The sequence below is a fragment of the Streptomyces sp. NPDC002602 genome, from assembly GCF_042889445.1.
In the GTDB taxonomy this organism is placed as follows: Bacteria; Actinomycetota; Actinomycetes; order Streptomycetales; family Streptomycetaceae; genus Streptomyces.
The window spans coordinates 18,754-216,675 of record NZ_JBIAQX010000014.1; the positions used below are offsets into that span (position 1 = coordinate 18,754).

Annotated in this window: 166 protein-coding genes, 3 tRNA genes and 2 CRISPR repeat arrays; of the genes, 107 read left to right on the top strand and 62 right to left on the bottom strand. The window is 71.9% G+C overall.

Features of this window, described 5'->3' with window-relative positions; all coding sequences use genetic code 11:
- The first annotated feature begins 197 nt into the window (after positions 1-197).
- Positions 198-470 carry a DUF1876 domain-containing protein gene (locus ACFYW3_RS28885; protein ID WP_053682948.1) on the top strand — a complete coding sequence of 91 codons (273 nt, stop codon included), beginning with the start codon at positions 198-200 and terminating at the stop codon, positions 468-470.
- Positions 471-591: 121 nt separating this feature from the next.
- Here ACFYW3_RS28885 and ACFYW3_RS28890 read toward each other — a convergent pair whose 3' ends face one another.
- From ACFYW3_RS28890 to ACFYW3_RS28900, 3 genes are all read right to left on the bottom strand, one after another.
- Positions 592-1,218 carry a hypothetical protein gene (locus ACFYW3_RS28890; protein WP_389387822.1) on the bottom strand — a complete coding sequence of 209 codons (627 nt, stop codon included), beginning with the start codon at positions 1,216-1,218 and terminating at the stop codon, positions 592-594.
- 111 nt (positions 1,219-1,329) lie between these two features.
- Positions 1,330-1,578 carry a DUF397 domain-containing protein gene (locus tag ACFYW3_RS28895; RefSeq protein ID WP_389387823.1) on the bottom strand — a complete coding sequence of 83 codons (249 nt, stop codon included), beginning with the start codon at positions 1,576-1,578 and terminating at the stop codon, positions 1,330-1,332.
- Positions 1,575-2,360: a Scr1 family TA system antitoxin-like transcriptional regulator gene (locus tag ACFYW3_RS28900; RefSeq protein WP_386939301.1), complete on the bottom strand. Its 786-nt coding sequence runs from the start codon at positions 2,358-2,360 to the stop codon at positions 1,575-1,577. The genes ACFYW3_RS28895 and ACFYW3_RS28900 overlap by 4 nt, the downstream gene beginning before the upstream one ends.
- 151 nt (positions 2,361-2,511) lie before the next feature.
- Between ACFYW3_RS28900 and ACFYW3_RS28905 the strand changes: the two genes are divergently transcribed.
- Positions 2,512-2,910, top strand: coding sequence for an ATP-binding protein (locus ACFYW3_RS28905; protein WP_389387824.1), 399 nt, complete (start codon positions 2,512-2,514; stop codon positions 2,908-2,910).
- A 79-nt stretch (positions 2,911-2,989) separates the two neighbouring features.
- On the opposite strand, the gene ACFYW3_RS28910 is transcribed toward ACFYW3_RS28905, so the two are convergent.
- Both ACFYW3_RS28910 and argS read right to left on the bottom strand, forming a co-directional pair.
- Entirely contained in the window at positions 2,990-4,546 is a 1,557-nt protein-coding gene (locus ACFYW3_RS28910) for a hypothetical protein (RefSeq protein ID WP_389387825.1), read from the bottom strand.
- A 213-nt stretch (positions 4,547-4,759) separates the two neighbouring features.
- On the bottom strand, positions 4,760-6,532 hold the full coding sequence (gene argS / locus ACFYW3_RS28915) for an arginine--tRNA ligase (protein WP_351750050.1): 1,773 nt from the start codon (positions 6,530-6,532) through the stop codon (positions 4,760-4,762).
- A 177-nt stretch (positions 6,533-6,709) separates the two neighbouring features.
- Between argS and lysS the strand changes: the two genes are divergently transcribed.
- Entirely contained in the window at positions 6,710-8,437 is a 1,728-nt protein-coding gene (gene lysS / locus ACFYW3_RS28920; protein ID WP_389387826.1) for a lysine--tRNA ligase, read from the top strand.
- Positions 8,438-8,615: 178 nt separating this feature from the next.
- Here lysS and ACFYW3_RS28925 read toward each other — a convergent pair whose 3' ends face one another.
- The 3 genes from ACFYW3_RS28925 to ACFYW3_RS28935 form a co-directional block, all read right to left on the bottom strand.
- On the bottom strand, positions 8,616-10,088 hold the full coding sequence (locus ACFYW3_RS28925; protein WP_389387827.1) for a DUF2637 domain-containing protein: 1,473 nt from the start codon (positions 10,086-10,088) through the stop codon (positions 8,616-8,618).
- 116 nt (positions 10,089-10,204) lie between these two features.
- On the bottom strand, positions 10,205-11,044 hold the full coding sequence (locus ACFYW3_RS28930; RefSeq protein WP_351750047.1) for a DUF3558 family protein: 840 nt from the start codon (positions 11,042-11,044) through the stop codon (positions 10,205-10,207).
- A gap of 135 nt (positions 11,045-11,179) precedes the next feature.
- Positions 11,180-12,109: a DUF3558 domain-containing protein gene (locus ACFYW3_RS28935; protein WP_389387828.1), complete on the bottom strand. Its 930-nt coding sequence runs from the start codon at positions 12,107-12,109 to the stop codon at positions 11,180-11,182.
- Positions 12,110-12,302: 193 nt separating this feature from the next.
- On the opposite strand from ACFYW3_RS28935, the gene ACFYW3_RS28940 reads away from it, so the two are divergent.
- Entirely contained in the window at positions 12,303-13,496 is a 1,194-nt protein-coding gene (locus tag ACFYW3_RS28940; protein WP_389387829.1) for an RtcB family protein, read from the top strand.
- 47 nt (positions 13,497-13,543) lie between these two features.
- The gene (locus ACFYW3_RS28945) at positions 13,544-14,170 is read left to right on the top strand and encodes a GNAT family N-acetyltransferase (protein ID WP_389387830.1); all 627 of its coding nucleotides are present in this window, start codon (positions 13,544-13,546) and stop codon (positions 14,168-14,170) included.
- Positions 14,171-14,209: 39 nt separating this feature from the next.
- Here ACFYW3_RS28945 and ACFYW3_RS28950 read toward each other — a convergent pair whose 3' ends face one another.
- Complete coding sequence (locus ACFYW3_RS28950) at positions 14,210-14,971, bottom strand: SDR family NAD(P)-dependent oxidoreductase (RefSeq protein ID WP_389387831.1); 762 nt, start codon at positions 14,969-14,971, stop codon at positions 14,210-14,212.
- A gap of 327 nt (positions 14,972-15,298) precedes the next feature.
- Here ACFYW3_RS28950 and ACFYW3_RS28955 point away from each other — a divergent pair, with 327 nt between their 5' ends.
- Positions 15,299-15,745: a hypothetical protein gene (locus ACFYW3_RS28955; protein ID WP_389387832.1), complete on the top strand. Its 447-nt coding sequence runs from the start codon at positions 15,299-15,301 to the stop codon at positions 15,743-15,745.
- 205 nt (positions 15,746-15,950) lie between these two features.
- Here the strand turns inward: ACFYW3_RS28955 and ACFYW3_RS28960 are convergent, their stop codons facing one another.
- From ACFYW3_RS28960 to ACFYW3_RS28970, 3 genes are all read right to left on the bottom strand, one after another.
- Positions 15,951-17,585 (bottom strand): FAD-dependent monooxygenase, encoded by a 1,635-nt coding sequence (locus ACFYW3_RS28960; RefSeq protein WP_389387833.1) that lies wholly within the window; start codon positions 17,583-17,585, stop codon positions 15,951-15,953.
- Positions 17,586-17,899: 314 nt separating this feature from the next.
- A complete protein-coding gene (locus ACFYW3_RS28965; protein WP_351750040.1) occupies positions 17,900-18,649 on the bottom strand; it encodes a Mut7-C RNAse domain-containing protein in 750 nt (249 codons plus the stop codon).
- Between the two features lie 563 nt (positions 18,650-19,212).
- On the bottom strand, positions 19,213-19,650 hold the full coding sequence (locus ACFYW3_RS28970) for a hypothetical protein (RefSeq protein ID WP_351750039.1): 438 nt from the start codon (positions 19,648-19,650) through the stop codon (positions 19,213-19,215).
- Between the two features lie 295 nt (positions 19,651-19,945).
- Between ACFYW3_RS28970 and hemL the strand changes: the two genes are divergently transcribed.
- The 7 genes from hemL (at position 19,946) to ccsB (ending at position 27,893) form a co-directional block, all read left to right on the top strand.
- Entirely contained in the window at positions 19,946-21,268 is a 1,323-nt protein-coding gene (hemL, locus tag ACFYW3_RS28975; protein WP_351750038.1) for a glutamate-1-semialdehyde 2,1-aminomutase, read from the top strand.
- An 83-nt stretch (positions 21,269-21,351) separates the two neighbouring features.
- Positions 21,352-21,999 (top strand): histidine phosphatase family protein, encoded by a 648-nt coding sequence (locus ACFYW3_RS28980; protein WP_107089081.1) that lies wholly within the window; start codon positions 21,352-21,354, stop codon positions 21,997-21,999.
- A 352-nt stretch (positions 22,000-22,351) separates the two neighbouring features.
- A complete protein-coding gene (locus ACFYW3_RS28985) occupies positions 22,352-23,596 on the top strand; it encodes a hypothetical protein (protein ID WP_389387834.1) in 1,245 nt (414 codons plus the stop codon).
- Positions 23,597-23,662: 66 nt separating this feature from the next.
- Positions 23,663-24,298, top strand: coding sequence for a TlpA family protein disulfide reductase (locus ACFYW3_RS28990; protein ID WP_389387835.1), 636 nt, complete (start codon positions 23,663-23,665; stop codon positions 24,296-24,298).
- Between the two features lie 4 nt (positions 24,299-24,302).
- A complete protein-coding gene (locus ACFYW3_RS28995; RefSeq protein WP_351750035.1) occupies positions 24,303-25,088 on the top strand; it encodes a cytochrome c biogenesis protein CcdA in 786 nt (261 codons plus the stop codon).
- Positions 25,089-25,101: 13 nt separating this feature from the next.
- Positions 25,102-26,814 carry a cytochrome c biogenesis protein ResB gene (locus tag ACFYW3_RS29000; protein WP_351750034.1) on the top strand — a complete coding sequence of 571 codons (1,713 nt, stop codon included), beginning with the start codon at positions 25,102-25,104 and terminating at the stop codon, positions 26,812-26,814.
- On the top strand, positions 26,814-27,893 hold the full coding sequence (ccsB, locus tag ACFYW3_RS29005) for a c-type cytochrome biogenesis protein CcsB (RefSeq protein ID WP_351750075.1): 1,080 nt from the start codon (positions 26,814-26,816) through the stop codon (positions 27,891-27,893). The genes ACFYW3_RS29000 and ccsB overlap by 1 nt, the downstream gene beginning before the upstream one ends.
- A gap of 251 nt (positions 27,894-28,144) precedes the next feature.
- Here ccsB and ACFYW3_RS29010 read toward each other — a convergent pair whose 3' ends face one another.
- Positions 28,145-28,561 (bottom strand): MarR family transcriptional regulator, encoded by a 417-nt coding sequence (locus ACFYW3_RS29010; RefSeq protein ID WP_351750074.1) that lies wholly within the window; start codon positions 28,559-28,561, stop codon positions 28,145-28,147.
- A 176-nt stretch (positions 28,562-28,737) separates the two neighbouring features.
- Between ACFYW3_RS29010 and ACFYW3_RS29015 the strand changes: the two genes are divergently transcribed.
- Positions 28,738-29,109 (top strand): cupin domain-containing protein, encoded by a 372-nt coding sequence (locus tag ACFYW3_RS29015; RefSeq protein WP_389387836.1) that lies wholly within the window; start codon positions 28,738-28,740, stop codon positions 29,107-29,109.
- Between the two features lie 37 nt (positions 29,110-29,146).
- Here ACFYW3_RS29015 and ACFYW3_RS29020 read toward each other — a convergent pair whose 3' ends face one another.
- A complete protein-coding gene (locus tag ACFYW3_RS29020; protein ID WP_389387891.1) occupies positions 29,147-30,622 on the bottom strand; it encodes an MFS transporter in 1,476 nt (491 codons plus the stop codon).
- A 136-nt stretch (positions 30,623-30,758) separates the two neighbouring features.
- On the opposite strand from ACFYW3_RS29020, the gene ACFYW3_RS29025 reads away from it, so the two are divergent.
- Positions 30,759-31,697 (top strand): LysR family transcriptional regulator, encoded by a 939-nt coding sequence (locus ACFYW3_RS29025; protein WP_351750032.1) that lies wholly within the window; start codon positions 30,759-30,761, stop codon positions 31,695-31,697.
- Here the strand turns inward: ACFYW3_RS29025 and ACFYW3_RS29030 are convergent.
- The gene (locus tag ACFYW3_RS29030; RefSeq protein WP_389387837.1) at positions 31,694-32,029 is read right to left on the bottom strand and encodes a PLD nuclease N-terminal domain-containing protein; all 336 of its coding nucleotides are present in this window, start codon (positions 32,027-32,029) and stop codon (positions 31,694-31,696) included. The genes ACFYW3_RS29025 and ACFYW3_RS29030 overlap by 4 nt on opposite strands.
- A gap of 90 nt (positions 32,030-32,119) precedes the next feature.
- On the opposite strand from ACFYW3_RS29030, the gene ACFYW3_RS29035 reads away from it, so the two are divergent.
- From ACFYW3_RS29035 to mqnP, 3 genes are all read left to right on the top strand, one after another.
- A complete protein-coding gene (locus ACFYW3_RS29035) occupies positions 32,120-33,574 on the top strand; it encodes a menaquinone biosynthesis decarboxylase (RefSeq protein WP_389387838.1) in 1,455 nt (484 codons plus the stop codon).
- Between the two features lie 79 nt (positions 33,575-33,653).
- Complete coding sequence (locus ACFYW3_RS29040; protein ID WP_389387839.1) at positions 33,654-34,145, top strand: hypothetical protein; 492 nt, start codon at positions 33,654-33,656, stop codon at positions 34,143-34,145.
- Positions 34,142-35,065: a menaquinone biosynthesis prenyltransferase MqnP gene (gene mqnP / locus ACFYW3_RS29045; protein WP_389387840.1), complete on the top strand. Its 924-nt coding sequence runs from the start codon at positions 34,142-34,144 to the stop codon at positions 35,063-35,065. The genes ACFYW3_RS29040 and mqnP overlap by 4 nt, the downstream gene beginning before the upstream one ends.
- Here mqnP and ACFYW3_RS29050 read toward each other — a convergent pair.
- Complete coding sequence (locus tag ACFYW3_RS29050) at positions 35,062-35,673, bottom strand: rhomboid family intramembrane serine protease (protein ID WP_389387841.1); 612 nt, start codon at positions 35,671-35,673, stop codon at positions 35,062-35,064. The genes mqnP and ACFYW3_RS29050 overlap by 4 nt on opposite strands.
- A 90-nt stretch (positions 35,674-35,763) precedes the next feature.
- On the opposite strand from ACFYW3_RS29050, the gene ACFYW3_RS29055 reads away from it, so the two are divergent.
- Positions 35,764-36,453 carry a UbiX family flavin prenyltransferase gene (locus ACFYW3_RS29055; protein WP_329444513.1) on the top strand — a complete coding sequence of 230 codons (690 nt, stop codon included), beginning with the start codon at positions 35,764-35,766 and terminating at the stop codon, positions 36,451-36,453.
- Here the strand turns inward: ACFYW3_RS29055 and ACFYW3_RS29060 are convergent.
- Complete coding sequence (locus ACFYW3_RS29060) at positions 36,450-36,596, bottom strand: hypothetical protein (RefSeq protein WP_351750026.1); 147 nt, start codon at positions 36,594-36,596, stop codon at positions 36,450-36,452. The genes ACFYW3_RS29055 and ACFYW3_RS29060 overlap by 4 nt on opposite strands.
- A 113-nt stretch (positions 36,597-36,709) precedes the next feature.
- On the opposite strand from ACFYW3_RS29060, the gene ACFYW3_RS29065 reads away from it, so the two are divergent.
- The 9 genes from ACFYW3_RS29065 to ACFYW3_RS29105 all read left to right on the top strand — a co-directional run bounded on the left by ACFYW3_RS29065 (position 36,710) and on the right by ACFYW3_RS29105 (position 46,986).
- The gene (locus tag ACFYW3_RS29065) at positions 36,710-37,165 is read left to right on the top strand and encodes an Lrp/AsnC family transcriptional regulator (protein ID WP_053682489.1); all 456 of its coding nucleotides are present in this window, start codon (positions 36,710-36,712) and stop codon (positions 37,163-37,165) included.
- Positions 37,166-37,243: 78 nt separating this feature from the next.
- Positions 37,244-38,407 carry an aminofutalosine synthase MqnE gene (mqnE, locus tag ACFYW3_RS29070; protein WP_053682490.1) on the top strand — a complete coding sequence of 388 codons (1,164 nt, stop codon included), beginning with the start codon at positions 37,244-37,246 and terminating at the stop codon, positions 38,405-38,407.
- A 217-nt stretch (positions 38,408-38,624) separates the two neighbouring features.
- Complete coding sequence (locus ACFYW3_RS29075) at positions 38,625-39,149, top strand: GNAT family N-acetyltransferase (protein ID WP_389387842.1); 525 nt, start codon at positions 38,625-38,627, stop codon at positions 39,147-39,149.
- A gap of 147 nt (positions 39,150-39,296) precedes the next feature.
- Positions 39,297-39,566: a DUF4229 domain-containing protein gene (locus ACFYW3_RS29080; protein ID WP_351750072.1), complete on the top strand. Its 270-nt coding sequence runs from the start codon at positions 39,297-39,299 to the stop codon at positions 39,564-39,566.
- A 404-nt stretch (positions 39,567-39,970) separates the two neighbouring features.
- Complete coding sequence (locus tag ACFYW3_RS29085) at positions 39,971-41,314, top strand: dicarboxylate/amino acid:cation symporter (protein WP_389387843.1); 1,344 nt, start codon at positions 39,971-39,973, stop codon at positions 41,312-41,314.
- Positions 41,315-41,628: 314 nt separating this feature from the next.
- Positions 41,629-42,261, top strand: a complete 633-nt coding sequence (locus tag ACFYW3_RS29090) for a DinB family protein (RefSeq protein ID WP_389387844.1) — start codon at positions 41,629-41,631, stop codon at positions 42,259-42,261.
- 186 nt (positions 42,262-42,447) lie between these two features.
- On the top strand, positions 42,448-44,319 hold the full coding sequence (locus tag ACFYW3_RS29095) for an AMP-dependent synthetase/ligase (RefSeq protein ID WP_389387845.1): 1,872 nt from the start codon (positions 42,448-42,450) through the stop codon (positions 44,317-44,319).
- 100 nt (positions 44,320-44,419) lie between these two features.
- Positions 44,420-45,973: an alpha/beta hydrolase gene (locus ACFYW3_RS29100; RefSeq protein WP_389387846.1), complete on the top strand. Its 1,554-nt coding sequence runs from the start codon at positions 44,420-44,422 to the stop codon at positions 45,971-45,973.
- 155 nt (positions 45,974-46,128) lie between these two features.
- Positions 46,129-46,986 carry a hypothetical protein gene (locus tag ACFYW3_RS29105; protein ID WP_389387847.1) on the top strand — a complete coding sequence of 286 codons (858 nt, stop codon included), beginning with the start codon at positions 46,129-46,131 and terminating at the stop codon, positions 46,984-46,986.
- Between the two features lie 217 nt (positions 46,987-47,203).
- Here ACFYW3_RS29105 and ACFYW3_RS29110 read toward each other — a convergent pair whose 3' ends face one another.
- The 3 genes from ACFYW3_RS29110 to ACFYW3_RS29120 form a co-directional block, all read right to left on the bottom strand.
- Positions 47,204-47,416: a DUF397 domain-containing protein gene (locus tag ACFYW3_RS29110; RefSeq protein WP_351377143.1), complete on the bottom strand. Its 213-nt coding sequence runs from the start codon at positions 47,414-47,416 to the stop codon at positions 47,204-47,206.
- Positions 47,417-47,623: 207 nt separating this feature from the next.
- Positions 47,624-48,502 (bottom strand): helix-turn-helix transcriptional regulator, encoded by an 879-nt coding sequence (locus ACFYW3_RS29115; protein WP_351750019.1) that lies wholly within the window; start codon positions 48,500-48,502, stop codon positions 47,624-47,626.
- Positions 48,503-48,992: 490 nt separating this feature from the next.
- Entirely contained in the window at positions 48,993-49,751 is a 759-nt protein-coding gene (locus tag ACFYW3_RS29120) for a GPP34 family phosphoprotein (protein WP_351750018.1), read from the bottom strand.
- Between the two features lie 186 nt (positions 49,752-49,937).
- Here ACFYW3_RS29120 and ACFYW3_RS29125 point away from each other — a divergent pair, with 186 nt between their 5' ends.
- The 3 genes from ACFYW3_RS29125 to ACFYW3_RS29135 all read left to right on the top strand — a co-directional run bounded on the left by ACFYW3_RS29125 (position 49,938) and on the right by ACFYW3_RS29135 (position 54,862).
- Positions 49,938-52,481: a hypothetical protein gene (locus ACFYW3_RS29125; RefSeq protein ID WP_389387848.1), complete on the top strand. Its 2,544-nt coding sequence runs from the start codon at positions 49,938-49,940 to the stop codon at positions 52,479-52,481.
- Positions 52,482-52,610: 129 nt separating this feature from the next.
- Positions 52,611-54,560 carry an MFS transporter gene (locus tag ACFYW3_RS29130; RefSeq protein ID WP_389387849.1) on the top strand — a complete coding sequence of 650 codons (1,950 nt, stop codon included), beginning with the start codon at positions 52,611-52,613 and terminating at the stop codon, positions 54,558-54,560.
- A 98-nt stretch (positions 54,561-54,658) separates the two neighbouring features.
- On the top strand, positions 54,659-54,862 hold the full coding sequence (locus tag ACFYW3_RS29135) for a hypothetical protein (RefSeq protein ID WP_351750015.1): 204 nt from the start codon (positions 54,659-54,661) through the stop codon (positions 54,860-54,862).
- A 274-nt stretch (positions 54,863-55,136) separates the two neighbouring features.
- On the opposite strand, the gene ACFYW3_RS29140 is transcribed toward ACFYW3_RS29135, so the two are convergent.
- Positions 55,137-55,209, bottom strand: a tRNA-Arg gene (locus ACFYW3_RS29140).
- Between the two features lie 273 nt (positions 55,210-55,482).
- On the opposite strand from ACFYW3_RS29140, the gene ACFYW3_RS29145 reads away from it, so the two are divergent.
- The 4 genes from ACFYW3_RS29145 to ACFYW3_RS29160 all read left to right on the top strand — a co-directional run bounded on the left by ACFYW3_RS29145 (position 55,483) and on the right by ACFYW3_RS29160 (position 60,741).
- Positions 55,483-55,707, top strand: coding sequence for a hypothetical protein (locus ACFYW3_RS29145; protein WP_351750014.1), 225 nt, complete (start codon positions 55,483-55,485; stop codon positions 55,705-55,707).
- Positions 55,708-55,800: 93 nt separating this feature from the next.
- Complete coding sequence (locus ACFYW3_RS29150) at positions 55,801-59,208, top strand: HelD family protein (protein WP_389387850.1); 3,408 nt, start codon at positions 55,801-55,803, stop codon at positions 59,206-59,208.
- A gap of 74 nt (positions 59,209-59,282) precedes the next feature.
- Entirely contained in the window at positions 59,283-60,038 is a 756-nt protein-coding gene (locus ACFYW3_RS29155; RefSeq protein ID WP_389387851.1) for a hypothetical protein, read from the top strand.
- A gap of 40 nt (positions 60,039-60,078) precedes the next feature.
- The gene (locus ACFYW3_RS29160) at positions 60,079-60,741 is read left to right on the top strand and encodes a contact-dependent growth inhibition system immunity protein (RefSeq protein ID WP_389387852.1); all 663 of its coding nucleotides are present in this window, start codon (positions 60,079-60,081) and stop codon (positions 60,739-60,741) included.
- A 289-nt stretch (positions 60,742-61,030) separates the two neighbouring features.
- Here ACFYW3_RS29160 and ACFYW3_RS29165 read toward each other — a convergent pair whose 3' ends face one another.
- On the bottom strand, positions 61,031-62,455 hold the full coding sequence (locus ACFYW3_RS29165) for a hypothetical protein (RefSeq protein WP_389387853.1): 1,425 nt from the start codon (positions 62,453-62,455) through the stop codon (positions 61,031-61,033).
- Between the two features lie 370 nt (positions 62,456-62,825).
- On the opposite strand from ACFYW3_RS29165, the gene ACFYW3_RS29170 reads away from it, so the two are divergent.
- Positions 62,826-63,734 carry a hypothetical protein gene (locus ACFYW3_RS29170; protein ID WP_389387854.1) on the top strand — a complete coding sequence of 303 codons (909 nt, stop codon included), beginning with the start codon at positions 62,826-62,828 and terminating at the stop codon, positions 63,732-63,734.
- 214 nt (positions 63,735-63,948) lie between these two features.
- Here ACFYW3_RS29170 and ACFYW3_RS29175 read toward each other — a convergent pair whose 3' ends face one another.
- A complete protein-coding gene (locus ACFYW3_RS29175; protein ID WP_351750008.1) occupies positions 63,949-64,947 on the bottom strand; it encodes a LuxR family transcriptional regulator in 999 nt (332 codons plus the stop codon).
- A gap of 197 nt (positions 64,948-65,144) precedes the next feature.
- Here ACFYW3_RS29175 and ACFYW3_RS29180 point away from each other — a divergent pair, with 197 nt between their 5' ends.
- From ACFYW3_RS29180 to ACFYW3_RS29200, 5 genes are all read left to right on the top strand, one after another.
- On the top strand, positions 65,145-66,452 hold the full coding sequence (locus tag ACFYW3_RS29180; protein ID WP_389387892.1) for an MFS transporter: 1,308 nt from the start codon (positions 65,145-65,147) through the stop codon (positions 66,450-66,452).
- On the top strand, positions 66,412-69,915 hold the full coding sequence (locus ACFYW3_RS29185; protein WP_389387855.1) for a type I polyketide synthase: 3,504 nt from the start codon (positions 66,412-66,414) through the stop codon (positions 69,913-69,915). Before ACFYW3_RS29180 ends, ACFYW3_RS29185 begins: the two co-directional genes overlap by 41 nt.
- Positions 69,912-76,001 carry a MupA/Atu3671 family FMN-dependent luciferase-like monooxygenase gene (locus ACFYW3_RS29190; RefSeq protein WP_389387856.1) on the top strand — a complete coding sequence of 2,030 codons (6,090 nt, stop codon included), beginning with the start codon at positions 69,912-69,914 and terminating at the stop codon, positions 75,999-76,001. The genes ACFYW3_RS29185 and ACFYW3_RS29190 overlap by 4 nt, the downstream gene beginning before the upstream one ends.
- Positions 75,998-77,305: a M18 family aminopeptidase gene (locus ACFYW3_RS29195; protein WP_389387857.1), complete on the top strand. Its 1,308-nt coding sequence runs from the start codon at positions 75,998-76,000 to the stop codon at positions 77,303-77,305. Before ACFYW3_RS29190 ends, ACFYW3_RS29195 begins: the two co-directional genes overlap by 4 nt.
- A gap of 77 nt (positions 77,306-77,382) precedes the next feature.
- Positions 77,383-78,150 (top strand): thioesterase domain-containing protein, encoded by a 768-nt coding sequence (locus ACFYW3_RS29200; protein ID WP_351750003.1) that lies wholly within the window; start codon positions 77,383-77,385, stop codon positions 78,148-78,150.
- Positions 78,151-78,182: 32 nt separating this feature from the next.
- On the opposite strand, the gene ACFYW3_RS29205 is transcribed toward ACFYW3_RS29200, so the two are convergent.
- Positions 78,183-79,460 (bottom strand): M6 family metalloprotease domain-containing protein, encoded by a 1,278-nt coding sequence (locus ACFYW3_RS29205; protein WP_351750002.1) that lies wholly within the window; start codon positions 79,458-79,460, stop codon positions 78,183-78,185.
- A gap of 248 nt (positions 79,461-79,708) precedes the next feature.
- Here ACFYW3_RS29205 and ACFYW3_RS29210 point away from each other — a divergent pair, with 248 nt between their 5' ends.
- The 3 genes from ACFYW3_RS29210 to ACFYW3_RS29220 all read left to right on the top strand — a co-directional run bounded on the left by ACFYW3_RS29210 (position 79,709) and on the right by ACFYW3_RS29220 (position 82,886).
- Positions 79,709-80,383, top strand: coding sequence for a TetR/AcrR family transcriptional regulator (locus ACFYW3_RS29210; RefSeq protein ID WP_389387858.1), 675 nt, complete (start codon positions 79,709-79,711; stop codon positions 80,381-80,383).
- 84 nt (positions 80,384-80,467) lie between these two features.
- The gene (locus tag ACFYW3_RS29215) at positions 80,468-82,000 is read left to right on the top strand and encodes an MFS transporter (protein ID WP_351750000.1); all 1,533 of its coding nucleotides are present in this window, start codon (positions 80,468-80,470) and stop codon (positions 81,998-82,000) included.
- 118 nt (positions 82,001-82,118) lie between these two features.
- Positions 82,119-82,886 carry a class III extradiol ring-cleavage dioxygenase gene (locus ACFYW3_RS29220; protein ID WP_351750070.1) on the top strand — a complete coding sequence of 256 codons (768 nt, stop codon included), beginning with the start codon at positions 82,119-82,121 and terminating at the stop codon, positions 82,884-82,886.
- Here the strand turns inward: ACFYW3_RS29220 and ACFYW3_RS29225 are convergent.
- A complete protein-coding gene (locus ACFYW3_RS29225; protein ID WP_389387893.1) occupies positions 82,883-83,458 on the bottom strand; it encodes a GNAT family N-acetyltransferase in 576 nt (191 codons plus the stop codon). The genes ACFYW3_RS29220 and ACFYW3_RS29225 overlap by 4 nt on opposite strands.
- Before the next feature lie 242 nt (positions 83,459-83,700).
- On the opposite strand from ACFYW3_RS29225, the gene ACFYW3_RS29230 reads away from it, so the two are divergent.
- Complete coding sequence (locus ACFYW3_RS29230; RefSeq protein WP_351749998.1) at positions 83,701-84,678, top strand: sigma-70 family RNA polymerase sigma factor; 978 nt, start codon at positions 83,701-83,703, stop codon at positions 84,676-84,678.
- A gap of 127 nt (positions 84,679-84,805) precedes the next feature.
- On the opposite strand, the gene ACFYW3_RS29235 is transcribed toward ACFYW3_RS29230, so the two are convergent.
- Positions 84,806-85,750, bottom strand: coding sequence for a YafY family protein (locus tag ACFYW3_RS29235; RefSeq protein WP_351749997.1), 945 nt, complete (start codon positions 85,748-85,750; stop codon positions 84,806-84,808).
- A gap of 62 nt (positions 85,751-85,812) precedes the next feature.
- Here ACFYW3_RS29235 and ACFYW3_RS29240 point away from each other — a divergent pair, with 62 nt between their 5' ends.
- From ACFYW3_RS29240 to pfkB, 3 genes are all read left to right on the top strand, one after another.
- Positions 85,813-87,378 (top strand): MFS transporter, encoded by a 1,566-nt coding sequence (locus tag ACFYW3_RS29240; protein ID WP_389387859.1) that lies wholly within the window; start codon positions 85,813-85,815, stop codon positions 87,376-87,378.
- Positions 87,379-87,622: 244 nt separating this feature from the next.
- Positions 87,623-88,384 (top strand): DeoR/GlpR family DNA-binding transcription regulator, encoded by a 762-nt coding sequence (locus ACFYW3_RS29245; RefSeq protein WP_351749995.1) that lies wholly within the window; start codon positions 87,623-87,625, stop codon positions 88,382-88,384.
- Complete coding sequence (gene pfkB / locus ACFYW3_RS29250) at positions 88,381-89,331, top strand: 1-phosphofructokinase (protein ID WP_389387860.1); 951 nt, start codon at positions 88,381-88,383, stop codon at positions 89,329-89,331. The genes ACFYW3_RS29245 and pfkB overlap by 4 nt, the downstream gene beginning before the upstream one ends.
- A 105-nt stretch (positions 89,332-89,436) precedes the next feature.
- Here the strand turns inward: pfkB and ACFYW3_RS29255 are convergent, their stop codons facing one another.
- A complete protein-coding gene (locus ACFYW3_RS29255; protein ID WP_351749993.1) occupies positions 89,437-90,207 on the bottom strand; it encodes a DUF6227 family protein in 771 nt (256 codons plus the stop codon).
- A gap of 192 nt (positions 90,208-90,399) precedes the next feature.
- On the opposite strand from ACFYW3_RS29255, the gene ACFYW3_RS29260 reads away from it, so the two are divergent.
- The gene (locus tag ACFYW3_RS29260) at positions 90,400-91,041 is read left to right on the top strand and encodes a vitamin K epoxide reductase family protein (RefSeq protein ID WP_351749992.1); all 642 of its coding nucleotides are present in this window, start codon (positions 90,400-90,402) and stop codon (positions 91,039-91,041) included.
- 101 nt (positions 91,042-91,142) lie between these two features.
- Here ACFYW3_RS29260 and ACFYW3_RS29265 read toward each other — a convergent pair whose 3' ends face one another.
- Positions 91,143-91,553, bottom strand: coding sequence for a rodlin (locus ACFYW3_RS29265; protein ID WP_351750069.1), 411 nt, complete (start codon positions 91,551-91,553; stop codon positions 91,143-91,145).
- Positions 91,554-91,835: 282 nt separating this feature from the next.
- On the opposite strand from ACFYW3_RS29265, the gene ACFYW3_RS29270 reads away from it, so the two are divergent.
- Both ACFYW3_RS29270 and ACFYW3_RS29275 read left to right on the top strand, forming a co-directional pair.
- Entirely contained in the window at positions 91,836-92,387 is a 552-nt protein-coding gene (locus ACFYW3_RS29270; RefSeq protein WP_389387861.1) for a hypothetical protein, read from the top strand.
- Positions 92,388-92,554: 167 nt separating this feature from the next.
- Positions 92,555-92,797: a chaplin gene (locus ACFYW3_RS29275; protein WP_351749990.1), complete on the top strand. Its 243-nt coding sequence runs from the start codon at positions 92,555-92,557 to the stop codon at positions 92,795-92,797.
- Between the two features lie 75 nt (positions 92,798-92,872).
- Here ACFYW3_RS29275 and ACFYW3_RS29280 read toward each other — a convergent pair whose 3' ends face one another.
- From ACFYW3_RS29280 to ACFYW3_RS29295, 4 genes are all read right to left on the bottom strand, one after another.
- Positions 92,873-93,208 (bottom strand): hypothetical protein, encoded by a 336-nt coding sequence (locus tag ACFYW3_RS29280; protein ID WP_053679633.1) that lies wholly within the window; start codon positions 93,206-93,208, stop codon positions 92,873-92,875.
- 156 nt (positions 93,209-93,364) lie between these two features.
- Positions 93,365-94,483 (bottom strand): chaplin family protein, encoded by a 1,119-nt coding sequence (locus tag ACFYW3_RS29285; protein WP_389387862.1) that lies wholly within the window; start codon positions 94,481-94,483, stop codon positions 93,365-93,367.
- Positions 94,484-94,604: 121 nt separating this feature from the next.
- Positions 94,605-94,838 carry a chaplin gene (locus ACFYW3_RS29290; protein WP_324289527.1) on the bottom strand — a complete coding sequence of 78 codons (234 nt, stop codon included), beginning with the start codon at positions 94,836-94,838 and terminating at the stop codon, positions 94,605-94,607.
- Positions 94,839-95,113: 275 nt separating this feature from the next.
- Positions 95,114-95,524 (bottom strand): rodlin, encoded by a 411-nt coding sequence (locus ACFYW3_RS29295; RefSeq protein ID WP_053679627.1) that lies wholly within the window; start codon positions 95,522-95,524, stop codon positions 95,114-95,116.
- Positions 95,525-95,914: 390 nt separating this feature from the next.
- Between ACFYW3_RS29295 and ACFYW3_RS29300 the strand changes: the two genes are divergently transcribed.
- From ACFYW3_RS29300 to ACFYW3_RS29340, 9 genes are all read left to right on the top strand, one after another.
- Positions 95,915-97,039: a DUF3344 domain-containing protein gene (locus ACFYW3_RS29300; RefSeq protein WP_389387863.1), complete on the top strand. Its 1,125-nt coding sequence runs from the start codon at positions 95,915-95,917 to the stop codon at positions 97,037-97,039.
- A gap of 19 nt (positions 97,040-97,058) precedes the next feature.
- The gene (locus ACFYW3_RS29305) at positions 97,059-98,261 is read left to right on the top strand and encodes a glycosyltransferase (RefSeq protein ID WP_351749987.1); all 1,203 of its coding nucleotides are present in this window, start codon (positions 97,059-97,061) and stop codon (positions 98,259-98,261) included.
- Positions 98,262-98,263: 2 nt separating this feature from the next.
- Complete coding sequence (locus ACFYW3_RS29310) at positions 98,264-99,781, top strand: exopolysaccharide biosynthesis polyprenyl glycosylphosphotransferase (RefSeq protein WP_389387894.1); 1,518 nt, start codon at positions 98,264-98,266, stop codon at positions 99,779-99,781.
- Positions 99,782-99,783: 2 nt separating this feature from the next.
- Positions 99,784-101,166 (top strand): O-antigen ligase family protein, encoded by a 1,383-nt coding sequence (locus tag ACFYW3_RS29315; protein WP_351749986.1) that lies wholly within the window; start codon positions 99,784-99,786, stop codon positions 101,164-101,166.
- 125 nt (positions 101,167-101,291) lie between these two features.
- A complete protein-coding gene (gene murJ / locus ACFYW3_RS29320) occupies positions 101,292-103,013 on the top strand; it encodes a lipid II flippase MurJ (protein ID WP_351749985.1) in 1,722 nt (573 codons plus the stop codon).
- Positions 103,003-103,782 (top strand): polysaccharide deacetylase family protein, encoded by a 780-nt coding sequence (locus tag ACFYW3_RS29325; RefSeq protein WP_351749984.1) that lies wholly within the window; start codon positions 103,003-103,005, stop codon positions 103,780-103,782. Before murJ ends, ACFYW3_RS29325 begins: the two co-directional genes overlap by 11 nt.
- A complete protein-coding gene (locus tag ACFYW3_RS29330) occupies positions 103,779-105,107 on the top strand; it encodes a glycosyltransferase (protein WP_389387864.1) in 1,329 nt (442 codons plus the stop codon). The genes ACFYW3_RS29325 and ACFYW3_RS29330 overlap by 4 nt, the downstream gene beginning before the upstream one ends.
- A gap of 70 nt (positions 105,108-105,177) precedes the next feature.
- Positions 105,178-105,939 carry a lipopolysaccharide biosynthesis protein gene (locus ACFYW3_RS29335; RefSeq protein ID WP_351749982.1) on the top strand — a complete coding sequence of 254 codons (762 nt, stop codon included), beginning with the start codon at positions 105,178-105,180 and terminating at the stop codon, positions 105,937-105,939.
- Positions 105,936-107,078, top strand: coding sequence for a GNAT family N-acetyltransferase (locus tag ACFYW3_RS29340; protein ID WP_351749981.1), 1,143 nt, complete (start codon positions 105,936-105,938; stop codon positions 107,076-107,078). The genes ACFYW3_RS29335 and ACFYW3_RS29340 overlap by 4 nt, the downstream gene beginning before the upstream one ends.
- Before the next feature lie 38 nt (positions 107,079-107,116).
- On the opposite strand, the gene ACFYW3_RS29345 is transcribed toward ACFYW3_RS29340, so the two are convergent.
- Complete coding sequence (locus ACFYW3_RS29345) at positions 107,117-108,652, bottom strand: glycosyl hydrolase (protein ID WP_389387865.1); 1,536 nt, start codon at positions 108,650-108,652, stop codon at positions 107,117-107,119.
- Between the two features lie 131 nt (positions 108,653-108,783).
- On the opposite strand from ACFYW3_RS29345, the gene ACFYW3_RS29350 reads away from it, so the two are divergent.
- The 5 genes from ACFYW3_RS29350 to ACFYW3_RS29370 all read left to right on the top strand — a co-directional run bounded on the left by ACFYW3_RS29350 (position 108,784) and on the right by ACFYW3_RS29370 (position 114,367).
- Positions 108,784-110,394, top strand: coding sequence for an ATP-grasp domain-containing protein (locus tag ACFYW3_RS29350; RefSeq protein WP_389387866.1), 1,611 nt, complete (start codon positions 108,784-108,786; stop codon positions 110,392-110,394).
- Between the two features lie 86 nt (positions 110,395-110,480).
- On the top strand, positions 110,481-111,746 hold the full coding sequence (locus ACFYW3_RS29355) for an NAD(P)-binding domain-containing protein (RefSeq protein ID WP_389387895.1): 1,266 nt from the start codon (positions 110,481-110,483) through the stop codon (positions 111,744-111,746).
- Between the two features lie 43 nt (positions 111,747-111,789).
- A complete protein-coding gene (locus tag ACFYW3_RS29360; RefSeq protein WP_351749979.1) occupies positions 111,790-112,017 on the top strand; it encodes a hypothetical protein in 228 nt (75 codons plus the stop codon).
- Between the two features lie 66 nt (positions 112,018-112,083).
- The gene (locus ACFYW3_RS29365) at positions 112,084-114,129 is read left to right on the top strand and encodes a SpoIIE family protein phosphatase (protein ID WP_351749978.1); all 2,046 of its coding nucleotides are present in this window, start codon (positions 112,084-112,086) and stop codon (positions 114,127-114,129) included.
- A gap of 70 nt (positions 114,130-114,199) precedes the next feature.
- Positions 114,200-114,367 (top strand): hypothetical protein, encoded by a 168-nt coding sequence (locus tag ACFYW3_RS29370; RefSeq protein WP_351749977.1) that lies wholly within the window; start codon positions 114,200-114,202, stop codon positions 114,365-114,367.
- A gap of 158 nt (positions 114,368-114,525) precedes the next feature.
- On the opposite strand, the gene ACFYW3_RS29375 is transcribed toward ACFYW3_RS29370, so the two are convergent.
- Entirely contained in the window at positions 114,526-114,963 is a 438-nt protein-coding gene (locus ACFYW3_RS29375) for a DUF6299 family protein (RefSeq protein ID WP_351749976.1), read from the bottom strand.
- A 174-nt stretch (positions 114,964-115,137) separates the two neighbouring features.
- On the opposite strand from ACFYW3_RS29375, the gene ACFYW3_RS29380 reads away from it, so the two are divergent.
- Together ACFYW3_RS29380 and ACFYW3_RS29385 are read left to right on the top strand one after the other, a co-directional pair.
- Positions 115,138-115,749 (top strand): DUF4352 domain-containing protein, encoded by a 612-nt coding sequence (locus tag ACFYW3_RS29380; protein ID WP_389387867.1) that lies wholly within the window; start codon positions 115,138-115,140, stop codon positions 115,747-115,749.
- Positions 115,750-115,805: 56 nt separating this feature from the next.
- The gene (locus ACFYW3_RS29385) at positions 115,806-116,300 is read left to right on the top strand and encodes a DUF5949 family protein (RefSeq protein WP_351749974.1); all 495 of its coding nucleotides are present in this window, start codon (positions 115,806-115,808) and stop codon (positions 116,298-116,300) included.
- Positions 116,301-116,429: 129 nt separating this feature from the next.
- On the opposite strand, the gene ACFYW3_RS29390 is transcribed toward ACFYW3_RS29385, so the two are convergent.
- Positions 116,430-117,683, bottom strand: coding sequence for a cytochrome P450 (locus ACFYW3_RS29390; protein WP_389387868.1), 1,254 nt, complete (start codon positions 117,681-117,683; stop codon positions 116,430-116,432).
- A 54-nt stretch (positions 117,684-117,737) separates the two neighbouring features.
- The gene (locus tag ACFYW3_RS29395; protein ID WP_389387869.1) at positions 117,738-118,892 is read right to left on the bottom strand and encodes a low temperature requirement protein A; all 1,155 of its coding nucleotides are present in this window, start codon (positions 118,890-118,892) and stop codon (positions 117,738-117,740) included.
- Between the two features lie 259 nt (positions 118,893-119,151).
- On the opposite strand from ACFYW3_RS29395, the gene ACFYW3_RS29400 reads away from it, so the two are divergent.
- Positions 119,152-119,397 (top strand): hypothetical protein, encoded by a 246-nt coding sequence (locus ACFYW3_RS29400; protein WP_351749971.1) that lies wholly within the window; start codon positions 119,152-119,154, stop codon positions 119,395-119,397.
- A gap of 10 nt (positions 119,398-119,407) precedes the next feature.
- Here ACFYW3_RS29400 and mscL read toward each other — a convergent pair whose 3' ends face one another.
- The 7 genes from mscL to ACFYW3_RS29435 all read right to left on the bottom strand — a co-directional run bounded on the left by mscL (position 119,408) and on the right by ACFYW3_RS29435 (position 126,387).
- The gene (gene mscL, locus ACFYW3_RS29405; RefSeq protein ID WP_389387870.1) at positions 119,408-120,019 is read right to left on the bottom strand and encodes a large conductance mechanosensitive channel protein MscL; all 612 of its coding nucleotides are present in this window, start codon (positions 120,017-120,019) and stop codon (positions 119,408-119,410) included.
- Positions 120,020-120,143: 124 nt separating this feature from the next.
- Complete coding sequence (locus ACFYW3_RS29410; RefSeq protein ID WP_389387871.1) at positions 120,144-120,653, bottom strand: hypothetical protein; 510 nt, start codon at positions 120,651-120,653, stop codon at positions 120,144-120,146.
- Positions 120,654-120,808: 155 nt separating this feature from the next.
- Positions 120,809-121,366: a carboxymuconolactone decarboxylase family protein gene (locus ACFYW3_RS29415; protein WP_389387872.1), complete on the bottom strand. Its 558-nt coding sequence runs from the start codon at positions 121,364-121,366 to the stop codon at positions 120,809-120,811.
- A 341-nt stretch (positions 121,367-121,707) separates the two neighbouring features.
- A complete protein-coding gene (locus ACFYW3_RS29420; protein ID WP_351376763.1) occupies positions 121,708-122,541 on the bottom strand; it encodes an S-methyl-5'-thioadenosine phosphorylase in 834 nt (277 codons plus the stop codon).
- A 77-nt stretch (positions 122,542-122,618) separates the two neighbouring features.
- On the bottom strand, positions 122,619-122,921 hold the full coding sequence (locus ACFYW3_RS29425) for an FmdB family zinc ribbon protein (protein WP_267800003.1): 303 nt from the start codon (positions 122,919-122,921) through the stop codon (positions 122,619-122,621).
- Positions 122,922-123,028: 107 nt separating this feature from the next.
- A complete protein-coding gene (locus ACFYW3_RS29430) occupies positions 123,029-124,444 on the bottom strand; it encodes an MFS transporter (RefSeq protein ID WP_351749967.1) in 1,416 nt (471 codons plus the stop codon).
- 440 nt (positions 124,445-124,884) lie between these two features.
- Positions 124,885-126,387: a potassium/proton antiporter gene (locus ACFYW3_RS29435; protein ID WP_351377127.1), complete on the bottom strand. Its 1,503-nt coding sequence runs from the start codon at positions 126,385-126,387 to the stop codon at positions 124,885-124,887.
- Between the two features lie 241 nt (positions 126,388-126,628).
- Between ACFYW3_RS29435 and ACFYW3_RS29440 the strand changes: the two genes are divergently transcribed.
- Positions 126,629-129,556 (top strand): penicillin acylase family protein, encoded by a 2,928-nt coding sequence (locus ACFYW3_RS29440; protein ID WP_389387873.1) that lies wholly within the window; start codon positions 126,629-126,631, stop codon positions 129,554-129,556.
- Here the strand turns inward: ACFYW3_RS29440 and ACFYW3_RS29445 are convergent.
- Positions 129,540-130,199, bottom strand: a complete 660-nt coding sequence (locus tag ACFYW3_RS29445; protein ID WP_389387874.1) for a 5-formyltetrahydrofolate cyclo-ligase — start codon at positions 130,197-130,199, stop codon at positions 129,540-129,542. The genes ACFYW3_RS29440 and ACFYW3_RS29445 overlap by 17 nt on opposite strands.
- Positions 130,200-130,294: 95 nt before the next feature.
- Here ACFYW3_RS29445 and galU point away from each other — a divergent pair, with 95 nt between their 5' ends.
- From galU to ACFYW3_RS29480, 7 genes are all read left to right on the top strand, one after another.
- Positions 130,295-131,197: a UTP--glucose-1-phosphate uridylyltransferase GalU gene (galU, locus tag ACFYW3_RS29450; RefSeq protein ID WP_053679757.1), complete on the top strand. Its 903-nt coding sequence runs from the start codon at positions 130,295-130,297 to the stop codon at positions 131,195-131,197.
- Positions 131,198-131,201: 4 nt separating this feature from the next.
- Positions 131,202-132,542 (top strand): gephyrin-like molybdotransferase Glp, encoded by a 1,341-nt coding sequence (glp, locus tag ACFYW3_RS29455; protein ID WP_351376756.1) that lies wholly within the window; start codon positions 131,202-131,204, stop codon positions 132,540-132,542.
- 73 nt (positions 132,543-132,615) lie between these two features.
- Positions 132,616-133,095 (top strand): cyclic pyranopterin monophosphate synthase MoaC, encoded by a 480-nt coding sequence (gene moaC / locus ACFYW3_RS29460; protein ID WP_267800008.1) that lies wholly within the window; start codon positions 132,616-132,618, stop codon positions 133,093-133,095.
- 50 nt (positions 133,096-133,145) lie between these two features.
- Complete coding sequence (locus ACFYW3_RS29465; protein ID WP_384616770.1) at positions 133,146-133,691, top strand: molybdenum cofactor biosynthesis protein B; 546 nt, start codon at positions 133,146-133,148, stop codon at positions 133,689-133,691.
- Complete coding sequence (locus ACFYW3_RS29470) at positions 133,688-134,320, top strand: GNAT family protein (protein WP_351750065.1); 633 nt, start codon at positions 133,688-133,690, stop codon at positions 134,318-134,320. The genes ACFYW3_RS29465 and ACFYW3_RS29470 overlap by 4 nt, the downstream gene beginning before the upstream one ends.
- A gap of 148 nt (positions 134,321-134,468) precedes the next feature.
- The gene (locus ACFYW3_RS29475; protein ID WP_389387875.1) at positions 134,469-135,512 is read left to right on the top strand and encodes a hypothetical protein; all 1,044 of its coding nucleotides are present in this window, start codon (positions 134,469-134,471) and stop codon (positions 135,510-135,512) included.
- Between the two features lie 78 nt (positions 135,513-135,590).
- Positions 135,591-135,664, top strand: a tRNA-Ala gene (locus tag ACFYW3_RS29480).
- A 120-nt stretch (positions 135,665-135,784) separates the two neighbouring features.
- Here ACFYW3_RS29480 and ACFYW3_RS29485 read toward each other — a convergent pair.
- Entirely contained in the window at positions 135,785-136,279 is a 495-nt protein-coding gene (locus ACFYW3_RS29485) for a GNAT family N-acetyltransferase (protein ID WP_351749963.1), read from the bottom strand.
- A 38-nt stretch (positions 136,280-136,317) separates the two neighbouring features.
- On the opposite strand from ACFYW3_RS29485, the gene ACFYW3_RS29490 reads away from it, so the two are divergent.
- On the top strand, positions 136,318-137,121 hold the full coding sequence (locus ACFYW3_RS29490) for an exodeoxyribonuclease III (protein WP_351749962.1): 804 nt from the start codon (positions 136,318-136,320) through the stop codon (positions 137,119-137,121).
- Here the strand turns inward: ACFYW3_RS29490 and ACFYW3_RS29495 are convergent.
- Positions 137,103-137,816: a MerR family transcriptional regulator gene (locus tag ACFYW3_RS29495; protein ID WP_351749961.1), complete on the bottom strand. Its 714-nt coding sequence runs from the start codon at positions 137,814-137,816 to the stop codon at positions 137,103-137,105. The two genes, ACFYW3_RS29490 and ACFYW3_RS29495, sit on opposite strands and share 19 nt — an antisense overlap.
- 206 nt (positions 137,817-138,022) lie before the next feature.
- Between ACFYW3_RS29495 and ACFYW3_RS29500 the strand changes: the two genes are divergently transcribed.
- From ACFYW3_RS29500 to ACFYW3_RS29515, 4 genes are all read left to right on the top strand, one after another.
- Entirely contained in the window at positions 138,023-139,711 is a 1,689-nt protein-coding gene (locus tag ACFYW3_RS29500; RefSeq protein WP_389387876.1) for a flavin-containing monooxygenase, read from the top strand.
- A complete protein-coding gene (locus ACFYW3_RS29505; RefSeq protein ID WP_389387877.1) occupies positions 139,708-140,727 on the top strand; it encodes an alpha/beta fold hydrolase in 1,020 nt (339 codons plus the stop codon). The genes ACFYW3_RS29500 and ACFYW3_RS29505 overlap by 4 nt, the downstream gene beginning before the upstream one ends.
- Complete coding sequence (locus tag ACFYW3_RS29510) at positions 140,724-141,608, top strand: SDR family oxidoreductase (RefSeq protein WP_351749959.1); 885 nt, start codon at positions 140,724-140,726, stop codon at positions 141,606-141,608. The genes ACFYW3_RS29505 and ACFYW3_RS29510 overlap by 4 nt, the downstream gene beginning before the upstream one ends.
- 150 nt (positions 141,609-141,758) lie before the next feature.
- Positions 141,759-141,932 (top strand): hypothetical protein, encoded by a 174-nt coding sequence (locus ACFYW3_RS29515; protein WP_389387878.1) that lies wholly within the window; start codon positions 141,759-141,761, stop codon positions 141,930-141,932.
- A 96-nt stretch (positions 141,933-142,028) separates the two neighbouring features.
- Here ACFYW3_RS29515 and ACFYW3_RS29520 read toward each other — a convergent pair whose 3' ends face one another.
- The gene (locus ACFYW3_RS29520) at positions 142,029-145,316 is read right to left on the bottom strand and encodes a S41 family peptidase (protein ID WP_351749957.1); all 3,288 of its coding nucleotides are present in this window, start codon (positions 145,314-145,316) and stop codon (positions 142,029-142,031) included.
- Positions 145,317-145,468: 152 nt separating this feature from the next.
- On the opposite strand from ACFYW3_RS29520, the gene ACFYW3_RS29525 reads away from it, so the two are divergent.
- Positions 145,469-146,059, top strand: coding sequence for a TetR/AcrR family transcriptional regulator (locus ACFYW3_RS29525; RefSeq protein ID WP_351749956.1), 591 nt, complete (start codon positions 145,469-145,471; stop codon positions 146,057-146,059).
- Positions 146,060-146,165: 106 nt separating this feature from the next.
- On the top strand, positions 146,166-148,373 hold the full coding sequence (locus ACFYW3_RS29530; protein ID WP_351749955.1) for an MMPL family transporter: 2,208 nt from the start codon (positions 146,166-146,168) through the stop codon (positions 148,371-148,373).
- Positions 148,374-148,545: 172 nt separating this feature from the next.
- Here ACFYW3_RS29530 and ACFYW3_RS29535 read toward each other — a convergent pair whose 3' ends face one another.
- The gene (locus tag ACFYW3_RS29535; RefSeq protein ID WP_351749954.1) at positions 148,546-148,983 is read right to left on the bottom strand and encodes an SsgA family sporulation/cell division regulator; all 438 of its coding nucleotides are present in this window, start codon (positions 148,981-148,983) and stop codon (positions 148,546-148,548) included.
- A gap of 238 nt (positions 148,984-149,221) precedes the next feature.
- On the opposite strand from ACFYW3_RS29535, the gene ACFYW3_RS29540 reads away from it, so the two are divergent.
- The 4 genes from ACFYW3_RS29540 (at position 149,222) to ACFYW3_RS29555 (ending at position 153,253) form a co-directional block, all read left to right on the top strand.
- On the top strand, positions 149,222-150,277 hold the full coding sequence (locus ACFYW3_RS29540; protein WP_351749953.1) for an energy-coupling factor ABC transporter permease: 1,056 nt from the start codon (positions 149,222-149,224) through the stop codon (positions 150,275-150,277).
- A gap of 1 nt (position 150,278) precedes the next feature.
- Positions 150,279-151,040, top strand: coding sequence for a cobalt ECF transporter T component CbiQ (gene cbiQ / locus ACFYW3_RS29545; protein WP_389387879.1), 762 nt, complete (start codon positions 150,279-150,281; stop codon positions 151,038-151,040).
- Positions 151,041-151,131: 91 nt separating this feature from the next.
- Positions 151,132-151,992, top strand: a complete 861-nt coding sequence (locus ACFYW3_RS29550; RefSeq protein WP_389387880.1) for an energy-coupling factor ABC transporter ATP-binding protein — start codon at positions 151,132-151,134, stop codon at positions 151,990-151,992.
- Between the two features lie 28 nt (positions 151,993-152,020).
- Positions 152,021-153,253, top strand: coding sequence for a serine hydrolase domain-containing protein (locus tag ACFYW3_RS29555; RefSeq protein WP_389387881.1), 1,233 nt, complete (start codon positions 152,021-152,023; stop codon positions 153,251-153,253).
- A 315-nt stretch (positions 153,254-153,568) separates the two neighbouring features.
- Here the strand turns inward: ACFYW3_RS29555 and ACFYW3_RS29560 are convergent, their stop codons facing one another.
- From ACFYW3_RS29560 to ACFYW3_RS29570, 3 genes are all read right to left on the bottom strand, one after another.
- Positions 153,569-155,257 (bottom strand): penicillin-binding transpeptidase domain-containing protein, encoded by a 1,689-nt coding sequence (locus ACFYW3_RS29560; protein WP_389387882.1) that lies wholly within the window; start codon positions 155,255-155,257, stop codon positions 153,569-153,571.
- A 374-nt stretch (positions 155,258-155,631) separates the two neighbouring features.
- Positions 155,632-156,451: a CRISPR direct-repeat array (repeat unit 29 nt; unit sequence CTGCTCCCCGCACGCGCGGGGATGACCCC).
- A gap of 146 nt (positions 156,452-156,597) precedes the next feature.
- Positions 156,598-156,777, bottom strand: a complete 180-nt coding sequence (locus ACFYW3_RS29565; protein ID WP_351749948.1) for a hypothetical protein — start codon at positions 156,775-156,777, stop codon at positions 156,598-156,600.
- A 947-nt stretch (positions 156,778-157,724) separates the two neighbouring features.
- Positions 157,725-158,180: direct repeats of the CRISPR family, unit length 28 nt; unit sequence CTGCTCCCCGCACCCGCGGGGATGAACC.
- A gap of 615 nt (positions 158,181-158,795) precedes the next feature.
- Positions 158,796-160,562, bottom strand: coding sequence for a dolichyl-phosphate-mannose--protein mannosyltransferase (locus ACFYW3_RS29570; protein WP_389387883.1), 1,767 nt, complete (start codon positions 160,560-160,562; stop codon positions 158,796-158,798).
- Positions 160,563-160,650: 88 nt separating this feature from the next.
- Here ACFYW3_RS29570 and rsmI point away from each other — a divergent pair, with 88 nt between their 5' ends.
- The 13 genes from rsmI to ACFYW3_RS29635 all read left to right on the top strand — a co-directional run bounded on the left by rsmI (position 160,651) and on the right by ACFYW3_RS29635 (position 177,121).
- Positions 160,651-161,568: a 16S rRNA (cytidine(1402)-2'-O)-methyltransferase gene (gene rsmI / locus ACFYW3_RS29575; protein ID WP_351749947.1), complete on the top strand. Its 918-nt coding sequence runs from the start codon at positions 160,651-160,653 to the stop codon at positions 161,566-161,568.
- Positions 161,569-161,705: 137 nt separating this feature from the next.
- Positions 161,706-162,218 (top strand): hypothetical protein, encoded by a 513-nt coding sequence (locus ACFYW3_RS29580; protein WP_389387884.1) that lies wholly within the window; start codon positions 161,706-161,708, stop codon positions 162,216-162,218.
- 59 nt (positions 162,219-162,277) lie between these two features.
- Positions 162,278-163,210: a TatD family hydrolase gene (locus ACFYW3_RS29585; protein ID WP_351749946.1), complete on the top strand. Its 933-nt coding sequence runs from the start codon at positions 162,278-162,280 to the stop codon at positions 163,208-163,210.
- A gap of 796 nt (positions 163,211-164,006) precedes the next feature.
- Entirely contained in the window at positions 164,007-165,269 is a 1,263-nt protein-coding gene (locus ACFYW3_RS29590; protein WP_389387896.1) for a ubiquitin-like domain-containing protein, read from the top strand.
- Positions 165,266-166,168 carry a 16S rRNA (adenine(1518)-N(6)/adenine(1519)-N(6))-dimethyltransferase RsmA gene (gene rsmA, locus ACFYW3_RS29595; RefSeq protein WP_351749945.1) on the top strand — a complete coding sequence of 301 codons (903 nt, stop codon included), beginning with the start codon at positions 165,266-165,268 and terminating at the stop codon, positions 166,166-166,168. The genes ACFYW3_RS29590 and rsmA overlap by 4 nt, the downstream gene beginning before the upstream one ends.
- Complete coding sequence (locus tag ACFYW3_RS29600; RefSeq protein ID WP_389387885.1) at positions 166,165-167,109, top strand: 4-(cytidine 5'-diphospho)-2-C-methyl-D-erythritol kinase; 945 nt, start codon at positions 166,165-166,167, stop codon at positions 167,107-167,109. Before rsmA ends, ACFYW3_RS29600 begins: the two co-directional genes overlap by 4 nt.
- A 117-nt stretch (positions 167,110-167,226) precedes the next feature.
- On the top strand, positions 167,227-168,546 hold the full coding sequence (locus ACFYW3_RS29605; protein ID WP_389387886.1) for an acyltransferase: 1,320 nt from the start codon (positions 167,227-167,229) through the stop codon (positions 168,544-168,546).
- Between the two features lie 28 nt (positions 168,547-168,574).
- Positions 168,575-170,371: an ABC-F family ATP-binding cassette domain-containing protein gene (locus tag ACFYW3_RS29610; protein WP_351376701.1), complete on the top strand. Its 1,797-nt coding sequence runs from the start codon at positions 168,575-168,577 to the stop codon at positions 170,369-170,371.
- 162 nt (positions 170,372-170,533) lie between these two features.
- Positions 170,534-172,171 (top strand): PQQ-binding-like beta-propeller repeat protein, encoded by a 1,638-nt coding sequence (locus tag ACFYW3_RS29615; protein ID WP_351761315.1) that lies wholly within the window; start codon positions 170,534-170,536, stop codon positions 172,169-172,171.
- 53 nt (positions 172,172-172,224) lie between these two features.
- Positions 172,225-173,949 carry a PQQ-binding-like beta-propeller repeat protein gene (locus tag ACFYW3_RS29620; protein ID WP_389387887.1) on the top strand — a complete coding sequence of 575 codons (1,725 nt, stop codon included), beginning with the start codon at positions 172,225-172,227 and terminating at the stop codon, positions 173,947-173,949.
- A 130-nt stretch (positions 173,950-174,079) separates the two neighbouring features.
- A complete protein-coding gene (locus ACFYW3_RS29625; protein ID WP_351761320.1) occupies positions 174,080-174,781 on the top strand; it encodes a LuxR C-terminal-related transcriptional regulator in 702 nt (233 codons plus the stop codon).
- A gap of 96 nt (positions 174,782-174,877) precedes the next feature.
- The gene (gene galE / locus ACFYW3_RS29630; protein ID WP_351761323.1) at positions 174,878-175,837 is read left to right on the top strand and encodes a UDP-glucose 4-epimerase GalE; all 960 of its coding nucleotides are present in this window, start codon (positions 174,878-174,880) and stop codon (positions 175,835-175,837) included.
- Between the two features lie 510 nt (positions 175,838-176,347).
- On the top strand, positions 176,348-177,121 hold the full coding sequence (locus ACFYW3_RS29635; RefSeq protein ID WP_351761326.1) for a response regulator transcription factor: 774 nt from the start codon (positions 176,348-176,350) through the stop codon (positions 177,119-177,121).
- On the opposite strand, the gene ACFYW3_RS29640 is transcribed toward ACFYW3_RS29635, so the two are convergent.
- On the bottom strand, positions 177,080-177,577 hold the full coding sequence (locus ACFYW3_RS29640; RefSeq protein ID WP_053679498.1) for a MarR family winged helix-turn-helix transcriptional regulator: 498 nt from the start codon (positions 177,575-177,577) through the stop codon (positions 177,080-177,082). The two genes, ACFYW3_RS29635 and ACFYW3_RS29640, sit on opposite strands and share 42 nt — an antisense overlap.
- Positions 177,578-177,750: 173 nt before the next feature.
- Here ACFYW3_RS29640 and ACFYW3_RS29645 point away from each other — a divergent pair, with 173 nt between their 5' ends.
- Both ACFYW3_RS29645 and ACFYW3_RS29650 read left to right on the top strand, forming a co-directional pair.
- On the top strand, positions 177,751-178,608 hold the full coding sequence (locus tag ACFYW3_RS29645; RefSeq protein WP_351761329.1) for a trans-aconitate 2-methyltransferase: 858 nt from the start codon (positions 177,751-177,753) through the stop codon (positions 178,606-178,608).
- 2 nt (positions 178,609-178,610) lie between these two features.
- Complete coding sequence (locus ACFYW3_RS29650; protein ID WP_351761332.1) at positions 178,611-179,000, top strand: VOC family protein; 390 nt, start codon at positions 178,611-178,613, stop codon at positions 178,998-179,000.
- Positions 179,001-179,063: 63 nt separating this feature from the next.
- On the opposite strand, the gene ACFYW3_RS29655 is transcribed toward ACFYW3_RS29650, so the two are convergent.
- The 3 genes from ACFYW3_RS29655 to ACFYW3_RS29665 all read right to left on the bottom strand — a co-directional run bounded on the left by ACFYW3_RS29655 (position 179,064) and on the right by ACFYW3_RS29665 (position 182,714).
- A complete protein-coding gene (locus ACFYW3_RS29655) occupies positions 179,064-180,821 on the bottom strand; it encodes an FG-GAP repeat domain-containing protein (protein WP_389387897.1) in 1,758 nt (585 codons plus the stop codon).
- A 241-nt stretch (positions 180,822-181,062) separates the two neighbouring features.
- Complete coding sequence (locus tag ACFYW3_RS29660) at positions 181,063-181,737, bottom strand: TetR/AcrR family transcriptional regulator (RefSeq protein WP_351761334.1); 675 nt, start codon at positions 181,735-181,737, stop codon at positions 181,063-181,065.
- Positions 181,734-182,714 carry a fatty acid desaturase gene (locus tag ACFYW3_RS29665; RefSeq protein ID WP_351761337.1) on the bottom strand — a complete coding sequence of 327 codons (981 nt, stop codon included), beginning with the start codon at positions 182,712-182,714 and terminating at the stop codon, positions 181,734-181,736. The genes ACFYW3_RS29660 and ACFYW3_RS29665 overlap by 4 nt, the downstream gene beginning before the upstream one ends.
- Positions 182,715-183,181: 467 nt before the next feature.
- On the opposite strand from ACFYW3_RS29665, the gene ppc reads away from it, so the two are divergent.
- Complete coding sequence (gene ppc, locus ACFYW3_RS29670; RefSeq protein ID WP_351761369.1) at positions 183,182-185,875, top strand: phosphoenolpyruvate carboxylase; 2,694 nt, start codon at positions 183,182-183,184, stop codon at positions 185,873-185,875.
- Between the two features lie 65 nt (positions 185,876-185,940).
- Here the strand turns inward: ppc and pth are convergent, their stop codons facing one another.
- From pth to ACFYW3_RS29695, 5 genes are all read right to left on the bottom strand, one after another.
- Positions 185,941-186,531, bottom strand: a complete 591-nt coding sequence (gene pth / locus ACFYW3_RS29675) for an aminoacyl-tRNA hydrolase (protein ID WP_351761340.1) — start codon at positions 186,529-186,531, stop codon at positions 185,941-185,943.
- Between the two features lie 91 nt (positions 186,532-186,622).
- Positions 186,623-187,204, bottom strand: coding sequence for a 50S ribosomal protein L25/general stress protein Ctc (locus tag ACFYW3_RS29680; protein WP_053679486.1), 582 nt, complete (start codon positions 187,202-187,204; stop codon positions 186,623-186,625).
- A 192-nt stretch (positions 187,205-187,396) separates the two neighbouring features.
- Positions 187,397-188,374: a ribose-phosphate diphosphokinase gene (locus ACFYW3_RS29685; RefSeq protein WP_351761343.1), complete on the bottom strand. Its 978-nt coding sequence runs from the start codon at positions 188,372-188,374 to the stop codon at positions 187,397-187,399.
- Between the two features lie 133 nt (positions 188,375-188,507).
- Complete coding sequence (gene glmU / locus ACFYW3_RS29690; RefSeq protein WP_351761345.1) at positions 188,508-189,953, bottom strand: bifunctional UDP-N-acetylglucosamine diphosphorylase/glucosamine-1-phosphate N-acetyltransferase GlmU; 1,446 nt, start codon at positions 189,951-189,953, stop codon at positions 188,508-188,510.
- Between the two features lie 108 nt (positions 189,954-190,061).
- Positions 190,062-190,133, bottom strand: a tRNA-Gln gene (locus ACFYW3_RS29695).
- 228 nt (positions 190,134-190,361) lie between these two features.
- On the opposite strand from ACFYW3_RS29695, the gene ACFYW3_RS29700 reads away from it, so the two are divergent.
- On the top strand, positions 190,362-191,630 hold the full coding sequence (locus ACFYW3_RS29700; protein ID WP_389387888.1) for a sensor histidine kinase: 1,269 nt from the start codon (positions 190,362-190,364) through the stop codon (positions 191,628-191,630).
- 74 nt (positions 191,631-191,704) lie between these two features.
- Here the strand turns inward: ACFYW3_RS29700 and ACFYW3_RS29705 are convergent, their stop codons facing one another.
- A complete protein-coding gene (locus tag ACFYW3_RS29705) occupies positions 191,705-192,232 on the bottom strand; it encodes an SUKH-3 domain-containing protein (protein ID WP_351761351.1) in 528 nt (175 codons plus the stop codon).
- A 5-nt stretch (positions 192,233-192,237) separates the two neighbouring features.
- Entirely contained in the window at positions 192,238-192,768 is a 531-nt protein-coding gene (locus tag ACFYW3_RS29710; protein ID WP_351761354.1) for a YwqJ-related putative deaminase, read from the bottom strand.
- A 241-nt stretch (positions 192,769-193,009) separates the two neighbouring features.
- Here ACFYW3_RS29710 and ACFYW3_RS29715 point away from each other — a divergent pair, with 241 nt between their 5' ends.
- The 3 genes from ACFYW3_RS29715 (at position 193,010) to ACFYW3_RS29725 (ending at position 197,721) form a co-directional block, all read left to right on the top strand.
- A complete protein-coding gene (locus ACFYW3_RS29715) occupies positions 193,010-194,005 on the top strand; it encodes an SMI1/KNR4 family protein (protein ID WP_351761357.1) in 996 nt (331 codons plus the stop codon).
- Positions 194,006-194,012: 7 nt separating this feature from the next.
- Positions 194,013-196,706: an SUKH-4 family immunity protein gene (locus ACFYW3_RS29720; protein ID WP_389387889.1), complete on the top strand. Its 2,694-nt coding sequence runs from the start codon at positions 194,013-194,015 to the stop codon at positions 196,704-196,706.
- A 136-nt stretch (positions 196,707-196,842) separates the two neighbouring features.
- Positions 196,843-197,721, top strand: coding sequence for a DivIVA domain-containing protein (locus tag ACFYW3_RS29725; protein WP_389387890.1), 879 nt, complete (start codon positions 196,843-196,845; stop codon positions 197,719-197,721).
- Positions 197,722-197,922 lie beyond the last annotated feature (201 nt).

Here is a 197,922-nt window from a genome sequence, read left to right on the forward strand (position 1 = left end):
TGCGTGACATGCGCGGCTCGTGTCGTGTTGTGTCGTGGAGAGGGGGGGGGGGTGGGGCGGCGGCTCTGCGAGCCGCCGGCCCCCGGGTCCCCTCTTCCATCGTGCGTCGCCCGCCGCGCGCCGGCGACCGGCGGAGGTCGCGGCCAGGCGTCGGCGGGCGCACCCTGGAAGCAGGGTGATCCTGGAGGTGGTGCAGCATGTCCACGCTCGTCGGATGGCACGTGGAGTTGGAATTCTCCGAAGAGGGACACCGCACGGGTGCGGCGGCCATGGTGAGGCTCGCGGACGGCTCCGAGATGAGGGCGCACGGCTATGCCATGCGCCACCCGTCGGACCCGGATCAACTGCGGGTCGGCGAGGAGATCGCCGGAGCGAGGGCGCTGATGGACCTCGCGGGTCAGATGTTGCAGAAGGCGCACACGGAGATCGACGAGGCCACGGGACGACACTCGTACCCGCTCAACCGTTGACGGCGCTCAACCGCTGACCTGACCCCGCCCCGGCGTGCGCGCCGGGGCGGGGTCAGGGCGCGCAGCGCCCCTTCCGGCGGGCCGCGCCGCTGGGCGCCGCCGCGCACCGCGTACTGCCAGGTCAGACGGCCTGGGAGGCCGCCGCCGAGAACCAGGAGGGCCGGCCCGTCGCCCTGGGCGTACGAGAGCACCGGCCCGCGCGGGTCGCCGCGCCCGGGTACGTCGGCGAGTTCGGCGGGCCGCGCAGGGGCGGCCCGCCGGGCGATCCGTACGGCCTCGCGCACCACGATGGCCCGTACCCGGCCGTACAGGGTCTCCGGGTCCCGGAGTGAGCGCAGGGCCGCAGGGCCGTGAAGGCGGCGATCAGCGCCTCCGGGGTGGCGTCCGGGGCCGTCGAGGAGCCCGGTCGCCCAGCCCAGGCGGTCGCCCAGCCCAGGCCCGCGAGGCCGCGTACGGCGAGTCCGGCGGCGGGGGTGACGGCGGCGGCGGTGAGCAGGCGGGTGGCCGGGCAGCCCCGGCCGCGGGAGTGGGCGAGGACGGCGGTGGCGCCGGTCAGGGTGATGGCGGCCGGCGGCGGCACGACGGGCGGGCCGAAGGGCACCTCCGTGCCGAGCACGGCGAGCGACAGGGTGCGCTCGTCGGCGGCGGGCCAGGTGGCGTCGGTGGCCCAGTACGGGTGTGCCAGGCCGTCGACGGTCGGCAGGGCGGCCAGCGCGGTGCCGGTGTGGTGTCGGGCGGTGACGTTCATGCGTGCTCCCCCGGGGGTGGTGAATGCCAACACCCCGAGGAGGAGGCCGAGGAGGGGAACGTTCCCGTGGGCCGCGTCACAGGGTGGTGGCGGCCCGAGGGTGTTCCGGTTCTAGTCGCGGACCCAGTCGGTCAGACGGGTCCAGGTGTGCGGGGCGAGGGTCAGGGTGGGACCGTGCGCCACCTTGGAGTCCCGCACGTGCACCTGGCCGGCGGCGCAGGAGCAGGTGGCCACCTCGACGCACTGGCCACCCTCGTCGCTACTGTGGCTTGACTTGCGCCAGGCGACGGCGACTTCGAGGCAGGCGCCGCCCTCGCTGCCGCTGTAGCTGGACTTGAACCACGCGAGTTCGGTGCTCATCGCTCTCCTAGCAGCCGGTCCAACAGGCCCCTCGTCTCATCGAAGTTGAGGGCCTGGGATCGCAGCATCGCATACTTCTGGGTGAGGATGCTGACCTCGTTCGGGTCGCGCACGAGGATGCTGCCGCGCTGGGTTTCGGAGTACGCGAGGTGTTGGTGCTCGGGGGTCTCCAGCAGGGTGAATGGACCTGCGAGGCCCGCGTGGGCGGTGATGCCCAGGGGCAGCACCTGGAGGGCGATGCCCGGCCGATCGGCGCAGGCGAGCAGGTGCCGCACCTGCTCGCGGTGGACCGCGTCACCGCCGATCCGGTCGCGCAGGGCGGCCTCCCAGATCACGAAGCTGAGCGTGGGCGGGGCCGGGCGGCGCAGTATCACCTGTCGTTTGATGCGGCGGGCGGTCTGCAACTCGATCCAGTCCTCGCCGTGGTACGGCACGCGGCAGCCGAGGACGGACCGCGCGTACTCCTCGGTCTGGAGCAGCCCCGGCACGGTCAGCGTGTCGTACCAGGACAGGGCGAGCGCCTCCAGCTCGCGTTCCATGTACTCCTCGGCCCACGGCGGGATGCTGTCGACCTCGGGCATCTTGTTCGCGGCGACCGTCAGCATCCCGGGCAGGCCCAGGATCCGGTCCATCCGCTCGGCGACATCGGGCATCAGGACACGGCGGCCCTGCTCGATGGAGGCCAGCGTCTCGATGTCCAGGGGCACTTCCAGAGCCAGTGCGCGCTGGGTCAGTCCTTTGGCGAGTCGGGCGGCGGCGACCATCTCGCCGACCATCTTCATCGCGGTCGAATTGGGCCGAGGCCTCTTCCTTGGTGGCATGCAACCGAACTCCCCACCTGCGCCCGAGTGATAGCCGTACCAACCCGTACTCAGTGAGGAGTACGAGTCGGTCGTCTCACTCACGCTAGTCACGCACCGCGACCATCGCCCCGTGAACGTGAATATTCAACCCGCCCTGGTGCGGGAGCGGTTCTATCCGCGCAGCCGACAAACCGTGCGTACGACAAGGGAGTTCCTGGGTGAGACGCTCGACGCGTGGGAGGTGACGGCCCGCCGGGACGACCTGTTGCTCTGCGTGAGTGAGCTGGCCACCAATGCCCTGCTGCACGGCGTGCCGCCCGGCCGGGGCTATCGGCTGCGGCTGTTGCGCTTCGAGGGCGCGGTCCGGATCGAGGTGCACGACAGCGGGGGCGGGCGGCCCCGGATCGAGGACCGGGACGTGCGCGTGGAGGGGGGCCGGGGGCTGCTGCTGGTCGCGGCGCTCGCGGACCGGTGGGGGGTCGTGCCGTGCGTGCCCGGGAAGGTGGTGTGGTGCGAGTACGACACGTGAGGAACCCCCGCGGCCCGTGGCGGGCGGCGGGGGTTCCTCGTACGGCGGGTGCGCGTGGGTGCGTGCCTGTGCGTGCGGGTCAGGCGGTGGGGCGGCGACGGCGGCCGGTGCCGGCCACCAGGGCGGCGCCCATCGCCAGGGCCACGCCGCCGGCGCCGAGGGCCCAACTGGTGGCGGGGGAGCTGCCGGTGGCGGCGAGTTCGCCGCCGGCTCCGCCGCCGTTGCCGCCGTTGCCGCCGGGGTTCTGGTTGATCGGCTTGGAGTCGCCGTCGGTGGTGTGCTCGTTGCCGTTGCCGTTGCCGTTGCCGTTGCCGTTGCCGTTGCCGTTGCCCGTGCCCGTTCCGGTGCCCGTGCCCGCCTTCTTGATCTTCGTCAGGATGCCGTCGGAGTGGGACTCGGCGAACTCCCCGGTGTCCTCGTTCACCGTGGCCCAGCCGGCGACGCCGAGGGTCAGGTCTCCGGTCGGGGCGTCGGCGGAGAAGCGGATGCGTACCTGTACGTCGAAGCTCTTGCCCGCTTCGACCGTACCGCCGGCCAACTCGAAGCCGAAGAAGACGCCGTCCTCGTCGTGGAAGTCCGCCTTGTGCCAGCCCTTCTTGCCCTGGGCGTCCTTGCTGTAGACCTCCAGGGCGATCTGGGAGGACTTCATCGAGACCCAGTCGGGGCGCGCCATGATCAGGGCCAGGTCGAGCTGTCGGAGGCGCTGCTTACCGGTGTTGTCGACGTGGATCGAGAGGTTCTGCCAGTCGGCTCCGGCCGTGAAGCCGCCCTTCGGCACGCCGTTCACGGTGAGCGCGGGGCCCTCGACGGGCATCGGGATCTCTTCGCCGTCCTCCGCACCGGTGATCTTGGCCGTGTACCAGGAGGCGGGGGAGTGGGCGACGCCGGCGGCGGTCGTGCTGGAGCCGTCCGTGTAGATCTCGAAGGGCAGGACGGCGATGTCCGCGGCGAAGCTGACGCGCACGTCGAGGGAGTACTTCGCGTTGGGGGCGATCGAGGGGGTCTGGCCCAGGTCGTACTGGATGCCGGGGCCCATCTCCTCGCTCTGGATCGGCGCGGCGGACTTCCAGGCCGCGCCGCTCTGGCCGGCGGCGCGGTACTCGACCTTGATCTGGGAGGCCTTGAAGCGGCCCTCGAGCTCCATGATCGACAGGTGTGGGACGTAGTTCTTGACGGCGATGTGGCCGCCGTTGTCGACCTTGACGGTCAGGTTGGTCCAGCCGCCCCCGGGCCGGAAGCCGTCCTTCGGGATGCCCTGGACGGTGACCTCCGGGCCCATCAGCATCGAGTCGGGCAGCTCGTCCCCCAGGGGGATCCCGGTCTCGCCCGACTTCTCGCCCTGCGGGGCCTTGGGCGCCTGCGGGGCCTGGGGTGCCTTCGGAGTCTCGGAGGTCTTCGGGGCCGGGGTGGCGGCGGGGGAGCCCGTCGGGGCGGTCGGCGCGACCGGGGCCGGCTTGGCCTGGTTCTGCTGCTGCGCGGCCGGGGCGCCGTCGGTCGCCGGTGCGGCGTCCTCCTTCGGCGCGGTGTCCGGAACGATCACTGCCGGCTGGTCGGCGGCCATGGCCGGCGTGGCGGCGAGAACGGTCGGACCCGCGACGGCGGCAGCCGCGACCAGGGCCATGCGCTTGAGCTTCACTTCGATTTCCCCCCATGTCGGCCACGGACGTTCCGGCCCCGACCCTCAACTGAACATGCTCAGATTAGGGGTCGGAGTGGGCCCCGGGGAGGGCTCCCAGATCACGATTGATCGACATTCAACTTTCTCAAGGTGGCCGAAAAAAGACCCCGCCCCCGGAATCGGACTACCGGGGGCGGGGTCGAGCGCGTACGGGTCGTGCGTACGGGAGTGTCAGAGCTTCTCGGGGGTCCGGATCCCGAGGAGGGCCATGCCCTTGGAGAGGGTGCGGGCGGTCAGGTCCGACAGGAAGAGGCGGTTCTCGCCCACGACCAGCTCGGGCTCCGGCTTCACGACCGGGCACTCGGTGTAGAAGGTCGTGAACAGCGAGGACAACTGGTAGAGGTACGCGGCCACCTTGTGCGGGGCGTACTCCCCGGCGGCCTCCGCGACCAGCTCGCCGAAGTGGTCCAGGTGCAGGCCCAGCGCGCGCTCGGCCGGGGCCAGCTCCAGCTCCGGGTGCGCGACCGGGGAACGGTCGCCCGCCTTGCGCAGGATGGACTTGATCCGGGCGTACGCGTACTGGAGGTACACGGAGGTGTCGCCGGTGAGCGAGACCATCTGGTCCAGGTCGAACTTGTAGTCGCGGGCGGCGGAGGTGGAGAGGTCCGCGTACTTGACCGCGCCGATGCCGACCTGGAGGCCGTTCTCGACGATCTCCTCCTCGGTGAGGAGGCCCCGGTCGGCGTCCTTCTCCCGGACGACGGTGGTCGCCCGCTCGACGGCCTCGTCCAGCAGGTCCACCAGCCGCACCGTCTCGCCCTCACGGGTCTTGAACGGCTTGCCGTCCTTGCCGAGGACGGTGCCGAAGGCCAACTGCACGGCCTTGGTGTCCTCGTTCAGCCAGCCGGCGCGGCGGGCGGTCTCGAAGACCATCTTGAAGTGCAGGGACTGACGGGCGTCGACCACGTAGAGGAGCGTGGTCGCGTTCAGCCCGCCCACCCGGTCGCGGATCGCGGAGAGGTCGGTGGCGGCGTAGCCGAAGCCGCCGTCCGACTTCTGGACGATCAGCGGGGTCGGGTTGCCGTCCGGGCCCTTGACGTCGTCGAAGAAGACGCAGAGCGCGCCGTTGGAGCGGACGGCGACGCCCGAGTCCTCCAGCAGCTTGCAGGTCTCCACGAGCATGTCGTTGTAGCCGGACTCGCCGACCACGTCGGGGTCCTGGATGTCCATGTCCAGCTTGTTGAAGACGGAGTAGAAGTAGATCTTCGACTCGTCCACGAACCGCTGCCACAGGGCGAGGGTCTCCGGCTCGCCGGCCTGGAGGTCGACGACCCGGGCGCGGGCGCGCGTCTTGAACTCCTCGTCGGAGTCGAAGAGGGCGCGCGAGGCCTTGTAGAGCCGGTTCAGGTTGGACATGGCCTCCTCGCCGGAGGCCTCCTCGTCCGACTTGTGGTCCAGCTCGTGCGGGTGCTCCATCAGGTACTGGATGAGCATGCCGAACTGGGTGCCCCAGTCGCCGATGTGGTGCCGGCGGACGACCTTCTCGCCCGTGAACTCCAGGATCTCGACCATCGCGGCGCCGATCACGGCGGACCGCAGGTGACCGACGTGCATCTCCTTGGCGACGTTCGGCTGGGCGTAGTCGATCACCGTGGTGCCCGGGTGCTCGGCGAGCGGCACGCCGAGGCGGTCGTCGCCGGCCCGCGCGGCGAGGGTCTCGATGATCGCCTTGTCGGTGATCGTGATGTTGAGGAAGCCGGGGCCCGAGACCTCGATCTCCTTGATCAGGTCACCCGTCGGGATGCCCTCGACCACGGTCGTCGCCAGCTCGCGCGGGTTGGCCTTGGCCTTCTTCGCGAGCGCCAGGATGCCGTTGGCCTGGAAGTCGGCCCGGTCGCTTCGTCGCAGCAGCGGGTCGGCGCCACCGGCCTCCGGCAGGGCCGAGGCGAGGGCGTCCGCGACGCGCTGATTGACGGAAGAAGCGAGGGAAGGGACCGAGGCCATGAGCTGCCGTTCCTGTGAGGTTGTGCCGGTGGGTGCACTTGGTTGTTCCGACAAGTGCCGAGTATCCCACGCGCGGCCTTTCGCTTTCGCGGGATATCGGGTGCGGGGAGCAACCTCGGAGCGGCCCGTTCCGTCTGGGAGAATGGCGAAGCCAGCATTCGAGTAGAAGGACGTGTCGTGGCTCAGAGCAGCACCGAGACCGACTGGGTCTCCCGTTTCGCGGACGAGGTCATCGCCGAGGCGGAGCGCCGAGCACCCGGCAAACCTGTCGTCGTCGCGTCCGGACTCTCCCCTTCCGGCCCGATCCACCTGGGCAACCTCCGCGAGGTCATGACCCCGCACCTGGTCGCGGACGAGATCCGCCGCCGGGGCATCGAGGTCCGCCACCTGATCTCGTGGGACGACTACGACCGCTACCGGAAGGTGCCGGCCGGCGTCCCCGGCGTCGACGAGACGTGGGCCGCGCACATCGGCAAGCCGCTGACCGCCGTCCCCGCCCCGGCCGGGTCCGCGTACGGCAGCTGGGCCGAGCACTTCAAGGCCGCGATGGTCGAGGCGCTCGCCGAGATGGGCGTCGAGTACGACCCGATCAGCCAGACCGAGCAGTACACCAACGGTGTGTACCGCGAGCAGGTCCTGCACGCGATGAAGCACCGCGGTGACATCGACGCCGTGCTCGACCAGTACCGCACCAAGCAGAAGCCGGGCGGCAAGAAGCCCCAGCAGAAGCAGGTCGACGAGGCCGAGCTGGAGGCCGCCGAGGGCTCCGGCGCGGCCGCCGAGGACGACGGCAGCAGCGCCGAGGGCGGGTACTTCCCGTACAAGCCCTACTGCGCTCAGTGCGGCAAGGACTTCACCACGGTCACGTCCTACAACGACGAGACCACGGAGCTGACCTACGTCTGCACCGAGGACGAGTTCAGCGAGACGGTCAAGCTCAGCGAGTTCAACCGCGGCAAGCTGGTGTGGAAGGTCGACTGGCCGATGCGCTGGGCCTACGAGGGCGTGATCTTCGAGCCCTCGGGCGTCGACCACTCCTCGCCCGGCTCGTCGTTCCAGGTCGGCGGGCAGATCGTGCACATCTTCGGCGGCGAGCAGCCGATCGGTCCGATGTACGCGTTCGTCGGCATCAGCGGCATGGCCAAGATGTCCTCCTCGAAGGGTGGCGTCCCGACGCCCTCCGACGCGCTGAAGATCATGGAGCCGCAGCTGCTGCGCTGGCTGTACGCGCGCCGCAAGCCGAACCAGTCCTTCAAGATCGCCTTCGACCAGGAGATCCAGCGGCTCTACGACGAGTGGGACAAGCTGGAGTCCAAGGTCGCCGACGGCTCCGTGCTGCCGGCCGACGCGGCCGCGCACACCCGCGCGGTCCGCACCGCGGAGGGTGAACTGCCGCGCACCCCGCGGCCGATGGCGTACCGGACGCTCGCGTCCGTCGTCGACATCACCGCCGGGCACGACGAGCAGACCCTGCGCATCCTGTCCGACCTGGACCCGACGTCGCCGCTGACCTCGCTCGACGAGGTACGGCCGCGTCTGGACCGCGCCGAGAACTGGATCACCACCCAGGTCCCGGCCGACCAGCGCACGCTGGTCCGCGAGGAGCCCGACACCGAGCTGCTGTCCTCGCTGGACGAGGAGGGCCGCGAGTCCCTGCGGCTGCTGGTCGACGGGCTCGACTCGCACTGGTCGCTGGACGGGCTCACCACCCTGGTCTACGGCGTGCCGAAGGTCATGGCCGGCCTGGAGCCCGACGCCAAGCCGACGCCGGAACTCAAGGTCGCGCAGCGGACGTTCTTCGCCCTGCTCTACCGGCTGCTCGTGACCCGGGAGACCGGGCCGCGCCTGCCCACGCTGCTGCTGGCGGTCGGGGCGGACCGGGTGCGCAAGCTGCTGGCCGTCTGAGGCGGCCGAACCCGCCGAGGCACCGCGTACGACGCGCGAGGGCCCGCACCCCCTGGGGGGTGCGGGCCCTCGCGCGTGCGGTGCGGGTGCTGCCGGTGGTGCCTGCGGCGTTGCGGTGCCGGCCGTTTCCTTCGGGCTCGGGGCTCGGGGCTTCGGGCTCCGGGTTGCGGGCTCCGGGTTACGCGATGTGCTCGTTCTCCAGGTCGCGCTGGTAGCGCTGCTTCAGCTCCGGCATGAGCCGCCGGATCATCGAGGCGCTGCGCGGGTGCACGATGCCGTGCCGGTCCGAGAGGTGTATGTCGACCTGCTCGGGCGTGGGGAACTGGGAGAACTCGTCGAGGTAGGCGCGGAAGACCTCGTACGCCGCCTCCGCGAACTTCGCCTCGTCGACCTGGGCGTCGTCGGTGTCGGTGTCGGCGTAGATGTCGGTGTCGGCTTGAGAGGCCGCGGCCTCCTGGGCGCGGGGGGCCGGGATCGGCAGCTCCTGCTGCTCGGGCCGCCGCTGCTCCTCCGGGCCGGTCGGGGGCATCACCGGGATCGGCTCCAGCCCCTCCACGTACTGCGGGTTGTAGCCACCCTCGTACGCGGCCTGCGGGGCCAGCGGCGCGGCGAACCACGCGCTGTTGTGCGCCGCCGGCATGGCCGTCGGATCCACCGCGAAGGGCGCCGGGCCTTGGAACACCGGTCCGGCCTCGGCGGGGCCGGGCTGCACGGGCTCGGGCTGTACGGGCTCGGGCTGTACGGGGCCGGGCTGTGCGGGGCCGGGCTGTGCGGGCTGCGGTGGTGGTGCCTGTACGGGGGCCGCGGCCTGCTCGGGCGCGGGCGCCGGGGCGGGCGTGGGCGTGGCGGACGGTTGGAGGCGCGCCGTCGCGGCCGTGAGCGCGGGGGTCTCCGCCAGGGCCTGGGCGGCCTGGACCTCGGGGAGGGCCGTCGCGCCGGGAGCCGCCGGGGGCAGCAGCACCGGGTCGATGCCCGCCGCCGCCAGTCCCTCCGGGGCGGTCTGCGCCAGCGGCACCCCGATGCGGGCCAGCCTGAGCGGCATCAGCGCCTCGACGGGGGCCTTGCGGCGCCAGGCCCGCCCGTACCGGGCCTGGAGGCGCGCCTGGTAGATCAACCGGTCCTGCTCCATGCCGACGGCCTGCTCGTAGGAGCGCAGCTCCCACAGCTTCATGCGGCGCCACAACTTGAAGGTGGGGAGGGGCGACAGCAGCCAGCGGGTGATCCGCACGCCCTCCATGTGCCGGTCCGCGGTGATGTCCGCGATCCGACCCACCGCGTGCCGGGCCGCCTCGACGGTGACCACGAACAGGATCGGGATCACGGCGTGCATGCCCACGCCGAGCGGATCCGGCCAGGCCGCCGCGCCGTTGAACGCGATCGTCGCCGCCGTCAGCAGCCACGCGGTCTGGCGCAGCAACGGGAACGGGATCCGTATCCACGTCAGCAACAGGTCCAGCGCCAACAGCACGCAGATGCCCATGTCGATGCCTATGGGGAACACGAGCGAGAAGCTGCCGAAGCCCTTCTGCAGCGCCAGCGCGCGCACCGCGGCGTACGAGCCCGCGAAACCGATCCCCGCGATGACCACGGCACCGGCGACCACGACACCGATCAATATGCGGTGCGTGCGAGTCAGCTGCATCGCGGCCACCCGCGATCCCCTCCCCTTGACGAGCTATGGCAGGCACAGAGTACGGGTGGCGCGCGGATGACCGGCTGTCAGCCCCACGTCCGTCCCCGACCCCGTCCCCACGGTCATCCTCGCGGTCAGCTCTCCTGGGTGGCCTGCGCGGACGGCGACTGCTCGGGAGCCTTGGACGGCTCGCCCGACTTCGAGGGCTCCGCGGACGGCTTCGCGGACGGCTTCGCGGCCGGGGCGTTCTTGCCCGCGGCGTCGACCGAGGCCACGATCTCGCGGGCCGCGACGGTCGCGTCCTCGAGCAGCTTGGCGCGGTCCGGGGCGGCGGCGCCCTCGTACGCGGCACCGTTGTAGTCGAGGGTGACCACGACGTTCTGGGCGCGGACCAGAATGGTGTTGTTGAGGAACTCGACGTCCTTCTTCAGGTTGTAGGCCACCGAGGTGCCCTCGTCGCCGATCCCGCCGGCCGGCTCCGTCTTGAGTTCCTGCGCGCCCTCGGAGGCCTTCGCGGCCTCCACCTGCTTCTTGTACTGCTCCGCGGCGCGCTTGTTGCCGCTGCCGAGGGAGGCGTGCGAGTCGTAGCGGACCAGGGAGATCGAGAGCCAGTGGTACTGCGAGCCCTTCAGGCCGTCCTCGTCCAGGCCGTTCCAGGAGCAGCTGGCGCGGGTGGACAGGTCGTTCGACTTGGTGGCCGCGCCGTCCTTGTCCTTCGCCTCCGGGACGAGCGTCTCGATGGTCTTCGCCTGTATCGCCTTGCAGGGGTCGGGCAGTGAGAGGTACGCCACCTTCTCCAGGGTGGCCGAGGCCTTCGGGGTCGGCTTCGAGGACGAGGAGGAGTCGGACTTCTTCTTGGCGCTGTCCGAGCCCGAGTCCTTGCCCGAATCGGAGGAGCAGCCGGCGACGGTGAGGATCATCGGGACTGCTGCGCAGGCGAGGACTCGGGTGAGGCGCGAGGCTGATCGGTGCATGGTTCCTTCAGTCGTTGAGGCTCTTCTTGGGGGCGCATTGCGGGCGCGGGACGCGAGCAACGGTAGCTCGACCCGGCGTCCGCCTGCTGTGCGCGCCGTCACGCGGGACCCGTACGCCCCCGGCGGCGGGCCGGGTCAGTCGTTGAAACGCTCGACCAGGGCCTGCGCCAACTGGCGCACGCTGTCCTGGGTTTCCCCGCTCGGGGGGACGACGGCGGGGAGGGCGGGCTGGACGCTGTACTCGATGGTCACGATGACGTTCGAGGTACGGAACACGAGGCGCACGGTCCGGGCCCGGGCGGCCGTGGCGTCGGGGGTGCCGAGCTTGTCCTCGACGTACGCCTCGGTGCCGAGGCCCTCCAGCACGCGGGAGCCCAGCTCGGGGGCCGCGGTGGGCGAGGGGCTGCCGGACGGGCTGCCGGACGGCGTACCGCCGGGAGTGCCGGAGGGGCTCGTACCGGGGGCGCTCGGGGTGCTGCTCGGAGGGGCGCTCGGGGGGGCGCTCGGGGCCGGGCTCCCGGTGGCCGGGGGCGCGATGGGGGAATTGGGCGCGGGCGCCGTCGAGGAGCCCGGGGTGGGGCTGCCCGTGGGCCCGGGGAAGGGCAGGTGGGCTTCGGTGAGGCGCCGTACGAACACCTGGCGCGCCTTGTCGTCGTCGCTCGTGGTGGCGCGGTCGTACGAGACCACGCGCTCGAACCCGACCGACAGCAGCAGCCGCTCCTGCGGCGTCTGGGAGTTCCACCGGCAGCCGACGCGCCGGTCGCCGTCGTACGAGGCGTCCGCGACCCCGGCGTACAGCTTCTCCCGCTGCTCGTCGGTGAGGCTCTCGGCGGCGGGCAGCATGGCCTTGAGCCGCTTCGCGTCGATGGCCTTGCAGGGTGCGGGCAGGCTGCGGTACTTCCCCGGTTGGGCGGGCGCCGAGGTGTTGTCGCCGGCCTTCGCGTCGCTGCTGCTCCCGATGCCGTTCCCCTCGGTGCACCCGGTGAGGCCGGTGATGCCGGCCGCGAGTGCGGTGAGCATCGCGATGCCCGACAGGACCGGGCGTCGTACCGCCTTGCGCTGCACGTCCAATGGCTCCCTTCGACCGGCCGGCCGCCCGACGGTCAGGAAAATGCGTTGCCGCGACTTGGGCGCGGATGGAAACAATGTCTATCGCACACGCTGGTGCCGGCGCCGGTCCCAAGTCTGGTTTGGGATGAAGAGCGAGGCTTTTTGCGTATTGATACTTTCCTGTGGTTAACGGGGTTTTGAGGCTGCTATGTCGTATGTAGAGGTGCCCGGGGCGCAGGTCCCGATCCGGATGTGGACGGATCCGGCGTCCGTCGAGGACAGCGCGATGCGTCAGTTGCACAACGTCGCCACCCTTCCGTGGATCAAGGGCCTGGCCGTCATGCCCGACGTCCACTACGGCAAGGGCGCCACGGTCGGCTCGGTCATCGCCATGAAGGACGCGGTGTGTCCGGCGGCGGTGGGCGTCGACATCGGCTGCGGCATGTCCGCGGTCAAGACCTCGTTGACGGCGAACGACCTGCCGGGCGACCTGTCGAAGCTGCGGTCGAAGATCGAGCAGGCGATCCCGGTGGGGACGGGCCTGCACCGGGAACCCGTGGACCCGGACCGGCTGTACGGCTTCTCGGTGCCGGGCTACGAAAGCCTCTGGCAGCGCTTCGACCACCTCGCCGACGCGGTCAAGTTCCGTCGGGAACGTGCCGCGAAGCAGATCGGCACGCTGGGCGCGGGCAACCACTTCATCGAGTTCTGCCTCGACGAGGAGGGCGCGGTCTGGCTGATGCTGCACTCCGGTTCCCGCAACATCGGCAACGAACTCGCCGCCCACCACATGGGCGTGGCCCGTGACCTCGCGCACAACCAGAACCTGGTCGACCGGGACCTCGCGGTGTTCCTCGCGGCCACCCCGGAGATGGACGCGTACCGCAACGACCTCTTCTGGGCGCAGGAGTACGCGAAGTACAACCGTGCCGCGATGATGAGCCTCTTCAAGGAGGTCGTCCGCAAGGAGTTCCGCAAGGCGAAGGTCTCCTTCGAGCAGGAGATCAGCTGCCACCACAACTACGTGGCCGAGGAGCGGTACGACGGCATGGACCTGCTGGTCACGCGGAAGGGCGCGATCCGCGCCGGCAGCGGCGACTTCGGGATCATCCCCGGATCCATGGGAACGGGCTCGTACATCGTGAAGGGACTCGGCAACGAGAAGTCCTTCAACTCCGCCTCGCACGGCGCGGGCCGCAAGATGAGCCGCACCGCGGCGAAGAAGCGGTTCTCGGCGCGGGACCTGGAGGAGCAGACCCGGGGTGTGGAGTGCCGCAAGGACACCGGGGTCGTGGACGAGATCCCCGGGGCCTACAAGTCGATCGAGCAGGTCATCGACCAGCAGACCGACCTGGTCAAGGTGGTGGCCAAGCTCAAGCAGGTCATCTGTGTGAAGGGCTGAGCGCGATGGTCGGGGCCGGCGGTCCGCGGCACGGTGCGAGCGGGGCGGTGGAGATCCGGCGCGCGGGCCCAGGCGACGGGGACGCGCTCGGCGAGATCCACGCCGCGGCGTGGCAGGTGGCCTACGCCCCCTTCTTCGAGCCGGGGTTCGCGGCGCGCGCCGTGGCCGACCGGCGCACGCGGTGGCACCGGCGGGTCGCGGAGGAGGCGGGGGGTGTGGCGCCTGCCGTGGGCGTGGGGTCCGGGGCGGGTGCGGGGTCCGGGGTCGGGTCCGGGGCGGGGGCCGGGTCCGGGGCGGGGTCCGGGGCGGGTGCGGCGGTCACGCTGCTCGCCGTGGTCGACGGCCGCCCCCTGGCCCTGTCCGTGACGCTCCCCTCCGCGAGCCGGCCCGACTTCGCGGAGATCGCCAGCTTCTACGCCCACCCCGACGGCTGGGGCACCGGCGTGGCCGCCGCCCTGATGGACGAGACCCTGCGCCCCCTGCGCGCGCAGGGGTACGCCGGGGTGCACCTGTGGACCCTGCGCGACACCCCGCAGTCCCGCCGCTTCTACGTCAAGTGCGGCTTCGCGGAGTGCGGCACCGCGCGCGCCTTCGACTTCGGGGAGGGCAACCTCCTCGAACAGGTCGAGTACGCGCGTCCGTTGGCGGCGGGTGGGGCGGGCGCGGCGGGCTGAGGCGGGGCCGGCGGGTTGAGGCGGGGGCCGGGGCGACGGCTACGGCTCGCGGTGGACCTTCGTGTTCGAGGCCTGGGCGCGGGGGCGGACCACCAGGAGGTCGATGTTGACGTGGCTGGGGCGGGTCACCGCCCACGTGATGGTGTCGGCCACGTCATCGGCGGAGAGGGGCTCCGCGACGCCGGCGTAGACCTTCTCCGCCTTCTCCGCGTCACCCCGGAAGCGGGTCCTCGCGAACTCCTCGGTCTTGACCATGCCGGGGGCGATCTCGATGACGCGCACGGGCTGCCCGACGATCTCCAGGCGGAGGGTCTCGGCGAGGACGCGGGCGCCGTTCTTGGCGGCGACGTAGCCCGCGCCGCCCTCGTAGGTGGAGTGACCGGCGGTGGAGGAGAGCACGACGACGGTGCCGTCACCGGAGGCGACGAGGGCGGGCAGCAGCGCCTGGGTGACGTGCAGCGTGCCGATGACGTTGACCTCGTACATCGTGCGCCAGTCGGCGGGGTCGCCGGTGGCGACGGGCTCGGCCCCGAGGGCTCCGCCGGCGTTGTTCACGATCACGTCGCAGCGCTCCAGCGAGGCGGCGAAGGCGTCGACGGCGGCTCGGTCGGTGACATCGAGCGCGTACGCGGTGGCCTGGTGACCGGCCTCGGTCAGCTCGGCGGCGAGGGCCTCGATGCGGTCCTTGCGGCGGGCGGTGAGAACGACGTGGTAGCCGGCTGCGGCGAGCTGCCGGGCGGTGGCCGCACCGATTCCGCTGCTCGCGCCGGTGACTACGGCGGTTCGGGTGGCCGTGCTCATGGGCGGGGCTCCTCGTTCGATCGTGGGCGTGTCGTGCGTGGTGCGTGGTGCGTTGCGGGTCGTGCGTGGTGCGTCGTGCGTTGCGGGTCGTGCGTTGCGTGTCGCGCGTCGCGGGTGGTGCGTCTTGTTTCTCGGGTCGTGCGTTCGTCGTGCGTACGGACGATTCCCCGCCAGCATAGGCGGCCGGGTGGATGCCGCCGGTCGGCCCCGGGAGCGGGTGGGCACGCCCACTTTCGTGTGATGGTCCGACCGGTCGAGCCGTGGGCCCATTAGCGTCCGCGCGAGGAGGTGGTGTCGGTGCGCCGTGGTGCCGTACGAAGTGTGGTGATGGCGGGCTTGCTGCTGCTCGCGGGCGTCGGAGGCGCCGGGGGCGCCGGGGCGTCGGCGGGGCCCGAGGCGGATGTGGCGTACCACGGGAGGGTCTCCCTGGGGCACGCGCAGTTGCGGGTCTGGTTGGTCCCGGAGAACGAGGGACCGTCGGCGCTGCCCAATGCCACGGTGCGGATCCGGCTCTCGACCGACCTCGCGGATCGGCAGGAGCTTGCCGAGGGCTGCGCCCGGGCGGGGCTGCGCGAGGTGGTCTGCGAGACGGGCGCGCTGCCGGAGCACGGCCAGGGTCGACACATCGGGCTGCTGCTGGCGCTGCGCGAGCCGGTGCCGGAGGTGGTGTTGCGGGTCGATACGTATTGGAACGGCGGCGCGACCGACCGGAACCACATGAACAACGAGCACGTGGTGCTGGCGCTGGACACGGGCGACTCGTACGCCTTCTGAGCGGGGCGGCGGGGCGCGGGCCTTCCGGTTCCGGGTCGCGGGCCTCGGGTGGTGGCTTCGTGCTCCTGGCTTCGGGCGCTGCGTACGGAAGCCGTCGCCCGGGGACTTCCGCCCCGGGTGACGGCTTTCGGCTGCGGGCTGTGGCTGCGGGCTGTGGCTGCGGGCTGCGGGCTGCGGATTGTGGGTTGTGGCTGCGGGGCGTGGGCTATGGCTTGTGGTTTCCGGCTTCGGGTCCGGGGAGCAGCCAGTGGGCGGTGGCCGCAGCGATCTCGGAGTCCGAGGCGTGCTCGGCACTCCAGGCCAGGTATCCGTCGGGGCGCACGAGAACGCAGGCCGTACGGTCGTCCGCCCGCCACTGGTGGTGGGCCAGGGGCGCTCCGGGCGGGGTGGCCCGGCCGGGCGGGGTGACGAGGACGAAGCCGCCGGCGCGCAGGGCCTCGTACAGCCGCAGGCCCCCGGCGAGCGGCAGGTCGGGCGCGCGCCGGCCCGCGAGCGTGGGACGGCGCACGCCGGCGGGCGGCGCATAGGCGATGCCGATACCGGAGATCGTGGCGAGGGCGCGGTCCTGGGCGGGTCCGACCCGGGCGAGGACACCCGTGGCGAGCCTGCGGGCGGTGCGCAGGACGGGGCCGCCGACCATGACGGTGCGGACGAGGGCCCCGCTGACGCGCAGGACGCGGCGTCCGACGGGGTGGCGCTCGCGGTGGTAGCTGTCGAGGAGGGCCTCGGGGTCGGGGGCCTGCCCGTGGAGGACGGCGGCGAGCTTCCAGGAGAGGTTGGCGGCGTCCTGCAGGCCGGTGTTCATGCCGAGGCCGCCGGCGGGGGAGTGGACGTGGGCGGCGTCGCCGGCGAGGAAGACGCGACCGACGCGGTACCGGGGGACCTGGCGTTCGTCGCTCTGGAAGCGCGACATCCAGCGGGGGTCGTGCATGCCGTGGTCGGTGCCGAGGGCCTGGCGGGTGATGTCGCGCACCTCGTCGAGGTCGACGGGGCTGATGGAGCTGACGGGGTCGACGGGGCTTACGGGGTCGACGGGGCTGACGGGGCTGACGTGGGTATCGGGGGCGGCGGGGGTGTGGGACGCGGCCGGGGTGTCGTGGCGCCAGGCGATGGCGCGGTACCAGCCGTCGCCGAAGGGGACGAGGAAGGCGAAGGCGTCGGCGGTGCCGTTGGCGGTGAGGACGTCCTGCGGCGGGTCGGTGAGGCGGACGTCGGCCAGGACCATCGAGCGGACGACGGCCGCCTTGCCGGGGAAGGGCAGGCCGAGGGCTTCGCGGAGGGTGGAGCGGACCCCGTCGGCGCCCACCGCGTGGCGGGCGTGGATCACCTGGGTGGGGTGGACCGGTTCGTCCGTCGGGTGGACCGTGTCCGTCGAGCCGGCGGCGTCCGTGGGGTGCCCGGTCGTGGTGAGGGTGAGCGTGACGGTGTCGCGGTCCTGCTGGAGGCCGGTGATCCGACAGTCGTACCGGATGTGCACACCTGTGGACAGAGCGCGACGCTCCAGGAGTTTCTCTGTCTCATATTGGGGGGTGATGAGCACGAAGGGGTAGCGGGAGCGCAGGCGTTGGAGGGAGAGGGGCATGCCACCGAAGGGGCGTACGCGGTCGATCCGTCGGCCGGTGGAGACGAGTTCGTCGGCGAGGCCGCGCGCGTCGAGGAGTTCGAGGGTGCGCGCGTGGACGGCGAATGCGCGGGTGAGGTTGGCGGCGGTGCGGGGGCGTTGCTCGACGAGGGTGACGGAGAGTCCGGTGGCGGCGAGGTCACCGGCGAGCAGGAGCCCGGTGGGGCCGGCGCCGACGACGACCACGTCGACGATGTCCTTGGCGGCAGCGTCTGTCATGCCCCGGCAGTCTGCCGGCCGGGGGCCTCCGTGGAGCTGATCCAGGCCATCGTTTCGGGTCTTGTCGCCCGGCAGAATTCGAGCGGCCGGCCCGGGGGTGGTCACGAAGTGGCGCCGGCGTCCGCAGGCGAGGCGGGACTTTGCGGACACCTCAAGGGCCGTCCCGCAATCCCTGGCGGGCGCACGACGCCGGCCACGGCGCCTCGCCGCGTTGTCGGAACACCCGAATGCGCCCAGTGTGAGGACGTCCCTCCGCCGTGCGACGCACCGCGCCGACGCCGTGCGCCGATCCACCGGGGATTGCGGGACAGTCCTCAGGCGTTGGCGTCGTCGCCGAATTCCGCGAGCGCTTCGTCGACGATTCGTTCCAGGCGCGCGTGGTGGGCGCCTCGCCAGTAGACGCGCTCGCAGTCGGCGCACTGGGCGAAGACGTCGTAGGAGCGCTGCGTGCCGTGTTCGAGGCGATCGCCCACGCTGTCCTTGTCGGCCGCTCGCAGGGGGCCGTTGCAGGCGGTGCAGCGGGTCCAGGGCGTGAGCGTCGGGGCGAATCGGCTGAGGATGTCGCGCAGTTGCTCGTCGGGGTTGTCGCTGTACACGTACGCCCCCGCGAAGATCTCGCGGCGGCGGAGCAGGCCTCGGTCACGGGAGAGCAGTACGCGTCGCTCGGCGGCGGAGCGGGTGGCGAGGGCCGGGTCGCCGATGTCCTCGTTCTCGTAGGCGGTGTCGACACCGAGGAGGCGCAGTCGGCGGGCGAGGGTGCCGAGGTGCACGTCGAGGAGGAAACGGAGGGGAGTGTCGGGCAGGCCCTGCGCGATCTGTTGGGGGCGGTCGACGGCGAAGACCTCGACGGACTCGCCCTCCCGGGGCACGTGGGAGACGGGCACTTCCTGCCCGTCGACGAGGATCCGGCCGACCTCGGTGAGCGGGACGCCGGCCGATTCGACGACGTGGCCGAGGCTGGAGGCGCCGTCGGTGGTCGTCGGCACGCGTGCGGCGCGCCGGCTCGGCGGGGCGAACACGTGCAGTTCAGGGGCGAGGGTGAGCTGAATCCCGGGTCCGTTCACAGGGTCAGCATGCCATCGGCCGGATGGGGGTGCGGCGGAATTACGCGGTGGCGGGTGACGTGGTGGCGGCGGCCTCGTCACGGGCCCGCGCCCGGCCCCGCGACGGCCCGGAGCCCGGGTGGCGGGGCCAGGGCCGCGCCTCGCCGAGGGCGCTGCCTACGGCCGCCGTGCCTCGCCGTGCCTCGCCGTGCGGGGAAGGTGCTGCCCGCGCCGGGCCCCGCGACGGCCCGGGGCCCGGGTGGCGGGTCCCAGGCCGCGCCTTGCCGTGCGGGGAGGGCGCTGCCTACGCCTGCCGTGCCTTGCCGTCCGGGGAAGGTGCTGCCCGCGCCCGCCGCGCCTTGCCGCGCGGGGAAGGCGCTGCCCGCGCCCGGCCCCGCGACGGCCCGGAGCCCGGGTGGCGGGGCCCGGGTCGCGCCTTGCCGTGCGGGGAGGGCGCTGTCCACGCCCGCCGCGCCTTGCCGTGCGGGGAGGGTGCTGCCTACGCCCGCCGTGCCTTGCCGTGGGTGGATGGCCGGTCGGTGCTCTGTCCGTGACCTCGGTCACAGTCGGCCCGCCCGGGGTGGTCAGGGCCAGACGAGGCAGTACGGCTGGTGGCCCGCTTCGTGGAGGCGGTGGGAGAAGTCCTGCCACTCGTGGAGGAGCTGGTAGACGTTGAACGCGTCACGCGGGCCGCCGCGGTCCGGGACGGTGGACCAGATGAAGGCGGCCGCGCCGACCGTCTCCTCGCCCACGCCGCGCAGCGGGTCGACCACCGTCATCGGCAGCTTGACCACGGCGTAGTCGGGGTGGAGGACGACCAGTTCGAGCGGAGGCACCTTGTGCAGCGGTATGCCCTCGATGCCGGTGAGGACCATCGCCGCGACCGTCTCCGGCTTGATCTTGGTGAACAGGCCGCCCATGCCGAGCTCGTCGCCGCCCAGTTCCTCGGGACGCATGGTCACCGGGACCCGGGCCGCGGTCGCGCCGTCGGGGGCGCCGAAGTACTTGTACGTCACGCCCATGCCGCGCCCCCTGGGGAGGCCGTCGGGTGACCGGATGGGGCCTGGTACGGGATCTGCCGCGTCCGCGGCCCGGCGCCGGTGCTTTCCTCGGCGGCGGGCATCACGGGCGCGCTGCGGGTCCAGGCCGTCCGTGCCCTCGCCCGGTCCACCACCGCGTTGCATATCTCCACCCGACTGGTATTGCCTGCCCCGGCCCCGCGGCCCCCGCCACGCAGCCTGATCATCATGGCAGTGACCTCCCCCGGGGCGGCGCGGTGAAACGCCCGTCCGCAAGTCTGTCGCGGCCTCTGAGACCATGGCTGGTGTGAGCTACCCGTATCCGTATGAAGCCCCAGTCTCGCAGAACCTGTTTACGCGCGCGTCCGTTGTGACGCCCGGCGGCGTGAACTCTCCCGTGCGCGCCTTCCGCGCGGTGGGGGGTACGCCCAGGTTCATGGTGTCTGGTACCGGTCCGTATCTGACCGATGCCGACGGCCGCGAGTATGTCGACCTGGTCTGCTCGTGGGGGCCGATGATCCTCGGCCATTCCCACCCGGCCGTGATCGAGGCCGTGCAGGCCGCGGTCGCCCGCGGCACGTCCTTCGGTACGCCCGGTGAGGGCGAGGTGGCGCTGGCGGAGGAGATCGTCGCGCGTGTCGAGCCCGTCGAGCAGGTCCGCCTGGTGTCCTCGGGCACCGAGGCGACCATGTCGGCGATCCGGCTGGCCCGCGGGTTCACCGGTCGAGCCAAGATCGTGAAGTTCGCCGGTTGCTACCACGGTCACGTCGACGCGCTGTTGGCCGCGGCCGGTTCCGGCCTGGCGACCTTCGCCCTTCCCGACACCCCGGGTGTCACGGGCGCGCAGGCCGGGGACACGATCGTGCTCCCGTACAACGACCTCGACGCGGTACGGGCGGCCTTCGCCGCGCACCCCGGCGAGATCGCCTGCGTGATCACCGAGGCGGCGCCCGGCAACATGGGCGTGGTGACGCCGGCCGACGGCTTCAACCAGGGGCTCGCGGACGTGTGTCGGGAGAACGGCGCCCTGTACATCTCGGACGAGGTGATGACCGGCTTCCGCACCTCGCGTGCCGGTTGGTACGGCGTGGACGGGGTCAAGCCCGACCTGATGACCTTCGGCAAGGTCATGGGCGGCGGCTTCCCGGCCGCGGCGTTCGGTGGCCGCGCCGACGTCATGGGCCACCTGGCGCCGGTGGGCCCGGTCTATCAGGCGGGCACCCTGTCCGGGAACCCGATCGCGACCGCCGCCGGTCTGGCGCAACTGCGGCTGTTGGACGACGCGACGTACGAGAAGGTCGACTCGGTCTCCGCCCAGGTTCAGGCGCTGGTCACCGAGGCCTTGAGCAAGGAGGGTGTGGCGCACCGGTTGCAGACCGCCTCCAACATGTTCTCGGTGTTCTTCACCGAGAACGAGGTGAGGAACTACGACGACGCCAAGAAGCAGGAGTCCTTCCGCTTCAACGGCTTCTTCCACTCGATGCTGGCACAGGGCGTCTACCTGCCGCCGTCGGCGTTCGAGTCCTGGTTCGTGTCCAGTGCCCACGACGAGCGGGCCATCGAGCGGATCGCCGCGGCCCTGCCCGCCGCGGCCCGCGCAGCGGCGGAGGCCACCGCATGAGCACCGAGGGAACCAACGAAACGGCCGCGGGCGCCGGGACCACCGGCCCCGCCAACCCCGTCGACATCACCGTCGTGCACCTGATGCGCCACGGTGAGGTGCACAACCCGGACGGTGTGCTCTACGGCCGGCGCGCCGGCTACCACCTCTCCGAGCTGGGCCGGCAGATGGCCGACCGGGTCGCGGAGCACCTCCAGGGCCGGGACATCACGCACGTGGTGGCGTCCCCGTTGGAGCGGGCGCAGGAGACGGCCGCGCCCGTCGCGAAGGTGCACGGTCTGGACCTGGCGACCGACGGCCGGCTGATCGAGGCGGGCAACGTCTTCGAGGGCAAGACCTTCGGCGTGGGGGACGGCGCCCTGCGCAAGCCGGAGAACTGGAAGCACCTGACGAACCCGTTCAAGCCGTCCTGGGGCGAGCCGTACGTGGAGCAGGTGGTGCGGATGATGAGCGCCATCGAGGCCGCGCGCGACGCGGCCCGCGGTCACGAGGCGGTGGCGGTCAGCCACCAACTGCCGATCTGGATCGTGCGCAGCTTCGCGGAGAAGCGTCGGCTGTGGCACGACCCGAGGCGCCGTCAGTGCACGCTGGCGTCGCTGACCTCGTTCACGTACCAGGGCGACAAGCTGGTGTCGGTGGGCTACAGCGAGCCGGCCCGGGATCTGGTGCCGGCGCATCTGCTGGCCGGTGCGAAGCCGGTGAAGGGGAAGTCGAAGGCCTTCGGAGCCTGAGCCTTTCGGGGCCGGTGCTTCGTCGGGGCCGGTGCTTCGTCGGGGTCCGGGCCTCCCTCGGGGGGCTCGGGCCCTTTCGTGTCGGTCCGGGCCGTGCGGGCCGTTCGGGGTTGTCCGGGCCGTTCGTGGGCGGCCGTGACCTCGGCCCACCTCGGCCCGTGACCTCGGCCCACCTCGGCCCGTGACCTCGGCCCACCTCGGCCCGTGACCTCGGCCCACCTCGGCCCGTGACCGCGGCCCGTGACCTCGGACCATGACCTCCCCATGGGTTTCTCTATTTTCATACAAGTCGACCATGGCGCGCCGTGTCCCGACTTCATTCGCCTCTGATTGTCCGTTTGTATGACATTTCATGAGCGATCTGGGCAGGACACGGGACTTCACCCGACGCGGCGCGCTCGGCCTCGGCCTCGGCGCCGTCGCGCTGGGCGTCGGTGGCTGCGGTGGCGGCTCCGGTTCGAGAGACTCCGGGGCGCACCCGGACCCGACCGGCTCCGCGAAACCCGGTCCGCCCGCCGCGAAGCGCATCGGGGACGGCTCCACCGCGGACACCGGCCCCCAGCCCCACCAGCCCCCCGCCCCCGTCCCGCTCCAGCCGGGCGAGACGCCGCCCCAGTTCGTGGTCTTCAGTTGGGACGGTGCGGGCGAGGTCGGCAACGGTCTCTTCCCGCGCTTCCTCAAGGTCGCCAGGGACCACGGCGCGGCCATGACCTTCTTCCTCTCCGGCCTCTATCTCCTGCCGGAGTCCAAGAAGCACCTGTACCGGCCGCCGAACAATCCCGTCGGGGCCTCGGACATCGGCTACCTCAAGGACGAGAACGTCCGCAACACCCTCGGTCACGTGCGCCAGGCCTGGCTCGACGGCCACGAGGTCGGGACGCATTTCAACGGGCACTTCTGCGGCGGCTCCGGTTCCGTCGCCAAGTGGTCGCCGCAGGACTGGCACGACGAGATCGACCAGGCCGTGTCCTTCGTCACGAACTGGCGCACCAACACCGGGTTCACGGATCTCGAACCGCTGCCCTTCGACTACCGCAAGGAACTCGTCGGCGGGCGCACCCCCTGCCTGCTCGGCCAGGACGGCCTGTTGCCCACCGCGCGCGAGCGCGGCTGGCGCTACGACGCGTCCTCGCCCGGCGGTCTCCAGCAGTGGCCGGTGAAGAAGTCGGGCCTGTGGGACCTGCCCCTGCAGTCCCTGCCCTTCCCGGGGCACTCCTTCGAGGTGCTCTCGATGGACTACAACATCCTGGCGAACCAGTCGAAGAACACCACCAAGGGCGTCGCCGCCAACTACCCGGGCTGGCGCACCCAGGCCACCAGTGCCTACCTCGGCGGCTTCCGGCGGGCCTACGAGACCAACCGCGCGCCCCTCTTCATCGGCAACCACTTCGAGGAGTGGAACGGCGGCATCTACATGGACGCCGTCGAGGAGGCCTTGAAGGGCATGGCGGACAAAAAGGACGTAAGGCTCGTCTCCTTCCGGCAGTTCGTCGACTGGCTGGACGTCCAGGACCCCAAGGTCTTGGACCGGCTGCGGGGCCTCGCGCCCGGCCGGTCACCGGCCGGTGGCTGGCGCACGTATCTCACCGGTGCCTGACCGGCGTCCCGGTTCGCCGTCGGGGGGCGTGGAAGATCCGCAAATCGCCCATGCGAAACTTTTCACATGAGCCTTAGCCGCGCCCCCCGTCGCCGCCGCTCGACCAGCGGCCGTGCCATCCTGCTGACCGCGGTGACCCTCGCGAGCGCCCTCACCCTTTCGGCGTGCGGCGACTCGGGCAGCGGCAGCAAACCCTCCGGTTCCGCCGGCGGCAACTACGTGACGGGCCCCGGCGGCATCTCCACCGTCGCCAAGGGGAACCGCGCCGAGGCCCCCAGGCTGGACGGCGAGACCGTGGACGGCGAGACCCTCGACGTCACCTCCCTCAAGGGCAAGGTCGTCGTCCTCAACGTGTGGGGCTCGTGGTGTCCGCCCTGCCGGGCGGAGGCCCCGTACTTCGCGAAGGTGTCCAAGGCCATGGCCGACGGCGGCAAGGACGTCGCCTTCGTCGGACTGAACACCCGCGACAACAGCAAGCAGAACGCCGCCTCCTTCGAGGAGACCTACGGGATCACCTACCCGAGCCTCTACGACCCGGACGGCAAGCTGATGCTCCGCTTCCCCAAGGGCACGCTCAACCCGCAGTCGATCCCCTCCACGATCGTCCTCGACAAGGAGGGCCGGATCGCCGCCCGCACCCTGGTCGCGGTCAACGAGGAGCAACTGCGCTCGATGATCGACCCGCTCCTCGCGGAGAAGTGACCTCGTGGTCTCCGAGCTCCCCCACCTCGTCCTCGCCGCCGAGGCGACCGGCGTGAACACCACCGTCCTCAACGGCGCCCTGCTGCTGGCCCTGCCGCTCTCGCTGTTCGCCGGACTGGTCTCCTTCTTCTCGCCCTGCGTGCTGCCGCTGGTCCCCGGCTACCTGTCCTACGTGACCGGCGTCGGCGGAGCCGACCTCGCCGAGGCCCGGCGTGGACGGATGCTGGCCGGCGCGGGACTGTTCGTCCTCGGCTTCACGGCCGTCTTCGTCTCCACGGGCGCGCTCTTCGGCTACTTCGGGGCGACCCTCGCGAACAACAAGGAACCCATCTCCAGAGCCCTCGGCGCGCTGGTGATACTCCTCGGCTTCTTCTTCATGGGCTGGATCCCCGGGCTGACGATGCGCGAGTTCCGCTTCCACAAGAAGCCGGCCGCGGGGCTGGTCGGCGCACCCCTGCTGGGCGTGCTCTTCGGGGTCGGCTGGACGCCCTGCATGGGGCCGACGCTCGCGGCGGTCAACACGCTCTCCATCGACCAGGCGACCGCGGGCCGCGGCGCGCTGCTGACCGTCGTGTTCTGCCTGGGGCTGGGGCTGCCCTTCATCGTCACCGCGATCGCCTTCCGCAAGGCGCTCGGTGCGTTCGGCTGGGTGAAGAAGCACTATGCATGGGTGATGCGGATCGGCGGCGGCATGCTGATCCTCACCGGCCTGCTGCTCGTCACAGGATGGTGGGGCACGCTCATCACCGACATGCAGGCCTGGACCGACGGCTTCACGGTGGGGATCTGAGGACTACACGGACATGAGTACGACCGACAAGGCGTCCACCGAGGCGCCGCACGAGTCCACCGAGCAGGCCGAGGCCAACGCCGACGCCGCCGCGGGCGCCCAACTGTCCACCGCCCCCCTGGAGGACGGTCCCACCGCCCCCGTCGGCATCGGGGTGATCGGCTGGGCCCGCTGGTTCTGGCGGCAGCTCACCTCCATGCGGGTGGCGCTGATCCTGCTCTTCCTGCTGTCCCTGGGTTCCATCCCGGGCTCCCTGATCCCGCAGACCCAGGTCGACGCGATGAAGGTCGCGGAGTGGAAGCGGACCCACGACTTCTGGGTGCCCGTCGCCGAGAAGCTCCAGCTCTTCGACGTCTACAGCTCGGTGTGGTTCTCCGCGATCTACATCCTGCTGTTCGTGTCGCTGATCGGCTGCATCATCCCGCGCACCTGGCAGTTCGTCGGCCAGCTCACCGGCCGCCCGCCGGGCGCCCCCCGGCGCCTGGACCGGCTGCCCGCGTACGCGACGTGGCGCACGGAGAAGTCCCCGGACGAGGTGCTCTCGTACGCGAAGGACGTGCTCGGCGGCCGTCGCTTCCGCACCGAGGCGGGCCGGGACTCCGTGGCCGCCGAGAAGGGGTACCTGCGCGAGGCCGGCAACCTGGCCTTCCACATCGCCCTGATCTTCATGCTGGTGGCCTTCGCGGTCGGGCAGCTCTACAAGTCCGAGGGCGGCAAGCTCGTCCTGCGCGGCAAGGGCTTCTCGAACACGCTCACCCAGTACGACGACTTCAAGTCCGGCAGCCTCTTCTCCTCGGACAACCTGCCGCCGTTCTCGTTCACCCTGGACCAGTTCGACGCGACGTACGAGAAGACCGGGCCGCAGAAGGGCACCCCGCGCGACTTCAAGGCGTACGTGACCTTCAGCGAGGGCGCGGACGGCAAGCCGGTCAAGTCCGAGATCGAGGTCAACAAGCCGCTGGAGGTCGACGGCTCCAAGATCTTCCTTCTCGGTCACGGCTACGCGCCGGTCATCTCCGTGACCGACCCCAACGGCAAGGTGATCTACAAGGACGCCGTGCCGATGCTGCCCTTCGACGCGAACCTCAGCTCGTCGGGCGCCGTCAAGGTCACCGACGGCTACAAGAACAAGGACGGCAAGGCGGAGCAGCTCGGCTTCAACGCCATGTTCGTGCCCACCTTCGCGGGTGAGGGCAAGGGCACGATGCTCTCGCAGTTCCCGGCCCTGGACTTCCCCGTCCTCGCGCTCAGCGCCTACCACGGCAGCCTCGGCGTGGACTCGGGTCTGCCGCAGAACGTGTACCAGCTGAACACCTCGAAGATGAAGCAGTTCGAGGACGACAAGGGCGAGCTGTTCAAGCAGAAGCTGCTGCCCGGCGAGACGATGACCCTGCCGAACGGCGCGGGCACCGTGAAGTTCGAGAGCGTCGAGCGCTGGGCCACCTTCTCGGTCACCCAGCAGCCGGCCAACGGCCTGGCCCTCGCGGGCGCGGTCGTCGCGATCGGCGGCCTGGCCGCCTCGCTGTTCATCCAGCGCCGCCGGATCTGGGTCCGGGCGGTCACCGGCAAGGACGGCGTCACCGTCGTCGAGATGGCGGGCCTCGGCCGCAGCGAGTCCGCCAAGCTCCCGGAGGAGCTCGCGGTGCTCTCCGCCGCGCTCCACCAGCAGGCGCCCACCGCGCCCGACCAACCTGTCACGGAACCTGTCGAAGGGGAGCGCGGATGATGACGCCGCTCGCAGCCGCAGCAAACGAGAGTCTGGCTGAGCTCAGCAACTACCTGGTCTATTCGTCGATGGCGGTCTACACGCTCGCCTTCCTCGCGCACATCACCGAGTGGACGTTCGGCAGCCGCAGCAAGGTCGCCCGCACGGCAGCCGCGCTGACCACCGCCAAGAGCGCCCAGGCCCCCGCCGTACAGGTGCGGTCCCAGGGCGGCACCGCCGTCCTGGACCGGCCGAAGGTCGTCACCCGGTCCGCTTCCGGCTCGCGCGACGTCCCCGACGGTCCGGGCGCGGCCGGCGGCACCGAGCGGGGAGACCTGTACGGGCGGGTCGCGGTCTCGCTGACCGTGCTCGGCTTCCTCATCGAGGCGGCCGGTGTCGTGACCCGCGCCATGTCGGTGCAGCGGGCCCCCTGGGGCAACATGTACGAGTTCTCGGTGACCTTCTCCACGGTGGCCGTCGGCGCGTACCTGGTGCTGCTCCTGCTGAAGAAGAACGTGCGCTGGCTCGGCCTGATCCTCATCACCACCGTGCTGCTGGACCTGGGCATCGCCACCACGTGGCTGTACACCGACAGCGATCAGTTGGTGCCGGCCCTCCACTCGTACTGGCTGTGGATCCACGTCTCGACCGCCATCTTCTGCGGTGCGGTGTTCTACATCGGCGCGGCCGGCGCGGTGCTGTACCTGTTCCGCGACTCCTACGAGGCCCACCTCGAAGCCGGTCGCACGCCGGGCCGCTTCCGTTCCTCGGTCATGGAGCGGCTGCCCTCGGCGGCCTCGCTCGACAAGTTCTCGTACCGGATCAACGCGGCCGTCTTCCCGCTGTGGACCTTCACCATCGTGGCGGGCGCGATCTGGGCCGGCGACGCCTGGGGCCGCTACTGGGGCTGGGACCCCAAGGAGGTCTGGTCCTTCGTGACGTGGGTGGCGTACGCCTGCTACCTGCACGCCCGGGCCACCGCCGGCTGGAAGGGCCGCAAGGCCGCTTACCTGGCGCTGTTCGCCTTCGCCTGCTGGATCTGGAACTACTACGGCGTGAACATCCTGCTCAGCGGAAAGCACTCGTACGCGGGCGTCTGACGCGGGCGTCTGACGCGGGCGTTCGACGCGGGCGTCTGACGCGGGCGTTCGACCGCACGGGCAAGGCCCGCCGGTGTCACGGCTCATCCGAGCCGCGGCCCCGGCGGGCCTTTCGCTTTCCTCGACGCTTTTCCCGGACGCCGTTCCCCGACGCTTCCCGGACGCCGTTCCCCGACGCCGTTCCCCGACGCCGTTCCCCGACGTCCTTCCCGTCGCCGTTCCCGGACGCCGTCGGTCAGGGGCGGCGGCGTTCACCACACCGGCCGCAGGGCCGGGAGCGGGCCGTCCCCGTGCAGGGCGCGGACGACCCGGGTGAGTTCGCGCCGCAGCGCCGGGAGGTCGGCGGCGCCGGCCAGCTCGGCCTCCAGCTCGTGCATGACCGCGCCGGCGACGCTCAGGTGGTCGTAGGCCGCGCGGGTCAGGACCACGAGCTTGCGGCGGCCGCCCCCGGGGTGCGGCTCGCGCCGTACGTAACCGCGTCGCTCCAGGTCGTCGACCATCTGGCCGGCGGCCTGCTTGGTCACCCCGAGTCGCTCGGCGAGCTCGGTGGCGGTGGCGCCGGGCCCCTTGAGGACTTGGAAGGCCATGCCGTGCAGGGGGCGCAGGTCGCCTTCGCCGACGGCGGTGAGGCGGCGGGTGAACTCGGCCAGCAGGAGCTGGAACCCCATCCCGACGAGGAGGGTCAGCTCGATGCCGGGATCTTCGCTCCCGTGGCCGCGGTGTCCGGGGTCGCCGTTGCCGGCTTCGGTTCTGGTCACGGGATTCATGGTGACACGGGTGAGTCAATCTGCTTTACTCGGAACAGCGAGTAAAGCAGCTTTACTTACCTTGAGAGGACTCCGTCATGCGCGTGATCCACCCGTCCCCCGACCACGTCACCGTCACCCCGAACGCCACGATGACCGGCCACGCCGCCCCCAGCCGGGGCAGCGCCGAACTGAGCACCTGGTACGTCGACATGCCCGCCGGGAGCGCCGGCCCCGAGCACTCCGTCACCCGCGAGCAGGTCTGGACGGTCACCTCGGGCACCCTGGAGGTCACCTCCGGGGGCCGCACCGAGACGGTCGCCGCGGGCCGGACCCTGGTCCTGCCGCCCGACGTGGCCCGCCGCATCAGCTCTCCCGAGCGGTTCGAGGCCCACGTCGCCATGCGCGCCGACGGCATCGTCTCCGTCACCGGTACGGAAGGCACCCGGACCCTGCCCTGGGCCGTCTGACCGGGCAGGGCGGGGTCCGGGTGTCGCCGCCGGGCACTCAGGCCCGTACCGGCTTCGGCTCCGGCCCCGGCTCGGGGGCCCCGGCCGCCGCCCCGGCAGAGGAATCGACCGGAGAGTCGACCGAGCGGTCGCCCGAGCGGCCGGACGCGTCCTCGCCCCCGGGCCCGGCCGCGGTCACCGTCGCGGCTCCGTCGGCGCGTCGCCGGCGCAGGCCCGGTGCGCTGACCGCCGCGGCCGCGAGGACCCCCGCGAACGGCACCAGCAGCGCCGCCCGGTAGCCCGTCAGCGGGTCGGCGTACGCCGAGGCCACGCCGGTCACGGCGGCCAGTCCGACGGCCGCCCCGAACTGGAAGGACGTGTACAGCAGCCCGCCCGCCAGCCCCTGCTCGGACTCCTCGACGCCCTCGGTCGCCACGATCGTCAGCGGTCCGTAGACCAGCGCGAACGCCAACCCCAGCAGGATCAGGCTCGGCAGCATCATCAGGTACGTCCAGTCGGCGCCCAGCGGCAGGAACAGCCCGTACGAGAGCGCCGCCAGCAGGAGCCCGCCGAAGATCAGTCGGCCGTTGCCGAACCGCCCGACCAGCCTCGGCACCAGCGTCGGCGACAGCACGGCGTCGATCCCGATCACGATCATCGCGAAGCTGGTCTCCAGCGTCGACCAGCCGCGCAGCTCCTGGAGGTACAGCACCACCAGGAACTGGAAGCCGAAGAACGCCCCCGAGAACAGCAGCGCCGCGGCGTTGGCCCGCAGCAGCGCCCCGGAGCGCAGGATGCCGAGCCGGATCAACGGCTCCGCCGTCCGCCGCTCCACCAGGGCGAACACGCCCAGCAGGGCGATTCCCGCCGCGGCCGGCCACACCGAGGTCTCCTCCACGCCCCACACCAGCAGCACCACCGCCGCGGTCACCAACACCCCGCCCGGCAGGTCGAGACGCCCCCGGGTGGCCCCGCGCGCCTCACGCGGTACGAGGGCGAGCGCGCCCACCAGGATCAGCGCGGCCAGCGCCACCGGCGCGAAGAACACCCACCGCCACCCGGCGGAGGCCAACAGCCCGCCCGCGACGAGCCCGATGGAGAATCCACCGGCCGCGGTGCCGGAGTACACCAGCAGCGCCTTCTCCCGCTGCGGTCCCTCCTCGAAGCCGGTGGTGATGATCGACAGTCCGGCCGGGGTCATGAAGGCCGCGGCCACCCCGGTGACGAACCGGGCGGCGATCAACTGCCAGCCCTCGGTGGCGAGTCCGCCCAGACCGGAGAAGAGCAGGAAGACGGCCAGCCAGCCGACGAACATCCGCCGCCGCCCGAACAGGTCGGCGGCGCGACCGCCCAACAGCATGAATCCGCCGTAGCCGAGCACGTAGGCGCTCATCACCCACTGGAGTTCGCCGGTCTCCAGACCGAGGTCGGCGCGGATCGAGGGCAGGGCCACGTTCAGCATCGCCACGTCGATGCCTTCGAGGAAGATCGCACCGCACAGGACGAGGAGCACGCCCCAGCGGCGCCTGTCGATTCTGCCGTCGTTGATGTGATCGGACACGGGACAACCTCACAGAACGGAAAGGAAGGAAGGGGCAGTTGCCGGCTCCACCACCTTCGTCCGCCGCCCGAGGGGGAACAACGCCGAAGAGAACAACGTTCGTTCAGCCATGCTTACCGATCGCGACGAGCTCGACTGCTTCCTGATCCTCGCGGAGGAACTGCACTTCGGCCGGACAGCCGACCGGATGCTGCTGTCCCGCGCCCGCGTCAGCCAACTCGTCCAGCGCCTGGAGCGCCGCGTCGGCGCGCCGCTGTTCCTGCGGACCAGCCGCAGCGTCGTCCTCACCGCCCTCGGCGCGCAGTTGCGCACCGACCTGGAACCGCACCACCGGGGGATCGCCGCCGCCCTCGACCGGGCGGCCGCCACCGCCCGCGCCGCCGACGGGGTGCTGCACGTCGGCTTCACCACGCCGCCCGCCGGGGAGGTCGTCCTGCGGGCCGCCGAAGCACTGCGCGTCACCCACCCGGGCCTGGCCGTCGAGGTGTGCGAGGTGCCGCTCTCGGACCCGTACGGGCAGTTGCGCAGCGGTGACTTCGACGTCGCCTTCGCCGAGTTCCCGGTGCGCGAGTCGGACCTGGGGGAGGGGCCGGTGCTGCTCGTCGAGGAGCGGGCGCTCGCCGTGCCGGCGGGGCACCCGCTGGCCGCGCGGGAGTCCCTGTCCATGGAGGACCTGGCGGGGATCGCGCTGCTGAGCATCGGCGGGGACCTGCCGCCGTACCGCCGCGCGTACCTGACCCCCGCGCGCACCCCGGCCGGCCGGCCGATCGGGCGCGGCCCGGAGGTGACGAACATGCAGGAGGCGCTGATGCTGGTCGCCGCGGGCCGGGGCGCGCTGCTCGTCGCCGCGCACGCGGCGACGTACTTCGCCCGCCCGGGAGTCGCGTACGTCCCCTTCTCGGACGCCGAGCCCGCCGGCTACGGCCTGGTCTGGCGCGCGGCCGACAACTCGGGCGCGGTACGGGCCTTCGCGAGCGCGGCGCTCGACACGGTGGGACGGGGCGCGGCGGGCCGAGGGGCCCGGCCGGCCGCGCGGCCCGCGCCCTAGTCCTTGTCCCGGTCCCGGTCCGTGTCCTTCTCGGCGTCCTTCTCCTCGTCCCGCCCCCTGGTGCGGTCCTGCTCCTCGCGCAGCGAGTTCAGGAACTCCGGGTTGTCGTCGGGCGCGACCCACTGCGTGCGGCGGGCCCGGCCGGCGGACGCCCGCCGCTTCTTGCCCGAGTACAGCCAGACGATCGCCCCGACGATCGGGAAGAGCAGGACGATGAGGACCCAGACCACCTTCTGCAGGTGCTTGACCTCCTCCTCCGGCGTGTTCAGACAGTCGATGAAGGCATAGACGGTCAGCGCGACGAGAAGCAGGAACGGCAGATAGCGCAGCACGGTGCGGGACCGACTCCCAGGCAGTGGCGGCGGGGCCGCGTCGGGCCCCGGTGACGCTCCCAGGGTAGAGGGTGGCGGATACTGGGCCCCATGGCTTACGACGATCTCCGCTCGCTGCTCCGGGCTCTGGAGCGGGAGGGCGACCTCAAGCGCATCAAGGCCGAAGTCGACCCGTATCTGGAGATCGGGGAGATCGTGGACAGAGTGAACAAGGCGGGGGGGCCCGCGCTGCTCTTCGAGAACGTCAAGGGCTCGGCGATGCCGCTGGCCATGAACGTCTTCGGCACCGACCGCCGACTCCTGAAGGCCCTCGGCCTGAAGTCGTACGCGGAGATCAGCGAGAAGATCGGCGGACTGCTCAAGCCCGAGCTGCCCCAGGGCTTCATCGGCGTCCGCGAGGCCTTCGGCAAGCTCGGCTCGATGGTGCACGTGCCGCCGCGGAAGGTGAAGGGCGACGCGCCCGTCCAGGAGGTCGTGCTCACCGGCGACGACGTGGACCTGGACCTGCTGCCGGCCCTCTTCACCTGGCCCAAGGACGGCGGGTCCTTCTTCAACCTCGGTCTGACGCACACCAAGCACCCGGAGACGGGCGTGCGCAACCTCGGCCTGTACCGCCTCCAGCGCCACGACAAGCGCACCATCGGCATGCACTGGCAGATCCACAAGGACAGCCGCAACCACTACGCGGTCGCCGCGGCCCGGGGCGAGCGGCTGCCCGTCGCCATCGCCTTCGGGTGCCCGCCGGCCGTGACGTACGCGTCCACCGCGCCGCTGCCCGGCGACATCGACGAGTACCTCTTCGCCGGCTTCGTGGCGGGCAAGCGCATCGAGATGGTCGACTGCAAGACGGTCCCGCTCCAGGTGCCGGCCAACGCCGAGGTCGTCATCGAGGGCTGGTTGGAGCCGGGCGAGATGCTGCCCGAGGGCCCCTTCGGCGACCACACCGGTTTCTACACGCCGCAGGAACCGTTCCCCGCGCTCACGATCGACTGCGTGACGATGCGCAAGCGCCCCCTGCTCCAGTCGATCGTCGTCGGCCGTCCGCCGACCGAGGACGGTCCGCTCGGTCGCGCCACCGAACGCTTCTTCCTGCCCCTGCTCAAGATCATCATGCCGGACATCGTGGACTACCACCTCCCCGAGTCGGGCGGCTTCCACAACTGCGCGATCGTCTCGATCGACAAGAAGTACCCCAAGCACGCGCAGAAGGTCATGCACGCCATCTGGGGTGCCCACATGATGTCGCTGACCAAGCTGATCATCGTGGTGGACAAGGACTGCGACGTCCACGACCTCCACGAGGTCTCCTGGCGGGCCCTGGGCAACACCGACTACTCCCGCGACCTCACCGTCGTCGAAGGACCGGTGGACCACCTGGACCACGCCTCGTACCAGCAGTTCTGGGGCGGCAAGGCCGGTATCGACGCCACCAGGAAACTGCCCGAGGAGGGCTACACCCGCGACGGCGGCTGGCCGGAGATGGTGGAGTCCGACCCGGCGACCGCCGAACGGGTGACACGACGTTGGAAGGAGTACGGCCTGTGAGCCGCTCGGTCAGGATGGACGCGGACAGGGCGCGGGTGTGTGCTCCCCGCGGTAGCGGGGATGATCCGGAGTGCGGACTGTGAGCCCGATCGCTGTGGGCGGACCCGCCCTGTTCCTGGGTGACGACACGCCCTGCGTCGCACTGGTACGCCCCGAACTCGACGTGAACGACCCGGGGCTGCGCCTCGCGGCCGAGCATGCCGGGGTCACCCCCGAGGAGTTCGCCGGGGAGTCCGGTGTCTGGCAGGTCATGGCCGACCGTACGGACGGAGAGGGGCGGACCTTCGAGCTGCCCGAGCTCACCGACCACGAGGCCGCGGTCTTCGCGGACGAGCTGCTGTACGCGCTGACCGGCGCGGGCGACGCCGAACTCGAACTGGCCGACGGCATCATCGTCCTGTCCGTCACCCGCGCCGGTGACGACCGCGTCTCCCTGAGCGCCCGGGTCGTACCGCCGGCCGGCTCCGAGGAGCCGGGGTCGCAGACCGGACCGCTGGACGTGGAGCTCGGCACGCTGGCGGTCGCCGAGGTACGCGAGCACGTCGTCGAGTTCCACCGGAGCGTCGCATGACATCGGCAGCCGAAGGGGTTCTCGGTCCCGGGCCCGCCGCGCCGCAGGTCGGGAAGGTCAAGGCCTTTCTGAGACTCGTACTGATCGAGCACTCGGTCTTCGCGCTGCCCTTCGCCTACATCGCGGCGTTCACCGCGATGTTCCAGCTCGACGGGACCGTGCACTGGGGCAAGCTGCTGCTCGTCACCGTCTGCATGGTGGGCCTGCGGACCTTCGCGATGGCCGCCAACCGCATCATCGACCGGGAGATCGACGCCCGTAACCCGCGCACCGCCGGCCGTGAGCTGGTCACCGGCGCGGTATCGGTCCGTGCGGCCTGGACCGGCGCCGGGATCGCGCTCCTGGTCTTCCTCGGCTCGGCGGCGCTGCTGAACCCGCTGTGTCTGATGCTGGCGCCGCTCGCGGTGGTCCCGATGGTGGTCTACCCGTACGGGAAGCGCTTCACGGACTTCCCGCACGCCATCCTGGGTCTGGCCCAGGCGATCGGGCCGATCGGCGCCTGGCTGGCGATCACCGGCGAGTGGTCCTGGGACGCGGTGATCCTCGGCCTCGCGGTCGGCGTGTGGATCGGCGGCTTCGACCTGATCTTCGGCTGCCAGGACGTGGCGGCCGACCGCGCGGAGGGCGTCCGCTCGGTCCCGGCCCGCTTCGGCATCCCGGCGGCCCTGTGGGGCGCGCGCGGGGCCCACGTGGTGACCACCGCCCTGCTCGCCTGGTACGCGGTGGCGACGGACGCCGGCCCGATCTTCTGGTTCGGTCTGCTGATCGTCGTCGCGGCCTTCGTCTACGAGCACACCATCGTGAAGCCGCACGACCTGTCCCGCCTGAACCGGGCCTTCTTCACGGTGAACGGCTTCATCGGCATCGCGCTGTTCGTCTGCGCGCTGGCGGACCTCGTGGTGCGCGGCCTGACGCTCTAGGCTCCTCCGGGGAGCGCCGGCGGGGGGACGGGGCGGCGGAAGAACACGGCCGTGACCACGCCCGCCACGAGGCCGCAGAGGTGCCCCTGCCAGCTGACCCCGGGGGTCAGGGGCAGGATGCCCGCCAGGACGGTGGCGCCCCAGTAGAGGCCGATCGCCAGTCCCACCGCGATGCCGAGGACCTTGCGTTCGACGAAGCCGCGGACGACGACGTAGCCGAAGAGCCCGAAGACCACGCCGGAGGCGCCGGCGGTGAGGGTGTACGACGGCGAGATCAGCCAGGTGCCGAGGCCGTCGGCCGCGATGATCAGGGCGCAGACGGCCAGGAAGCGACGGATGCCCCCGAGGGCGGCGACGAAGCCGAACACCAGCAGCGGAACGCTGTTGGCCGCCACGTGATCGAAGCCGAAGTGGAGGAACGCCGCCAGGGGGACCCGCGGGAGGCTCCCCGGCTCGCGTGCCTCGATCCCGTACGCGTCGAGCGCGTGGCCGGTGGCGAAGTCGACCGCCTCTATCAGCCAGAGCAGCGCCACCCATCCCAGCATCAACCGGGCGGCGGCCTTGGCCCGGTGGGTCCGGGTCCAGGTCTCGTCCACGCTCGTGCTCACCGCTGCCCCCTCGTCCGCGCATCCCACCCCCTGGGACGTGCGGACACCTTATCGAGTGCCCGCGTGCCGTGGCCGGATAGTCTCGGAGGTATGACTGAGGGCAAGCGCACCCCGTGGGTGGTCGGGGTTTCCGGTGCGTCCGGGACGCCGTACGCGGCGGCGGTGATCCGGGGACTCCTCGCGGCGGGCGAGGGCGTGGACCTGGTGGTGAGCCGGGCCTCTCGGCTCACCCTGTTGGACGAGACCGGGATCGCCTTCCGCGACGCGCACTGGCGGGCCGATCTGGCCGAGTGGCTGGGGCGCGGCGCGGACGGCAAGCCGGGCACCTTCACGGGGCTCGACCTGGACGGCGTACGCCACTGGGCGGCGGGGGACCTGGCGGCCGGACCGAGTTCGGGCTCGTACCCCGTCAAGGGGATGTTGATCGTGCCGGCGTCGACGGCCTGTGTGGCGGGGGTCGCGCTGGGGCTGTCGAAGGACCTGCTCCAGCGGGTCGCGAGCGTGACGCTCAAGGAGCGGCGCCGACTGGTGGTCGCGGTACGCGAGACCCCGCTGAGCGGGCAGACGTTGAAGCAGTTGGTGGCGCTGGACGAGGCGGGCGCGATCGTGCTGCCCGCCTCTCCGGCCTTCTACGCGGGTGCGACGCACATCCAGGATCTGGTGGACTTCGTCGCGGGGCGAGTGCTGGACGCGGCAGGGGTGCCGCACCGGCTGTATCGCCGTTGGGAGGGGGAGCTGGGAGGCTCCCGCGCTCCCCAGGGGGCAGGCGGCGGTGACTAGCGCTTCTTGGCGCTGCGCGGCTTGCGGGTCTTGTCCACGCGGTGTGCGGCGGACGGCTGGTCGGTGCGGGATCGGTTGGCCAGCTCCTGGAGCTGTCGCATGTGCGCGTAGGCCATCTCGATCGAGTACACGGTGAAAACCACTCCTGAAGATCGTCATTGATCTGTTGAAAAGATTCACAGGGTGTTGACCCTGTGTGCCTTAGATTCTATACCTAGACTTGCAGGATCGCCGAATAATGGAAGGCTCCATACAAATGGACACGGTGGACAGGCAGCTCATCCAGGCACTCCGGGAGAACGGGCGTGCCTCGTACGCGGAGCTGGGCCGTCTCGTGGGTCTCTCCGGCCCCAGCGTCACCGACCGGATCAACCGCCTGGAGACCGCAGGCGTGATCACGGGCTACCGCGCGACCGTGGACTCGGCCTCGCTCGGTCTCGGCGTCACGGCGCTGATCGGCATCTCCCTCTCCGACGCCGCCGACCACGAGGACGTGGCGCGCCGGCTCAAGGACCTGCCGGAGATCGAGGACTGCTGGTTCATCGCGGGCGACGACTCCTTCATGTTGAAGGCGCGCGCCAGTGACGTGGACGGCCTGGAGAAGATCATCCGGAGGCTGTCCGGCACCAAGGGCGTCTCCCGCACCCGCACCACGATCGTGCTCTCCACGAAGTGGGAGAACCGGGTCGGGGAGCTGCCCGAGGAGGCCTGAGAGTACGGTGGGTCGCGGCGGTTGCAGGCAGTGCGGGACATGTAGTGCAGTGCAGGACACGTAGAGGAGACGACCGGGATGGACGCTGGGCTCAAGCGCGAGCTGGAGGAGAAGGTCCGCTCCGGCGAGCGGCTGACGCGTGAGGACGGCATCGCCCTCTACGAGTCGGACGACCTGGCCTGGCTCGGTGGCCTCGCACACGAGGTGCGCACGCGCAAGAACGGCGACGTCGTCCACTTCAACGTCAACCGTCACCTCAACATGACGAACGTGTGCACCGCGTCCTGCGCCTACTGCTCGTTCCAGCGCAAGCCGGGCGAGAAGGACGCGTACACGATGCGCATCGAGGAAGCCGTCCGCCTGGCGAAGGCCATGGAGAACGACAACCTCACCGAGCTGCACATCGTCAACGGCCTGCACCCGACCCTGCCGTGGCGCTACTACCCGCGCTCGCTCTCCGCGCTCAAGGAGGCGCTGCCGAGCGTCTCCCTGAAGGCGTTCACGGCCACCGAGATCCACCACTTCGAGACGATCTCCGGGATGTCGGCCTCCGACATCCTGGACGAGCTGATCGAGGCGGGCCTGGAGTCGCTGACCGGCGGCGGCGCCGAGATCTTCGACTGGGAGGTGCGGCAGCACATCGTCGACCACCGCACCCACTGGGAAGACTGGTCGCGCATCCACCGACTGGCGCACTCCAAGGGGCTGAAGACCCCCGCGACGATGCTCTACGGGCACATCGAGGAGCCGCGCCACCGGGTGGACCACGTGCTGCGGCTGCGCGAGCTCCAGGACGAGACCGGCGGTTTCCAGGTCTTCATCCCGCTGCGCTACCAGCACGACTTCGTGGACATGAAGGACGGCAAGGTACGCAACAAGCTCCAGGCGCGGACGACGATGGCGACGGGCGCCGAGGCGCTGAAGACCTTCGCCGTCTCCCGGCTGCTCTTCGACAACGTGCCGCACGTCAAGGTGTTCTGGGTCATGCACGGCGTGCAGACCGCGCAGCTCGCGCTCCAGCACGGCGCGGACGACATGGACGGCTCGGTCGTCGAGTACAAGATCACGCACGACGCCGACAACTACGGCACCCCGAACAAGCTGGGTCGCGACGACCTCCTGGAGCTCATCCGCGAGGCCGGCTTCCGCCCGGTCGAGCGGAACACGCGCTACGAGATCATCCGCGAGTACCCGGGCCCGGAGGCGGGCCTGCGCGAGACGCCGCAGGCGATGCGCGTCTGACGCGCCGTACTCCGAGCGTCGCGTCGCGCGTCGCACCTCGCGTCGCACCTCGCACCGTGCTTCGAGCCGTTCGTCGGCCCGCCGTCAGGCCCCGGTTCCGTCAGGGACCGGGGCCTGACGCGTGTGTCGGGGCCCGACGCGCGGTGCGGGTCGTTGCCCGACAGCCGTTGTCCGACAGTCGTTGCCCGACGGTCGCGGTAATGGTTAGTCTTTCCTTATGGCCCTTACCTTCACCTTCGATCCCGCGATCGACGCGGTCCTGCGCGACGGGATCATCGAGCTATGGACCGACGTCACCAACGCCGGCGGCGCGGTGGGGTTCGTACCGCCCGTGACCGCCGACGTCGTGCGGCCCGAACTGGTCAAGCACCTCGCGGCCATCTCCGAAGGTCGCATGCGCCTGCTCGTCGGACGCGATGAGGAGGGCCGCGTCGCCGCCACCGCCTTCCTCGCCTTCAACGCCCACCGCCTTCAACGGCACTGGGTCTGGGCGTACACCGTGATGGTCGCCCCCGCCCTCCAGGGGCGGGGCGCCGGGCGGGAACTGATGGCCGCCCTCGCCGACTCCGCGCGCACCCTCGACGGCATCGAGGCCATCCGCCTCGGCGCCCGCGGCGGCCTCGGCCTGGAGCGCTTCTACGCGGCCTGCGGCTACAAGGAGGTCGGCCGCGTCCCCGACGCCATCCGCGTCGCACCCGGCGACGACCGCGACGACATCACCTTCCTGCTGCCGCTGCACTGATCACCGCCGATGCCGCCGCACTGACCCCGGCGGGCCGGGGCGGGGGTCCGGCGTGCTTCACTGGACGGGCACGTGCCGACGTACGAAGACGAGAGAGAAGGGGTCACCGTGTCCCTCAAGCCGAGCGCGACGATCCGCTACACCGCGATGCGCCTGGGCATCTTCGTCGGATGCCTCGTCCTCGTCGCCGCACTGGTGCGTCTGGGCTGGGTGCCCTCCGGGCTGGGCGACGCCAACGTCGCGTGGCTCGTGCTGCTCGCCCTCGTGCTGTCCGCGCCGCTCTCCTTCGTGCTGCTGCGCAAGCAGCGTGACGAGATGTCCGTGCAGATCTCCGGACGCGTCGCGGGTGCGAAGGAGAAGCTGGCCGCGAACCGCAGCCAGGAGGACTCGGTCGACGACGCGGCCCGCGTGAGCTAGTCCCCGGGGGCTCGGGCCCCTGTTGGTTTCATCACACACCGAACCGCCCCAGCAACGGGAATACCGCCCGTAACGCTGGGGCGTTGGCGTTTCCAGGAACGGCCGGCGCGAGTCCCGCGCCGGCCTGGCTCAAAGGGCACCTTTGAGAATCCCAAAGGCGAAGTGTTAGCGTGTTCAACATGTTGACCACAGTTGCGCACCAGATGACCGCGAGCGTCCCGCTCGTGGCGCGCCTGCACGTCGACCTCTGCCGCCGCGTGTCCGCGGCCTGTTGCTGTCGCTGAACCGTTGTCACCGAGTTGAGCTGAATCGATACAGCAGCGGTCCCCGGCCGGCCCCCTTCTGGCTGCCGCACCGCATCACCGCAGAACCACCACCCCGTTTCCTTGTGCGTCCCCCGGAGAGTGTCCGTGTCCGAGACCCCCCAGGCCCAGGCTCCCGCCAAGGCCAGGTTCAAGTTCCCCTTCTGGGCGCAGATCGTCACCGGTCTCGTGCTCGGTGTCCTGTTCGGTTGGCTCGCCAAGAGCCAGGACGTCAGCTGGCTCAAGACGACCCTGGAGCAGATCGGCGACATCTTCGTCCAACTGCTGAAGCTGGCCGTCGCCCCGCTCGTCTTCTTCGCGATCCTGGTGTCCATCACCAACCTGCGGAAGGTGAACAACGCCGCCAGGCTCGCCTCCCGCACCCTGCTCTGGTTCATGATCACGTCGCTGATCGCGGTGGGCATAGGCCTCGCCATCGGCCTCCTGACCAACCCGGGCGCCGGCACCGGCCTCACCCCGCAGGACGGCAAGCTGCCCAAGCACCAGGGCTCCTGGATCGACTTCCTGACCGGCATCGTCCCGACCGACGTCATCACGCCGTTCACCGAGCTGAACGTGCTCCAGATCGTCTTCATGGCCGCCGTCGCCGGCATCGCCGCACTCCAGCTCGGCAGCAAGGCGCAGCCCGTCCTCAGCCTCGCCGAGTCCGTGCTGGAGCTCCTGCAGAAGGCCCTGTGGTGGGTCATCCGCCTCGCGCCCATCGGCACCGTCGGCCTCATCGGCACCGCCATCGCCACCTACGGCTGGGACCTGATCGGCAAGTACGCCACCTTCACCGCCGACGTCTACATCGGCTCGGCGCTCGTGATGTTCGGCGTCTACCCGCTGCTCCTCGCCACGGTCGCCAAGGTCAACCCGATCCAGTTCTTCAAGGGCGCCTGGCCGGCCATCCAGCTGGCCTTCGTCTCCCGCTCCTCGGTCGGCACCATGCCGGTCACCCAGAAGGTCACCGAGCGCCTCGGCGTCCCGAAGGAGTACGCCTCCTTCGCCGTCCCGTTCGGCGCCACCACCAAGATGGACGGCTGCGCCGCGATCTACCCGGCGCTCGCCGCGATCTTCATCGCGCAGATCTTCGACGTGCAACTGGGCATCAAGGAGTACGTGCTCATCGCCTTCGTGTCGGTGGTCGGCTCCGCCGCCACGGCCGGCCTGACGGGCGCCACGGTCATGCTGACCCTGACCCTGTCCACCCTGGGTCTGCCCCTGGAGGGCGTGGGCCTGCTGATGGCGATCGACCCGATCCTCGACATGATGCGCACCGCCACCAACGTGGCCGGCCAGGCCGTCGTCCCGGTCATCGTCTCGGCCCGCGAAGGAATCCTGGACAAGGAGGCCTACGCCACCGCGTCGTCCTCCCCGCTCGAGGAGCGGTCCGAGGAGCGCGGCGACGAGCGCGCCGAGGCGCCGGTTCCCGTCGCGGCTTGATCGCTCGATCGCCGGACCCGTCCGGCCGTGGGGTCGTCCGGCCGTGCGGCTGTGCCGTCGTCCGTTCGTTCGCCGCTCGCAGGACGCGTACTCATCGCGACCCCCGCCCCCGTCCGGGCGGGGGTCGCGGTGTTTTCCCGTACCCGGGGGCCGGCGTTCCCCGCCCGGGCGGCCCGGGCGGGTCACGACCCGGCGCGGGCGGCTGAGGCGACCGGTACGTAATCGAGGCGCGGTGCGGCGGTGGCTGTGACAGCCTGGCGGGTCATCCGCTCGCCCTCGCCTCGGGCGAGCCGTTCACCCACAGGAGTGACGCCGTGAGCCCGTCCCCCGAGACCCCCTCCCGTGTGATTCCTCTGCTGGAGCAGTTCGACTTCGCCCGCGAGCGCCTGCTGGGCCGGCTGGCCGGGCCCGTCATGGACAGTGGCGACGGGTCGGACACCGAGGTCGGCCCGATGACCGACGAGGAGTACTTCTGGGAGCCGGTGGCGGACTGCTGGTCGGTGCGCCGGCGCACGGACGGGCCGGGGGCGCGGGCGACCCACCTGGCCGGCGCCGGCGAGTGGGGTCGGGACGCCGCGCCCTACCCGCACCCCGCGCCGCCTCCGTTCACCACGATCGCCTGGCGCCTGAGCCACCTCACCGAAATGTTGACGCTGCGGGCCGACCACGTGGCCGGCAGTCGGGCGCTGACCCGGGACGACTACCGGGTCAAGGGCGACGTCGCCACGGCGGTCGCGGACTTCGACACGGCCGCCTCGGCCTGGCAGAAGGCGCTCGCGGGCGTGGACGACGCCGCGCTGGACACCGTGGGGTACTGCACGTACCCGCACGGCAGCGACGCGGAGGAGCCGTTCGTCGACATCGTCTGGTGGGTCAACCAGGAACTCCTGCACCACGGGGCCGAGATCGCCCTGCTCCGCGATCTCCACCGCGCCACACGGGGGTGACGGTTCCGCCGGCCGCGCTCCACGGCCGGCCGGCGCAGGCCCCTCGGCGGGCGGGTCCGCGGTGTGTGCGTGCTGTGTGCGCGGTGGGAATGTGCCGGTCGGAGCGTGTGCGGGGGGTGGCCGGCAGCGGTTACCCCTGCGTAAATTACCGGCGGTAACTCCTGCCGAACCGAAGGAGCGCGCGCCGTGAGCACTGTTGTGCAGCAGGCCGGGCCGAAACTCGTCGAACCCGTCAAGACCGTGATCGACGGTGTGGTGCGCGAGGTGGTCGTGCCCGCGCTGGTGGGGCCGCCCCCGCACGGATCACTCGGGGACATCCCCTTCGACAACGCGGCCCAGGCCCCCGGCGAGGCCGTGCTCGCCCGCAAGGGGCCGGACGGCGCCTGGCGGGACGTGAGCGCCGCCGAGTTCGCGGCCGAGGTCCTCGCCGTGGCCAAGGGCCTGATCGCGGAAGGGCTGCGCCCCGGGGACCGGCTCGCCATCATGGCGCGGACCACGTACGAGTGGACGCTGCTGGACTTCGCGGGCTGGGCCGCCGGGCTGGTCACCGTACCGATCTACCCCACCTCCTCCGCCCTCCAGGCACGCTGGATCATCCACGACTCCGGAGCCGTGGCCTGCGCCGTCGAGGACACCGTGCAGGCACGGATCATCAGCGGCGAGCGCGGGAACCTGCCGTGGCTGGCGCACCTGTGGGAGTTCGACACGGGGGCCGTGGCCCGACTCGTCAAAGCCGGGGAGCACATCCCCGACGCGCTGGTGCACGAACGTCGAAGAGGCCGTACGCCCCACGACGTGGCGACGCTCGTGTACACGTCGGGGACCACCGGGCAGCCCAAGGGCTGCGTACTGACGCACGGCAACTTCTTCGCCGAGGTGGACAACGCGGTCGAGCTGCTGCACCCCGTCTTCCGGGCCAAGACCGAGGAGCCCGCGTCCACGCTGCTCTTCCTGCCGCTGTCCCACGTGTTCGGGCGGATGGTGGCCGTCGGATGCCTGCGGGCACGGGTGAAACTCGGCCACGCGCCGAGCATCGCCACGGAGGACCTGCTGGCGGACCTGGCCGGCTTCCGCCCGACGTTCCTCCTCGCCATCCCCTACGTGCTGGAGAAGGTCTACAACACCGCGCGGGCCACCGCCGAGCGCATGGGCCGGGCCTCGTCCTTCGACCGCGCCGCACGGATCGCGGAGCGCCTCGGCGAGGCGGCCGAGGGCAACCCCCCGGGCCTCGGACTGCGCACCGCCCGCGCCCTGTACGACCCGCTCGTCTACCGACGGATCCGCGCGGCCCTGGGCGGCCGCGTCCGCTACGTCCTCAGCGGCGGCTCACCCCTGGGACGGCGGCTCGCCGCCTTCTACACCGGCGCCGGAGTCGAGGTCTTCGAGGGCTACGGACTGACCGAGACGACCGCCGCCTCCACCATCACCCCGCCGCTGAAGCCCCGGCTGGGAACGGTCGGCTGGCCGCTCCCCGGGACGGCGGTACGGATCGCCGACGACGGCGAGGTGCTGCTGCGGGGCCGCCACGTCTTCGCCGGGTACTGGAACGTGGCCTGGGCGGAGCCGGGCGCCTGGTTCCCCACCGGGGACATCGGCGAACTGGACCGGGACGGCTACCTGACGATCACCGGCCGGAAGAAGGACATGATCATCACCTCCGGGGGCAAGAACGTCGCCCCGGCCGTCCTGGAGGACCGGCTGCGCGCCCACCCCCTGGTCGGCCAGTGCATGGTCGTCGGCGACAACCGGCCGTACGTGGCGGCCCTGGTCACCCTGGAGCCGGAGGGGCTCGCGCACTGGCGGCAGATGCGGAAGAAGACCGGCATGCCGATGCGGGCACTGGTCGAGGACGAGGAACTGCGGGCCGACGTGCAACGGGCGGTGGACGAGGCGAACCAGCTGGTGTCGCGCGCGGAATCGATCCGACGTTTCGTCGTGCTGCCGGGCGAGTTCACGGAGGCGCGAGGCCACCTGACGCCGTCGCTGAAGCTGAAGCGGGGCGTGGTGGCGCGCGAGTTCGACCGCGAGATCAACGCCCTCTACCGCGGTCGGGGCTGAGGGGGCTGAGCCCGCCCGGCGCGAGCCGTCGGCGGGCCGACTCGGTGGGGCGCGGTTAGGGTGGGCCGGCAGGGTCCGGGGGGTTGCCCGAGGAGGGCTCGTGCGCCGTACCCGTAGCTGGTTCCGTGCCGCCGTCGCGGCCTGTGGGCTCGTGCTGGTGTCGTCGGGTGCCGCCCCGCCGGCCACCGACGGGCCCGCGCCGCCCCGCGTCCGCTGGGGCGACTGCCCCGAACGGCCGATACCCGACGGCATGCGGTGCGGGACGCTGGACGTGCCGCTGGACCACGCCGCCCCGGCGAAGGGCACGGTCACCCTGGCGGTGGCCCGGATACCCGCGACGCAGGGCGCGTCCCGCGGGCCGGTCCTGCTGAACTTCGGCGGCCCCGGAGGCCCCGGCATCGCCTCCCTCGCCGCCGACCCCACCCTCTTCGCCGACCTCGGCAAGCACCGCGACCTCGTCACCTTCGATCCCCGGGGCGTCGGGCACAGCGAGCCCGTCTCCTGCGGCGGCTCACAGGAGACGGACCCCGCCATCGCCCCGCACGACGCCGCCGGACGGCTCGCCGCCCTGCGGGCCGTGGCCCGGCGGTGCGCGCTGCACTCCGGCCCGGTGCTCCCGTACATCGGTACCGTGAACGTCTCCCGCGACATGGACCTCATCCGCCGGGCCCTCGGCGCGGAGAAGCTCGACTACCTGGGCTTCTCCTACGGCACCCGGCTCGGCGCCGTGTACGCCGCGCAGTTCCCCCGCACGACCGGCCGCATGGTCCTCGACGGGGTCGACACCCTCACCGAGCCGCTCGCCGAGCAGGCCCTGATGTCGGCGCGCGGGCAGCAGCGCGCCCTCGACCACTTCCTCGGCTGGTGCACCCGCCAGAGCGACTGCGTGTACGGCACGAACACCCGTACCGCCAAGCGGAGGGTGGACGCGCTCGTGGCCCGGCTCGACAAGGAGCCGCTGGTCGGACAGGACGGTTCGCACTTCACGGGGCAGGACGTGGTCGCGTCCGTCGGCACGGCCCTGTACTCGCGCAAACTGTGGCCCGCGCTCGCGGACGGCCTGAAGGAGGTCGAGCGCGGTGACCCGATCGGCCTGCTCCAGTTGGGCGGCCCGATGGAGCCGCCGCCGCAGGATCAGGACGAGGGCCAGGACCAGGACCAGGTGAAGGTGCCCGCCGACAACGGGCCGGCCGCGCAGACCGCCGTCAACTGCGCCGACGACCCGGACCGGGGCGACGACACGGCCACCCCGGCGGCGGTCCGCAAGGAGGTCGAGGGCCTGCGGGACGAGTTCCTCGCGGCATCGCGGATCTTCGGGCCGAACCAGCTGCTGACCGTGCTGTCCTGCTACGGCCGCCCGCCCGGCACGGACTTCATCCGGAAGATCGACGACCCCGGGGCCCCGCGCATGCTGCTCGTCGGCACGCGCGGCGACCCGGCGACCCCGTACGAGTGGACCGAGGAGACGGCCCGGCGGCTGGGCTCGGCGGTGATCCTCGACTTCAAGGGCGACGGGCACACCGGGTACGCGGAATCCCCGTGCGTACGCGAGTACGCGAACCACTTCCTGGTCGACGGCCGGCTTCCCTCGGGAACGCGGTCCTGCCCCGCCGGGCCGGACCAGGGCCCTCCACGCCTGAACCGGGGGCGGTGAACGCGGCGGCGAACAGGATGCTGAACGCGGCGCTGAACGCGGCGGCGAACACGGCGCTGAACGCGGCGGCGAACACGGCGCTGTACCGCGTCCGGTTCAGGGGTGGGGGCGTCCGACCCCTCCACAACTGACGCGGCATCAGATAGACCGGTGTCATGACCGCAGAAGAGCAGGAGCACGCACCGGACACCCGTGTCGACGACTACGCCGCGCTCGCCGCCGTCGGCCCCTACGGGGTCCGCCCCGGCCACGCGCTGATCACCATGGTGGAACCGCACCCGGGACACGAGTACGCGTACAACCGCTGGTACGAGGACGACCACTACTACGCGGGCGCCATGGCCATGCCCTGGATGTACGCAGGACGCCGCTGGGTGGCCACACGGGACCTCCAGGAGCTGCGCTACCCGGAGAAGTCGGCGGTGGCGCAGCCCGTCGGCGCCGGCTGCTACCTCTCCACGTACTGGGTCACCCGGGGCCGCTACGACGAGCACATGAAGTGGACCGTCGGCATCAACAAGCGCCTCAACCGCGACGGACGGGTCTACCAGGACCGCACCCACGTCTTCACGGCCTTCCAGGACCACGCGGCCACGGTCTACCGGGACGGCGCCGCCGGCCCCCGGGACTTCCACGCCCTCGACCATCCGTACGCCGGCCTGGTCCTCCAGGTCGTCGACACCGACGGACCCGAACAGCGGGCGGAGCTGTTGGAGTGGCTGCGCTCGCGGGCCCTGCCGAAGCGGCTGGCGGGAGGGCCCGCGGCGATGGTGACGGTCTTCCGGCCGACACCGCTGCCCGGCGACCGGATGACGTACGTCAAGCAGGTCGAGGGGGTCGATACCCGGCTGACGCTGCTGTGGTTCCTGGAGGCCGACCCGCGGACCTGCTGGGACCGGTTCCGGGGCTGGGAGACCGAGGTCGCGGAGGCGGGACTGGGGCGGGTGGAGTTGGTCGCGCCGTTCATCCCCACGGTGCCGGGCACCGACCGGTACGTGGATCAGCTGCGCTGACCCGGGGCGCGGACACGACGGAGCCCCCTCGGCCAAGACGGCGGGCCGGTCGAGAGGGCTCCGATGGGTGGTGCGGGTGATGCCGATGGTGCGAGTGATGCTGATGGAGCTGGTGGTGCAGGTCTTGCCGGTGAAGCTGGTGGTGCCAGTGGTGCCGGCGACGCGGGTGGTGCCGGCGACGCGGCGGTAAGGGTCGTCGGGAAGGTCGCCTCGACGTTCAGACGAGGCGCCCCGGCCGACCCTCGACGACATCCGCGACGAACGAGTTCCAGGAACCCGGCGCGAAGGTGAGCGACGGTCCGTCCTGCACCTTCGAGTCACGAACGGCAATGGATTCCATCACGGGGGACTTGACCTCGACGCAGGCGCCGTTTCCTCCGGAGTAAGAGGACTTGGTCCAGTTTTCCGTGGCGCCCTGACGAATAGCCATGTTTTTCTCCGGTTCGGCGAGTGGTTCCGATGGCGTGTCAGCCAATTCCCCGGCTGACGTGATCGACGCTACCCGCACCTTCCGACGGCTGAAGGGGCCGTTCACTCGACCGAGTGGCATATTCAGGTCAGGTCTTATGTGGCCGGGGAGCGACGGTGTACCGTACGGCCCCCCTTGTCATCAGGACTGATTCCTCCCCATTTGTCGCTACTTGCCGGCGTAGTGCTCGATGATCTCCGAGATGAACTGCCGGGTCTGTTCGACATTGAGGGCCTGGGCGCGAAGGTGCTCGTACATCACGCTGTACTTCTGAACGTCGTTGGCCTTCTCCAGGTACAAATCGCTCGTGACGCCCTCGATGTAGACGACCGTCGAGTCCGAGGCGTCGGGGAATTCGAGAATCGCGTACTGGCCGTTCACCCCGGGGTGCGCCCCCATCGAGAACGGCATCACCTGCACGGTGATGTACGGCTCCTCCGAACGCTCTATCAAGTACTCCAGCTGTCGGATCATCAACTGCGCGTCGCCCACGTGCCGGCGCAGCGCGGCCTCGTCGATGACGGCCCACAGACGGAGCGGGCCGACGTCCGGATTGTTGTTCTCCGTCTCGGACAGCCGCTTCTGGCGGTGCATCCGGACCTGGACGCGCTTCTCCACGTCCTGCGGCGCGGTCTCGGGCAGCGCGCCGCGGATCAGGGCCTGGGCGTAGTCCGGGGTCTGGAGCAGTCCCGGGACCATCTGGGGCTCGTACGTGCGCAGGCTGGCGGCGTCCGTCTCCAGGCCGATGTAGACGCTGTACGGGATGTCGCCGAAGGCGTGCCACCAGCCCTGCTGGCGCGAGTCCTTGGCCATCTGCATCAGGGAGTCGACGAGTCGGCGGTCCTCGACCTCGTACACGTCGCACAGGTCGCGGACATCGCGCTGACTGATCGAGCGCCGACCGTTCTCCAGTCGGCTGATCTTCGACTGGGAGACGAGGAGGCGCTCGGCCACCTGCTCGGCCGTCATGCCCTTGTCCTCGCGCAACTTGCGCAACTCCATGCCCAGTCGGCGGCGTCGGACGGTGGGATTGACATTGGACGCCACGGGGACGGCACCTCCGCTTTCTTCTTCTCGTTCTGGTTCTGTCTCTGTCTCTCTGCGTGCCTGATGCTCAGCAGACTGCCACCGAAGGGCCTGGTGGCGCTGGGGAACGGGCGGGAAAGACGGACGCGCGGGAAGGTCGGACGCGCGGGACAGCGAGGGAAGACGCGGGAAAGCGAGGGAAAGCGCGGCAAAGTGAGGGAAAGTGCGGGAAAGACAGACGCGCGGGGTGGCGGGACCGGGTGGGCCGGTCCCGCCACCCCGCGCGCCGGCGGTTTCCCGAACCGGGTCTTTGGGGGACGGCCGGTTCCGGTGATGGCGTTCTGTCGAGCGGTGCGCCTGTGGGCCGCGGGCGGATCAAGGGGTGTCGCGGGTCCCACGGGTGGTGCCGGTGGTGCGAGTGGTGCTGGTCCTGCCGGTGGTGCCAGTTGTGCCGGTCCTGCGGGTCCTGCCGGTCCTGCGGGTCCTGCCGGTCCTGCTCGTCACCCGGCGGTCAATGCGCGGCCACACGGGCCATCGCACCCGTCCTGCGCGGCTGCATCGGGACACCGCCCGCACCGGTCGCGGAGGTGGCCGAAGCCCGCGCGGCGGATGCCGGCGCCGGCGCGCGGTCACGACGTGGCTGTGCCGCCACCCCGTTCTGGACGTCCATGACGGCATGTGCCACCAGACCGCCCATGGGGTCGTGCCGGATCAGGTCCCGCAACCGGGACCTGGACGACCGCCCCTCGTTGCCGGGGTACAGGTGCTTGCCGAGTCCGACCGCGTGGGCCAGTGCGGCGAGCGCCGCGGTCCGCGGGTCCGGCGGTACACCGGTGCGGATCGCACTGTCGAGCCGGGCACGGATCTCCCGGCTGATCGCCGTGTCGGTCGCCTGGTAGCGAGTCGTCGGCAACACCCCGCACATCTGTCCCGCGACGGCATGGACCATGCCGCAACGCTCCAGATGAGCGAGGTAAATCTGACGGAGCCCCAGTCGGGGTCCGCCGATCCAGTGGACGGCCCGAACCGGGCTGCCGCGCCTGCGCAGCAGTTCCAGTGCGGAGTCCAGAGTCGGATCTCCTGTCGGCCGTGGCATCACCACGGCGATACGATCCCCGTCAGGGGCTATCCGTCCTGCCAGAGCCAGCTCCACTAGCTGTGCCCCGGCCAGGCCGAGGTCGAGCGACTGCGGCTGCGCCGTGGTTCCCGTGGTCGGGTCCAAGGCGAGCAACAGAAGCTCCTCCGGAATTGTTCTGCGGCTCCTGCCCATCCATGCCTCCCCGCGTGGATGAGTGACAGGGTGACGCCTCTCACATTCATCTGTCGAGAGCGCCTGGTCGCTTTATGGGGGAACCTGCAGCTATGTCGTTCTCGTCTAGCGGGTGGGCGATGCCCCCGAGACGGGACACTGTTAGACGGTTCGGACAGCGGCCGAACGTCGATCGAGGAGGAACTGGTGGCGGGCGAGTCCCCCGACAAGTCGGTAGATGAAGGTGCGTCGGGGGCGGCGGACACCGCCGCGTCCTCCGCGGAACGGGACCCGAGGCTCTCGGTCCTGCGACCGCGCGAGCCCGAGACCGGCGACAGGGACCCTCTGAAGGTGGCCGTCGCGGCCTGGGTCGCGTCCGCTTCGGCGGACGCGGAGCGGGCGGCGGAGGGCGAGGCCGGCGAGGCCGGCGGTGGCGCGGGCTCCGGCGGCGAGGGCGAGGGCAGCGGGGATGCGCGTCCCGGTGCCGAGGCCGGTGCCGGTGCCGAGGCCGAGGCCGAGGTCGAGGCGGTCGAGGCCGCTCCGGAGCCGAAGGCGTCCCCCGGTCGGGTGGACTCGACCGCCGCGGCCGGTTCCGCCGATGCCGCAGCGAATTCCGCTTCCGGCACTGCCTCTGGTTCTGGCTCTGAGTCTGGTTCCGCTTCTGGTTCCGCTTCTGATTCTGGTTCTGGTTCTGGTGGGGCCGCGCGGGGTTCGGTGGCCGCCGACAAGCCCGCCGCCGCGGAACAGCGGACGACCGCTTTCGGGGTCGTGAAGCCCGCTTCGGGCGCGTCCGCCGAGAAGCCGACCGAGGCTGAGGGGCCCGCCGACAGCGAACGCACCGCCGTGTTCCGGGCGTTCAGGAACGATGCCCGCGAGGTGTCGAAGCCACAGCCGAAGCCCGAGCCGGAGTCGAAGTCGAAGTCCGAGTCGAAGTCGGAGTCGGAGTCGAAGTCGAAGCCCGAGTCGAGGCCCGAACCGGAGCCGAAGCCGGGCTCCGGTTCGGATTCCGGTTCTGCCCCCGGGCGGAGTGCGGCCGTTGACCCACGTTCTGGTTCCGGTTCGGCGGCGAAGCCGGGCGAGGACAGCGAGCGTACGGCCGTGTTCCGGGCCGTGAAGCCCGGTACGGCCCCCAGTGCCCCTTCGGCGTCCAAGCCCGCGCAGGCCGACCGGCCCGCGTCCGCGAAGCCGGGCGAGGACAGCGAGCGCACCGCCGTGTTCCGGGCCGTGAAGCCCCCGCAGGCCGACCGGCCCGCACCGCCGAGCACCGCCGGCGGGGAGCGCGCCAGCACCTTCGTGCCGCTGCGGGGCGACGACGTCCGGCCCGCAGCGCCCGCCGAGCCGAAGCCGGCCCCCGCCGCGCCGGGCCCCGCGCCGAAGCAGGCGACCGCCCCCGCCGCACCCGCCGGGCCCGCCGCACCCGCCGGGCCCCGGCAGGACAGCGAGCGGACCACGCAGCAGCCGCTGCCGCCCAAGCCGCCGCTCGACATGCTCGCGGACCTCACGAACAACCCGCCCCCGCCGCCGAGCCCCCTGCGCACGTTCGCGCGGCGGTTCAAGATCTACGCCCCGCTCGTCGCGCTGCTGGTGATCATCCTCGCCGTGGTGCAGCTGGTGCGACCGCTGCCCGAGCCGCAGCTCAAGATGACGGCGCAGAGTTCGTTCACCTTCGACGGATCCGCTCCGGTCCTGCCGTGGCCGAAGGAGGGCCAGGGCTACATGGCCGCCGCCGGCCTCGGCACCGTGGGCACCTTCGGCGAGCAGAAGCCGATCGCCATCGGCAGCGTCGCCAAGACCATGACGGCGTACGTGATCCTCAAGGACCACCCGATGAAGAAGGGTGAGAAGGGTCAGATGATCCCGGTCGACAAGACGGCCGTGGACGACGGCAGGAAGGACTCCGAGGGGGAGTCCACCGTCAACACCCTCAAGGAGGGTGACCAGATCTCGGAGTACGACGCCCTCGCCGCGATCATGATCCCCTCCGCCAACAACATCGCGCGACTGCTCGCGCGCTGGGACTCCGGCGGTGACCAGGAGGCGTTCGTCAAGAAGATGAACGACACCGCCAAGGAACTCGGCATGACCAACACGACGTACACGGACCCCTCGGGTCTGGACGCGACCACGGTCAGCACCGCCGAGGACCAGGTCAAGCTGGGTCTCAAGGTCGTCGAAATGCCCGAGCTGATCGCGATCACCAAGCTGCCGCGGTGGACCGACCCGTCCGGCAAGTCGTGGCGCAACTACAACGACCTGATCCCCTTCAACGACTCGCTCGGGATCAAGACCGGCTCCACCACCAAGGCCGGCGGCAACCTGCTCTTCGCCGCCCAGAAGCAGGTCGGCAAGACGAACCAGCTGATCGTCGGCGCGGTCCTCGGCCAGCACGGCGTGCCCATCCTCGACACCGCCATCGCGGCGAGCAAGAGCGTCATGCTGGCCACGCAGAAGACGCTGACCGGCGCGAAGGTCGTGAAGAAGGGCCAGGTCGTCGGGTACGTCGACGACGGGCTCGGGGGCAGGACCCCGGTCGTGGCCACCGCCGACGTGGAGGCGGTCGGCTGGCCGTCGCTCAAGGTCAACGTCAAGCTGGGTGAGGGCGGCGGCCCGCTGCCGCAGACCGCCAAGGCCGGCACGGAGATCGGCGTCCTGACCATCGGCGAGGGTGCCAGCCAGGTGAAGGTGCCCGTGGCGCTGAAGCAGGACCTCGTCAGCCCGAGCACGGGCAGCAAGCTGACCCGCGTCGGCTGAGCCGCCCCGGGCGGGATCGATCCGCCGGGGACGGGTTCGTTCAGGCGCCCTGGGCAACCCCGGGGCGCCTGAACACGTCTTGGATGCGAGTGCGGTACTCGCGCAGGTGTCGGGGAGAGAGCGTCGGTAGTGACCACCGCTGAGCAGTACGGGCAGGAGCGGGAGCAGCGCGGGCGGACCGCGGGCTCCGGCACGGCCGATGCCGAAACCTTCCCGCCCGCAGCCGGTTCCGACCCCGGATCCGACCCCGGATCCGACTCCGGTCTCCGTCCCGGTTCTCGTTCCGGCTCGGGCGGCCCGCCGGGCACGGCGCGCCTCGCGCTCCGGTGGGCGCAGGGGCACCCCGTGGTCGTCACCACCGCCGTTGCGGCCGTCCTGCACGTCGTCTGGCTCTTCACCTTCGCGAACAGCGGCGGTGACCTGGCCGCGCAGGACGCCTGGGCCGAGTTCGTGGGCCGGCACCCCGACACGGCGTACAACCTCGCCTGGTACGGCGGGATGCACCCGGTCTCGTACAGCGTGGTGTCCCCGTACCTCATGCACATGCTCGGCGTCCGGACCACGATGATGATCGCCGGGACGGTGTCGGCGGGGCTCCTCGCGCTGATCCTCACGCGCTGCCGGGGCGCTGTCCGGCAGCCGCTGTGGCCGGCCCTCGCCGGGGTCTACGGGCTGCTGTGCAACGCGCTGTCCGGCCGGGTGACCTTCGGGCTCGGCGCGATGCTCGCCCTCGGCGCGGTCGCCGCCGTCTTCTGCTGGCCGCGCGGCTGGGCCGAGCGGCGCTGGGCCAAGGCCGCCGTCGCGGCCCCGCTCGCCGGACTCGCCACCGCCGCCAGCCCGGTCGCAGGGCTGTTCCTCGGGGTGATCGCGGCCGCGCTGTTCCTGAGCGGGCGACGACCGGGCGCGTACACCCTGGGGCTGCCCCCGGTGGCCGTGGTCGGGCTGTCGGCCTGGCTGTTCCCCTTCTCGGGAACGCAGCCGATGAGGCTGGGATCAGCCTGGCTGCCGTTCGTGTTCGGCCTGGTCATCGTCTTCCTCGTACCGAAGCGGTGGAAGACGGTCCGGATCGCCGCCGCCGTGTACGCGCTCGGGGTGGCCCTGACCTGGCTGATCGACTCCCAGGTGGGGTCGAACGTCACCCGGCTCGTCATGCTGTTCGGCGGGGCGGTGCTGCTCGCGGCCCTGCCGTACGAGGTCCCGCGCACGCGCCGCTGGTACGCGCTCGTCCTCGCCTTCGTCGGGCTGAACGTCTGGATCACCACCAACAGCGTCACCGACATCATCCGCACCACGCCACTGGCCTCCTGGAACCGGGAGCTGGCGCCCCTCGTCGACCGGCTCCAGAAGGCCGGCGCCGACCGCGGCCGGGTCGAGGTGGTGCCCGCGAGCAGCCACCGCGAGTCCTCCGCCTTCCCCGCGTACGTCAACCTGGCGCGCGGCTGGAACCGGCAGGCGGACCTGGAGCGCAACCCGCTCTTCTACGACGACACGCTCACCGCCGAGAGCTACCGGGCCTGGCTGGGCCGCTGGGCCGTGCACTACGTGGTGCTGCCCGTCGACAAGCCCGACGAGGGCGGCAAGGACGAGGCGACGCTGGTGCGCGGGGGCCTGCCGTACCTCCACCAGATCTGGGGCGACGAGAACTGGCAGCTCTTCAAGGTGCAGGCCCCCACCGACCTGGTGGCCGGTCCCGCGACGGTGGTGCGCGCCGGCGCCGATCAACTGGTCATCGACGTGAAGCAGGCGGGCCGGGTCACCGTGCGCGTCCCGCACTCGCCGTGGCTGGGGCTGGTGGACGCCCGGGGCAAGGCTGTGGCGCCCCCGCAGGAGACGGCCGACTCCAAGGCGCCCTCCGCGGCGGGGAAGACCGCGCCGAAGCGGTTCGCCAACACCGCGGGATGCCTGTTCAAGGCGGCCCCGGACGCGGTGGGCGACGTATGGACCGAGCTGCTGGTGCCGGCCCCGGGGGAGTACCGGATCGCTGCGAAGTACCAGATCCCGCGGGGAACGCCCTGCCCGGAGGAACTGGTCGACGAGGTCCTGGGACCGCGGGCGCCGGCCGATCCTCCCCGGCCATGATCGAGAGTTTTTACCCCCGGTCCGGGTGCGTGGGTCGATATATCTGCATACGATCCGAGTAGTCCGATTGGGTGCTTCCCGAGGGAGTTGACGGCGGGATGAGCAAAGAGCAGAAGCACGACGTCCAGGCAGTGATCGCGAAGACGTCGGAGCAGGTACAGCTGCCGCGCACGCAGGGTCACGGCTTCGAAGGTCCGGTCCGCAGCAAGGTCAAGGGCGGAGCCCACACGAAGGCGGCCCTCAAGCGGGCCGGTACTCCGCAGGGCGACCGGATCGGCGAACGCAGCAGAGGCCTGAGCTGACCCCCGTCGGTTGATCGCACGGCCCTCCCGGCCCGACCGGGAGGGCCCTTTCGCGCCCGCCGTTCCCTTTCGCGCCCACCGTTCCCGCCGCTGTCGCCGTCGCTGTCGCCGCCGTGACCGTGGCCGTCCCGTCATCCTGACCGCTCACTGTCACCCTCGCAGCGCTCGCAGCCACCGCCGTCCGCGACGACTCACGCACCTCGCACTGGACTTGCCCCCGTGCCCCGGAAACGACGAAGACCCCCGCCGTGAACGGCGGGGGTCTTCGTCGATGTGCCCTCGGCAGGATTCGAACCTGCGACACCGGCTTTAGGAGAGCCGTGCTCTATCCCCTGAGCTACGAAGGCGGGGATCTGTGGGAAAACGTGTAGGAAATCGGGGTGAACCCCGCGATGCCAGACACGTCGTCCCAGGATCTTGCGCGGTGCACAGCCAGTGCTGTGCACCGGCGCCAGTGTAGCGGGTAGAGGCTGCAGGCTGCCGGCGGATTGGGGGGATGTGATCTTGCGGCGGCGCGGTGAGGCCCGGGGCCCGCAGCGAGCTCCGCCGGCGGGACCGCGCCGGCCGCGGCGCAGTCAGGTGGATGGGCTCGCAGCCGTGACGAGGGAGACGTCGACCGGGTGCTGGAAGCAGCTACGCCCGGTCTGTCCCGCACCACGGGGCGCGCCAAGCTGCTCCTCCCGCACCCTGTCGCGTCGGCGGAGACGGCCCGACGGGCGAAGGCCCTCTGGTCCCAGCTGAGTCTGGGGTGTCACCACCACCTGTATGAGCTAGGGCCCTCGTACGACCAGGTACGGGCCTGGCGGACCGAGGCCGACGCCCTCGTCCGGGAATTGATCCACTGACTGTTCGTCACCGTCTGCTTTCTGATAGTTGTTTCAGCGGGGTACGGGCGCATGCCCGTGGCGGTGTCCCCCGACACCGCAGGGAGGACGCACATGAGCACCACCACTCGGGACGGGATCCTCGCCGGCGAACAGCGGGCGGTGGACCACGCGTACGACTGCTACACCACGAAACTGGCTGAACTGAGCGGCACCTCGGCGGCCACCGCCTCGGCGAGCGGCAAGGACGGGATCGCCAACCGGGCCGAAGCGGAGGCTCGTGCAGAGGCTTACGGAGGACTCGGCAACGAAGCCCTGGTCTTCTCCCGCGTCGACGCGCCGGAGGACCCGGGAGGAGACTCGCGTCCCTGGTACATCGGGCGCCGCAGCGTGCACGACTCCTCGCACGAGCCGGTGGTCCTGATGTGGACCAGCCCCCTGGCGAAGAAGTGGATCGAGACCCGGCCCGAGAACCCGGGCGAGGTGGTCCTGCGTCGGCAGCTCCGCTGCGTACAGCGGATCGTCGAGAGCTACTTCGACGAGATCTCCCTGGCGACGCCCGCTCCCGTGCCCTTGTCCGTACCCGAGCCCGCCGGCGTACCGGTGCCCCGTCAGGCCGCCGACGACAGCGCGGCGGAGGAGGTGGACGCGTCCCCCGCCCCGGAGCGTACGTCGGCAGCCCCCACCCCCGGCGATGTCCTCCGGCGGCAGCGGCGGAAGGCAGTCCAGCCGGACGACTTCCTGCTGCGGGAGCTCCAGCGGTCGCGCGGCGGTCGGATGCGCGACATCGTCGAGACCATCCGCCGTGACCAGATGGAACTGGTCACCGGCTCGCCCTCGGACATCCTCGTCGTGCAGGGCGGCCCTGGTACCGGCAAGTCGGCGGTCGGTCTCCACCGGGTGACCTGGCTCGTCAACAACGAGCACTTCAAAGCCCCGGACATCCTCGTCATCGGCCCCCACCAGCGGTTCCTCGACTACGTTGGACAGGTCCTCCCCACCCTCGGCACCCGGGACGTCAACGCCGTCCAACTGGATCGCCTGTGGGAGGGCGAGATCCTCGGCACCGACTCCCCGACGGCACGGCTCGTGAAGTCGGACGAACGCATGGCGGCCGTGCTGCGGCGCCGCGTCGAGAGCGACTATCGCCCCGAGGCTCTCGACGCCCTCACCGTCGACCCCTCTTTCGAGGGTGACGAGCCCGGGATCGTCGTCACCGCCGGCAGTACGACCCTTCGCGTGCCGAAGTCCGAGGTCCTCGCCCTCCTCGACCAGGCCCACGCCGGCGACGGGCCCTTCCGGGAGCTACGCGACCGTTTCCGCGGCCTCTTCGTCGACCGGCTCCTCCAGGAACTCGCCGACATCGCGCCGCGCCGCGGACAGGCCGGCACGATCCGCCGCGACCTGGAACGCAACCGCCGGGTCGAGCGCCTCGTCGAACGCGTCTGGCCGTCCCCCGGACCCCGTGAGGCCCTGCGCAGCCTCTATGACTCGGCCGACCTCCTGCGGGACTGCGCCGACGGCATCCTCGACGAGGACGAGCAGACAGCCCTGCTGCGTGCCCGCGCCGCCAGCGCCGACGCCGATCCGTGGACCCTCGACGACCACGTCTGCCTCGAAGAGCTCCGCGTGCTGATCAGCGGCGACACCCCACCGCGATACGGCCACATCGTCGTCGACGAGGCCCAGGACCTCACGCCCATGCAGGCCCGCTCCCTGCGGCGGCGCTGCGCCGTGGGCGGCTCCATGACCGTCCTGGGCGACCTCGCGCAGGCGACGGGCGCCCACATCCCGACGAGCTGGGACCTGCTCGGCGCACTCCTCTCGGATCACGGCGATTGGAGCGTGGCTCAGCTCACCACCAGCTACCGCGTCCCCGCCGAGATCATGGAGTTCGTTGCTCCGCTCGCACAGATGATCGCTCCGGCCCTGCCGTACCCGCAGGCTGTCCGGGCGGCGGGAGCGGACGCCGTACGGACCGTGGCGTCCGAGCCGTGGAAGCTGCTCGACGACACCGTCGCCCACGTGGCCCGGCTCATGGACACCAGTGATGGCAGCACCCCGCGCTCCGTGGCCGTCATCGTTCCCGACGACTCGGACTGGCTGGACGCCATCAGCCGCAGGATCGCCGAGGACGGCGACATCGGCGAGCGGAGCCACGCGGCCGTCTCCGTGCTGGCCGCAGCTCAGGTCAAGGGCATGGAGTACGACCACGTCCTGGTCGTCGAGCCCGCCACGATCGCCGACCGCGGTCCCGCCGGGCTGCGCCAGTTGTACGTGGCCCTCACCCGCAGCACCCAGAGTCTGACCGTCCTGCACACCGCCCCGCTGCCGGAGGCGCTCACCGCCTCCGCGGACGACACCGAACCCGCGGCACCGGACGCCCGGCCGGCGGGCGCGGCGGGCGCGGCGGAAAGCCTTCCCCGCATCGGCAGCGATGTCCGGGTCGAGGTCGTGGGCCACGTCGCCGGCGGTCGGTACAAGGTCAGGCCGCTGTCTCCGGTGATCGGTCGGCCGCTCGTGCTCACCGTCCGCCAGGGCTCGGTTCCCCCGCGCCGGGGTGACGAGCTGGACTGCTGGGTGTTCGCGAACGACACGAGTCAGACGGTGCTCACCGCCGATCAGCGTGGCCGGTCGCCCGTCTCGGAACGGATGGCGGGGCGCTATCTCGCGGCGCTGGACGTGCTGGGAGAGCTGACCGGTCGCGACGGCGACGTTCCCGAGGCCCGTGGCCGCCTCTCCGAACTCCAGGGCATGGCCAACCGCATCCTTCGCCGGGACCAGGCCGACTGGGTCGATGTACTTCACCTGTTCGGTGATCCGGACAGAGAGCGACTCGGAGTTCTTCGAGACCTTGCCGCGTCCACCAACCGTGCGCTCAAGGAGGGCACTTTCGACGCAGGTCGGCTCGCGGAGGGGCTGGACGCCTCCGGCTGGGCAGGGCCCCTCGCCGAAGCACGGCGAGAGCTCCAAGAGCGCTTCGGCACGGCGACGAAGCCGAACTCCGACGGCGCGATCCGCGTCGCCCCGACGCAACCCGACCAGAAGGAAGAGGCGCAGATGACCACCGCGGACACCGCCGCCGCAACACCGGCTGCGACCACGAAGGACGGCTTCCTTCGTGCGCTGGAAGCGGCTGCCGGGGCAGACCGTACGTGCAAGAAGCACGAGGCGGTCCGCCACGCGCTGAAGGCATCACTTCTCTGGGCCGACCTCCAGCCGACCGACTCCTCGGTCGTCGACGTCAGCTGCGTCACCCAGCACGGTCTCTTCCTCTACGAGGCCCTGGGCGCAGGCTGCTCCACCTATGCGGACCTGCGATCGGGCGCGACCCGCCTGCTCGAGATCAACCACACGCTGCCCGCGCCGGCCGACGGTCTCTACCTCGTTCTCTCCGAACCGCCCGTCGAGGATTGGTCCGTGGACACGATTCGTGACGTCTTCCGCGTCAATGTCATCTGGCACACCCCGGCCGGCTGGGGTGGCGAGAACGCAGACGTCGTTTTTGAAGCTTCTGGGTGAGTTCTCGGCCAGGTGGCCGAAGCGGTCAACCGTGGCCGGGGGATCTGCCGTGCACATTTTTGAGAGGAGTGGAAATGGCTAGCGTCAGTGGCCGTTTTGAGTATCCCGATGGGCTGACTCCTGGTCAGTCAAAAGATGGTGGCCTGCACCATAATTTGTATGATGGCGAAGGGCGCCTCGTTGGGCACGGCACGTTCATTCCTGACGGCGAGGGCGAAGAAGACTCGACAGCGGAGCCACCGCCGCTCTTCGTCGGTGCAAGCGGGCGTGACTGCGATTCGGATTCCCGATCGCGGGAGCGCCTGGAGCCCGAGGAGATAGCCGAAGCCCTGATCATTCTCATCAAATTTGCGGCGTGGACTGCGCCGCGCCTCAACAGGTGGTGGAAAGATCAGGCTCTTCCATTCGCGAAGTCGACGCGCAAGCGATTTTCTCGGACTCGCAAGGATGGCAGCTCAGGAGCACCCGATGAGTCGGTCACCTTGATTGGATCCGCACCTCCAGGGCGCTCGCGAGAAGTGATTGCCGAACTCGAGGATCGAGTGAGCATGGGCAGCGAAGAGGCGTCGGCACGCTTTGCGGCAGCCCTGATGGCCAGGCTCTTCAGTGATGATCAGATGGAGATTCTGCGTCATGCTCGGATCGAGGGCGAGGGTGGTTCGCTAGAGTTGAGCGCAGTTGACGAGCTCGCGCTTCAGCAGGTGAAGGATAATGTCAGATTGATACTCGAGGAGAACCCTTCATTGCTCACCAAGGAATCCTTGGCTGAACTCGGAAGGATTCTCGTGGAAATTCAAGGCACTGGCGGGGTGAATTCAATTGAGAGATGAATCGCTGATCCGCGGTCCTGATAATTTGCCCTCCGGGGGCGTGAATCTGACACCGTCGAACGATCGTTTCCGTGAGCTGCGCCGGCTGCTGTGCTCTTATGAAGTGACCGGCTACGTCTTCGATGACACGGAGGGCCGCAGCGGAGCCGCGCTCAGTGCTTACCTCAGGCAGGCAGCGATCGACCCCGCGTGCGCAGCCGAGGCGGCAGCCGAAATCGAAGACCTCCTCGAGACCGGTCTGTTCAACGACGCGATCGCGGATGACGTCGACCTCTTGCCCCACATCCGCCCTCCCCGCGGGAAGACGGTGGAGGGCTGCCTTGCCGTGATCGGCGGGCACCTCCGGCAGTTCCTCGCGGAGCCGGTGGCTCCCTCCCAGACGTCGCCCCAGACCGCATGGGAATGGAAAGAGCGTTTTCCTGAACTCTCACACCTGCTGGGAGCGTACTTCCACCAAGACTTCTCGCTGGAGTACTCCTCGCACCAGGAGGCTCTGGACGACTACATGTCAGACATTTCGGAGAGCGACCTCCGGCAGTTGGCGGACGAGATCCATGAATTCCTGAGCCTCAACGCATCAGATCAACTGCTCAAGAAGTCGGCGGTGACACTGGGGCTCAGTATTCTTCCACCCAAGGGTGTACGGCTGCGCCAATGGCTGGCAGATGTGCGGGAGATCGTTCTCCATCAAACGGCGGGATGAATGGCAGGTGGTCGGCACAGCTTGGTGGTCGGTACCCGGCTCGTCCCGGCTCGCCCCGGCCCGGCTCGCCCCGGCCCGGCTCGCCCCGCCCCGGCCCGGCTCGCCCCGGCCCAGCCCTGTCCTGCTCTGTCGACAACACCCGCAGTTTCGGTGCGGGAGGGAACCTCCTCGACGTGCCCCACCGTCACCGGTCAACAACGGCACTGCCAACAGCCTTGAGACGTGCCACGCTCCCCTTCAAGGGAGAAGGGGGCACGTGTCGCACGGATTGCCGCAGGCGGGGACGGGGTCAGCGTTCGCGTCGCAGCGAGACCCGCACGTGCCCGTCATCGTCACGACCGAAGAACAGGCCCGACCCGTTCACGTTGGTGAGGTACGGAGCTGTCGTACCTGCACCGAGAGCCTTCGGTTCACCCGTGTCGGTCGTCAGGTTCAGTTCCGCGGTGACCGTTTCCGCGCCGTCGGCCGCCGACTCTTCCTGGACCGCCCCGTACGCCGTGCCGTCGTCGCGGATCGAGGCGAGCGCGATCGTCTTGCGATTGCCGTCGCTCTCCAGACAGATGCCCTTGCCGCGCTTCAGGTCGAAGACCACGGGCCCGGCTGCCAGGAAGCGGCCGTCGGGTGAGGTGATCATGGGGTAGTCGCGAGCCTTGTTGGAGTCCGTGACGGGGTGGGCGCAGGTCATGCGCGCCTTGAGCCGGCCCGTTCGCACATCGTGCACCGACCACAGGGGGGCGTTCGGAGCGCCGAACGTGCCGCCCGTCGACCAGCCCGCGAGAACGTGGCCACCGGCGACGCCGTACACATGGCCGTTCCACAAGCCGACAAGGCCCGTCTGCGGTTTGATGCCACTCGGTCGTACGGCGTCACTGAACCAGCGGCCCGGGATGCCGAAGCCTCCGGTACTCATGCCCACCAGCGGGCCGTCTGCCGTGGCCGCCATCACGTGGCTGGTGGCGCAGGCCACCGTCGTCGCGCACTGGGGGAGCATGCCGTTCGGCTTCTCGTACGCGTCGACCTTTCCGGTCGCCACGTCCACCGCCGCCGCCGATTCGGGAAAGGCCTCGTCCGAACCCCAGGCGACCAGGATCCGTCCACCGGTCGATCCCACGCGCACCTCACCGGGGTCTGCCGAGACGGGGACGTCGATTTCGCGCAGCGGCTTGACCGAGGAGCCCGAGGCATCGGCGGCGTACACGGCGAGCCGCACCACCTCCGCCCCCTCGTGGAGGGAATCCTTGCCCCGCATTCCGTGCGCGTAGGCGAGCAGGTACTCGCGTCCGTCCTGTTCGATCGTCATCACGTCCGGGATCTCCCCCGCCCGACCGGATTCCGCGTCGCCCTGCGCACCCTCGACCGGCGTGGGCGGGTTCCAAGGCCCGGAGAACCAGCGGGGCTTGCCGGTGTCGGCGGCCCGCGCCTCGACGGTGTACCCGTTGGGGGCGGCGCGCATCATGGCGATCACACCCGAGCGCGGTGCGGCGGTCACGGGGATCGTCCGCACCACGCCCGGAACCCAGGTCAAGGTCGCGTCCCAGCCCTTGGCCGGGTCGTAGGCCGACGGCACCTGCAGCGCGGCGAGCGGCTTGGCCTCGTCGCCCGGCTGAGTGATTCCGTTCTTGTCCTGCTCTCGGCCGTCACCGTTGCCACCGCTACAGCCCACCACCAGGACCGCCGCCAACACAACCCCGCCCACCGACCTGGCCCCACGCATGCCGCTCTCCCCCTTCGCCCCCGTGGCCCCTCGGTATTGCCACATGATCAAGCGTTTGGCGACGCTACCAGGGCTGACCACACGCCCATGGCAGAGGATCGCTCCCTCCCGGCGACCGGCGGCGCGTTCACTTGGGCATCCGGCGCGGGCTCCGTGAAAGCGGCGTCGGTGCGCCCGGCGTGGAAGCCACGCACACGTCGGCTGATACGAGCCGGGCGTGCGGCGGGGAGTCGACCTTGCGGGACGACTCCGATCCGGGGAGCGCGTTCCGCGGCGTGTGACACAGGCCGGTGGTCCCGGTTCGTCCTTGCTGAGAGGGTGTTCTCAGGTGCTGTCGAGAAGCTCCGGCCATCCACGACGGGACGTGTCCGTGACGTACAACCTCCTTTCCGTCGGCGCGATCAACCCCGAGACCATGGGCGTCGCACTTGCCGGGATCCTTGGTCTCCCGGTCGGTGACGTGGTGGTGGCCGATCCGGACGGTGACCCCGATCTCCGGAACTGGGACGCGCCCGTCGCGTGTGAACACCGCGCGGTCCACGGTGACATCGCGTGGTCGCTGGACATCCACGTTCAGGACGAGCCGGCTGACCGGCCGCTTGAGTCCGAGCTCGCCGCCAGGTTCGCGAAGGCGGTCACGACGACAGTCCTGTTCCCCGCGACCGAGGCCCCCCCGAGCGCCTATTGGGCCGTGACGCCCGAGGGCCTCCTCACCCGCGCCCGGCTCGAACTCTCCGACGACGAACCACCGCTCTACGAGGTCACCGCCGTCGAGGCGCCGGTGCCGCAACTGCCCCGGGCGATCGTGACCCGATTCGCCGAGATCGTGCGGGAGCAGAAGCCGGACACACCCGTGACGGAGGCTTTCGCGGCATCGGTGGAGCGGATGCGGCGAGCAGCCTCGGAACGGACGCGGCACTCCCTCGATGACGGAACCGGCAGCCCCGTCCGGTCCGCGCGGGGCAACCTGCTCGTGTGGGAGCGACTCGTCCGACAACTGGAGTCCGGGTGGGCGCCGTCGGGGTGGTATCCCCTTGATCTCTACCGAGAGCGGTTGGCAGCCAGGGACGAACTCGCCTGGCTGGGTTGCCGGCTGCCCCGCGAAGTCGCCGAGTTGCTCGACAAGGCCCTGAAGGAAGTGGACGGCCGGTTCGCCGCGGCAACGGAGGAGGATCCCTCGGGAAGCCTTCGCGGAGCGCCGAAGGGCGGGTTCGAAGAGGCCTCGGTCGGCTGGTGGTGGCTTCGCCGCCCTGATCCCGAGCCCTGGGAACAGGTCTGACGTGAAGACGCATCGGAGAGGACCCGGGCCCGGGGCCCGGGCCCGGGCCCGGGCCCGGCGGCGCCGAGCCTTCCGCGCAGCCGATCCCTCAACAGCCGTGATCCCTCAACGGCGGTGATCCGTCAGCGGCGGTGATCCCTCCGCGCCGCCCGAACGGCGCCTGTCCCTCCGCGCCGCCCGAATCCCCGCCCCGACCCGCCCACAGCACCAGGCGTCAGGCTTCGTCGTCCAGGAGGCCCGACGCGGCCAGGAGGTAGCCGAGTTGGGCCCGGCTCCCGCTGCCCAGTGCCAGCGAGACTTTGCGGATGTGTTCGGCGACGCTGCGACGGCTCATCCCCAGCCGGCGGGCGATGGAGCTGTCGGTCTCGCCGCCGATCACCGCGCGCAGGATGGTTCGTTGCAGGTCGGAGGTGACGATCGGGCCGCGTGACGCCGAACCGGTGGGGAGGATCGGCGTGGAACGCTCCCAGGTCTGGTCGAAGTACCGGGTCAGGAAACGCACCAGCGACGGGTCGCCGATGTGCAGTGCGCCCTCGGCCGGCTCGTCGGACAGTTGGATGAACGCCACGTCCTGATCGCAGATGATGACGCGCTCGATGATCTCCGCCTGGCTGCGGACCTCGGCGCCGGCTGCCGTGACCTGCTCGATGTACCACATGGTGGGGCGGTGCGTCTGGACGGTGTGTTGGTACAGGGTCCGTTGGCGCACGCCCCGTTCCAGCGCGCGCAGATCTCGCTCCAGGGCCTCGCTGAGGGCCCCTTCGGGGCGTCCGCCCCCGGGCTGTACGGTGCGCAGTTCCTCCCGGCAACTACCTACGGCCGCCTCCAGCGTGGCGCTGATGACGTCCTGGCCGACGAGCCGGACCGGGGCGGGGCGCGCCGCGTCCTGCTCCTGCGCGTACACCGCCTCGAAGACGGACAGCCGGGCCTTCGCGGCGCGCACGGACCGGCGCCGCTCCGTCAGGAGGTCCTCCAGCGGGCCCAGCGTGGCGAAGGTCGCGGCGGCGGGTGTGACGGGTACGGCGTACCCCGGGTCCTCGCGGTCCTCCATGACGAGATGGAGCCTCCACAGGCAGGGCGGCAGCCCCTCGCGCGGGGCGCGGCCCTCGCGCAGCGCCGTGCGGTAGGCGGTCAGGGCCGCCTTGCAGGGCTGGGGGTTTGGGGGCGATTCGTCGCAATCGCATCCGACTGTGCCGAAATGATCTTGCTTCACAACTGTGCACATTACATTCGTGCAACCCGATATCCCTATGAGCGCAGGGCCGTCGGTTTATGTTCGCCAGGCACGTTGCGCGGGCGTTCGAGGGGGAAGTCATCCATGTCTGGTTCGGTTCGGGACGACGCCTTCGCGCAACAGGCCCGTCCGTGACCTCCGGCACGGCTCTCAAGGAGCGTCGGTACCGGATCCTGGTGGCCGGTTACGCGATCTCCTCGTACGGCACCTTCCTCAACCTGGTCGCGCTGAACCTCTACGTGTACGCGGTGACCGACCGGGCCCTGGCCGTCGGTGCGTTCATGACCGTGCGGTTCGCCGCCGGGTTCCTGACCGGCCTGGTCGCCGGACCGCTCCTGGCCCGCTGGTCCGCCAAGGGCGCGATGCTCTGGGCCAACCTGCTCCAGGCGGCGGCGATGCTGCTCCTCGTGGTGGTGCCGGACGCGTACCACACGGCCTCGCTGTTCACCGTCTCCGCAGTGGTCGGCGCCGCGGGCACCCTGTTCATGGTCGCGTTCCGCAGCTCGATCCCGCACATGGTCGGCGAGGGCCGCACCACATGGGCCAACTCGCTGATGGTCAGTTGGCGTTCCATGGCCATGGTGGCCGGCTTCGCCTCCTCGGGCGTCGTGGTCTCGCTGATGGGCTACACCGCCGCCTTCCTCGCGGACATGGGCACCTTCCTGGTCTGCGCGCTCACCGTCGCCCTGCTGCCGATGACCCGGGACGCGGCCGACGACACGGCCGACGACCCGGAGGGCAAGGGCGACCCGGAGGGCGCCGAGGGGACGAAGGGCGCGAAGGGGAAGGTCCGGTCCTCCGCCGCGCTCGCCGCGCTGGGAGCCGCCCCCGCCCTGCTGCTCATGGTGGCACTGCGCGGGGTCGACGCACTGGGATCGTCCTCGCACAACGCGGCCCTGCCCGTGTACTCCACCCGACTCGATGCCGACTCCCCGGCCGTCTTCGTCAGCGTCTTCTGGTGCGTCTGGGCCATCGGCAACGTCCTCGCCCAGCAGGTGCTGCGCCGGTACGCGAAGCGCACCGAACGCGCCGTCGGATCCCTCGGCTTCGGCCTCGGCACCATCGTGATGTCGGCGACGTTCATCCTGGCCTTCGCCGGGTTCCCGTGGGTCGCGACGATCGTGATCGCCCTGCTCGCCGGGGCGGCCGACGGGCTCACCGAGGTCTCGTACACCTCGCACCTGCAGACCCTCCCGAGCGGCCTGCGCACCCACGCCTTCGGGCTCTCCGCCACCGTCGAGAACCTCGGCTTCGGCGTCGGGATGATCGTGGTCGCGACCGCGCTGGACGCCTTCACCCCGCTGTCGGTCGTCGCCGTCGCGCACGGCGCCGCCATCGTCGTGGCCCTGGTCTTCGTGGCGCAGGTGCTCTGGCAGCGCAACGCGTCGCGGAAGGCGACGGCGGACAGCGACGAGGGAGGGAGCGGCGATGCAGGACCGGCGCGTGGCAGTCATCGGGATGGCGCTGAGGTTTCCGGGGGCTGACACACCCGAGCGGTACTGGGACGACATCCGCTCCGGCGCATCGCACGTACGCCCTTTCACCGAGGCCGAGTTCGCGTCCGCCGGGTTACCGGAAGACCTCTACCGGGCCCCTGACTTCACCGGCGCGAGCGCGCTGCTGCCCGACATCGACGGCTTCGACGCCGCCTTCTTCGGGATGAGCGGCCGCGAGGCCACCCTGACCGATCCCCAGCAGCGGCTGTTCCTGGAGTGCTGCCACCACGCGCTGGAGGACGGCGGCCACGCCGGTACCTCCGAGCGGGTCGGCGTGTACGCGAGCATCGGCTACCGCCTGTACTCCCTGCACAGCTACCTCGCGAACCAGATCGGCCGGCCGGGTGCTTCGGGCGCCCCGGGTGTTTCGGGTGACTGGGCCGAGGTCAAGCAGATCCAGGTCGGCAACTACCCCGACTTCACCGCCAACCGCGCCGCCTTCCGGCTCGGACTCACCGGGCCCGCCGTCAACGTCGCCACCGCCTGCTCAAGCGGCCTGGTCTCCGTCCACCTGGCCTGCCAGGCGCTGCTCGCCGGCGACGCCGACCTGATGGTGGTGGGCTCCGCCGCACTGCACCTGCCGCAGGTCACCGGGCACCGGCACGTGCGCGGGTCGACGATCTCCCGGACCGGTGCCGTACGGGCCTTCGACGCGGCGGCCGACGGCACGGTCGGCGGCAACGGGGTCGCCGCCGTCCTGCTCAAGCCCCTGGCGAGGGCGCTCGCCGACGGGGACACCGTGTACGGGGTGATCCTGGGCTCCGCGGTGACCAACGACGGCGCGGACAAGGCCGGTTTCGCGGCCCCCGGCGTCGCGGGCCAGCGGGACGCGGTGCTCGGGGCACTGGCCGACGCGGGCGTCGGGGCCGACACGATCGGCTACCTGGAGGCCCACGGCACCGGCACCTACAAGGGCGACCCGATCGAGTTCGCCGCGCTCACCGAGGCCTACCGGCGGCACACCGACCGCACCGGATTCTGCGCCCTCGGCTCCACCAAGCCCGCCATCGGGCACCTGGACAGCGCCGCCGGCCTCGCCGGACTGATCAAGGCCCTCCTCGTCCTGCGGCACGCCACGATCCCCCCGCTGGTGAACCTCACCCGCCCCAACCCCCTGCTGGGCGTCGAGGACAGCCCGTTCACGCTGCCCCGGCAGGCCGCGCCCTGGGCCGCGGACGGGCCGCGCCGGGCGGGCGTGCACTCCCTCGGCATGGGCGGCACCAACGCGCACGTGATCCTCGAAGAGGCCCCGCCCGCCCCCGCGCGCCCCCACGGCGGCCCGATCCCCGCCCTGCTGCCCCTGTCGGCGCAGAGCCCCCGAGCCCTGGAGGACAGTGCCAGGGCGCTGCGCGACACCCTGCGCGGACGCCCGGACCTCGCCCCCGCCGACGTGCTGACCACCCTGGCCCTCGGCCGGCGGCACCTGCGCCACCGGCTCGTCGTCACCGCGCCCGCCGGGCACCTGGCCGAGGCGCTGGACGCGTACCTCGCGGACCCGGCGCGGTACGACGGCGCGGCGGACCTCTCCGCGGCCGGCGCGGCGGCCCCCCTCGCCCGTACCGAGGGCGCTTTCGCCCGTACCGGCAGGGCGCCGGCCGACACCGAGGGGATCACCGCCCACCACACCGGGACGGTCGAGGCGCAGGCCCCGACCGCGCCCGCGTTCGTCTTCAGTGGCCAGGGCGGCGGCCGGCCCGGGATGGCCGCCGCACTCGCCGCGCGTTTCCCGCCGGCGGCCGAGGTGCTCCGCGAGTGCGCCCGGATCCACCGGGAGGAGACCGGAGAGGACCACTTCCTCGACCGGATCGTCGCCGGCGAGGGACCCGGCCGGTGGGACACCGACTTCGCCCAACCGGCGATCTTCGCCCTCCAGGTCGCCCAGGCCCGGCTGTGGCGGCACCTGGGCGTGACCCCGGCCGTGGTCGCCGGGCACAGCGTGGGGGAGTACGCGGCCCTGTGCGTCGCGGGCGCCCTCACGGTCGAGGACGGCATGCGGGTGCTGTGCCGGCGCGGCAGGCTCATGCAGGACACCGAGCCCGGCGCCATGCTGGCCGTGTTCAGCCCCCTGGAGCGGGTACGGGAACTCCTCGACGCCCTCGGACGGTCGGCGCACGGCCGCCTCGAAACGGCCGTGTCCAACGGGCCCGCGCAGTACGTCGTCGCCGGCCCGCCGGCCGTGGTGGAGGCGGCCCGCTCCTGGCTCGCCGAACGCGGGGAGCCGAGCGAACCGCTGCCCGTCGACCGCGCCTTCCACACCGCGCTCCTCGACCCGGTCCTGGACGAGTTCCGCGCCGTGGCAGACAAGGTCGAACTCCGCCCCGTACAGGTCGATTTCGTCAGCGGGCTCGACGGCCGGACCCGGCCGGTCGGGTGGCTGCCCGACGCCGACTACCTGGTCCGTCAGGCCCGGGACACGGTCGACTTCCACGCCGTGCTGGACACCCTCGCGCCCGTCGGAGTCCTCGTCGAACTCGGACACGGCGCACCCCTGACCGGCCTGGCCCGCCGGGCGGTACCCGACGCCACCTGCGTCCCCACCCAGCCCGCCGGGCCCGGCCGGCGCGAGGGCGGCGATCCGGACGGCCCGTGGACCGCGGTGGCCCGACTGCACTGCGCCGGCGTCGCCATCGACTGGGCGGCGCTCCTCGACGGCTGTGCCGGTCGGCGCGTCCCGCTGCCCGTGTACCCCTTCCAGCACCGCTCGTACTGGACCGGGCCCCCACCGCATTCCGGTCCCGAGGCGGACCGCGCACCCACGAACCAAGGCTCGATGGAGGACGGCATGACCGAACGGGACGTACTCAAGCGCGTACTCGAACTCACCGCGCGCCACCTCGGTTACGACCTCGCCGAGGTGCGCGCCGGGCAGACGTTCATCGGTCTCGGCGCCGACTCGCTGCAACTCATCGGCATGTTGAAGCAGTTGGAGGCCGAGTTCGGGGTGCGGATCGCGATCCGCGACGTGCTGGAGGACGCGGGCACCCCGGAGTTGACGGCCCGCCTGATCGCCTCGCGTTCCTCGGGCGCGTCCGGTTCTTCCGGCGCATCCGGTTCCTCGGGCGCGTCCGGTTCCTCAGCCGCATCCGGTTCCTCCGGCGGCTCGGGCGGCTCCGGTTCCTCGGCCGCATCCGGTTCCTCGGGCGGCTCGGGCGGCTCGGGCGCCTCGGTGTTCTCCGAGCCCCCGGAGCCCGCCCCGCTGACCGTGCTCGCACCCGCACCCCTGCCCGCACCGGCACCCGCACCGGCACCCGCACCCGTACAGGCACCCGCACCCGCACCCGTACAGGCACCCGCACCCGCACCCGTGCAGGCGCCCGCCATCGAGTACGCGCACCGCGCGGAGATCGCCGAGCTGAGCCGCCAGATCGAGCTGCTGGCCGAGACCCAGGCCTCCATGCTGGTGCAGCTCTCCGAGGCCGTGGCCCTGCTCGGTGCCGAGCGCGCCCGATGAGCGGCACCGCGGCAGACCGTGCCGCCGCGCTCTCCCGGCAGCTCACGGCGCAGCTCGCCGCCGCCAGGGCCCGCCTCGCACCGCCCTCCGAGCCGACGCCACCCGCGCCGACCCCGCCGCCCCTGCCCGCGCCGCCACCACCACCCCTGCCCGAGCCGACGCCGCCGCCCGAGCCGACACCACCGCCGACACCGCCGTCGCCGCCCTCGCACGGTCCGCGCGTCGTGCTGCCCGTGGGCTCCGGGATGGCCGGCGACGGCGCGGACGGTGCCCAGCGCGCTCATGCTGCCGAGCTCGGCCGCCGCCTGGTCGAGAGCACCCGCACGTCGAAGGAGCTGGCCCAGAGCCGACGAGCCGTACTGGCCGACAGCCGGGCCGTCGTCGGCTTCCGCCGCTCCACCAAGGAGACCCTGTACCCGCTGGTGGCCCGTTCGGCGCGCGGCGCTCGGCTCACCGACGTGGACGGCAACCAGTACACCGACATCACGATGGGCTTCGGCGCCCTGCTCTTCGGGCACGAGCCGGAGTTCGTCACGGCGGCCGTGCGCGAGCACCTCGACGACGGCCTGCGGTTCGGCCCCCGGCCGGTCGAGGCCGGCGAGGCCGCCCAACTCCTCGCCGACCTCACCGGCCTGGAACGGGTGGCGTTCGCCAACTCCGGCACGGAGGCCAACTCGGCCGCCCTGCGCCTCGCCCGCGCCGCCACCGGGCGCGACCGCGTCGTCATGTTCCGCGGCTCCTACCACGGGCACATCGACTCGGTACTGGGCCGCCCCGGCCCGGACGTCGGGCGCGCCGTGCCCGTCACCCGGGGCATCCCGGACAGCGCCGTCGCCGAACTCCTCGTCCTCGAATACGGCAGCCAGGGCGCCCTGGAGACCATCGACGCGCTCGGTGACACCATCGCCGCCGTCATCGTGGAACCGGTCCAGTGCCGCAACCCCGCACTGCGCCCCGTCGAGTTCCTGCGCACCCTGCGCGAACTCACCCGGCGGCGCGGCATCGTGTTGCTCTTCGACGAGATGCTCACCGGCCTGCGCCCCCACCCCCGTGGCGCACAGCACCACTTCGGCGTCGTCCCCGACCTCGCCACCTACGGCAAGGCGCTGGGCAGCGGTTTCCCGATCGGGGCGATCGCCGGCCGCGCGGACATCCTGGACGGGGTGGACGGCGGCTTCTGGCGGTACGGCGACGACAGCCGGCCCGAGGTCGAGACGACGTTCTTCGGCGGCACGTACATGCAGCACCCGCTGTCCATGGCGGCGGCCAAGGCGGTCCTCACCCACCTCACCGCCGAGGGCCCCGCCCTCCAGGAGCGGCTCAACGCCAGGACCGACGCCTTCGCCGACGACCTGAACGCCTTCTTCCGGGACGAGGAATTCCCCCTGGAACTGGCCCACTTCGGATCCATGTTCCGGTTCACCCACCGGGCCGACATGGAACTGCTCTACCAACACCTGCTGACGCGCGGCGTCTACGTCTGGGAGTGGCGCAGCTTCTACCTGTCCACCGCCCACACCGACGGCGACGTCGAGCGGGTCTCCGACGCGGTGAAGGACTCGCTGCGCGCCCTGCGCGCCGGCGGCTTCTTCCCCACCACCCGCGCGGGCGTCCGGTCGAGGCCGCGGCCGGCCGCGCGGCCCGCCCGCCCCCGGCCCGCCCCCGACTTCGGGATGTACTTCTTCGGCGACTACCCCGACGCCCACGACGGCCCCGGCCCCGGCGACGCCGACGGGCACGCGCCGCGCCCCGCCGACGCGTACGCGCGGATCATCGAGACGGCGCGCTTCGCCGACGAGCGCGGCTTCAGTTCGCTGTGGGTCCCCGAACGGCACTTCCACTCCTTCGGCGGCCTCTTCCCCAACCCGTCCGTCCTCGCGTCCGCGCTGGCCCGGGAGACCGACCGCATCCGGCTGAACGCCGGCTCCGTCGTCCTGCCGCTGCACGACCCGGTCCGTGTCGCCGAGGAGTGGTCGGTCGTCGACAACCTCTCCGGCGGGCGGGTGGGCATCGGCTGCGCCACCGGCTGGCACGCCCAGGACTTCGCCCTCCACCCGGACCGCTTCGCGCGCCGGAAGGAGATCGGGTTCGCCCACCTGGACGACGTACGGACCCTGTGGCGCGGCGGAACCCTGCGCCGGACCACGGGGAGCGGCACGGAGGTCGGGATCCGCGTCCACCCCCGCCCGGTACAGGCCGAGCCCCCGATGTTCCTGGCCACCTCCGGGCGCCGGGACTCGTACGAGGAGGCGGCGGAGCGCGACCTGGGCATCGTCACCAACCTGATGAACCAGACGATCGCCGAGCTGGCGGACAACGTCGCCCACTACCGCAAGGTGCGCGAGCGGCACGGCCTCGACCCCGACGCGGGCCGCGTGACCGTACTCCTGCACACGTACCTCGGGGAGGACCACGCGACGGCCCGGGCGCAGGCGCTGGAGCCGATGAGCCGCTACCTGCGGTCCTCGCTCCAGATGCGCTCGGCCGCGGGGGCACTGGCGAGCAGTCCCCGGGACGTGGCCGGGGCGAGCGACGAGGACCTCGACTACCTCTTCCGTCGGGCGTACGACCGGTACTGCGACGAACGCGCCCTGATCGGCACGCCCGAGACCTGCGCCCCCGTGGTCGAGGCACTGCGACGGGCGGGCGTCGACGAGATCGCCTCCCTCGTCGACTTCGGCATGCCGGCCGACCTGATGAGGTCCGGACTGGAACGGCTCGACGCGCTGCGGGGACGGTTCCACGACCCCGGCGAGGTTGCCGCCGAAGCCGAAGCCGAAGCCGAAGCCGAAGCCGAAGCCGAAGCCGAAGCCGAAGCCGAAGCCGAAGCCGAAGCCGAAGCCGAAGCCGAGACCGAGACCGGGGTCGGGGCCGTCGAGGGGCCGGTCGAGGTGTCCGCGCCCGCGAGCGACGCCCAGCGCCGGATCTGGCTGGCGTCCCAGCTCATCGGGGACCCGGCCGCCTACAACGAGATCCAGGCGGTACGCCTGAGCGGCGCCCTGGACACGGCGGCCCTCGGCGAGGCCGTCGCCGGCCTCGTGGAGCGGCACGCCGCGCTGCGGACCGTGTTCCGCGCGGGCACCGGGGACGAGACGGTCCTCCAGGTCGTCCGGGCCGACGCGGACATCGAGCTGCGGTCGAGCGACCTGCGGGACCACGCCGACACGGACGCCGCCGTCGCCGCCGTCCTGACCCGGGAGAGCGGGCGGCCGTACGACCTGGCCGAGGGACCGCTGTTCACCCCGCGCCTGCTGGCCCTCGCCGACGACGAGCACGTTCTCGTCCTGGGCATGCACCACATCGTCACCGACGGGCACTCCGCCACCCTGCTCGCCGCCGACCTGGAGGAGTTCTACACGGCCGCCGTCGAAGGCCGCGCCGCCCGCTTCACCGCGCCCGCCGGCACCACGGTCGGCGCACCCGAACCCGAACGCGACCCGGCCGACCTGCGCTGGTGGCGGGACCGGCTCACCCCGCCGCCGCCCGTGCTCGCCCTGCCCACCGACCGGCCCCGGGGCCGCCGGGTGGCCGGGAGGGGCGCGGCCGCCGAGATCCGCCTCGACGCCGCCCGCACCTCCGCACTCCAGGAATGGAGCGGGCAGCGGGGCGTCACGCTCTTCGCCGCACTCCTGACCGGCTGGCAGCTCGTCCTGCGCGAGCGGTCCGGGCAGGACGAGTTCGTCGTCGGCTCCACCTTCGGCCGACGTACGCCCGAGACCTCCGGCACGGTCGGCTTCCACGTCTCCGTACTGCCCCTGCCGGTCTCCCTGACGGACACGACGTCCCTCACGGACGCCGTGCGCGCCACCCGCGACGCGTTGTTCGACGCCGACGCCCACCAACACGTCGACCTCGACGCGCTGATGGCGGCCGTCAACCCCGACCGGGGCAACCCACGACCGCTGATCACCGTGTCGGCCGACCTCGACACCGCACCCCTGACCCGCGTCCACCTGCCCGGACTGCGCGCCCGGGAGGTGCCCGGCGGTACGGAGTCGGCGCCGCTGGAGATGGCCCTGATGGCCATCCGCAGTGGTCGCGGCCTGCGGTTGCGCCTGCGCTACGACGCCGATCTGTTCGACGCGGCGACGGCGCGCGCCCACTTGGACGACCTCGACCGGATCCTCGCCGCGATGGCCGGCGGCCACGCCGAACGGGTCCGGGACACCGCGGCCGTCCCCGCCGTCTTCGCGACCCCCGCCGCCGCCCTGCCGTCCGCCGGCCCGGTCCCGGAGGAGCTGCGGACGATCTGGAAGGCGGTCCTGAAGGTCGAAGAGGTGCCCGACGACAGCGACTTCTTCGATCTCGGCGGCAACTCGATCTCGGCGATCCGCCTGATCAACCGGGTACGCGAGACGCTGGACGTCGACTTCGCCATGGCGGACTTCTTCGCGGACGCCAACCCGCGCGCGATGGCCCGCCGACTTGCCGGCGGGCAGGACCGGGCCGGCGGGCAGGACCCGGCCGTCGGGCAGAACTCGGCCGTCGGGCAGAACTCGGCCGTCGGGCAGAACTCGGCCGTCGGGCAGAACTCGGCCGGTGGTCTGGACCCGGCCGTCGGGCAGGACCCGGCCGGTGGTCTGGACCCGGCCGGTGGGCGGAACCCGGCCACCGCGCAGGACCCGCCGTCGGCCCGGCCCGCGAAGGTCCCGGCCCCGCGCGAGGGCGAGGTCGTCGAGCGGGCGCCGGTCAGCGACCAGCAGGAGCGGATGATCGCGGGCCACCACTCCTTCCCGCAGCCGCAGGTCTGGAACGTGCCCACCAGGATCCGCTTCCGGGGCGCCCTGAAACCCGACGCGCTGCGCGCCGCGCTCACCGAACTGGTCGCCCGCCACCAGGGCCTGCGCCTGCGCTTCAGACGGGACCCCGACACGAGCCGAGCCCCCGCCCAGGACCCCGGCCCCGCCCAGGACCCCCGCACCGACCACGAGTGGACGCAGGAGGTCCTGGCCGCCCGGCCCGTCCACCTCCCGATCGAGGACCTGACCCGTCTGTCCCCCGCCCAGCGGACCGCCCGGGCCGACCGGGTGTGCCGCCGGCTGGCGGACACCCCCATCGACATCACCCGTTCGACGCTGGCCCCCCTGAAGCTGCTGCGGGTCGCCAAGGACGAGTGGCTGCTGATGTTCGTCCTGCACCACATCGCCGCCGACGGCTGGGCGCACTCGATGCTCGTCTCCGAGCTCGCCGAGCTGTACACGGCCGCGGCGGCCGGCAGGCCGCACGCGCTCGCGGCGCCCGCCTCCCAGCCGACGGACTACGCCCGCCACCAGAGGGCGTCGAAGGACCCCGCGACCGAGGCACGACGGGCCGCGTACTGCGCCGCGTACCTCGAAGGCGTGCCGACCCGTTCCGACATCCCCACGGACAGGCCGCGGCCCGAGAAGCTCAGCGGCGACGGCGGCACGGTCCGCGGCGTGGTGCCCGCGGCCGTCCGCACGGCCGTCGAGAAGCTGGCGACGGCCCGCAGGGTCACCCCGTTCGCGGTGTCGGTGGCGGCGCTCGGCGTCCACCTGGCCCGGCTCTCCGGCGTGCGGGACATCCTGGTGAGCGTCCCGTACGCCAACCGCGAGCGCGTCGAGTTCGAATCGCTCGTGGCGATGACGACGACCGCCGTCATGGTCCGCGTCCGCGTCGACCCGGACGAGAGCTTCGCCGACCTGGTGGGCCGGACCGGCGCGGAGGCCATGGCCGTCATGGCCAACGTCCTGCCCACCGCGCGCATCATGCGGGCGATGCGGGAGGCCGGGGCCACCGAGGTGCCCGACCGGGTGCCGTACGTCCTCGGGTTCCAGAACTACCCCGACACCGACATCGAGATCCCCGGCCTCCAGGTGGAGGTGGAGGACCTCGCACCGCCGGTGTGCCGGGCCGAGCTCGTCTTCGGGCTCTCACCCCGCCGGGACCCGTCCCTCGGCTACCGCACCTTCCTGGAGTACTCGGCCGACCTGTGGGACGGGCGCACGGCCGAGGACCTCCTTTCCTCCTACGCAACGCTGCTCGCAGACCTGAGCGCCCAACCCGACCGTCGGATCGCGGCCCTGCTCAGCACTCAACCGACGCCCCGAGAGGCGGAACCCGAATGACTCTGGTCAACGACCCCAGCCAAGCCGAGGACCTGCTCGCCTTCCTGAAGGACAGCTCCTCGCCCTACCACGCGGTCGCCGAGTCCGCCCGCCGCCTGGAGAAGGCCGGCTTCACGGAGCTGAGCGAGACCGAGGAATGGACCGGCGGCACCGGAGGCAGGTTCATCACCCGCGCCGGCGCCCTCATCGCCTGGTACGTCCCCGAGGGGGCTCCCGCGCACGCCCCCTTCCGCATCATCGGCGCGCACACGGACTCGCCCAACCTGCGGGTCAAGCCCACGCCCGACACCTCGTCCGCCGGCTGGCGACAGATCGCCGTGGAGGTCTACGGAGGCGTCCCGCTCAACACCTGGCTCGACCGGGACCTCGGCATCTCGGGCCGGATCAGCCTGCGCGACGGCGGCTCCGCCCTCGTCAAGATCGACGAACCCCTCTTCCGAGTCCCGCAGTTGGCCATCCACCTGGACCGCTCGGTCAACGACGGCCTCGCCCTCGACCGGCAGCGCCAGACGCAGCCCATCTGGGCCCTGGGCGCCTCGGAGCCGGGCGCGCTGCTGCGCCGTGTCGCCCGCGCGGCCGACCGGGACCCCGATCAGATCCTCGGCTGGGACCTGATGCTGCACGACATCCAGCCCCCCGGACACCTGGGCGAGGAACGCGAGTTCCTGGTGTCCTCGCGCCTGGACAACCTGGTGTCCGTGCACGCGGGCGTCACCGCGCTCACGACCGCCGCCGACGCGTACGCGAGGAACACGGTCCCGGCGGAGGGCCTGCGGATCCCCGTGCTCGCGGCCTTCGACCACGAGGAGTGCGGCAGCGGCTCCGAGACCGGCGCCCGCAGCCCGCTGCTGGAGCGGATCCTGAACCGCTCCGTCAGCGGTCGCGGAGGCGGCGGCGAGGACTGGTCGCGGGCCATCGCCGGGTCGTTCTGCGTGTCCTCCGACATGGCGCACGCCGTGCACCCCAACTACAGCGAGCGCCACGACCCGGACAACCACCCGCTGCCCAACGGCGGCCCCGTGGTGAAGGTCAACGTCAACCAGCGGTACGCCACCGACGGCACCGGATTCGCCGCGTTCGCCGCCGCCTGCGAGCGGGCCGACGTGCCGTGGCAGCGGTTCGTCTCCAACAACGCGATGGCCTGCGGCACCTCGATCGGACCGCTCACCGCCGCCCAACTCGGCGTGACCACCGTGGACGTGGGCATTCCCGGCCTGTCCATGCACTCCGCGCGCGAGCTGGTCGGCGCCCACGACCCCGGGTACCTGACGCGGGCCCTCGCCGAGTTCGTCACGACGGGCTGACGTCCCGTACGCGCAGGGGCCGCGGCGCCGCCCGCGGCCCCCGCGCCCCGACCCACGTCCTCCGGGAGAGACCGAGCATGTCCGCACGAAACGTCGTCATCAAAGGCGCCGACCCGCGGGACGCCGTCCTGCGCGTCCTGATCCTTCCGCACGCCGGCGCGGGCGCGGCGGCCGGTCTGGCCTTCGCGGAGCGCGCCCCGGCCGACTGGCTCGTCGCCACGGCCCGGCTGCCCGGCCGGGAGTCCCGCCTGCGCGAGAGCGTTCCCGCACTGCCCGGCCTGGTGGCCGACGTCGTGGCCACCCTCCGCGCCCTGCCCGGCACCGCCCCCCTGATCGTCGTCGGCGTGTGCTCCGGGGCGGTGATCGCCCTGGAGGCCGTACGCGCCGTACAGGGCGCCGGCGCCGACCTCGTCGCCGGGCTGGTGGTCGTCTCGCAGTGGGCGGTGACGGAGAAACCCGACCCCGACCGTCCGTCCCTGCGCGACACGGACGACCCCGCCCGCGTACTGGAGATCCTCCGGGAGTTCGGCGGGGTACCGCGATCGCTCGCCGCCAACCCGGAGATGCTCGGCCTGGTGCTGCCGGCCGTCGTCGCGGACATGGTGGCCGTCGAGGACTACACCTCGGGCCCGGAACCGCTCCTCGCCTGCCCGCTGCTGACCGTGTTCGGGGACGCGGACGACCTGTGTCCCGACGAGCGGACCGAGGACTGGTCGCTGTTCAGCGAGAACGTCCGCGGCGCCTGGGTGCCGGGCGGCCACATGCTCCTCGCGGACAGCCCCGACGCGGTGGTGGACGCCCTCGTCGGCAATCTCGACCAGTTCACCGCGGACCACGCCCCCTGAGGGCGGCCGTCCCGGCCTGGGGCCGTCCCGGCCTAGGGCCGGGAGACGCGCACCTGGAAGCTGCCGTCGCGCAGCTCTCCCACCACCGAGACGCTGATGCCCGCCTTGTCGTCGCTGAAGGTCTCGCCCGGCCGGAACGGCGCGTCGGACAGTTCCGCGTGCACGTTCGGCCGCCGGGTACAGCCTCCGCTGGCGTCCGCGCTGTCGGACACGGTGACCGGTCCGCGCCCGGTGTCGATGTCGGAGTCCACCTTGTAGATGAGGACGCCCGGTTTGCAGACGGACTCGTCGTTGCCCGCCTGGGTGCGCACCTCGATCGCGTACCCGACGCTCTCCGACAGCGGGACGAAGGCCAGTTTCTTGCCGCCCCGCACCGCCAGCGGGGACAGCACGTGATCACTCACCCCGGACTTGGAGGCGCAGCTGATCTGGTCGCCGTCGAGCCAGCCCAGCTTCCACTTGTGCCAGCCCAGCAGGTCGTTGTTGGAGCCCCAGTCCTCGCTCATGATGTCCCAGTGCCCGACCGTGCCGCCGCCGTCGGACGTGTACAGGTCGGGCAGCCCGAAGACGTGCCCGTTCTCGTGCGGGAGCACCCGGTACCCGGTCTCCCGGTAGGTGCCGGAGCCGTCGTCCTGGCGGCTGTAGACGAAGGACGTGTTCGCCAGGGGCACCCCGTCGGCGACGGGGGCCTCGCCGTTGCCGGAGAAGGTCACGGACAGGACCGTGTCCAGGGCGGAGGGCCCCGCGTTCGGGGTGACCAGGATGTTGATGAGGTCGTAGCGGCTGAAGTCCACCTCGGAGTCGGCGGCCTTCGCGATGTGCTCGACGAGCTGGCGGTACCCGGGCTCGTAGGGGGAGCCGCGCCCGATCCCGTACGCCGCGAACGGCATCGGCATCCGCAGCCACGTCCTTATCGGAGCCTCGGCCAGGTACGTGAGCCGCCCGTAGGAGCTGGTGCGGAACCAGTCGGCGGTCTGCGGGAAGAACTCCGACATCCGGTCCACGGCCGTGCCCTCGCCCTTGGCGTCGGGGAAGTCGATCATCAGGTTCAGGGCCCGCACCTCGCCGGTCGACCGCGAGTACCCGGGGGGCGTCGGCAGGCCCTCGGACATCTGGACGCCCATGGTGCCCGTGATCCGGCAGGGAGCCAGTACCGATTCGGCGCTCGTCGAGACGGGCCCGGACGCCGAGTGGCCGCGATGGGAGGTCCCGTCGCTCGCCGTCGCCGAGACGCCGAGGGCCAGCGCGGTGAGGCCGATGTACGCGCAGGTGCGGCGTGGTGTGCGTATCCGGTGGCGGGTCTGCGGCATGGAGATCGCCTTCGGGTCCGCGGCAGCCGGCCGGACCCGAACTGCTCTCCGTTGCCTCACCCTCCGACGGCTGCGGCGCGCCCGCGCGTCGGGAGAGGCCAAACGGGAGCACGACCCGAGAAGGGCGTGACTCAGGTCACACCGACGAGTGAAATAACCGGGGACGCGATCCCCGTTTGCATCTACGTCCCACGAAGCGGGGACCGCTTCCCCGGTTGGGGGAGGCTCCATGCCGAGGAGGCCCCGGAATGAAGACCCCCGTCGCCGTCGTCGGCATCGAGGCGAAAGTTCCGCGCCCGCGCGCCGACGCCGTCCGCAACCGCGAACGCATCCTGGCCGCGGCCCGCGAGGTACTCGTCGAACTCGGCTCGACCGCCCCCTTCGACGAGGTCGCCCGCCGGGCCGGCATCGGCAACGCCACGCTCTACCGACACTTCCCGGACCGGGCCACCCTGGTCCACCACGTGGTCCTGTACGTCATGGGCCGCGTCACCGTCCACGCGGAGAACGCCCTCGCCGAGGTCGCGTCGGCCGACGAGGGCGACGCCTTCGCCGCGCTGTGCCACTTCACGCACGCGGCCGCCGACGAGCGCATCGGGGCCCTGTGCCCCATGCTCTCCGGGGACTTCGACCAGGAACACCCCGAACTCATCGCGTCCCGGGTCGCGTTGGAGCACGCCGTGCAGACGCTCGTGCTCACCGGGCAGGAGTCCGGGCTGCTCCGCGCGGACATCGGCGCGGGTGACCTGATGCTCGCGCTCTCCCAGCTCAGCCGTCCCCTCCCGGGTACCGGCTGCCCCGACATGGACCGCTTCGTCCACCGTCATCTCCAACTGTTCCTCGACGGGTTGCGGGCTCCGGCGCGCTCCGTGCTGCCGGGTGCCCCGGCGGCCCTGGGGGACCTCAGGCGGAAAACCATGTGACGCCGCCGGGTCGCACCCCTTAGCGTCGTAAATCCTCCCTAAACCTTGATTTTCAGTCATTCCGCACAGTGAGTGGGTACTCCCATGCCGAAAACAGCCGCGACCCTCGCGCCGGCTGCCGACCCCAGCCGCTGGAAGGCACTCGTCTTCATAGCCCTGGCCCAGCTGATGGTCGTCCTCGACGCGACCATCGTGAACATCGCCCTCCCGTCCGCCCAGACCGACCTCGGCATCTCGGACGGCAACCGTCAGTGGGTCATCACCGCCTACGCGTTGGCCTTCGGCGGTCTCCTCCTCTTCGGCGGCCGCATCGCCGACAAGTGGGGCCGCAAGAACGCCTTCGTCGTCGGTCTGATCGGCTTCGCCCTGGCCTCCGCGCTCGGCGGCGCCGCCACCGGCGAGGCCATGATGCTGGGCGCCCGCGCCCTCCAGGGTGCCTTCGGCGCGCTGCTCGCCCCGGCCGCGCTCTCGCTGCTGGCCGTCATGTTCACCGACGCCAAGGAGCGGGCCAAGGCCTTCGGCATCTACGGCGCGATCGCGGGCGGCGGCGGCGCCGTCGGCCTGATCCTCGGCGGCTTCCTCACCGAGTACCTCAACTGGCGCTGGACCTTCTTCGTCAACATCCCCTTCGCGATCGTCGCGGCCGTCGGTGCCTGGTTCGTCATCCGTGAGCCCGCCGGCGCCCGCAACCCCGCCAAGCTCGACATCCCCGGCGTGATCCTCTCCACCCTCGGTCTGGTCGCGCTGGTCTACGGCTTCACCCGCGCCGAGTCCGCCGGCTGGTCGGACACCGTGACCGCGACCATGTTCATCGCCTCGGCGGCGCTGCTCACGGCCTTCGTCTACGTCGAGTCCAGGGTGAGGTCGCCGCTCCTGCCGCTGCGCGTCCTGCTGGAGCGCAACCGCGGCGGCGTCTACCTCTCCCTGGGCCTCGCCGTCATCTCGATGTTCGGCCTGTTCCTCTTCCTCACCTACTACCTCCAGGTCGTCAAGGGCTTCTCGCCCGTCAAGACCGGCTTCGCCTTCCTCCCGATGATCGCGGGCATGATCACGGGCTCCACCCAGATCGGCGCCCGCCTGATGACCCGCGTCCCGCCGCGGCTGCTGATGGGCCCGGGCTTCCTGCTCGCCGCCACCGGCATGCTGCTGCTGACGCAGCTCGAGGTCGGGTCCTCCTACCCGGCGCTGATCCTGCCCGCGCAGCTCCTGCTCGGCCTCGGCATGGGTTCGGCGTTCATGCCCGCCATGTCCCTGGCCACGCACGGGGTGAACCCGGCCGACGCCGGTGTCGCCTCCGCCATGGTCAACACCTCGCAGCAGGTCGGCGGCGCGATCGGCACCGCCCTGCTGAACACCATCGCCGCCTCCGCGACGACCGCGTACCTGACCGACCACGCGGCCGAGGCCGCGGCCGGCGGTCCGGCGGCGAAGCTGATCCAGGCCCAGGCCATGGTCGAGGGCTACTCCTCGGCCATCTGGTGGGCCGTCGGCATCCTGGTGACCAGCTCGCTGATCGCCTTCACCCTGATCACCACGGGCCGCCCCGGCGCGGGTGCCCCGGTGGCCTCCGGCGAGGGCGCCGAGGCCGAGATCAAGATCCCGGTGGTCGCCCACTGACACCCGGGGCACGGGCCCGGGAATGACTGACGACCCCACTTCGTTCAAATTTGAACGAAGTGGGGTTAGTCTTGTTCCGCGGCCCCGCCCGACCACCGAGGAGTGTCCCGTGACCCGCATGCCGGCCCTGTACCTGAGTCACGGCGCACCCCCGCTGGCCGACGACCCGCTCTGGCCCGGTGAACTCGCCGCCTGGTCCGCCGACCTCCCCCGCCCCCGGGCGATCCTGATGGTCTCCGCCCACTGGGAGGAAGCCCCGCTCGCCCTCGGCGCCACCGAGCCCGTCCCGCTCGTGTACGACTTCTGGGGCTTCCCCGAGCACTACTACGCAGTGCGCTACGAGGCGCCGGGCGCCCCCGACCTGGCCGCCTCGGTACGGGCCCTCCTGCGGGCCCCGGGCACGCCCGTCCAGGACATCCCCGACCGGGGGCTGGACCACGGCGCGTACGTCCCGCTGGTGGAGATGTTCCCCGCGGCCGACATACCGGTCCTCCAGATCTCCATGCCGACCCTGGACCCCACCCGCCTCATGGACATCGGCCGCCGCCTCGCGCCGCTGCGCGACGAGGGCGTGCTGATCGTGGGCAGCGGGTTCTTCACGCACAACCTCGCCGCGCTGCGGCACACAGGCCCGGGCGTGCCCGGCTGGTCCGCGGAGTTCGACGCCTGGGGCCGGGAGGCGCTGGCCGCCTCCGACGTCGACGCCCTGCTCGACTTCGAGACGAAGTCCCCCGCGGGTCGCCTCGCCCACCCCCGCACGGAACACTTCGCCCCGCTGTTCGTCACCCTGGGCGCGGCCGAGTCCACCGGCGACCTCACGGCGCCCCGCACCCCCGTGGACGGCTACTGGATGGGCCTCTCGAAGCGCTCCCTCCAGTTCGGCTAGGCCGTCTCTTTCGGATCTTGCCGGGCGACGCGGGTCAGGCAAGATCCGGAAGAGACGGCCTGGACGGCCTGGTCCGGGTCCCGCAGCGCCTTCTCGTACCAGCGGACGTCCCAGAAGCGGTCGAATTTCCGGCCCGCCTCGGTGAAGTCCCCGACACGGCGGAAGCCGAACCGCGCGTGGAGGCGTTCCGAGGCCTCGTTCGGCAGGGCGATGCCCGCGTAGGCCCGGTGGACCGGCTCGTCGGCGAGCGCCGCGAACAGTGCCTCGTACAGGAGCGTGCCGACGCCCCGACCGACCGCGTGCGGCGCGAGGTACACGCTGACCTCCACCGAGCCCACGTAGGCCGGTTTCGGGCGGAAAGCGCTGCTTGTCGCGTATCCGGCCATTCGCTCGCCAGTCCAGGCAACCAGAAGCCGATGGGGGCCGTCTTCAGGGTGGGAGTGCAGCCAAGGGCGGCGCTGTTCCGGGGTGAAGGCCACCGTGTCGAATGTGACGGCGGTCTCACGGACGTAGTGGTTGTACAACGCCGTGAGTGCCGGCAGGTCGGCCGCCACCCCGGGCCTGACCTGCACCTCTTCGAGATCTGACCGCACACTGTCTCCTTCGGTGACGGGGCGTGGCGGGGCAGGATACTGCAAGATCTCGGAAAAGAGGGGCCGGCGTGGGAATTCTGTCCCGTTTCCAGTCGTTGTTTCCTTCGAAAGCGGGCACTCGGGAGAGTGTCCGAAGGACGCATCATCCGCACCACTCGGAGAACACGACGCGTCCCGCAGCCGCACCGCGACCGAACTCATCGCATCGCAAGGGAGCACGCATGGCAACCCGCGCCGTCGCCCGCCGTCAGTCCACGAGCAGCGCTCGCGCCGTGGGCGGGGAGATCGCAGACCGCGACCTGGTCGGCATGTACCTCGACGAGATCGCGCGCACCCCGCTGCTCGACGCGGCCAAGGAAGTGGAGCTCTCGCAGATCATCGAGGCGGGCGTGTACGCCCGACAGATCCTCGACGACGCGATAGAGCGTACGGGGGAGACCCCGGCCCGCGAGGAGCTGGAGGCGCTCGCCGCCGAAGGCGAGCGCGCCAAGGAAGTCTTCATCCGTTCGAACCTCCGCCTCGTCGTGGCCGTCGCCCGCCGCTACCCGCGCAGCGGCCTGCCGCTGCTCGACCTGATCCAGGAAGGCAACGCGGGCCTGGTCCGCGCGGTCGAGAAGTTCGACTACGCCAAGGGCTTCAAGTTCTCCACCTACGCCACGTGGTGGATCCGCCAGGCCATCACCCGCTCCATCGCCGACCAGTCCCGCACCATCCGCCTCCCCGTCCACCTGGTCGAGGAGCTCGGCCGGATCCGTCGGGTGCAGCGCGAGTTCAACCGCGAGAACGGCCGCGACCCGGAGCACACGGAGGTCGCCGCCGAGCTGGACTCGACGGCGAAGCGCGTCGGCGACGTCCTGGACTGGGCCCGTGACCCGGTCAGCCTCAACATGGCGGTGGACGACGACGGCGACACGCAGTTCGGTGACCTCCTGGAGGACACCTCGGCGATCTCCCCGGAGCAGTCCGTGCTCTCGCTGCTGCGCAGCGAGGAACTGGAGGACCTGCTCGGCAAGCTCGACCAGCGCACCGCGTCGATCATCAAGATGCGTTACGGCATCGACGACGGTCGGGAGCGTACGCTGACAGAGGTGGGCAAGCAGCACGGCCTGACCCGTGAGCGGATCCGCCAGATCGAGAAGCACGCGTTGCTGGAACTGAAGAAGATGGCGCGTGACACCGGCTTCGACGCCGTGGCCTGACCGGCCCGCGAAGAAGCCCCCTCCACGAGCCCCCGGCGCCTAACCCCCCCCAGGTGCCGGGGGCTCTCTCGTACCCGGACCGGCCCCCGGCCGCCCCTCGACCGGGGCCCGCTCGGCGCCGCCCCGGCTACGCCCCGGCCGCCGCGCTCAGCCGCTCCGCGAGCCCCCGCGCGCTGTCCGCCAGCGCCGCCGGCTCCCGGACCGCGAACCCCAATCCCGTCAGCGCCAGCCGCGCAGCCACCCATTCGGGCGTCTCCCCGGTGTCGAACCGCACCCGGCAGCCGCCCCGCTCCTCCACGGCGTCCGCCCGCAGCCACCCCGGCAGGGCGTCCACCGTCGCCGCGAAGGTCACCTCCACCCGGTACGTCTCCCCGCCCCGCAGCCCCCGCCGCACGAACTCCTCCGCCTCCATCGGCAGCACCCGCGCGGCGAACCGCGCCCCCGTCGCGAACGGCTCGCTCACCCGGTCCACCCGGAACGTCCGCCAGTCCTCGCGCTCCAGGTCGTAGGCCACCAGGTACCACCGGCTCCCGGTGCTCACCAGCCGATACGGCTCCACCAGCCGCCGCGTGGCCGCGCCGTCCCGGGCCCGGTAGTCGAACCGCAGCCGCTCCGGACCCGCCACCGCGGCCGCCATCGTCGTCAGGGTCCGCGGATCCACCGTCGCCCCGTCACCCCGGGACACCGCGACCGTCGCCGACTGCAGGGCGCTCACCCGGCGGCGAAGCCGCGACGGCAGGACCTGTTCGAGCTTCGCGAGGGCCCGTACGGAGGCCTCCTCGATCCCCTCGATCGCGTGCCCGGCACCCGCCCGCAACCCCACCGCGATGGCCACGGCCTCCTCGTCGTCCAGGAGCAACGGGGGCATCGCAGCGCCCGCCACCAGCCGATATCCGCCCTCCGAGCCCAGCGTGGCCTCCACCGGGTACCCCAGCTCCCGCAGCCGGTCGATGTCGCGCCGGATCGTGCGGGCGCTCACGCGCAGGCGCTCCGCCAACTCGCTCCCGGGCCATTCGCGCGGCGTCTGAAGGAGGGACAGCAGGGTGAGCAACCGCGCCGGGGTGTCGTTCATGGCTTCAGATTGCCGGAGAAATAGGTCACCGACTGACCTAGATGCCGTCTAGGTTCTTTCCCATGAGCACCGAGACAGCCAAGGCATCGCCCGAAAGAGAGAACGGGCCCGTACCAGAAGAGCGGAACGACACCCCCCTCACCGACGCAACCGGCGCATCAGGCGCCTCCGAGGCCGCGGCCGTCGCGGCTGCCGGCCCCGCGGACCGCCGCCGCTGGCTGGCGCTCGCCATCGTGATGACCGCGGCCTTCATGGACCTCGTCGACGTCACGATCGTCAACATCGCGATACCCACCATGCGCGCGAACTTCGGTGCCTCCACCAGCGCGATCCAGTGGATCACCGCCGGCTACGCGCTCGCCTTCGCCGCCGGCCTCATCACCGGCGGTCGTCTCGGTGACATCTACGGCCGCAAGCGCGTCTTCCTCATCGGCATCGCCGGCTTCACCGCCGCCTCGCTGCTCTGCGGCATCGCCGCCAACCCCTCCATGCTCGTCGCCTCCCGCGTCCTCCAGGGCGCCATGGCGGCCCTGATGGTCCCGCAGGTCCTGGCGATCATCCACGTCACCTTCCCGCCGCACGAGCGCGGCAAGGTCTTCGGCATGTTCGGCGCGATCGTCGGCCTCGGCGCCGTCTCGGGCCCGATGCTCGGCGCACTGCTCACCGAGTGGAACCTGTTCGACCTCGAATGGCGCCCGATCTTTCTGATCAACCTGCCCGTCGGCATCGCCGGCGTGCTCCTGGGACGCAAGTTCATCACCGAGTCCAAGGCCCCGAAGGCGCTGCGCCTCGACCTGGTCGGCGTCGTGCTCGCCACCCTCGCCCTGGTCATGCTGATCTTCCCGCTCACCCACGGCCGGGAGAACGACTGGCCGCTGTGGGGCTTCGTCTGCATGGTCCTCTCGCCGGTGGTCTTCGCGGGCTTCATCGCGTACGAGAAGCACAAGATCCGCAAGGACGGCTCCCCGCTCGTGGAACTGTCCCTCTTCAAGGTCAAGAGCTTCGCCGGCGGCATCGCCGTTCAACTGACCTTCGGCATCGCGACCGGCATCTTCTTCCTGGTCTGGACGCTGTACATGCAGATGGGCCTCGGCTGGAGCGCCCTGCGCGCCGGCACCACCGGCATCCCCTTCTCGATCGCCGTCTCGGTCGCCGCGGGCATGTCCGTGCAGAAGCTCGTACCGCGCTTCGGCCGCAAGGTGCTCCAGGCCGGTGCGCTCACCATGGCCGCGGGTCTGCTCCTCTACATCTGGGAGTCCGACCACTACGGCATGGAGATCGCCTCCTGGCAGATGGCCGCCCCGCTGGTCGTCATGGGCATCGGCATGGGCCTGATCGTCGCGCCGCTGACCGACACCGTGCTCTCACAGGTGCCGCGCGAGCACGCCGGCTCGGCCTCGGGCCTGATCAACACCACCGGCCAGATGGGCAACGCGCTGGGCCTCGGCCTGACCTCGGTCGTCTTCTTCGGGCTCATCGACGACGACAGGGTCCTCGGCGCCCCGTACGTCGAGGCCTTCCGCAGCGCGCTGTGGTGGGTCGCGGCGGTCCTGGTCCTGATCTTCGCGGTGATGTTCATGCTCCCGCGCAAGGCGGTATCGACGGAGGAGCGCGAAGGCGCCCACTAGCGCCGTGACACCGGGAACCATTCCGGTCACAGCACCAGGTCGTCCCTTTCGGATCTTGTCACCCCGGCAAGATCCGAAAGGGACGGCCCGGCCGCGAGGCGGTGCGCCGCGCGACAGACGGGCATGTCCGCTCTCCGGAGTCGGGCATGCCCGTTTATTTTGTTTCCGGGGCAAAACTGGGCGTACCGTGCAAGGGAACACACGCAATCGGGCATTCGGCGGACGTGAACGGACCTGGATCCACGTGTACGCACCTGAGCGCCGGCAAGAGATCCTCCGCCTCGCCCGCGAGGCGGGCCGGGTCGACGTCCTCTCCCTCGCCGACGGCTTCCAGGTCACGGCCGAGACGGTGCGACGCGATCTGACCGCCCTCGACCGGGCCGGCCTGGTCCGACGGGTGCACGGCGGGGCCATACCGGCCGGCCGCCTCGACTTCGAACCGGACCTCACCGAGCGCGAGGCCACCGCCGCCGACGAGAAGGACCGCATCGCGTCCGCCGCCCTCGCCGAACTGCCCGACGGCGGCAGCGTCATCCTCGACGCGGGCAGCACCGTCTCGCGGCTCGCGGCCGCCATCCCCGTCGACTCGGCGCTGACCGTGGTCACCCACGCCCTGCCCGCCGCCGCCCGGCTCGCGAACCACACCGGCGTCGACCTCCACCTCGTGGGCGGCCGGGTCCGACACCGCACCCGCGCCGCCGTCGACGCCTGGGCCCTGCGCGCGTACGGGGAGATCCGCGCGGACGTCCTCTTCCTCGCGACGAACGGCTTCACCCCGGACGGCGGTCTGACCACCCCCGACCTCGCCGAAGCCGCCGTCAAGAGCGCCGCCATGGCGGCGGCCCGCCGCGTGGTCCTGCTCACCGACTCCTCGAAGGCGGGCCAGGAACACTTCGCGCGCTTCGGCGCCTTCGCGGACATCGACCTCCTCATCACGGACACGGGGCTCGACCCCGCCCACAAGGCGGCGATCGAGGCCGCCGGTACGGAAGTTGCGCTCGTATGATCCTCACCGTCACCCCCAACCCCTCCCTCGACCGGACCTACGAGGTCCCCTCGCTCGGTCGGGGCGACGTCCTGCGCGCCACCGGAGACCGCGTCGACCCGGGCGGCAAGGGGGTCAACGTCTCCCGAGCCCTCGCGGCCGCGGGCGTCCGCACGACCGCGGTCCTCCCGCTCGGCGGCGCCCCCGGCGCGCTGATCGCCGAACTGCTGGGCGCACAGGGCGTGGACGTGACGGCGGTCTCGATCGCCGGACAGACCCGCTCCAACATCTCCCTCGCCGAACCGGACGGCACCCTCACGAAGATCAACGCACCGGGTCCGGAACTCGCCCCGGAGGAATCGGCGTTGCTCCTGGAGACGGTCCGGACCCACGACGGCAGCCCCGCCTGGATCGCCTGCTGCGGCAGCCTGCCGCGCGGCCTGCGCCCCGAGTGGTACGCCGAACTGGTCACCCGTGCCCGCGGAGCGGGGGCCCGGATCGCCCTGGACACCTCCGGCCCGGCGCTCCTCGCGGCCCTCCCGGCCCGCCCCGACGTCATCAAACCGAACGTCCACGAACTCGCCGCCGCCGTCGGCCGCCCGCTGGCCACCCTCGGCGACGTGGTCGACGCCGCCCGGGAACTGCGCGCCCTGGGGGCACGGGCGGTACTGGCCTCCCTCGGAGCCGACGGCCAACTGCTGATCTCCGCCGAGGGCGACCACTACGGCACCGCACCCGCCGCCGAGATCCGCAGCGACGTCGGGGCGGGCGACGCCTCCCTGGCCGGCTTCCTGATCGCCGGCGGCACCGGCCCCGCGGCCCTCGCCTCGGCCCTGGCCCACGGCGCGGCCGCCGTGCAACTGCCCGGCAGCGCCATGCCGACCCCCGCCGACCTGCGCCCCGACGCGGTCCGCGTGACCCGAGACCTACCGCTCGACCTCCCCCTGACCGAACCCGCCGCCGATTGAAGCGGGTGAAAGAGCCCGCGCCGGGTCACCGCCGCGAGCGGGGGACCTCCACACCCTGGCGGAGCAGGGGTGTGACCGTCGCCGCCCGACCCGGCCGGCCCCGTGTCAGCGAACCCGCGCGCGGAGCTCCATCGCCCCGCGTGCGGTGGTCTCGCTCTCGTAGACCTCGCACATGTGCCGCCCGTCCGGCGTCGCCGTGTGCTCGACCTCCCACAGGCTGACCTCGGAGCCGTCCAGGAGCACGAACGCGTGCTCGTACAGGCTGAATCCCGCGTCCCGCCCGGACGTCAGGCTCCGCCTCCCGCCGAACGCCTGGGTGATCTGGTGCGCGTACGCGGACCGCAGCCGCTCCGCCAACCGCTCGCCCGGCCGGTCCACGTTCTCCGCGCGCCGCAGCACCCGCCGGGCGTGGTCGGCGGACTGCTCCACCGTGTACTCCCGATGCCGCAGCGCCGGACCCGGAGCCGCGAACAGCGCGCCGAGCGGAGCCACGTCCTCGACCGGCCCGCCCCCGGACGGGGACGCCGCCAGATCCCGCGCCACCCGCGCGGGGACCTCGCCGAAGAGCCGGGTCACGGCCGTGCAGAGGTCCGCCTTGCTCGCGAACACCTCGTGTCGGACGGCCCGGTCACCCTCCTGCCGGTACGCCAACTCCCACAGCGCCTCCGAACCCCCGTCGGCCAACAGGTACGTGTGCCAGTGGGTCTCCCGCCACAGCCCCGCGGAGGGACTGTGGTGCGTGGTGGACAGCGAGGAGCTGTGGGCGAGCGCCGTCCCGAGGCGCTCGACCAGGAGGTCCGGCAGATCGAAGGAGTTGAGGGCGCGGCCCAGGAGTCGATCGAGGTGCGCCTCGGTTGTCTCGTACGGATCGCTCAAGGTGGGTCTCCAGGCCGTCGCAGCTTGTCACTTCACAGAAGCTCAACGTAACCCCTGGCTCTGACATCACGTCCGGGGTTCGGTAAAACGTCCGGGAAGCATCGGGGGTTCCCGCCACCCCTTCAGGTCAACTTGCGTACGAATAGGCATGATTGGCCCCGGTCTGGGGCATGGCGCGCGACCATGGGTCACATGGCAACGAACACAGTGGGCGTCCCGCGGCAGCAGGGTCGCCCCGACACTCGACGCGAGGACCGACCCGACGCCCCCGGAAAGGGGTTGGCGTGGCTGCTGGTGCTCACGGGGGCCGCCGGAGTGCTGGCCTCCTGGGTCATCACCCTCGACAAGTTCCTCCTGCTGGAGGACCCGAACTTCAAGCCCGCCTGCAGCCTCAACCCCGTGGTCTCCTGCGGCAGCGTGATGAAGAGCGACCAGGCGGCCGCCTTCGGTTTCCCCAATCCCATGCTGGGCTTGGCGGCGTACGCGGTCGTGGTCTGCGTGGGCGTGGGCCTGCTGGCCGGCGCCCACCACCGGGGCTGGTTCTGGCTCGGCCTGAACGCGGGCACCCTCTTCGGCACCGTCTTCTGCGGCTGGCTGATGGTCCAGTCCCTCTACGAGATCAACGCCCTCTGCCTGTGGTGCTGTCTCGCCTGGGTGGCGACGCTGCTGATGTTCTGGGCGGTCACCGCCCACACCGTCGCCGCGGGCATCCTCCCCGCACCCGGCCCGGTACGCGGGTTCTTCGCCGAGTTCGGCTGGGCTCCGCCCGCGTTGCACCTCGGCGTGATCGGCATGCTGATCCTGACCCGGTGGTGGGAGTTCTGGACGAGCTGACGGCCGACGACATGCGAGGGCCCCGGCGGCCGGTGGCTGCCGGGGCCCTCGTCACATCGCTCCACGGGCATCCACGGCCCGGACGTGAGGGGGAGCGGAGATCAGCTGCCGAGGGAGCCGTTGCCGGACAGGACCGGGATGTTGTCCAGGATGTGCGAGAGCGGCTCGTCGCCCTTGGCCTGGGTGGAGTTCTCGGTGCACTGCTGGTTCTGCGGGTTGGACAGGACGTTGACGTCCTGGACACCGATGTTGAGCAGGGCGACCAGCGACTGGGCGTTGACCTTGGCCGGCAGGCCGATGCAGGGCTTGTTCAGGGTGCCCTGGACCAGGCCGAGCTGCGGGCTCAGGTCGCCGCTGGTCTTCTGGTTGCCGTAGATCTGCGAGGCGCCGTTGCCGTTGACGGTGTTGACGCCGTTGTCGTTGCCGATGGCCATGGCCGGGGCGGCAGCAGCAGCGCCCGCGCCGACGGCAACGGCGGAGACCGCGGCGGCGGTCATGATCTTCTTGAGCATCATTGGTCCTTTTGTCGCACGAGTGCCCGCTAGTGGAGCGCCCTGATCAACTGCCCGGTGCCTGGTTGGTTCCGCTGCTTCACTCAAACGGCCCGCTTGGGGCGCGCTTTTCCCCAGCGAGGGTGAGGCGGCCCCGGACGCGTGCGCGAAGGCCGTACGCAGCCCTCAGTGGGACGTGCCGGCGCCCGCGTTCCGGTTGCGGAGCGTACGAGGTGTTCGCACGGTGGGTCAGGAAGCGGATCGCTCGGGTCCGCATTCGTGCGACCAGCAGAAGGAAGATTCATGCACCGCAAGCAGACGTTCCGCGCCCGCGTCCTCGTCCCCGCTGTCCTCGCGGTCGCCGTACTTTCCGGCGCTGTCGCCCCCGCGAGCGCCGCCGACAGCGGCGCGGGCGCGGCCCTCACGCGACGCGTGGAAGCCGTGCAGGAACAGATCGAGGGCATCGAGGCCCGCGCGGCCGCCGGGCCGATCGACGATCTGCTCGCCACGCTCCGCACGACGCTGGAGGGGCTGCTGAAGTCCCTGGAGGGCCTGTTGCCGGCCGGGGTGAAGCTGCCGCCGATCCAACTGCCCACGCTGCCGGAGATCCCGACCGTCCCGCAGGTGCCGGTCGAGGTCCCCAAGCTCCCGGAGATCCCCGCCGTGCCGGCCGCGCCCGCGGTCCCGGCCGTCCCGGCAGTACCCGCGCTGCCGGCCCTGCCCGCGGTGCCCGCCGTCCCCGCGCTGCCGGTGAACCTGGTGCCCGACATCCCGGCCCTGCCCGCGGTGCCCGCCGTCCCCGCGCTGCCGGTGAACCTGGTGCCCGACATCCCGGAGATCCCCGACGTGCCGTAGCCGTCGAGAGGGTGGCGGGGAACGGCCCGGAAGGGCGCCGGGGTCAAGACCATTGGGCTGAACAGGTCTGATTCGGTGCTCACCCGTGTCGTTTGGGAACCAGAACCGTTTCGCTCGGTGTGAGCCCCGGGATCGGGGCAGGACGTCGAAGAGAAGGTGCACTTCCCATGAACTCTGCTGCCAAGAAGGCCGCCGTGGCCCTGGCCTCCGCTGGTCTCGCTGTGGCCGGTGCCGCGGGCGCCGCTTCCGCCGACTCCTCGGCCGAGGGCGCGGCCGTGGGTTCCCCCGGTGTCCTCTCGGGCAACCTGGCCCAGGTGCCGGTCCACATTCCGGTCAACGTCTGCGGCAACTCGGTCGACGTCATCGGCCTGCTGAACCCCGCGTTCGGCAACGTCTGCGTCAACAACTGACGTCAGTCGACCTCATGACTGTGGGCGCCCCGGCCTCGCCGGTGGCGCCCACGGTCATGTCGCGTCCGGTCGGATTCAGCGACCGCCGTTGAGGTCCACGCCGCCGAGCAGCGGGGAGGCCTGGGTGGCACCGTTCGCGAGCTTCAGGGTCTCGCCCGGCAGGTCGTTGCGGGCCTTGTTGAGCGTCTGCACGGTGCCGACGACCTTGCCCAGGCTGTCGCCCTGCTCGGCCAGCGCCTCGTTGGGAAGGTTCTCGGTGGCGCCGGTGGTGGCCGTCAGCGCGTCACTCAGTCCCCCGGTCAGGCTCATGGGGGGCATCGCGGCCGGGGTCCCGGCGGCGAACGAGGGAGACGCGGCGCCGAGGAGGGCCACGGAGCCGGCGACGACAGCGGCGACCTTCGTGAACTTCATTATCGAAATCCTTTTCCAGCGGCGACCGTCGCGCCGCTTTCGACCTGGCTAACGATTCCCCGTCGATACGGAAACGCGCGAGCGAACGCGGCAACGGCCGGAGAATCCACCAGGGATTCTCCGGCCGACATTTCTTCTGATTACCGGTATTGCCGGTCAGGCGATACGGGACCTTCGGTACAGAATGGCGCCGCCCAGGATCAGAGCCGTGGCGAGGGCGGCCGCGGCGGCCTGTTGACCCGCTCCGGTGGCCGCGAGTTCCGGTACCGCGGCCGGGGCCGGGACGGCCACCATCGGCGGGAGGGCGGGGGCCGCAGCGGCGACCGGAGCCGGGGCGGGCGCCGGTACCGGGGGCAGGTGGACGGGGAGGTCGCCGGCGGGAGCGGCCGGCGGCTGGTCCGCGGGGCGCACGACCTCCGGCGCGGGGTGCGTCACGGGCATGCTGCCGCGCGGAGGCCCGGTGACCTCGTCCTCGAACGACGGACCGGGGGCGGGCGCCGGGAGCGTCTTCGGCTGCTCCCACTCGGGCTCGGGCGCCGGAAGCGGTACGGGTGCCTCCTGGACCGGGGCGGGCGCCTCGGGCATCGGAACGGGCTCGGGCAGCGGCTTCGGGGCCGGGTGCTCCGCGACGGGACCCGGCAGCGGGTGCGGCCGGGGGAGCGGCCTCGGAGCCGGGGGCGCCGGGTGGGGCACCGGGGCGGCCGGGTGCTCCGCCTGCGGGCGGGGCTCGGGGTTCGGGGGGCCGACCGGCGGGTGGTCGTCGCACTCCTCCTCCGCGCTCCCGTGGCCGCCCTGGTGACGGGGGTCCGCATGCCGGGCCTCGTCGTGGCGGGGCGCCGCGTGCCGGGGTGCCGCGTGCTTGGGCGCCGCGTGCTTGGGTGCCTGCCTGCGGGGCTCTTCGTCCCGCTGTTGCGGCATCGCGTGCCGGCCGCCCTGACGCTCGTCGAGGTAGCGCTCGAACATCGCGGCGTGTTCGGGGCCGAGGTGCCGCTCGTAGTCGTAAGCGGCGTCGGAGCCGGTGGTGGTGGCGCAGGTGTTGCCCATGGAGGGGTTGAGCGCGGCACCCCCGTCCACGCTGTTGCCGCACACGTTCGGCGCGAAGGTGATCGGTACCGAGACGCTGTTGCCGGACAGCACCCCCGGTGAGTGCGAGGCCTCGGCCATCGCCCCGGGATGCGCGTAGGCCGCGCCGGTCGCGATCGACAGCAGGCTGGAGGCGGCCGCCGCCGTGAGCATCCCCTTGCCCAGCACCTGTCGGCTCAGTACCTGTCGCATGGGTCCTTCCCTGTCTACCGGCGCTGCGGCCGGTGCTGTATCGAAGGAGGCCTCGGAGTGCACCGCCGTGCACTCCGAGGCCACCCCGAGGAGGTTCGCCCTCGCGGGCGCAGACGCTTCGTCAGGCGTTGACGCAGGTGTTGCCGAACGCGGGGTTCAGCAGGGCGATCACGTTGACGGTGTTTCCGCAGACGTTGACCGGGACGTGCACCGGAACCTGGACGAGGTTCCCGGAGGCGACGCCGGGGGAGCCGATGGCCTGGCCCTCGGCGGCCGAGTCGGCCATGGCGGGGGAGGCTGCACCGGCGGCCATCAGCACGCCGGCGGCCAGCACCAGTGCCTTCTTGTACGTCATTTGTTTTCGATCCTTCCCGCAGAGGCGTATCCACTGCACAAATAACAACGAGCGGGTCCGGCAAAAGAAACCGCGAATTTTCCGGGGCCGTTCCGCATTTCACTCCGATGCTCGCGCGTTAAAAGTCGCGCGGGGTGTGGAATTCGTGGGGGCGGATTTCCGGCCGTTCCCGCGATTCGAGTGCCCTCACACGCGGCGAGGCCGCCGCGACCCGAAGGTGCGACGGCCTCGTTCCCCGGACCCGGCCGGGGGAATGCCCACGTACGGGGCGGCGGTCAGCTGCCGGCGGAGGCGTTGCCGGAGAGGACCGGGATGTTGCTGAGGATGTGCGACAGGGCCTCGTCACCCTTGGCCTGGGTGGAGTTCTCGGTGCACTGCTGGTTCTGCGGGCTGGACAGGACCGGGATGTCCTGGACACCGACGTTGACGAGGGCCAGCACGGACTGGACGTTGGCCTTGGCCGGCAGGGCGATGCAGGGCTTGTTGAAGGAGCCCTGGATGAGCGCCATCTGCGGGCTCATGTTGCCGTACGTGGCCTGGTTGCCGTAGATCTGCGCCGAGTTGTTGCCGTTGGCGGTGTTGATGCCGCCGTCGTTGCCGATGGCCATGGCCGACGGGGCCATCGCGGCACCCAGACCCACGACGGAGGCGGCAACCGCTGCGCCGGCTACAAACTTCTTGATCATTGTCGTCCCTTTTTTGCAGGATTGCCCGGTACTGGAGCACCCGGATCAACGGCGCTGCCCCGGCTCGGGTTGCGTGTCTTCACTCGGATGCCGAAGTTTCGGGCGCCGCGGTTGACGTCGGGCGTTGACGCCGATGGCGCCGGACGCGGGGCGGGTGTCGTGGGTGAGGCCGTTCGCCGGAGCGTCGTCCCCGACGCGCCGACCCCTTCCGGACCCCGTTTTCCCTTTCGGTTCCGAGCGGTGGGGCAACCCCCATAACGACCCGCCCACTTTGAGGGTGCGTGTTATCGCCCAAAAGGCCGTACGAGCGAGTCCGGCGTGATTTCCAGCCTGATTTCTGACAAAGTTCACTCCTGTTTTGTCCCCTTGATCGAAAATGGAGACAGGGTCATGGGTTCCTCCCGCAGAATCCTCGGCGCACTCGGTCTGCTGTCCTGCCTCACACTTTCGGCGAACGTTCCGGCGGCCGGTGCGGCGGTCCTCGCCGGTCCCCGTGTCTCCGACGTCACCGTCAAGGAGCAGGCCCGGATCCCCTTCACGCAGCGTTACCAGGCCGTGCTGAACGGCGGGCTGGTCCGGGCCTCGAACTCCGGGATCAGCTGTCGCAAGGAGGAGAACCCTCAGGCCGAACCGTGCGCCGACGTCCAGCGCGGCGCCGCGGGGGTCAACGGCGACTACGAGATGTTCTACAGCGAGGTCGACACGGACCCCGACACCTACAACTCCACCCGGGCCGAGCTCAAGGTCCCGCAGGGCGCGAAGGTCGAGTACGCCCGGCTGTACTGGGGCGGGAACCTGCGGGTCGGCGAGCAGAAGCCGCCGGAGGACAACGGCCGCGTGCTGGTCGCCGAGCCGGGCGGCGCGTACAAGGAAGTCCTCGCGGACACCGTGATCGGGCACCGCAGTGACGCGGGCAGCGACGCCTACCAGGCCTCGGCGGACGTGACCCCGCTGGTCCGCAAGGGCGGCGCGGGGATGTGGACGGTCGCCCAGCTCAACATCGCGATGGGGCACTCGGTGGTGGGGGCCTGGGGCGGCTGGACGCTGGTCGTCGCCTACGAGCACCCGCAGGAACCACTGCGCCGGGTCTCCGTCCACGACGGGTTCGACGGGCTGGTCCCGGGGGCGGGCGAGGCCGCCGGTCGGACGGTGGAGGTCGCCGGGCTGGACGCGCCGGCCGGGTCCGTCGGCAAGGCCGGGGTGGTCGCCTACGACGGGGACCGGGGGGTCCTCGGGGACTCACTGACGGTGACGGCGGACAGTGGCCGGCGTGTGAGTCTCAGTGATTCAGAAAATCCTTTTAATGATGTTATGAATTCCACGATCACGGAATTCGGACGTCCCTCGTTCGTGCGACAGCCCGAACATATGAATACCCTCGGATATGACGCGGACGTGTTCGATCTGAGTCCCGCCCTGTCCGGTGGTGCCCGCAGCCTGAGTTTCAAGTTCACGGGCGAAAGTCAGGGCCAATTCCTCGGTGTGCTCTTCGTTCAGACAGACGCGCGCCGCTGAACGTAGGAGATCACTCCACGTGTCGACCAACCGTTCGACAGCAGATTCGTCCCCGGCGGTACTCCGTACCGTCCTCCATCTCGTCCAACCCGTGGACGGCGGGGTCGCCCGGGTCGTCACCGACCTGGTCCGGGCGCAAGCCGCCGCCGGACTGCGCGTCGTCGTCGGCTGCCCGCGCGGCGGCCGACTCGCCGACGACGCCCACGACGCCGGCGCCGAGGTCCTCACCTGGCGCGCCGGGCGATCCCCCGGGCCCGGGCTGCCCGCCGAGGTGCTCGGCGCCGCGCGGCTGATCCGCCGCGTCCGCCCCGATCTGCTGCACGCCCACAGCGCCAAGGCCGGGTTGGCCGGGCGGCTGGCCGCGCGCGGCACCGTGGCGACCGTGTTCCAGCCGCACGCCTGGTCCTTCGACGCCGTGGGCGGCGCCACCGCCGCGCTCGCGCTGCGCTGGGAACGGTTCGGTGCCCGGTGGGCCGACCGGGTGCTCTGCGTCAGCGAGGCGGAACGCCGGGCCGGCGAGTCCGAGGGGATCACCGCCCGCTGGTCGGTCATCCGCAACGGCGTGGACACCGACCACTTCCGGCCCGGCGCCGCCGACCGCGACCTCGACCGGGCGGCGGCCCGCGCCGAACTCCCGCTGCCCGCCGAGTTCCGGGGCGACGCGACGCTCGTCGTCTGTGTCGGCCGGCTCTGCCCGCAGAAGGGCCAGGACCTCCTGCTCAAGGCCTGGCCGCAGGTGTCGGCGACGGTCCCGGGCGCCCGACTGGCCCTCGTCGGGGACGGCCCCGACACCGAACGGCTGCGCCTGGGAGCCCCGCCGGGCGTCCTCTTCGCGGGGGCCGCCTCCGACATCCGACCGTGGCTTCGGGCCGCCGATCTCGTTGTACTGCCGTCGCGGTGGGAAGGCATGGCGCTCGCCCCGCTCGAAGCCATGGCCTGCGGTCGCCCGGTCCTGGTCTCCGACGTCAGCGGTGCCCGGGAAAGTCTGCCGCCCGGCCAGGGGCGGCTGTGCCTGGTGCCACCGGAGGACCCGACGGCACTGGCCAAGGCCCTCTGCGGGCTGCTGGCCGAGCCGCGGCTGCTCGCCGAACTCGGGGAGCGGGCCAGGGAGCACGCCCGGACCGACTTCGACGTACGGCGGACCACGGACGCGGTCACCGGCCTGTACCACGAACTGCTGGGCAGGCCCCGGCCCTTGAACCAGGAGCGCATCAGCCGATGACGATGGACAGCGCACCCGCCCGGCACCCCGGGCAGGGCGGCACGGGGCCCGCCGGGAGCAGCGCCTTCGCGCCCGCGCCCCCCACCCCAGCCCGCCGTTCCGTGACCGCCATCCACCCCCCGCGCGGGCCCCAGGTCGAAGCGGCCAGGACCGCCGTCCGGCCGCGGCGCGTCCGCCCCCGCGACCGGGTCGTCCCGCTGGTGACCTCCGACGCGCTGGCCGCCGTGCTCACCGTTTCGGCCGTACCCGGACCGGGCCTTCCGACAGAGGCCGCCCTGCCCCTCGCGGTCCTGCTCCTCGCGCTGCACGCGCAGGCCGGGCTGTACCGGCCGCGGCTCGCGCCCTCCGCGCTGTTCGAACTGCCCGCGCTCGCCGGTCGGGCCGCGGTCCTGTGGTGCGGGGCCGCCGCCGTCCTGGCCGCCTTCCACCCCCGACAGGCCATGGGGTGGAGCGAGCTGCTCGGCACCGTCTGCCTCCAGATCCTGCTGGTCTGCGCCGGCCGGGGCCTCGTGAACCAGCTCCACCGGCGCGCGGCGCTCCGCTCGCCCGCCTCCGCGCTCGTCGTCGGTCCCGGCGCGGGCGCCGGGGCGGTCGCCACCGCCCTCCACGGGCGACCCGAGTACGGACTGCGGCCCGTCGGGATCGCCGACACCGGCGCCGGCGACGGGGAGCACGCCCCCCTGCCGGTGCTCGCCACCCACGAGGACATCCGGCGGGCGGTCATCCAGAACTCCGTCCGGCACGCCGTCTTCACCCGCCCGCCGGAGGCCGACGAGCGCACCGCCTCACTGGTCCGGCTCTTCCACGACCACGGCTGCCGGCTCTGGCTCGCCGACCCCGCCGGCACCGCCAAGGTCACCGGCATGCGGGTGGCACAGCCGGCCGACCAACTCTGGGGGTACGCCGTGCAGCCGCTGCTGCCCCGCCCCTCCCGGCCGTTGGAGCGGTACGCGAAGCGGATCATCGACTCCTCGCTCGCCGCGCTCGCCCTGCTGTTCGCCGGGCCCGTGATGGCCGCCTGCGCCCTGGCCGTACGGCTCGTCGACGGGCCCGGTGTGATCTTCCGGCAGGAGCGGGTCGGGCTGTACGGGCGCCCCTTCACCCTGCTGAAGTTCCGCACCCTGAGCGCCGATCCGCACGAGTCCGCCACCCGGTGGACGGTCGCCGGCGACCGGCGGATGAGTCCGGTCGGCTCCTTCCTGCGCAAGTCCTCGCTGGACGAGCTGCCACAACTGTGGAACGTCGTACGGGGTGACATGAGCCTGGTCGGTCCTCGCCCCGAGCGGCCCTTCTTCGTCGCCAAGTTCAGCAGCGTGCACCCCGGTTACGAGGCCCGCCACCGGATGCCCGTCGGGATCACCGGACTCGCGCAGATCAACGGACTGCGCGGGGACACCTCCATCGAGGACCGGGCCCGCTTCGACAACCACTACATCGACACCTGGTCGCTGTGGCAGGACCTGTGGATCCTCGCCCGCACCGCGGCCGGGTTCTTCCGCTTCCGGCTGGGGGGCAGCTGAGCATGAGCCTTGCCGTATCGAGCCCCCGGGTCCGCCCGGACGTCGGTGGGCTGCTGCGCCGGCACTGGCCGTTGCTGCCGCTCGCCGCGACCGTCCTGTTCCTCCTCGCCCCGCTGCCGGCGGGCGATGCCACCACCTCGGGCAAGGTCGGACCCGCCGACGCCGCCTCACTGCTGCTCGTCCTCGTGTGCGCCGTACAGGCGGTGCGCGGCCGGGTGCGGGCGCTGACCCCGTTGGGGGCGGCCGTCCTCGGACTGCCCGCCGTGGGGCTCGCGGTGGCCACCGTCACCGCGGGGGACCCGTACGCGGCCCTGCCCGGGTTCGTCCGCTACCTCCAGGTCTTCGTGCTGGTCCCGGCGGCGATCGTGCTGCTGGTGCGGGACGCCCGCGAGTTCCGGTCGGCCGCCGCCTGCTTCGTGGTGCTGGCACTGGTCCAGGGAGCCGTCGGAGTCGCGCAGTTCGCGACCCACACCGGCGCCTCGTACCAGGGCGAGGACATCCGTGCCGTGGGCACCTTCGGCCCCGGTGACGTCATGGGCATGGCCACGGTGGTCGCGTACGGGCTGATCGTCGCGACCGCCGCCGCACTGTCCCCGGGACTGCCGCGCCGCGTCCGCAGGGTCGCGGCCGGGTGCGCGCTCGCCCTGATCCTGCCGCTGGTGCTGTCGTTCAGCCGGGGCGCGTGGATCGCCACCCTCGGCGCCGCCGTCCTCGTCATGGCGATCGCCGGGATCCGGCGGGCGCTCAAGGTACTGGTGGCGCTCGTCGCGCTCGGTGTGGTGCTCGTCGGCGGGCTCGGGGTCGGCTCCGAGATGGTCGCGGAACGACTCACCTCGATCACCCAGGTCTCCGACGCCCCCGACCAATCGGTCACCGACCGCTACACCATGTGGGCCGCCGCCGAGTCGATGTGGCGCGAGCGACCCGCGGCCGGCGTCGGCCTCAAGGGCTTCCCGGCCCACCGCGACGGCCACTCCGGCCTGGCCCTGTCCGCCGGCAGCGACACCGGGGGCGCGGGTCAGGCGTTCATCAAGCAACCGCTGCTGTCCCCGCACAACATGTACCTGCTCGTGCTCAGCGAGCAGGGTCTGATCGGACTGACCGCACTCGTCGGCGGCTGGGCGGTGCTGCTGGTCGCGGGCGTCCGCCGGTGCGCCTCCGGCCGAGGCGCCCGGGACTGCGGGCTGATCGCCGTCGGGCTCCTGGCGTGGCAGTTGACCGATTTCCTCTACGCGGACATCGGCGGGCCGTCCACCGTGCTGACCGGGGTGATCATCGGGCTCGCCGCCTGGTGGGCGCTGTCCTCCCCGGGCGACCCGGAGGGCGTGTTCGCGACCGGCACCGGACGGGGCCGACCGGCCGCCGAGTGGCCGGCCGGCCGGTGACGGGCACCCCGCCCTGGCGGCCCGCGGCCGCGGCGACGGACCTCGCCGCGACCGGGGGCCGTCCGCCGCGGCCGGCGGAACCGGGCGACGCCCGAGGCGCCGGCGCCCACGGGGACCGGGGCCGCGTGATCGCCTCCGGCGGCCCCACCGTCGCGGGGGCGCCGGCCGCCGAGCCCGAGGCCGCCGCCCGTGCGCGGGCCGGGCGGGGACCCGGATCCGGCGATCCCGGCGCACCCGCCCCCCTGGGTCGGTACCTCGCCAAGGCCGCCGCCGTCACCGCCGGCCTCACCGCCGCGGGGGCGGTGTTCGGACTCGTACGCGACCAGACCATCGCCCACCTCTTCGGCGCCGGGCACGACAGCGACGCGTTCCTCATCGCCTGGACCGTCCCCGAGATGGCCTCGACGCTGCTCATCGAGGACGCCATGGCGCTGTTGATGGTGCCCGCCTTCAGCCACGCCCTGGCCCGCCGGGCCGCCGACCGCGCCGGCCTCACCCGCAAGGAGGCCCGCGCGCAGGACCCCGTACGGCTGCTCGTGGCCGCGACCCTGCCGCGGCTGCTGGTGCTGCTGGCCGCCGTGGCCTCCCTGCTGATCGTCGCCGCGCCGCTCGTCGTGGGCGTGCTCGCTCCCGGGCTGCCCGATCCCGACCTGGCCGTCCAGTGCACCCGGCTGACCGCCCTCACCGTGATCACCTTCGGGATCGCCGGATACTTCAGCGCGGCGCTTCGGGCCCACAGATCCTTCCTGCCGCCCGCCGCGATCTACGTCTCCTACAACGTCGGGATCATCGGCGCCATGGTCGCCCTCCACGCCCTGTGGGGAGTGCGGGCCGCCGCGGCCGGGGTCGCCCTCGGCGGGGCGCTGATGGTGCTCGTCCAACTGCCGGCGTTCATCCGGGACGTGGGCTTCGGACCGTCCCGGGCCAAGGGCGCACCGCGCAGCCGGCGCGACCGGGACCGGCCGACGCTGATCGCCTTCGGGCTGATCGCCCCCGTCATCTTCTTCGCCGTCTTCCGGCAGTCCCAGGTCCTCGTCGAACGATTCCTGGCCGCCTCCCTCCCGTCCGGAGCCATCTCGCACCTGAACTACGCGCAGAAGGTCGCGCAGATGCCGATGGTGCTGTCCCTGATGATCTGCACGGTCACCTTCCCGGTCGTCGCCCAGGCCATGGCCGGCGGCGAACGCGAGAAGGCCCGGCGGCGTGTCGAACGGGACCTGGCCCTGGCCTCCCTCGCCGTCCTCATGGGCACCGCCCTCGTCATCGGGTACGCGCCCCAGATCATCCAGGTCCTCTTCGAACGCGGCGCCTTCACCCACCGGGACACCGTCGCCACCGCCTCCGTGATGCGGGTCTACGGCCTCGGACTCCTCGGCCACTGCCTCGTCGGGGCGCTGTCCCGGCCCTTCTTCTCGACCGCCCGGCCCACCTGGTTCCCGGCGGTCGCGATGGGCGCCGGGCTGCTCGTCAACATCGTCTTCGGAGCCTTCGCCGTCGGCTGGTGGGGGACCTACGGGATCGCCGCCGCCAACGCCGCCGGCATCTCCACCACCGCCGCCCTGCTCCTCACCGGACTCGGCTCCCGGATCGTCGCCATCCAGGTCCGCCGGGTCGCCGTCAGCATCGGCCGCCTCGCGGTCGCCGCCGTCGCGGCCTGCGCCACCGGCTGGATCGCCGGCCCCAAGATCCCCGACCCGTTGCTCAGCGCCGCACTCGGCTGCCTGCTGGTCCCGGCCATGTTCGGGGCCACCGGGATGGCCATGCGGGCACTGGAAGTCACCGTGCTGCCCGCCCAGATCGCCCAGCTCACCTCCCAGCTCACCCAGAGGTTCCGCAATGCCCGCTGACACCGACACGGAGGCCGCCGCCGTGGTGGTCCCCGCCCGCCGGCCCGCATCGCCGTGGGTCCTCATGTACCACTCGGTCGCCGAGTTCACCGACCCCGCCGAGGACCCGTACGGGATCACCGTCACCCCGCGCGCGCTGGAGGCCCAGCTGTCGTGGCTGCGCTCCCGGGGGCTGCGCGGGGTGTCCGTCGGCGAACTGCTCCGGGCCCGCGCGGCCGGCCGTGGAGCAGGGCTCGTCGGACTCACCTTCGACGACGGGTACACCGACTTCCTCACCCGGGCGCTGCCCCTGCTGAACCGGCTCGACTTCACCTCCACGCTGTTCGTGCTGCCGGGGCGGCTCGGGGTGGACAACGTGTGGGACCCGCTGGGCCCCCGCAAATCCCTGCTCACCGGCGAGGGCATCCGCGAGGTCGCCGCCGCCGGGCAGGAGATCGGCTCGCACGGGCTGCTCCACCAGGACCTCACCGTCACCCCCGACGAGGTGCTCCGGCAGGAACTGCGCGGCAGCCGCGACCTGCTGCGGGAGCTGACCGGGACGCTGCCCGAGGGGTTCTGCTACCCGTACGGGCACCTCGACGCCCGGGTCGTGGACGCCACCCGGGCCGCCGGGTACGGCTACGCGTGCGCCATCGACCCCGGGCGGCTCGCCGGCCCGTACGCCCTGCCCCGTACGCACGTCAGCCAGGCCGACGGCGGGGCACGGCTGCGGATCAAGCGGCTGCGGCACCAGGTGCGGGAGCTGCGCAGGGGGGTGGCCGCGCGATGAACGCGACGGACGGGATGAAGTCGCTCAAGGTGCTGCACGTGATCACCGGCCTGGGCGTCGGTGGAGCCGAGCAGCAACTGCGCCTGCTGCTGCGCCACATGCCCATGCGGTGCGACGTGCTGACCCTGACCAACCCGGGCCGGGTGGCCGAGGGGCTGCGGGCCGACGGTGTGCGGGTCGTCCACCTCGGGATGAAGGGCAACCGGGATCTCGGCGCGCTGCCCAGGATGGTGCGCTTCATCCGGCGCGAACGCTACGACCTGGTCCACACCCACCTGTACCGGGCCTGCCTGTACGGGCGGCTCGCGGCCCGACTCGCGGGCGTGCGCACGACCGTGGCCACCGAACACTCCCTCGGCGAGGGCGAGATCGAGGGACGCAGGCTCTCGCGCGGGGTCCGCGCCCTGTACCTGACCGGCGAACGCCTCGGCGCGGCGACGGTGGCCGTCTCCGACACCGTGGCGACGCGGCTGGAGGGCTGGGGGGTGTCGGCCGCGCGCATCCACGTCGTACCGAACGGGATCGAGGCCGTCCGCTTCCGCTTCGACGAAGGCGTGCGCAGGGCCACACGGGCTCGGACCGGGCTCCCGGAACGGGCCTTCGTGGTGGGCGGGGTCGGCCGGCTCGTGCCGGGCAAGCGGTTCGACGTGCTCGTCCGGGCCGTTGCCGCGCTGCCGGGGGCCCACCTGCTGCTGGCCGGCGACGGCCCCGAACGGGCCGCGCTGCGGCGGCTCGCCGCCGACCTCGGCGCCCAGAGCCGCATCCACCTGCTCGGGGAACGGGACCCGCTCGGCGACAGCGCGGACGGGCGAACGCCCGGCATCCCCGCCCTGCTGGCCGCGATGGACGTCTTCGTGTCCCCGTCGCGGGAAGAGGCCTTCGGGCTCGCGGTCGTCGAGGCGCTCGCCGCCGGACTGCCCGTCCTGCACGTCACCTGCCCGGCCATCGACGACCTGCCCGCGACACAGGCGCCCGGGGCGCGGCGGATCGGCACCGGGACGGAGGAGCTGGTCGCCGCGCTGCGCGGACACATGGAGGCGGGGGCAGGCCGGTTGCCGGCGCCGCCCGTGGTGCGGCGGTACGACATCGCGCGGAGCGCGGAGCGGTTGCTGTCGGTCTACGCCGAAGCACTGGCCGCACCGCGCGAGGGGGGCCGGGGCGCCGCCGCGGACCCGGACGCGGACGTCGCCCCGGACGCGGATGCGCGGCGGGGGGCCGGTTCGCAAGGGGTCGGGGTGCCGGCCGCTCCCGGGCGCGGGCCGGACGCACGGGGGGACGCCGCCCGGCCGGGGGCCGTGAGCACGCCCGGCCGGGGCGACGGCTGATCAGTCCTACCGCAGGGGCCCCGCAGCGGGGCCGAAGGAAGTTCCCTCCACTCAGGAAGCGAGCACGCACATGGCCGACACCGCCGACCAGAAGAAGTCCGACCAGACGAAGGCCGAGCAGAGGAAGGCCGAGCAGAGGAAGTCCGACCACCGGTCCGCGAAGAAGGCGCGGACCCGGTTGTCGGGGCCCGCGTGGTGGCCGTTGCCCGTTTGCGCGCTGCTGGGACTGGCCGCCGGCGGGGCGTACGGGGTGCTCAAGGCGCCCGAGTACGCCGCCACCAGCTATGTCGTCGCCGTCCCGGACGACACCACCGAACCGGCCACCGCCCTCGGCTTCGCCCAGGCCTACGCCCGCATCGCCACCAGCAACTCCACCCTCGCCTACGCCCAGCCCCGCGCCGGCATCAGCGCCCACCGGCTGCGGACCCAGGTGCGCGCCGAGACCTCCCCCGAGTCTCCGATGATCGCCATCACCGGTACCTCGAAGAGCCCCTCCGAGGCCGCCGACATCGCCAACGCGGTCGCCGACGCCCTGTCGCTGAGCAGCAACCAGGCCGCCAAGAACACCGGTGTGCAACTGCTGCTGTTCAACCAGGCCGTCGCACCGACCGACCCGGCCTCGGCCTCCGCGCCGCTCAGCGGAGCCGTCGGCCTTTGCGCCGGCGGGCTCGTCGGCGGCCTGTGGATGCTGGCCCGACCCGGGCGCCGGCGCACCGACGAGGTCGTCGCCGAGAGCCCCGAGGTGGCCGAGAGCCCCGTGGCCGGCGAGTTCGCGACGCTGCCCGCGCAGGGCGAGCACACCACGGCCAAGGAGAAGGAGTCCGTGCGATGAGTTCGGGCTCCGCCGGGGGCCTGTCGGTGACGTTGTGTCGGGATTCCCGGCAGTTCGCCGCGCTGGAAGAGCCGTGGAACAGGCTCGTCCGCGGCTGCCCCACCGCCACCCCCTTCCAGAGCCACGCCTGGCTGCACTCCTGGTGGCTGTCGTACGGGAAGGAGGGCCGGCTCCGGCTCGTCCTCGTGCGCCGCGGCGAGGAACTGGTCGGCGTCGCCGCGCTGATGCTCGTCCACCGGCCGCTGCCGCTGCTGGTGCCGCTGGGCGGCGGGATCACCGACTACTTCGACGTGCTCGTGGCCCCCGAGCACGCCCGTCAGGTCGTTCCGGCGCTGGCCCGCGGGCTGCACCGGGCCGCCCGGGGCGCGGTCGTCGACCTCCGCGAGGTGCGGCCCGGGGCGGTCGCCGAGGCGCTGTTCCGGGAATGGCCCGGGGCGCGGGCCAGGCTCACCGACTCCACCTGCATGGAACTGCCCGCGCTGCCCTTCGACGAGCTCGTCCGGCGCATGCCCTCCTCCGGCGCACAGCGGGTGCGGGCCAAGCTCCGCAAGACCGACGCGGCCGGGATCGAGGAGCACGACGTCACCGAGCAGGAGGTGCCGCGTGCCGTGCGGACGCTGCTGCGGCTGCACGAGAAGCAGTGGCGGGGGCGAGGGGTGACCCCCGAACACCTCAAGCCGCGCTTCGCCGAGCACCTGACCCGGGCCGTCCGGCGGATGGTGCGCGTCGGGGAGGGCCGACTCACCGAGTTCCGGCTGGACGGGAACGTGGTCGCGGCCAACGTCACACTGCTCTCGTCGGCCCTGAGCGGCGGGTACCTGTACGGGGCAGACCCGGACCTGCGCGACCGCAAGGTGGACATCGCCACCCTGCTGCTGCGCCACGAGGCCGGCCGGGCCCTCGAGGAGGGGCGGCCGGTGGTGAGCTTCCTGCGCGGCAACGAACCGTACAAGAACCACTGGCGGCCCGAAACGGTGGTCAACCAGCGGTTCCTGCTGGCCACCAACGCGCTCGCGCCCCTGCTGCGACTGCACGAGTCGCAGGTGTCGGGGCGCGAGCGGGCGGTGGACGCGCTGCGCGAGGCGATGCCGGCCGCCAGGGACTGGCGGGCGCGGCTCAACGAACTGCGGGTGCGATGACGGGAGTCACGCGCCCTCGCCCGGACGGGCCGGTTCGTCTAGAAGGGCCAGAGCCAGCCCTTGCGCCAGTCGAGCTTGACGCAGACCGCCTGGTTGCCGACGAGCTTGGACAGCCACTCCCCGAAGTTGAGCGGCACGCACCACTGCGTGTTGTTGACGGGCGGCTTCGGCGTCGTCGGCTCGGCCGGCTCGGGCGTGGCGGCGGGCACGGACGGGCTCGGCGCCGCCGGGCTGGGGGCCGCCGGGGAGGGGCCCACCGGGCCGGGGGTCGCGGGGGAGGGGACCGCGGGGGAGGGCTTCACGACGGGGACCTCCGGGGACGGGCTCACGGGCGCCTCGACGGAGGGCTCCACGGACGGCTCGGCGGGAACGTCCACGGGTGGGAGGACCGGCGGGACGACCGGCGGGACCGACGGCGCCTGGGGCGTGGGCACCTGTGGCGTCGGGACCTGCGGGGTCGGGATCTGTGGGGTGGGGACCTGCGGGGTCGGCACCTGGGGGGTGGGGACGACGGGGGTCGGGACCACGGGAGTGGGGATCACCGGCGTGGGGATCACCGGCGTCGGGACGACCGGCGTCGGGACGACCGGGCCGGGCTTCTGCGGGGTGAGGGCCTCCTTGAACACCTTCGAGGACTGGGGGTTCTGCTTGCACTGCCAGACGCCGTGCGGGCAGTAGTCCGTGATGGTGTGGTAGAGCGGCTTGTGCTGCTCGATCCACTTGAGCATGCGCCGCACGTACTCCGGATTGTCCCCGCGCCGGAACAGCCCCCACTCCGGGTACGAGATCTCCTTGCCGTGTGCTTTCGCGAAGTCCACGTGCTGCTGGAGGCCGTACGGCTGCGAGATCTGGTCGTCGAAGTCCGTGCCGGGGCCCTGGTCGTACGAGTCCATTCCGACGATGTCGACCACGTCGTCGCCCGGGTAGCACTTGGTCCAGCCGATCGCGTCGGTACCGCGGTTCGGGGCGAAGTCGAACGTGAACTTCTGGCCGGGCACGGACCGCATCGCGGCGACGGCGCGCTTCCAGTACCGCTTCCAGTTCTCCGGGTCGGGCCCGCAGCGGTGGGTGTACGTGGTGCCGTTCATCTCCCAGCCCAGGACGATGACGGTGTCCGGGACGCCCAGCCCCACCAGCCGTTCGGCCAGCCGCTTGAAGTGCGGGTCGTGCTCGCCCCGCGCGCCCGCCCTGATCAGCCGGGCCACCTGGCTGTCGGACACCCGCTCCTCGTTGCGCTCCTGCATGGGCACGTTGAGGACGAACATCCGGTCGTCGTCCTCCTGGCGCCACGCGGCCCAGTCCGCGAGGAAACCCACGTTGCCCTCGATGCCGGCCCACCGGTCGCCGGGCAGATAGGTGTGCCCGACCCGGATCTCCTTGCCGCCCAGCCAGTTCGACAGGTAAGGGATCCGGGCCACCCCCGACGGCCCGTAGTCGAGATACGCGCCCATCGCGATGTCGGAGCCCTTGGGTGCTTCCTCGTCGGGCGCCGCGAGCGCGGCGCCGGTGGCCAGCAGTCCGGCCGTGACCGTGCCGACGCAGGTGCTCGCCAGTCGGCGGCGTGGTGTGGGCATGGCGTCTCCCGAGCTTCCCGAACCGGTGTGCTTGTCAACGACGTTAGGCATCACATCCGACGAATGGCCTGTCCGGTGACCGCTGCATAGGCCATTCGCAGGCGCACACCACCCCCGCTTGGTCCGACTAGGTGAAAGACACCGTTTTCATGCACGCGTTCGCCAACCATGTGCCCGCCGTTCTGCTCCGACTCGATCGCAACCCGTTCCACCACGGAACCCTCGGCGCCGTCAGATCCCTTGGGCGCAAGGGCGTGGAGGTCCATGTCGTCGTCGAGGCCGGGGGCGGTCCGGTGAGGCGTTCGCGGTATCTGCGCGCCGTGCATCCCGGGCCGGTCGGCGGGCTCGACCCCGAGACCCCGCAAGCCCTGCTGGACTGCCTGCTCACCGTGTCCGAGCGGATCGGGCGCCCCGCGGTGCTCGTCGCGATGGACGACCTCAGCGCCATCGCGGTCGCCCGGATCGCCCCGGCGCTCGACGAGCGGTACCGGATTCCCCATCAACCGGACGGCCTGCCCGCTCGGGTGGCCGACAAGGCCGAACTGTCGCGGCTGTGCGCGCGCTGGGACATCCCGCACCCCGAGACGGTGCTCCCGGCGAGCGGGGCCGAGGCGTCCGAGGCCGCCTGGCGGTTGGGGCTGCCGGTGGTGGCGAAGTGGAGCCGGCCGTGGCTGCTGCCGGCGGGCGAGGGGTTGCGGAGCACCACCCTGCTGCACAGCGCGGCCGAGGCGCGACGCCTGTACGAACGTTCGGCGCGGGCGGGCAGTCGGCTGCTGCTCCAGCGGTTCCTGCCGGCCGGTCAGGACACCGACTGGTTCTTCCACGGGGCCTTCGCGCGGGGCGGACACCCGCTGCTCGTGGGGTCCGGGCGCAAGGAACTGTCCTGGCCGGTGCGGACGGGGCTGACGGCCGTCGGCCGGTGGCTGCCCGATCCGGCGGTGGAGGAGGCGGGGCTGCGGCTCGCCGAACGCCTCGGCTACCAGGGGATCCTGGACCTCGACTTCCGACGTGACGAGCGGGGCTGCTTCCGGCTGGTGGACTTCAACCCGCGTCCCGGGGCCCAGTTCCGGCTGTTCACGGACACGGGCGGACTGGACGTGGTCCAGGCGATGTACCTGGACCTGACGGGGCAACGGGTACCGACCCCCTCGGGCGGGCCGGGCCGGGTGTTCGTCGCGGAGAACTACGCGCTGCTGGCGGCGGTGCGAGGGCGCCGGCTGCCGCTCGCCCCGCGGCCGGGGCGGGGGACGGCGCCTCGTCCGCACCCGGCCCGGAACCCTGCTCCGGAGCCCGGCGCGGCCCCGGCCCCCGGCGGCTCCCGGGACGGGGTCGTGATCCCGGACCCGGCGCGACCGGACCGGCCCGGCCGGGCGGCGGAACACCGGGTGGACCGGGGCGGCGGAGCCCCGGGCCGGGGTGACGGCGCCGGTGCGGCGTCCGCCTCGGCCGGGCCTGCGCGGGCCGCGCCGAGGGACCGGCGCGCGGAGGTGGAGGCGGCCTGGTTCGCCTCGGACGACGTGATGCCGTTCGTCGCGATGGTCACCGCGTTCCTGGGCCGGGGCTTCGGCAAGGGGGCCCGGGTCCTGCGGGGCTTCCCCGAGCAGGGCCGCCGTACCGCCCGGGCCGTGGTGCGCGCCCCCCGTCAACGCGGTCGGGAACAGGCGTCCGAGGGCGCCGGCGGACCGGCCGCGCGCCCGGCCCCGCCGGAGGCGGCGGAACCGGACGAGCTGGTGAGCCGGTGACACGCCTCATCCGGTGAGCACCCTCGCCCCGGGCGGGCCCGTCCGGGGCGGTCGGCCATGACAGTGGAGGGACAGCGATGACACGAATGGACGACCTCGTCGTGGTCGGCGCGGGGCCGTACGGGCTGTCGATCGCCGCGCACGCCGCGGCGGCCGGACTCCGCGTACGGGTACTGGGGCGGCCCATGGCGTCCTGGCGGGACCACATGCCCGAGGGGATGTACCTGAAGTCGGAGCCCTGGTCATCCAACCTGTCCGCGCCCGGCGGACGGCACACCCTCGCCGACTACTGCGCCGGCCAGGGCGTGCGGGCCGAGCACGGCGGACCGCTGCCGATCGCCACCTTCAGCGCGTACGGGCTCTGGTTCGCCGGTCGGGCCGGGCCCGAGGTGGAGGAGGCGACGGTCACGGAGCTGACCCCGCAGGGGGGCGGCTTCCGGATCAGGACCGCGCAGGGGCCGCCGCTGTTCGCCCGTACCGTCGCCCTGGCGGTGGGGGTGATGCCGTTCGTGAACTTCCCCGCCGTACTGCGGGACCTGCCGCCCGACCACTACTCGCACAGCAGCGGCCACCGCGACCTGACCCGGTTCGCCGGCCGGGAGGTCGCGGTGCTCGGGGCCGGGCAGGCGGCCCTGGAGACCGCGGCCCTGCTGGCGGAGGCCGGGGCGCGGCCGACGCTGGTGGCCCGGCGGCCCCGACTGAACTGGAACACCGTCCCGCAGCCCCTGGAACGGTCCCCGCTGCGAGCCCTGCGCGACCCGCACAGCGGGCTGGGCACCGGATGGCGCAGTTGGGTGTGGTCGGAACTGCCGTGGGCGGTGCGCCGGCTGCCCGCGGCGACCAGGGAACGGATCGCCGCCACGGCGCTGGGGCCGGCCGGCGCCTGGTGGCTGCGGGACCGCTTCGAACAGCGGGTACCGGTGCTGCTCGGCCACCACCTGCACCGGGCGGTCGCGACGGGCGACCACACCCGACTCCAGCTGACCTCCGCGACCGGGGAGTCCGTCGTCCTGGACACCTCGCACGTCATCTCGGCGACCGGATTCGCCCCCGACCTGCGCCGACTGGAACTGCTGGACGTCGGGCTGCGGACCGCGCTGCGCACCGTGGGCGGCGGCGGGACGCCCGAACTGAGCGCGGGCTTCGAGTCGTCGTGGCCCGGGCTGTTCTTCGCGGGGCTGCTGACGGCTCCCTCATTCGGCCCTTCCATGCGATTCGTGCACGGTGCGGGCTTCACGGCGGGGAGACTGGTGAAGGGAGTCCTGGGGAGGCTCGGCGCCCGGGGGCGACTGCCGGGTTCCGCCGCCGGCGACCGGCTCGACCGGGCCGCCGCCGGGCACCCCGAGAGGTAGCCGCGGTGAGACGTGTACACGGTGAGAGGTGAGAGGGGTCGCGATGGGCGCGGAGCGAGCACAGGGCGGCCGTGGCTGGGTACGCATCCCCGCCAGCCGTGCGGAACAGCCGCCGGCCCGGCCCAAGGGAGGATCCTTCGGCCCCGGTGACCAGTCCACGATCTACCTCTCCCTGCTGAAGCGCTGGCGGGAGGCCGGACGCACCCTTCCGGGGCATCCTGACGAAGAGTGGGAGCGGCTGATCTCCCAGCCGTGCTGGCCCGGCCGTTAGGTGGTGTGACGCGTGGCAGCGGCGGAGCGACCCGACAGACCCGCGCCGGACGGGCCGTACGGTGGCATGCCCGTGATCGGAGCCGGGGAGCGGCTCGCGCTCAACGGCATGGGCAGCTACGACTGGGACCTCGGCGCGGGGACCGTGTCGCTCGACGAGGCCGGCCTGGTGGTGTTCGACCTGGAGCCGGAGGAGTTCGACCACACCCCCGAGGGCCTGGGGCTGCGGGTTCCGGCCGATGACAGCGCGCGGCTCGCGGACACCGTGGTCGGGGTCCTGGACAGCGGCGAGGCGACGTACGGCTCCTACTTCACGGTGCGCCGGCGCGACGGCCGCGACCAGTGGACCCACATCCAGGGGCGGGTGCTGCGCGCCCCCGACGGCCGACCCCTGCGGATCGTCGGCATCGTCCGGGACGCGACGGCCGAGCTGGCCCACCTCACGGTGCTGCGGAAGCTGGAGTCGGCCCGCGCCCAGCAGGCCACCATCGTGCAGCGGACCACCGAGGCCCTGTCGCGGGCCGTGACCGTGGACGACGTGACGGCCACCCTGACGGGTACGGGAGCCCTGGAACGGCTCGGCGCGGACGGGCTCGCCCTCGGCCTCGTCGAGAACGGCGCCATCAAGATCATCGCGTTGAGCGGGGAGTCCCTGGACATCCTCAACGAGCGCAGATTCACCCGGCTGGACGGTTCGCTGCCGCTGTCGCAGGCGGTCCTCAGCCGCAAGGCGCGGTTCGTCACCTCGCTCTCCGATCTGGCGGCCGAGTTCCCGATGTTCACGGACTACCTGAACCGGATCCACTACGACGCGGCCGCCTACCTGCCGCTGATCGCGCAGGCCAAGGCCATCGGCGGACTGGTCCTCTTCTACAAGCGGCTCAGCGAGTTCAGCCCCGAGGAACGCAACCTCTGCCTGGGCCTGGCCGGCATCGTGGCCCAATCGCTCCAACGGGCCCTGCTCTTCGACCAGGAAAGGGAGTTCGCCACCGGTCTCCAGGCGTCGATGCTGCCGCGCCGGATCCCCGAGATCACCGGTGGCGAGATCGCGGTCCGCTACCACGCCGCCTGGAGCGGGCGCGAGGTCGGCGGCGACTGGTACGACGTGATCGCGCTGCCCCGCGACCGGGTCGGCATCGTCGTGGGCGACGTACAGGGCCACGACACCCACGCCGCCGCCATCATGGGCCAACTGCGCATCGCCCTGCGCGCCTACGCGGGGGAGGGACACCCGCCGTCCACCGTGCTGGCCCGGGCCTCCCGCTTCCTCGCCGAACTCGACACCGAACGCTTCGCGACCTGCATGTACGCGCAGGTGGACCTGGAGACCGGAGGGGTACGGGCGGTCCGCGCGGGCCACCTCGGACCGCTGATCCGGCACACGGACGGCCGAACGGGCTGGCCCAACGTGCGCGGCGGCCTGCCCCTGGGACTCGCCTCGATCTTCGAGCGGGAGGAGTTCCCCGAGACCCGGCTGGACCTGGTGCCCGGCGAGACCCTCGTGCTGTGCACCGACGGGCTCGTGGAGGAGCCGGGGACCGCCATCACCCAGGGCATGGAGGCGCTGGCCCACGCCGTCCGCAGCGGCCCCCAGGAGGCCGGGGCGCTCGCCGACCACCTCTCCGACCGGCTCTGGGAGCGGTGGGGCTCCGGCGACGACGTGGCACTGTTGGTGCTGCGCCGGGCACCCGACCCGGGCACGCACCGGGCGCCCCGCATCCACCAGTACATCCACCAGGCCGACCCCGAGGGCCTCTCGGAGGCCCGTTACGCCCTGCGGCAGGCCCTGCGCGACTGGGGCATGGCGGAACTCGCCGACGACGTGGAGCTGGCGGCGGGAGAACTGCTGGTCAACGCCCTGCTGCACACGGACGGCGGAGCGGTGCTGACCATGGAGGTGCTGCCGGAACCGGTGCGCCGGATCCGGCTGTGGGTCAAGGACCGCTCCAGCGTGTGGCCCCGCCGGCGCACTCCGGGGGAGTCGGCCACCACGGGGCGCGGGCTGCTGCTGGTGGACGCGCTGGCCACGCACTGGGGGGTGGAGTCCCGGGGCGACGGGAAGGCCGTCTGGTGCGAGTTCGACGCCGGGGGCGTGCGACCGGGCGTGGAGTGATCGAACGATCACCCCGAGTTGTGGCCTGCGGGAGGTGGCGCGATGATGCCGCCATGAAACGGATTCTGCTGTGCGCCGCCTGAACAGGGGCGCGGTGACGGGCATCCTGGCCCTGCTCCTGTTGGCGGCCGGGGTGCCGAAGGCAGTGGACTGGACGACGGGGCGCCCGCACTCGGACCCCGGGTGTCAGACGGTGGCGTTCATGTCGATGACCGGTGTCGCGCCGGAGTGCCGTTGACGCGGGGGATCCGGTCGCGGCCGGCGACCGGGCTCCGGCCCCGGCCGGCTACGGCGAGGACCCGGTGGCGGCCGTTGGTGTCGCGGGCCCGGTGGCGGCCGCCGGCGGCGAGGATCCGGTAGCGGCGGCTACCGGACCGGTCGGCGTCGGCGCCGGGATCACCGGCGGTCGAACACCTCGATCTTCCTGTCGTCCTCGGCGAGCGTGTCGATCGAACGCGGCATCAGCCCGGAGAAGTGGACCTCCTGAAGCTGCGCCACGGCCTCGGCGCGACCGGCGTGCAGGCCCGGCGTGAAGCGCACGGAGCCGCGTGCCTCCCAGCGGTGCCGCTCGCCGTCGCAGCGGGCGTCGCCGGCGGCGATGGTGAGACGGAGCCCCTCCTGGACGACGGTCGCCTTGACCTGAACCGCCCCTCTGGGTGACGAGCCCTCGCAGAGGTAGGTCCCGGAAAGGGTGACGGAGCCGTCCTCGGTGATGTGGGCGTAAGGCCGTACGGAAATCTCCTGGTTGAAAACAGTGGCGTTCGCCGGAGTGGTGAATGCCGAGGCGGCGGCCAGCGCGGAGAGCGCCGCGAGAACAATTCGGCGGCCGGACATGACCATTTTTTCCTCCAGTGGGAAGCGGATGGCGGGATGCTGCCGGAAGCATTCTGCTGGCAGTTGGCGGGCAACTCGCTCCGTACGCTCGTGTCGGTGTGTGCAATTGCCCGCTCGGGCGCGTGAAACTGACCGGAATACGTCCCGCCCCGAAGATCCCCGAAGGGATCCCGCATGCGTCAGCCCGCTTCCGTCCTCGCCGCAGCCGCCCTCCTGCCCCTCCTGCTGATGGGCGCCACCGCCTGCCAGAGCGTGCCCGAAGGGGCCGCCGTGGCCCCCGCCGCGGTACCCGCCGTCCCGGTGGACGACGGGGTGCCGGGAGCCGACGGCGACCCGGCCGCACCGGGCACGGCGGTGGTGCGGGCGACCGCGAAGGACGCCCGTGTGGGCGACTCCGTACGGGTGGCGGGCCGCCAGGTGGGGCAGCACCTCCAGGCCGTGCTCAACGCGTACGTGGACCCGGCCGTCAGCGTCGAGAAGAACTTCGCACCGGCCGCAGGGAAGCGCTGGGTGGCCGCCTCGATGTCGTTCGTCAACGTGGGGGGAGCCTCGTACGGGGCTCTCGGGAGCATGTGGGCGTACGACGGCGCGGGGCAGCGCCACCCGGTGGTGCCCACCGGCGAACTCACAACCGGCAAACCCCTCGTCTTCGATTCCCTGGAGGTCGGTGAGCGGGTCGAAGGATGGGTGGTGTTCGAAATCCCGGAAAGCGCGCGCGTCGTACGGCTCCAGTACCAGGACGCGAACATGCGGGCGAATTCCGGAGGGGGATTCTGGGCCGTATAGCCCGCTCGGGTGAAAGGCCGCGAGGGGGTGGGCGAGAGGCCACTAAGGTGCGGCGCATGACTTCCACCCAAGCCGAAATCGACCGGTCCCAGCTCGGCACCCTTTCCGTGCTCGCCTGGATCGGTGACCCCTCCGAGGGTCACGACATCCCGTACCTCCTCGCCTACACCCTGGGCGACGGCCCGGGCGGCAAGGAGGCCGGCGAGGCGGCCGCCCGAGGTCTCCTGGAGGAGATCGGCCTGCCGATCGGGGACGTGGTCATGGACGGGACCCTCAAGGCGGCCACCTTCCCGGTGAAGATCCTGCTGGCCGACCACCAGATCGCGCTGACCCTGCCCGGGCTCAACGCCACCTGCACCGCCCCGCCGGAGTGGGTCGCCGCCGCCCACGAGAGCGGGCAGGCCTACTTCCTGTTCGCCACCCGCGCCTGGCCCGAGGCCGTTCCCGGGCAGCCCGTCTCGGCGGAGGTGCTCCAGGCCTTCGCGGGCGACGAGGAAGTGCTGACCAGCAGTGCACACTGCGTGCTCACGGTGCAGAGCCTGCGCGCCTGACACGGCGCCGCCACCGCCCACGCTCCGGCCGCCGGGCTCCCAGCCCGCCCGGTGGCCGGTCCCGGTGACCGGTGCCGGTGGTCAGTGCCGGTGACCGGTCCCGGTGGTCAGTGCCGGTGGCCGGTGCCGTCACGGCTGCTCGAAGGCGAAACGGAGCGAACGTACCCGGTTGTCGAAGTTCGATCCCGCCAGATCCGGCAGGCCCACCGCGCGCAGCCCCACGGGCCGGGTCAGCAACTCCCGGAACAGTGACCTCATCTCCACCCGGGCCAGATGCGCGCCCAGGCAGAAGTGCGGACCGCCGCCCCCGAACCCCAGGTGCGGATTGGGCGAGCGGGTGATGTCGAAGGCGTCGGGGTCGGGGAAGACCGCCTCGTCGCGGTTGGCGGAGGCGTAGTACAGCACCACCTTGTCACCGGGCGTGAACAGGTGCCCGCCGAGGTCGTGTTCGGCCACCACCGTGCGACGGAACTGGATGATCGGCGTCGAGTGGCGGATCATCTCGTCCACCGCGCCGTCCGCGTACGCCTCGAAGTCCGACAGCAGCAGATCGCGTTGGTCCGGGAAATCGGTCAGCAGGGTCAGACCGTGCGTGATCGCGTTCCGGGTCGTCTCCACGCCGGCCACCATCAACAGCGAGAAGAACGCCCCGAGCTGCCGGGCACCCAGGGCCTGGCCGTCCACGTTCGCGCAGACCAGCGCCGAGATGAGGTCGTCGGTCGGATTCCTGCGCCGTTCCCGCCCGATGCCAGCGACCATCCGCTGCATCCGGGCCAGCGCGCGCAACCCGCGCCCCGGCATCCGCAGCCGGGCGGCGAGACCCCGCTCCACGCCGATGTGTTCGGAGGCGTGGTTGACCCGGTCCGCGATCTCGGCCCGGTAGACCTCCGGGATGCCCATCATGTTGCAGATGACCTCCAGCGGCAGCCGGGAAGCCACCGCCGAGACGAACTCGTCGGGCCGCTCGTCCAGCACGTCGTCCACGATCCTGGCCGCCACCGCGTGGATGTCCTCCTCCGCCGCGGCCAACAGCCTCGGGGTGAAGGCCCGCTGCACGACCTTGCGCAACCGCGCGTGGTCGGGGCCGTCCAGGTTGACCATCGAGTCCCCGAACAACGCCCTCACCCAACGGGGCGGCTCCGGGGTCGTGACCCCGGGCGCGCTCGCGAACACCTTGGGCAGTCGGCTCGCCTCCTGCACGTCCGCGTGCCGCACCAGGGCCCAGTGGCCCCGATCCCGGCCCTCGGGCACGTACACCGGGGAATCGAGCGCCCGCAGCCGGGCGAAGGCCGCCAGCCGGGCCTGCGGGGGCGACTGCCAGAAGGCCGGATCGGCCAGCTCGGCCCCGGGCCGGTCCTCGTACCGCTGTGCCGGGACTGTCATGCACGTACCTTCTTCCTTCTCGTCGGCAGCACGCCGAATCGCCCCCGACCGTCCTCACGCACCAGAACGCGCCCGCTCGGCCAAGGTCACGCCCACCGCCACCGTGCCCGCCGCCACCAGACCGATCCACAGCACCGCGTGCTCGCCGGTCCAGGCGCACACGAGAACGGCCAGGGCCGAGATCGGGAGCACCGACTGCTGGGCCATGCCCCGCTTGAAGTGACGGGAGTGCAGGAACCACACGAAGAGCAGGAACAGCGCGGCCGGGACGGCCACCGCGAGGTTCGCCGCCAGGTCGGAGACGTGCGCCTTGCCCACCGCCTGCTCGATCGCCACCTCGATGCCGGCGCCGATCGCCGCCGCCGACGCCAGGATCACGAAGTGCCCGTAACCCCACGGGATGGCATCGCGGTTGGTGCGCAGCCCCTCGTGCACCGGCAAAGCGAAGTAGATCCACCAGGCGGCGAAGACCAACAGCAGACCGCCCGCCGCGATCGGCAGCAACTCGCCCAGCGCCTCGTGCTCGTCGATCGCCGACTGCACGGCGACCGTGCTCGCGGCGATGGTCTCGCCGAGCACGATGATGGTGAACAGGCCGTACCGCTCGGCGATGTGGTGCGGATGCCACGGCGTCTGGTGACCGTGCTCCGCGATGACCGGCACCGCCAGCTCCGCCACCACCATGACGAGGAACAGCCACTGCCGGGCGCTCTCGGGAGCCAGGAGCAGCGCCGTCCACCCCGCCTGACAGATCAACAGCCCCACCGCGTACGTGATCGCGCAGCGGCGGGCCGGACCGCGCTCCCCGGCGGCCGCGCGCAGCCACTGGAAGGTCAGCGCGATGCGCATCACCAGATAGCCGATGACCGCGACGGTCCAGTCGTTGTCGTTGAAGGCGCGCGGGATCCCGGCCGAGTACACGAGCACCCCGGAGATCTGCACCAGGGTCGCGATCCGGTACGGGATGTCGTCGACGTCGTAGGCGGAGGCGAACCAGGTGAAGTTCATCCAGGCCCACCACACCCCGAAGAACACGAAGAGGTAGCCGGTGATGCCGCTGCCCACGTGCCCCTCCGCCAGGGCGTGGACGAGTTGGCGGCCCGCCTGCGCCACGCCGACCACGAAACACAGGTCGAAGAAGAGCTCCAGCGGAGTCGCGGCGCGGTGGCTCTCGTCCCGGCTCCGGGCGGTCATCGGTACGTACGTCATACAGCCCAGCACAGCAGCCGGGCGCGGGTCGGCAGTCGAGGCGCGCGGCCCGTGGCGCCCGCGTACCCCGGGCGGACTTGTCGGGGGCCATCGTGTGCCGGGGTTCGACGCCCCGGGGTTCGACGCCCGGGGTTCGACGCCCGGGCTTCGATGCGCCGGGCCGCGTGGAGCAGGGCCTCGACGCCCCCGGGTCTCCCCGGCCGAGCGGAGGCGGAGGCGGGGGCGGAGGTGGGGTCCGGGGCGGCCGTACCCTGGAGCCATGAGCACCGCCCCCGCCTCCGACCCGCAGGACGCGCACCACACGCCCGCGTCCGCGCCCGATCCCGCGGCCTCTGCGACCCCTGCGGCCAAGCCGAAGCCGAAGGCCAGGCTCGACTTCGACGACCCGCTGGACCGGCAGTCCTCGGACGACACCGACCGGGGCTGGGGCGAGCGAACCCCCGCCGGCGGCAGCGCGGCCGATCTGGCCCGCTTCCTCGACGAAAAGCCCCCGCACCACGTGTGAGCGGGCCGGCTCAGCGCGAGCCGTCGCGCCCCTGCCCGTAGCCCGGACCCTGTGCATAGCCCTGACCCTGTGCGTAGCCCGGGCCCTGCCCGTAGCCCTGAGCCTGGCCGTAACCCGGACCCTGACCCTGACCCGGCGTGTGGCCGTCGACCGCACCGGAGACGGACGCCGTGCGCTGTGCCACCAGGGTGTCCCGGATCTCCTTGAGGACCACCAGCTCGGTGATCTCCATCGTCTCCTGCACGCCCTCCCTGGCCTTGCGGCGCTGCTCGACCTTGGCGAGGTACTTCGCCATCGGCAGCACCATCAGGAAGTAGACGACGGCCGCGGTGATCAGGAAGGTCAGCGTGGCGTTCAGCACGGAACCCCACATGATGTTCACGCCGGTCGGCTCGCCCTTGGCGTTGACCCCACAGGTGTCCTTCAGACACGAGGAGTAGACGTCCAGGTTCTTCGTGCCGACGGCACCGACCAACGGGCTGATGATCCCCTTCACGATGGAGTTCACGATGTTCGTGAACGCCGCGCCGATGACCACGGCCACCGCGAGGTCGACCACGTTGCCGCGCATCAGGAAGGCCTTGAAGCCTGCCAGGACGCTCTCCTTCTTGTTCTCGCTCACCACTGAGCCTCTCTTCACATCCACAAAACACGGAGCCAACGGTTCCGAAAGCTACGGCAGTACGGGCCGGGCGTGTCCAATCGGTCCTCACCTCAGTGATGACTTGATCGGGCGCGTGCGCGATTCAGCACAGGGTCACCGCCAGGCGTGACACACTGCCCACCCCCACGAGGGCCCGCGCGGTTTCCCGGGGCACGGACAGGACCACCAACGCCCCGCCGTCCCCGACACCCTGCTCGGGCTCGGGCACTTCGGCAACTCGGGCCGCCACCGCCACCACCCGGGGCGGTCCCGCCCGCTCCGCCGCCACCACGTCCACCCGGTCTCCGGGGCGCAACAGCCGCACCGTCGCCGCGTCCGCGATGCGCACGGGGGCCGACACCATCCGCACCACCGCGGGCGGTGGCTTCGCCTCGGGCGGCGCACCACCCCGGGAGGCCCGCGCCTCCGTCCCGCCCACGGTCAGCAGGGCCGCCACGACGGCCAGACCGGCCGCGCCGGCCCGCCGCCGACGCCGCAGGGCACGCCGCAGCCGGTCCCCGCCCCGCCCGACGCGGAGCGGCGGAAAGAGGGGGACGGGACGCGCGGGGGGACACGCGGAGGAAAGGGGAAGCCGGGAAGCAGTCCTGGACATGATGAACACCACCGAGTCGCTCGTGCGCCGATGCCCGGGCCGACGCCCGGACACCCCTCACGATCCGCCGCCCCGCCCGTCCCCGCTCGGGCCTGTGGACGATCCCCAGGTTGTGGACAACTCCGCCACCCCCGCGGGGGACCGGCGCGCACGGTTCAGGCCGCGTTCGGGTTCCGGCAGGCCTCCGCGAACCCCTGGCTGGTCAGCCCGAAGGCGCTGTTGACGCGCAAGCGCCAGTTCTCCAACGCGACCATCGCGGTGAGTTCCACGAACGCGGCCTCGCCGAGACGGGCGATCAGCTCGGTGGCCAGCGCGTCGGTGACGGTCGGCTCGGTCTCCGTCATGGCCTCGGCGTACTCCATGACCAGCAGTTCCGGCTCGGTGAAGACGTCACGGGCATCGCGCCAGCGCGGCACGTTCCGGGCCTTCTCCGGCGACAGTCCCTTCTCGTGCCCCTCCCAGTAACCGAAGTCCACGCACCACGAGCAGTTGACGCGGGCCGCCGCCGCCATCACCGCGAGGTGCTTCAACTGCCCGTCGAGGGCCTGCCACCTCGCCACCTGCCGCTCCAGGCGGACGTACGCGAGGAGGACGCGCGCGTTGTGCCCGTACGCGAGGCCGGGCGCGAGCACCTTGCCGTAGGCGCGGCGCGCGTACCAGGCGCCGAGGCGGTTGATGAGGGTGCGGGGCGGGGTGAGCGAGATGCGCGGCATGGTCGCCTCCTGTGCGGGACGGCCCCGATGGCCGGTCCTCCACAGCTCTGACCGGACGGCCCCGCGGAACGTGACACCACGCCTCCCGAGAGCCCCCACCCGCGCCCACCGAAACGCCCCGCCCGCCATCGGAACGCCCCGGCCCATCGAGCGCCCGCCCGCCCGCCGAACCGTGGCGCACGAACGCCCACGGTCCGCGCCCGGAAGTCCCCGGCACGCGGACCGCCTCCGGGACCGCCCTGGCCGCCAGCCGCCGGCCCCGCCCCCGGCCACGTCGGTCACATCCGTCACGGTGGCCACGTCCGTCACGTCCGTCACGGTGGCCACGTAGGCCACGTCGGCTACGGCAGTTCGATGCCCAGGTCCCAGCCGTCGTGCGCGTGCGTGCACAGGCAGGCGCGGGACTCCGTCGGGGGCAGGGCCGCCACCGCGTCGAAGAGCACCTCGCGCAGGCGCCCGACGTTCTCGCCGAACACCTTCAGGACCTCGGTGTGGGACACCCCCTCGCCCGTCTCCGCGCCGGCGTCCAGGTCGGTCACCAGCGCCATCGAGGTGTAGCAGAGCCCCAGCTCACGGGCCAGGACCGCCTCCGGGTGGCCCGTCATGCCGACCACGGACCAGCCCGCCGCGGCGTGCCAGCGCGACTCGGCCCGCGTCGAGAACCGCGGCCCCTCGACGACGACCATGGTGCCGCCGTCCACGGGCTCCCAGTCCCGGCCGCGGGCCGCGGCCAGGGCCACGTCGCGACCGACCGGGCAGTAGGGGTCGGCGAAGGTGGTGTGCACGACGTTCGGGACGCTGCCGTCGGGCAGCGGCTCCCCGTCGAAGAAGGTCTGGGCGCGGGTCTTCGTACGGTCGACGAGCTGGTCGGGGACGAGCAGCGTGCCCGGACCGTACTCGGCCCGCAGGCCGCCCACCGCGCAGGGGCCGAGCACCTGGCGGACGCCGACCGAGCGCAGGGCCCACAGGTTGGCCCGGTAATTGATCTTGTGCGGGGGCACGGTGTGGCTGCGTCCGTGGCGCGGCAGGAAGGCCACCGACCGGCCGGCCAGCTCGCCCAGGTAAAGGGAGTCGCTGGGAGGCCCGTACGGGGTCTCGACCCGCACCTCCGTGACGTCCTCCAGGAAGGAGTAGAAGCCCGAGCCGCCGATGACACCGATCTCTGCATTCGCCATGCCGTCAGCCTAACCGGGCATGCGTGAGGCCCCGCTGCCCTGAGAGGGCTGCGGGGCCTTACGGAAGACTGACGGGATCAGGCAGCCGAGGTGGAGCTGCCGGTTCCGGACGTCGAGGACGACGAGGCGGCCGGGGCGGCGGCCGTCGAGGTCGTGGACGACGTGGACGCCGGCTTCGAGGCAGGGGTGCTGCTCGACGACGCGCCGCGGCTGTCGTTCCGGTAGAAGCCGGAGCCCTTGAAGACGATGCCGACCGCGGAGAACACCTTCTTCAGGCGTCCGTCGCAGTTCGGGCACACGGTCAGTGCGTCATCGGTGAACTTCTGCACGGCCTCAAGGCCCTCACCGCACTCGGTGCACTGGTACTGGTAGGTCGGCACGAATTTCCTCCTGGCACTCTGACTCAATGAGTGCTAACGACGCTCCATGGTGACGTATTCCGGCCGATCAGTCCACCGTCCTCGGCGCGCGGTGACCCAGGCCACGCTCAGACGGTGGTCAGATCACGCTGCCGGCCCCGCCGGGCGGCGGTGCCCGTGACGGTCTCCTCGTCGGTCGCGGAAGCGGTCTCCGGGGCGGTCCCGGCGGTCTCGGAGGCGTTGTCCGGGGCGTCGCCCGAGTCGGCGTCCGAGTCGGCGTCCGCGGCGCTCTCGTGGGTGGACGAGGCGTTCACGATCCGGCTCGGCGCCTGCGGCGCGAGCTTGGACCGCAGGGCCAGCAGGGTGACCAGCGCCAGGGCGGTGGCCGCCAGCGGCACGAGGAAGCCGTACGAGGAGCCGTGCGCGTCGGTCAGTCGACCGGCGACGATCACCGCGATGGCCTGTCCGAAGGCGACCGCGCCGGTGAGCCAGGTGAAGGCCTCGGTGCGGGCGTTCGCCGGGATCAGCGACTCGACCATGGTGTAACCGGTGATCAGGGCCGGGGCGATGCACAGTCCGACGAACAGGCCGAGCGCGGCCAGCAGGACCGTCGACTCGGCGGTCCACAGCAGGGACGCGAAGGCGGTCAGGCCGATGTAGCCGAACAGCAGCCGGCGGCGCGGGCCGATCTTCCAGGCGATGGCACCGCAGGCGATGCCGGCGATCATGTTGCCGGCGGCGAAGATGCCGTACAGCAGGCCGTTGGCGCCCGGGTTGCCGATCTCGTTGGAGAAGGCGGCCAGGGAGACCTGCATGCCGCCGAAGACGGCGCCGATCCCGAGGAAGGCGACGATCAGGACGCGCAGACCGGGGGAGGTCAGGGCCGAGACGCGCTTGGCCTCACCGGTGACCTGGACGTGAGCCGGGGGCTGGGTCCGACGCTGCGCGGCGAACAGCAGCCCGCCGAGGAGGCTCAGGGCGGCCTCGGTGATCAGCCCGGCGGCGGGGTGGATGCCGGTGCACAGCGCGGTCGCGAGGACCGGGCCGACGACGAAGGTGAACTCGTCGGTGACGGACTCGAACGCGGCGGCCGTCGGCAGCAGCGGCGAGCCCTCCAGCTTCGCGGCCCAGCGGGCCCGGACCATCGGGCCGACCTGCGGCACCGAGGCGCCGGCGGGGATCGCGGCGGCGGCGAGCGCCCAGAGCGGCGCGCCGGCCAGGGCCAGCGCGGCGAGGCCGGTGACGGCGGCGGAGTGGATCAGTACGACCGGCAGCAGGACGGCGCTCTGGCCGTGGCGGTCGGTGAGGTTGCCCATCACGGGGGCGCACAGCGCCATGGAGATGCCGGTGACGGCGGCGACGATGCCGGCGTTGGCGTAGGAGCCGGTGGTGTGCTGGACGAGCAGCAGGATGCTGATGGTCAGCATGCCGAACGGCAGTCGGGCGGCGAAGCCCGGAAGAAGGAAGCCGAGGGCGCCGGGAGTGCGCAGGAGCTGTCCGTAGCCGGGGCGGGCGGACGTGTCGGTCGTGACCGCGGATGTCACGGCCTGGCCTTTCCGCTGCCTGGTAGAACTCCCCGACTGCGGACGATGCATCACCTTGTGAGCGATCGCACCCGTACATGTGGGAGCCCCGAGAGCTGTCCTCTTGCGCAGAACCGAGTGATACCTGGGCGCCCACTGCGGGAGGGTGCCACGGCCGCTTTGCGGTCGCGCCAGCTCTGCGTCAGGCAGAGTTGGTTCGATGTGGTGTGCCTTCATCGTACAGGGACATCCCCTATCACGCCCTGTGATTACGACGACAGGTGGTGCCTTCACCTGGGATTAACTGGAAGTTCGCATTCCAGAACCCTTGAATATGGGGATATGGCGGGGCATAGTCCCCCGAAAATGGCCGAATTAGAACGTCGCTCTAACGCGGGCCGCACGCGAATCGTTCACTTCGGAGCCGCTCGAACGAACCCTCGCGCGCTCTCGTGTCGACCTCACGCGTGCCCCTCACCCGTTCCGAGCCAGCCCGCGAGCTTCCCGCCCCGCGCCACCGCGCGCAGCCGCGCCTCCGCCGCGTCCCGCACCGGATCGGTCGCCACGACCAGCAGCTCGTCCCCGCGCCGCAGCACGGTGGACGGTGCCGGAACGAAGCTCTTCGCGTCCCGGACCACCAGCGTCACCGAGGCCCCCGCCGGCAGGCGCAGTTCGCTGACCTCCACGCCGTGCATCCGCGAGGCGGCCGGGATGGAGAAGGACAACAGGTGTCCGCGCAGCTTCTCCAGCGGCGCCGACTCGATGCCCAGGTCGGCGGGGCTCTCGTCGGTGTCCCCGAGCTTCAGCTTGCGCGCGAGCCAGGGCAGGGTGGGCCCCTGGACCAGTGTGTAGACGACGACGAGCACGAAGACGATGTTGAAGACCCGGTCGCTGCCCTCGATTCCGGAGACCATCGGGATGGTCGCCAGGATGATGGGCACGGCGCCGCGCAGGCCCGCCCAGGACATCAGGGCCTGTTCCTGCCAGGGGAGGCGGAACGGCAGGAGGGAGACGAACACCTCCAGGGGGCGCGCGACCATCGTCAGCACCAGCCCGATGATCACCGCCGGCCAGAAGTCGTGGATCAGTTCGTGCGGGGTGACCAGCAGGCCGAGCAGCACGAACATGCCGATCTGCGCGATCCAGCCGAGTCCGTCGGCGAACCCGCGGGTGGCCGGCCAGTGCGGCAGCTTCGCGTTCCCGAGCACCATGGCGGCGAGGTACACCGCGAGGAAGCCGGAGCCGTGCGCCATGGCGCCGGCCGCGTACGCGGTGATGGCGATGGCCATCACCGCGATCGGGTAGAGGCCCGAGGCGGGGAGCGCCACGTGCCGCAATCCGTACGAGCCGAGGAAGCCGACGGCCAGTCCGATCGCGGCGCCGATCGCCAGCTCCAGGGCGATCTTCCCGATCAGCAGGTACCAGGGGTCCACGGGGCCGACGGTCGCGAAGGCGACGACCAGGATGACCACGGGGGCGTCGTTGAAGCCGGACTCCGCCTCCAGCACACCCGTGATCCGGGAGGGGAGCGGAACCTTGCGCAGTACGGAGAAGACGGCCGCGGCGTCCGTCGAGGAGACGACGGCGCCGATGAGGAGGGCCTGCCGCCATTCGAGCCCGACGAGGTAGTGCGCCCCCGCCGCGGTGACGCCGACGCTGATCGCGACGCCCACCAATGACAGTGAGATCGCTGCCGGCAGGGCCGGTTTGATCTCTTTCCACTTGGTGCCCAGACCACCCTCGGCGAGGATCACGACGAGCGCGGCATAGCCGATGACCTGGGTCAGTTCGGCGTTGTCGAAGACGACGTTGCCGATCCCGTCCTGGCCTATCGCGATGCCTATGCCGAGGTAGATGAGCAGGCTGGGGAGGCCGCTGCGTGAGGAGATGCGTACCGCCGCGACGGCGACGAGCAGCACGAGCGAGCAGACCAGCAGGAGCTCATTGAGCGTGTGGACAGTCAGCGGGCGGCCCTTTCCTCAGAGCGCCCGCGGATCGACGGATCGTTGCTCCCGGGGCGCGTCCGGCAAGTACTTCGTTACCTTACCTAATCTTTGACGATTCCTTGACGCGATAGTCACATTGTGAAACGCCATAACGGCCCTGTCCTCAGCAGCTCGACCCCTGGCGGATCATCGGACCCGGTCCTGCGCCTATGGTTGCTCCCAGCACTCCCAGGACCACCCTGCCCCTCTAAGGACAGCGATGCCCGCCAACGAAACCGGCCCTTCCGTCAAGAAGAAGGGACGACGCGCACGTCTGATCGTGCTCGTCATGGTCCTGGCGCTCTTGGCGGGCCTCGGCTACGGGGCTTACTGGAGCGTCGACAGCGTGCGCGCCTCCTTCCCCCAGACCACCGGCTCCCTGAAGGTCCCCGGCCTGACCGGGACCGTCGACGTGAAGCGTGACGAGCACGGGATCCCGCAGCTCTACGCCGACAGTCACGAGGACCTCTTCCGTGCCCAGGGATTCGTCCACGCGCAGGACCGCTTCTGGGAGATGGACGTCCGCCGTCACATGACGTCCGGGCGGCTCTCCGAGATGTTCGGCTCCGGCCAGGTCGAGACCGACGCCTTCCTGCGCACCCTCGGCTGGCGCCAGGTCGCGCAGGCCGAGTACGACACCAAGCTCTCACCGGAGACGAAGAAGTACCTCCAGGCCTACGCCGACGGTGTCAACGCGTACCTGAAGGGGAAGTCCGGCAAGAGCCTGTCCGTCGAGCACGCCGCCCTCAAGCTCAGCGACGACTACGCGCCCGAGCAGTGGACCCCGGTCGACTCGGTGGCCTGGCTCAAGGCGATGGCCTGGGACCTGCGCGGCAACATGCAGGACGAGATCGACCGCTCGCTGATGTCGGGCAAGCTCTCGCCGCAGCAGATCAACGAGCTCTACCCGGCGTACCCCTTCGACCGGAACAAGCCGATCGTCGAGGGCGGCGCCGTCGCGGGCGGCAAGTACGCCCCGCAGGGCCAGGCGGGCTCGGGCAACGGCAACGGCAGCGGCTCCGGCAACGGCAACGGGTCCGGCAACGGGTCCGGTGGCGGCAATGGCTCCGGTACGGGATCCGGCTCCGGCTCCGGCTCCGGCAGCGGCGCGGGCACCGGCAGCGGCGCGGGCACCGGCTCGCAGGCCTCCCTGAACTCGGGCAGCACCACCGGCCTCGCCGACGACGCCACCGCCCAGGGCGCGAGCGTCGGCCTGCGCACCGGGCTGACCTCCCTCGCCAAGACCCTCGACCAGATCCCGGCCATCCTCGGCCCCAACGGCAGCGGCATCGGATCCAACTCCTGGGTCATCGCCGGCAAGTACACGACCACCGGCAAGCCGCTGCTGGCGAACGACCCGCACCTGTCCCCGCAGCTGCCCTCGGTCTGGTACCAGATGGGCCTGCACTGCCGCGCGACCTCGCCGCGGTGCCAGTACGACGTCGCCGGATACACCTTCTCGGGCATGCCGGGCGTGGTCATCGGCCACAACGCCGACATCGCCTGGGGCATGACCAACCTCGGGGCCGACGTCACCGACCTCTACCTGGAGCAGGTCAAGCCCGAGGGCTACCTCTACGGCGACAAGATCGTCCCCTTCGTCACCCGCGAGGAGACGATCAAGATCGCCGGCGGCGGCGAGAAGAAGATCACCGTCCGTACCACGAACAACGGGCCGCTCGTCTCCGACCGCAGCGACGACCTCGCCGGCGTCGGCACCCGCGCCCCGGTGGCGAGCTCCGCCCCCGACCGCGGCAACGGCTACGCCGTCGCCCTGCGCTGGACGGCGCTGGACCCGGGCAAGTCGATGGACGCGGTCTTCAAGATCAACCGGGCCAAGGACTTCAACAGCTTCCGCGCCGCGGCGCGCGACTTCGAGGTCCCCTCGCAGAACCTGATCTACGCCGACAACAAGGGCCCCAACGGCAACATCGGCTACCAGGCACCCGGCCGCGTCCCGATCCGCACCACGGGCGACGGCCGCATGCCGGCTCCCGGCTGGGACCCGAAGTACGCCTGGAAGGGCGGCAAGGACGGCAACGCGGGCTACATCCCGCAGGACGAGATGCCGTGGGACCTGAACCCGGCCCGCGGCTACATCGTCACCGCCAACCAGGCGGTCGTCGAGAGCGGCACCGGCGCGGGGAAGTACCCGCACCTGCTCACCACCGACTGGGGGTACGGCGCCCGCAGCCAGCGGATCAACGACCTCATCGAGGCGAAGACCAAGGACAACGGCAAGATCTCCACCGATGACATGCGGACCATGCAGATGGACAACAGCAGCGAGATCGCCGCGCTGCTGACCCCGATGCTGGCCAAGATCCAGATCTCCGACCCGGACGTGCGCTCCGCGCAGAAGCTGCTGGACGGCTGGAACTACACCCAGGAGCCCGACTCCGCGGCGGCCGCGTACTTCAACGCGGTCTGGCGCAACATCCTCAAGCTGTCCTTCGGCGACAAGATGCCGAAGGAGCTGCGGATCGAGGGCAGCTGCATGAACGTCCGGGCGGAGAGCACCGGCCCCGTCGACGACCTCGCCGAGACGGTCCGCGAGTGCGGTACGCGCGGCCCCGACTCGGCGCAGCCCGACGGCGGCGACCGCTGGTTCGAGGTGGTCCGACGCCTGGCCAAGGACGAGAAGTCGGCCTGGTGGCAGGCGCCCGCGGCGCGCAACAAGCCGGCCACCAAGACCCGCGACGAGCTGTTCGCGCGGGCCATGAAGGACGCCCGCTGGGAGCTGACCGCCAAGCTCGGCAAGGACCAGTCCACCTGGAGCTGGGGCCGCATGCACCAGTTGACGCTGAAGAACCAGACCATCGGCACCGAGGGCCCGGGCTACCTGCAGTGGCTGCTGAACCGGGGCCCCTGGAACCTGGGCGGCGGCGAGGCCACCGTCAACGCCACCGGTTGGAACGCCTCCAGCGGCTACGGGGTGACCTGGGTGCCGTCGATGCGGATGGTCGTGAACCTCAACGACCTGGACAAGTCCCGCTGGATCAACCTGACCGGCGCCTCGGGGCACGCGTACCACTCCAACTACACCGACCAGACGGCGATGTGGGCCAAGGGCGAGCTGCTGGAGTGGCCCTTCGGCAAGGCGGCCGTCGACAAGGCCACGGTCGACACGCTCACGCTGAAGCCGTAGGCGGCACGGCTCGGAAACGGATCACCCCCGACGGGGTGGCCACCGCCTGAACGGGGTGGTCGTGCGGTTCCTCCGGGACCCGCGCGACCACCTCTTCGTCGTGGAGGAGCACGACGAGCGCGGGACGCGCCCCGGCCCGCTCCAACCGCTCCAGGACCCGGTCGTACGAGCCTCCTCCGCGCCCGAGCCGCATGCCGCGCCGGTCCACGGCCAGCCCCGGCAGCAGGACGGCGTCGGCCCCGGTGACCGCGTCGGGGCCGAGCGGCGGCCCGGCCGGCTCCAGCAGTCGGATCTTTCCCGGGTGCGCGGCCTCGGCAAGGCTGTCGGGGCCCTCGTACACGGCCCAGTCGAGGTCGTTGTCGGGGAGCAGCAGGGGCAGCAGGACCCGCTTGCCGGCGGCCCGGAGCGCGTCGAGCAGTTCCCTCGTGCCGGGTTCGCCGCCGACGGAGACGTACGCGGCGACCGTTTGGGCGTCGGCGAGTTCGGGCAGTTCGAGGGCGGTGCGGGAGAGCGCGAGGGCCGCCGCGCGACGGGCCTCGGGGGACAGGGAACGGCGGGCGGCGAGGAGTTCCCGACGCAGCGTGGCCTTCTCGGCCACCGGGGTCGCCGGGTTTCGGTGGGGCTGTGACGGCTTCTCTACCACGGCTGACTCAACTATCCTTTCAAACCATCCGATAAGCGGTCTTATTTGTCGGAATCTGTCCTGGTGGTTCTGTAGGACCCACTATCGTTCTGCCCATGACTCAGTCGCACCCCGTCATCAAGAAGGCCGTCATCCCGGCCGCGGGCCTCGGCACTCGGTTCCTTCCGGCGACCAAGGCGACCCCCAAGGAAATGCTTCCGGTCGTCGACAAGCCGGCGATCCAGTACGTCGTCGAGGAGGCCGTCTCCGCCGGCCTGGACGACGTACTCATGATCACGGGACGCAACAAGCGCGCCCTCGAAGACCATTTCGACCGGAACTACGAGCTGGAATCGGCCCTCATCGCCAAGGGTGACGACGACCGTCTCAAGAAGGTCCAGGAGTCCAGCGACCTCGCGACCATGCACTACGTGCGCCAGGGCGACCCGCGCGGACTCGGGCACGCCGTGCTCTGCGCCGAGCCGCACGTGGGCCGCGAGCCCTTCGCCGTCCTGCTCGGCGACGACCTCATCGACCCCCGCGACCCGCTGCTGCGCCGCATGGTCGACATCCACGCCGAGACCGGCGGCACCGTCGTCGCCCTCATGGAGGTCGACCCCGCCAGCGTCCACCTCTACGGCTGCGCCGCCGTCGCGCCCACCGACGACCCCGACGTCGTACGGGTGACCGGACTCGTGGAGAAGCCGGACGCGGCGGACGCACCCAGCAATTACGCGGTCATCGGACGCTATGTCCTCAACCCGGCGATCTTCGGCATACTGCGGGAGACCGAGCCGGGCCGCGGCGGGGAGATCCAGCTCACCGACGCCCTGCAGAAGCTGGCCGCCGACGAGAGCGTGGGCGGCCCGGTGCACGGCGTGGTCTTCCGCGGCCGCCGCTACGACACCGGGGACCGAGGGGACTACCTGCGGGCCATCGTCCGTCTCGCGTGCGAGCGTGAGGACCTGGGCCCGGAGTTCCGCACCTGGCTTCACCGTTACGTCACGGAGGAGATGTAGCACCTTGACCAGTTCCGCACCGCAGGGCACCGATCACGACCGTCTGTGGTCGGTGGACGAGCACCTCGCGGACATCCTCGCCGCCGTCCGGCCGCTGGAGCCCATCGAACTCCAACTGCTCGACGCCCAGGGCTGTGTCCTGGTCGAGGACGTCACCGTGCCCGTCGCCCTCCCGCCCTTCGACAACAGCTCGATGGACGGGTACGCCGTCCGCACGGCCGACGTCCAGGGCGCGAGCGAGGAGTTCCCCGCGGTGCTGACGGTCATCGGGGACGTCGCCGCGGGCAGCGGTGAGCTGCCCACCGTCGGCCCCGGACAGGCCGCCCGCATCATGACCGGCGCCCCGCTGCCGCCCGGCGCGGAAGCCGTCGTACCGGTCGAGTGGACCGACGGCGGGACCGGTGGCGGCGCCGCCGTCGGCATGACCCCGGCCAGCTCCGCGCCCGAGGGCGCGGGCGGCGAGGTACGGGTCCACCGCGCCGCCGAGGCCCGGGCGCACGTCCGCTCGCGCGGCAGCGACGTACAGGCCGGGGACCTCGCCCTGGCCGCCGGCACGGTGCTCGGCCCGCCGCAGATCGCCCTGCTCGCCGCCATCGGACGGGGCACGGTGCGGGTGCGGCCGCGGCCCCGCGTGGTCGTCCTGTCCACCGGCAGCGAGCTGGTCCAGCCGGGCGAACCGCTGACCGCGGGCGCCATCTACGACTCCAACAGCTTCGCGCTGGCCGCCGCCGCGCGGGACGCCGGGGCCATCGCCTACCGGGTCGGCGCGGTCGCCGACGACGCGGACACCCTGCGCTCCACCATCGAGGACCAGCTGGTCCGGGCCGACCTGCTGGTCACCACCGGCGGCGTCAGCGTCGGCGCGTACGACGTGGTCAAGGAGGCCCTGACCGCCGTGGCCGCGGGCGAGGACGACGTGGACGGCGGCGGCATCGACTTCCGCAGGCTCGCCATGCAGCCGGGCAAGCCCCAGGGCTTCGGCACCATCGGCCCCGACCACACCCCGCTGCTGGCGCTGCCCGGCAACCCGGTCTCCTCCTACGTCTCCTTCGAGCTGTTCGTGCGCCCCGCCATCCGCACCCTGATGGGCCTGCCCGAGTCCGCCGTCAGCCGTCCGGTGGTACGGGCCGAGCTCAAGGCCGACAAGGCCATCGGCTCCCCGGCCGGCCGCCGGCAGTTCCTGCGCGGCGCGTACGACCCGCGGAGCGCGACGGTCAGCCCGGTCGGCGGATCGGGGTCGCACCTGATCGCCGCGCTGGCGCACGCCGACTCGCTGATCGTCGTACCGGAGGACGTCACCTCGGTAGAGCCGGGGGCCGAACTGGAAGTGGTCCTGCTCGGCTGAGGTGCCGCGGGTGCGGGTAGCGTGTTGCACCACACAGGCCCTTGCGGGGCCCGGAGCGGGAGCGGCACCAGATATGAGCACGCAGAGCAGGCTGACGCACATCGACGAGGCCGGCGCGGCCCGGATGGTGGACGTGTCGGCGAAGGACGTCACCACCCGGACGGCGCGAGCCAGCGGACGGGTCCTCGTCTCCCCCCGGGTCGTCGAACTGCTGCGGGGCGAGGGCGTGCCGAAGGGCGACGCCCTCGCCACCGCGCGGATCGCCGGGATCATGGGGGCGAAGAAGACCCCCGACCTGATCCCGCTCTGCCACCCGCTGGCCGTCTCGGGCGTGAAGGTGGACCTGAGGGTCGCCGACGACGCCGTCGAGATCCTCGCCACCGTGAAGACCACGGACCGCACGGGCGTCGAGATGGAGGCGCTGACCGCGGTCGCGGTCGCCGGACTCACCGTGATCGACATGGTCAAGGCCGTCGACAAGGGCGCCGTCATCACGGACGTCCGGGTGGAGGAGAAGACCGGCGGCAAGTCGGGCGACTGGACCCGCGCGTGAACGCCCCGCGCGGCGGCGAGGTCCACAGTCACCTGAGCCACGTACCGCCGGTGGCGGGCGAGGCCTGGGCGGCACGGCCCGACGCCCCCGAGGCGCCGCCCGTGACGCGCGCGCTGGTGGTCACCGCCTCCAACCGCGCCTCGCAGGGCGTGTACGCCGACAAGGGCGGCCCGCTGCTGGCCGAGGCGCTGGGCGCGCTCGGCTTCGCCGTGGACGGCCCGCGCGTCGTCCCGGACGGGGACCCCGTCGAGCAGGCGCTGCGCGAGGGCGTGGCCGCCGGGTACGACGTCATCCTGACCACCGGCGGCACCGGCATCTCGCCGACCGACCGGACCCCCGACGCCACCGCGAAGGTCCTCGACTACGAGATCCCCGGGATCCCGCAGGCCATCCGCGCGGAGGGCCTGGCGAAGGTGCCGACCGCGGCGCTGTCCCGGGGGCTCGCGGGAGTCGCGGGCCACACGCTGATCGTGAACCTGCCCGGCTCCACCGGCGGTGTCCGCGACGGCCTCGCGGTGCTGTCCAGGATCCTGCCGCACGCCGTGGACCAGATCCGGGGTGGCGACCACCCGAGACCGTCGGGGAGCGCGAGCTGAACGGCCCGTCCTGGCCCGTGGTGCTGACGGACGGCGACGTCACGCTGCGGCCGATAAAGCTGCGGGACCAGCGCGCCTGGCGCGAGGTCAACCGTCGCAACCGCGAGTGGTTGCGGCCGTGGGAGGCGACGATCCCGCCGCCCGCGCCGTGGGGGCCGGTGATCCACCGACCGACGTACCGTCAAATGGTGCGCCACCTGCGGGCGGAGGCGAACGCGGGGCGGATGCTGCCGTTCGTCATCGAGTACCAGGGGCGTCTCGTCGGCCAGTTGACGGTCGCCGGAATCACCTGGGGTTCCATGTGCGCGGGCCACGTCGGCTATTGGGTGGACCGCGACGTGGCGGGGCGCGGGGTGATGCCGACGGCCGTCGCGCTCGCCGTGGACCACTGCTTCGCGAAGGTCGGGCTGCACCGCGTCGAGGTGTGCATCAGGCCGGAGAACGGGCCCAGTCGACGGGTCGTCGAGAAGCTCGGATTCCGCGAGGAGGGCGTGCGACCGCGCTACCTGCACATCGACGGGGCGTGGCGCGACCACCTGGTCTTCGCGCTCACGGTGGAGGAGCTCCCCGAGGGGCTGCTGAGTCGTTGGCACCGGACGGCCGGCCACCGCGGGGCCCCGCCGAAATAGTCGAATCGCAAGTACGTTCGAATTCTTGCCGATTCGCCCATAACCTGATCCGAAGAATCACAAAAAAGTCCGTGATATCAGCGAGATCGTGCGACACACCGGCTCAATTGGCTGATCCGCCGGCCCGCGCCCCTCTACGGTGTGTGGTGTGAGCAGCAGCGGCCTCATCTACGCAGTCATTGTGGGGGCCTGGGCCGCCTACTTGGTGCCCATGTGGCTCCGGAGGCAGGACGAGCTGAACGAAGCCCGTCCGACGGAACGCTTCTCCACTGCCATCCGGCTGCTTTCCGGCCGGGCGGGAATGGAGCGCCGTTACGCCAAGGGGCTGCGCGAGCGCGGTGCCGAACAGGTGGATCCCCAACCCCACGCGGACCCGGACGCGGCGACGGAGACGGTGAATTCCGTCGACGCCGACGCCCGGGTCCTCGACGTGCCTCCGACCAGGGCGGAGCCCCGATCGGCCGGCGCCGAACGGGCGGAGCGGGTCCGGCGGGAACAGCGCCTCCAGGTGCTCGCGCGTCGCAGGCGCACCACCGCGCTCCTCTTCCTGATCTTCACCCTCGGGGCGATCGTCGCCGCGGTCGGCGGACTGCGCTACCTGTGGGCGCCCGCCCTTCCCGCCCTGCTGCTGAGCACCTACATCGTGCACCTGCGGGTCCAGGAGCGGCGGCGTTACGAGTTCACGATGGACCGGCGGCGCGCGGAGGCCGCCGCCCGCCGGCTCCGCGAGAACCGCCCGCACCGCCGCGAGGCGGAGTCCACCGCCGGCGCCGAACCGGACCCCTCTCCACCGGTCTCCCCGCAGGAGGCCGGCCGGCGCGCACTGGTCGAACAGACCGACCACGCCGAGTGGGTGGACCAGCAGCGCGAGCGCGAACGCGGCCCCGCCCGAGGTGACAGCTGGGAGCCCGTCCCCGTCCCGCTCCCGACCTACGTGACGGCCCCCGTGGCCCCGCGTGCCACCGGACCGGCATCCCCGGACGGCTGGAGCTCCACCCGCTCCAGCACCGCAGAGCCGACGGAGCCCCGACTGCGCGCCCAGCCGGCCGTCCCGGCGCCGGCCTCCGAGCCGGAGCCGAAGTCGGAACCGAAGACCCCCGTCACCCCGCGCCCGCGCGGCCGGGACCGGGGCCGCACCCCGCTCTTCGACCAGTACGAGGGCGAGGACCGGCCGCGTGCCGCCAACGAGTGATCGGTGACCTGCGCGGACACCTCGGGGAACCGGTTTTGGAGCACCCGCGCGGGGATGCTAATGTTTCACACGTCGCAAGGGCCTGTGGCGCAGTCTGGTAGCGCACCTCGTTCGCATCGAGGGGGTCTGGGGTTCAAATCCCCACAGGTCCACAGACAAGAGATCCCGTCCGGTCGGAAGACCGGACGGGATCTTTCTTTTGCCCGGGGCCCGTCGGCCACCCGCACTTCGGGGCCTCGACTCCGGTGCGGGCGGCGCGTCGTGGGGTGTGGTCAGGGGCGCAGGGGCTTCGTCATGCAGCGGCTGGAGTCGTGGAAGCGGTAGTGGCCGAACTTCTCCGACAGCGTGTAGCCCGACGAGCCGTAGAGGGCGATGGCCTCAGGCTGTTGGTCGCCCGTTTCGAGGACCATGCGGGTGCGACCCGCCGCCCGGGCGTCGTCCTCCAGCAGGGCGAGGATGCGCCTGGCCAGACCGAGACCGCGGGCCCCGGGGACCACGTACATCCGCTTGATCTCGGCGTCGCCGTCCGAGTAGCCCTCTTCGCCGCGGTCCTGGCGGCGCCAGGCACCGCTGGCCACCGGGCTGTCCGAGGCGTCGTAGGCGAGGAGGTAGAGGCCGTTCGGCGGGACGAACATCGCCGGGTCGAGGAAGGTGGCGTCGCCCTCCCCGTCGTAGCGCTCCTGGTATTCGATCTGTACCTGGGCGTCGAGTTTCGCCGCGTCGGGGTGGTCGTAGGCGACGGTGCGCAGGGTTATCCCATGAGACATCCGAACATCGTACGGAACGGTCCCGCTAAGGTGCTGGGATGCTCACCGTGACCTCCGTGAATGTGAATGGGATCCGGGCCGCCGCGAAGAAGGGCTTCGTGGAATGGCTGGCGGGATCCGACGCCGACGTCGTGTGTCTCCAGGAGGTGCGGGCCGAGGAAGGACAGATTCCGGTCGAGGCCAGGGAGCCCGAGGGCTGGCACACCGCGTTCGCGCCGGCCGCCGCCAAGGGGCGGGCCGGGGTCGCGCTGTACACGCGCAGGGCGCCCGAGGCGGTGCGGGTCGGCTTCGGGAGCGACGAGTTCGACGCCGCCGGCCGCTACCTGGAGGTCGACCTCCCCGGGGTGACCGTGGCGAGCCTGTACCTGCCCTCCGGCGAGGCGGGAACCGAGAAGCAGGACGAGAAGTACCGCTTCATGGCCGAGTTCCTCGACCACCTCGCCCGGCTCAAGGAGCGGGCCGCCGCCGACGGGCGCGAGGTCGTCGTCTGCGGGGACTGGAACATCTGCCACCGGGAAGCCGACCTCAAGAACTGGAAGACGAACCGCAAGAACGCGGGCTTCCTGCCCGAGGAGCGCGAGTGGCTCGGGAAGGTGTACGAGCAGGCCGGGTACGTCGACGTCGTGCGCGCGCTGCACCCGGACACCGAGGGTCCGTACTCGTGGTGGTCCTACCGGGGCCGGGCCTTCGACAACGACGCCGGCTGGCGGATCGACCTCCAGGTCGCCACCCCGGGACTGGCCGGCAAGGCCGTGAAGGCCTTCGTGGAGCGCGCGGAGACCCATCCCGAGCGCTGGTCCGACCACGCGCCGGTGACCGTCGTCTACGAGCTCGGGGTCTGAGGGCGCTGTTCCCGCTGCTGGTGCAGTCGGTCCATCGCCATCGTCAACTCGGCCTCCACCACGCTCTTGGCCAGCGGGCGCAGGCGCGGGACGGCGTCGTCCGCGATGTGCGTGGATATGAGTTCGGTGAACAGGGCCGCCATGGCGTCCGCGTGCTCGCGGACCCGGCGGCCCGTCTCCAGCACCGCCGCGAGCGGGACGCCCTCGCGGACCAGCGCCGAGGAGACGTCCAACAGACGGCGGCTGACGTGCACGATGGCGTCGCCGTCGGTGGCGAGGTAGCCGAGGTCCAGTGAGGCCGCCAGGTTCTCCGGGGTGACCTCGCCCTCGAAGTAGTCGGCCAGCGCCTCGGGAGACAGACGCACCGGGGTCTCCTCCGACCAGCCGATGCCGAGCAGCTCCCCGAGCTGGCCGACGTCGCGCCCGTTCTCGAAGGCGGCCGTCAGCTCGGCGATGCCGCCGAGGGTGTGGCCGCGCTCCAGCAGACCGGCGATGGTGCGCAGGCGGGCCAGGTGATGGTCGTCGTACCAGGCGATCCGGCCCTCGCGGCGGGGCGGCGGCAGCAGCTTGCGCTCGCGGTAGAAGCGCAGGGTGCGCACCGGGATGCCGGCCGCCTCGGCCAGCTCCTCCGTACGGTATTCGCGCACGGCTCCCGCCACGGTCGTCGTCCTTGCTTCCGTCTCGTTGTCGGCCACGTGCGCAGCCTAAGGGCTGTCCCGCCGATGGGGCCGGGCTCGGGGCGCCCGGGCCGTACCCGCAGTAACTTTCCGGGCGCGACCCCTACCCATGGGTACGCGGCTGCTCTACTCTCCCGATTGTGCCAGTGATTGCTGGCAGTGTTGCACTGGTGGTTGTGACCGGGCTGGGCTGGGCTGGGACTGCGGAAGCGGAGGCGGCGGGCATGGGTGGCAAGGGTGACGGCGTGGACGGACGCGAGCACGTGAGGGTGGCGGTGATCGGGTCCGGGTTCGGCGGGCTCGGGGCCGCCGTACGGCTGCGCCGCGAGGGGATCACGGACTTCGTCGTGCTGGAGCGCGCCGACTCCGTGGGCGGCACCTGGCGCGACAACGACTATCCGGGGTGCGCCTGCGACGTGCCCTCGCACCTCTACTCCTTCTCCTTCGCGCCCAACCCCGACTGGCCCCGGACCTTCTCGGGCCAGCCGCACATCCGGGCCTACCTGGAACAGGTCGCCGACACCTTCGGGCTGCGGCCGCACATCCGACTGAACTCCGAGGTCCGGCTGATGCGCTGGGACGCCGACGAGCTGAGGTGGGAGATCGAGACCTCGACCGGGAACCTCACCGCCGACGTGGTGGTCTCCGCGACCGGGCCGCTGTCCGACCCGAAGATGCCCGAGATCCCCGGGCTCGCCGAGTTCCCCGGCAAGGTCTTCCACTCGGCCCGCTGGGACCACGACTACGACCTGCGCGGCAAGCGCGTCGCCATGATCGGCACCGGCGCCTCGGCCATCCAGATCGTCCCGGCCATCGCCCCCGACGTGGACCGCCTCACGCTGTTCCAGCGCACCCCGCCGTGGGTGATGCCGCGCACCGACCGGGCCATCTCCGCCTTCGAGCGCAGGCTGCACCGCCAACTGCCCTTCACCCAGGCCGCCCGGCGCGGGCTGCTGTGGGGGATCCGGGAACTCCAGGTCAGCGCCTTCACCAAGCGGCCGAACCAGCTCGGCCTGGTCGAGTCCCTGGCCAAGGCCAACATGGCGCGTTCGATCAAGGACCCGGTGCTGCGGGCCAAGCTGACGCCCTCGTACCGCATCGGCTGCAAGCGCATCCTGCTGTCCAGCGAGTACTACCCGGCGCTGGCCCGACCGAATGTCGATCTGGTCGCCTCCGGGCTCAAGGAGATCCGCGGCTCGGTGCTGGTCGCCGCCGACGGGACCGAGACCGAGGTCGACGCGATCGTCTTCGGCACCGGGTTCCACGTGACGGACATGCCGATCGCCGACCGGGTGGTCGGCGCCGACGGCCAGACCCTCGCGGACGCGTGGAAGGACGGGATGAAGTCGCTGCGCGGCGCGACGGCCGCCGGCTTCCCCAACTGGATGACGATCATCGGACCCAACACCGGGCTCGGCAACAGCTCGATGATCCTGATGATCGAGTCGGCGCTGAACTACATGGCCGACTACCTGCGGCAGTTGGACACGCTGGGGGGCCGGACCGCGCTGGCGGCCAGGCCGTCCGCGGTGAACACGTGGAACCGGCGCGTGCAGTCGCGGATGGAACGGACCGTCTGGAACACCGGCGGCTGCACCAGTTGGTACCTGGACGCCAACGGGCTGAACACGACGGTCTGGCCGGGCACCACCGGCGCGTTCCGCCGCGAGACCCGCACCGTCGACCTCGCCGAGTACGAGGTCGTCCGCAAGGGCGGGGAACCGCGACCCGAGCGGGCCGCCGCGGGGTCGGTGTCGGGGAGCGCCCCGGCCGCCCCGACCGCCCCGGCCTCCCCGGCCGCCCCGATTGCCCCGACCTCCCGGGCCCGCGAGGCCGGGGTGGACGCGCCCGGGGCCGCCGTGCCCGGGGCCGCCCCGGCGACGGCCGTCACGGCCGACGGGAGCGCCGCGTGAGCCGCCGTCCCGCCCACGTCACGTCCGGGCCCTACGCGCCCCCGGTCGCCGGCCGGGAACTCACCGCCGTCTCCGCCGACGGGGCCCGGCTGCACGTGGAGGTGCACGGTGAGGCGGGCGCCCCGGCGGTGGTGCTGGCCCACGGCTGGACCTGCTCCACCGCCTTCTGGGCCGCCCAGACACGGGACCTGGCCCGCGACCACCGGGTCATCGCCTACGACCAGCGCGGCCACGGCCGCAGCCCCGTCGGGCTCCGACACAGCACGACCGCCCTCGCCGACGACCTGGTGGCCGTGCTGAAGGCCACCCTCGCGCCCGGCGAACGGGCCGTCGTCGCGGGGCACTCGATGGGCGGCATGACGATCATGGCCGCCGCCGGGCGGCCCGAGTTCACCGAACACGTCGCGGCCACCCTGCTGTGCAGCACCGGCAGCGGGGGGCTGGTCGCCGAGGCGCTGGTGCTGCCGGTGCGCGCCGGACGCGCAAGGACCAGGATCACCAGGGCGGTGCTCGGCTCCCGCGCCCCGCTCGGGCCGGTCACGCCCGTCGCGAGCAAGGTGCTCAAGTACGCCACCATGGGGCCCGGTACCGCGCCCGACCGGGTCGAGGCCGTCGCCCGCATCGTGCACGGCTGCCCCGCGGCCGTCCGGTACGCCTGGTCCCAGGTCCTGGCCGACCTGGACCTGGGCGGGAATCTGGCCCGGCTGACCGTGCCCACAGCCGTCCTCGCCGGTACCGGCGACCGCCTGACGCCCATCGCCCACGCCCGCCGCCTGGCCGCCGCGCTGCCCGACTGCCGCGGGCTCACCGAGCTGACCGGCATGGGACACATGACCCCGATCGAGGCCCCCGAGGCCGTCACCCGGGCCGTGCGCGAGCTGACCGCCCTGTACGCGGGAAGCGCCGGCGACCGGCACGACCACGACACATCCCCGACACCCCCGGCATCGCCGGCACCCTCGACATCCCCGACATCCCCGACATCCCCGACATCCCCGAAGGAGAAGACGCCGTGAGCGCTCGCAGGAGTCTGGAAGGCCAGGTCGCCGTCGTCACCGGCGCCGCCCGCGGGGTCGGTGAACTCCTCGCCCGCAAGCTGTCCGCGCGCGGGGCGAAGGTGGCCCTGGTGGGTCTGGAGCCGGAGGCCCTCAAGGAGGTCTCCGAGCGGCTCCACACCGAGAGCGACCACTGGCACGCCGATGTCACCGACCACGAGGCGATGGCCCGGGTCGCGCAGGAGGTCAAGCAGCGGTTCGGCAAGGTGGACATCGTCGTCGCCAACGCGGGCGTCGCCGCCGGCGGGCCGTTCGTCGACTCCGACCCCGACGCGTGGCGCCGGGTGATCGAGGTCAACCTGATCGGCGGGGCCGTCACCGCCCGGGCCTTCCTGCCCGTGCTGATGGAGAGCCGCGGCTACTTCCTCCAGATCGCCTCGCTCGCCGCGATCACACCGGCGCCGATGATGACGGCGTACTGCGCCTCCAAGTCCGGTGTCGAGGCCTTCGCGCACTGCCTGCGCGCCGAGGTCGGGTACAAGGGCGTCAAGGTCGGCGTCGGCTATCTCTCCTGGACCGACACCGACATGGTGCGCGGCGCCGACCGGGACGAGGTCATGCGGGAGCTGAGGCAACGGCTGCCGTGGCCCTCGAACCGCACGTACCCCCTGGGGCCGGCCGTCGACCGGATCGTGGCCGGCATCGAGCGGCGCTCGCCGCACGTGTACGCGCAGTGGTGGCTGCGGGGCATGCAGGGCATGCGCGGCTACCTGCCGGGGATCATCGCGACCGTCGGGCAGCGCGAGATGGCGCGTTTCGAACCGAGGCTCGGCGGCGTCTCCAAGGGGCTCGTGGGCGCCGGCGGGGCCGCGGACGAACAGGAACGCGGCACGTCCCGCTGAGCGTTCCGATGGCCACGAAGGGGCCGATACGGACCGAACCCCGACCGGACCTCGACCGAACCCCGACCGAACCCCGACCGGACCTCGACCGGACCCCGACCGTTAAGTGTCCGAAATGCGCACTTAACGGTCGCGTGGAAGTCTGGGCGCATGTCTATCAGGGAGCAGTTCCAGGTCAAGGCGAGAGAACTCGAACGCAGGGCCGCGAAGGCCCGGGAAGCGAGGGACGAGGCGAAGGACGCGCCGGGCGACCCGATGCCGGCGGCGGTACGGGACCAGGCCGTCAGACCCCGTGACACGGTCGACCGGCCCTTCGAGGAGTAGGTCGAGGGGCGGGTCGGGACCGGTGGGACGAGAACCGTGTGACGAGGGGCGGGACCGCGACCGCGGTCCCGCCCCTTCGACGTTCCCGCGGTGCCGCTACGAACCGGCTCGGCGCGGCGGCAACTTCGGGCGTCGCAGGTCCGGGACGTCCGCGTAGCCCGGGGGCACCGCCGCCGGGTCCTGCTCCAGCAGTTCCAGCGCCAGGTGGACGGCGTCGTCGAGTACCGCGTGCCGGCCCTCCGCCCAGTCGAGCGGCGTGCGCAGGATCGCCAGGTCGGGCTCGACGCCGTTGTTCTCCACCGACCAGCCGTACTCCGGGAACCAGGCCGCGTTCATCGGCACCGTGATCACCGTGCCGTCGCCCAGGACGTGCCGGCCGGTCATTCCGACCACCCCGCCCCAGGTGCGCTGGCCGACCACGGGACCCAGCCCCAGCAGCTTGAACGCCGCCGTGATCATGTCCCCGTCTGAGGAGGTCGCCTCGTCGGCCAGGGCCACGATCGGCCCCCGGGGCGCGTTCGAGGCGTACGAGACCGGCTGGGCGTTGCGCGTCAGGTCCCAGCCGAGGATCGAGCGGGTCAGCTTCTCCACGACCAACTCGCTGATGTGACCGCCGGCGTTGCCGCGCACGTCCACGATCAGCGCGGGCCGGGACATCTCCATCCGCAGGTCCCGGTTGAACTGAGCCCAGCCCGAGCCGCCCATGTCGGGGATGTGGAGGTAGCCGCACCGGCCACCGCTGAGTTCGCGGACCACCGCCCGGCGTTTGGAGACCCAGTCCTGGTAGCGCAGCGGTCGTTCGTCGATCAGCGGGACGACCGCGACGCGGCGGGCCCGGCCCTCGCCGTCCTGCTCGAAGGTCAACTCGACGGTGGTGCCGCCCGCCGCGTCCAGCAGCGGGTACGGGCCGCTCACCGGGTCCACCGGGCGGCCGTCGATGTGCGTGAGCACGGCGCCCTCGCGGATGCCGGTGCCGGCCAGCGGGGAGCGGGCCTTGGAGTCCGAGGACTCGCCGGGCAGGATCCGTTTGATCATCCAGGCGCCGTCCCGGCACACCAGGTTGGCGCCGAGCAGGCCGATGGCCCGCTGGTAGTGGGGCGGGCCCTCGTTGCGGCGGGCGGGGGAGACGTACGCGTGCGAGGTGCCCAGTTCGCCGAGGACCTCGCGCAGCAGGTCGGCGAACTCGTCGGGGGAGGCGACCCGTTCGACCAGGGAGCGGTACTGGCGCAGCACCGCGTCCCAGTCGATGCCGCACATGTCGGGCTCCCAGAAGTAGGCGCGGATCAGCCGGCCGGCCTCCTCGTACGCCTGGCGCCATTCGGCCGCCGGATCCACCTCGTGCAGGATGCGCCGCAGGTCCAGGTAGACGGTGGAGTCGCCGTCGCCCGACTCGGTCGAGGGGACGGCCCGCAGGTCCCCGTCGTCGTTGATCACCAGCCGGGTGCCGTCGCCGCTGACCGCGAACCAGTCCAGTCCGGAGGCGAGTTCGCTCTTGCGGGCCTTGGAGATGTCGTAGTGCTCCAGCGTCGGTTTGCCGCTGGTGTCGGAGGGGTTGGCGAAGGTCTCGCCGAGCGCCCCCGAGATCGGCCAGCGCAGCCACACCAGGCCGCCGCCGTTCACCGGGTACAGGGCCGAGTACTTCGACGCCGTGACGGGGAAGGGCGTGACCCGGCTCTCCAGCCCCTCCACCTCCACGGTCACCGAGCCGTCCCCGTCGCCGGACTCGCCCTCCACCGGGTCGAGTCCGCCCGCCGCCGGGCGGCCGTCGGGGGAGAACGCGAAGGGCGAGGGGGTTGCGGAGGACAGCGGCACCAGGTACGGGCGACAGCCCAGCGGGAACGACAGGTCGCCGGTGTGGACGTCGTAGACCGGGTCGAAGCCGCGCCAGGACAGGAAGGCGAGGAAGCGGCCGTCCCGGGTGAACACCGGGTTCTCGTCGTCGAAGCGGCCGTTGGTGACGTCCACGACCGTGCGGGTGCCGGGGCCGGCGATGCGGGCCATCTTGATCTGGCGCAGCGAGCGTCCGATGCCGGGGTGCGACCAGGTCAGCCAGCAGCCGTCGGGGGAGAACGCGATGTCGGTGACGGGCCCGTTGATGGACCGGATGAGTTCGGTGACCTCCCCGTCGGACTCCTCGGTGGCGTCGATCAGCAGCAGCCGGCCGTCGTTGGAGGCGACGGCGAGCCGTTCCCCGTCCGGGTCGGAGAGCAGTTCCAGTACGCGGCCCAGCCGGCCCGAGGCCAGCCGGCGGGGTTCGCGGTCGCCGGAGGCGCGGGGCAGGTAGGCGATCTCGATCGCGTCCTCGCCCTCCGCGTCGGTCACGTACGCCACCTGGCCGCCGCTGCCGAGCATCTCGGGCAGCCGGGCCCGTACGCCCGGGGTGTCGGCGATGGTGCGGGCCGGGCCGTCGCGGTGGGTGAGCCAGTACAGGCTGCCGCGCACGACGACGGCGCTGGCCCGGCCGGTCGCGTCGACGGAGAGGGAGTCGACGTGGTTGGCGGCCGGGATCTGATAGCTGCGCCGGCCGGCGCGGGGGCCGCCGAGACGGATCTGCAGCTTGCGCGGGACGGCGTCCGGGGCGAGGGAGTCCACGAGCCAGAGGTCGCCCGCGCACTGGTAGACGATCCGAGAGCCGTCGCTGGAGGCGTGCCGGGCGTAGAACTCCGCGTGGTCGGTGTGGCGCCGCAGGTCGGTGCCGTCGGGGAGGCAGGAGTAGAGGTTGCCGATGCCCTCGTGGTCGGAGAGGAAGGCGATCCGGCCGGCGACGAACATCGGCGAGTCGAGGTGCCCTTCGACGTCCTCCAGCAGCCGTCGGCCGTGCAGCCAGAGCCGGCCGGTGGCGCCGCCGCGGTACCGCTTCCAGGCGGCGGGCTCGTGCGGGGGCTTGCCCGTGAGCAGCAGGGTCCGGCGCTCGCCGTTCGGTTCCTCGCGAACGGCGATGTCGGACACCGGGCCCCAGGGGAGTTTGCCGCCGGGGCTGCCGTCGGTGGGCAGGGTGTAGGCCCAGGAGTAGTACGAGAAGGGCTGGGCGTGCGAGGAGACGGCCAGGATGTCGCTGCGGCCGTCCTTGTCGGGCGGGGTCCAGCCGCAGACGCGGGTGTCGGTGGAGCCCCAGTGGCTGAGCCGGCGGGCCGGGCCGCCGTCCACGGGCGCGAGGTGGATCTCGGGGTCGAGGCTGCGCCAGGTGGTGAAGGCGATGTGCCGGCCGTCGGGGGAGAACCGCGGGTGGCCGACCCGGGTGCGGTCGACGGTGATCCGCCAGGCCCGGCCGGCCGGGCCGTCGGGTGGAGCCAGGGGCGCCACCCAGAGGTCGTCCTCGGTGGCGAAACACAGCAGGTCGTCGTGCAGGTGCGGGAACCGGAGGTACGCGACGTCGTGACTCACCCCCCAATGCTTTCCGCGCAGGGGGCCCCTGGCAACTCGTACAGGTGATCCATGACACCCCCCGAAGCGAAACGGAACGGTTTCGTTTCGTTCGTCGGGGAGGTACTCTCGCAGGAGTACGAAACCGTTTCGTTCGGATGGGAGGGCCGGGTATGCCCGAAGAAGTCGCGTCGCGGCGCAGCCGGATCACCCCCGAGCGGGAAGCCGAACTCCACGGGGCGGTCCTCGACCTCCTCCGCGAGGTCGGGTACGAGGCGCTGACCATGGACGCGGTCGCCGCCCGCACCAAGTCCAGCAAGGCCACGCTCTACCGCCAGTGGGGGAGCAAGCCCGAACTGGTGGCCAAGGCCCTGCGATGCACCCAGCCGGTCTCCCTCCGGGAGATCGACACGGGCAGCGTGCGCGGGGACTTCGCCCTGATGGTCGCGCACTCCGACGACGCGCAGATGGCCAAGGACACCGCGCTGATGCGGGGTCTGACCCATGCCGTCCACGAGAGCCCGGAACTCCACAAGGCGCTGCGCGACCTGCTGGTCGATCCCGAGATCAACGGGCTCCAGATGATGTTGCAGCGCGGGGTGGACCGGGGCGAGATCGCCCCGGACTGTCCGGCGCTCGACTTCGTACCGCACATGCTCATCGGGGCGTGCATAGCGCTCCCGCTGATCGAGGACCGGTCGGTCGACCGGGCGTTCCTCGGCCAGTTCCTGGACGCCGTGGTCTTCCCCGCCCTCGGCGTCTGAGCTCCACGCACGACCCGTATCGCTGCTCCTGACACGCCGCTCTCGTCGTCGGGCCGGCTCACCACGCCCTGTCCCATCCCACGACCCGAACGGGAGAACCACCGACGTGGCCACCTTCCTCTACCGCCTCGGCAAGGGCGCCTTCCGGCGCCGGCGCCTCGTCGCCCTCGTCTGGGTGGCGCTGCTGTTCGTCGCCGGCTTCGGCGCGGCCTCGGCGTCCGCACCCACCTCAGGCTCCTTCTCGATACCCGGCACGGAGGCCCAGAAGGCCTTCGACCTGCTGGAGCAGCGCTTCCCGGGCATGGCCGCCGACGGCGCCACCGCCCGTATCGTCGTCAAGGCGCCGGCCGGTGCCAAGGTCACCGACCCGGGCACCAAGACCGAGGTCGAGAAGATCATCTCCGGTCTGCAGAACGGCCCCGGTGCCGAGCAGATCGCCAAGATCGACGACCCCTACCAGGTGAAGGCCGTCAGCCAGGACGGTTCCACCGCCTACGTCAGCGTCAAGTACGACGTCAGCGGCATGGAGCTGAAGGACGACGCCCGCGACGCCCTGAAGGTGTCCGGCAAGGCCGCCCAGGACGCCGGGCTCACCGTCGAGATCGGCGGCGACGCGCTGATGGCCGCGCCCGAGACGGGCTCCGGCGAGATCATCGGCATCGCCATCGCGGCGATCGTCCTGGTTATCACCTTCGGCTCGCTGATCGCGGCCGGACTGCCGCTGCTGACCGCGCTGATCGGCGTGGGCATCGGTGTCTCCAGCATCACGGCTCTCGCCAACGTGATGGACCTCGGCTCCACCACCTCCACGCTCGCGATGATGATCGGCCTCGCCGTCGGCATCGACTACGCCCTCTTCATCGTCTCCCGCTACCGCGCGGAGCTCGCCGAGGGCCGCGAGCGCGACGAGGCCGCCGGGCGGGCCGCCGGCACCGCCGGTTCCGCCGTCGTCTTCGCCGGTCTGACCGTGGTCATCGCCCTGGTGGGCCTGGCCGTCGTCAACATCCCGATGCTGACCAAGATGGGCGTCGCGGCCGCCGGCACGGTGGTCATCGCGGTCCTCGTGGCCCTGACCCTGGTCCCGGCCATCCTGGGCTTCGCCGGCAAGAAGGTCCTGCCGGCCGGCGCCAAGAGCAAGCTGTTCGGCAAGGGCAAGCCGAAGGTCGAGGGCGCCGAGCCCAAGGCCAACGGCGGCACCCGCTGGGCCCGCTTCGTCCTGCGCCGCCCGATCATGGTGCTGCTGGTCGGTGTGATCGGCCTCGGCGTGATCGCCATTCCGGCGAGCAAGCTGGAGATGGGCCTGCCGGACGACGGCGCCCAGCCGGTCTCCACCACCCAGCGCAAGGCGTACGACCTGCTGTCCGACGGCTTCGGCCCGGGCTTCAACGGCCCGCTGATGATCGTCGTCGACGGCGACAAGGCGCTCGCCGACTCCACCGTCGACCGGATCAAGGGTCTGGACGGCGTCGTGGCGGTCACCCCGCCGATGCCGAACAAGGACGGCGACGCGGCGATCATCAACGTGATCCCGAAGGACCGGCCCTCCTCGGTCGAGACCGAGAACCTGGTCCACGAGATCCGCGACGGCAGCGGCGACGACGTCCTCGTCACCGGCGCCACCGCGATGAACATCGACTTCTCGCAGAAGATGAACGACGCGCTGCTGCCCTACCTGGCGCTCGTGGTCGGCCTCGCCTTCCTGCTGCTGATGCTGGTGTTCCGCTCGATCCTGGTCCCGCTGAAGGCGGCCCTCGGCTTCCTGCTGTCGGTCGTCGCGGCCCTCGGCGCGGTCGTCGCGGTCTTCCAGTGGGGCTGGCTCGGCTCGCTCTTCGGGGTGGAGCAGACCGGTCCGATCATGTCGATGATGCCGATCTTCATGGTGGGCGTGGTCTTCGGCCTGGCCATGGACTACGAGGTCTTCCTGGTCACCCGCATGCGGGAGGCGTACGTCCACGGCGAGCGCCCGGGCCAAGCCGTCGTGACCGGCTTCCAGTACAGCGCGCGGGTGGTCGTGGCCGCCGCCGTCATCATGATCGCCGTGTTCTCGGGCTTCATCGGAGCCAGTGAGCAGATGGTCAAGATGATCGGCTTCGGTCTGGCCGTCGCCGTCTTCTTCGACGCCTTCGTGGTCCGCATGGCCATCGTCCCGGCGGTACTGGCGCTGCTCGGCCACAAGGCCTGGTGGCTGCCGAAGTGGCTCGACCGGCTCCTGCCGAACGTGGACGTGGAGGGCGAGAGCCTGCGCAAGCACCTCGGCGACTCCGGCGACTCCTCGGAGGGACCGGACAAGGACCGCGAGCTGGTCAACGCCTGACTGTCGGCGTCTGACCGTCAGTACCTGACCGACGGCGTCTGACCGTCAGTGCCTGACCGACGGCGCCTGACCGGCGCGGTCGCGTACGAGAGTCCGGCCCCGCACCCGAACACCGGGTGCGGGGCCGGACCCGTTCGCGCCCGCCGGTCGGGCGGGTGCGGCGGCGTTGGGCCTAACGGGTGGCGGGCTCGTTGACGGGGTCGGTGGCGGACTCGACGGCGGGCGCCGCGGCGGGGGCGTACGTACGGCGCAGGAAACGGCGCAGCGCCGAGAGGTCGAACTGCACCACGGCGACGCCCTCGGGGGAGTGGAACTCGACGATCGCCTGCACCCGGCCGCACGGCCAGACCCGCACGTCACCGGTCCCGGTCGGGGCGGTCAGGCCCGCCTCCAGGAGGGCGCGGGGGAAGACCCACTCGTTGTCCGTGCCCTCGGGGGACAGGTCGGCCGGGAAGACGATCCGTACGGCCAGCGGCTCGGCGGGGGTGAACCGCAGGAGGACCGGAATCGCCCGGTAGAGCGGATCGTCCGTGATCACACGGGCGCGGACGCGCTCCTCCACGGCGGTGGTCACCTCGGTCACGTGGGGATTCTCGGCGGTCGCTGACATCGACACGGCTCCTATAAATCGGAACATATGCGTCCGTATTTACCCCCAGCCTCGCACATTCCCACGAATCCGCGCGGCGCTTTTTGGGGCGCGTACGCTCTTGCCAACGGTTTGCAGGTGGGCACTATTCTTGAACGGTTAAAGATTTTGTCAGCGCAACACCGGCCCGAACCCCCACGCGCCCCACTGCCACGCGCCTCACCGCCGTGAGCCTTACCGCAGGAAGCGGAGCAGACACATGCATGTCCCCGACGGCTTCATCGACGCCCCCGTCTCCATAGCCGCGGGCGTCGCGGCCGCGGGCGCGGTGGCGGTCAGCCTCCGTGGTGCCCGCCGCGAGCTCGACGAGCGCACCGCACCGCTCGCCGGCCTGGTCGCCGCCTTCATCTTCGCCGTGCAGATGCTCAACTTCCCGGTGGCCGCCGGCACCAGCGGCCACCTGCTGGGAGGGGCCCTCGCCGCGATCCTCGTCGGCCCCTACACGGGCGTGCTCTGCGTGTCCGTGGTCCTGCTCATGCAGGGCATCCTCTTCGCCGACGGCGGTCTGACGGCCCTCGGCGTGAACATCACCGTCATGGGCGTCGTCACCGTGGTGATCGCCTACGCGATCTTCCGCGGCCTGGTCAAGGTGCTGCCGACCGGCCGGGCCTCGATCACCACCGCCGCCTTCGTCGGAGCCCTGCTCTCGGTGCCCGGCGCGGCCGCCGCCTTCACCGCGATCTACGCCGTCGGAGGGACGACCGACATCCCGGTGGCCAAGGTGTTCACCGCCATGGTCGGCGTGCACGTCCTCATCGGCATCGGCGAGGCCGTCATCACGGCCGCGACCGTGGGCGCCGTCCTGGCTGTCCGGCCCGACCTGGTCCACGGCGCGCGCGGACTCGCCACGCCGCTGAAGCTGCGCGTCGACGGCGAACTGGTCGACGCCCCGACCGTCGCCCCGGTGCCCGTCGCCACCGCCCGGTCCACGAAGCCCGTGTGGATCACCGGCCTGGTCACCGCCCTGGTGCTGGCCGGTGTCGTCTCCTACTACGCCTCCGCCAGCCCCGACGGGCTGGAGAAGGTCGCCGCCGACAAGGGCATCGACGCCCACGTCGAGGAGCACGCCTCCGCGAACTCCCCCGTCGCCGACTACAGCGTCAAGGGCGTCGGCGACGCCCGACTGTCCGGCGGCCTCGCCGGGATCATCGGCGTCGGCGTGACCGTCGTCGTCGGCACCGGCATCTTCTGGGCGGTCCGCCGCCGTCGCGCCGAGGACCTCACCGCCACCTCCACCGCCGTGCCCACCGCCTGACATGGGGGCCGGCCACACCCACAAGCTCTACCGGCACGGGCACTCGCCCATCCACGCCCTGCCGCCGCACTGCAAGCTCGCCGCGACCTTCGCGTTCGTGCTGGTCGTCGTGTCCACACCGCGGGAGGCGATGTGGGCCTTCGGCCTGTACGCCCTCCTGCTCGCGGCGGTCATGGCCGTCGCCCGGATTCCGGCCGCCTTCGTGCTGCGCCGGCTGCTGATCGAGGTGCCGTTCGTCGCGTTCGCCGTGCTCATGCCCTTCGTGGCGGAGGGCGAGCGGGTCGAGGTGCTCGGCATGTCGTTGAGCGTCTCCGGCCTGTGGGGCGCCTGGAACGTGCTCGCCAAGGGCACCCTCGGGGTCGCCGCCTCCGTCCTGCTCGCCTCGACGACCGAACTGCGGGCGCTGCTCCTCGGCCTCCAGCGGCTGAAACTGCCGCCGCTGCTGGTCCAGATCGCCTCCTTCATGATCCGGTACGGCGACGTGATCGGCGGCGAACTCCGCCGGATGTCGATCGCCCGCCGCTCGCGCGGGTTCGAGGCGCGCGGGATCCGGCACTGGGGGGTGCTGGCCAAGACGGCCGGAGCGCTCTTCATCCGTTCCTACGAGCGCGGCGAGCGGGTCTACCTCGCGATGGTCAGCCGCGGCTACTCCGGTTCCATGCCGGTGATCGACGACATCGCGGCCACGCGCGCCCAGTGGGCGTACGCGGCCGTGCTTCCGCTGGCGGCGCTCGCCGTGTGTCTGATGGGATGGACGCTGTGAACGTGATGGGTGGGACGGACGTTGTGCACGTGCCGGGTGGGACGGACGCTGTGTATGTGTCGGGTGGGACGGACGTTGTGCGCGTGATGGGATGGACGCCGTGAACGCGCCCTCGACCCCCTCGACCCCCTCGACCCCCGTACCGCCCTCGCTGGACGTCTCCGGCCTCGCCTACGCCTACCCGGACGGACACCAGGCCCTCTTCGGCGTGAACCTGACCGTCGGGCAGGGGGAACGCGTCGCCCTCCTCGGCCCCAACGGCGCGGGCAAGACCACGCTCGTCCTACACCTCAACGGCATCCTCGCCGGCGGGGTCGGCACCGTGACGGTGGCCGGGCTGCCGGTGGAGAAGCGGAACTTCGCCGAGATCCGGCGCCGGGTCGGCATCGTCTTCCAGGACCCCGACGACCAGTTGTTCATGCCCACCGTGCGCGAGGACGTCGCCTTCGGCCCGGCCGCCGCCGGCATGCGGGGCGCCGAGCTGGAGCAGCGGGTCCGGGAGGCGCTCGAACAGGTCGGCATGGCCGCCTTCGCGGACCGGCCGCCGCACCACCTCTCCTTCGGTCAACGCCGACGGGTGGCGGTGGCCACCGTGCTGGCGATGCGGCCCGAGATCCTCGTCCTCGACGAGCCCTCCTCCAACCTCGACCCCGCCTCGCGGCGCGAGCTGGCCGACATCCTGCGCTCGCTGGACGTGACGGTGCTCATGGTCACGCACGACCTGCCGTACGCGCTGGAACTGTGCCCGCGCGCGGTGATCCTCAGCGACGGGGTCATCACCGCCGACGGGCGGACGCAGGACCTGCTGTGCGACGAGGAGCTGATGGGCGCCCACCGGCTGGAACTCCCCTTCGGTTTCGACCCGCGCTCGGTGACACCGCCGACGCCGACCCCGGCGGTGACACCGGCGCCCGCCGCGCCGGGCACCGGGACCCCGGCCCCGGCGGCATAAGCGCCCGCGGTCGGTTGTTGGAACCGTCGTGGAGATCCAGGGTGAGGTGACGGAGGGCTTCGAGGCCGTCCGGGACGCGTTCGTACGCAACTTCGAGGTGCTCGGGGACCGGGGTGCGGCCGTGGCCGTGTACCGCGACGGCCGCAAGGTCGTGGACCTGTGGGCCGGTACGAAGGACGTGGACGGCGCCGACACCCGGAGCCCGGACGGCGTGGCCGCGGTCCACGGCCCGGAAGGCGCCGGGACCGATGGCTCGGGCGGCGCCGCGCCCTGGACCGCGGACACGGCGCAGGTCGTGCGCTCGGCCACCAAGGGCGTCGCCGCGGCCGTCCCGCTGCTTCTCCACCAGCGGGGGCTGCTGGACCTGGACGCGCCGGTCGGAGCCCACTGGCCGGAGTTCAAGGCGGGCGGCAAGGAGCGGGCGCGGGTCCGCGACCTGCTGGCACACCGTGCGGGCGTCCCGGCGCTGGACCGACCGTTGACGCCGGCCCAGGCGGCGGACGGCGAGAGCGGACCGCGGGCCGTCGCCGAACAGACCGCCTTCTGGCAGCCCGGCACGGACCACGGCTACCACGCGCAGACGTACAGCTGGCTGCTGTCGGAACTGGTGCTCCGGGTGACCGGGATGTCGGTGGGGCAGTGGCTCGCGCGGGAGGTCACGGGCCCGCTGGGCCTGGACTTCTGGATCGGGCTGCCCGACGCCGAGGCGGGACGGGTCGGCAGGGTCGGACCGGTGGAGCCGCCGGCATCGGCGGGAGCGCTGCGCACCCGGCCGCGCAGAAACGTTTCGGAGGCCTACGCCGACCCGCACTCGCCGACCCGACGCGCCTTCGCGGCCATCGACCCCCTGCCCGACGAGAACGACCCCGCATACCGGGCCGCCGAACTGCCCGCCTCGGCCGGCATCGGCACCGCCCGGGCCCTGGCCGGCTTCTACGCCGCGCTGCTGGGCGACACCGAGGACGGCACCCGGCTCTTCACCCCCGAGACCGCGGCCCTGGCGTCCTCGGAACTGTCCTCGGGCCCGGACCGGGTACTCGTCGTCAACACCCGCTTCGGCCCCGGCTACATGCTGCACGGCCCGGCCTCCCCGCTGCTGTCCCCGGCCTCCTTCGGGCACCCGGGGCGCGGCGGCTCGCTGGCCTTCGCCGACGCGGAGGCGGGCATCGGCTTCGGGTACGTCACCAACTCCCTGGCCAAGTCGGTCACCGCGGACCCCCGCGCGCAGGCCCTGGTCCGGGCGGTACGCGCGTCGCTCTGAGCGGGGGCCTTGGCGGGGGCGGGGGCGAGGGTCGGGGTCGGGGATCGGGGCGTGGGGCTCGGCCGCGGGGCTCCGTGCGGCGCGGCTCGGGGCCGCGGGGTTCCGTGCGTAGGCGGCTCGGGGCCGCGGGGCTCCGTTCGTACGGCGGGTCGGGGCCGCGGGGATCCGCGCGTACGGCGGCTCGGGGCCGCGGGGCTCCGTGCGTAGGCGGCTCGGGGCCGCGGGGCTCCGTTCGTACGGCGGGTCGGGGCCGCGGGGATCCGCGCGTACGGCGGGTGCGTACGGCGGGCGCCGTACGCACGTCCGTACGGCGGGTCAGGAACGCAGGACCGACGCCACGATCGGGCCCGCCGCGTCCGCGCCGTGGCCGCCGCCTTCCACCATGGCCGCCGCGGCCACGTCGTCGCTGAAGCCCGTGAACCAACTGTCCGGGCTCGCCGAGCCGTCCACCTCCGCCGAGCCGGTCTTCGCGCCCTTGTCGCCGCCGACCGAGGCCATCGCCTCGGCACCGGTACCGCTCGTCGCCGTCAGCCGCATCATGGAGACCAGTTGGCCGCGCACCGACGCCTTCATCGTGCGCGCCGCCGTCGCGGTCGGCCGGCCGTCGAGCTCGGGGGAGACCAGCAGGGGCTGGTGGAACCGACCGCTGCGCGCCGTCGCCGTGATGGACGCGATGTTCAGCGGGTTCATGGTGATCTGCCCCTGCCCGATGTACTCGGCCGCCGACTCCGCGCCGGTCGTCACCGGGACCTTGCCGTCGAAGGACTTGATGCCCGTCTTCCAGTCCAGGCCGATGCCGAAGACCTCCGTGGCCTCCTTCGACAGCGCCGCGTCCTCGTCGACCTCGTCGATCTGCTTGATGAAGGCGGTGTTGCAGGACCGGGCGAAGCTCGTCGAGAAGTTCGTGCCCGCCGGCAGTTGGAAGTTCGCCTGGTTGTGGAAGGAACGGCCGCCCCAGGAAACCGTCTTGTCGCACGGGGCGGGCTTGTCGGCAGCCACCTTCCCCCGGTCGAGCAGCATCGCCGCCGTGACGATCTTCATCGTCGAGCCGGGTGCGCGCGTGCCCGTCATCGCCGCGTTGTAGCCGTCCTTGCGGTTGTTGGCGATCGCCAGGATGTGGCCGTTGCTGGGCTTGACGGCCACCACCGAGGACTCCGGGTACTTGGCCACCGCCTGCTCCGCCGCAGCCTGCACCTTCGCGTCCAGGTACGTCTTGAGCGTGCTCGGTTCGCCCGCCACCAGGGTCAACAGCGTGCGTCTGCCGCCGGCGTCCTGGCCGGTGGCGCCGTCCTGTGCGGTGGAGTTGGCGGTGGCGGCGGCCGGTTCGATCCACAGCTCCGTGCCGGCCTTGCCGCCGGCCTTGCCGCCGTAGACCTCGCGCAGTTGAGCCAGTACCGGCCGCAGCGACGGGTACTTCTCCGGCGTCAGTTCCTGGTCGTTGCGGTCCACCAGCTTGACCGGCGGACTGGCAGGCGTGCCCGCGCGCAGCCGCTCGCCGCGCTTGAGGTCCGGATGGATCACCGAGGCCTGCCAGTCGACCAGGGCCTTGCCGGTGCTGAGTCCGCGGACCACGGTGAGCCGGGACTCGTACGCGAGGGACTTGGTCGTGCCCTCGTAGGTGACCTCGGCCTCGACCTTGAAGGGCACGGTCGTGCCGTTCGGGGTGCCGGGGGTGATCACCGCCTTGGACACGTAGGCCCTGGTCTTGAACTCGGCGACCGCCGACAGCGCCTCGGACGCGTTGTTCGTCCAGTCGGCCGCCGTCCGCTCGTCCCCGGTCGCCCACGCCGCCAGGAAGCCCCTCGCGGCCTCGGATGTCTCCTTCTCGGTGACCGGCCCCTCGCCCCTCGACGCGCCGGCCGCCGTCTTGCCGGCGACCTTGTCGTCCTTGGCCCCGCCGGTGTCGCCGGTGTCGCCGACCAGTGAGTACATGCCGTACCCGGCACCGCCGACCATCGCGAGGAACACCCCGCCGATGATGGCACCCTTCGCCGCCCCGTTCACTTGCGTCCCCTCCCCAGGAACCACGGTCCTCTGAACATGTTCAAGAACCCCTGGCATGGACATTACGCTGAGCGAGCGGGTGTTGCGCGCGTTGTTACCGGACCGGAACGTGCCGCCCGTCACACGCCGAACGCGGCGCCCGGGCCGGAGCGTTGACGGTGGACGCGACCCAGAGGGCTTGGGTGGCGGTGGCGGTGGCGGTGGCGGAACGGGCGGGCCGCCGGGCCGCTCGCCTGCCATGTCTCGTCATGTGATGGGGTCGAGCTGCACCAGAGGTCGGTCCGGGGGTTCTGCGGCCTTCTCCCGCTATGCCGGAATCAATGAAAGTGCTGCAAAGCGACAGTCGAGCCGGATACCGTCCCAGCTCAGCAAGCCTGCTCCCCGCACGCGCGGGGATGACCCCGGGGCCAGCACGCGCATGCCGGATTCCGGCAGCTGCTCCCCGCACGCGCGGGGATGACCCCTGGTCATCAAAGTTGAATCCGCGCACGAGCTTCTGCTCCCCGCACGCGCGGGGATGACCCCAGGAACAAGATCACCGCCGCGTACGGGCTCGTCTGCTCCCCGCACGCGCGGGGATGACCCCTCGTCGAGGCCCACGGCCAGCGAGTCGAAGCGCTGCTCCCCGCACACGCGGGGATGACCCCCCTGTCCCCATCTTCATCAAGCCGAACGGCACTGCTCCCCGCACGCGCGGGGATGACCCCCGCGCCCCGGTACCAGAGGTGCAGGCCCGACCCTGCTCCCCGCACGCGCGGGGATGACCCCTGATTGTCCGCACCTGCACCATTTAGGGTGAACTGCTCCCCGCACGCGCGGGGATGACCCCACGACGGCGCGGCAGGTCTCGCTCTACGTCAACGGACAGTCGCTGCTCCCCGCACGCGCGGGGATGACCCCTACGCGTGGCTCAAGGACCCGGGCCGGCCGCACTGCTCCCCGCACACGCGGGGATGACCCCCAGAGCGCGTGGGCGGTGCCGCTGAAGGCGGTCTGCTCCCCGCACACGCGGGGATGACCCCGTGAGCGCGGGCGGCTGGACAATCAACCGGTCGCTGCTCCCCGCACGCGCGGGGATGACCCCCGGGCCGCACGGCGCTCGCGATCCGCCGCTACCTGCTCCCCGCACGAGCGGGCCCGTACGAGCGGGCCCGTACGAGGATGCCTGCTCCCCGCACGCGCGGGGATGACCTCAACCCACTTCGCCCCGTCGCAGACCGCAGCCGCCGGCGATGTCGACGCAGGTGCGGAGATGTCGAGGCAGTGGCGACGGGACTGATTGCCTCAGTCCGAACAATCGAGGCGTTTATCGAATCGCACTGGAAGGCCGAGAAAGCCGGTCACTTCGAGCCTTCCGACCGCGACCCCGTGCGGAGCATCCCCACCTTGCCGACGGCCAGGGCATAGAGACCCCCCAGAAGGAACGTCGCCAGGTATTGCGCCCAGGCGGTGTCGTGGAGGCTCCGGTTGGCGAGGACGAGTACAGCGACCCAGAGAACAGTGAATACGATCTTGGCCATGATTCTCCCTGCCTTGGGTGAGTGCCGCGAGGCGGCCGGTGGCACCGGCGACCACGGTCTCGGGAACTATGTCCTTCGCCACGTTCCTACTGGCGAAGTGACCGACGATCAGCGCACCGGCTCCATCGACGGCGCCCTTGATCAGGCAACTCTTCGCCATGTCGTGCATCTCGGCGTGAGTCATCAGGTACTCGTGGTCCCGCTTGCTCTTGGGCGTGATGCGCGGCGAGCGAGCGAGCGAGCCTCTTCGAGCGGGTTCACCTGCACCGGCTGGGCCGAGGGGTGCGGGCCCGAATCGGCGTGCCCCGCGCCGGCCCCGCCCGTCAGGACGAAACCGCCGACAAGGGCCACCGACAGAACGCCGGAAGCGTGTTGTTCGTTATTGAGCTTCCCCGATTCAATTGACCTTTCAATGTCGAGCTGGTCAGGCCCGGCGTCTTCGATCAAGAAGAGCCTACTCATCGGTCACATCGCAGGGGAACGAATTTGAGGAAAGGTTGAGCATGATCGACTTCGTCGTTTCGTCGCGGCAGCGGGATTGAGTTCTCGCCGTTGCGGTCGAATGCGAGCGGCTCCCGTCGACCCTCGGTGCACCGCGCGAGGGGAATCCCCCAGGGGGATGGCTGTCCCGGTTGCCGGCTTCCCCCGGCGCTGGGGACGAGGGCGCCGGCAGCGTGAGCGGCAAGGAGCGACGGTGCGGCCACTGCCGGAAGCCGCTGCCGAAGGGCGCAGGTGCGAACCGGCTCCTGAGCGGGTGAGGGGCGAAAACGTCGTGGCAGCCATCTGCCACTTGCGCTCTGCCCCTGCTCCGCGGGGGCGGAGCGCAACGAATATGGGGATGCACGACCAGTTTCCGTACTCGATATCTACTTTGTTCATGAATGCCGGACTCTTTGGAAGTGCTGCAAAATGACAGTCGAGCCGGATATCGTCCCAGCTCAGGAAGCCTGCTCCCCGCACCCGCGGGGATGAACCCGGTGAACAAGTCGTCTTCCACGGCCGTGACGGCTGCTCCCCGCACCCGCGGGGATGAACCCAGCCCGAACCAGCCCTCCTCAGCCAGGACGCCCTGCTCCCCGCACCCGCGGGGATGAACCTCACCCTGCTCGCTGCGGACGGACCGAAGCGGACTGCTCCCCGCACCCGCGGGGATGAACCCTGGCCGTTGGGTCGGCCCCACGCATCGAGGAACTGCTCCCCGCACCCGCGGGGATGAACCCACGTTCCACGGGTTGTCCGCCGCCGCCGTACCCTGCTCCCCGCACCCGCGGGGATGAACCCGGGATCACGGCGTGCGCGCCGGTCGCCACGTACTGCTCCCCGCACCCGCGGGGATGAACCCTCGAAGCCGCCCTCCGTGCCGGCCTGCCCTACCTGCTCCCCGCACCTGCGGGGACGGCAACGCGGGCCCGTCGTCGCCTGGTCCGTTGTCCTGGTCTTTGTCCAGTGCGCGGACGGCCGCCTGGGTTCACCGCCGTGCAGGCGCGGTGTCTGGCTGTTGCGCAGACGGCCGCGAACCCCCGTGAACGGCTACGCAGACAGTTGGAAAGCGTGTTGGGGCAACCCAGGCGTGGCGACGGGTATGCCGAATGATCATGGCTCTGGCCGGCCTCGGGCCAGCGTGACGGACAACGAGCGGGCGCGAAGGCCAAAGGCCCAGGTGAGGGCAAGGGGAAGTTGTGTCACGCGATCGGTCTGACAAGCTCTCACGCGTCCGAGCCCCGTGGCTTCTGCCGGCGTGCTCAACAGGCAGCAATCCGCAGGCCCCGCCGCTTGAGGTGGTGCCCTTCCCCTGCCCCGCGCCGGATCGCCGCGAACGACCGTCCGCGGGTGTCGTACACGTCGGGGGAAGCGGAAGCGGAATGGACCACGGGCGGGGCCACGGAGGCCGGCCGGCCCTCGACCCCCTGCCGGGCCGTCTGTGGGCCGTCAAGGGGTGGCCGACAACGGCCGGCGACCACCGGCAACAACCACGACGGGCCCGGCACCATCAGGTGCCGGGCCCGTCGTTCGTGCTGCTAGACCCAGGTGTCCAGCCACATGCGGCCGCGCCAGGAGTCCATCGGGAGGGACTGGCCCGTGTAGATGGGCCAGAAGTAGATGAAGTTCCAGACGATCAGCAGGACGAGCACGCCCGCGCCGATCGCGCCGAGCGCGCGGCGGCGTTCCGAGGAGCCCGCCGGGCCGAGCATCGCGCCGATCATCATCGCCACCGCCAGACACAGGTACGGGACGAAGACCACCGCGTAGAAGAAGAAGATGGTCCGCTCCTGGTAGTTGAACCAGGGCAGCAGGCCGGCGGCCAGCGCGCACGCGATGGCGCCGGCCCGCCAGTCGCGCCGGAACAGCCACCGCCACAGCACGTACAGCAGCGCGAAGCAGCCCGCCCACCACAGCAGCGGCGTGCCCAGGGCCAGTACCTCGCGGGCGCACTTGGCGGTCTCCGTGGCCGGGCAGCCGTCCGTGCCGGGCGCGGGGGACTCGTAGAAGTACGAGACGGGCCGGCCGAGCACGAGCCAGCTCCACGGGTTCGACTCGTAGGTGTGGCCCGAGGTCAGGCCCACGTGGAACTTGTAGACCTCGGTCTCGTAGTGCCAAAGGCTCCGCAGCCATTCGGGCAGGAAGGAGAGCGAGCTGTGCTGGTCGTTCTTGGCGGCCCAGTCGCGGAAGTAGCCGCCCTTGCCGTTGTCCGGGCTGAGGATCCAGCCCGTCCACGACGCCAGGTACACGCCGATCGCCACCGGCACCGTGGAGAGGAAGCCGGGCAGCGCGTCCTTGCGCAGCATCGCCGCGTACGGGGCGCCCGCGCCGGCCGTGCGGCGCGCGGCCGCGTCCCACAGCACGGTCAGGATCCCGAAGAAGGCCAGGACCACCAGGCCGTTCCACTTGGTGCCGAACGCCAGGCCCAGGCAGACGCCCGCCAGGATCCGGTACGGGCGCAGGCCCAGCCGCAGCGTCTCCGCGACGGCGAGGTCCGGGCGGGTGCGCCCGTCCCCGTCCACGGGGAGCGCCGCCGCGAGTTTCGCCCGGGCCTTGTCCCGGTCGACGACCAGCGCCCCGAAGGCGGCCAGGACGAAGAACATCAGCACCAGGTCGAGGAGGGCCGTGCGGCTCATCACCAGGTGCAGGCCGTCCACCGCCAGCAGCGCGCCCGCCAGGCAGCCGAGGAAGGTGGAGCGGAAGAGCCGGCGGCCGATCCGGCAGAGCATCAGCACGGACAGGGTGCCGAGCACGGCGGTCATGAACCGCCAGCCGAACGGATCGAAGCCGAACATCCACTCGCCGATGCCGATCACCCATTTGCCGACCGGCGGGTGCACGACGTAGCCCGGGTCCAGCGGCAGCGCCACCCCGTCCGGGTCGGCCAGGATCGACTTGTCGATGTCCTTGGGCCAACTCGCCTCGTAGCCCTGCCGGATCGTGGCCCAGGCGTCCTTGGCGTAGTACGTCTCGTCGAATATCACCGCCTTGGGGTTGCCCAGGTGCACGAACCGCAGCACCCCGGCGACCAGGGCCACCAGCAGCGGCCCGGCCCACGCCAGGACCCGCTGCCAGGTGACCGCCGCCGCGGCCGGCACTCCGAGCGCCGTCCACAACTGTGCGGAGGGGCGGGCGTACGGGGGCACGAGGCGGGTACGGACGTCCGCGTCCGGGGTCCGCGGCGCGTAGCCGAAGCCCCGCAGACGGCGGAGCCAGACGGACGGCTCGGGCTCGGAGTCGCGTCCGCCCGAGGGGGCGGGCGGGGCCCCCGCGGGGCTGGGCGGCGGCGTCGCGGTACTGGTCACCGGGTCATCGTAGGGAACGCGTCCGCGGGAACCCCAGCGCCGGGGCGGCCCGGGGCGTGCCGGGTGGGGCTCCTGAGAGGATGGGCGGGTGACGACTGACCAGCCCCGCGGCGCCGAGACCTCCCCTTCCACCGGTGTGCTCGTGCTCGCCGGCACCCCGATCGGCGATCTCGCCGACGCCCCGCCCCGGCTCGGGGCCGAGCTGGAGCGGGCCGACGTGATCGCCGCCGAGGACACCCGGCGGTTGCGCAGGCTCACCCAGGGGCTCGGTGTGCACACCACCGGGCGCGTCCTGTCGTACTTCGAGGGCAACGAGTCCGCCCGCACCCCCGAGCTGGTCGAGGCCCTGGAAGCCGGCAAGCGGGTGCTGCTGGTCACCGACGCCGGCATGCCCTCGGTGTCCGACCCCGGCTACCGGCTGGTGGCCGCCGCCGTGGAGAAGGACATCAAGGTCACCGCCGTGCCGGGGCCCTCCGCCGTGCTGACCGCGCTCGCCCTGTCCGGGCTGCCCGTGGACCGGTTCTGCTTCGAGGGCTTCCTGCCGCGCAAGGCCGGCGAGCGCCTCGGCCGGCTGCGCGAGGTCGAGTCGGAGCGCCGCACCCTCGTCTACTTCGAGGCGCCCCACCGGCTCGACGACACCCTGGCCGCCATGGCGGAGGTCTTCGGCGCCGACCGGCGGGCCGCCGTCTGCCGCGAGCTGACCAAGACGTACGAGGAGGTCAAGCGCGGCGGGCTCGGCGAGTTGGCGTCGTGGGCCGCGGAGGGCGTGCGCGGGGAGATCACGGTCGTCGTCGAGGGCGCCCCGGCCGCCGGGCCCGGCGACGTGGACGACGAGGAGCTGGTGCGCAGGGTGCGGGTGCGCGAGGAGGCGGGGGAGCGCCGCAAGGAGGCCATCGCCGCCGTCGCCGCCGAGGCGGGCGTACCCAAACGGGACGTTTTCGACGCGGTCGTCGCGGCAAAGAACGCGGCACAAAAGGTGCCGGGAATCGGCAAGGAGTCGACCTGAAAAGCAAAGCTCAGACCGCGCACCGGGCCCTTTGGGCATGACTCGTTCAAAGGCCGTCCAACAGTCGACAGGACCTGATGCGCTCCCGCCTGAACAGGCGTCCACTGGCTGTGCACCAGTGGAAAAGAGGAGCTGGCATGACAGAGATCGCAGACACCCCGGTACCCGGACCCGTCGCCACCACCGCCCAGGCCCCCGTCGTCCCGCCGCCCTCGACGCGCAACGTCCCGACCGTGCACGAGGCGTACTCGTTCGCCTGCATGAAGTGCGGGTACGGCTGGGAGCAGGCCTACGAGATAGAACACCACGTCGACGCCGAGGGCCGGCCCTCCATCGTCTACACGGCCCAGGGTGAACGGGTCCCGTCCCCGCTCTCGAACCCGACGTGCGTGAACTGCGGCGGCCATGTGGTCCGCATCATGCGCGAGGGCCAGGTCAAGTCGGTGCTCGGTACGCTCGATCGCCTCTACCACCCCCCCGTCGCCCCCGGCGTCGCCGGACCCGTCCCGGCCGGGGCGAACACCCCGCGCACCCCCAAGCCCCGCAAGTCGCCCCCGGCGCACGCCGCCCCGGGGCCGGTGGCCGCGACCGACGGGGACGGGCGCCGGGGACTGCTGGCCCGGTTGACGCGCAGGTTCCGTCGGTCCTGAGCCCGCCCCGCACGGGACGCGGGGAGGCGTCCCGGAGCCCCGGTCATAGGATCGGCCGTATGAGCCGTACCGCCAACGACGCACCGCCCCCGCCGCCCGAACCGCTGCGGGTGGCGGTCGCCGATTCCCACACCCACCTGGACATGCAGTCGGGCACCGTCGAGGAGGGCCTCGCCAAGGCCGCCTCGGTGGGCGTGACCACCGTCGTGCAGGTGGGCTGCGACGTGAAGGGCTCGCGCTGGGCCGCCGAGACCGCCGCCGCGTACGAGAACGTCCACGCGGCCGTCGCCCTCCACCCGAACGAGGCCCCCCGCATCGTCCACGGCGATCCAGGGGGCACCTCCCAGCCCCCTGGGGCTGGGGGAGGCCGGTCCCGGCAGGGAGCCCGGGCTGGCGGCGGCGACGGCGCCCTCGACGAGGCCCTCGCCGAGATCGAGGCCCTCGCGGCGCTCGACCACGTGAAGGCGGTCGGCGAGACCGGCCTCGACTTCTTCCGCACCGGCCCCGAGGGCATGGCGGCGCAGGAGCGTTCCTTCCGCGCCCACATCGAGATCGCCAAGCGCAGGGGCAAGGCCCTGGTCATCCACGACCGCGAGGCCCACGCCGACGTGCTGCGCATCCTGCGCGAGGAGGGCGCGCCCGAACGCACCGTCTTCCACTGCTACTCGGGGGACGCCGAGATGGCCCGCGAGTGCGCCGCCGCCGGCTACTACATGTCGTTCGCCGGGACCGTCACCTTCAAGAACGCCGCCCCGCTGCGCGAGGCCCTCGCCGTGGCCCCGCTGGAACTGGTGCTCGTGGAGACCGACGCCCCGTACCTCACCCCGGCGCCCTACCGCGGCCGGCCCAACGCCCCGTACCTGATCCCGCTCACCGTGCGGGCCATGGCGGCCGTCCGGGGCCTCGACGAGGACGCCATGGCGACCGCCCTGGCCGCCAACACGGCGCGCGCCTTCGACTACGTCCCACCGACCCCCGGCGCCGCGCTCTGACACACCCGTTCGCCTGACACGCTGTGTAACCGAACGACTTTGATGTGTGACGGTCGTTCCCGTTAGGGTGCCCTGCCCGAACCAGCGGGGCCGGACCAGTGGAGCGAGCGTCGTGAGCGATACCCAGGGCAGTCACCGCCGTGGCGGTCCCGTCGGTCCCGTCCCGGAGGCGTACCCGGCGCCGCCGATCCTGGCCGAGGCGGCGCCGGAGTCCTGGGATCCGAGGCCGCCGGGGCCGCCCGGGGCAGGGCGCGTCGCGGAACGAGATCCCGAACCGGTGTGGCCCGAACCGGCGCGACCCGCGCCCGTGTGGCCCGAACCGGTGCGACCCGCGCCCGTGTGGCCCGTGCCGGTGCGACCCGAACCGGTGTGGCCCGAGCCGGTGCGACCCGCGCCCGACGTGGATCCCGGCCCCGCCGACGCGGTGGCCCGCGCGGCCGCCGCCACCCTTCCCGCGGTGCCCGCGCCGAGGTCCGCGCGCCGCCGCAAGCCCCCCGAGCCCGGCTGGTCCCGGGGGCACGACCCGCGCGCCGACACGCTCCCGTCACCCCACGACCCGACCGTCGAGGAACCCGCCGGTCCGGGTCGTCGACGCCGCCCCGACACCGGACCCGCGCCCACCCCGACGGTGTTCACCGGAGCCCCGGACACCCGGGGAAACCCGGTGCTCCCCGGCTCGGGACGGCGCCGGGGAGCGGTCGCCGCCCCCGAGGCGCCGGAGGAGCCACCCGCCGGCCGCCGCCGACGTGCGCTCCCCACCGAGGTCCCGGCCGGCGCGGGAACGGCGGGCGCGGGGATGGCGGGCGCGGGAACGGACCGCACGGGAACGGCCGGCGTGGGGACGGACCGCGCAGGGACTGTGGGCGCGGGAACGGACCGCGCGGGGACTGTGGTGGTGGGCCCGACCCCCACCCTCGTGGAGCCCGCCTCCACCCGGTCCCGGTCCCGCCGCTCCACCGGCACCGCCGCCGACACCTGGCGGCGGATCGTCCCGCAGGCGCTCGTCGTCGCCTTCCTCGCCGGCGGTACCACCGCGTTCGTCGCCGCAGACAAATCGGTTCGGCTCACCGTCGACGGAGTCCCGAGGTCCCTGCACACCTTCGCCGACGGGGTCGACGAACTCCTCGCCGCGGAAGGCCTCGGCGTCGGCCCCCACGACCTCGTCGCCCCGGCCCGCGGCAGCGCCCTCGACGACGGCGAGGACGTCGTGGTCCGCTACGGGCGACCCCTGCGCCTCACCCTCGACGGGGAACGCCGCCAGGTGTGGACCACCTCCCGCACCGTCGAGGGCGCGCTGCGCCAGCTCGGCATCCGCGCCGAGGGCGCCGACCTCTCCGCCCCCCGCACCACCCCCGTCCCGCGCAGCGGCCTCACCCTCGACGTCCGCACGGAACGCGGGGTCACCTTCCTGGCCGACGGCCGCGAGACCACCGTCCGCACCAACGCCGCCACCATCCAGGAGGCCCTCGACCAGGCCGGCATCAGCCTGCACGGCCAGGACAGCACCTCCGTCCCGCCGACCGCCTTCCCGCGCGACGGCCAGATCGTCACCGTCCTGCGCATCACCGGTACCCGCGAGGTCCGCGAGGAGCGCATCCCGTACGAGATCGAGCGGGTCAGGGACGACAGTCTGTTCGCCGGCACCGAGGTCGTCGAACGGATCGGCCGGCCCGGGATGCGCCGGGTCACCTACGGCCTGCGCACCGTCAACGGGGTCCGCCAGAAGCCCCGCCGGCTCGCCGACGAGATCGTCCGCGCACCCGTCAACCGGCTCGTGAAGATCGGCACAAAGACGCTGCCCGACTCGGTCGCCGGCGCCGACGGCCTCGACTGGGGGGCGCTGGCCCGCTGCGAGTCCGGCGGCCGTCCGTCCGCCACCGACCCGTCGGGGACTTACGGCGGGCTGTACCAGTTCGACGTACGGACCTGGCAGGCCCTCGGCGGCAGCGGACGCCCGCAGGACGCGCCGGGGACGGAGCAGACGTACCGGGCCAAGAAGCTCTACGTGCAGCGGGGGGCGGCTCCGTGGCCGCACTGCGGCCGTAGGCTTTACCGGTGAGCACCGCAGAGCAGCAGCCTGAGAGCACGACCCCCGACGCACTCCTCGGCCCCGCCGACATCCGGGAGCTGGCCGCCGTACTCGGCGTCCGGCCGACGAAGCAGAAGGGCCAGAACTTCGTCATCGACGCCAACACGGTCCGTCGGATCGTCCGCACCGCCGAGGTGCGGCCCGACGACGTGGTCGTCGAGGTCGGCCCGGGCCTGGGCTCGCTGACGCTCGCGCTGCTGGAGGCCGCCGACCGGGTCGTCGCCGTCGAGATCGACGACATCCTGGCCGCCGCCCTGCCCGCCACCATCGAGGCACGGATGCCGGCCCGCAAGGACCGCTTCTCCCTCGTGCACTCCGACGCGATGCTCGTCACCGAGCTGCCCGGCCCGGCGCCGACCGCGCTCGTCGCGAACCTGCCCTACAACGTGGCCGTCCCGGTGCTGCTGACCATGCTCGACCGGTTCCCGACCATCGAGCGGACCCTCGTCATGGTGCAGGCGGAGGTCGCCGACCGGCTCGCCGCCGAGCCCGGCAACAAGGTGTACGGAGTGCCCTCCGTCAAGGCCAACTGGTACGCCCACGTCAAGCGCGCGGGCTCCATCGGCCGCAAGGTCTTCTGGCCCGCGCCGAACGTCGACTCCGGACTCGTCTCACTGGTCCGCCGCGCCGAGCCGATCAAGACGACCGCCACCAAGGCCGAGGTCTTCGCCGTCGTGGACGCCGCCTTCGCGCAGCGCCGCAAGACCCTGCGCGCCGCGCTGGCCGGCTGGGCCGGTTCGGCGGCGGGCGCCGAGGCCGCCCTGGTCGCCGCCGGCGTCTCACCGCAGGCCCGCGGGGAGTCCCTGACGGTCGAGGAGTTCGCGGCCATCGCCGAGAACAAGCCCGCCGCGGAGAGGCCCGCACTGTGAGCGAGCACGCGACCGAGTACCCGACCGGGCGGGCGGCCGACTCCGCGGCCGGATCCGTCACCGTACGGGTCCCCGCGAAGGTCAACGTCCAACTGGCGGTCGGCGCCGCCCGACCCGACGGCTTCCACGACCTCGCCAACGTCTTCCTCGCCGTGTCCCTGTACGACGAGGTCACCGCGACCCCGGCCGCCGGGACCAAGGTGACCTGCGAGGGACCCGACGCCGACCAGGTCCCCCTGGACCGCACCAACCTCGCGGCGCGCGCCGCCGAGATCCTGGCCGGGCGGGCCGGGCTCTCCCCGGACGTGCACCTGCACATCGCGAAGAACATCCCCGTCGCGGGCGGCATGGCCGGCGGCAGCGCCGACGGGGCCGCCGCCCTGGTGGCCTGCGACGCCCTCTGGGGCCTGAACACCCCGATGACGGAACTCCTCGACATCTGCGCGGAACTCGGCAGCGACGTGCCGTTCAGCCTGATCGGCGGCGCCGCGCTGGGCACCGGACGGGGCGAGATCCTCACCCCCGTCCCCGCCGGCACCTTCCACTGGGTCTTCGCCGTCGCGGACGGCGGACTCTCCACCCCGGCCGTCTTCCGGGAGTTCGACCGGCTCGCCGCCGGCCGCGACATCCCCGCCCCCCAGGCGTCTGCGGCCCTGCTGGCGGCCCTGGCCTCCGGCGACCCCGACGCACTCGCCCCCACCCTGGTCAACGACCTCCAGCCCGCCGCCCTGTCCCTGCGCCCGCAGCTCGCGTCCGTCCTGGCCGCGGGCACCGGGGCCGGGGCGCTCGCCGCGCTGGTCTCGGGCTCCGGACCCACGACGGCGTTCCTGGTCCGCGACCCCGAGGCGGCGGCCGAGGTCGCCACCGTCCTCGACGCCTCCGGGCTCTGCCGCGCCACCCGCGTGGCCGCCTCCCCGGCCCCCGGCGCGACCCTGCTCTGACCGGTCCCACCCGCCGGCGCGGCCGTGAACCCGGCCCGCCGGCGGGGCCGGTACCCAGACCGAACATGAGTACCCGCACTCTGTCGGAGCCCCCGCGCGGCGGGCGACCGTGGCCCCATGACAGCCACCGCAAGCGAAATGGCCGCGGCCACGCCCGCCACTCGGGACCGGTACGTCGACCTGTTGAGGGTCGCCTCGCTCGCGACCGTGGTCCTCGGGCACTGGCTGATGGCCGCCGTCGGCCCCGACGGCATGGGGAACCTGCTCGGGATCGTGCCCGACCTCCAGCCCCTCACCTGGGCGTTCCAGGTGATGCCGGTGTTCTTCTTCGTCGGCGGCTTCTCGCACGCCCTGTCCTACCGTTCCCTCACCCGCACGACGGACGGCCCCGTCTACGCCGCCTTCCTGCGCGCCCGCCTCCAACGGCTGCTGCGCCCCACCCTCGTCTTCGTCGGGGTGTGGACCGCCTGCGCCCTCGTCGTACAGCTCGCCGGCGCCGACCGGGGGCCGCTCGCCGGCGCCGCGCTGCGCCTGGTGACGCAACCGCTGTGGTTCATCGGGATCTACCTGGCCATGGTCGCCTTCACCCCGCCGCTCCTGAAGCTGCACGAGCGTCGCGGCTGGGCCGCCTTCGCCGGCCTCGCCGGGGCCGCCGCCCTCACCGACGTGCTGCGCTTCGCGCTCGGCGTCCCCTACGTCGAGTTCCTGAACTTCGCCTTCGTCTGGCTCGCCGTCCACCAGCTCGGCTTCCTGCGGGCCGACGGGCGACTCACCCGCCCCGCCGTCCTCGCCGCCACCGGCCTCGCGGGCGCCGCGCTCCTCGTCGCGTACGGGCCGTACCCGCTCTCCATGGTCGGGATGCCCGGCGAGAAGGTGTCCAACATGGCCCCGCCCACCCTCGCCCTGCTCTGCCACGGCATGTGGCTGGTCGGCGCCGTGCAGCTCCTCGCCCGGCCCGCCGCCGCCTGGGTGGCCCGGCCCCGCGTCTGGCGGGGCGTCGTCGCCGCCAACGGGATCGCCATGACCGCCTTCCTCTGGCACCTCACCGCCATGCTGGCCGTGTACGCCGCCCAGATCGGCCTCGGCCTCCCGCTCCCCGAGCCCGCCGGCGCCGCCTGGTGGGCGCAGGTCCCCGTCCGACTTCTCCTCGCCGCCGCGCTGACCGGCGTACTCGTGGCCGCCTTCCGCCACTTCGAGGCGCCCGCGCGCGGCGCCGCCGGCCCCGGATCCGGGCCCCGCGCCACCCTCGGCATCACCCTCTGTCTCCTCGGGATCCTCGGTCTGTCGACGACCGGCCTCGGGGGTCTGCTGGAGGGCCACAGCGCCACCCTGATCGCCCTGCCGGTCACCGCGCCCGCCGCCATCGCGATGGCGCTCGGCGGGTGGCTCCTGGTGGAACGGTCCGCCTCCCCCCGGAGGGTTAGGCTGAGGGGCTGATCCACACCCCTTCCCTGGAGCGCGTCTGATGGCCGTCAATCTGGTCAATGTCGAGGCAGTCAGCAAGGTGTACGGAACCCGTACCCTGCTCGACGGCATCTCCCTCGGCGTGTCCGAGGGGGACCGGATCGGTGTCGTCGGCCGCAACGGCGACGGCAAGACCACCCTCATCCGGATGCTCGCCAAGCTGGAGGAACCCGACACCGGTCGGGTCACCCAGAACGGCGGACTGCGCATGGGCGTCCTCACCCAGCACGACTCGCTGGACCCGGCGGCCACCGTCCGGCACGAGATCATCGGGGACATGGCCGACCACGAGTGGGCCGGCAACGCGAAGATCCGCGACGTGCTGACCGGCCTCTTCGGCGGCCTGGACCTGCCCGGCTTCGGCCAGGGCCTGGACACCGTCATCGGCCCGCTCTCCGGCGGCGAGCGCCGGCGCATTGCCCTCGCCCAACTGCTGATCGCGGACCAGGACCTCCTCGTCCTCGACGAGCCCACCAACCACCTCGACGTCGAGGGCATCTCCTGGCTGGCCCGCCACCTCCAGGAACGCCGCTCCGCGCTCGTCTGCGTCACCCACGACCGGTGGTTCCTCGACCAGGTCTGCACCCGCATGTGGGACGTGCAGCGCGGCGACGTCCACGAGTACGAGGGCGGCTACAGCGACTACGTCTTCGCCCGCGCGGAGCGCGACCGCATCGCCGCCACCGAGGAGTCCAAGCGGCAGAACCTGATGCGCAAGGAGCTGGCCTGGCTGCGCCGCGGCGCCCCCGCCCGCACCTCCAAGCCCCGCTACCGCATCGAGGCCGCCAACGAGCTCATCGCCGACGTGCCGCCGCCGCGCGACACCTCCGAGCTGATGAAGTTCGCCAACGCCCGCCTCGGCAAGACCGTGTTCGACCTGGAGGACGTCACCGTCCAGGCCGGGCCCAAGACGCTGCTCAAGCACCTGACCTGGCACCTCGGCCCCGGCGACCGCGTCGGCCTGGTCGGCGTCAACGGCGCCGGCAAGACCTCCCTGCTGCGCGCCCTCGCCGAGGCCGCCCGCACCCAGGGCGAGACCCAGCCCGCCGCCGGCACCGTCACCGTCGGCAAGACCGTCAGGCTCGCCTACCTCTCCCAGGAGGTCGGCGAACTCGACCCGTCGCTGCGCGTCCTGGAGGCGGTCCAGCGGGTCCGCGACCGCGTCGACCTCGGCAAGGGCCGCGAGATGACGGCGGGACAGCTCTGCGAGCAGTTCGGCTTCACCAAGGAGAAGCAGTGGACGCCCGTCGGCGACCTGTCCGGCGGTGAGCGGCGCCGGCTGCAGATCCTGCGCCTGCTGATGGACGAGCCCAACGTCCTCTTCCTCGACGAGCCCACCAACGACCTCGACATCGAGACCCTGACGCAGTTGGAGGACCTCCTCGACGGCTGGCCCGGCTCGATGATCGTGATCTCCCACGACCGGTTCTTCATCGAGCGCACCACCGACACGGTGATGGCCCTGCTCGGGGACGCGAGCCTGCGCATGCTGCCGCGCGGCCTCGACGAGTACCTGGAGCGCCGACAGCGGATGATCGACGCCGCCGCCCCGGCGCCCGCCCCGGCCGCCGCGAAGTCGACGGCCTCCGGCGATTCCCGCGCGGCCAAGAAGGAACTCCAGAAGATCGAGCGACAGCTCAACAAGATGTCGGACCGGGAGTCGAACCTGCACGCGCAGATCGCCGAGAACTCCACCGACTACGACAAGGTCGCCAAGCTCGACGCCGAGCTGCGCGAACTCATCTCCGAGCGGGACGATTTGGAGATGCGCTGGTTGGAGCTCGCCGAAGACGCGTGATCATCGTCTTCCAGCCACGCCGCCCGGCCCGATAACGGCCGAGTCACAGGCCGGTCCGCCCTTGGGAACAGGGGCCGGACCGGCCCGGCATAAGAACGGTGTCAGTGATAGAAAGGGCATCCTCCACCCTCCCTGACCTCCTGATGCCGAAGGTATGCGCTGATGACCGAGCCGCCCCAGCCGCCGAACCAGCCACCCACACCTTCCGGTTACGGACACCTCCCCGGCCCGCCGCAGCCCGGCTACGGCTTCCCGCCCCAAGGCGCGAACCCGTACGCCCAACAGCCGCCGACCGTCCCGCAGCAACAGATGCACCCCGGCTACGGATACCCGCCGCCCATGCCGCCCGGCCCGCCGCCGGGCGGCCCCGCGGGGCCCGACGGGCAGCGCCGGCAGAAGCTGCTGATCGTCATCGCCGCGTCCGTCGCGGGCGTGCTCATCCTCGGCACCGGCGCCTGGTTCGCCTTCGGCAAGGGCGACGACGAGGCCGGGAAACCCGTCGCGCAGGCCTCGACGCCCGCCGACGCCAAGCCCTCCGCCTCGGCCTCCGTGGACAAGGGCGACGGCAGCGGCAACGGCAGCGGTGACCAGGAAGACCTCAACGCCGGCCGCAAGCAGGGCGAGGACAAGGTCCTCTGGCTCAAGAACAGCAAGGTGGACGGGCCCGGCGCCGGCGTCGACAGCGAAGGCCAGTGGATCGTCGGGGACACCGTCGTCAAGAGCGTGTGGAAGTCCCTCACGGCCTTTGCCGTCGCCGACGGCAAGGAGAAGTGGACGCTTTCCTTCCCCACCGAACTGTGCGGTGTCACCCCCGACACCACCACCGACGGCAAGACCGTCGTCATGTTCAAGGACGGCGAGTCGGACAGCTCCACCTGCAACCAGATGCGACTGGTCGACCTCAAGACGGGCAAGGCGGGCTGGACGAAAGAGGTGCCCAAGGAGGGCCTCTTCGACATCATGACCAGCCCCACCCTGTCCATCACCGGGGACACCGTCGCCGTCAGCCGCTCCACCACCGCGAGTGCCTTCAAGGTCAGCACCGGCGACAAGCTCTTCGGCAGCGCCCAGGCCGAGGGATGCAAGCCCGGCAGCTACATCGCCGGCAACAACAAGATGATCGCCATCGCGACCTGTTACGACGACGACCACACCGTCGAGGTCCACGACGTCGACCCGGTCACCGGCAAGTCGACCTGGAACTACCGACTTGCCAAGAACCACGACGTGACCAGCGTCTACTCGCTGGACCCGCTCGTCCTCGACATCAGTGACAAGGACAAGAAGGAACGCGGCATCGTGGTCGTCGGACCCGACGGGAAACAGCGCGCAAGCGTCTCCGGCGAGGGCAGCTTCGCCAACAAGTGCGGGGGCAGCCTCTTCGGGTCCATGCAGGTGTGCCGCGGCGCCGTCGTCGACTCCGGCACCCTCTACCTGCCGACCACCCCGGCCGCCGGCACGGGCAACGAGATCGTCGCCTTCGACCTCGGCACCGGCAAGGTCAAGTGGCGCGTCCCGGCCGGCGAGAAGCGGACCCTCACCCCCGTCAAGGCCGTGAACGGACAACTGGTCGCCTACCGCGCCGCGGAGCAGGACAAGGGCGGCGAGATCCTCACCTATCCCGCCGGCGGCGGCGAACCCACCGCGACCCTGCGCAACCCGTCCGGGCCCGCGTCCGACGTGGAGAGCTCCTTCTACAGGCCGAGGATCGACTACGTCGACGGACGGCTGTACATCTCCGTGACCCACCTGCTCGCCAAGGGCAAGGACGAGAAGCTCCTGATGGTCTTCGGCAAGTGAACGAGCCCACCGAGCCGCCCACCGAGCCGCCCACCGAGAGGCAATGGCACCCCATGAGTACCCCGCCGCCCCCCAGCCAGCCCCCGTCCGGCGGCTTCGGCGCCCCGCAGGACCCCCCGCCCGGCGGGTTCTCCACCCCGCCGCTGCCGTCCGCACCGCCGTCGGTCCCGCAGCAGCCGGCCGGCGCGCCTTCGTACGGCTACCCGCAGCAGCCGCCCGGCGCGCCCTCGTACGGCTACCCGCAGCAGCCCGGCGCCGGCACCCCGCCGCCCGCCTTCGGACACCCCACCGCCCCCATGTACGCGGCCTCGGCCCCGACCGGCGGCGCCCCCGGCGGCAACCGTGACAAGCGCAACCAGCTGATGATCGTCGGTGCCGCCCTGCTCGCCATCGTCCTCATCATCGGCGGCGGCTTCTGGTACGTCTCCGGCGACGACGGCGGCTCCACGCCCACCGCGAAGGGCGACCCGACCGCGAGCCCGGGCGACGACAAGGCGGCGGTCGGCCCCGGCGGCAAGGAGAAGGCGCCCGGCAACCCCAAGTCGAAGGTGCTGCTGAACCTGCCGAGCCCGAAGCCGGCCGACACCGTCCAGGTCCCGGGTTCCTGGCTCACCGACAGCACGTACGTCAAGTCGGACATCGGCAAGATCGTCGGCTACAACCTCGTCGACGGCGGCAAGAAGTGGGAGGTGCCCCTTCCCGGCGAGATCTGCGCCGCCACCCACCACGTCAGCGACAACAAGTCGGCCATCCTCTTCCGGCCCACCCAGCCGACGGCGGAGAGCAAGTACCCGCCCTGCACCCAGGTCGGCGTCATCGACCTGAACGCGGGCAAGCTCCTGTGGTCCGGCAACGCCAAGGGCGCCACCTCCGGCGACAAGCCCGCCTCCTTCGACGAGGTCACCCTCAGCGGCCAGACCGTCGCCGCCGGCGGAACCAACGGCGGCGCGGCCTGGAACCTCGCCGACGGCAAGTCCCTGTGGACCCCCAAGGTCGACGCCGAAGGCTGCTACGACTACGGCTACGCGGGCGGCGAGGCCCTCGCCGTCATCCGCAAGTGCGGCCGCAGCGGCGAACGGAACCTGATCGCCCAGACCCTCGACCCGACCACCGGCGCGCCCACCTCCTCGTACAAGCTCTCCGAGGGCATCGAGTGGGCCTCCATCGTGTCCACGAAGCCCCTGATCATCGGCGCCGACGTCGGCAAGACCGCCAAGAACGCCACGGGCGTCAGCGACCTCTTCGTCGTCGACCCCAAGGGCGAGCTGAAGGCCCGCATCGCGCTCAACTCCGGCAACTTCGCCGGCAAGTGCGGTAGCACCGAGGTCGAGAAGTGCACCGGCATGCTCGTCGGCAACGGCAAGATCTACCTGCCCTCCTACGAGCACCAGGGCCAGTCGTCCTACGGCCGTACCAACGAGCTGCTCTCCTTCGACCTGGAGACCGGCAAGCAGACCAGCGACCGCGCCGACGCCGGCGAGAAGTACCAGCTGTACCCGCTGCGCATGGACGGGTCGAACATCATCGCCTACAAGGAGCCCCCCTACGACAAGGGCGGCCAGATCGTCAGCATCGACGGCAAGACGATGAAGGAAACCCTCCTGATGGAGAACCCGGCGGACAAGGAGACCCAGCGCGCCGAGACCGGTGACTTCTCGCCGGAGTTCTCCGAGTACCGCTACCGCGACGGGAAGCTCTTCATCTCGCGCCGATCGGTGAGCAAGCCGCGCTCCGGCGGCGACCCGGACTACCTGTTCGTGTCCTTCAGCGCGAGCTGATCCCGCCACCGCACCACCCCGAAGCCCCCGGAAGGTCCGCCCTTCCGGGGGCTTCTGCGCGGTAACGAGGACGCCCCGTCGAACAAGCGTGTAGCTTGCCGGGGCAGAAGGAGCGGGGGAGGGTGCCCTCATGGGCGTACGGGTCATGGTGGTCGACGAGCACCGCCTGCTGGCCGAGGCGCTCGCCTCGGCCCTGAAACTGCGCGGCCACCGGGTGCTCGCCGCGGCCGCGCCGGCCGTCGGCGCGGCCGAACTGGTCATCAACCGGTCCCCGGAGGTCTGTCTCTTCGGCACCGCGACCCCCGCCGAGCCCGGGGTCTTCGAGCCCGTCGTCCGCATCAAGCGGGAGCGCCCCCAGATCGCCGTGGTGGTCCTCGGACCGGTGCCGAGTCCGCGCGGGATCGCCGCCGCCTTCGCCGCCGGCGCCTGCGGGTACGTACGCCACGACGAGCGCATCGAGGGCGTGGAACGGGCCCTCGCCAAGGCGCGGGCGGGGGAGGTCGCGATCTCCCCGCAGTTGCTCCAGGGCGCGTTCGGGGAGTTGCTCAACCCCGCCGCCCAACCCGACGACGAGGGAAGCCGGTTGCTGCGCCTGCTCACCCCCCGCGAGATCGAGGTGCTCGTCCGGGTCGCGGAGGGCGAGGACACCCGGCTCATCGCGGCGGGCATGGCCATCGCGCCGAGCACCGCCCGCACGCACGTGCAGCGGGTGCTGATGAAACTGGGCGTGGGCTCCCGGTTGGAGGCCGCCGCGCTGGCCGCCCGTACCGGCCTGCTGGACCGGGCGATCCCACCGGTGCGGTCCATCTCCCCCTTCTCCGAACCCGGTTGAGGCGCGCGTCGCCGATTTCCCCGGTACGCGCGCATCGGGTAAGCCAGGGGCAGCACGCGTACCCCGCGTGCGTCCCCGACACGAGGCGGTAGACGAGTGAGCAAGTACCTGGTCACGGGCGGAGCCGGATACGTGGGCAGTGTCGTGGCCGCCCACCTGCTGGAGGCGGGCCACGAGGTGACGATCCTCGACAACCTGTCCACCGGCTTCGGGGAGGGCGTTCCGGCGGGCGCCACCCTGATCAACGGGCGGATCCAGGACGCCGCCGAGCACCTGGACCCGTCCTTCGACGCCGTCCTGCACTTCGCGGCCTCCTCGCAGGTCGGGGAGTCCGTCGCCGACCCCGGCAAGTACTGGGACAACAACGTGGGCGGCACCCTCGCCCTGATGACCGCGATGCGCGACGCCGGCGTGCGCAGGCTGGTCTTCTCCTCCACCGCCGCCACCTACGGGGAGCCCGTCGACGGCCCGCTGACGGAAACCTCGGTGACGGCTCCGAGCAATCCGTACGGCGCCTCGAAGCTGGCCGTCGACCACATGATCGCGGGGGAGTGCGTCGCCCACGGCCTGGCCGCGGTGTCATTGCGCTACTTCAACGTGGCGGGCGCCTACCGGGGGTTCGGCGAGCGCCACGACCCCGAGACCCACCTGATCCCGCTGGTCCTCCAGGTCGCCCTCGGCGAACGCGAGTCGATCGCGGTGTACGGCGAGGACTACCCGACCCCCGACGGCACCTGCGTACGCGACTACATCCACGTCGCGGACCTGGCCGAGGCCCACCTCGCCGCGCTGCGCGTCGCCACCGAGGGCGAGCACCTGATCTGCAACCTCGGCAACGGCAGCGGGTTCTCCGTCCGCGAGGTCGTCGACACCGTCCGCCGGGTCACCGGCCGCGAGATCCCCGCGGTCGTCGCCCCGCGCCGCCCGGGGGACCCGGCGGTCCTGGTGGCCTCGGCGCGCACCGCCCGCGAGCGGCTGGGGTGGACCCCGACCCGTTCGGACCTCACCAACATCGTCACGGACGCCTGGAACTTCGCCCGCGAGCGGCGGTCCTGACCACCGACCACCGACCACCGACCACCGACCGACGACCGGCACCGCTCCCGCCCGTCCGCGTGGTCCACGCCCCTCGCGCCTCACCGGCGCGGGGGGCGCGCGCGTGTGCGGGCGGGCGCCGTGTACGGGTGCTCCGCGCGGGCGCACGGCGTGCGCGAGCCGAGTGAAACGCACCCCGTGCAACTGCCCGTGGCACGAGCCCGTGTGGAAAGCCGATTCCGAACCGACCCGATGGTCGAAAACAAGCCACGGCAGGAGCTGTTCTGGACGACCCCGCCGGAATATCGCTCCAAAAACTTCTGCTATTCGGCCAACCGCGAGACCGTGCCGGCTCTACGCTGAAGCGTGACGCCGGTGGGGGCCGGTGTTGATTCAGGGGTCGAGACAAGTCGGGTACGACGTCCGGTCTGGGTAGTGCAGAGATGTCTCGGCGGCGGCCGCGGCGACTGCGGATCACCCGGTCCGGGCGCCGTACCCGCCGTCGTCCGTTCCCCGACCCTTGGGGGTTTTGTGGTTCGTATCCGGGTTCTCGTGGTCGACGATCACCGCATCTTCGCCGAATCTCTCGCAGCCGCGCTCGCGGCCGAGCCCGACGTGGACGTGTCCGCGGCGGGCAGCGGTCCGGCCGCCGCGCGCTGCCTCGAACGCGCGGCGGCCGAGGGCCGTCGCTTCGACGTCCTGCTGGTGGACGCCGACCTCGGCGCCGCCGTCGGAGCCGTGCCCACGCAGCGCGAACCGGGCTCCGGCCCGCCCGCGCCCGGGCCCGGCGCGGACGGCATCGCGCTGGTCGCGAACGTCCGGGTGGCCCATCCGGGGGTGCGCACGGTGGTCCTCGCCGAGCGCGACGACCCCCGCCGGGCCGCTCTGGCGCTCCAGGCCGGAGCCTCCGGCTGGGTGGCGAAGGACTGCTCGCTGTCACGGCTGCTGGCCGTGATCCGAGGGGTGCTCCGCGAGGAGACGCACCTGCCGCCGGCGCTGCTCACCGGAGTGCTCCGTGAGCTGACGGCGGCGCGCAAGCACCGCACCGACAGCGAACGCCTGGTGGAGTCCCTCACACCGCGCGAGCACGAGGTGCTGCGCTGCATGGTCGCGGGGCTGGGCCGCAAGGACGTGGCCGCGCGGCTGTTCCTGTCCCCGCACACCGTCCGCACCCACATGCAGAACGTGCTGGGCAAGCTGGGGGTGCACTCCACGCTGGCGGCGGTGGCCCTGGCCCGGCGGGCCGGCGTGCGACCGGCCGAACTAGCCGGGGATGTTGTCGAACGGAGCGGTCAGCCGGCGTAGCAGCCCGGCGAGGTCACCGCGCTGGCCCTGGGAGAGCTGGGCGAGGATCGCCCGCTCCTGGGCCAGCAGTCCGGCGAGCGACTGGTCCGCGCGGTCACGTCCCTCGGCGGTGAGCCGGACCAGGACGCCGCGCCGGTCGTTGGGGTCGGGCAGTCGCTCGACGAGGCCCTTCTTGGCGAGCCGGTCGATGCGGTTGGTCATGGTGCCCGAGGTGACGAGGGTCTGCGTCAGGAGCTGGCCGGGGGAGAGCTGGTAGGGCGCGCCGGCGCGCCGCAACGAGGTCAGTACGTCGAACTCCCACGGCTCCAGGCCGTGCTCGGAGAAGGCGAGCCTGCGGGCGCGGTCGAGGTGACGCGCGAGCCTGCTCACGCGACTCAGGACCTCGAGCGGTTCCACGTCGAGGTCAGGGCGCTCCCGCCGCCATGCCGCGACCAGTCGATCGACCTCGTCCTCCATGTCGATCAGTGTAAGGGGTCTGTCGACGTGAAGTCTCTTCAGTTCAAGAATCTCAACGCTGGATATCTTGCGATCATGTCTCTTGACGTCAAGATATAAATGGGGTGACGATGGGAAGGGAGGGGCCGAACCGCTTCCGCTTCCGCACGCCCCACCAGCAAGGAGGCTCGCCCATGCATTCCGACACCGCGCCGGCCCGGACCACCGCCCCCGGCTCCTCCTCAGAACCGACCTGGGACCCCCGGCAGTACCTGCGCCACGCCGGGCACCGCGCCCGGCCCTTCCTGGACCTGCTGAACCGCATACCCGAACTCCCCGCCCGACCTGCCCGGATCGCCGACCTGGGCTGCGGCCCCGGCAACGTCACCGCACTGCTCGCCGAGCGCTGGCCCGAAGCCCGGATCACCGGCTTCGACCTCTCCCCGGAGATGCTCCGCCGCGCCGGCGAGGAGTACGCCGGCCCCACCGCCGGTGGTGGCGTGCTCGACTTCCGCCACGCCGACCTCGCGCACTGGCTCCCCGAGGAGACGTACGACCTGATCGTCTCCAACGCCGCCCTCCAGTGGGTGCCCGGCCACCCGGGCTCCTTCGCCCCCTGGATCAACGGACTGCGGCCCGGTGGCACCCTCGCCTTCCAGGTCCCCGGCAACTTCACGGCCCCCAGCCACCGCCTCCTCGCCGAACTCTGCGACGCCCCGCGCTGGCGCGACCGCCTCGCCGGCCACGGCGCGCGCTACGTCCACGTGCTGGAGCCCGCCGAATATCTCGCCCGATTGATCGAACTCGGCTGCTCCGTCGACGTCTGGGAGACCACCTACCATCAGCTGCTGACCGGGACCGATCCGGTGCTCGACTGGGTCAAGGGCACCGCCCTGCGCCCGGTGCTCACCCGGCTCGGCGACGACCGGGCCGCCGTGGACCTGTTCCTCGACGAGTACCGCGAGGCACTGCGCGAGGCCTATCCGCCCGGCCCGCGCGGCACCGTCTTCCCGTTCCGCCGCATCTTCGCCGTCGCCCGCAAGGAGGCCTGACCGTGCTCACCGCCGTCGACCACGTCCAACTCGCCGCACCACCCGGGGCCGAGGACCTGCTCCGGGCGTACTACACCGAGGCCCTCGGCATGTCCGAGCTGCCCAAACCGCCCGTCCTCGCCGGCCGGGGCGGCTGCTGGTTCGCCGCCGGCGCCGTACAACTGCACCTGGGTGTCGAGGAGGACTTCCGGCCCGCGCGCAAGGCCCACCCGGGACTGCGGGTCACCGACATCGAGGCGTACGCGCGCCGCCTGCGCGAGCACGGGGCCGAGGTCGTCTGGGACGAGGACCTGCCCGGATACCGCCGCTTCTTCTCGAACGACCCCGTCGGCAACCGGCTCGAATTCCTGGAACCGCACCACCCGGAGCCCTGCCTGGAAGCCGCGGGCTGACCCGGCACGACGGCGCCCCGCCACCGGAATCCGGTGGCGGGGCGCCGTCGCGTACGGAGACTCCTAGAAGATGTCCTGGTACGTGTTCCAGCCGCTGCCGAGGGTCGAGCGGCCCTTGAAGGTGCTCAGGCCCTTCTCGCCGGTCGCCGCGTACAGGTAGGCGGTCCCGGAGGAGTCGACGCCCACCACGTCCGTGCGGCCGTCGCCGGTGATGTCGCCGACCGCGGCGAGCTTGTTGAGACCGTTCCAGCCGGAACCGATCTTCACGCGGCCGCCGAAGAGGGCCGAGGCGGAACCGGTGCCCGGGTGCACCCACAGGGTGCCGTCGGTGTCGCGGGAGAGCAGGTCCGCGCGGCCGTCGCCGGTCACGTCGCCGGCGCCGATCAGCTTGTTGTAGATGCCCCAGCCGCCGCCGACGGACACGCGGGCCTGGAAGCCCCGCCCGTTGCCGCCCTTGCCCGCGTAGAACCACAGGACGTTGGACTTGTCCCGGGCGAGGAGATCGCCGTAGCCGTCGCCGTTGAGGTCACCCACCCCGACGAAGGTGTCGTAGATGTTCCAGCCGCCGCCGATGTAGGTGTTGTCGTCGTACAGGCCGCCGTCGTAGCGCCACAGGAAGTTCGCCGCCGTGGTGGTGGACAGCGACGAGGTCGCCGCCATCGCGACCTTGGACGCGGGGAAGCCGTTGTCGTCGGAGAACTTGTCGCGTACGGCGAACGTGCCGTTCTGGTAGCTGCCGTAGTGATAGAGCGTGCCGGTGGCGGTGCGACCCAGGAGCGTGGCCTTGCCGTGTGCGGGGACGCCGCCCTGACCGGAGATCAGGTCGGTGTACTGCCAGCCCGAGCTGAAGGCGAAGCGGGCGCCGAGGACGCCGCCGGCCCGGGCCGGGTAGAGGTAGGTCTGGCCGCTCCGGTCACGGGCCAGCACCAGCGGCACGCCGTTGCTGTCGTTGACCGTGGCGATCTGGTTGTACATCGCCCAGCCGCTGCCGGTCTGCGCGCCGGCGGCGAAGGGGCGCGCGGTGGTGCCGGTGCCCTTGTACAGGTACATGACGCCGGCCGGCGTGGTGGCCAGGACGTCGGCCTTGCCGTCGAGGTCGAAGTCCCCGCCGCCGATGACCTGGGAGAACATGTCCCAGCCGGTGCCGATGGACACACGGGCGCCGAACGGCTCGGAGGCCCCGGTCCTGCCGGTGCCCGGGTACAGGTACATCTGGCCGGCGGGGGTCCGGGCGAGCAGGTCGGCGTTGCCGTCGCCCGTCAGGTCGCCCGCGCCGATCAGCTTGTTGTAGATGCCCCAGCCGGTGCGGGTCCACTGCGCGTCGGCGGCGCCCTGGGCGGAGGTGGCCTCGGTGAGCGAGATGCGGCCGGTGACCGAGAGGCGCAGCAGTTCGGGCTGCCCGTTGTGGTTGAGGTCGCCGACCGGGACGACGTCCTTGAAGTCCTCGGCGGAGTCCGACTTCGGGATCGAGAAGGTCACGTCCTCGGTGGTGGACCCCGACAGCTTCAGGTAGGAGACGCCGCTGAGCCCCCGGTAGAGGAGGTCGTCGGCGCCGTCGCCGTTCACGTCGAACAGGTTCTGCTTCGCACCGGCGGCGGCCGCGCCCTCGGCGGCGAGGCGCTGCTGCTTCTGCTTCGGGGAGCCCGCGGACGGGGTGCCCGCCGGCAGGTGCCCGCCGACGCGCTCGTCGACGCTGGTCCGCGGCATTTCGGCGGCGGGCTTCGGCAGACCGGCGGCCGAGGCGGGGCCCGCCAGCAACATGCCCGCGGTGAGGGCGGTGGCGGTGCAGGCCGCGAGGCGGCCGGAGCGCTTGAGGCGCATGAAAGACAAGGAGGTCTCCCTGTAGGACATCAGGTGAAACCGGGTTGAAGGCGCCTGCGCGAGGCGCGCTGAAGCGCGGCACGTCGCGTGTGAGGCTGCCATTACCCCCCCGGGAATTAATCGAACGGTACAGCCGGGGGGCGCGGGGCAGTAGTGGTTTACGGGATCGTTTTGATCACGTTCAGAACATGTCGGCGCCCGGGCCCGCGGGCCGGGCACCGACACGTTTCCGGCGGTCGAATCAGCTCTTGCGGTGACCCACCAGCCGGGGCTTCGCCTCCAGGTTCTCCAGTCCGTGCCAGGACAGGTTCACCAGGTGCGCGGCGACCTCGGCCTTCTTCGGCTGCCGCGTCTCCAGCCACCACTGCCCCGTCAGCGCCACCATGCCCACCAGGGCCTGCGCGTACAGCGGCGCCAGCTTCGGATCGAAGCCCCGGGCCTTGAACTCCAACCCGAGGATGTCCTCCACCTGCGTGGCGATGTCACTGATCAGCGACGCGAACGTGCCCGTCGACTGCGCCACCGGCGAGTCCCGGACCAGGATCCGGAAACCGTCCGTGTAGTTCTCGATGTAGTCCAGCAGCGCGAACGCCGCCTGCTCCAGCAGCTCCCGCGGATGCCCGGCGGTCAACGCGCCCGTCACCCCGTCCAGCAACTGACGCATCTCCCGGTCCACGACGACCGCGTACAGGCCCTCCTTGCCCCCGAAGTGCTCGTACACCACCGGCTTGGACACCCCGGCCTTCGCCGCGATCTCCTCCACCGAAGTGCCCTCGAAGCCCTTCTCGGCGAAGAGGGCGCGGCCGATGTCCAGCAGTTGCTGACGCCGTTCGGCGCCCGTCATCCGGACCCGGCGGCCGCGCCGGGGCTTGTCGCTGCTGGAACTGCTGCCGTCGATCGCCACGTCCCCCATCATGCCGCGTTCGAGGACTTTTCCTTGCGCCGGGCGTCGATGCGCGCCTCGGACGGCCACCGCACGTCAGAGGCCCAGCCCAACTGCTCGAACCAGCGGATCAACCGGGCGCTGGAGTCCACCTGCCCGCGCAGCACACCGTGCCGGGCCGAGGTCGGATCGGCGTGGTGCAGGTTGTGCCAGGACTCGCCGCACGAGAGCACCGCCAGCCACCACACGTTGCCACTGCGGTCCCGCGACTTGAACGGACGCTTGCCCACCGCGTGACAGATCGAGTTGATCGACCACGTCACGTGGTGCAGCAGCGCCACGCGCACCAGCGAGCCCCAGAAGAACGCCGTGAACGCGCCCCACCAGGACATCGTCACCAGACCACCGACCAGCGGCGGCACCGCCAGCGAGAACATGGTCCAGAAGATGAAGTCGCGCGAGATCCGCCGGATCGCCGGGTCCTTGATCAGGTCGGGTGCGTACTTCTGCTGGTCGGTCTGCTCCTCGTCGAAGAGCCAGCCGATGTGCGCCCACCACAGGCCCTTCATCAGCGCCGGCAGCGTCTCCCCGAACCGCCACGGCGAATGCGGGTCGCCCTCGTGGTCGGAGAACTTGTGGTGCTTGCGGTGGTCGGCCACCCAGCGCACCAGCGGACCCTCCACCGCCATCGAGCCCATGATCGCCAGCGCGATCCGCAGCGGCCGCTTCGCCTTGAAGGAACCGTGCGTGAAGTAGCGGTGGAACCCGATGGTGATGCCGTGGCAGGCCAGGAAGTACATGAACACCATCAGGCCCACGTCCAGCCAGCTCACCCCCCAGCCCCAGGCCAGCGGGATCGCCGCCAGGAGGGCCACGAAGGGGACGGTGATGAACAGCAGCAGGGCGATCTGCTCGACGGACCGCTTGTTCTCGCCGCCGAGCGTCGCCGACGGTTCGGGCGTATCGGAGGGCGCGGACGCGTCCTCGATCAGATCGGGACTGATGGTCACAGTGATCCCCTGGGGGGTGAGGGAGACGGCAGGTGCCCTTACGGGGCACCCTACGGACCCGTAAGTTACGGCATCGTAAGTATGGCAAAGGTCCCGTGCGGGGCAAGGGGGCCACGGGCCGCCGGCCCGGTCGGACCCCCGTGCGGGGCAAGCGGACCACGGCCGTCGGCCGAGTCGGACGAACCGCCGCTACCGCCCGGTACGCACGGCTCTGCCGGTGCACCGGCACGGGACACCTATCCTGGTCACGTCGGACAGCGCGGTCCGCACGGGCAGCCCGAGCTGCGCACCAGCGGGGACACCCCCGGACGAGATCCGGGGAGGCGCCGCGGCGCACGGCCGGGAGCCCACCGCCCAGTAGCGCTCGAACACTGCAAGGAGCCGCACCTGTGAGCAGTGCTGACCAGGCCCCCCAGGCCCCCGTCACCCAGGCCGACACCGACCGGGCCGAAACCGCGAACGCCGAGCTGCGCGCGGACATCCGCCGCCTCGGAGACCTCCTCGGGGAGACCCTCGTACGCCAAGAGGGCCAAGACCTCCTCGACCTCGTCGAACGCGTCCGCGCGCTCACCCGCACCGACGGCGAAGCCGCCGCCGAGCTGCTCGGGGACACCGACCTGGAGACCGCCGCCAAGCTGGTGCGCGCCTTCTCCACGTACTTCCACCTCGCCAACGTCACCGAGCAGGTGCACCGCGGCAAGGAACTGCGCGCCCACCGCGCCGCCGAGGGCGGGCTCCTCGCCCGCACCGCCGACATGCTCAAGGACGCGGACCCCGAGCACCTGCGCGAGACGGTCAAGAACCTCAACGTGCGTCCGGTCTTCACCGCGCACCCCACCGAGGCGGCCCGCCGCAGCGTCCTCAACAAGCTGCGCCGCATCGCCGCCCTCCTGGAGGAGCCCGTGACCGGCGCGGGCGACCGCCGCCGCCACGACCTGCGCCTCGCCGAGAACATCGACCTCGTCTGGCAGACCGACGAGCTGCGCGTCGTGCGTCCCGAGCCCGCCGACGAGGCCCGCAACGCCATCTACTACCTCGACGAGCTGCACGCCGGCGCCGTCGGTGACGTCCTCGAGGACCTCGCCGCCGAACTCCAGCGCGTCGGCGTCGAGATCCCGGCCGGCACCCGCCCGCTCACCTTCGGCACCTGGATCGGCGGCGACCGCGACGGCAACCCGAACGTCACCCCCGACGTCACCCGAGACGTGCTGATCCTCCAGCACGAGCACGGCATCACCGACGCCCTCGAACTCGTCGACTTCCTGCGCGGGCTCCTGTCCAACTCCATCCGCTACACCGGGGCCACCGAGGAACTCCTCGCATCCCTCCAGGCGGACCTGGAACGGCTCCCCGAGATCAGCCCCCGCTACAAGCGGCTGAACGCCGAGGAGCCCTACCGCCTCAAGGCCACCTGCATCCGGCAGAAGCTCGTCAACACCCGCGAGCGCCTCGCCAAGGGCACCGGCCACGAAGAGGGACGCGACTACCTCGGCACCGCCGAGCTCCTCACGGACCTCACCCTCATCCAGACGTCCCTGCGCGAGCACCGCGGCGCGCTCTTCGCCGACGGCCGCATGGACCGCACCATCCGCACCCTGGCCGCCTTCGGGCTCCAGCTCGCGACGATGGACGTGCGCGAGCACGCCGACGCGCACCACCACGCGCTCGGCCAGCTCTTCGACCGGCTCGGCGAGGAGTCCTGGCGCTACGCCGACATGCCCCGCGACTACCGCGGCAAGCTCCTCGCGAAGGAGCTCCGCTCCCGCCGGCCCCTCGCGCCCACGCCGGCGCCCCTCGACGCCGCCGGGCAGAAGACCCTCGGCGTCTTCGGCGCCATCAAGGACGCCTTCGAGAAGTTCGGCCCCGAGGTCATCGAGTCGTACATCATCTCGATGTGCCAGGGCGCCGACGACGTCTTCGCCGCCGCCGTCCTCGCCCGCGAGGCGGGCCTCATCGACCTCCACGCCGGCTGGGCCAAGATCGGCATCGTGCCGCTCCTGGAGACCACCGACGAGCTCAAGGCCGCCGACGTCATCCTCGACGCCATGCTCGCCGACCCCTCCTACCGGCGCCTCGTCTCCCTGCGCGGCGACGTCCAGGAGGTCATGCTGGGCTACTCCGACTCCAGCAAGTTCGGCGGCATCACCACCAGCCAGTGGGAGATCCACCGCGCCCAGCGCCGGCTGCGCGACGTCGCCCACCGCTACGGGGTCCGGCTGCGCCTGTTCCACGGCCGCGGCGGCACCGTCGGCCGCGGCGGCGGCCCCTCCCACGACGCGATCCTCGCCCAGCCCTGGGGCACCCTCGAAGGCGAGATCAAGGTCACCGAGCAGGGCGAGGTCATCTCCGACAAGTACCTCGTGCCGTCGCTGGCCCGCGAGAACCTCGAACTGACCGTCGCGGCCACCCTGCAGGCCTCCGCCCTGCACACCGCCCCGCGCCAGTCCGACGACGACCTCGCCCGCTGGGACGCGGCCATGGACACCGTCTCCGACGCCGCGCACGGCGCCTACCGCGCGCTCGTCGAGGACCCCGACCTGCCGGCGTACTTCTTCGCCGCGACCCCCGTCGACCAGCTCGCCGACCTCCACCTCGGGTCCCGGCCCTCCCGCCGCCCCGACTCCGGAGCCGGCCTCGACGGCCTGCGCGCCATCCCGTGGGTGTTCGGCTGGACCCAGTCCCGCCAGATCGTGCCCGGCTGGTACGGCGTCGGCTCGGGTCTCAAGGCCCTCCGCGAGGCCGGCCAGGACATGGTCCTCAGCGAGATGGGAGAGCGGTGGCACTTCTTCCGCAACTTCCTGTCCAACGTCGAGATGACCCTGGCCAAGACCGACCTGCGGATCGCCCGGCACTACGTGGACACCCTCGTCCCCGACGAGTTGAAGCACGTCTTCGCCCGCATCGAGGCCGAACACGAGCTGACCGTCCGCGAGGTCCTGCGCATCACCGGCGGCACCGAGCTGCTGGACTCCCACCCGGTGCTCCAGCAGACCTTCGCCGTCCGCGACGCCTACCTGGACCCGATCTCCTACCTCCAGGTCTCGCTGCTCGCCCGCCAGCGCGCCGCGGCCGAGCGCGGCGAGGAAGCCGACCCGCTCCTCGCCCGGGCCCTGCTGCTCACCGTCAACGGAGTCGCCGCCGGTCTGCGCAACACCGGCTGACGCGCCCCGCACACGCAGGAAGCCCCCGCCGGTTTGGCGGGGGCTTCCTGCGTACGGGCTCCGCGTCAGGAGTTGTAGGTGGACTGCGCGCGCTCCAGACCCTCCTGGATCAGGCACTCCACCGCGTCCGCCGACCGGTCGACGAACCAGTCCAGCTCCTTGCGCTCCGTGGACGAGAAGTCCTTCAGGACGAAGTCCGCCACCTGCATCCGGCCCGGCGGCCGACCGATGCCGCAGCGGACCCGGTGGTAGTCCGGCCCCATCGCCTTCGTCATCGACTTCAGACCGTTGTGGCCGTTGTCGCCGCCGCCCAGCTTCAGCCGCAGCGTCGGGTAGTCGATGTCCAACTCGTCGTGGACCGCGACGATCCGGTCCAACGGAACCTTGTAGAAGTCGCGCAGCGCCGTCACCGGCCCGCCCGACAGGTTCATGAACGACATGGGCTTGGCCAGCACCACCCGACGGTTCGCCGGGCCGGGCGGGCCGACGCGGCCCTCGATCACCTGCGCCCGCGCCTTGTGCGCCTTGAACTTGCCGCGCATCCGCTCCGCCAGCAGGTCCACGACCATGAACCCGATGTTGTGACGGTTGCCCGCGTACTCCGCCCCGGGGTTCCCGAGACCGACGATCAGCCAGGGGGCCGTGTCGTCCGACATCAAAAAGCTCCTTAACGAAGACGACCGCCGTCCCGCTCCAGTGGAGCCGGACGGCGGTCGTTCAGCGAGTGCCGAGAGGGGAGCGCGAGGCTCAGACCTCGGTGTCCTCGGCGTCGGCGGCCGGCTCCTCGGCCTGCGGGGCGACGACCTGCAGGACGGCGATGTCGCCGTCGACGGCCAGGGTGGTGCCCTTCGGGAGGACCAGGTCCTTGGCGTGGATGGTGGCGCCGGCCTCGAGGCCCGCGATGGAGACGGTGACCTCGGTCGGGATGTGGGTGGCCTCGGCCTCGACGGAGATGGTGTTCTGGAGGGTCTCCAGCATGTTGCCGCCGGCGGCCAGCTCGCCCTCGGTGACGATCGCGACGTCGACGGTGACCTTCTCGCCCTTCTTGACGATCAGGAAGTCGACGTGGGAGATCGTGCGCTTCAGGGGGTGCTTCTGCACGGCCTTCGGGATGACCAGCTCGGTGCCGGCGTCGCCGAGGTCCAGGGAGAGCAGGACGTTCGGGGTGCGCAGCGCCAGCTGAAGGGCGTGGGCGTCGACGTTGACGTGCTTCGGGTCGGTGCCGTGGCCGTAGATGACGGCGGGGGTCAGGGCGTCGCGACGGGCCTGACGGGCAGAGCCCTTGCCGAAGGTGTCACGGAGCTGGGCGGAAAGCTTGACCTCGGACATGCTCACTCCTCGTGGGGTGACGGAAATGGACGACAGTCACCCGGCCGGAACGGCCTGCTACGAAGAGCGCGTCGATAACGGAGCGCCGACACCCGTGTGAACAGGTACGGCCTCCCTCGCCGAGCAACTCGTGGAGTCTACCCGGCCGGGAGGCCGTACCCAAAAGGATCTACCGCGCCGCGGTGGGAGCGACTACTGCTGCTCCTCGAACAGGCTGGTGACCGAGCCGTCCTCGAAGACCTCGCGCACGGCGCGCGCGATCATCGGGGCGATCGACAGCACCGTGATCTTGTCGAGCTCCAGGTCCGACGGGTCGGGCAGGGTGTTCGTGAACACGAACTCGCTGACCTTGGAGTTCTTCAGGCGGTCGGCCGCGGGGCCGGACAGGATGCCGTGCGTGGCCGTCACGATGACGTCCTCCGCGCCGTGCGCGAACAGCGCGTCGGCGGCGGCGCAGATGGTGCCACCCGTGTCGATCATGTCGTCGACCAGGACGCAGACGCGGCCCTTGACCTCACCGACGACCTCGTGGACGGTCACCTGGTTGGCGACGTCCTTGTCGCGGCGCTTGTGCACGATGGCCAGCGGCGCGTCCAGGCGGTCGCACCAGCGGTCGGCCACGCGCACGCGACCGGCGTCCGGGGAGACGATCGTGAGCTTGGTGCGGTCCACCTTGGCGCCGACGTAGTCCGCGAGGACCGTGAGGGCGGACAGGTGGTCGACCGGGCCGTCGAAGAAGCCCTGGATCTGGTCGGTGTGCAGGTCGACGGTCAGGATGCGGTCCGCGCCCGCCGTCTTCAGCAGGTCCGCGACCAGGCGCGCCGAGATCGGCTCGCGTCCCTTGTGCTTCTTGTCCTGGCGGGCGTACCCGTAGGACGGGATGATCACGGTGATGGAGCGGGCCGACGCGCGCTTCAGCGCGTCGATCATGATCAGCTGCTCCATGATCCACTTGTTGATCGGAGCCGTGTGGCTCTGGATCAGGAAGCAGTCCGCGCCACGAGCCGACTCCTGGAAGCGGACGTAGATCTCGCCGTTCGCGAAGTCGAAAGCCTTGGTCGGCACGAGACCGACACCCAACTGGTGTGCGACCTCCTCGGCCAGCTCGGGGTGGGCGCGGCCGGAGAAGAGCATCAGCTTCTTCTCGCCGGTCGTCTTGATCCCGGTCACAGCACTGTCTCCTCAGACGTGTGGAAAGCTGCTCGCCCCCGTGCGCGTCCGTCCCGCACACGGTGAGCCAGCCGATTGCGTGCACCTATCACGGTACGCCGTCCAGGGCGTACCTGTTTCCGGTCAGTTCACCTCAACGGCCGTCGGAGTCCTCCGGGGCCACCGACTGGGCCGCCGTGGCCGCCGCGCTCCCCGGACGCTTGCGGGCCACCCAACCCTCGATATTCCGCTGCTGGCCACGGGCCACGGCCAACGCGCCGGCCGGCACGTCCTTCGTGATCACCGAGCCGGCCGCCGTGTAGGCGCCGTCCCCGATGGTGATGGGCGCCACAAACATGTTGTCGGAGCCCGTCTTGCAGTGTGAACCGATGGTCGTGTGGTGCTTGTTCTCGCCGTCGTAGTTCACGAACACGCTGGCCGCGCCGATGTTCGTGTACTCGCCGATCGTCGCGTCGCCCACGTACGAGAGGTGCGGCACCTTGGTGCCCTCGCCGATGGTCGCGTTCTTCATCTCGACGTAGGTGCCGGCCTTGGCCTTCAGGCCGAGGTTCGTCCCCGGACGCAGGTACGCGAACGGGCCGACGGACGCCGACTCGCCGATCACGGCCGTGTCCGCCACCGTGTTGTCGACGCGCGCCCGGGGGCCCACCCGGGTGTCCTTGAGGCGGGTGTTGGGGCCGACCTCGGCGCCCTCCGCGATGTGCGTGGCGCCCAGGAGCTGAGTACCCGGGTGGATGACCGCGTCCTGCCCGAAGGTGACCGTCACGTCCACCAGCGTGCTCGCCGGGTCGACGACGGTCACGCCGGCCAGCATCGCGTTCTCCAGCAGGCGCGCGTTCAGCAGGGCCCGCGCCTGGGCGAGTTGCACCCGGTTGTTGATCCCGAGGATCTGACGGTGGTCGGCGCCGACCGCCGCGCCGACGCGGTGGCCGGCCTCGCGCAGGATGCCGAGCACGTCGGTGAGGTACTCCTCGCCCTGGCTGTTGTCCGTGCGGACCTTGCCCAGCGCGTCGCTCAGCAGGGCCCCGTCGAACGCGAAGACCCCCGAGTTGATCTCGCGGATCGCGCGCTGCGCGTCGGTGGCGTCCTTGTGCTCGACGATCGCCGTGACGGCGCCGTCGGCGCCGCGGATGATGCGGCCGTAGCCGGTCGAGTCGGGCACCTCGGCCGTCAGCACGGTGACGGCGTTGCCGTCGGCCTCGTGCGTGGCGGTGAGTTCGGCGAGGGTCTCGCCGGTCAGCAGCGGGGTGTCGCCGCAGACGACGACCACGGTGCCGGCCTGCTCGCCGCCGAGTTCTTCGAGGGCCATCCGGACGGCGTGTCCGGTGCCGTTCTGCTCGTACTGGACGGCGGTGCGGACATCGGCGTCGATGCCGGCGAGGTGCGCGGTGACCTGCTCGCGTGCGTGGCCGACGACGACCACGAGGTGTGCGGGGTCGAGCTCGCGCGAGGCGGCGACGACGTGACCGACGAGCGAACGCCCGCTGATCTCGTGCAGAACCTTCGGTGTGGCCGACTTCATGCGGGTGCCTTCACCCGCTGCGAGTACGACGACGGCTGCCGGGCGGGTTGCGCTCACGGGGGTGCCCTTCGGCTTCGGGGGTGGACCCGTGAAGGATAGCCGGGGGCGGGAGGGCGGAAACGAAGCCGGGTCCCGACCGGAGGTCAGGACCCGCATGTGTGAAAGCTCCCCCGCCAGGACTCGAACCCGGACATAAGGCACCAAAAGCCTCAGTGCTGCCAATTACACCACAGGGGATCAAACGTGACTTGACCGGACATTACTCCCTGGTGGTCGAGTCGACGAGACCTACTATGCCGCACCACCACCCCTCATCGCGACGGTATGGATCGGTGCCTTGCCGTACGCGCGTCGCGCGACGCGCGTACAGGGGTCGCGCGCGGCGCGCGTGAGGGGTGTCGCGCACCTGCGGCCGCGGGTATTTCGCTCGCCTGCCCACCAGGGCCCCTGCGTAGGCTGGACGGCATGACCAGTGCGGGGGAAGAGCGGGACGGGATGGGGCGCGACGGCCCCTGGTGGTGGGAGAGGCGGCGGAGCGCCGCGCTGGACGTGGGACTCGGCGTGGTGTCCGCCGCCGAGTGCGCCGTCGAGGGGGTGCCCTTCGCCCACGAGGCCGGCATTCCCGTGGTATTCGGGGTGCTGTTCGGGATCGTGGTGGGGGCCACGCTCGTGCTGCGGCGCAGGTGGCCCATCGCCGTGGTGCTGGTGGCCATCGCCGTGACCCCCGCCGCGATGGGGTTCCTCCTCGCGGTGGTGGGCCTGTACACGCTGGCCTCCTCCGACGTGCCCCGGCGGATCACCGCCATCCTCGCGTCGATGTCGCTGGCCGGCACGTTCGTCGTGATGTACATGCGGACGCGCGGGGACGTGGAGGCCGACGGGACGCTCGTGATCGTGCTGTCCGTGTTCGTGGCGGTGGCGCTGACCGTGCCGCCGGTGCTGCTCGGCCTGTACATCGGGGCGCGCCGCCGGTTGATGGAGAGCCTCCACGAGCGCGCGGACTCGCTGGAACGGGAACTGTCGCTGTTGGCGGACCGGGCCGAGGAGCGGGCGGAGTGGGCCCGCACGGAGGAGCGGACGCGGATCGCGCGCGAGATGCACGACGTGGTCGCCCACCGGGTGTCGCTGATGGTGGTGCACGCGGCGGCCCTGGAGGCGGTGGCCGCGAAGGACCCGGTGAAGGCCGTGAGGAACGCGGCCCTGGTGGGTGACATGGGACGGCAGGCCCTGACGGAACTGCGCGAGATGCTGGGCGTGCTGCGGGCCGAGTCGCCGAAACCGGCCAGTGCCTCCCTGGCGCCGATGGCGCCGATGGCGCCGGCGGTGATCCTCGAGGACGGGCCGTCGATCCGTGAACTGGAGGCGTTGGTCGGGCAGTCCCGCGCGGCGGGGATGGTCGTCGAGCTGGACGTGCGGGGCGAGTGCCCCGGCTGTCCGGCGGAGGTCGAACAGACCGCGTACCGGGTGGTGCAGGAGGCGTTGACCAACTGCCACAAGCACGCGCCGGGAGCGAAGGTCGTCGTACGGCTGGCCCACCGGGAGAGGGAGGTGGCCATGCAGGTGGAGAACGGGCCGTGTGACGGCAAGGCCGCCGAACCGGGACTGCCGAGCGGCGGCAACGGGCTGGTGGGAATGCGGGAGCGGGTGCTCGGACTGGGCGGGGTGTTCGTCTCGGGGCCGACGGAGCGCGGCGGCTTCAAGGTGTCGGCGGTCCTGCCGAGCGAGCATCGGTAGAGAGGGGACGACCTCCCCGCACGCGGCCGGCGGGGAGGTCGGGGAGCAGGCGGGCCCCCGACCTCCGACCGGGGTCAGCCCGTGGTGAGACGGACCGGCTGGAGCCCCGTCAGGAGCAGGGCCAGGGCATCGTCGAGGCTCGCGCCGAGGAACCAGTCGCCGGTGTGGTCGATGCCGTAGACGCGGCCCTCGCGGTCGATGGCGAGGTGCGAGCCGCCGTCGGTCTCGGCGCCGAGCGGGCTCAGCTCGGTGGACAGGGCACGGCCGAGGTCGCAGAAGGTGCGGGCCAGGTGGAGGCCGGTGAGCGGGTCCAGGCGCACGCGGGCGGGCGCTATCTGGCGACCGGGACCCGGGCCGGCCACGGTCAGGCCGCCGAACTCGGCCCAGGCCTCGACGGCCGCCGGGAAGACGGTGTGCCGGTGCCCGGCGGGGGTGGTGTGGTCGCGCAGGGCGTCGGCCCAGTACTCGGCCTGCTTGATGTCCCAGCGGCCCGGCTCCCAACCGGCGGTGCGCAGCGCGGAGTCCACCGGCCCCGGGAAACGGGTCGCCGAGGAACGGTCGTAGGAGGCGGACGAGGGGGACGAGGGGGACGAGGTGCTCATGGCGGCTACTCGGAGTGGGTGAGGTCGACGGAACGTACGCCGAAGTGGGCGAGGAGGGCCTCGCAGGAGCGGCACGGGGGCGCGTAGGTCCCGTGGAGCGGGTCGCCGTCCTCGCGGATGCGACGGGCGGTGATCCTGGCCTGTTTGAGGGAACGCCGCGCCTCGCTCGCCGTCAGCGGCTTGCGGGAGGCGCGCTTGCTGCGGGCGCCCTCGACGCCGGCGAGGTGGCGGGAGAGGAGCATCGCCTCCGGACATCGGCCGGTGAACCGCTCCCGCTGTCCGCTGGTGAGGGTGTCGAGGAAGTCCTGCACGAGCGGGTGCAGCACGGGTGGCTGGTCGGCCTTCCCGGCCGTGCCGGTGAGGGTTTCCCCGCGTACGGACAGGGCGGCGGCGACGGTGGGGAGGATGCCGTCGCGCCGGAAGCGGAGCACGGGGACGGCGGGGCCGTCGGCGCTGCTCCAGCGCAGACGGGGATCGCCGGCGGGGCCGGCTTCCGTCGGTTCCGTCCGGTCTGTGCGTGTTGCCGTGTTCTGCATGCTGCGTGTTCCCTCCCGTGGCGGCGGTGCGGGCCGCTGTCGCGCACGCCCCCGTGCCGCGGGGACAGCCTGTCAAATGTCCCCTGTGGTGGGGAAGCGGGGTCGAATATTCGTATCAATTCGGCTCTTCCCGCCCCACATGAGTGGGTGTGGCCGGCATGCTGCTTCGGCTGCGGGTGAGCCCCTTGCCGGAGCACATAGGCTGTGGTGAACCAGCCAGATCCAGCAGGGGGCTACCGCCATGACGACAGGTCGGCTCGGGCAGCAGGCCGCGCCACCCAACGCCGCTTACTCGGGGCAGGTCGTGCATTTCCCGGACCCGGTCCGGGCCGCTCGGCATCCCCACGGAGTACGGATCAGCGGGGACGGGCATCCCGATTTCTCGCCCTACGCGCGCGCCGCGGTGGAGATCGCCGAACCGCCGGAGGGCTTCGGCGTGGACGAGCTGCGCCTGACGGACTGCGTGTCCGCCAACGCGGCGATGCGGGAGGCGGGCCACGAGCTGTGGGACACCGTCGGCCCGGTGGCGACCCCGCACGGATGGACCTGGCACCACGTGGCCGGGACGCGGCGGATGGAGCTGGTCCCCGTCGAGGTGAAGGCGCTGCTGCGGCACCACGCCGGACTGGCGACGGCGCCCGTGGACCACGAGAAGCGCGGCACGCGACCCCTCCAGGAAGTGCGTCCGGCGCACCTGGGACTGCCGAAGTCGGTGGTGTCGGTGTCCGAGCAGCAGGTGCAGGGCGTCGAGGAGGACCTCGGCTACCGGCTGCCGGAGGCGTACCGGGCGTTCCTGAAGGCGGCCGGCGGCTGCGCGCCGGTGGGCGCGGGCCTGGACGTGGACCTCGGGGTGCTGGTCGACCAGCCGTTCTTCACGGTGCGCGAGGAAGCGGCGGTCAACGACCTCGTCTACGTCAACAAGTGTCTGCGGGACCACCTGACGAAGGACTACCTGTGCGTGGCCTTCGCGCAGGGCGGGCTGCTCGCGGTGAAGGTGAAGGGCGAGGGGATCGGCTCCGTGTGGTTCTCCCCGTACGACGACGCGCGCGATCGGGACGGCTGGTCGGTGCAGGAGCGCGTGGAGCGGCTGTTGCTGCCGTGCGGTGCCGATTTCGACGCCTTTCTCGAACGCTTGGCGGGTAACCCGCCGGAGCTGGAGACGGTGGCCGGTCTGATGGTGGACGGCGGATTCGCGCGTTCGGTTCCGGTGGCGGGTTCCGCGCCGGTGGAGGGGTGACGGCGCGATGGTGACCTTCGCACAGGCGCAGGAACGCGCCGAGGAGTGGATCAACGGGGACGTGCCCGCGTACCAGCACCGTGAGGTGCGGGTGCGGGAGTTCGGGCTGGGCTTCGTGGTGTGGGCCGAGGACCGGGCGGCCGGTCCGGTGTCGGGCGGTGGGCGGCAGCGGCTGGTCATCGCGCGGGACAGCGGCGAGGTGACGCTGTGGCCGGGGCTGCCGGTGGGTGAGGTGATCCGGCGGTACGAGGAGGAGTACGGGGCCGCGACCGCTCCGGCGGGGTCGGAGGCCTCGGTTCCGCCGCCGCGGATCGACTCGGAACAGACCTCGTTCATGCTGAGTCCGCCCGAGTGGTTGCAGGAGGCGGCGGACCGTGCGGGGATCCCGCGGGCCCCCGCCGCCGCCTCGTCGGACGCGGCCCTGTCGTCGGACGCGGGCCTGTCGTCCGGTGCGGGCCCGTCGTCCGGTGCGGGCTCGTCGTCCGGCGCGGGCCTGTCGTCCGGTGCGGGCTCGTCGTCCGGCGAGCCCGCGGGTGTGGGTTCCGGTTCCGGCTCGGGGGCCGCTTCGGCGGAGCCCGCCGTCCCGGCCGGGGGCCCTTCCGCTCCCGCCACCCCGGCGCCCGGTTCGGCCGATGCCCCGGGTGGCGTCGTGCCGTTGCGGCGCGGCGCCGAGATCCCGTACGAGCCGACCGCCAACGACGGGTTCCCGATCGGGGCCACGCCATGGGCCGGGACCGATGTGAACTCCGGCGCGGACGAGGGCTCCGTGCCCCTGCCGGCGACGGTGTTCGCGCCGCCGCTGTCCGGGTCGGACCTGGAGGACGCGCCGGCCGCGGCGGCCCCCGACGCGCAGACCCAGCTCATGGCCGGCGGCAGCCGGCTGCCGCGGACCGCGGTCGTGCCCGCCTTGGGGCACGGCTCGGACGCGGGCGACATCGCCGACGCGCCGACGAGCAAGGCCCAGTTCTCCCGGCCGGGGTCGGGCGCTTCCGTGAGCCCGCCCGGCCCGCCCGGTGTGCCCGGAGCCTCCGCTCCGGGGCAGCCGCCCGTACCGCCCGGCCCGCCGGGTGTGCCCGGTGGTGGGGTGGATCACGCGGCGACGATGCTCGCGGGTCCCGGTGTGGGTGTGGGTCCGGCGGGGTCCGGTGCGCCGATGCCTCCGGGTCCGCCCGGGGCGCCGGGTGCGGCCGGTGGTTCCGGTTCCGCCGGTTCTTCCGGTTCTTCCAGTGCTGGGGTCGATCATGCCGCGACGATGTTGGCGGGCCCGTCGGTCGTGCAGCCGCCCAGGCCGCCGGGTGCGCCCGGTGCGCCGCAGCCGCCCGGTCCGCCGGGTGTGCCCGGTGGTGGGGTGGATCACGCGGCGACGATGCTCGCGGGTCCGGGTGTGGGTGTGGGGTCGGCGGGGTCCGGTGCGCCGATGCCTCCGGGTCCGCCCGGTCCGCCCGGGGCGCCGGGTGCGGCCGGTGGTTCCGGTTCCGCCGGTGGTTCCGGTTCTTCCGGTGGTGGGGTCGATCATGCCGCCACGATGCTCGCGGGCCCGTCCGTCGTGCAGCCGCCCAGGCCCCCGGGTGCTCCCGGGGCTCCCGGTGCTCCCGGGGGTGGGACGCCGCACCACGCCGCGACGATGCTCGCCGGCCCCGGCGTACCCCAGCCGCCCGGTCCGCCCGGTCCGCCCGCCGCTCCGGCTCCGCAGCCCATGGCACCGGCGCCGGCCGCGTCCGGCGTGCCCACCGTCGGCCCCGGCTACCAGGCCGTGCTGCGCTACCGCGCGCCCGACGGCTCCGAGCAGCAGCTGATCCGCCGCTCGGCGCCCGGCACCCCGCACCCCGAGTGGCAGATCCTGCACGAGCTGCGCGCGATGAACGTGCCGCCGCAGCAGGTGCTGGAACTGCACACCGAGTTGGGGTCATGCGAGCTGCCCGGCGGCTACTGTGCGCGGATGATCCGCGAGACCTGGCCCCAGGTCCGGATCACGAGCGTGGCCCCGTACGGGACGGACCACGCGAGCCGTCAGCAGGGCATGCGACACCTGATCACCCACCAGAGCGAACTCCACCAGGTGGCGGACGGTCCGGCGCGCCCCGCGCCGGTACGCGCTCCGCTGCCGCAGGTCCCGCTCCAGCCGGCGATCCCGTTGGACGCGATCGGGCAGGAGCTGGCGGGGGCGTTCGGCCCGCAGGGCGTGTTCCGCTTCGACCAGCGAGCCGTGTCCCGGCAGGGCGTGCCGGAGATCGTGGCGCAGACCCTGATGTGGTCGGGGCTGCCGGTGGACTTCGGGCCGTTCTTCTGGGCGCAGGCCGTGCCCGGCCAACCGGTGCCGACACTGGCCGAGTTGGCGGCGCAGCGCCAGGTGCAGCCGGCATCGGACGCGGGCTCGTACCTCGTCGTGGGAAGCGACTTCGGCAAGGCGCTCTGTGTGCAGTACGGGACGGCGCACATAGTGGCGGTCCCGGTGGAGGCCGGGCCGGGCGGTGCGCCGGTACCGCCGCAGTTCGTGAACTCCAGCCTGCCGCAGTTCGCGCGGTCGCTGGCGATGCTGGGGCACATGTGGCGGCTGCGGCAGCACCTGACGCCGGAGCAGGCGGGGCGCTGGACGGTCGATTTCCAGACGAATCTGGCGGGCCTCGACAGCGCGGCGCTGGCTTCGCCGGAGAGCTGGTGGTCGGTGCTGCTGGAACAGATGTGGGACGGACTCCTCTGACCCGCGGTTCCGTGTGAATGGCCGGGCCGGAACCCTCGAACGGGGTTCCGGCCCGGCCATTCCGGCTTCTGCTCGCAAATGACGCATCCTTGACAGGAATCCCCGCGAGAGAGGCGCTTCCAGGATGAGTGCACCCATGTCACCTCACGGTCCCCAGGGTTTCGCGACCGTGCGCGGCCGCGGTTACCGGCCGGATGAGGTGAACCGGTACCTCGCACGCCTCTCGGGCAACCGGGACGAGGCCTGGGAGCGAGTGGCACGGTTGACCGTCCTGGCCAAGCAGATGGAGGCGGAGGCGGAGCGGCTGCGCGAGCGGGTCGCCTCGCTGGCCCCCCAGACGTACGACGAGCTGAGCGAGCGGGCCCGGCGGATCCTGCTGCTCGCGCAGGAAGAGGCGGACTGCGTACGCGCGGACGCGCGCGCCGACGTGTTCACCACCCAGGGCGCCGCCGAGGCGCACGCGGACCGGGTGACCGAGCTGGCGCGGCAGGACGCGGAAGCGGTACGGGAACAGACGGAGGTCCGGGCCCGACAGGGACTGCTGCGGGCACGCCGGGAAGCGGACGACGCCCGGGCGGAGGCCCGGGACGACGCGGCGGCCTGGCGGTCGGACGCGCACACGTTCCTGATCGAGACACGCCACCGGTCGGACGAGCTGCTGGCGGAACGCGAGCAGGAACACGCGGACCGGCGGGACGCGGCCGAACGCGAACTGGCCGCGCGGGAAACCGAACTGGAAGCCCGGCACGCGGAGTTGGAACGCCAGGCCGAGGGGCGGTTGGCCGACGCGCGGCGGGCGTTCGCCGAAGCGGAGGAGTCGGCGCGGCACGGGCAGGAGGACGCCGAGGCGCGGGCGTCCGAGGTGCTGGCGCAGGCGCGGGTGCGGGAGGAACGGGTCGGGCGGGAGACGGAACGGATCCTGCGGGAGCACGGGGAGGCGCAGGACGAGATGCGGGCGCACATGAACCACGTGCGGGCGAGCCTGGCGGCGCTTACGGGGAGGGCGTCGGCGTAGGCGTTGGCGTTGGCGTTGGCGTTGCCCTGGCCGGGCGGGGGTGGGTGCCGTCTGCCGTCTGCCGGCTTGCGGTTGGTTGCTGCGGGTCCCGGCTGCGCCGGGCGCCTCAAGCGCCGGCGGGGCTGGGGGGTGGGGGTCGGGCGGGGGGGCGTGGGGGGGGGCCGGGGGGGGGGGTGGGGGTGGGGGGTTGTTTTTTTTGGG

What these genes read in the sequence shown, in the direction of transcription:
- ACFYW3_RS28885 (WP_053682948.1), top strand. Translation starts at nt 198, where the DNA reads ATGTCCACGCTCGTCGGATGGCACGTGGAGTTGGAATTCTCCGAAGAG.
- ACFYW3_RS28890 (WP_389387822.1), bottom strand. Translation starts at nt 1,218, where the DNA reads ATGAACGTCACCGCCCGACACCACACCGGCACCGCGCTGGCCGCCCTG.
- ACFYW3_RS28895 (WP_389387823.1), bottom strand. Translation starts at nt 1,578, where the DNA reads ATGAGCACCGAACTCGCGTGGTTCAAGTCCAGCTACAGCGGCAGCGAG.
- ACFYW3_RS28900 (WP_386939301.1), bottom strand. Translation starts at nt 2,360, where the DNA reads ATGAAGATGGTCGGCGAGATGGTCGCCGCCGCCCGACTCGCCAAAGGA.
- argS (WP_351750050.1), bottom strand. Translation starts at nt 6,532, where the DNA reads ATGGCCTCGGTCCCTTCCCTCGCTTCTTCCGTCAATCAGCGCGTCGCG.
- ACFYW3_RS28930 (WP_351750047.1), bottom strand. Translation starts at nt 11,044, where the DNA reads ATGCACCGATCAGCCTCGCGCCTCACCCGAGTCCTCGCCTGCGCAGCA.
- ACFYW3_RS28940 (WP_389387829.1), top strand. Translation starts at nt 12,303, where the DNA reads ATGTCGTATGTAGAGGTGCCCGGGGCGCAGGTCCCGATCCGGATGTGG.
- ACFYW3_RS28950 (WP_389387831.1), bottom strand. Translation starts at nt 14,971, where the DNA reads ATGAGCACGGCCACCCGAACCGCCGTAGTCACCGGCGCGAGCAGCGGA.
- ACFYW3_RS28955 (WP_389387832.1), top strand. Translation starts at nt 15,299, where the DNA reads ATGGCGGGCTTGCTGCTGCTCGCGGGCGTCGGAGGCGCCGGGGGCGCC.
- ACFYW3_RS28960 (WP_389387833.1), bottom strand. Translation starts at nt 17,585, where the DNA reads ATGACAGACGCTGCCGCCAAGGACATCGTCGACGTGGTCGTCGTCGGC.
- ACFYW3_RS28970 (WP_351750039.1), bottom strand. Translation starts at nt 19,650, where the DNA reads ATGGGCGTGACGTACAAGTACTTCGGCGCCCCCGACGGCGCGACCGCG.
- hemL (WP_351750038.1), top strand. Translation starts at nt 19,946, where the DNA reads ATGGCTGGTGTGAGCTACCCGTATCCGTATGAAGCCCCAGTCTCGCAG.
- ACFYW3_RS28980 (WP_107089081.1), top strand. Translation starts at nt 21,352, where the DNA reads ATGCGCCACGGTGAGGTGCACAACCCGGACGGTGTGCTCTACGGCCGG.
- ACFYW3_RS28985 (WP_389387834.1), top strand. Translation starts at nt 22,352, where the DNA reads ATGAGCGATCTGGGCAGGACACGGGACTTCACCCGACGCGGCGCGCTC.
- ACFYW3_RS28990 (WP_389387835.1), top strand. Translation starts at nt 23,663, where the DNA reads ATGAGCCTTAGCCGCGCCCCCCGTCGCCGCCGCTCGACCAGCGGCCGT.
- ACFYW3_RS29000 (WP_351750034.1), top strand. Translation starts at nt 25,102, where the DNA reads ATGAGTACGACCGACAAGGCGTCCACCGAGGCGCCGCACGAGTCCACC.
- ccsB (WP_351750075.1), top strand. Translation starts at nt 26,814, where the DNA reads ATGACGCCGCTCGCAGCCGCAGCAAACGAGAGTCTGGCTGAGCTCAGC.
- ACFYW3_RS29010 (WP_351750074.1), bottom strand. Translation starts at nt 28,561, where the DNA reads ATGGGGTTCCAGCTCCTGCTGGCCGAGTTCACCCGCCGCCTCACCGCC.
- ACFYW3_RS29015 (WP_389387836.1), top strand. Translation starts at nt 28,738, where the DNA reads ATGCGCGTGATCCACCCGTCCCCCGACCACGTCACCGTCACCCCGAAC.
- ACFYW3_RS29025 (WP_351750032.1), top strand. Translation starts at nt 30,759, where the DNA reads ATGCTTACCGATCGCGACGAGCTCGACTGCTTCCTGATCCTCGCGGAG.
- ACFYW3_RS29035 (WP_389387838.1), top strand. Translation starts at nt 32,120, where the DNA reads ATGGCTTACGACGATCTCCGCTCGCTGCTCCGGGCTCTGGAGCGGGAG.
- mqnP (WP_389387840.1), top strand. Translation starts at nt 34,142, where the DNA reads ATGACATCGGCAGCCGAAGGGGTTCTCGGTCCCGGGCCCGCCGCGCCG.
- ACFYW3_RS29055 (WP_329444513.1), top strand. Translation starts at nt 35,764, where the DNA reads ATGACTGAGGGCAAGCGCACCCCGTGGGTGGTCGGGGTTTCCGGTGCG.
- ACFYW3_RS29065 (WP_053682489.1), top strand. Translation starts at nt 36,710, where the DNA reads ATGGACACGGTGGACAGGCAGCTCATCCAGGCACTCCGGGAGAACGGG.
- mqnE (WP_053682490.1), top strand. Translation starts at nt 37,244, where the DNA reads ATGGACGCTGGGCTCAAGCGCGAGCTGGAGGAGAAGGTCCGCTCCGGC.
- ACFYW3_RS29075 (WP_389387842.1), top strand. Translation starts at nt 38,625, where the DNA reads ATGGCCCTTACCTTCACCTTCGATCCCGCGATCGACGCGGTCCTGCGC.
- ACFYW3_RS29080 (WP_351750072.1), top strand. Translation starts at nt 39,297, where the DNA reads ATGCGCCTGGGCATCTTCGTCGGATGCCTCGTCCTCGTCGCCGCACTG.
- ACFYW3_RS29105 (WP_389387847.1), top strand. Translation starts at nt 46,129, where the DNA reads ATGACCGCAGAAGAGCAGGAGCACGCACCGGACACCCGTGTCGACGAC.
- ACFYW3_RS29110 (WP_351377143.1), bottom strand. Translation starts at nt 47,416, where the DNA reads ATGGCTATTCGTCAGGGCGCCACGGAAAACTGGACCAAGTCCTCTTAC.
- ACFYW3_RS29120 (WP_351750018.1), bottom strand. Translation starts at nt 49,751, where the DNA reads ATGGGCAGGAGCCGCAGAACAATTCCGGAGGAGCTTCTGTTGCTCGCC.
- ACFYW3_RS29135 (WP_351750015.1), top strand. Translation starts at nt 54,659, where the DNA reads ATGAGCAAAGAGCAGAAGCACGACGTCCAGGCAGTGATCGCGAAGACG.
- ACFYW3_RS29150 (WP_389387850.1), top strand. Translation starts at nt 55,801, where the DNA reads ATGAGCACCACCACTCGGGACGGGATCCTCGCCGGCGAACAGCGGGCG.
- ACFYW3_RS29155 (WP_389387851.1), top strand. Translation starts at nt 59,283, where the DNA reads ATGGCTAGCGTCAGTGGCCGTTTTGAGTATCCCGATGGGCTGACTCCT.
- ACFYW3_RS29165 (WP_389387853.1), bottom strand. Translation starts at nt 62,455, where the DNA reads ATGCGTGGGGCCAGGTCGGTGGGCGGGGTTGTGTTGGCGGCGGTCCTG.
- ACFYW3_RS29190 (WP_389387856.1), top strand. Translation starts at nt 69,912, where the DNA reads ATGAGCGGCACCGCGGCAGACCGTGCCGCCGCGCTCTCCCGGCAGCTC.
- ACFYW3_RS29195 (WP_389387857.1), top strand. Translation starts at nt 75,998, where the DNA reads ATGACTCTGGTCAACGACCCCAGCCAAGCCGAGGACCTGCTCGCCTTC.
- ACFYW3_RS29200 (WP_351750003.1), top strand. Translation starts at nt 77,383, where the DNA reads ATGTCCGCACGAAACGTCGTCATCAAAGGCGCCGACCCGCGGGACGCC.
- ACFYW3_RS29205 (WP_351750002.1), bottom strand. Translation starts at nt 79,460, where the DNA reads ATGCCGCAGACCCGCCACCGGATACGCACACCACGCCGCACCTGCGCG.
- ACFYW3_RS29210 (WP_389387858.1), top strand. Translation starts at nt 79,709, where the DNA reads ATGAAGACCCCCGTCGCCGTCGTCGGCATCGAGGCGAAAGTTCCGCGC.
- ACFYW3_RS29215 (WP_351750000.1), top strand. Translation starts at nt 80,468, where the DNA reads ATGCCGAAAACAGCCGCGACCCTCGCGCCGGCTGCCGACCCCAGCCGC.
- ACFYW3_RS29220 (WP_351750070.1), top strand. Translation starts at nt 82,119, where the DNA reads ATGCCGGCCCTGTACCTGAGTCACGGCGCACCCCCGCTGGCCGACGAC.
- ACFYW3_RS29230 (WP_351749998.1), top strand. Translation starts at nt 83,701, where the DNA reads ATGGCAACCCGCGCCGTCGCCCGCCGTCAGTCCACGAGCAGCGCTCGC.
- ACFYW3_RS29235 (WP_351749997.1), bottom strand. Translation starts at nt 85,750, where the DNA reads ATGAACGACACCCCGGCGCGGTTGCTCACCCTGCTGTCCCTCCTTCAG.
- ACFYW3_RS29240 (WP_389387859.1), top strand. Translation starts at nt 85,813, where the DNA reads ATGAGCACCGAGACAGCCAAGGCATCGCCCGAAAGAGAGAACGGGCCC.
- pfkB (WP_389387860.1), top strand. Translation starts at nt 88,381, where the DNA reads ATGATCCTCACCGTCACCCCCAACCCCTCCCTCGACCGGACCTACGAG.
- ACFYW3_RS29260 (WP_351749992.1), top strand. Translation starts at nt 90,400, where the DNA reads ATGGCAACGAACACAGTGGGCGTCCCGCGGCAGCAGGGTCGCCCCGAC.
- ACFYW3_RS29265 (WP_351750069.1), bottom strand. Translation starts at nt 91,553, where the DNA reads ATGCTCAAGAAGATCATGACCGCCGCCGCGGTCTCCGCCGTTGCCGTC.
- ACFYW3_RS29270 (WP_389387861.1), top strand. Translation starts at nt 91,836, where the DNA reads ATGCACCGCAAGCAGACGTTCCGCGCCCGCGTCCTCGTCCCCGCTGTC.
- ACFYW3_RS29275 (WP_351749990.1), top strand. Translation starts at nt 92,555, where the DNA reads ATGAACTCTGCTGCCAAGAAGGCCGCCGTGGCCCTGGCCTCCGCTGGT.
- ACFYW3_RS29280 (WP_053679633.1), bottom strand. Translation starts at nt 93,208, where the DNA reads ATGAAGTTCACGAAGGTCGCCGCTGTCGTCGCCGGCTCCGTGGCCCTC.
- ACFYW3_RS29285 (WP_389387862.1), bottom strand. Translation starts at nt 94,483, where the DNA reads ATGCGACAGGTACTGAGCCGACAGGTGCTGGGCAAGGGGATGCTCACG.
- ACFYW3_RS29290 (WP_324289527.1), bottom strand. Translation starts at nt 94,838, where the DNA reads ATGACGTACAAGAAGGCACTGGTGCTGGCCGCCGGCGTGCTGATGGCC.
- ACFYW3_RS29295 (WP_053679627.1), bottom strand. Translation starts at nt 95,524, where the DNA reads ATGATCAAGAAGTTTGTAGCCGGCGCAGCGGTTGCCGCCTCCGTCGTG.
- ACFYW3_RS29300 (WP_389387863.1), top strand. Translation starts at nt 95,915, where the DNA reads ATGGGTTCCTCCCGCAGAATCCTCGGCGCACTCGGTCTGCTGTCCTGC.
- ACFYW3_RS29310 (WP_389387894.1), top strand. Translation starts at nt 98,264, where the DNA reads ATGGACAGCGCACCCGCCCGGCACCCCGGGCAGGGCGGCACGGGGCCC.
- ACFYW3_RS29315 (WP_351749986.1), top strand. Translation starts at nt 99,784, where the DNA reads ATGAGCCTTGCCGTATCGAGCCCCCGGGTCCGCCCGGACGTCGGTGGG.
- ACFYW3_RS29325 (WP_351749984.1), top strand. Translation starts at nt 103,003, where the DNA reads ATGCCCGCTGACACCGACACGGAGGCCGCCGCCGTGGTGGTCCCCGCC.
- ACFYW3_RS29330 (WP_389387864.1), top strand. Translation starts at nt 103,779, where the DNA reads ATGAACGCGACGGACGGGATGAAGTCGCTCAAGGTGCTGCACGTGATC.
- ACFYW3_RS29335 (WP_351749982.1), top strand. Translation starts at nt 105,178, where the DNA reads ATGGCCGACACCGCCGACCAGAAGAAGTCCGACCAGACGAAGGCCGAG.
- ACFYW3_RS29340 (WP_351749981.1), top strand. Translation starts at nt 105,936, where the DNA reads ATGAGTTCGGGCTCCGCCGGGGGCCTGTCGGTGACGTTGTGTCGGGAT.
- ACFYW3_RS29345 (WP_389387865.1), bottom strand. Translation starts at nt 108,652, where the DNA reads ATGCCCACACCACGCCGCCGACTGGCGAGCACCTGCGTCGGCACGGTC.
- ACFYW3_RS29355 (WP_389387895.1), top strand. Translation starts at nt 110,481, where the DNA reads ATGGACGACCTCGTCGTGGTCGGCGCGGGGCCGTACGGGCTGTCGATC.
- ACFYW3_RS29360 (WP_351749979.1), top strand. Translation starts at nt 111,790, where the DNA reads ATGGGCGCGGAGCGAGCACAGGGCGGCCGTGGCTGGGTACGCATCCCC.
- ACFYW3_RS29365 (WP_351749978.1), top strand. Translation starts at nt 112,084, where the DNA reads ATGCCCGTGATCGGAGCCGGGGAGCGGCTCGCGCTCAACGGCATGGGC.
- ACFYW3_RS29375 (WP_351749976.1), bottom strand. Translation starts at nt 114,963, where the DNA reads ATGTCCGGCCGCCGAATTGTTCTCGCGGCGCTCTCCGCGCTGGCCGCC.
- ACFYW3_RS29380 (WP_389387867.1), top strand. Translation starts at nt 115,138, where the DNA reads ATGCGTCAGCCCGCTTCCGTCCTCGCCGCAGCCGCCCTCCTGCCCCTC.
- ACFYW3_RS29385 (WP_351749974.1), top strand. Translation starts at nt 115,806, where the DNA reads ATGACTTCCACCCAAGCCGAAATCGACCGGTCCCAGCTCGGCACCCTT.
- ACFYW3_RS29390 (WP_389387868.1), bottom strand. Translation starts at nt 117,683, where the DNA reads ATGACAGTCCCGGCACAGCGGTACGAGGACCGGCCCGGGGCCGAGCTG.
- ACFYW3_RS29395 (WP_389387869.1), bottom strand. Translation starts at nt 118,892, where the DNA reads ATGACGTACGTACCGATGACCGCCCGGAGCCGGGACGAGAGCCACCGC.
- ACFYW3_RS29400 (WP_351749971.1), top strand. Translation starts at nt 119,152, where the DNA reads ATGAGCACCGCCCCCGCCTCCGACCCGCAGGACGCGCACCACACGCCC.
- ACFYW3_RS29410 (WP_389387871.1), bottom strand. Translation starts at nt 120,653, where the DNA reads ATGTCCAGGACTGCTTCCCGGCTTCCCCTTTCCTCCGCGTGTCCCCCC.
- ACFYW3_RS29415 (WP_389387872.1), bottom strand. Translation starts at nt 121,366, where the DNA reads ATGCCGCGCATCTCGCTCACCCCGCCCCGCACCCTCATCAACCGCCTC.
- ACFYW3_RS29420 (WP_351376763.1), bottom strand. Translation starts at nt 122,541, where the DNA reads ATGGCGAATGCAGAGATCGGTGTCATCGGCGGCTCGGGCTTCTACTCC.
- ACFYW3_RS29440 (WP_389387873.1), top strand. Translation starts at nt 126,629, where the DNA reads ATGCCCGCCAACGAAACCGGCCCTTCCGTCAAGAAGAAGGGACGACGC.
- galU (WP_053679757.1), top strand. Translation starts at nt 130,295, where the DNA reads ATGACTCAGTCGCACCCCGTCATCAAGAAGGCCGTCATCCCGGCCGCG.
- moaC (WP_267800008.1), top strand. Translation starts at nt 132,616, where the DNA reads ATGAGCACGCAGAGCAGGCTGACGCACATCGACGAGGCCGGCGCGGCC.
- ACFYW3_RS29485 (WP_351749963.1), bottom strand. Translation starts at nt 136,279, where the DNA reads ATGTCTCATGGGATAACCCTGCGCACCGTCGCCTACGACCACCCCGAC.
- ACFYW3_RS29490 (WP_351749962.1), top strand. Translation starts at nt 136,318, where the DNA reads ATGCTCACCGTGACCTCCGTGAATGTGAATGGGATCCGGGCCGCCGCG.
- ACFYW3_RS29500 (WP_389387876.1), top strand. Translation starts at nt 138,023, where the DNA reads ATGGGTGGCAAGGGTGACGGCGTGGACGGACGCGAGCACGTGAGGGTG.
- ACFYW3_RS29515 (WP_389387878.1), top strand. Translation starts at nt 141,759, where the DNA reads ATGTCTATCAGGGAGCAGTTCCAGGTCAAGGCGAGAGAACTCGAACGC.
- ACFYW3_RS29525 (WP_351749956.1), top strand. Translation starts at nt 145,469, where the DNA reads ATGCCCGAAGAAGTCGCGTCGCGGCGCAGCCGGATCACCCCCGAGCGG.
- ACFYW3_RS29535 (WP_351749954.1), bottom strand. Translation starts at nt 148,983, where the DNA reads ATGTCAGCGACCGCCGAGAATCCCCACGTGACCGAGGTGACCACCGCC.
- ACFYW3_RS29540 (WP_351749953.1), top strand. Translation starts at nt 149,222, where the DNA reads ATGCATGTCCCCGACGGCTTCATCGACGCCCCCGTCTCCATAGCCGCG.
- cbiQ (WP_389387879.1), top strand. Translation starts at nt 150,279, where the DNA reads ATGGGGGCCGGCCACACCCACAAGCTCTACCGGCACGGGCACTCGCCC.
- ACFYW3_RS29550 (WP_389387880.1), top strand. Translation starts at nt 151,132, where the DNA reads ATGGACGCCGTGAACGCGCCCTCGACCCCCTCGACCCCCTCGACCCCC.
- ACFYW3_RS29565 (WP_351749948.1), bottom strand. Translation starts at nt 156,777, where the DNA reads ATGGCCAAGATCGTATTCACTGTTCTCTGGGTCGCTGTACTCGTCCTC.
- ACFYW3_RS29580 (WP_389387884.1), top strand. Translation starts at nt 161,706, where the DNA reads ATGACAGAGATCGCAGACACCCCGGTACCCGGACCCGTCGCCACCACC.
- ACFYW3_RS29585 (WP_351749946.1), top strand. Translation starts at nt 162,278, where the DNA reads ATGAGCCGTACCGCCAACGACGCACCGCCCCCGCCGCCCGAACCGCTG.
- ACFYW3_RS29590 (WP_389387896.1), top strand. Translation starts at nt 164,007, where the DNA reads ATGGCGGGCGCGGGAACGGACCGCACGGGAACGGCCGGCGTGGGGACG.
- ACFYW3_RS29605 (WP_389387886.1), top strand. Translation starts at nt 167,227, where the DNA reads ATGACAGCCACCGCAAGCGAAATGGCCGCGGCCACGCCCGCCACTCGG.
- ACFYW3_RS29610 (WP_351376701.1), top strand. Translation starts at nt 168,575, where the DNA reads ATGGCCGTCAATCTGGTCAATGTCGAGGCAGTCAGCAAGGTGTACGGA.
- ACFYW3_RS29615 (WP_351761315.1), top strand. Translation starts at nt 170,534, where the DNA reads ATGACCGAGCCGCCCCAGCCGCCGAACCAGCCACCCACACCTTCCGGT.
- ACFYW3_RS29620 (WP_389387887.1), top strand. Translation starts at nt 172,225, where the DNA reads ATGAGTACCCCGCCGCCCCCCAGCCAGCCCCCGTCCGGCGGCTTCGGC.
- ACFYW3_RS29625 (WP_351761320.1), top strand. Translation starts at nt 174,080, where the DNA reads ATGGGCGTACGGGTCATGGTGGTCGACGAGCACCGCCTGCTGGCCGAG.
- ACFYW3_RS29640 (WP_053679498.1), bottom strand. Translation starts at nt 177,577, where the DNA reads ATGGAGGACGAGGTCGATCGACTGGTCGCGGCATGGCGGCGGGAGCGC.
- ACFYW3_RS29645 (WP_351761329.1), top strand. Translation starts at nt 177,751, where the DNA reads ATGCATTCCGACACCGCGCCGGCCCGGACCACCGCCCCCGGCTCCTCC.
- ACFYW3_RS29655 (WP_389387897.1), bottom strand. Translation starts at nt 180,821, where the DNA reads ATGCGCCTCAAGCGCTCCGGCCGCCTCGCGGCCTGCACCGCCACCGCC.
- ACFYW3_RS29660 (WP_351761334.1), bottom strand. Translation starts at nt 181,737, where the DNA reads ATGATGGGGGACGTGGCGATCGACGGCAGCAGTTCCAGCAGCGACAAG.
- pth (WP_351761340.1), bottom strand. Translation starts at nt 186,531, where the DNA reads ATGTCGGACGACACGGCCCCCTGGCTGATCGTCGGTCTCGGGAACCCC.
- ACFYW3_RS29680 (WP_053679486.1), bottom strand. Translation starts at nt 187,204, where the DNA reads ATGTCCGAGGTCAAGCTTTCCGCCCAGCTCCGTGACACCTTCGGCAAG.
- ACFYW3_RS29700 (WP_389387888.1), top strand. Translation starts at nt 190,362, where the DNA reads ATGACCAGTGCGGGGGAAGAGCGGGACGGGATGGGGCGCGACGGCCCC.
- ACFYW3_RS29705 (WP_351761351.1), bottom strand. Translation starts at nt 192,232, where the DNA reads ATGAGCACCTCGTCCCCCTCGTCCCCCTCGTCCGCCTCCTACGACCGT.
- ACFYW3_RS29710 (WP_351761354.1), bottom strand. Translation starts at nt 192,768, where the DNA reads ATGCAGAACACGGCAACACGCACAGACCGGACGGAACCGACGGAAGCC.
- ACFYW3_RS29715 (WP_351761357.1), top strand. Translation starts at nt 193,010, where the DNA reads ATGACGACAGGTCGGCTCGGGCAGCAGGCCGCGCCACCCAACGCCGCT.
- ACFYW3_RS29720 (WP_389387889.1), top strand. Translation starts at nt 194,013, where the DNA reads ATGGTGACCTTCGCACAGGCGCAGGAACGCGCCGAGGAGTGGATCAAC.
- ACFYW3_RS29725 (WP_389387890.1), top strand. Translation starts at nt 196,843, where the DNA reads ATGTCACCTCACGGTCCCCAGGGTTTCGCGACCGTGCGCGGCCGCGGT.